147 protein-coding genes, 2 tRNA genes, 2 pseudogenes and 1 riboswitch are annotated in these 183,276 nt (G+C 73.3%); of the genes and pseudogenes, 91 read left to right on the forward strand and 60 right to left on the reverse strand.

Annotation, left to right across the window (positions count from 1 at the left end):
- Window positions 1–362 precede the first annotated feature (362 nt).
- Entirely contained in the window at window positions 363–758 is a 396-nt protein-coding gene (locus tag ACZ3IL_RS18685; RefSeq protein WP_467391510.1) for a hypothetical protein, read from the forward strand.
- A gap of 6 nt (window positions 759–764) precedes the next feature.
- On the opposite strand, the gene ACZ3IL_RS18690 is transcribed toward ACZ3IL_RS18685, so the two are convergent.
- On the reverse strand, window positions 765–2,405 hold the full coding sequence (locus ACZ3IL_RS18690) for a penicillin-binding transpeptidase domain-containing protein (protein ID WP_467391511.1): 1,641 nt from the start codon (window positions 2,403–2,405) through the stop codon (window positions 765–767).
- Between the two features lie 114 nt (window positions 2,406–2,519).
- Window positions 2,520–4,262, reverse strand: coding sequence for a dolichyl-phosphate-mannose--protein mannosyltransferase (locus ACZ3IL_RS18695; protein ID WP_467391512.1), 1,743 nt, complete (start codon window positions 4,260–4,262; stop codon window positions 2,520–2,522).
- Between the two features lie 61 nt (window positions 4,263–4,323).
- Between ACZ3IL_RS18695 and rsmI the strand changes: the two genes are divergently transcribed.
- The 14 genes from rsmI (at window position 4,324) to ACZ3IL_RS18765 (ending at window position 22,386) form a co-directional block, all read left to right on the forward strand.
- The gene (rsmI, locus tag ACZ3IL_RS18700) at window positions 4,324–5,178 is read left to right on the forward strand and encodes a 16S rRNA (cytidine(1402)-2'-O)-methyltransferase (protein ID WP_467391513.1); all 855 of its coding nucleotides are present in this window, start codon (window positions 4,324–4,326) and stop codon (window positions 5,176–5,178) included.
- A gap of 222 nt (window positions 5,179–5,400) precedes the next feature.
- Window positions 5,401–7,620: an FG-GAP-like repeat-containing protein gene (locus ACZ3IL_RS18705; RefSeq protein WP_467391514.1), complete on the forward strand. Its 2,220-nt coding sequence runs from the start codon at window positions 5,401–5,403 to the stop codon at window positions 7,618–7,620.
- 275 nt (window positions 7,621–7,895) lie between these two features.
- Window positions 7,896–8,315, forward strand: coding sequence for a hypothetical protein (locus ACZ3IL_RS18710; RefSeq protein ID WP_467391515.1), 420 nt, complete (start codon window positions 7,896–7,898; stop codon window positions 8,313–8,315).
- 67 nt (window positions 8,316–8,382) lie between these two features.
- Window positions 8,383–9,252, forward strand: a complete 870-nt coding sequence (locus tag ACZ3IL_RS18715; protein WP_467391516.1) for a TatD family hydrolase — start codon at window positions 8,383–8,385, stop codon at window positions 9,250–9,252.
- A 203-nt stretch (window positions 9,253–9,455) separates the two neighbouring features.
- The gene (rsmA, locus tag ACZ3IL_RS18720) at window positions 9,456–10,328 is read left to right on the forward strand and encodes a 16S rRNA (adenine(1518)-N(6)/adenine(1519)-N(6))-dimethyltransferase RsmA (RefSeq protein WP_467391517.1); all 873 of its coding nucleotides are present in this window, start codon (window positions 9,456–9,458) and stop codon (window positions 10,326–10,328) included.
- A gap of 38 nt (window positions 10,329–10,366) precedes the next feature.
- Window positions 10,367–11,296, forward strand: coding sequence for a 4-(cytidine 5'-diphospho)-2-C-methyl-D-erythritol kinase (locus ACZ3IL_RS18725; RefSeq protein WP_467391657.1), 930 nt, complete (start codon window positions 10,367–10,369; stop codon window positions 11,294–11,296).
- Between the two features lie 96 nt (window positions 11,297–11,392).
- Window positions 11,393–13,198: an ABC-F family ATP-binding cassette domain-containing protein gene (locus ACZ3IL_RS18730; RefSeq protein ID WP_467391518.1), complete on the forward strand. Its 1,806-nt coding sequence runs from the start codon at window positions 11,393–11,395 to the stop codon at window positions 13,196–13,198.
- Between the two features lie 113 nt (window positions 13,199–13,311).
- Window positions 13,312–15,159 (forward strand): outer membrane protein assembly factor BamB family protein, encoded by a 1,848-nt coding sequence (locus ACZ3IL_RS18735; protein WP_467391519.1) that lies wholly within the window; start codon window positions 13,312–13,314, stop codon window positions 15,157–15,159.
- Window positions 15,160–15,172: 13 nt separating this feature from the next.
- Complete coding sequence (locus tag ACZ3IL_RS18740) at window positions 15,173–17,071, forward strand: outer membrane protein assembly factor BamB family protein (RefSeq protein ID WP_467391520.1); 1,899 nt, start codon at window positions 15,173–15,175, stop codon at window positions 17,069–17,071.
- 212 nt (window positions 17,072–17,283) lie between these two features.
- Entirely contained in the window at window positions 17,284–18,000 is a 717-nt protein-coding gene (locus ACZ3IL_RS18745; RefSeq protein ID WP_467391658.1) for a response regulator transcription factor, read from the forward strand.
- Window positions 18,001–18,181: 181 nt separating this feature from the next.
- Window positions 18,182–19,225 carry a galactose-1-phosphate uridylyltransferase gene (gene galT, locus ACZ3IL_RS18750; RefSeq protein WP_467391521.1) on the forward strand — a complete coding sequence of 348 codons (1,044 nt, stop codon included), beginning with the start codon at window positions 18,182–18,184 and terminating at the stop codon, window positions 19,223–19,225.
- Window positions 19,222–20,193, forward strand: a complete 972-nt coding sequence (gene galE, locus ACZ3IL_RS18755) for a UDP-glucose 4-epimerase GalE (RefSeq protein WP_467391522.1) — start codon at window positions 19,222–19,224, stop codon at window positions 20,191–20,193. The genes galT and galE overlap by 4 nt, the downstream gene beginning before the upstream one ends.
- Window positions 20,190–21,326 (forward strand): galactokinase, encoded by a 1,137-nt coding sequence (gene galK, locus ACZ3IL_RS18760; protein ID WP_467391523.1) that lies wholly within the window; start codon window positions 20,190–20,192, stop codon window positions 21,324–21,326. The genes galE and galK overlap by 4 nt, the downstream gene beginning before the upstream one ends.
- A 256-nt stretch (window positions 21,327–21,582) precedes the next feature.
- Window positions 21,583–22,386 (forward strand): LuxR C-terminal-related transcriptional regulator, encoded by an 804-nt coding sequence (locus ACZ3IL_RS18765; protein WP_467391659.1) that lies wholly within the window; start codon window positions 21,583–21,585, stop codon window positions 22,384–22,386.
- Here ACZ3IL_RS18765 and ACZ3IL_RS18770 read toward each other — a convergent pair.
- Window positions 22,345–22,842, reverse strand: coding sequence for a MarR family winged helix-turn-helix transcriptional regulator (locus ACZ3IL_RS18770; RefSeq protein WP_030216727.1), 498 nt, complete (start codon window positions 22,840–22,842; stop codon window positions 22,345–22,347). The genes ACZ3IL_RS18765 and ACZ3IL_RS18770 overlap by 42 nt on opposite strands.
- Window positions 22,843–23,006: 164 nt before the next feature.
- On the opposite strand from ACZ3IL_RS18770, the gene ACZ3IL_RS18775 reads away from it, so the two are divergent.
- Window positions 23,007–23,840: a trans-aconitate 2-methyltransferase gene (locus ACZ3IL_RS18775; protein WP_467391524.1), complete on the forward strand. Its 834-nt coding sequence runs from the start codon at window positions 23,007–23,009 to the stop codon at window positions 23,838–23,840.
- A gap of 81 nt (window positions 23,841–23,921) precedes the next feature.
- Here ACZ3IL_RS18775 and ACZ3IL_RS18780 read toward each other — a convergent pair whose 3' ends face one another.
- The 3 genes from ACZ3IL_RS18780 to ACZ3IL_RS18790 all read right to left on the reverse strand — a co-directional run bounded on the left by ACZ3IL_RS18780 (window position 23,922) and on the right by ACZ3IL_RS18790 (window position 27,703).
- Window positions 23,922–25,649, reverse strand: a complete 1,728-nt coding sequence (locus ACZ3IL_RS18780) for an FG-GAP repeat domain-containing protein (protein WP_467391525.1) — start codon at window positions 25,647–25,649, stop codon at window positions 23,922–23,924.
- A 384-nt stretch (window positions 25,650–26,033) separates the two neighbouring features.
- Complete coding sequence (locus ACZ3IL_RS18785; protein WP_467391526.1) at window positions 26,034–26,723, reverse strand: TetR/AcrR family transcriptional regulator; 690 nt, start codon at window positions 26,721–26,723, stop codon at window positions 26,034–26,036.
- Window positions 26,720–27,703 (reverse strand): acyl-CoA desaturase, encoded by a 984-nt coding sequence (locus ACZ3IL_RS18790; RefSeq protein ID WP_467391527.1) that lies wholly within the window; start codon window positions 27,701–27,703, stop codon window positions 26,720–26,722. Before ACZ3IL_RS18790 ends, ACZ3IL_RS18785 begins: the two co-directional genes overlap by 4 nt.
- 238 nt (window positions 27,704–27,941) lie before the next feature.
- Between ACZ3IL_RS18790 and ppc the strand changes: the two genes are divergently transcribed.
- Window positions 27,942–30,671 (forward strand): phosphoenolpyruvate carboxylase, encoded by a 2,730-nt coding sequence (gene ppc / locus ACZ3IL_RS18795; RefSeq protein ID WP_467391528.1) that lies wholly within the window; start codon window positions 27,942–27,944, stop codon window positions 30,669–30,671.
- A 67-nt stretch (window positions 30,672–30,738) separates the two neighbouring features.
- On the opposite strand, the gene ACZ3IL_RS18800 is transcribed toward ppc, so the two are convergent.
- The 8 genes and pseudogenes from ACZ3IL_RS18800 to ACZ3IL_RS18835 form a co-directional block, all read right to left on the reverse strand.
- Complete coding sequence (locus ACZ3IL_RS18800; protein WP_467391529.1) at window positions 30,739–31,557, reverse strand: LPXTG cell wall anchor domain-containing protein; 819 nt, start codon at window positions 31,555–31,557, stop codon at window positions 30,739–30,741.
- A 171-nt stretch (window positions 31,558–31,728) separates the two neighbouring features.
- Entirely contained in the window at window positions 31,729–32,172 is a 444-nt protein-coding gene (locus ACZ3IL_RS18805; protein WP_467391530.1) for a hypothetical protein, read from the reverse strand.
- 40 nt (window positions 32,173–32,212) lie between these two features.
- Complete coding sequence (gene pth, locus ACZ3IL_RS18810) at window positions 32,213–32,809, reverse strand: aminoacyl-tRNA hydrolase (protein WP_467391531.1); 597 nt, start codon at window positions 32,807–32,809, stop codon at window positions 32,213–32,215.
- A 112-nt stretch (window positions 32,810–32,921) separates the two neighbouring features.
- Window positions 32,922–33,503, reverse strand: coding sequence for a 50S ribosomal protein L25/general stress protein Ctc (locus tag ACZ3IL_RS18815; protein ID WP_467391532.1), 582 nt, complete (start codon window positions 33,501–33,503; stop codon window positions 32,922–32,924).
- A gap of 237 nt (window positions 33,504–33,740) precedes the next feature.
- Window positions 33,741–34,715, reverse strand: coding sequence for a ribose-phosphate diphosphokinase (locus ACZ3IL_RS18820; RefSeq protein WP_467391533.1), 975 nt, complete (start codon window positions 34,713–34,715; stop codon window positions 33,741–33,743).
- 121 nt (window positions 34,716–34,836) lie between these two features.
- Window positions 34,837–36,324 (reverse strand): bifunctional UDP-N-acetylglucosamine diphosphorylase/glucosamine-1-phosphate N-acetyltransferase GlmU, encoded by a 1,488-nt coding sequence (gene glmU, locus ACZ3IL_RS18825; RefSeq protein WP_467391534.1) that lies wholly within the window; start codon window positions 36,322–36,324, stop codon window positions 34,837–34,839.
- A 109-nt stretch (window positions 36,325–36,433) separates the two neighbouring features.
- A tRNA-Gln gene (locus ACZ3IL_RS18830) sits at window positions 36,434–36,505 on the reverse strand.
- Between the two features lie 29 nt (window positions 36,506–36,534).
- Window positions 36,535–37,118, reverse strand: a pseudogene (locus tag ACZ3IL_RS18835) (hypothetical protein).
- A gap of 129 nt (window positions 37,119–37,247) precedes the next feature.
- Here ACZ3IL_RS18835 and ACZ3IL_RS18840 point away from each other — a divergent pair.
- The gene (locus ACZ3IL_RS18840; protein WP_467391535.1) at window positions 37,248–38,600 is read left to right on the forward strand and encodes a sensor histidine kinase; all 1,353 of its coding nucleotides are present in this window, start codon (window positions 37,248–37,250) and stop codon (window positions 38,598–38,600) included.
- Between the two features lie 202 nt (window positions 38,601–38,802).
- Here the strand turns inward: ACZ3IL_RS18840 and ACZ3IL_RS18845 are convergent, their stop codons facing one another.
- A complete protein-coding gene (locus ACZ3IL_RS18845; protein WP_467391536.1) occupies window positions 38,803–39,294 on the reverse strand; it encodes an SUKH-3 domain-containing protein in 492 nt (163 codons plus the stop codon).
- A gap of 10 nt (window positions 39,295–39,304) precedes the next feature.
- Window positions 39,305–39,817, reverse strand: coding sequence for a YwqJ-related putative deaminase (locus ACZ3IL_RS18850; protein ID WP_467391537.1), 513 nt, complete (start codon window positions 39,815–39,817; stop codon window positions 39,305–39,307).
- A gap of 271 nt (window positions 39,818–40,088) precedes the next feature.
- On the opposite strand from ACZ3IL_RS18850, the gene ACZ3IL_RS18855 reads away from it, so the two are divergent.
- The 3 genes from ACZ3IL_RS18855 to ACZ3IL_RS18865 all read left to right on the forward strand — a co-directional run bounded on the left by ACZ3IL_RS18855 (window position 40,089) and on the right by ACZ3IL_RS18865 (window position 44,760).
- The gene (locus ACZ3IL_RS18855) at window positions 40,089–41,087 is read left to right on the forward strand and encodes an SMI1/KNR4 family protein (RefSeq protein WP_467391538.1); all 999 of its coding nucleotides are present in this window, start codon (window positions 40,089–40,091) and stop codon (window positions 41,085–41,087) included.
- A gap of 7 nt (window positions 41,088–41,094) precedes the next feature.
- Entirely contained in the window at window positions 41,095–43,611 is a 2,517-nt protein-coding gene (locus ACZ3IL_RS18860; RefSeq protein ID WP_467391539.1) for an SUKH-4 family immunity protein, read from the forward strand.
- 141 nt (window positions 43,612–43,752) lie between these two features.
- Window positions 43,753–44,760 carry a cellulose-binding protein gene (locus ACZ3IL_RS18865; RefSeq protein ID WP_467391540.1) on the forward strand — a complete coding sequence of 336 codons (1,008 nt, stop codon included), beginning with the start codon at window positions 43,753–43,755 and terminating at the stop codon, window positions 44,758–44,760.
- Window positions 44,761–44,772: 12 nt separating this feature from the next.
- Here the strand turns inward: ACZ3IL_RS18865 and ACZ3IL_RS18870 are convergent, their stop codons facing one another.
- Window positions 44,773–45,261, reverse strand: a complete 489-nt coding sequence (locus ACZ3IL_RS18870) for an ATP-binding protein (RefSeq protein ID WP_467391541.1) — start codon at window positions 45,259–45,261, stop codon at window positions 44,773–44,775.
- 114 nt (window positions 45,262–45,375) lie between these two features.
- Between ACZ3IL_RS18870 and ACZ3IL_RS18875 the strand changes: the two genes are divergently transcribed.
- Together ACZ3IL_RS18875 and ACZ3IL_RS18880 are read left to right on the forward strand one after the other, a co-directional pair.
- Window positions 45,376–46,224, forward strand: a complete 849-nt coding sequence (locus ACZ3IL_RS18875) for a helix-turn-helix domain-containing protein (RefSeq protein ID WP_467391542.1) — start codon at window positions 45,376–45,378, stop codon at window positions 46,222–46,224.
- A complete protein-coding gene (locus tag ACZ3IL_RS18880; RefSeq protein ID WP_467391543.1) occupies window positions 46,221–46,409 on the forward strand; it encodes a DUF397 domain-containing protein in 189 nt (62 codons plus the stop codon). Before ACZ3IL_RS18875 ends, ACZ3IL_RS18880 begins: the two co-directional genes overlap by 4 nt.
- Before the next feature lie 32 nt (window positions 46,410–46,441).
- Here ACZ3IL_RS18880 and ACZ3IL_RS18885 read toward each other — a convergent pair whose 3' ends face one another.
- Window positions 46,442–48,001, reverse strand: coding sequence for an MFS transporter (locus ACZ3IL_RS18885; RefSeq protein ID WP_467391544.1), 1,560 nt, complete (start codon window positions 47,999–48,001; stop codon window positions 46,442–46,444).
- Window positions 48,002–48,192: 191 nt separating this feature from the next.
- Here ACZ3IL_RS18885 and ACZ3IL_RS18890 point away from each other — a divergent pair, with 191 nt between their 5' ends.
- Window positions 48,193–49,011, forward strand: coding sequence for an ABC transporter ATP-binding protein (locus tag ACZ3IL_RS18890; protein WP_467391545.1), 819 nt, complete (start codon window positions 48,193–48,195; stop codon window positions 49,009–49,011).
- Window positions 49,008–51,581 (forward strand): ABC transporter permease, encoded by a 2,574-nt coding sequence (locus tag ACZ3IL_RS18895; RefSeq protein WP_467391546.1) that lies wholly within the window; start codon window positions 49,008–49,010, stop codon window positions 51,579–51,581. The genes ACZ3IL_RS18890 and ACZ3IL_RS18895 overlap by 4 nt, the downstream gene beginning before the upstream one ends.
- 62 nt (window positions 51,582–51,643) lie before the next feature.
- Here ACZ3IL_RS18895 and ACZ3IL_RS18900 read toward each other — a convergent pair whose 3' ends face one another.
- Together ACZ3IL_RS18900 and ACZ3IL_RS18905 are read right to left on the reverse strand one after the other, a co-directional pair.
- Window positions 51,644–52,018 carry a type II toxin-antitoxin system VapC family toxin gene (locus ACZ3IL_RS18900; protein ID WP_467391547.1) on the reverse strand — a complete coding sequence of 125 codons (375 nt, stop codon included), beginning with the start codon at window positions 52,016–52,018 and terminating at the stop codon, window positions 51,644–51,646.
- Window positions 52,015–52,281: a type II toxin-antitoxin system Phd/YefM family antitoxin gene (locus ACZ3IL_RS18905; protein WP_467391548.1), complete on the reverse strand. Its 267-nt coding sequence runs from the start codon at window positions 52,279–52,281 to the stop codon at window positions 52,015–52,017. Before ACZ3IL_RS18905 ends, ACZ3IL_RS18900 begins: the two co-directional genes overlap by 4 nt.
- A gap of 244 nt (window positions 52,282–52,525) precedes the next feature.
- On the opposite strand from ACZ3IL_RS18905, the gene mfd reads away from it, so the two are divergent.
- The gene (gene mfd / locus ACZ3IL_RS18910) at window positions 52,526–56,056 is read left to right on the forward strand and encodes a transcription-repair coupling factor (protein ID WP_467391549.1); all 3,531 of its coding nucleotides are present in this window, start codon (window positions 52,526–52,528) and stop codon (window positions 56,054–56,056) included.
- Between the two features lie 261 nt (window positions 56,057–56,317).
- On the opposite strand, the gene ACZ3IL_RS18915 is transcribed toward mfd, so the two are convergent.
- Entirely contained in the window at window positions 56,318–57,550 is a 1,233-nt protein-coding gene (locus ACZ3IL_RS18915) for an SGNH/GDSL hydrolase family protein (protein WP_467391550.1), read from the reverse strand.
- 249 nt (window positions 57,551–57,799) lie between these two features.
- Between ACZ3IL_RS18915 and ACZ3IL_RS18920 the strand changes: the two genes are divergently transcribed.
- From ACZ3IL_RS18920 to ACZ3IL_RS18930, 3 genes are all read left to right on the forward strand, one after another.
- Window positions 57,800–58,114 carry a hypothetical protein gene (locus tag ACZ3IL_RS18920; protein WP_467391551.1) on the forward strand — a complete coding sequence of 105 codons (315 nt, stop codon included), beginning with the start codon at window positions 57,800–57,802 and terminating at the stop codon, window positions 58,112–58,114.
- 7 nt (window positions 58,115–58,121) lie between these two features.
- Complete coding sequence (locus ACZ3IL_RS18925; RefSeq protein WP_467391552.1) at window positions 58,122–58,883, forward strand: HNH endonuclease family protein; 762 nt, start codon at window positions 58,122–58,124, stop codon at window positions 58,881–58,883.
- A 76-nt stretch (window positions 58,884–58,959) separates the two neighbouring features.
- On the forward strand, window positions 58,960–59,715 hold the full coding sequence (locus tag ACZ3IL_RS18930; protein ID WP_467391553.1) for a hypothetical protein: 756 nt from the start codon (window positions 58,960–58,962) through the stop codon (window positions 59,713–59,715).
- A 153-nt stretch (window positions 59,716–59,868) separates the two neighbouring features.
- On the opposite strand, the gene ACZ3IL_RS18935 is transcribed toward ACZ3IL_RS18930, so the two are convergent.
- The 3 genes from ACZ3IL_RS18935 to ACZ3IL_RS18945 form a co-directional block, all read right to left on the reverse strand.
- Entirely contained in the window at window positions 59,869–60,468 is a 600-nt protein-coding gene (locus tag ACZ3IL_RS18935; protein ID WP_467391554.1) for a DUF6262 family protein, read from the reverse strand.
- The gene (locus ACZ3IL_RS18940) at window positions 60,465–62,225 is read right to left on the reverse strand and encodes a tyrosine-type recombinase/integrase (protein WP_467391555.1); all 1,761 of its coding nucleotides are present in this window, start codon (window positions 62,223–62,225) and stop codon (window positions 60,465–60,467) included. Before ACZ3IL_RS18940 ends, ACZ3IL_RS18935 begins: the two co-directional genes overlap by 4 nt.
- A gap of 437 nt (window positions 62,226–62,662) precedes the next feature.
- Window positions 62,663–63,784: a tyrosine-type recombinase/integrase gene (locus ACZ3IL_RS18945; RefSeq protein ID WP_467391556.1), complete on the reverse strand. Its 1,122-nt coding sequence runs from the start codon at window positions 63,782–63,784 to the stop codon at window positions 62,663–62,665.
- A gap of 123 nt (window positions 63,785–63,907) precedes the next feature.
- On the opposite strand from ACZ3IL_RS18945, the pseudogene ACZ3IL_RS18950 reads away from it, so the two are divergent.
- The 7 genes and pseudogenes from ACZ3IL_RS18950 to ACZ3IL_RS18980 all read left to right on the forward strand — a co-directional run.
- Window positions 63,908–64,348 (forward strand): annotated as a pseudogene (locus ACZ3IL_RS18950) (HNH endonuclease family protein); the annotation flags it as partial.
- Window positions 64,349–64,430: 82 nt separating this feature from the next.
- The gene (locus ACZ3IL_RS18955) at window positions 64,431–65,180 is read left to right on the forward strand and encodes an N-acetyltransferase (RefSeq protein WP_467391557.1); all 750 of its coding nucleotides are present in this window, start codon (window positions 64,431–64,433) and stop codon (window positions 65,178–65,180) included.
- A gap of 123 nt (window positions 65,181–65,303) precedes the next feature.
- On the forward strand, window positions 65,304–65,642 hold the full coding sequence (locus ACZ3IL_RS18960) for a hypothetical protein (protein WP_467391558.1): 339 nt from the start codon (window positions 65,304–65,306) through the stop codon (window positions 65,640–65,642).
- Entirely contained in the window at window positions 65,639–66,259 is a 621-nt protein-coding gene (locus ACZ3IL_RS18965; RefSeq protein WP_467391559.1) for a BMP family ABC transporter substrate-binding protein, read from the forward strand. Before ACZ3IL_RS18960 ends, ACZ3IL_RS18965 begins: the two co-directional genes overlap by 4 nt.
- A 242-nt stretch (window positions 66,260–66,501) precedes the next feature.
- Window positions 66,502–77,136, forward strand: a complete 10,635-nt coding sequence (locus ACZ3IL_RS18970) for a LamG-like jellyroll fold domain-containing protein (protein WP_467391560.1) — start codon at window positions 66,502–66,504, stop codon at window positions 77,134–77,136.
- A 47-nt stretch (window positions 77,137–77,183) separates the two neighbouring features.
- On the forward strand, window positions 77,184–77,594 hold the full coding sequence (locus ACZ3IL_RS18975) for a hypothetical protein (RefSeq protein ID WP_467391561.1): 411 nt from the start codon (window positions 77,184–77,186) through the stop codon (window positions 77,592–77,594).
- Window positions 77,595–77,793: 199 nt separating this feature from the next.
- Window positions 77,794–78,222, forward strand: coding sequence for an LppU/SCO3897 family protein (locus tag ACZ3IL_RS18980; protein ID WP_467391562.1), 429 nt, complete (start codon window positions 77,794–77,796; stop codon window positions 78,220–78,222).
- Window positions 78,223–78,280: 58 nt separating this feature from the next.
- On the opposite strand, the gene ACZ3IL_RS18985 is transcribed toward ACZ3IL_RS18980, so the two are convergent.
- The 7 genes from ACZ3IL_RS18985 to ACZ3IL_RS19015 form a co-directional block, all read right to left on the reverse strand.
- A complete protein-coding gene (locus ACZ3IL_RS18985; RefSeq protein ID WP_467391563.1) occupies window positions 78,281–78,685 on the reverse strand; it encodes a hypothetical protein in 405 nt (134 codons plus the stop codon).
- A gap of 47 nt (window positions 78,686–78,732) precedes the next feature.
- Complete coding sequence (locus tag ACZ3IL_RS18990; protein ID WP_467391564.1) at window positions 78,733–79,368, reverse strand: RNA polymerase sigma factor; 636 nt, start codon at window positions 79,366–79,368, stop codon at window positions 78,733–78,735.
- A 75-nt stretch (window positions 79,369–79,443) separates the two neighbouring features.
- Window positions 79,444–79,833, reverse strand: a complete 390-nt coding sequence (locus ACZ3IL_RS18995; protein WP_467391565.1) for a hypothetical protein — start codon at window positions 79,831–79,833, stop codon at window positions 79,444–79,446.
- Window positions 79,834–80,027: 194 nt separating this feature from the next.
- Entirely contained in the window at window positions 80,028–81,233 is a 1,206-nt protein-coding gene (locus ACZ3IL_RS19000) for an FG-GAP-like repeat-containing protein (protein WP_467391566.1), read from the reverse strand.
- 195 nt (window positions 81,234–81,428) lie between these two features.
- Window positions 81,429–82,037 (reverse strand): GNAT family N-acetyltransferase, encoded by a 609-nt coding sequence (locus ACZ3IL_RS19005; RefSeq protein ID WP_467391567.1) that lies wholly within the window; start codon window positions 82,035–82,037, stop codon window positions 81,429–81,431.
- 78 nt (window positions 82,038–82,115) lie between these two features.
- Window positions 82,116–82,709 carry an HAAS signaling domain-containing protein gene (locus ACZ3IL_RS19010; protein ID WP_467391568.1) on the reverse strand — a complete coding sequence of 198 codons (594 nt, stop codon included), beginning with the start codon at window positions 82,707–82,709 and terminating at the stop codon, window positions 82,116–82,118.
- Window positions 82,706–83,077, reverse strand: a complete 372-nt coding sequence (locus ACZ3IL_RS19015; RefSeq protein ID WP_467391569.1) for a PadR family transcriptional regulator — start codon at window positions 83,075–83,077, stop codon at window positions 82,706–82,708. Before ACZ3IL_RS19015 ends, ACZ3IL_RS19010 begins: the two co-directional genes overlap by 4 nt.
- Window positions 83,078–83,137: 60 nt before the next feature.
- Between ACZ3IL_RS19015 and ACZ3IL_RS19020 the strand changes: the two genes are divergently transcribed.
- Entirely contained in the window at window positions 83,138–83,683 is a 546-nt protein-coding gene (locus tag ACZ3IL_RS19020; protein WP_467391570.1) for a GNAT family N-acetyltransferase, read from the forward strand.
- Window positions 83,684–83,721: 38 nt separating this feature from the next.
- Entirely contained in the window at window positions 83,722–84,306 is a 585-nt protein-coding gene (locus tag ACZ3IL_RS19025; RefSeq protein WP_467391571.1) for a VanZ family protein, read from the forward strand.
- An 84-nt stretch (window positions 84,307–84,390) separates the two neighbouring features.
- Here the strand turns inward: ACZ3IL_RS19025 and ACZ3IL_RS19030 are convergent, their stop codons facing one another.
- A complete protein-coding gene (locus ACZ3IL_RS19030) occupies window positions 84,391–86,835 on the reverse strand; it encodes a YfhO family protein (protein WP_467391572.1) in 2,445 nt (814 codons plus the stop codon).
- 124 nt (window positions 86,836–86,959) lie between these two features.
- Between ACZ3IL_RS19030 and ACZ3IL_RS19035 the strand changes: the two genes are divergently transcribed.
- The 13 genes from ACZ3IL_RS19035 to ACZ3IL_RS19095 all read left to right on the forward strand — a co-directional run bounded on the left by ACZ3IL_RS19035 (window position 86,960) and on the right by ACZ3IL_RS19095 (window position 100,978).
- The gene (locus ACZ3IL_RS19035) at window positions 86,960–87,970 is read left to right on the forward strand and encodes a glycosyltransferase family 2 protein (RefSeq protein ID WP_467391573.1); all 1,011 of its coding nucleotides are present in this window, start codon (window positions 86,960–86,962) and stop codon (window positions 87,968–87,970) included.
- 79 nt (window positions 87,971–88,049) lie between these two features.
- Window positions 88,050–88,694, forward strand: coding sequence for a SurA N-terminal domain-containing protein (locus ACZ3IL_RS19040; RefSeq protein WP_467391574.1), 645 nt, complete (start codon window positions 88,050–88,052; stop codon window positions 88,692–88,694).
- A gap of 19 nt (window positions 88,695–88,713) precedes the next feature.
- Window positions 88,714–89,685 (forward strand): nucleoside triphosphate pyrophosphohydrolase, encoded by a 972-nt coding sequence (locus ACZ3IL_RS19045; RefSeq protein WP_467391575.1) that lies wholly within the window; start codon window positions 88,714–88,716, stop codon window positions 89,683–89,685.
- Complete coding sequence (locus ACZ3IL_RS19050; RefSeq protein WP_467391576.1) at window positions 89,682–89,921, forward strand: hypothetical protein; 240 nt, start codon at window positions 89,682–89,684, stop codon at window positions 89,919–89,921. The genes ACZ3IL_RS19045 and ACZ3IL_RS19050 overlap by 4 nt, the downstream gene beginning before the upstream one ends.
- A 353-nt stretch (window positions 89,922–90,274) precedes the next feature.
- Entirely contained in the window at window positions 90,275–91,567 is a 1,293-nt protein-coding gene (locus ACZ3IL_RS19055; RefSeq protein WP_467391660.1) for a cytochrome P450 family protein, read from the forward strand.
- Between the two features lie 94 nt (window positions 91,568–91,661).
- Entirely contained in the window at window positions 91,662–92,768 is a 1,107-nt protein-coding gene (locus tag ACZ3IL_RS19060; RefSeq protein WP_467391577.1) for a LysM peptidoglycan-binding domain-containing protein, read from the forward strand.
- A 258-nt stretch (window positions 92,769–93,026) separates the two neighbouring features.
- Window positions 93,027–93,200, forward strand: a riboswitch (cyclic di-AMP (ydaO/yuaA leader).
- Between the two features lie 3 nt (window positions 93,201–93,203).
- Window positions 93,204–93,932, forward strand: a complete 729-nt coding sequence (locus ACZ3IL_RS19065) for a transglycosylase family protein (RefSeq protein ID WP_467391578.1) — start codon at window positions 93,204–93,206, stop codon at window positions 93,930–93,932.
- A 357-nt stretch (window positions 93,933–94,289) separates the two neighbouring features.
- Entirely contained in the window at window positions 94,290–95,576 is a 1,287-nt protein-coding gene (gene eno, locus ACZ3IL_RS19070; protein WP_467391579.1) for a phosphopyruvate hydratase, read from the forward strand.
- Window positions 95,577–95,676: 100 nt separating this feature from the next.
- Complete coding sequence (locus ACZ3IL_RS19075; RefSeq protein ID WP_467391580.1) at window positions 95,677–96,147, forward strand: FtsB family cell division protein; 471 nt, start codon at window positions 95,677–95,679, stop codon at window positions 96,145–96,147.
- A gap of 39 nt (window positions 96,148–96,186) precedes the next feature.
- Window positions 96,187–96,792 (forward strand): DUF501 domain-containing protein, encoded by a 606-nt coding sequence (locus ACZ3IL_RS19080; protein ID WP_467391581.1) that lies wholly within the window; start codon window positions 96,187–96,189, stop codon window positions 96,790–96,792.
- Complete coding sequence (locus ACZ3IL_RS19085) at window positions 96,789–97,703, forward strand: Ppx/GppA phosphatase family protein (RefSeq protein ID WP_467391582.1); 915 nt, start codon at window positions 96,789–96,791, stop codon at window positions 97,701–97,703. Before ACZ3IL_RS19080 ends, ACZ3IL_RS19085 begins: the two co-directional genes overlap by 4 nt.
- Window positions 97,704–98,072: 369 nt before the next feature.
- On the forward strand, window positions 98,073–99,452 hold the full coding sequence (locus ACZ3IL_RS19090; protein ID WP_388692764.1) for an NAD(P)/FAD-dependent oxidoreductase: 1,380 nt from the start codon (window positions 98,073–98,075) through the stop codon (window positions 99,450–99,452).
- Window positions 99,453–99,676: 224 nt separating this feature from the next.
- The gene (locus ACZ3IL_RS19095) at window positions 99,677–100,978 is read left to right on the forward strand and encodes a class I SAM-dependent methyltransferase (RefSeq protein WP_467391583.1); all 1,302 of its coding nucleotides are present in this window, start codon (window positions 99,677–99,679) and stop codon (window positions 100,976–100,978) included.
- A 61-nt stretch (window positions 100,979–101,039) separates the two neighbouring features.
- Here ACZ3IL_RS19095 and ACZ3IL_RS19100 read toward each other — a convergent pair whose 3' ends face one another.
- Together ACZ3IL_RS19100 and ACZ3IL_RS19105 are read right to left on the reverse strand one after the other, a co-directional pair.
- On the reverse strand, window positions 101,040–103,571 hold the full coding sequence (locus ACZ3IL_RS19100) for an ABC transporter permease (protein ID WP_467391584.1): 2,532 nt from the start codon (window positions 103,569–103,571) through the stop codon (window positions 101,040–101,042).
- A 92-nt stretch (window positions 103,572–103,663) separates the two neighbouring features.
- Window positions 103,664–104,434 (reverse strand): ABC transporter ATP-binding protein, encoded by a 771-nt coding sequence (locus ACZ3IL_RS19105; protein ID WP_467391585.1) that lies wholly within the window; start codon window positions 104,432–104,434, stop codon window positions 103,664–103,666.
- A 378-nt stretch (window positions 104,435–104,812) separates the two neighbouring features.
- Here ACZ3IL_RS19105 and ACZ3IL_RS19110 point away from each other — a divergent pair.
- The 3 genes from ACZ3IL_RS19110 (at window position 104,813) to ACZ3IL_RS19120 (ending at window position 106,495) form a co-directional block, all read left to right on the forward strand.
- Window positions 104,813–104,897, forward strand: a tRNA-Leu gene (locus tag ACZ3IL_RS19110).
- Window positions 104,898–105,154: 257 nt separating this feature from the next.
- Window positions 105,155–106,057: a Bax inhibitor-1/YccA family protein gene (locus ACZ3IL_RS19115; RefSeq protein WP_467391586.1), complete on the forward strand. Its 903-nt coding sequence runs from the start codon at window positions 105,155–105,157 to the stop codon at window positions 106,055–106,057.
- A gap of 108 nt (window positions 106,058–106,165) precedes the next feature.
- Window positions 106,166–106,495, forward strand: a complete 330-nt coding sequence (locus ACZ3IL_RS19120) for a hypothetical protein (RefSeq protein WP_467391587.1) — start codon at window positions 106,166–106,168, stop codon at window positions 106,493–106,495.
- Between the two features lie 16 nt (window positions 106,496–106,511).
- Here the strand turns inward: ACZ3IL_RS19120 and ACZ3IL_RS19125 are convergent, their stop codons facing one another.
- The 3 genes from ACZ3IL_RS19125 to ACZ3IL_RS19135 form a co-directional block, all read right to left on the reverse strand.
- Window positions 106,512–107,321, reverse strand: a complete 810-nt coding sequence (locus ACZ3IL_RS19125) for a hypothetical protein (protein WP_467391588.1) — start codon at window positions 107,319–107,321, stop codon at window positions 106,512–106,514.
- A 427-nt stretch (window positions 107,322–107,748) separates the two neighbouring features.
- Window positions 107,749–108,969: an acetyl-CoA C-acetyltransferase gene (locus ACZ3IL_RS19130; RefSeq protein ID WP_467391589.1), complete on the reverse strand. Its 1,221-nt coding sequence runs from the start codon at window positions 108,967–108,969 to the stop codon at window positions 107,749–107,751.
- Window positions 108,970–109,080: 111 nt separating this feature from the next.
- Window positions 109,081–110,169, reverse strand: coding sequence for an SGNH/GDSL hydrolase family protein (locus ACZ3IL_RS19135; protein ID WP_467391590.1), 1,089 nt, complete (start codon window positions 110,167–110,169; stop codon window positions 109,081–109,083).
- Window positions 110,170–110,304: 135 nt separating this feature from the next.
- Between ACZ3IL_RS19135 and ACZ3IL_RS19140 the strand changes: the two genes are divergently transcribed.
- Complete coding sequence (locus ACZ3IL_RS19140) at window positions 110,305–111,693, forward strand: cystathionine beta-synthase (RefSeq protein WP_467391591.1); 1,389 nt, start codon at window positions 110,305–110,307, stop codon at window positions 111,691–111,693.
- A gap of 599 nt (window positions 111,694–112,292) precedes the next feature.
- A complete protein-coding gene (locus ACZ3IL_RS19145) occupies window positions 112,293–113,138 on the forward strand; it encodes a MurR/RpiR family transcriptional regulator (protein ID WP_467391592.1) in 846 nt (281 codons plus the stop codon).
- Window positions 113,139–113,179: 41 nt separating this feature from the next.
- Here ACZ3IL_RS19145 and ACZ3IL_RS19150 read toward each other — a convergent pair whose 3' ends face one another.
- The 5 genes from ACZ3IL_RS19150 to ACZ3IL_RS19170 all read right to left on the reverse strand — a co-directional run bounded on the left by ACZ3IL_RS19150 (window position 113,180) and on the right by ACZ3IL_RS19170 (window position 116,914).
- The gene (locus ACZ3IL_RS19150) at window positions 113,180–113,551 is read right to left on the reverse strand and encodes a hypothetical protein (RefSeq protein ID WP_467391593.1); all 372 of its coding nucleotides are present in this window, start codon (window positions 113,549–113,551) and stop codon (window positions 113,180–113,182) included.
- Between the two features lie 105 nt (window positions 113,552–113,656).
- Window positions 113,657–114,157 (reverse strand): roadblock/LC7 domain-containing protein, encoded by a 501-nt coding sequence (locus ACZ3IL_RS19155; RefSeq protein ID WP_467391594.1) that lies wholly within the window; start codon window positions 114,155–114,157, stop codon window positions 113,657–113,659.
- 41 nt (window positions 114,158–114,198) lie between these two features.
- A complete protein-coding gene (locus ACZ3IL_RS19160; protein ID WP_467391595.1) occupies window positions 114,199–114,981 on the reverse strand; it encodes a transcriptional regulator in 783 nt (260 codons plus the stop codon).
- Window positions 114,978–115,376 carry a roadblock/LC7 domain-containing protein gene (locus tag ACZ3IL_RS19165; protein ID WP_467391596.1) on the reverse strand — a complete coding sequence of 133 codons (399 nt, stop codon included), beginning with the start codon at window positions 115,374–115,376 and terminating at the stop codon, window positions 114,978–114,980. Before ACZ3IL_RS19165 ends, ACZ3IL_RS19160 begins: the two co-directional genes overlap by 4 nt.
- 128 nt (window positions 115,377–115,504) lie before the next feature.
- Window positions 115,505–116,914, reverse strand: a complete 1,410-nt coding sequence (locus tag ACZ3IL_RS19170; protein WP_467391597.1) for a type III PLP-dependent enzyme domain-containing protein — start codon at window positions 116,912–116,914, stop codon at window positions 115,505–115,507.
- A gap of 126 nt (window positions 116,915–117,040) precedes the next feature.
- Between ACZ3IL_RS19170 and hutU the strand changes: the two genes are divergently transcribed.
- From hutU to hutI, 4 genes are read left to right on the forward strand one after another with little or no spacing between them, the layout of a single operon-like run.
- On the forward strand, window positions 117,041–118,717 hold the full coding sequence (gene hutU / locus ACZ3IL_RS19175; protein ID WP_467391598.1) for a urocanate hydratase: 1,677 nt from the start codon (window positions 117,041–117,043) through the stop codon (window positions 118,715–118,717).
- Complete coding sequence (locus ACZ3IL_RS19180; RefSeq protein ID WP_467391599.1) at window positions 118,714–119,931, forward strand: allantoate amidohydrolase; 1,218 nt, start codon at window positions 118,714–118,716, stop codon at window positions 119,929–119,931. Before hutU ends, ACZ3IL_RS19180 begins: the two co-directional genes overlap by 4 nt.
- The gene (locus ACZ3IL_RS19185; protein WP_467391600.1) at window positions 119,922–121,262 is read left to right on the forward strand and encodes a formimidoylglutamate deiminase; all 1,341 of its coding nucleotides are present in this window, start codon (window positions 119,922–119,924) and stop codon (window positions 121,260–121,262) included. Before ACZ3IL_RS19180 ends, ACZ3IL_RS19185 begins: the two co-directional genes overlap by 10 nt.
- A 17-nt stretch (window positions 121,263–121,279) precedes the next feature.
- Window positions 121,280–122,527: an imidazolonepropionase gene (gene hutI, locus ACZ3IL_RS19190; RefSeq protein ID WP_467391601.1), complete on the forward strand. Its 1,248-nt coding sequence runs from the start codon at window positions 121,280–121,282 to the stop codon at window positions 122,525–122,527.
- A 37-nt stretch (window positions 122,528–122,564) separates the two neighbouring features.
- Here hutI and ACZ3IL_RS19195 read toward each other — a convergent pair whose 3' ends face one another.
- Window positions 122,565–122,915: a VOC family protein gene (locus ACZ3IL_RS19195; protein ID WP_467391602.1), complete on the reverse strand. Its 351-nt coding sequence runs from the start codon at window positions 122,913–122,915 to the stop codon at window positions 122,565–122,567.
- Window positions 122,916–123,239: 324 nt separating this feature from the next.
- Between ACZ3IL_RS19195 and ACZ3IL_RS19200 the strand changes: the two genes are divergently transcribed.
- The 6 genes from ACZ3IL_RS19200 to ACZ3IL_RS19225 all read left to right on the forward strand — a co-directional run bounded on the left by ACZ3IL_RS19200 (window position 123,240) and on the right by ACZ3IL_RS19225 (window position 129,861).
- Window positions 123,240–124,331, forward strand: coding sequence for a GNAT family N-acetyltransferase (locus ACZ3IL_RS19200; RefSeq protein WP_467391603.1), 1,092 nt, complete (start codon window positions 123,240–123,242; stop codon window positions 124,329–124,331).
- A complete protein-coding gene (locus ACZ3IL_RS19205) occupies window positions 124,328–125,638 on the forward strand; it encodes a glycosyltransferase family 2 protein (protein ID WP_467391604.1) in 1,311 nt (436 codons plus the stop codon). The genes ACZ3IL_RS19200 and ACZ3IL_RS19205 overlap by 4 nt, the downstream gene beginning before the upstream one ends.
- 92 nt (window positions 125,639–125,730) lie before the next feature.
- Window positions 125,731–126,486, forward strand: coding sequence for a polysaccharide deacetylase family protein (locus tag ACZ3IL_RS19210; RefSeq protein ID WP_467391661.1), 756 nt, complete (start codon window positions 125,731–125,733; stop codon window positions 126,484–126,486).
- Window positions 126,483–128,411: a hypothetical protein gene (locus ACZ3IL_RS19215; protein WP_467391605.1), complete on the forward strand. Its 1,929-nt coding sequence runs from the start codon at window positions 126,483–126,485 to the stop codon at window positions 128,409–128,411. The genes ACZ3IL_RS19210 and ACZ3IL_RS19215 overlap by 4 nt, the downstream gene beginning before the upstream one ends.
- Window positions 128,408–128,830 (forward strand): hypothetical protein, encoded by a 423-nt coding sequence (locus ACZ3IL_RS19220; RefSeq protein ID WP_467391606.1) that lies wholly within the window; start codon window positions 128,408–128,410, stop codon window positions 128,828–128,830. The genes ACZ3IL_RS19215 and ACZ3IL_RS19220 overlap by 4 nt, the downstream gene beginning before the upstream one ends.
- Window positions 128,827–129,861 carry a glycoside hydrolase family 26 protein gene (locus ACZ3IL_RS19225; protein WP_467391607.1) on the forward strand — a complete coding sequence of 345 codons (1,035 nt, stop codon included), beginning with the start codon at window positions 128,827–128,829 and terminating at the stop codon, window positions 129,859–129,861. Before ACZ3IL_RS19220 ends, ACZ3IL_RS19225 begins: the two co-directional genes overlap by 4 nt.
- Before the next feature lie 22 nt (window positions 129,862–129,883).
- On the opposite strand, the gene ACZ3IL_RS19230 is transcribed toward ACZ3IL_RS19225, so the two are convergent.
- The 3 genes from ACZ3IL_RS19230 to ACZ3IL_RS19240 form a co-directional block, all read right to left on the reverse strand.
- A complete protein-coding gene (locus tag ACZ3IL_RS19230) occupies window positions 129,884–132,031 on the reverse strand; it encodes a lipopolysaccharide biosynthesis protein (protein WP_467391608.1) in 2,148 nt (715 codons plus the stop codon).
- Complete coding sequence (locus ACZ3IL_RS19235; protein WP_467391609.1) at window positions 132,028–133,218, reverse strand: DegT/DnrJ/EryC1/StrS family aminotransferase; 1,191 nt, start codon at window positions 133,216–133,218, stop codon at window positions 132,028–132,030. Before ACZ3IL_RS19235 ends, ACZ3IL_RS19230 begins: the two co-directional genes overlap by 4 nt.
- Window positions 133,219–133,395: 177 nt before the next feature.
- Complete coding sequence (locus ACZ3IL_RS19240; RefSeq protein WP_467391610.1) at window positions 133,396–134,295, reverse strand: RNA polymerase sigma factor SigF; 900 nt, start codon at window positions 134,293–134,295, stop codon at window positions 133,396–133,398.
- 220 nt (window positions 134,296–134,515) lie between these two features.
- On the opposite strand from ACZ3IL_RS19240, the gene ACZ3IL_RS19245 reads away from it, so the two are divergent.
- Together ACZ3IL_RS19245 and ACZ3IL_RS19250 are read left to right on the forward strand one after the other, a co-directional pair.
- Window positions 134,516–134,884 (forward strand): STAS domain-containing protein, encoded by a 369-nt coding sequence (locus ACZ3IL_RS19245; RefSeq protein ID WP_467391611.1) that lies wholly within the window; start codon window positions 134,516–134,518, stop codon window positions 134,882–134,884.
- A 121-nt stretch (window positions 134,885–135,005) separates the two neighbouring features.
- Window positions 135,006–135,434 carry an ATP-binding protein gene (locus ACZ3IL_RS19250; RefSeq protein ID WP_467391612.1) on the forward strand — a complete coding sequence of 143 codons (429 nt, stop codon included), beginning with the start codon at window positions 135,006–135,008 and terminating at the stop codon, window positions 135,432–135,434.
- A gap of 392 nt (window positions 135,435–135,826) precedes the next feature.
- On the opposite strand, the gene ACZ3IL_RS19255 is transcribed toward ACZ3IL_RS19250, so the two are convergent.
- Window positions 135,827–137,347, reverse strand: a complete 1,521-nt coding sequence (locus ACZ3IL_RS19255; RefSeq protein WP_467391613.1) for a peptide MFS transporter — start codon at window positions 137,345–137,347, stop codon at window positions 135,827–135,829.
- 425 nt (window positions 137,348–137,772) lie between these two features.
- Between ACZ3IL_RS19255 and ACZ3IL_RS19260 the strand changes: the two genes are divergently transcribed.
- Together ACZ3IL_RS19260 and ACZ3IL_RS19265 are read left to right on the forward strand one after the other, a co-directional pair.
- On the forward strand, window positions 137,773–138,450 hold the full coding sequence (locus ACZ3IL_RS19260) for a response regulator transcription factor (RefSeq protein ID WP_467391614.1): 678 nt from the start codon (window positions 137,773–137,775) through the stop codon (window positions 138,448–138,450).
- A gap of 24 nt (window positions 138,451–138,474) precedes the next feature.
- On the forward strand, window positions 138,475–139,752 hold the full coding sequence (locus ACZ3IL_RS19265) for an ATP-binding protein (protein WP_467391615.1): 1,278 nt from the start codon (window positions 138,475–138,477) through the stop codon (window positions 139,750–139,752).
- A gap of 25 nt (window positions 139,753–139,777) precedes the next feature.
- Here ACZ3IL_RS19265 and ACZ3IL_RS19270 read toward each other — a convergent pair whose 3' ends face one another.
- Window positions 139,778–140,293, reverse strand: coding sequence for a GtrA family protein (locus ACZ3IL_RS19270; RefSeq protein WP_467391616.1), 516 nt, complete (start codon window positions 140,291–140,293; stop codon window positions 139,778–139,780).
- Window positions 140,294–140,528: 235 nt separating this feature from the next.
- Here ACZ3IL_RS19270 and ACZ3IL_RS19275 point away from each other — a divergent pair, with 235 nt between their 5' ends.
- The 3 genes from ACZ3IL_RS19275 to ACZ3IL_RS19285 are packed head-to-tail and all read left to right on the forward strand — an operon-like array spanning window position 140,529 to window position 143,391.
- Entirely contained in the window at window positions 140,529–141,668 is a 1,140-nt protein-coding gene (locus ACZ3IL_RS19275; protein ID WP_467391617.1) for a 5-(carboxyamino)imidazole ribonucleotide synthase, read from the forward strand.
- The gene (purE, locus tag ACZ3IL_RS19280) at window positions 141,665–142,192 is read left to right on the forward strand and encodes a 5-(carboxyamino)imidazole ribonucleotide mutase (protein WP_467391618.1); all 528 of its coding nucleotides are present in this window, start codon (window positions 141,665–141,667) and stop codon (window positions 142,190–142,192) included. Before ACZ3IL_RS19275 ends, purE begins: the two co-directional genes overlap by 4 nt.
- Window positions 142,189–143,391 carry a dipeptidase gene (locus ACZ3IL_RS19285; RefSeq protein ID WP_467391619.1) on the forward strand — a complete coding sequence of 401 codons (1,203 nt, stop codon included), beginning with the start codon at window positions 142,189–142,191 and terminating at the stop codon, window positions 143,389–143,391. Before purE ends, ACZ3IL_RS19285 begins: the two co-directional genes overlap by 4 nt.
- Before the next feature lie 64 nt (window positions 143,392–143,455).
- Here the strand turns inward: ACZ3IL_RS19285 and ACZ3IL_RS19290 are convergent, their stop codons facing one another.
- Both ACZ3IL_RS19290 and ACZ3IL_RS19295 read right to left on the reverse strand, forming a co-directional pair.
- Entirely contained in the window at window positions 143,456–143,833 is a 378-nt protein-coding gene (locus ACZ3IL_RS19290) for a VOC family protein (protein WP_467391620.1), read from the reverse strand.
- A 112-nt stretch (window positions 143,834–143,945) separates the two neighbouring features.
- Complete coding sequence (locus ACZ3IL_RS19295) at window positions 143,946–145,280, reverse strand: UDP-glucose dehydrogenase family protein (protein ID WP_467391621.1); 1,335 nt, start codon at window positions 145,278–145,280, stop codon at window positions 143,946–143,948.
- 125 nt (window positions 145,281–145,405) lie between these two features.
- Between ACZ3IL_RS19295 and ACZ3IL_RS19300 the strand changes: the two genes are divergently transcribed.
- On the forward strand, window positions 145,406–146,563 hold the full coding sequence (locus ACZ3IL_RS19300) for an acyl-CoA dehydrogenase family protein (RefSeq protein ID WP_467391622.1): 1,158 nt from the start codon (window positions 145,406–145,408) through the stop codon (window positions 146,561–146,563).
- 53 nt (window positions 146,564–146,616) lie between these two features.
- Here the strand turns inward: ACZ3IL_RS19300 and ACZ3IL_RS19305 are convergent, their stop codons facing one another.
- Window positions 146,617–147,870 carry an LCP family protein gene (locus ACZ3IL_RS19305; RefSeq protein WP_467391623.1) on the reverse strand — a complete coding sequence of 418 codons (1,254 nt, stop codon included), beginning with the start codon at window positions 147,868–147,870 and terminating at the stop codon, window positions 146,617–146,619.
- 130 nt (window positions 147,871–148,000) lie between these two features.
- Here ACZ3IL_RS19305 and ACZ3IL_RS19310 point away from each other — a divergent pair, with 130 nt between their 5' ends.
- Window positions 148,001–148,534, forward strand: a complete 534-nt coding sequence (locus tag ACZ3IL_RS19310) for an acyl-CoA thioesterase (protein WP_467391624.1) — start codon at window positions 148,001–148,003, stop codon at window positions 148,532–148,534.
- Window positions 148,535–148,669: 135 nt separating this feature from the next.
- On the opposite strand, the gene ACZ3IL_RS19315 is transcribed toward ACZ3IL_RS19310, so the two are convergent.
- Entirely contained in the window at window positions 148,670–150,160 is a 1,491-nt protein-coding gene (locus ACZ3IL_RS19315; RefSeq protein ID WP_467391625.1) for an LCP family protein, read from the reverse strand.
- 134 nt (window positions 150,161–150,294) lie between these two features.
- Here ACZ3IL_RS19315 and ACZ3IL_RS19320 point away from each other — a divergent pair, with 134 nt between their 5' ends.
- A complete protein-coding gene (locus ACZ3IL_RS19320) occupies window positions 150,295–151,329 on the forward strand; it encodes a glycosyltransferase family 2 protein (RefSeq protein WP_467391626.1) in 1,035 nt (344 codons plus the stop codon).
- Window positions 151,330–151,405: 76 nt separating this feature from the next.
- Here the strand turns inward: ACZ3IL_RS19320 and ACZ3IL_RS19325 are convergent, their stop codons facing one another.
- From ACZ3IL_RS19325 to ACZ3IL_RS19340, 4 genes are all read right to left on the reverse strand, one after another.
- Complete coding sequence (locus tag ACZ3IL_RS19325; protein WP_467391627.1) at window positions 151,406–153,163, reverse strand: LCP family protein; 1,758 nt, start codon at window positions 153,161–153,163, stop codon at window positions 151,406–151,408.
- A 50-nt stretch (window positions 153,164–153,213) separates the two neighbouring features.
- A complete protein-coding gene (locus ACZ3IL_RS19330; RefSeq protein ID WP_467391628.1) occupies window positions 153,214–154,956 on the reverse strand; it encodes an LCP family protein in 1,743 nt (580 codons plus the stop codon).
- 271 nt (window positions 154,957–155,227) lie between these two features.
- Window positions 155,228–156,541 (reverse strand): LCP family protein, encoded by a 1,314-nt coding sequence (locus ACZ3IL_RS19335; RefSeq protein ID WP_467391629.1) that lies wholly within the window; start codon window positions 156,539–156,541, stop codon window positions 155,228–155,230.
- 199 nt (window positions 156,542–156,740) lie between these two features.
- Complete coding sequence (locus ACZ3IL_RS19340) at window positions 156,741–157,493, reverse strand: TIGR03089 family protein (protein ID WP_467391630.1); 753 nt, start codon at window positions 157,491–157,493, stop codon at window positions 156,741–156,743.
- Between the two features lie 137 nt (window positions 157,494–157,630).
- Here ACZ3IL_RS19340 and ACZ3IL_RS19345 point away from each other — a divergent pair, with 137 nt between their 5' ends.
- The 4 genes from ACZ3IL_RS19345 to ACZ3IL_RS19360 all read left to right on the forward strand — a co-directional run bounded on the left by ACZ3IL_RS19345 (window position 157,631) and on the right by ACZ3IL_RS19360 (window position 162,468).
- Window positions 157,631–159,514 carry a peptidoglycan recognition protein family protein gene (locus ACZ3IL_RS19345; protein ID WP_467391631.1) on the forward strand — a complete coding sequence of 628 codons (1,884 nt, stop codon included), beginning with the start codon at window positions 157,631–157,633 and terminating at the stop codon, window positions 159,512–159,514.
- A 104-nt stretch (window positions 159,515–159,618) separates the two neighbouring features.
- On the forward strand, window positions 159,619–160,701 hold the full coding sequence (gene manB, locus ACZ3IL_RS19350) for a mannose-1-phosphate guanylyltransferase (protein ID WP_467391632.1): 1,083 nt from the start codon (window positions 159,619–159,621) through the stop codon (window positions 160,699–160,701).
- Between the two features lie 231 nt (window positions 160,702–160,932).
- On the forward strand, window positions 160,933–161,904 hold the full coding sequence (locus ACZ3IL_RS19355) for a DNA-3-methyladenine glycosylase family protein (protein WP_467391633.1): 972 nt from the start codon (window positions 160,933–160,935) through the stop codon (window positions 161,902–161,904).
- A gap of 72 nt (window positions 161,905–161,976) precedes the next feature.
- On the forward strand, window positions 161,977–162,468 hold the full coding sequence (locus tag ACZ3IL_RS19360; protein WP_467391634.1) for a DUF1877 family protein: 492 nt from the start codon (window positions 161,977–161,979) through the stop codon (window positions 162,466–162,468).
- An 85-nt stretch (window positions 162,469–162,553) separates the two neighbouring features.
- Here the strand turns inward: ACZ3IL_RS19360 and ACZ3IL_RS19365 are convergent, their stop codons facing one another.
- The 3 genes from ACZ3IL_RS19365 to ACZ3IL_RS19375 all read right to left on the reverse strand — a co-directional run bounded on the left by ACZ3IL_RS19365 (window position 162,554) and on the right by ACZ3IL_RS19375 (window position 165,481).
- Window positions 162,554–163,825, reverse strand: a complete 1,272-nt coding sequence (locus tag ACZ3IL_RS19365) for a coenzyme F420-0:L-glutamate ligase (protein ID WP_467391662.1) — start codon at window positions 163,823–163,825, stop codon at window positions 162,554–162,556.
- Window positions 163,826–163,995: 170 nt separating this feature from the next.
- Entirely contained in the window at window positions 163,996–164,952 is a 957-nt protein-coding gene (gene cofD / locus ACZ3IL_RS19370; RefSeq protein WP_467391635.1) for a 2-phospho-L-lactate transferase, read from the reverse strand.
- A 13-nt stretch (window positions 164,953–164,965) separates the two neighbouring features.
- On the reverse strand, window positions 164,966–165,481 hold the full coding sequence (locus tag ACZ3IL_RS19375) for a cysteine dioxygenase (protein WP_467391636.1): 516 nt from the start codon (window positions 165,479–165,481) through the stop codon (window positions 164,966–164,968).
- Between the two features lie 703 nt (window positions 165,482–166,184).
- On the opposite strand from ACZ3IL_RS19375, the gene ACZ3IL_RS19380 reads away from it, so the two are divergent.
- The 3 genes from ACZ3IL_RS19380 to ACZ3IL_RS19390 all read left to right on the forward strand — a co-directional run bounded on the left by ACZ3IL_RS19380 (window position 166,185) and on the right by ACZ3IL_RS19390 (window position 172,231).
- The gene (locus ACZ3IL_RS19380) at window positions 166,185–166,451 is read left to right on the forward strand and encodes a WhiB family transcriptional regulator (RefSeq protein ID WP_030759721.1); all 267 of its coding nucleotides are present in this window, start codon (window positions 166,185–166,187) and stop codon (window positions 166,449–166,451) included.
- A gap of 453 nt (window positions 166,452–166,904) precedes the next feature.
- Entirely contained in the window at window positions 166,905–170,717 is a 3,813-nt protein-coding gene (locus ACZ3IL_RS19385; protein WP_467391637.1) for a glycosyltransferase family 2 protein, read from the forward strand.
- Entirely contained in the window at window positions 170,714–172,231 is a 1,518-nt protein-coding gene (locus ACZ3IL_RS19390) for a DUF5719 family protein (RefSeq protein ID WP_467391638.1), read from the forward strand. Before ACZ3IL_RS19385 ends, ACZ3IL_RS19390 begins: the two co-directional genes overlap by 4 nt.
- A gap of 142 nt (window positions 172,232–172,373) precedes the next feature.
- Here the strand turns inward: ACZ3IL_RS19390 and ACZ3IL_RS19395 are convergent, their stop codons facing one another.
- Window positions 172,374–172,829 carry a metallopeptidase family protein gene (locus tag ACZ3IL_RS19395; RefSeq protein ID WP_467391639.1) on the reverse strand — a complete coding sequence of 152 codons (456 nt, stop codon included), beginning with the start codon at window positions 172,827–172,829 and terminating at the stop codon, window positions 172,374–172,376.
- A 414-nt stretch (window positions 172,830–173,243) separates the two neighbouring features.
- Between ACZ3IL_RS19395 and ACZ3IL_RS19400 the strand changes: the two genes are divergently transcribed.
- From ACZ3IL_RS19400 to ACZ3IL_RS19435, 8 genes are all read left to right on the forward strand, one after another.
- Entirely contained in the window at window positions 173,244–173,627 is a 384-nt protein-coding gene (locus ACZ3IL_RS19400) for a DUF3499 domain-containing protein (protein ID WP_467391640.1), read from the forward strand.
- A gap of 116 nt (window positions 173,628–173,743) precedes the next feature.
- Window positions 173,744–175,111: a phosphomannomutase/phosphoglucomutase gene (locus ACZ3IL_RS19405; RefSeq protein ID WP_467391641.1), complete on the forward strand. Its 1,368-nt coding sequence runs from the start codon at window positions 173,744–173,746 to the stop codon at window positions 175,109–175,111.
- Between the two features lie 104 nt (window positions 175,112–175,215).
- On the forward strand, window positions 175,216–175,398 hold the full coding sequence (locus tag ACZ3IL_RS19410) for a Trm112 family protein (protein WP_467391642.1): 183 nt from the start codon (window positions 175,216–175,218) through the stop codon (window positions 175,396–175,398).
- A gap of 431 nt (window positions 175,399–175,829) precedes the next feature.
- Window positions 175,830–176,978 carry an SIS domain-containing protein gene (locus tag ACZ3IL_RS19415; protein WP_467391643.1) on the forward strand — a complete coding sequence of 383 codons (1,149 nt, stop codon included), beginning with the start codon at window positions 175,830–175,832 and terminating at the stop codon, window positions 176,976–176,978.
- 364 nt (window positions 176,979–177,342) lie between these two features.
- Entirely contained in the window at window positions 177,343–178,494 is a 1,152-nt protein-coding gene (gene manA, locus ACZ3IL_RS19420) for a mannose-6-phosphate isomerase, class I (RefSeq protein ID WP_467391644.1), read from the forward strand.
- A gap of 66 nt (window positions 178,495–178,560) precedes the next feature.
- Window positions 178,561–179,526 (forward strand): cation diffusion facilitator family transporter, encoded by a 966-nt coding sequence (locus ACZ3IL_RS19425; RefSeq protein WP_467391645.1) that lies wholly within the window; start codon window positions 178,561–178,563, stop codon window positions 179,524–179,526.
- A gap of 310 nt (window positions 179,527–179,836) precedes the next feature.
- Window positions 179,837–181,291 carry an adenosylhomocysteinase gene (gene ahcY / locus ACZ3IL_RS19430; protein ID WP_467391646.1) on the forward strand — a complete coding sequence of 485 codons (1,455 nt, stop codon included), beginning with the start codon at window positions 179,837–179,839 and terminating at the stop codon, window positions 181,289–181,291.
- A gap of 202 nt (window positions 181,292–181,493) precedes the next feature.
- Complete coding sequence (locus ACZ3IL_RS19435) at window positions 181,494–182,108, forward strand: hypothetical protein (RefSeq protein ID WP_467391647.1); 615 nt, start codon at window positions 181,494–181,496, stop codon at window positions 182,106–182,108.
- Window positions 182,109–183,276 lie beyond the last annotated feature (1,168 nt).

A 183,276-nucleotide genomic window follows, 5' to 3' on the forward strand; every position in this document is an offset into this window, starting at 1 on the left:
GGGGGTGCTGTTTTTTATGTTTCTTTCTTTCAGCTTCTTTTCGGCTTTGTTTTAATTATCCTACCCGCCCTCGCCCGGGGGGGGGGGGGGGGCCGCGGCGGCGGCCGCCGCCGCCCCGCCCCCCCCCCCCCCCCCCCCCCCGCCGTCGTCCGGAGACAGTCGTCCGGAGACCGGAGACCGGAGACCGGGAGCCGTCGGCCGCGCGCCGGGGCCGGACCGGGGCCGGGGAAGCGGAACGTCCGCGTCCCCGGACGGATATCGCGCCACGAGCCGGGCACACGAGGTCCATGCACGGACAACACGCGCGTCCCACGGGCAGCACTCCGTTCCGTACCGCCCCCAGACACTCGCGGCGGGGCGGGATGGTGGTCCGCCTCCGCCGCCGGTTCCTCGCGTACGGGGCGATCGAGTTCCTGTCCACGCACATCCCGGACGGCTCGGGCCCCGGCGAGGAGTGCCTGCTCCTGGTCCACATCCGCAAGGTCGTCGGCCGGGTCCACTACCGGATGTGCGAGGAGTGCTCCCAGGGCGTCATCACGGCCGTCACCGTGGAAGAACGCTTCCGCACCAGCGGTCTGGGCACCCGGGCCCTCTCGCACCTGCGCTCCCGCCACCCGGGGGTCGCCTGGCGCAGCACCCTGACGGTGCGCGCCACCCGCGACCTCCTGCGCCGCATGCGCATCCCCACGACCGCCCCGGGCGTTCTCTGCCCGCACGCGGACGCCCCGCCGCCCGTCCCGGCCGGCACCACGGCCTGAGCGGTCTCAGCGCCCCGCCCTCAGGACGCTCGCCACCACCGGCCCCGCCGCGTCGCCCCCGTGCCCGCCGGACTGGACGACCGCCGCCGCCGCGAGGTCGCCGGAGTAGCCGGTGAACCAGCTGTTCGACTTGCCCTGGCCGTCGACCTCGGCCGAGCCGGTCTTCGCGCCCTTCGGGGAGGGGACGCCGGCCATCGCCTTCGCTCCGGTGCCGTTCCCCGTCGCCGTCGCCCTCATCATCAGCTGCAGCCCCGAGGCCACCTCGGGGGAGAGCCGGTCGGCCCTGGCGAACTCGCGGTCGTCGAGGTCCTTCGCCACCAGGTACGGCTGGAGGAAACCGCCGTTCTTCGCGGTCGCGGAGAGCGAGGCGACGTTGAGGGCGCTCATCGTGATCTTTCCCTGGCCGATGTACGAGGCGGGCGTCTCGCTCCCGGACGAGGCCGGGACGCTGCCGTCCGCCGCCGGGACGCCCACCTGCCAGTTGAGGCCGATCCCGAACGAGGCGCGGGCGGTGTCGCCGAGGGCGGTGTCCGCGACGCCCTTGTCGCTGAGGGGGCCGATCGCCTTGATGAAGGCGGTGTTGCAGGAGCGGCGGAAGGCGTCGGTGAGGGTGCCGCCGGTGATGCTGAACTTGTCGAGGTTCTGGAAGGTGCGGCTCCGCGACACGACCTCGGCGGGGCACTCGACCCGGCTGCCGGGCTTCGCCCCACCCCGCTGCATCATCATCGTCGCCGTCACGATCTTCATCGTGGAGCCGGGGGCCTGCTTGCCGAGGAACGCGGTGTTGAAGCCGCCCGCCGGGCTGTTGGCGACGGCGCGTATCGCGCCCGTGGACGGCTCGATCGCCGCCACCGCCGCCTGGCCGTAGGCCTTCACCGCCTTCTCCGCCGCCGCCTGCGTCTTCGCGTCGATGGTGGTCTTCAGCGTGCCCGGCTTCCCCTGCCGCAGGACGAGGAGGGTGCGGTCGGCGGTGGTCTCGCTGCCCGAGTCGATCCAGGTCTCGACCCCGGCGGTGCCGCCCGCCTTCGCCCCGTACCGCTTGCGCAGTTCGTCCACGATCGGCCCGAGCGAGGGGTACTTCTCCGCCGTCAGCTCGACGCCGTTGCGGTCGACGGCCCTGACGGAGGCGACCTTCGCGGTGCCCGTGCGCAGGGTTCCGGCGGCGGTCAGCTTCGGGTGGAGCACGGCGGGCCGCCACTTCACCAGCGGCCGGCCGGTGGTCTCCCCCCGGACCACGGTCAGTTCGGAGGCGTACGCCAGGTCCTTGGACACGCCCTCGTGCGTGACCGTCGCCCTCACGGTGAACGGCACCGTCGTGCCGACCGGCGTCCCCGGCGTGATCACCGCCTTCGAGACCTTCGCGCCCTCCTTGTAGGCGAGCAGTGCGGGGCCCGCCGTGACCGGGTCGCTCGTCAGCTGCGCCGCCTTGTCGGACTCCCCGGCGGCCCACGCCGCCAGGAAGTCCCGGGCGGTGGTCGTCGTCTCCTCGGCGGTGACCGGGCCCGTCTTGGGGGCGGAGTCCGCCCCGGCGCTCGCGGACGAGCCGCCCGTGAGCCCGCTCCACAGGTTGTGGCCCCCGTAGCCGACTCCGCTCGCCACGACGACGAAGACGCCTCCGGCGACCGCGACCTTGGCTCCACTGCGCATGACTGTGTTTCCCCTCCCCAGGCGACCGTTCAGTCAAGCAGTGGGCCCCCCGATGTGTCGAACGGCCCCCTCGTCCCTGTCACTCCCGCCCGGAGTCCGGCGCGCGTCCGGGCGTCACACCCACGTGTCCAGCCACATCCGGGACCGCCATTCGTCCAGCGGGATCGGCGTGCCCGTGTAGATCGGCCAGAAGTAGATGAAGTTCCAGACGACGAGCAGGACGAGACAGCCCGCCGCCACCGTGCCGAAGATCCGCCGCCGTTCCGAGGAGCCCCGGGGGCCGATGAGCGCGCCGAGCGTCATGGCCACCGCCAGGCACAGGAAGGGCACGAAGACGACCGCGTAGAAGACGAAGATGGTGCGCTGCTGGTAGAGGAACCAGGGGAGCCAGCCGGCCGCGACGCCGCAGGCGATCGCGCCCGCCCGCCAGTCGCGGCGGAAGGCCCACCGCCACAGGACGTACAGGAGCGCGAAGCAGGCCGCCCACCACAGGAGCGGGGTGCCCAGGGCGAGGATCTCCTGGGCGCACTTCTCCTTCGCGCCGGCCGGGCAGCCGCCGGTGCCGGGGGACGGGGACTCGTAGAAGTACGAGACCGGGCGGCCCATGACGATCCACGACCACGGGTTCGACTGGTACGTGTGGGGCGAGGTGAGGCCCACGTGGAAGGTGTAGACCTCGCTCTCGTAGTGCCAGAGGCTGCGCAGCCACTGCGGCAGCCAGCCCCAGGTCCCGCCGCCGCCCGCCATGTCCTGCTTCTCGGCCCAGTCGCGGAAGTAGCCGCCCCGGGTGACCAGCCAGCCCGTCCAGGTCGCCAGGTAGGTCGCGAGCGCCACCGGCACCACCGACACGAACGCCGGGACCAGGTCCTTCCTGAGCACCGACAGGTGCGGGCGGACCGCGCCGGCCGTGCGCCGCCCGGCCACGTCCCACAGGACCGTCATCAGGCCGAAGCCCACCATGACGTACAGGCCGTTCCACTTGGTCGCCGCCGCGAGCCCCAGCGTCACCCCGGCCGCGATCCGCCACGGCCGCCACCCGAGGCGCAGCGTCTCCGCGATCTCCGCGTCCGGCCGCAGCACCCCCTCCTCGTCCTCGGGGAGCGCCGCCGCGAGCCGCTTCCGGGTCCGGTCGCGGTCCAGGACGAGGCAGCCGAAGGCGGCCAGCACGAAGAACATCAGCACCTGGTCGAGGAGCGCGGTCCGGCTCATCACGAAGTGCAGGCCGTCGACGGCGAGCAGCAGGCCCGCCAGGCAGCCCAGGAACGTCGAGCGGAACAGGCGCCGCCCGATCCGGCACAGCATGAGGACCGACAGGGTGCCGAGCAGGGCCACCGCGAAGCGCCAGCCGAACGGCTCGAAGCCGAACAGCTTCTCCCCGGCGCCGATCACCCATTTGCCCATCGGCGGGTGGACGACGTAGCCCGGGTCGCTCGGCACGAGGACCGACCCGGGGTCCTTGAGGATCGTCTTGTCGATGTCCTTCGGCCAGGCCCCCTCGTACCCCTGGTTGATCAGGGCCCAGGCGTCCTTGGCGTAGTACGTCTCGTCGAATATCACCGCCCTCGGCCTGCCGAGGTTCCAGAAGCGGAGCACGCCCGCGACCGCAGTGACCAGGAGCGGACCGCCCCAGGCCATCAGCCGCCACAGCCGCTCGGCCGGTCCGGGGCCGAGGCCGAGGAGCGACCACGTCCGTGCCGAGGGACGGGCGTACGGGGGGTCGAGCCGCTCCCGCAGCCCGATGGGGGCGGCGCTTCCGGCGGGCGGCTCGTAGCCGAAGAGCCGGAGCCGCCGCTGCCACGAAGTGGGCTCTGCCACGGCGTGCGGGCCCTCCAGGATCTCGGGTGCGGTACTGGTCACCGCGCCATCGTAGGGAACGCGCCTGTGCGCGTCGCCCGTCCGGGCTGGGAGGATGGCACGCGTGACAGGAACGCTGGTACTCGCAGGGACCCCCATCGGCGACATCGCGGACGCCCCGCCCCGGCTCGCCGCCGAACTGGAGAACGCGGACGTCGTGGCCGCCGAGGACACCCGGAGGCTGCGCGGCCTGACCCGGGCGCTCGGCATCCACACCTCCGGGCGGGTCGTCTCCTACTTCGAGGGCAACGAGTCCGCCCGTACGCCCGAGCTGGTCGAGGCCCTGGTGGGCGGGGCGCGGGTGCTGCTGGTGACCGACGCGGGCATGCCGTCCGTGTCGGACCCCGGCTACCGGCTGGTCGCCGCCGCCGTGGAACGGGACATCAAGGTCACGGCCGTCCCCGGCCCCTCCGCCGTCCTCACCGCCCTCGCCCTCTCCGGCCTCCCCGTCGACCGCTTCTGCTTCGAGGGCTTCCTGCCGAGGAAGGCCGGCGAGCGCCTGGGACGGCTGCGGGAGGTCGCGGAGGAGCGGCGGACCCTCGTCTACTTCGAGGCGCCGCACCGCCTGGACGACACGCTCGCCGCGATGGCGGAGGTCTTCGGCGCGGAGCGGCGTGCCGCCGTCTGCCGGGAGCTGACCAAGACGTACGAGGAGGTGAAGCGGGGCCCGCTCGCCGAACTCGCGGCCTGGGCGGCCGAGGGCGTGCGGGGCGAGATCACCGTCGTCGTGGAGGGCGCCCCGGAGACCGGCCCCGCCGAGTTCGGCGCCGACGAACTGGTGCGCCGGGTGCGGGTGCGGGAGGAGGCGGGGGAGCGGCGCAAGGAGGCGATCGCCGCCGTCGCGGCCGAGGCGGGAATCCCCAAGAGGGAGGTCTTCGACGCCGTCGTGGCGGCGAAGAACGCGGCGGGACCGGCGTAGGGCGCGGCGGGACCTGCGGGGGACGAGACAGGACCTGCGGGGGACGAGACAGGACCTGCGGGGAACGCGGCCGGACCGGTGTGAAACCGCGCGGATCGGCATGTGTCCGTGCGGACCGGCCGGTGAGCGGACCGCCGAGTTTTTCGTACAACCACTCGAACCGATCGCGAGTCTGACCGGGCACGGCATTCCCCGTGTCCGTTCTTCTCGTGGGAGTTCACCTTGCAGTTCCGCTCCACTCGCCTGGCCCTGGCCGTCACGGCCGTCCTCGCCGTCACGGCCCTCGGGGCCGGCACGCTCGCGACCGCCCCGTCCGCCGTCGCGGCCGGCTCCGGCCCCCTGGCGGGCCCGGCCGCGACGGCCGGGGCCGCGGCCCTTCCCGTCTACCCGCAGGGTTCCGACCTCGGCGGCGTGGGCGCCTCCGGCTTCCTCACCTACTCCTTCGCCCACGACGGCACCCGGAAACTGCTCTGGACGCCGTACGACGGCGGCTCCCCGACCCCGCTCCAGGAGCCCGAGGACGGCGGCTGGACCACGGGCGCCGGCGACGTGGTCGTCCTCGGCGACGACAACTGGAACGCCCAGATGCGGTCGCTCACCCTGCGGAACATGGCCGACCCGTCCGCCCCGGGCGTCGACATCGACCTCGGCGCGCTGAACGGGAACTACGTGGCGGTGGTGAGCCCGGCCGGCGTCCTCGCGCAGGTGACGAAGGGCGACGGCACGGCGGAGCTGCACGTCGTGACCAAGGACGGCACGGCGACGACCACCCGCAGGATCTCGGGACTGCCGGCGGACGCCACCGACTTCTTCGGTTCGCGGCTCCAGGGCGACACCGTCCTCGTCGGGTACGAGACGGGCCCGGCGGGCGCGCGGACCGGCGGACGGGCCCTGGTCGACGTGGCGGCGGGAACGGTCCTGGAGACGTACTCCTCCACCGAGTCCGGATTCGGCTTCAGCAGCCTGATGTTCTCCGGCTCGCACGTGGCCTGGCTCGACTGGAGGTCCGGCACCGGGCTGTTCGTCACGTCCGTCGACCGGGGGACGGGTGCCCGGAAGGAGACCGTCCTCGGTGCCCGCGACAGCGAGGCGTACGCCGGGCTCCTGGGCGGCCTGCTGGTGTACGGCGACCCCTCGACGCCCGTCCGGGCCGTCGACCTGACCACCGGCGAGACCCGTGAACTGGCGGAGCACGGGACCGCGGTGTGGTCCGCCGGCGACGGCAGCCTGATCCTGCGCGGCGAGCGGACCGCCGAGGGCAAGGGGCTGTTCCGGATCGAGACCGCGCAGGACGGCGCCCCGAAGGTCACCAAGGTGGCCGACGAGGGCCGTCTCGTCGACCTCCGGATCGAGGAGGTCCACGTCCCCGACGCGGTGGACCTCGACCGGACCGGCGGAGAGGTGACGCTGGGATGGACCCTGTCGCACCGCGACGCGTACGTGGACGTCACGCTCACGCACACCGCCACGGAGAAGGCGTACCGCACGCGTGTGTACGCCCCCGCCGAGGGGAACCGCTTCACCTACACCTGGGACGCCACCATCGACGGAGCGGACGCGCCGAACGGCACGTACGCGGTGGAGGCCGAGGCGATGCTGCTCGACGGCACCGGCGACCCGGTCCGGCAGGGCTGGCTCATGAACGTGACCCGCGCGGCCAACCCGCACGACTTCACGAACAACGGCTCCACCGACGTCCTCGCCCGGGACGCCTCCGGGGTTCTGTGGCGCGACGACCTGCGGGACCGGCCGGTGGAGGGCCGGATCGAGACCGCGGGACGCGCCCGGCTCGGCGCGGGCTGGGGCGCGTACCGGCAGATCGAGGCCGTCGGGGACATCGCGGGCAACGCGGTCGGCGACCTGGTCGCCCTCGACGGGGACGGCGTGCTGTGGAACTACCCGGGCAAGGGCGACGGCGCCTTCGGGGCCCGCGTCCGCGTCGGCGGCGGCTGGGGCGTCTACAACCGCCTCACCGGCGGTTCCGACCTCGACGGCGACGGCCGCGCCGACCTCCTCGCCGCCGACACCGCCGGCGTGCTGTGGTTCTACAGGGGCACGGGCTCCTCGACGGCCCCGTTCGCCCCCCGCGTCCGCGTCGGCGGCGGCTGGGAGATCTACGACCGGCTCGCCGCCACCGGGAACATCGCCGGCACGGCCCCCGGGGACCTGGTCGCCCGCGACAAGGACGGCGTCCTGTGGCTGTACCAGGGCGACGGCAGGGGCGGCTTCGCCCCCCGCGTCCGGGTCGGCGGCGGCTGGAACGCCTTCACCCAGCTCACCGGCGCCGGTGACGTCGACAACGACGGTCGCCCGGACCTGATCGCGTACGGGCCGGGCGGCACGTACGTCTACCGTTCGACGGGGTCGGCCACCGCCCCCTTCGTCCGCCTGTCGACGTCGCTGTACGCGGGCGAGGGCACCGGATTCGACAGCATCGCCTGACGGCGTCCCGGCCGGGACCCGGCGGTCGTCCTCGCGACGACCGCCGGGTCCCGGGCGCGCGGAACACCGGGTCGGCCCCCGGAGAATCCGCCCCCGGAACGCGGCGGGCCGGGGCGTCCGCCGCTGATTTACGCTGAAAGGTAAAGCCGAACCCGGCGCCGGGACATTTCCTCGGGCTTTCGGCAAGGGAAGGGCCAAAAGCCTTCCATGGTTCGCCCCCCGCTGATGCGCTCCGGCCCGAAAAGGCGTCCACTGAGCAGTGGAGAGGAGCTGGCATGAGCGAGATAACCGGCACCGGCACATCCGTCGCCCATGAGGCGTACGCCTTCGCCTGCATGCGCTGTGGATACGGCTGGGAGCAGGCGTACGACATCGAACACCACGTCGACGCCGCCGGCCACGCGTTCGTCGTCTACAAGGCCGGGGGAGAGCGGGTCCCGTCCCCGCTGTCGAGTCCCACCTGCGTGAACTGCGGAGGCCACGTCGTCCGCATCATGCGCGCGGGGCAGGTGTCCTCGGTGCTCGACCTGATCGCCGCGACGGAGAAGCACGGGCGCGGGGCACGGGCGACCAAGCCGGTCTCGCCGTCCGGGCCCATCGGCCAGGAGCTGACCGAGGACGCCCCCGAGGCCCCGCCGGTGCCGCACCACTGGCACCTGTCGGACCTCCTGCACCCCTTCCGCCGGCGCGGATAGCGTTCCGGTCCCCGGCTCCGCCGGGGACCCCGCGCACGGCGCCCCCGGCCCTCGTACGATCGGGGCCATGAGTGCCAAGGACGCCCCGCCGCCGCTGCCCGAACCCCTCTTCGTGGAGGTCGCGGACTCGCACACCCACCTGGACATGCAGGCGGGGACCGTCGAGGAGGCCCTGGTGAAGGCCGCCGCCGTCGGCGTCACCACGGTCGTGCAGGTCGGCTGCGACGTGAAGGGCTCGCGCTGGGCCGCCGAGACGGCCGCCGCCCACGAGAACGTGCACGCGGCCGTCGCCCTGCACCCCAACGAGGCCCCCCGGATCGTCCTGGGGGACCCCGACGGCTGGTCCCGGCAGGGCGCGCGCGAGGGCGGCGGGGACGCGGCCCTGGACGACGCGCTCACCGAGATCGACCGGCTCGCCGCCCTGCCGCACGTGCGCGGGGTCGGCGAGACCGGGCTCGACTTCTTCCGCACGGGACCGGAGGGCGTCGCCGCGCAGGAGCGTTCCTTCCGGGCCCACATCGAGATCGCCAAGCGGCACGGCAAGGCGCTCGTCATCCACGACCGCGAGGCCCACGCCGACGTGCTGCGCGTCCTGGACGAGGAGGGCGCCCCCGAGCGGACCGTCTTCCACTGCTACTCCGGCGACGCGGAGATGGCGGAGATCTGCGCGGCCAAGGGCTACTACATGTCCTTCGCCGGCAACGTCACCTTCAAGAACGCCCAGCCGCTCCGGGACGCCCTCGCGGTCGCCCCCCTGGAGCTGGTCCTCGTCGAGACCGACGCCCCCTTCCTCACCCCGGCGCCCTTCCGGGGCCGCCCCAACGCCCCGTACCTGATCCCGGTCACCGTCCGGGCCATGGCGCGGGTGCGCGGGATCGGGGAGAACGAACTGGCCGCGGCGATCGCCGCCAACACGGCCCGCGCCTTCGACTACTGACGGCCGAGGGCCCGGGGCGGGCCCGCGCGGGCCAGGGGCGGGCCGGGGCGCTTCCGGGGCCGTTCCGCCCCGGGGCCCGCCGGGGAACCGCCCCCGGAAGCGCCCCGGAACGGCGTCGGAAGCGCCCCGGCACGGCCCCGGAAGCGCCCCGCCCCCGCGACCGCGCCGGGCCCCGTCCCCCGGACAGGCCCTAGTCTGTACCGGTGAGCACCACCACCGGTCCCGAAACCCCCGACGCCCTCCTCGGCCCCGCCGACATCCGTGAGCTGGCCGCCGCCCTCGGCGTGCGCCCCACGAAGCAGAAGGGCCAGAACTTCGTTATCGACGCCAACACCGTCCGGCGGATCGTCCGCACGGCCGGGGTGCGCCCCGACGACGTCGTCGTCGAGGTGGGGCCCGGACTCGGCTCCCTCACCCTGGCCCTCCTGGAGGCCGCCGACCGGGTGACCGCCGTCGAGATCGACGACGTGCTCGCCGCCGCGCTGCCCGCCACGATCGGGGCCCGGATGCCCGCCCGCGCCGACCGCTTCGCGCTCGTGCACTCCGACGCCATGCTCGTCGAGGAGCTGCCGGGCCCGGCGCCGACCGCGCTCGTCGCCAACCTCCCGTACAACGTGGCCGTACCGGTCCTGCTCCACATGCTGGAGCGCTTCCCCAGCATCGAGCGGACCCTCGTCATGGTCCAGGCCGAGGTCGCGGACCGGCTCGCCGCCGGCCCGGGCAACAAGGTGTACGGCGTGCCCTCGGTGAAGGCCAACTGGTACGCCGAGGTGAAGCGGGCCGGCTCCATCGGCCGCAACGTCTTCTGGCCCGCGCCGAACGTCGACTCCGGTCTCGTCTCCCTCGTCCGCCGCGCCGAGCCCCTGGCGACCACCGCCACCCGGCGGGAGGTCTTCGCGGTGGTGGACGCGGCCTTCGCCCAGCGCCGCAAGACCCTCCGCGCGGCCCTCGCGACCTGGGCGGGCTCCCCGGCGGCGGCGGAGGAGGCCCTGGTGAGGGCCGGGATCTCCCCGCAGGCGCGCGGCGAGTCCCTGACGGTGGAGGAGTTCGCGCGGATCGCGGAGGCGAAGGCGTGAGCGGGGGCACGGAGCCGGTGACCGCCGTACCGGAGACGGTGCGCGGCGGCACGCCCGGCGGCGGGAAGCCGTCCGTCACCGTCCGCGTCCCCGCCAAGGTCAACGTCCGGCTCGCGGTCGGCCCGGCCCGGCCCGACGGCTTCCACGACCTGGCCAGCGCCTTCCTCGCCGTCTCCCTGTACGACGAGGTGACCGCCACCCCCGCCGGGGCGCTCACGGTCACCTGCGAGGGCCCGGACGCCGACAAGGTGCCCCTCGACCGCACCAACCTCGCCGCGCGCGCCGCCGAACTCCTCGCCGCCCGGCACGGCCTCTCCCCGGACGTGCGCCTGCACATCGCCAAGGACATCCCGGTCGCCGGGGGCATGGCCGGCGGCAGCGCGGACGGCGCGGCCGCCCTCCTCGCGTGCGACGCCCTCTGGGGCCTGGACACGCCCCGCTCCGAGCTCCTGGAGATCTGCGCCGAACTGGGCAGCGACGTGCCGTTCAGCCTGGTCGGCGGGGCCGCGCTCGGCACCGGACGCGGCGAGCGGCTGACGGAGCTGCCGGTCGGCGCCGTCTTCCACTGGGTCTTCGCCGTCGCGGACGGCGGGCTCTCGACCCCCGTCGTCTTCCGCGAGTTCGACCGCCTCACCGCGGGGACGGCCGTCCCCGCGCCGGCCGTCCCCGCGGACCTCCTGGACGCCCTGCGCACCGGCGACACCACCGCCCTCGCGGGCGCCCTCGCCAACGACCTCCAGGCCCCCGCGCTCTCCCTGCGCCCCTCCCTCGCCGCGACCCTGGCGGCCGGCACGGAGGCGGGCGCCCTCGCGGCCCTGGTCTCCGGCTCGGGCCCCACGACCGCGTTCCTGGTGAAGGACGCGGAGGCCGCGTCGGCGGTGGCCGCCGCCCTGACGGCCTCGGGCACCTGCCGCACGGCCCGCACGGCGACGTCCCCGGCGGCGGGCGCGACCGTCCTGACGTCCTGACGCCTCCCCCCGTCCGCGTCCGGCGGACACCCGGCGGGCGGGCGGCCTCGCCGACGTACCCTGGACGTCGATCGATCACCCCGTACAGGAGTCAACGTGGCCGTCAACCTGGTCAATGTCGAGAACGTCAGCAAGGTGTACGGCACCCGCGCCCTGCTCGACGGGGTCTCGCTCGGTGTCTCCGAAGGGGACCGGATCGGGGTCGTGGGCCGCAACGGCGACGGCAAGACCACCCTCATCCGGATGCTCGCCCGGCTGGAGGAGGCCGACACCGGCCGCGTCACCCACAGCGGCGGGCTGCGCCTCGGCGTCCTCACCCAGCACGACTCGCTCGACCCGGAGGCCACCGTCCGGCACGAGGTCATCGGCGTCATGGCCGACCACGAGTGGGCGGGCAGCGCCAAGATCCGCGACGTGCTCACCGGGCTCTTCGGCGGGCTGGACCTGCCCGGCTTCGAGAAGGGCCTCGACACCGTCATCGGCCCGCTCTCCGGCGGCGAGCGGCGCCGGATCGCGCTCGCCAAGCTCCTCATCGAGGACCAGGACCTCATCGTCCTCGACGAGCCCACCAACCACCTCGACGTCGAGGGCATCGCCTGGCTCGCCCAGCACCTGCGGGAGCGCCGCTCGGCGCTCGTCTGCGTCACCCACGACCGCTGGTTCCTCGACCAGGTCTGCACCCGCATGTGGGACGTGCAGCGCGGCGACGTGCACGAGTACGAGGGCGGCTACTCCGACTACGTCTTCGCCCGCGCCGAGCGCGAGCGGATCGCGGCCACGGAGGAGACCAAGCGGCAGAACCTGATGCGCAAGGAGCTGGCCTGGCTGCGGCGCGGCGCCCCCGCCCGCACCTCCAAGCCCCGCTACCGCATCGAGGCCGCCAACGAGCTGATCGCGGACGTGCCGCCGCCGCGCGACACCGGCGAGCTGATGAAGTTCGCCAACGCGCGCCTGGGCAGGACGGTCTTCGACCTGGAGGACGTGACCGTCACCGCCGGGCCCAAGGAACTGCTCAGGCACCTCACCTGGCAGCTCGGCCCCGGCGACCGCGTCGGCCTCGTCGGCGTCAACGGCGCGGGCAAGACCTCCCTCCTGCGCGCCCTCGCGGACGCCGCCCGCAGCGGCGGCGAGGTCCAGCCCGCCGCCGGCCGGATCGTCGTCGGCAAGACCGTCCGGCTCGCCTACCTCTCGCAGGACGTCACCGAGCTGCCCGGCTCGCTGCGGGTCCTGGAGGCCGTGCAGCAGATCCGCGACCGGGTGGACCTCGGCAAGGGCCGCGAGATGACGGCCGGGCAGCTCTGCGAGCAGTTCGGCTTCACCAAGGAGAAGCAGTGGACGCCGGTCGGCGACCTCTCCGGCGGCGAGCGCCGCCGGCTCCAGCTCCTGCGGCTGCTGATGGACGAGCCCAACGTCCTCTTCCTCGACGAGCCCACCAACGACCTCGACATCGAGACCCTGACCCAGCTGGAGGACCTCCTCGACGGCTGGCCGGGCTCCATGGTCGTCATCTCCCACGACCGGTTCTTCATCGAGCGCACCACGGACCGCACGTTCGCCCTGCTCGGCGACAGGACGCTGCGGATGCTGCCGCGCGGCATCGACGAGTACCTGGAGCGCCGCCGCAAGGCCGTCGAGGCGTCCGTCCCGGCGCCCGCGGCCGCCCCCGCCCAGCAGAAGCCGGGCGTCTCCGCCGCCGACGCGCGCGCCGCCAAGAAGGAGCTGCAGAAGGTCGAGCGGCAGCTCGACAAGGTCGCCGAGAAGGAGGCGAAGCTGCACGCGCGGATGGCGGACGCCGCCACCGATTTCGAGAAGGTGGCCGAGCTCGACGCGGAGCTGCGCGGACTCGCCGCGGAGCGTGAGGGGCTGGAGACGCGCTGGCTGGAACTGGCCGAGGACGCATAACGAGGGCATCACAGGCCGGTCCTCCCTTGGACACAAGGGGTGGACCGGTCGCTTTTGCGCCATCGCGTGGGTGGTAGAAAGAAAACCCGTTCACGCCAAGGGGGAAACCGCTGATGAGCCAGCCGCCCAGCAACCAGCCGCCGGGGGGCTTCGGAGCCCCTCAGGACCCGGACCGGTCCCCGGACCAGGGCCACCCGCCCGTACCGCCGGTCCCGCCACAGGCTCCGCAGGCCCCGCCCGCTCCGCAGGCCCCGCCCGCCGCGCCCGGCCCGTACGGGCAGGCCCCGCAGCAGCCCGGATACGGCTACCCGCAGCAGCCGGGCCAGCAGCCCGGCCGGCCCGGTCCGTACGGCCAGCCCGGCCAGCCCGGCCCCTACGGGCAGCCGGTGCCGCCTCCCTACGGTCCCCCGCAGCAGCCCGGCGGCCCCTACGGGCAGCAGGCGAACCCCTACGGCGGTTACCCCGGCCAGCCGGGCGCCCCCACCCCGCCGCCCGGTGGCGGCGGTCCCTTCAAGGGCAGGACCGGCCTGGTCGCCGGTGTGGCCGCCGCCGCCGTCCTGGTCGCCGCCGTCACGACCTGGGCCGTCGTCGGCGGCGGTGACGACGAGAAGGGGCCGGTGGCCCAGCCCACCAACTCCGCCACGGCCACCCCGACCCCCGCGCCCAAGCCCACCGCGTCGGTGGACGAGGGCGACGGTTCCGGCGACGGGCGCGAGGGAAGCGACGACCTCAACGCGGGCCGCCAGGCCGGCGAGGCCAAGGTGAACTGGCTCACCACGAACACCGTCGACCTGCCCCGCAACGGCTCCGACGCGTACGGCCCGTGGATCGTCGGCGACACCGTCGTCAAGGCCATGTACAAGAGCATCGAGGGCTACGGCCTCGCCGACGGTGCCGTGAAGTGGCACGTGGACGTGCCGTTCAAGCTGTGCGCGACGCCGGCGGCCCCCTCCGCCGACGGCCGCATGGTCTTCGCGTACCAGGAGAGCGCCAAGGACGGCGCCAAGTGCACCGAGCTCCAGCAGATCGACCTCAAGACCGGCAAGGCGGGCTGGAAGAAGTCCGTGCCCAAGCCCACGGGCCTGTTCGCGTTCTCCGACAACACCCTGGCCATCAGCGGTGACACGCTCACCGTCGCCGGCACCAGCAGCGCCTACGGCTTCTCCCTGGCCGACGGCAAGCAGATCTTCACCGGCGCCACCACCGGCTGCAGGCCCTTCGCGTACGCGGGCGGCAGCAAGCTGATCGCCGCCATGGAGTGCCGGGGGAGCGGCTCGGCCAAGAAGAACCAGGCGATCGGCGAGGTCGACCCCCGCACGGGCAAGCCCCGCTTCACCTACGCCCTGAAGGAGGGCTGGGAGGTCGACAAGGTCTACTCGGTCGACCCGCTGGTCGTCTCGGCCATCCAGCGCGAGGACGAGCCGAAGAAGTGGGCCGTCCTGGCGCTCAAGCCCGACGGCACGCTCCGCTCGCAGATCCAGGGCGGCACGGACAAGTTCTCCGTCTCGTGCGGCGGCGGACTGGTCATCTTCGGCCGCAAGCTCCAGGGCTGCAACGGCGTCGCGGCCGACGCGAACACCTTCTACATGGCGACCGACACCCCGTACGGCAAGGCCAACGAGGTCGTCGCCTTCGACCTGAACACCGGCAAGCCGAAGTGGCGCTCCACGGCCCCCGCCGAGCAGTCCATGACCCCGCTGCGGATGGAGGGCTCCGAGGTCCTGGTGTACGTGGGGCCCCGCTACAACAAGGGCGGCGCCACCGCCACCATCGCGCCGACCGGCGGCGCGCCGAAGGTCCTGCTCCAGCACCCGGTCTCCACGGCCCAGATCGAGAGCAGCTTCTTCAGCCCGGGCTACGCCTACGGCAACGGCGTCCTCGTCGTGTCGAGCGGACGCGTGTCCGCGAGCTCCGACGCGGAGGAGAAGCAGGTCAAGACGATGATGGCCTTCAGCAAGTGAGGTACACGGACCGATGACGCAGCCACCTCCTCCCCCGCCGAACCAGCCGCCGAACCAGCCGCCGGGCCCGCAGGGCGGCTTCGGAGCCCCGACGCCCCCGCCGCCGGAGCCCGGCCACGGCGGGCAGCAGCCCCCGCCCGGGGGCTACGGCCACCCGCGGCAGCCTCCGGCCGGCCCGGGGTACGGCTATCCGCAGCAGCCCCCGGCGGAGCAGGGCTACGGCTACCCGCAGCAGCCTCCGGCGGAGCAGGGCTACGGCTACCCGCAGCAGCCCCCGGCCCCTCCGCAGCAGCCGTACGGCCACCCGGCCCCGCCGCAGCCGTACGGGGACCACCAGCAGCCGGTCCCGCCCCCGTACGGCTACCCGACCCAGCCCCAGCAGCCGCAGTACGGCGGTTACCCGCAGCCCGCCCCGGCCCCGGCCGGCGGGAAGAAGCTGTCGCCGCAGCTCCAGATCGTCATCGCGGCGGCCGTCGCGATCGCCCTGATCGTCGGCGCCGGCATCTGGTACGCCGGGTCCCGCGGCGACGACGAGGCCAAGGGCACGACGGGCGGCACCGCGCAGGGTTCCTCGCAGGGCTCCGCAGCCGGCGGCGGCGACGCCGGGGGCAAGGGCATCGGCGGGGGCGGCAAGGAGAAGCCGCCGGCCGACACCCGCGCGAAGCTGGCCTTCCAGGTCCCGCAGCCGAAGGTCCCGGACGTCACCGACGTCTCCGGCTCCTGGATCACCGACAAGGCGTTCGTGAAGTCCGGCATCGACTCCCTCGTCGCCTACGACCTGGACAAGGGCACCGTCCTGTGGACGCTCCCGCTCACCGGCCAGGTGTGCGGCGCCTCGCGGCACATGACCGCCGACCACAAGGTGCCGATCCTCTTCGAGGCCGCCAAGCGGGTCGCGCCGCGCTACTACCAGCAGTGCACCGAGGTCGGCGTGGCCGACCTGAACACCGGCAAGCTGGTCTGGTCCGCCTCGGTCAGCGGTGGTTCCGCCGGTGACGACAAGGTGCGGTTCAGCGAGGTCACGCTCAGCGGGACGACCGTCGCGGCCGGCGGCGGCGACGGGGGCGCGGCCTTCGACGTCGCCAACGGCAACCCGCGCTGGAAGCCGCAGTCCGACGCCGACAGCTGCTACGACATGGGCTACGGCGGCGGCGAGGGCCTCGTCGCGGTCCGCAAGTGCGGCACGTACGGCAGCGAGACGGTGCAGATCCAGAACCTCGACCCGATGACGGGCAAGCCGCTCTCGCAGTACAAGATGCCGACCGGCGTGAAGTACGCGTCGGTCGTCTCCACCAAGCCGCTGGTCGTCGCGGCCGACGTCGGCGACACCGCCGGCGACGGCAGCGGCATCTCGGACTTCTTCTCGATCGACGAGAAGACCGGGAAGCTGAAGGTGAAGATCGCGGCGTCGGCGGACCAGTACGCGGCCCGCTGCCGTTCGACCCGGGTCGAGTCCTGCAGCCAGGCGCTGGTCGGCAACGGCCGGCTGTACGTGCCGACCGAGGAGCACGAGGGCGCCGGCGGGGAGTACGGTGACGAGACCAACGAGATCATCGCCTTCGACCTGACCACCGGGCGCACGGCCCCGGAGAAGGCCGACGCGGGCGACAAGTACACCCTCGTCCCGCTGCGCATGGACGGCGGCAACATCATCGCCTACAAGATCCCGCCGTACGACAAGGGCGGCCGGATCGTGTCGGTCGACGGGGGCACCATGAAGGAGACGCTGCTCCTGGAGAACCCGGACGCCAAGCCGACCCGGGACATCGAGAGGAGCTTCGGCCTGACCGGCTCCGAGCTCCAGTACCGGGACGGGCGGTTCTTCCTCTCGGACAACATGATCAGCAAGACCCGGCCGTCGAGCGCCGGGACGAAGGAGTACCTGGTCGTCTCCTACGCCGTCCCGCGCTGACGGCGGCGCGCGGACCGAGCGGCGGGCCCCTCCGGATCACCGGAGGGGCCCGCCGCTTCTTCGTGCCCCCGGAGGCGCCGGAGCCCCGGTGCTCCGGTGCCCGCGGTTGGCGCGGGGCGGGGCGGGGGAGCGTGTAGCTTGCCGGGTTCAGGCCCGTCCGGCTCTCCGGCGGCCAGGAGCTCCGGCGGGCCCGGAGGAGGGGGATGACCGGGATGGGCGTACGCCTCGTGGTGGTCGACGACCACCGGCTGCACGCGGAGGCGCTCGCCTCGGCGCTGAAGCTGCGCGGGCACCGGGTGCTCGCGTCGGCCGCGCCGGTGGCGGGGGCGGCGGAGCTGGTGGTGAGCCGGGCGCCGGAGGTCTGTCTCCTGGGCACGGCGGCGCCGGACGGCCCGGGGACCTTCGATCCGGTCGTGCGGATCAAACGGGAACGGCCGCAGGTGGCGGTGGTGGTGCTCGGCCCGGTGCCGTCGCCGCGCGGGATCGCGGCGGCGTTCGCGGCCGGGGCGTCCGGGTACGTCCGCCACGACGAGCGCGTCGAGCACGTCGAGCGGGCCCTGGTGAGGGCCAGGGCGGGGGAGGCGGCGGTGGCGCCGCAGCTCCTCCAGGGCGCCTTCGCGGAGCTGCTCCACCCCCCGGCGGGGCCGGACGACGAGGGGCAGCGGCTGCTGCGGCTCCTGACGCGGCGGGAGGCGGAGGTCCTGGCGCGGATCGCGGAGGGGGAGGACACCCGGCTGATCGCGGAGAGGATGAGGATCGCGCCGAGCACGGCGCGCACCCATGTGCAGCGGGTCCTGATGAAGCTGGAGGTCGGCTCCCGCCTGGAGGCGGCGGCCCTCGCGGCCCGCACCGGTCTCCTGGACCGGGCGGTGCCGGGGCGGGCCGGTGCCCCGGGCCGGGCGGCGACGGGGGCCGGGTCCCCTTCCTGACCGGGAGGCCGGGGGCCTCCGTCCCGCACCGCCGGGTGCCGGGTCCCCTTCCCCGACCGGGAGGCCGGGGCCTCCGTCCCGCACCGCCGGGGGCGGGCCGCCCATTGACGGCGATGTTCGAGTGTGCTTTTTTGTGGGTGGTTATGTTTGATCGTGCTTGGTCCTGCCCGGAGGGCAACCCGTGAAGAAGACCGTCACCACACTCGCCGACGGGCGCGAGCTGATCTACTACGACGCGCGCGACGACACCGTCCGCACCGCCGCCGACCCGCGCCCCCTCGCCCCCGTCGCCTCCCGCTCCGAGATCCGGTACGACGAACTCACCGGCGACCCGGTCGTCATCGCCTCCCACCGCCAGTCCCGCACCTACCTCCCGCCCGCCGACGCCTGCCCGCTCTGCCCCTCCCGGGACGGACACGAGAGCGAGATCCCCGAGGCGGAGTACGAGGTGGCGGTCTTCGAGAACCGCTTCCCCTCCCTCTCCGGCGGCGCCGGCCGCTGCGAGGTCGTCTGCTTCACCGACGACCACACGGACTCCTTCGCCGACCTCACCGAGGAACGGGCCGCCCTCGTCCTCGACGCCTGGACCGACCGCACCGCCGAACTCTCCGCCCTCCCCGGCGTCCAGCAGGTCTACTGCTTCGAGAACCGGGGCGCCGAGATCGGCGTCACCCTGCCCCACGCCCACGGCCAGATCTACGCCTTCCCCTACGTGACGCCCCGGACGGCCGCCGTGCGGCGCCGCCTCGACGAGCACCGGGCCGCCACCGGACGCAACCTCTTCGACGACGTGGTGGCCCGCGAACGGGCCGACGGCGAGCGGGTGGTCCTGGAGACCGCCCACTGGATCGCGTTCGTCCCGTACGCCGCCCACTGGCCGTACGAGGTCCACCTGCACCCGAAGCGGCGGGTGCCCGACCTGCTCGCCCTCGACGGCGACGCCCGCACGGAGTGCGCACAGGTCCTTCTGGAACTCTTGAGGCGCTTCGACCGGATCTTCGGCCCGGACGAACCGCCGACGCCCTACATCGCCGCCTGGCACCAGGCGCCGTTCACGGACGACCGGCGGGAGGACTTCGGGCTCCACCTGGAGCTCTTCACCGTCCGCCGGGCCCCCGGCAAGCTCAAGTTCCTCGCGGGCACCGAGTCCGGCGCGGGCGCGTTCATGAACGACGTGCGCCCGGAGGACGCGGCCCGACGACTGCGAGAGGTGGCGGACGCGTGACGCGCAGGTATCTGGTGACGGGCGGGGCGGGGTACGTGGGCAGCGTCGTCGCCGCCCGCCTCCTGGAGCGGGGCCACCGGGTCACCGTCCTCGACGACCTCTCCACCGGCTTCGCCGAAGCCGTGCCGGAGGGCGCCGAGTTCGTGGAGGGCCGGGTCCAGTCCGCCGCGAAGTGGCTCGACGGCTCCTACGACGCCGTCCTGCACTTCGCCGCCTCCTCCCAGGTCGGCGAGTCCGTCGCGAAACCGGAGAAGTACTGGGAGAACAACGTCGGCGGCAGCATCGCCCTGCTCGCCGCGATGCGCGCGGCCGGGGTCCGCCGGCTCGTCTTCTCCTCCACCGCCGCGACCTACGGCGAGCCGGAGACCGTCCCGATCCCCGAGACCGCGCCCACCGCCCCCACCAGCCCCTACGGGGCGACCAAACTGGCCGTGGACCACATGATCGCCGGCGAGTGCGCCGCCCACGGCCTGGCCGCCGTCTCGCTGCGCTACTTCAACGTGGCCGGGGCGTACGGCGCGTACGGCGAGCGCCACGAGCCGGAGTCGCACCTGATCCCGCTCGTCCTCCAGGCCGCCCTGGGCCGGCGCGGGACGGTCTCCGTGTACGGGGAGGACTACCCGACCCCGGACGGCACCTGCGTCCGCGACTACATCCACGTCGCCGACCTCGCCGAGGCCCACCTCCTGGCGCTCGACGCCGCGACGCCGGGCGAGCACCTGGTCTGCAACCTCGGCAACGGCAACGGCTTCTCCGTCCGCGAGGTGATCGAGACCGCGCGGGAGGTCACCGGCCGGCCGGTCCCGGCGACCGCCGCCCCGCGCCGCCCCGGCGACCCGGCCGTCCTCGTCGCCTCCGCCGCCACCGCCCGCGAACGCCTCGGCTGGACCCCCTCCCGCCCCGGCCTCGCGGACATGGTCGCCGACGCCTGGGCCTTCGCCCTGCGGAGAGAGGAAGAGCGCCGGTGAACGTCGCGGCCGGGTTCGAGAGCCTCTACGGGACCGCCCCCGACGGGGTCTGGGCGGCCCCCGGAAGGGTCAACCTCATCGGGGAGTACACCGACTTCAACGACGGCTTCGTGCTGCCGTTCGCACTGCCGCACACCACCGTCGCCGCCGTCTCCCGCCGGGACGACGGCGTCCTGCGCCTGCACTCGGCCGACACCGGCGGCGGGGTCGTCCGGCTGGACGCCGACGCCCCGGAACCGTCCCCCGGCGGCTGGGCGGCCTATCCCGCCGGGGTCGTCCGGGCGCTGCGGGAGGCCGGGCACCCGGTGACGGGCGCCGACGTCCACCTCGCCTCGACCGTGCCGTCCGGCGCCGGGCTCTCCTCGTCGGCGGCCCTGGAGACCGCCGTGGCGCTCGCCCTGAACGACCTGTTCGGGTTCGGGCTCTCCCGGCCGGAGCTGGCCCGGCTCGCCCAGCGCGCCGAGAACGCCTTCGTCGGCGTGCCCTGCGGGATCATGGACCAGATGGTCTCCGCCTGCGCGGAGGACGGCCACGCCCTCCACCTGGACACCCGCGACCTGTCGTACCGTCAGGTCCCCTTCGACCCGGCCGCCGAGGGGCTGACGCTGCTCGTCGTGGACACCCGGGTGAAGCACGCGCTCGGGGACGGCGCGTACGCCGAACGGCGCGCCGGATGCGAGGCGGGCGCGCGGGCGCTCGGCGTGCGCGCCCTGCGCGAGGTGGACGCCGAACGCCTGCCGGAGGCGCTCGCCCTGCTGGAGGACGGGACGGTGCGCCGGTACGTGCGGCACGTCGTCTCGGACAACGCGCGCGTCGAGCGGACGATCGCGCTCCTGGACGCCGGGGACCTCCGGGCGGTCGGCCCGGTCCTCACCGAGGGCCACGCCTCCCTCCGGGACGACCTGCGGGTCTCCTGCCCCGAACTGGACCTCGTGGTGGAGACGGCGAACGCGGCCGGCGCGCTCGGCGCCCGGATGACCGGCGGCGGATTCGGCGGCTCGGCCCTCGTCCTGGTCGAGGCCGCGCGGGCGGAGGCGGTCGCCGGGGCCGTCGGACGCGCCTTCGCCGGGGCCGGGCACGCCCCTCCGGGCATCTTCCCGGCCGTGCCGTCGGCGGGCGCCCGCCGCCTCTGAGCCCACCGGCGGCACGCACGCCGCCCCCCGGCCCCGTGCCCCCGGGCAGTTCCGCGAATCGGCCCCCGCCGTCCCGCCCCGCCTCTACCCTGAGGGGCGGTGCCGGCGGGGGCCGGTGCCGTCCGGGGGACGAGACCCGCCGGGCACGGCGCCGTGGGCGCGGGTGTCCGTCCTCCCGCGGCGGCGGCCGTGTCCGCGGCGGACCCGCCCGGCGCCGTTCCCGCGCCGGTCCGTTCCTCGACGCTTGGGGGTGTCCGTGGCACGTGTCCGGGTCCTGGTGGTGGACGACCACCGCGTCTTCGCCGAGTCGCTGGCCGCCGCCCTCGCGGCGGAGCCCGACGTCGACGTCACCGCGGCGGGCAGCGGCCCGGCCGCCCTGCGCTGCCTGGAGCGCGGCGCGGCGGAGGGACGCCGGTTCGACGTGCTGCTCGTCGACGCGGAGCTGGGCGCGGGGCCGCCCGGGGCGGCCCCGGCCCGGGCGGTGCCCGACGACGGCGGGGGCGCGGTGGACGGGATCTCCCTGGTGGCCGGGGTGCGCCGGGCCCATCCCGCCGTCCGCGCCGTCGTCCTCGCGGAGCGGGACGACCCCCGGCGGGCCGCGCTCGCCCTCCAGGCCGGGGCGTCCGGCTGGGTCGCGAAGGACTGCTCGCTCCAGCGGCTGCTCGCGGTGGTGCGGGGCGTGCTGAGGGACGAGACGCATCTGCCGCCCGCCCTGCTCACGGGCGTCCTGCGGGAGCTGACGGCGGCCCGCAGGCACCGTACGGACAGCGAGCGGCTCGTGGAGTCGCTGACGCCGCGCGAGCGGGAGGTGCTGCGCTGCATGGTCGCGGGCCTGGGTCGCAAGGCGGTCGCCGAACGCCTCTTCCTCTCCCCGCACACCGTCCGCACGCACACGCAGAACGTCCTGGGGAAGCTGGGCGTGCACTCGACCCTGGCGGCGGTCGCGCTGGCCCGCCGGGCGGGCGTGGGTCCGGCGGAGCCGGTGGGGGACGGGGGAGCGGGGTCCGCGCCCGTCGCCCTAACCGGGGACGTTGTCGAACGGGGCGGTCAGCCGGCGTAGCAGCGCGGCCAGTTCGGCGCGCTGGGCGCCGGAGAGCCGGGCCAGGATGGCGCGCTCCTGGGCGAGGAGGCCGGCGAGGGCCTCGTCGGCGCGGTCGCGGCCCTCGGGGGTGAGCCGGACCAGGACCCCCCGGCGGTCGCTGGGGTCGGGGAGCCGTTCGACGAGGCCCTTCTTGGTGAGCCGGTCGATGCGGTTGGTCATGGTCCCGGAGGTGACCAGGGTCTGGGTGAGGAGCTGGCCGGGGGAGAGCTGGTAGGGCGCTCCGGCCCGGCGGAGCGAGGTGAGGACGTCGAACTCCCAGGGCTCCAGCTGGTGCTCGGAGAAGGCGAGCCGACGCGCGCGGTCGAGGTGCCGGGCGAGCCGTGAGACACGGCTGAGCACCTCGAGCGGTTCCACGTCGAGGTCGGGGCGCTCGCGGCGCCATGCTGCGACCAGTCGGTCGACCTCGTCCTCCATGACGATCAGTGTAGAGGGTCTGTTGACATAAAGTCTCTTGATATTAACTTTCTTTACCTAATATTTCTTGATGTCAAGATATATTTCTCTGGACTATGGGGAAGGCACCCGGCCGGAACACCGTTCCGTTTCGGCCATGCGTATGTAACAAGGGGGCTTCGACCATGCAATCCGTGGAATCCGCCGCACCGACGTGGGACCCACAGCAGTACCTCCGCCATTCCGGCCACCGCACCCGGCCCTTCCTCGACCTGCTCGCCCGCATACCCGACCTGCCGGCCGTGGGCCGGCCCGCCCGCGTCGCCGACCTCGGCTGCGGCCCCGGCAACGTGACGGCCCTCCTCGCCGACCGCTGGACCGACGCCCACATCACCGGGTTCGACCTCTCGCCCGAGATGCTGGAGCGGGCCGAGAAGGACTGGGCGGGGACCACCCGGGGCGGTGGCTGGATCGACTTCCGGCCCGCCGACGCCGCCCACTGGACACCGGAGGAGCCCTACGACCTGATCGTCTCCAACGCGGCCCTCCAGTGGGTCCCCGGCCACCCCGACTCCTTCGCCGCCTGGATCGACGGGCTGCGCCCCGGCGGCACCCTCGCCTTCCAGGTCCCCGGCAACTTCGTCTCGCCCAGCCACGCCCTGCTCGGCGAACTCTGCGACGCCCCCGAGTGGCGCGACCGCCTCGGCGACCGGGGGCGCCGTTTCGTCCACGTCCTCGACACCGCCGACTACCTCACCCGCCTCACCGGTCTCGGCTGCGAGACGGACGTCTGGGAGACCACCTACTGCCAGCTCCTCCAGGGCGAGGACCCCGTCCTCGACTGGGTCAAGGGCACCGCCCTGCGGCCCGTCCTCACCGCCCTGGACGACGACCCGGAGGCGGCCGACGCCTTCCTCGGCCAGTACCGCGCCCTCCTCCGCGAGGCCTACCCGCCCGGCCCGCACGGGACGGTCTTCCCGTTCCGCCGGATCTTCGCCGTCGCCCGCAAACCGGCCTGACGCCCGGCCCCCGGAGCGCACGGCCCCGGACGCGCGGGCGCCCCGCACCGGAACTCCGGTGCGGGGCGCCCGTCCGGCCCCTCAGTACAGGGCGTTGTAGATCTGGAAGCCGTAACCGACCTTGACGCGTCCCTTGAAGGGGTGGGCCGCCCCGCCGGTGCCGGTGTAGAGGAACAGGTCGCCGTTCGGGGCGGCCCCGAGCAGGTCGCCCTTGCCGTCGCCCGTGAGGTCGCCGGGCGCCACCAGGCGGGTGTACGCGTTCCAGCCGGCGCCGACCTTCGTACGGGGCTTGAACACCTGGTCGGCCCGGCCCGTGCCCCGGTACAGCCACAGCACGCCGGCTCCGTCCCGGGCCACCAGGTCGCTCAGGCCGTCGCCGGTGTAGTCGCCCGAGCCCACGATCCGGTCGTACGCGCCCCAGCCGCCGCCGACCCTCAGGCGCGTGCTGAACGCGTTGCCGTGGACGTTGGAACGGTAGAGGTACAGGCCGCCGGAGCGGTCGCGCGCGAGCAGGTCGCCGCGCCCGTCGCCGTTCAGGTCGCCGGGCCCCACCAGGTGGTCGTAGACGCTCCAGCCGCCGCCGAAGTCGGAGTTGGGGCCGTAGAGGTGGTCCCGGTAGATCTCCAGGGTGTCGGAGATGCCGTTGCCGTCGAGCGAGTTGACCTCGAAGAGGGTGAGGCCGCCGACCTCGCCGACGTCACTGGTCCGCTGGCGGGGGGCCGGGGCGCCGGTCTCCCGCGTCTTGTACCAGAAGAACGTGCCGGCCTTGTCGCGGGCGGCGAAGCCCTCCTTGCCGTGCGCCGGGACGTTGCCCGCGCCGGCGATCTGGGCGACGCCCTCCCCCCAGGAGCCGGCCGGCCCGGCCTGCGTGCGGGGGGCGAAATGGCCGCCGCCGGTGCCCGCGTAGGCCCACAGCGTGCCGTCGGCGCTCCGGGCGTACACGTCGCCGACGCCGTCGCCGTTGGCGTCGTCGGCGCCGGCGATCTGGTTGTACACCTGCCAGCCGTAACCGGTTTTGACGCGCGTCTTCAAGGCGTACGGGCTGCCGGTGCTCCCGTAGTAGAAGAGGTCGCCCGAGGGGGTGCGGCCCATGAGGTCGCCCCTGCCGTCGCCGTCGCTGTCGCCGAGGCCCACCAGCTGGTCGTAGACCTGCCAGCCGTCGCCCATCTTCCGGCGGGCCTCGAACGGGGCGGTGGGCACGCCGGTGGCGACGTAGACCCACAGCTCGCCGGAGGGCGTACGGGCCAGTACGTCGGGGCGGCCGTCGCCACTGAGGTCGCCGGGCGAGAGGACCTTGTTGTAGATCTGCCAGCCGAGGCCCTTCCACTCCACCTTCATGGCCATCTGGCCGCTGGCGTTCGCGTACAGCTCCAGGACGCCGTCCGGGGACAGGAGCAGCAACTCGGGGCCGCTGCCGTCCAGGTCCTGGTCACCGATCGGGACGGCCTCCTCGACGAACGACTTGGAGTTGTCCGAGCGCGCGAGCACCTGGCTCGAACTGTCGCTGGACTGCACCGCGCGGATGTCGCCGTCGTAGTCGCGGAACAGCATGTCGCCGCGGCCGTCGAAGTCGACGTCGAAGCGCGGCGGTGTCCCGGCGGCCGCGACGCCGGCCGCCCCGGTGTCCCGGCCCCCCGGCGGCGGGAGCGGGGCCGGGGGCCGGACGCCGGAACCGGCCGGCTTCCGCAGCGCCGGGCGGGGGGCCGGGGTGTCGGCGGACGCGGGGCCCGCGAGGAGGGCGCCCGCGGAGAGCGCGAGGGCGGTGCAGGCGGCGACGCGGCGGGCGCGTCCGGAGTCAAGGAAGAACAAGAATCCCCCCGGGATCGGAAGTTCGACGGGATCGCGCAGGGGGACTCGCGCGCACTCGAACAACGTCTCCGCAGGCCTGCCGGCGCGTGGAGACGGCATCGCGCGAGGATGGGGCCACCCCCGAATGTGACCCGTAGTTTACCCACGCCGGCGCCATCGGCCAGAGGGTTGCGCCCACATTCTGACTGCCCGGTAACTTTTTTGTACCCAGGGGGTGTTGGTGATCCGGCGGGTCCGCCCGGAGCCCTTCCCGGGGCTCGTCCGGGGCCCCGTACGGGGCTCGCCCGGAACCCTCCGGAACCCTGCCCGGGTCCCCTTACGGGGCTCACCCGGGACCCCGTACGGGAGCCCCCGGAACCCCGTACGGAACTCCGCCCCCGTCCCTCAGCTCTTCCGGTGCCCTATCAGCCGAGGCTTCTGCTCCAGACCGTCCAGGCCGTGCCACGCCAGGTTCACCAGGTGCGCTGCGACCTCCGCCTTCTTCGGCTTGCGCACGTCCAGCCACCACTGGCCCGTGAGCGCCACGCTGCCCACCAGGGCCTGCGCGTACAGCGGCGCCAGCTTCGGGTCGAAGCCCCGGGCCTTGAACTCCAGGCCCAGGATGTCCTCCACCTGCGTGGCGATGTCACTGATCAGCGACGCGAACGTGCCCGTCGACTGCGCCACCGGCGAATCCCGCACGAGAATCCGGAAACCGTCCGTGTAGTTCTCGATGTAGTCGAGCAGGGCGAACGCCGCCTGCTCCAGGAGCTCGCGCGGATGCCCCGCCGTCAGCGCGCCCGTCACCCCGTCGAGGAGCTGGCGCATCTCCCGGTCGACCACGACCGCGTACAGCCCCTCCTTGCCGCCGAAGTGCTCGTACACCACCGGCTTGGAGACCCCGGCCTTCGCCGCGATCTCCTCCACCGACGTGCCCTCGAACCCCTTCGCGGCGAACAGGGTGCGGCCGATGTCGAGCAACTGCTCCCGGCGCTCCGCACCCGTCATCCGCACCCGCCGCCCGCGCCGGGGCTTCTGTTCTCCGCCGCTGCCGGTACCGCCGGTCCTGCCCTCGATCGCCACGTCCTCCATCATGCCGCGTCTGCTGACGCGGCCCGGCGGCGGGCTTCGACGCGGGACTTCACCGGCCAGCGCACGTCGTACGCCCACCCCGCCTTCTCGAACCAGCGGATGAGGCGCGCGCTGGAGTCGACCTGGCCGCGCAGCACCCCGTGCCGGGCCGACGTCGGGTCCGCGTGGTGCAGGTTGTGCCAGGACTCGCCGCAGGACAGCACCGCCAGCCACCACACGTTGCCCGAACGGTCGCGCGACTTGAACGGACGCTTGCCCACCGCGTGACAGATCGAGTTGATCGACCACGTCACGTGGTGCAGCAGCGCCACCCGCACCAGCGAACCCCAGAAGAACGCCGTGAACGCGCCCCACCACGACCACGTCACCAGACCGCCCACCAGCGGCGGGATCGCCAGCGACACGATCGTCCACAGCACGAACTGGCGCGAGACCGCCCGGATCGCCGGGTCCTTGATCAGATCGGGGGCGTACTTGTGCTGCGGCGTCTGCTCCTCGTCGAACATCCAGCCGATGTGCGCCCACCACAGGCCCTTCATCAGCGCCGGGACCGTCTCGCCGAACCGCCACGGCGAGTGCGGGTCGCCCTCCGCGTCCGAGAACCTGTGGTGCTTGCGGTGGTCGGCCACCCAGCGCACCAGCGGCCCCTCCACCGCGAGCGACCCCATGACCGCCAGCGCGATCCGCAACGGCCGCTTCGCCTTGAAGGACCCGTGCGTGAAGTAGCGGTGGAAACCGATCGTGATCCCGTGACAGCCGATGTAGTACATCGCCACCATCAGCCCGAGGTCCAGCCAGCTCACCCCCCACCCCCAGGCCAGCGGCACCGCCGCGAGCAGTGCCAGGAACGGCACCGTGATGAACAGCAGCAGCGTGATCTGCTCGACCGAACGCTTGCTGTCACCGCCCAGCGTGGCGGAGGGGAGGACGTCGGAACCGTCCGGCGTCCCGGTCGCCGAGGTCATCTCGGGGCTCATGGTCATGGGTCTCCCTGGGGGGTGAGGGGATGGGGGAACGCGCGCGAAGGCGGACCCGTGGCTACGCCTCCGTAACCTACGGTGTCGTAAGTATGGCAGCGTCGAGACGCGCTGCAAGAGGGCACAAGAGGGGCCTGACCGCCACCGGGGGGACGGCCACCTATCCTGTGTGCGTCGGACAGCGCGGTCCGCAAGCCTCCAGAACACCTCCAGACGTGCTCAAACACTGCAAGGAGCCGCACCTGTGAGCAGTGCCGACCAGACCCCCACCGCCAGCACCGAGCTGCGCGCCGACATCCGCCGACTGGGCGACCTCCTCGGCGAGACGCTCGTCCGCCAGGAAGGCCCGGAACTCCTCGACCTCGTCGAGAAGGTCCGCCGCCTCACCCGGGAGGACGGCGAAGCCGCCGCCGAACTGCTCCAAGGCGTCGAACTCGAGACGGCCGCCAAGCTCGTGCGCGCCTTCTCCACCTACTTCCACCTCGCGAACGTGACGGAGCAGGTCCACCGCGGCCGCGAGCTCCGCGACCGGCGCGCCGCCGAGGGCGGCCTCCTCGCCCGCACCGTCGACATGCTCAAGGACGGCGACCCCGAGCACGTCCGCGCGACGGTACGGAACCTCAACGTGCGGCCCGTCTTCACCGCGCACCCCACCGAGGCCGCCCGCCGTTCCGTCCTCAACAAGCTCCGCCGGATCGCGGCGCTCCTGGAGACCCCGGTCACCCCGGCCGACCGGCGCCGCACCGACCTGCGCCTCGCCGAGCACATCGACCTCATCTGGCAGACCGACGAACTCCGGGTGGTCCGCCCCGAGCCCGCCGACGAGGCCCGCAACGCCATCTACTACCTCGACGAACTGCACGCCAACGCCGTCGGCGACGTCCTGGAGGACCTCGCCGCCGAGCTGGAGCGCGTCGGCGTCGAGCTGCCCGCCGGCACCCGCCCGCTGACCTTCGGCACCTGGATCGGCGGCGACCGCGACGGCAACCCCAACGTCACCCCCCAGGTCACCTGGGACGTCCTGATCCTCCAGCACGAACACGGCATCACCGACGCCCTCGAACTGATCGACTTCCTGCGCGGCCTGCTCTCCAACTCCATCCGCTACACCGGAGCCACCCCGGAACTCCTGGACTCCCTCCGGCGCGACCTGGAACTCCTCCCGGAGATCAGCCCCCGCTACAAGCGGCTCAACGCCGAGGAGCCCTACCGGCTCAAGGCCACCTGCGTCCGGCAGAAGCTCGTCAACACCCGCGAGCGCCTCGCCAACGGCACCCCGCACCAGGAGGGCCGCGACTACCTCGGCACCGCCGAACTCCTCCACGACCTCACCCTCATCCAGACCTCGCTGCGCGAGCACCGCGGCGGCCTCTTCGCCGACGGCCGGATGGACCGGGTCATCCGCACCCTCTCCGCCTTCGGCCTCCAGCTCGCCACCATGGACGTCCGCGAGCACGCCGAGGCCCACCACCACGCCCTCGGCCAGCTCTTCGACCGCCTCGGCGAGGAATCCTGGCGGTACGCGGACATGCCCCGCGACTACCGGCGCAAGCTGCTCGCCAAGGAGCTGCGCTCCCGCCGCCCGCTCGCCCCCACCCCGGCCCCGCTCGACGCCGCCGGCGCCAAGACCCTCGGCGTGTTCCACACGGTCAAGGAGGCCTTCGAGCGCTTCGGCCCCGAGGTCATCGAGTCGTACATCATCTCGATGTGCCAGGGCGCCGACGACGTCTTCGCCGCCGCCGTCCTCGCCCGCGAGGCCGGCCTGATCGACCTGCACGGCGGCTGGGCCAAGATCGGCATCGTGCCGCTCCTGGAGACCACCGACGAGCTCAAGGCCGCCGACGTCATCCTCGACGAGATGCTCGCCGACCCCTCCTACCGGCGCCTCGTCTCGCTCCGCGGCGACGTCCAGGAGGTCATGCTCGGCTACTCCGACTCCTCCAAGTTCGGCGGCATCACCACCAGCCAGTGGGAGATCCACCGGGCCCAGCGCCGCCTGCGCGACGTCGCCCACCGCTACGGCGTCCGCCTGCGCCTCTTCCACGGCCGCGGCGGAACCGTCGGCCGCGGCGGCGGCCCCTCGCACGACGCGATCCTCGCCCAGCCCTGGGGCACCCTGGAGGGCGAGATCAAGGTGACCGAGCAGGGCGAGGTCATCTCCGACAAGTACCTGATCCCGTCCCTGGCGAGGGAGAACCTGGAGCTGACGGTCGCCGCCACCCTCCAGGCCTCCGCCCTGCACACCGCGCCCCGCCAGTCCGACGAGGCCCTGGCCCGCTGGGACGCGGCCATGGACACCGTCTCGGACGCCGCCCACACCGCGTACCGCAGGCTGGTCGAGGACCCGGACCTGCCCGCGTACTTCTTCGCCGCGACCCCCGTCGACCAGCTCGCCGACCTGCACCTCGGCTCCCGGCCCTCCCGCCGCCCCGACTCCGGTGCCGGCCTCGACGGACTGCGCGCCATCCCGTGGGTGTTCGGCTGGACCCAGTCCCGCCAGATCGTCCCCGGCTGGTTCGGCGTCGGCTCCGGCCTCAAGGCCCTGCGCGAGGCCGGCCTCGACCCGGTCCTGGGCGAGATGTACGAGCACTGGCACTTCTTCCGCAACTTCCTCTCCAACGTGGAGATGACGCTCGCGAAGACGGACCTGCGGATCGCCCGCCACTACGTCGACACCCTCGTCCCCGACGACCTCAAGCACGTCTTCGACACCATCCGGGCCGAGCACGAGCTGACCGTCGCCGAGGTCCTCAAGGTCACCGGCGGCGAGAAGCTCCTCGACTCCAACCCGGTCCTCCAGCAGACCTTCGCCATCCGCGACGCCTACCTGGACCCGATCTCCTACCTCCAGGTCGCCCTCCTCGCCCGCCAGCGCGCGGACGCCGAGCGCGGCGAGGAGCCGGACCCGCTGCTCGCGCGGGCCCTGCTCCTCACGGTGAACGGCGTGGCCGCGGGCCTGCGCAACACCGGCTGACCCCCTTCCGCGCACGAGGAAGCCCCCGCCGGGACTCCGGCGGGGGCTTCCGTCGTGACGGGGTGCGTCAGTGCTGCTGGGCCTTGCGGCGGCGGGTCACCAGGACCGCGCCGACGGCCGCGAGGGCCAGGGCCGCGGCGGCGAGGATGCCGACCGGGGCGCCGGCGCCGGTCTCGGCGAGGTCGCCCTCACCGGGGGTGCCCGGACCGCCGGTCCCGCCCGCGGGGGCGGTCGTGGCGGGCGACTCGGTGCCGCCGGGGGTCTCGGAGGCACCCGGGGTCCCGGTCGGGGACGCGGTCGTGCCCGGGGTGGTCGCGGACGGCGTGCCCGAGGGGGTGCCGGACGGGGTGCCCGGGGTGGTCTCCGACGGGGTGCCCGACGGCGTGCCCGGGGTCGTCTCCGAGGGGGTGCCCGAGGGGGTGCCCGGGGTCGTCTCGGACGGCGTGCCCGAAGGGGTGCCCGTCGGCGTGGGGGCGACGTCCGCCGCGCATGCGTGCGACAGGTTGAAGAAGCCCTGCTTCACCTTGCCGTCGACCAGGGCGACCGCCGAGGTCAGCTTGGCGCCGGGCGCCGACGCCACGTAGGCGTGGTCGTCCTTCGGCGGGCCGAACTCCTTGATGGTGATCGGGGCGCCGTCGTCGAACCGGACCGTCAGCTCGACGAAGTTCACGCCGTTGCCGGGGATGACGAAGTGCCAGCCGTCCTTGTCGCCCGGGATGCCCGGGCACGTGCCCTGCTCGTACGAGGCGGCCGTGATCGGCGTCTTCTGGTGCAGCTTGAGCTCGTACGTCGTCTGGCCCCCGGATGCCGAAGCCACCGGCGCGAGGATCAGGGAACCCGCTACGGCGGCGACGAGCGCGCCGGAAGATATGAGGGTGCGTCGCATGTGCGGTCGTCCATCTGTGGGATGAGGATGATGCCGTGGGAGGTGGCGGGGGCAGCTTATCCGCCGCTTTAAGCGGGCCTTAAGCCAGAGGCCCATAACGATTGCGCCAGAGGACGGTCAAAACAGGACAGGGCTGCGGAGATACGCCCCACCGTGACCGGAAAACACCCCTCACAGCGCGAAGAACGCCGCCACCAGCAGCCCCCCGCCCAGACCCGCCATCGACCACGCCGTCCGCGACAGCCGGAGCCCGCCGCCGACCAGCGGCGCCGCCAGCAGCAGCGCCCCGCCGAGCGGCAGCCAGGCGTGCAGCCCCCCGCCCCAGCCCGTCCGCACGCCCTCGCCCGTACCCGGCTTCACCACGACCGGAATCGTCTCCCCGGGCCCCGCCGCCACCGAACGCCCTATCGTCAGCACCCGGCGCCCCGCACCGGAGTCCTCCGGAACGTACCGGCCCTCGCACCTCTCCTCGCCGCAGGACGTCACCGTCAGCGTCCCGTGCTCGCGCCCCTTGGCGAACAGCACGTGCTGGGCGGAGTCCCACGAGGACCACACGCCCGCGACGACGAGGAGCAGGGCGACCAGGGCCATGGCGGCGTTACGGACGTGCGTCATGACCCGCGATCGTACAGCCGCGCCCCCGCACGGACGTTCCCTAGGAGTTGTACGAGGACTGCGCCCGCTCCAGGCCCTCCGCCACCAGGCACTCCACCGCGTCCGCCGCCCGGTCCACGAACCAGTCCAGGTCCTTGCGCTCCGCCGACGAGAAGTCCTTCAGGACGAAGTCCGCCACCTGCATCCGGCCCGGCGGACGCCCGATCCCGCACCGCACCCGGTGGTAGTCGGGACCCATCGCCTTCGTCATCGACTTCAGGCCGTTGTGCCCGTTGTCGCCGCCGCCCAGCTTCAGCCGCAGCACCCCGTAGTCGATGTCCAGCTCGTCGTGGACCGCCACCACGCGCGCCGTCGGCACCTTGTAGAAGTCGCGCAGCGCCGTCACCGGCCCGCCCGACAGGTTCATGTACGACAGGGGCTTCACCAGGACCACCCGGCGGCCCAGGGGGCCCGGCGGGCCCGTCCGGCCCTCCACGACCTGCGCCTGCGCCTTCTGCGCCCGCTTGAACGAGCCGCGCATCCGCTCCGCGAGCAGGTCCACGACCATGAAGCCGATGTTGTGGCGGTTGGCCGCGTACTCCGGCCCCGGGTTGCCGAGGCCGACGACCAGCCAGGGCGCGTTGGCGTCGTCCGTCATGTGCGTCAGGTCTCCTCGTATGCGGTCACGCGCGTCCGTACTTCCGTACAAGAGAAACGGGGTGACGGGCCGTCCGGCCCGTCACCCCGCCACGTAGGGCAGAGCCCACGGCTCAGGCCTCGGCACCCTCGGTGCCCTCGGCGGCCGGCTCCTCGGCCTGCGCGGCCAGGACCTGGAGCACCACGGCGTCGGCGTCGGTCACGAGGGACGAACCCTTCGGGAGGGCGATGTCCTTCGCGAGGATGGAGTCACCGGCCTGCAGGCCCTCCACGGAGACCGTGACGGCCTCGGGGAGGTGGGTGGCCTCGGCCTCGATGGACAGGGTGCCGAGCACGTGCTCCAGCAGGTTGCCGCCGGCGGCGAGCTCACCCTCGGCCTGGACCGGGATCTCGACCGTGACCTTCTCGCCGCTGCGCACGAGGAGCAGGTCGACGTGGATCAGGAAGCCCTTGATGGCGTCGCGCTGGACGGCCTTCGGGATCGCCAGCTCGGTCTTGCCCTCGACGTCCAGGGACAGCAGGACGTTCGGCGTGCGCAGCGCCAGGGCCAGGTCGTGGGCCGGCAGGGTCACGTGCGCCGACTCCGAGCCGTGGCCGTAGACGACGGCGGGAACCTGGCCGTCACGGCGGATCGCACGGGCGGCGCCCTTGCCGAACTTGGTGCGGACGGAAGCGGCGAGCTTGACCTCGGACATGGTGCACTCCTCGTAGAAAGGTGACGGAAAAGAGGTCACCCGGCCACGACTGGCGATGGCCTGCTACGAAGAGCGCGTCGATAACGGACCGCCGTGACCCCTGGGGGTACGGCCTCCCTCGCCGAGCAACTCCGGCAGTCTACCCGCCGCCCCCGGACCGCCCAAATGGATCAGGCGCGAGCACGCGGAAGGGCCGCCCCCACCCGGGGGACGGCCCTTCCACGACGTGCTTCCGGCTCAGTGCTCCTCGAAGAGGCTCGTCACCGAACCGTCCTCGAAGACCTCGCGCACCGCGCGCGCGATCGTCGGCGCGATCGAGAGCACCGTGATCTTGTCCAGCTCCAGGCCTCCCGGCACCGGCAGCGTGTCCGTGAACACGAACTCGCTCACCTTCGAGTTCTTCAGCCGGTCGGCGGCGGGACCCGACAGGATGCCGTGCGTGGCCGTCACGATGACGTCCTCGGCGCCGTGCGCGAAGAGCGCGTCGGCGGCGGCGCAGATCGTGCCGCCCGTGTCGACCATGTCGTCCACCAGGACGCACACGCGGCCCTTCACGTCACCGACGACCTCGTGCACGGTCACCTGGTTCGCGACGTCCTTGTCGCGCCGCTTGTGCACGATCGCGAGCGGCGCGTCGAGCCGGTCGCACCAGCGGTCGGCGACCCGCACGCGGCCCGCGTCCGGGGAGACGATCGTCAGCTTCGCGCGGTCGACCTTGGCGCCCACGTAGTCCGCCAGCACCGGCAGCGCCGACAGGTGGTCCACCGGGCCGTCGAAGAAGCCCTGGATCTGGTCCGTGTGCAGGTCCACCGTCAGGATCCGGTGGGCCCCCGCCGTCTTCAGCAGGTCCGCCACCAGACGCGCCGAGATCGGCTCGCGGCCGCGGTGCTTCTTGTCCTGACGGGCGTAGCCGTACGACGGGATGATCACGGTGATGCTCCGGGCCGAGGCCCGCTTCAGCGCATCGATCATGATCAGCTGCTCCATGATCCACTTGTTGATCGGAGCCGTGTGGCTCTGGATCAGGAAGCAGTCCGCGCCGCGCGCGGACTCCTGGAAGCGGACGTAGATCTCACCGTTGGCGAAGTCGAACGCCTTGGTGGGAACGAGGCCGACACCCAGCTGGTGCGCGACCTCCTCGGCCAGCTCGGGGTGGGCGCGGCCGGAGAAGAGCATCAGCTTCTTCTCGCCGGTCGTCTTGATCCCGGTCACAGCACTGTCTCCTCAGACGTGTTCTCTGGCCGCGGTCCCCGCGCTTCCGGGCGCGTGAGCGAACCAGCCGAATTTGTGTGCACGTATCACGGTACGCCGAGTTCGACGCACTCGTTTCCGGTCAGCTTTCGCCGGCGGACCCCTCCGAGGCGGCCTGAGCGGCCTGCGCGGCGGCGCTGCCGGGACGCTTCCGGGCCACCCAGCCCTCGATATTCCGCTGCTGGCCACGGGCCACGGCCAGGGCGCCGGACGGCACGTCCTTGGTGATCACGGACCCGGCGGCGGTGTAGGCGCCGTCCCCGATCGTGACCGGAGCCACAAACATGTTGTCCGAACCGGTCTTGCAGTGGGACCCGATCGTGGTGTGGTGCTTGGTCTCGCCGTCGTAGTTCACGAAGACGCTGGCCGCACCGATGTTCGAGTACTCGCCGATCGTCGCGTCACCCACGTACGACAGGTGGGGGACCTTCGTGCCCTCGCCGATCGTCGCGTTCTTCATCTCGACGTACGTGCCCGCCTTGGCCTTCGCGCCCAGGTTCGTGCCCGGACGCAGGTACGCGTACGGACCCACCGAGGCGCCGTCGCCGACCGTGGCCGAATCCGCCACCGTGTTGTCCACACGGGCGCCCCTGCCGACCCGGGTGTCCTTCAGGCGCGTGTTCGGACCCACCACCGAGTCCTCGCCCACGTGCGTGGCACCGAGCAGCTGCGTACCGGGCAGGATCACCGCGTCCGGCTCGAACGTCACCGTCACGTCCACGAACACCGACGCCGGGTCCACGACCGTCACACCGGCCAGCATGGCCCGCTCCAGGAGCCGGCGGTTCAGCAGACCGCGGGCCTCCGCGAGCTGCACCCGGTTGTTGATGCCCAGGATCTCCCGGTGGTCGGCGGCCACGGACGCCCCGACCCGGTGCCCGGCCTCGCGCAGGATCGACAGCACGTCGGTGAGGTACTCCTCGCCCTGGCTGTTGTCGGTCCGCACCTGGCCCAGCGCCTCGGCGAGCAGCTTCCCGTCGAACGCGAAGACGCCCGAGTTGATCTCCCGGATCGCGCGCTGCGCCTCGGAGGCGTCCTTGTGCTCGACGATCTCGGTCACGGCACCGGTCTCCGCGTCCCGCACGATCCGCCCGTAACCGGTGGAGTCCGGCACCTCGGCGCTCAGCACGGTGACGGCGTTCCCGTCGGCCGCGTGGGTGTCCACCAGGGCGCGCAGGGTCTCCCCGGACAGCAGGGGGGTGTCGCCGCAGACGACCACGACGGTCCCCCCGGGCGCCTCGCCCAGCTCCTCCAGGGCCGTCCGCACCGCGTGCCCGGTGCCCCTCTGCTCCTCCTGGACGGCGGTCCGGGTGCCGGCGTAGTGCTCCTCCAGGTGCCCCCGCACCTGCTCCCGGGCGTGCCCGACGACCACGACGAGGTGCTCGGGCTCCAACTCCCGGGCCGCGGACACGACATGCCCGACGAGCGAACGCCCGGCGATCTCGTGCAGGACCTTGGGGGTCTTCGACTTCATGCGGGTGCCCTCACCCGCTGCGAGGACGACGACGGCTGCCAAGGGGGCCTCCCCTGTTCGAGCGGAGCCGAGAACTTGGGGGCGGTTGGCGCTCACGGGATTGCCCTTCGGCTTTGGGTGGTGGACGCACGAAGGATACCGGGGGGCCGGGGGGCGGACATGGGCGCGGGTCCCGGCCGTGGAGGCCGGGACCCGCGTCGTGCAGCTCCCCTGCCAGGACTCGAACCCGGACATAGGGCACCAAAAGCCCCAGTGCTGCCAATTACACCACAGGGGATGGCGTATAGGGCCAAAACGGACATGCTGTCAGTCCCGTGCCCTGGCGGCCTCTACTATGCCGTACCAGGCCCCTTCCATGCGACGGTAAAGCTCCGAGCCTCCCGTGACGTAAACGACGAGACATCCCCGGTACGCCTCCCTGGTGTTCTTCCGGACGGTCCGGGGGTTGTGGCGCTTCAGGGTGGTCCTCTAGAACGTCGAGCCGTCGGCCCCGGTCGGTTCCGCCCAGAACCTCTCGGCCTCCGCGACGTCCGCGTGCTCGTGGATGCCGACCCGGAAGCGCAGCCGGTCGGGCGTGACGCCCAGGAGGTCCAGCCACCGCAGGTAGAGGGCGATGACGTTCGGATCGCTGTTGACGAACTGGAGGATCTCGCGCCGCCCGTACGGCTTGTCCTCGGTGCCCTCGGCCCAATAGAGCGCGACCCCGGCGATGAAAAGCTCCCGGTCCGCTCCGGCGCGGGCTCGCCCTTCACCGGGCGGTGGAGGAGGTCGTTGTTGTGGACCTTCAGGCGGTCGCGGATCTGGCGGAGGCTGAGGCCCTCGCGCCGGAGGGCGACGGCCTGTTCCCGCAGGCCGTCGAAGTCGGCGTACCGGCTCGTCTCGGTTGTCATGCGAACACTTTCGTCCGGAATGCGGACGTCCGGGTCGAAAGTCCTGTCGATTCAGCAGTTCGAGGGACTGGCGTGCGCATCGTTGACGAGGGGCGTGTCGGGGAGGGGCCCGCCCGTAGGGTGGTGGGCATGACCGCAACGGGGGCAGACCGGGACGCCACGGGCGTCGGAAACAGGTGGTGGGGAAGACGGCGCAGCGCCGTCCTGGACATCGGGCTCGCCGTGGTGTCCGCGCTGGAGTGCGGGCTCGAAGGGGTCGAGTTCGCGGAGAAGGCGGGGCCGCCGGTGCCCGTCGGGGTGGTCTTCGGGCTGCTCGTCGGCTCCGTGCTGGTGGTGCGCCGCCGCAGGCCCATCGCCGTCGTCCTCGTCTCGATCGCCGTCGCGCCCGCCGAGATGGGCTTCCTGATGGGGATCGTCGGGCTGTACACGCTCGCCGCGTCCGACGTGCCGCGCCGGGTCACCGTCCTGCTGGCCGGGATGTCCACGACGGCCGTGTTCGTCGTGACGATGACGGGGCTGCGGCAGGACGTCCTCCAGGCCGACGTCGACCAGCGGGAATTCGATCCGAGCGGCTGGTACGTGCCGAGCACGGCGCTCCTGGTGACCCTCGGGCTCAACGCGCCGCCGCTGTTCTTCGGCCTCTACATAGGGGCGCGGCGCCGGCTCATGGAGAGCCTGCGGGAGCGGGCCGACAGCCTGGAGCAGGAGCTGTCGCTGCTCGCGGACCGGGCCGAGGAGCGGGCCCAGTGGGCGCGGCAGGAGGAGCGGACGCGGATCGCCCGCGAGATGCACGACGTGGTGGCGCACCGGGTGTCGCTGATGGTGGTGCACGCGGCGGCGCTCCAGGCGGTCGCCCTGAAGGACCCGCAGAAGGCGGTGAAGAACGCGGCGCTCGTCGGCGACATGGGCCGGCAGGCGCTGACGGAGCTGCGGGAGATGCTGGGCGTGCTGAGGGAGGGGGCCGTTCCGGCCGGTCCGGCGGCGGTGCCGCTGGCGGCGGTCGGCCGGGCCGCCGCGGCGGCGGCGGAGGCCGCCGCGGACGACGGGCCGTGCCTGGACGCGCTGGACGCGCTGTGCGAGCAGTCGCGGCTCGCGGGGGCGGCCGTGGAGTTCGTGGTGACGGGGGAGGTGTGCGCGTATCCGCCGGAGGTGGAGCGGACGGCGTACCGGGTGGTGCAGGAGGCGCTGACCAACGTCCACAAGCACGCGGCGGGCGCCGAGGTCGTGGTGCGGCTGGCCCACCGGGGGTCGGAGGTCGCGATGCAGGTGGAGAACGGTCCGTGCCCGTCGGACGCGGGGGCCGCCGACGTGCGGCTGCCGAGCGGGGGGAACGGGCTCGTGGGGATGCGGGAGCGGGTGTCCCGGCTGGGCGGGGTGTTCGTGTCGGGGCCGACCGACGCGGGGGGCTTCAAGGTGTCGGCGGTCCTGCCGGCCGCCCCCGGGGGACCCGCCGCCTCCGGCGCGGGCCCGGACGCGCCGTAGGGCGCGGACCGGGAGTTCCGGCGGTCGGCCGCCTGTCGGCCCGCCGGCCCGCCGTCCGGCGGCGCCCGGCACGGCTTCCGGCCCGGTCCCGTCCCTCGTCCGGCCCCGTTCCTCGTCCGGCCCCGTTCCTCGGGCGGCCCGCCCCCGTACGGCTCTACCGCTCCCGGCCCCCGCCCCGTCCGGACCGCGCCCCGCGACGCCGCTAGCCGGCCGTCAGGCGGGTCGGTCGTGCCCCCGTGACCAGCGTCGACAGGGCCGCGTCGATGTCCTTGCCGAGGTACCAGTCGCCCGCGTGGTCGAGGCCGTAGACGCGGCCCTCCGCGTCCATCGCCAGGACGGCCCGGTGGTCGCCCTCCTCCCCGAGGGGGGCGAGTTCCGTCTCCAGGGCGCGGCCGAGGTCGGCGAGGGTGCGGCAGAGGTGGAGGCCGGCGAGCGGGTCGAAGCGCACGGCGGCGGGCGCTATCTGGCGGCCGTGGCCGGGGGTGGTGATCCGCAGGCCGCCGAACTCGGCCCAGGCCTCGACGACGGCGGGGAAGACGCTGTGGCGGTGCCCGGTGGGGGAGACGTGGGCGCGCAGGGCGTCGGCCCACTCCTCGGCGCGTGCGATGTCCCAGCGGCCGGGCTGCCAGCCGGCCTCGCGGAGGGCGGCGTCGACGTTGACCGGGAAGCGGGTGGTGCTGAGGTGGTCGGGCATGGGGATGCGGTCAGCCGTTCTCGACAGGCGTGGTGGGGTCGACGGCGCGGACGCCGAAGTGGGCGAGCATCGCCGTACAGGAGCGGCAGGGCGGCGCGTAGTTTCCGTGCAGCGGGTCGCCGTCCTCGCGGATGTGCCGGGCGGTGAGCTTGGCGTGGCGGAGGGAGCGGCGGGCCTCGCCGTGGGTGAGCGGTTTGCGCTGGGCGCGCTTGGAGCGTCCGTTCTCGACGGCGGTGAGGTGCCGGGAGAGCAGGATGGCCTCGGGGCAGCGGCCGGTGAACCGTTCGCGCTGGCCGGTGGTGAGGGTGTCCAGGAAGTCCTGGACGAGGGGGTGCAGCACCGGGGGCCGGTCGCCGCGGCCCGCCGTTCCGGTGAGTGTCTCCCCGCGCACGGAGAGTGCGGCCCCGACGGTGGGAAGGATTCCGTCGCGGCGGTGGCGCAGTGCGGGCGCGCGCGTGGCGTCGGCGCTGCCGCTCCAGTTGAGGCGTGGGTCACCCTGTGTGGGCGTTGTCGCTGTGTGCATGGTGCTGGTCTTCCCCTCCTGCAATCCCCCGAGTTGCGTGGACAGCCTGCCAAACAGGGAGCCACATGGGGAAGCTGGGGCGGCTGAACGTGTGGTCGGTGTGTCGGAATCATGGTGTGACTGTCATGGGGGCGTGACGGTTGGTGACCGGGGGATCGGGCAGGTCCGGGCTCTTGTGGCACCGCATAGGCTGTGCGGCATCAGTCGGCGGTGGTGAGTGCCCCGGCTGTCGGTAGCAGCAGTCAGCGACGCCATGCAGGGGGCAACCGCCATGACGACAGGTCGGCTCGGGCAGGACACCGCGCCACCGAACGCGGCCTATGCCGGGCAGGTCGTGCACTTCCCGGACCCGGTCCGTGCTTCCCGGCATCCCCGGGGGGTGCGGGTGGACGCGCGGGGGTATCCGGACTTCTCGCCGTACGCGCGCGCGGCGGCGGAGATCGCGGACCCGCCGGAGGGTTTCGGCGTCGACGAGCTGCGGCTGACGGACTACGTGTCGGCGAACGCGGCGATGGCGGCGACCGGTCATGAGCTGTGGGACACGATTCCGCCGGTGGCGACGCCGCACGGCTGGACGTGGCACCACGTGGCGGGCGGCCGGCGGATGGAGCTGGTGCCGGTCGAGGTGAAGGCGCTGTTGCGGCACCACGGCGGGATCGCGACGGCGGCCGTGGACCACGCGAAGCGGGGGACGCGTCCGCTGCAGGAGACGCGGCCGGCGCACTTCGGGCTGCCGAAGGGGCAGGTGGCGGTGTCGGAGCAGCAGCTCCAGGGCGTCGAGGAGGACCTGGGCTACCGGCTTCCGGGGGCGTACCGCTCGTTCCTGAAGGCGGCGGGCGGCTGCGCCCCGGTGGGGGCGGCGCTGGACGCGGAGCTGGGGCTCCTGGTGGACCAGCCGTTCTTCACGGTGCGGGAGGAGGCCGGGATCAACGACCTCGTGTACGTGAACAAGTGCCTCCGTGACCACCTGACGAAGGACTACCTGGGCGTCGCGTTCGTGCAGGGCGGTCTGATCGCCCTGAAGGTGCGCGGTGACGCGGTCGGTTCGGTGTGGTTCTGCGCGTACGACGACGCGCGGGACGCCGGCGAGGTGGCGGCCGGCTGGACGGTGGGCGAGCGGGTGGAGCGGTTGCTGCTGCCCTGCGGCGCGGACTTCGACGCGTTCCTCCAGCGGCTCGCGGGCAATCCGCCGGAGCTGGAGACGGTGGCGAACCTGATGGTGGACGGCGGCTTCGCGCGCGCCGTTCCCGTGGTCCCGGTGGGGGAGTGAGCTGGCTGTGGTGACGTTCGCACAGGCGCAGGAGCGCGCCGAGGAGTGGATCAACGGCGATCTGCCGGGCTATCAGCACCGTGAGGTGCGGGTGCGGGAGTTCGAGCTGGGGTTCGTGGCGTGGGCGGAGGACCGCGAGGGCGGTCCGACGTCGGACGGCGGGCGCCAGCGGCTCGTGATCGCGCGGGACAGCGGTGAGGCGACGCTGTGGCCGGGGCTGCCGGTGGGAGAGGTGATCCGGCGGTACGAGGAGGAGTACGGGGCGGCGGACGAGGTGCCGGCCCAGGAGGCGGTGCCCGCGGCCCGGATCGATCTGAACCAGACGTCGTTCCTGCTGACTCCTCCGGAGTGGCTGCAGGACGCGGCGGACAAGATCGGGCTGCCGAAGGAGGAGTCGCACGCGTCGCAGGAGGACGCGAGCGCGTCGGGGTCGGTGGACGACGTGTCGGACGCGGTGGGGCCGGCGGTGCCTTCCGTCTCGTCCGCCTCCTCCGTCTTGTCCGACGCGTCCGACGCGTCCGACGTGTCGGAGGGGTCGGCGGCCCCGGGTGGGGCGGGGGCGCCGGAGAGCGTGCCCGGTCCCGGTTCCGGTTCCGGTGAGGACGACGGGTACGAGCCGACCGCGATGGACGGGGTCCCGGCGTCGTCTCCGGCGTCTCCGGTCGTGCCTTCCGCGCCCGCCGACAGTCCCTGGGTGGACGCGAACGCGAGTTCCGGTGGCGCCGACGGGGCGGTGCCGCTGCCCGCGACCGTCTTCGCGCCGCCGCTGTCGGGGGCGGACGACGAGGACGCCCCGCCGCCGTCGGTGGGCGCGGACGCGCCGACCGCCCTGATGAAGGGGGGCAGCGCGCTGCCCCCGACGGCCATCGCGCCCCGGCTCGACCCGGCCGCGCCGCCCCTGCCGGACTACATGGTGTCGGCCCCGTCCGCGCCCCTCGTCGCGCCGGCCCCGTCCGGTCCGGGCGTCTCGCCGCTTCCGCCGCCGCCCGCCCCCGCGTCCCCGGCGCCGGGTGCCGGGGACATCGCGGACGCCGCGACGAGCAAGGCCGCGCTGCCGCCGAAGGGCGGTCGCGGTCCGGTGGGTCCGCCGCCCCCGCCGGGTGCCCCGGGTGTTCCGGGCGCTTCGGGTCCGGCCTCGGGTGCCGGTGCGTACATTCCGACGCAGCTGGTCTCGCGGCTCGGCCCCGACGGACCCCAGCCGCCCGGCGCGCCGTCCGCGCCGTCCGCGCCGGCCCCGCCCGGTCCGCCGCCCGCGCCCGCTCCGCCGGGTCCCGTGACGCCGCCGCAGCCCGTGCACCACGCGGCGACGATGCTGGCGCACCCGGGGCCGTCCGGTCCGGGGGCGCCGCCGCCCCCGCCCCCGCCGCCGGGTGTTCCCGGCACGCCCCCGGGCGGCATCGCTCACGCGGCGACGATGCTGGCGCACCCCGGTCCGGGTGCTCCGCCGCCCCCGCCCGCTCCGGCGCCGCCGGTGGGCGGGCACACGCCGCCGCCCGTGCCGGGACCCGGTCCCGTGCCTCCCGCGTACGGGTATCCGCAGCAGCCTCCGGGGCAGCCGACGGTCGGTCCCGGCTACCAGGCGGTGCTGCGCTACCGGGCGCCCGACGGTTCCGAGGCGCAGATCATCCGGCGTTCGGCGCCGGGCACCCCGCACCCGGAGTGGCAGATCCTGCACGAGCTGCGCGCGATGAACGTGCCGCCGCAGCAGGTCCTGGAGCTGCACACGGAGCTGGAGTCCTGTGAGCTGCCGGGCGGCTACTGCGCGCGGATGATCCGGGAGACGTGGCCGCAGGCGCGGATCACGAGCATCGCCCCGTACGGACGTGATCACGCGGGCCGGCAGCAGGGGATGCGGCAGCTCCTGACCCATCAGGGCGAGCTGCACCAGGTCGCGGACGGTCCGGCGCGGCCCGCTCCGGTGCGGGCGCCGCTGCCGCCGGTGCAGCCGCTGCCCCCGGTGCCGCCGGAGGCGGTCGCGCAGGAGCTGGCGGGGGCGTTCGGTCCGGGCATCCTCCGGTTCGACCAGCGGGCGGTGTCCCGGCAGGGCGTGCCGGAGCTGGTGGCGCGCACGCTGGTGTGGGCGGGGCTTCCGGCGGACTTCGGTCCGTTCTTCTGGGCGCAGCCCGCGGTGCCGGTGGTGCCGACGCTGGCCGAGCTGGCGGCGCAGCGGCAGGTGCGGGCGGCGTCGGACGCGAGTTCGTACCTGGTGCTCGGCTCGGACTTCGGGCGGGCGCTGTGCGTCCAGTACGGGACCGCGCACATCGTGGCGGTGCCGGTGGAGGCCGGCCCGGACGGGCAGCCGGTGCCGCCGCAGTTCGTGAACACCGGGCTTCCGGAGTTCACGCGGTCGATGGCGCTGCTCGGCCGGATGTGGCGGCTGCGGTTCGGGCTGAACCCGGAGCAGGCGGGCCGCTGGACGGTGGACTTCCAGGCGCAGCTGGCGATGCTGGACCCGGCGGCGCTGGCGTCGCCGGAGAACTGGTGGTCGGTGCTGCTGGAGCAGATGTGGGACGGTCTGCTGTAGGCCGCTCTGCCAGAGGCCACTCTTGACAGAAATTGAGCAGAATGTGATGAAAGGCGCTCGGCGTGCGTGCACGTTGGGCGCCTTTTGTCCGTTCTTATGAAGCATCCTGGACGTTCGGGCCACAGGGAAGGGACATCAGGGATGAGTTTCGCTGTCGGACGAGGACGGGGGTACCGCCCCGAGCAGGTCGACCGTTTCTTCGCCGGACTCTCCGGGGAGCGCGACGCCGCCTGGGAGCGGGTGGAGCGGCTCACCGCCCTCGTGGAGGAGCGGGAGGCGGAACTCGCCCGGCTCCGCGAGACCGCCGAGGCACTGCCGCCGCAGCGGTACGAGTCGCTGGGCGAGGCGGCGCAGAAGATCCTGGAGCTGGCGGAACAGGAGGACGAGAGGCTCGTCCGCGCCGCCGAGGCCGACGCGCAGGCCTTCGCGGAGGCGGCCGACGCGGCCGCCCGGGAGACGACGGAGTCGGCGCGGGCGTACGCGGAGGGGGTCCGCGAGGCGGCGGAGACGCGGGCCCGCGCGACCCTGGACGCGGCCCGCGAGCGGGCCGGGAAGCTGGCGGCGGAGGCGCGCCGCGAGGCCGAGGAGCTGCGGACGGCGGCGCGGGAGACGTTCGAGGAGACCGAGCGGCGCGCGGCGGAACTCCTGGAGGAGCAGCGGGCCGGGCAGAAGAAGCTGCGGGAGCAGGCCGAGCACGAGGAGCAGGCGCGCGCGGCCGAGCAGGAGGCCCGCCACGAGGAACTGTTCGCCCGCGCGGAGGGCCGGCTCGCGGAGGCGCGGAGGTTCCTGGCGAAGACCGAGGAAGAGGCCAGGCACGGCCAGGAGGACGCCGAGGCGAAGGCGGCGGAGCTGCTCACCGGGGCCCGCCTGAAGGCCGAGCGGATCGAACGCGCCACGGAACGGGTCCTGCGGGAGCACGAGGAGGCGCGGGACGAGATCCACGCGCACATGGAGCACATCCGCAACTCGCTGGCGGCCCTGACGGGCAAGCCCCCGGCCCCGGAACCGGTGGCGGAACCGGCCCCGGAACCGGCGGCGGAGTCCGGTCCGGAGCAGGCCCGGGAGGACCGGAAGGCCCAGCAGGCCCAGCAGGCCCGGGAAACCCAGGAGACCCGGGACGGCGGTTCCCGGGCCGACGGGAAGGGCTGATCCCGGGGTCCCTCAGGTCAGGGCGCACTCCGCCCACACCGTCTTTCCCGGCGCTCCGGGCCGGGGACACCAGCCCCAGCGGTCGGCGAGCCCGTCGACGAGCAGCAGCCCCCGGCCCCCGTCCGCGAGTTCCGGACCGGGGCCGGGGAGCCGTCCGGGCCGGGGCGGCACGCGCTCGGCGCGGGTGTCGCCCACCTCGATCCGCGCGACGGGCCGGGGACGCTCCGTGATCCGCAGCAGCAGGTGGAAGTCCCGCCCCGGCACGTGCCCGTGCCGCACCGCGTTCGCCGTCAGCTCGGCCGCGACCAGGACGACGGTCTCGTGCGGCCCGGTCCCGTAGGGGACGCCCCACTCGTCCAGCCGGACGCCGACCAGCCGGCGGGCGAGCCGGGCGCCCCGGGGCGTCGACGTGAAACGCAGGCCGAAAGTCCTGTTGTTCAAATATGGGGACTCGGCCACGAGTTGAGTGGTGACCGTGGGGTCGCCGTTGTTGCTCGTCATGCCTGCCAAGATCCTCCCGGTGGCGTAGCGTGACCAGTGGTGACGCACCGACGCCGCTGGCTTGTACGTGGCGGCCACGGCGCTGGTACGAGGCAGTGGTGAGAGGCGGGTGGGATGCTGGAGGAGCAACCTGAACGGGCGGGTGCGGCACCGCTTCCAGGGGCCGGCCAAGGCATCGCGGTGGCATTCGGGAAGACCCTGAAGACGCTGCGGACGAGGGCGGGACTGGAGCGGGAGGAGTTGGGCAGACGGCTCGGTTACTCGGCCTCGACCATCGCATCATTCGAACAGGGGCGGAGGATTCCGTCGTCGCGCACGGTCGAACAGACGGATGACGTCTTGAATGCCGACGGATTGCTCTCGGTGTGGAAGGGGCAGTTGGACAAGGCCCAGTACCCGGCGGGCTTCCAGGGCTTGGTGGAGCTGGAGAAGACGGCGATCGAGCTCCTCCATTACGACAAGTTCTTGGTCAGCGGCCTGCTGCAGACCGAGGAGTACATGCGGGCGTTGTTCGCGATGCGCCGTCCTCTTTTGGATCCGGAGACCGTGGAGCGGCGGGTTGCGTCCCGGCTGGCCCGCCAGAGCGCCGTTTTCGGTCGGCGTCCCGAACCGCTCAGCAGCTTCGTTCTGGACGAGACGGTGCTGCGGCAGCGGTACGGCGGTAAACAGGTCCTGCGCGGACAGCTCGAACACCTGCTTCTGATCGGGCAACAGCCGCACATCGACATTCAGGTCATGCCGCTCGAATGCGAGGAGAACGCCGGCATGGGCGGTCCTTTTACGATCGCCACGCGGAAGGACGGCAAGCAGTTCCTTTACTTCGAGGCGACGCACCAGATGACGCTGGTGAACGAACCGGAGAACGCCACCGTCGCCGCCGTGCGTTACGGGGTCATCCGCTCACAGGCTCTCGCCCCCCGAGAGTCCCTTGAATTCATCGAGAAGTTGGTGGGAGAGCTATGAACACCACGGAATCCCTCGCCTGGTTCAAGAGCAGCCACAGCGGCGGCGACGGCGGCCAGTGCGTCGAGGTCGCCGCCGGTGCGGGAGCCGTGCACGTCCGTGACTCGAAGGACGTGGCCCGGCCGGCCCTCCGGGTCTCGCGCGACGCGTGGGCCGGGTTCGTCGGGCTCGCCTCGGCGGAGTAGTACAGCCCCCGCCCGTACGCGTTCGTACGCGCTCAGTCCTCGCGCCCCGCCGCCTCCTTCAGTACCGGGAAGCGGCGGGGCGCGAGGGTGAGCAGGACCAGGAGGGCCAGGGCCGCCGCGCCCGCCGCGCCCAGGTGGACGTAGTCCACCGCCGCGTCGACCGCGCGCCGCAGCGTGTCCGCCGTCGCGGGCGGCAGGGACCCGGGGGAGTCCAGGGCGCGGGCCAGGGCGTCCAGGTCGCCGTCGCCGCCGAGGCGGGCGGCGAGGACGCCGTTGGCGACGGCGCCGAAGACGGCCGCGCCGACGCTCTGGCCGACCTGGCGGCAGAAGAGGACGGACGCGGTGGTCGTGCCCCGCTCCCCGTAGGGGACGGTCGACTGGACGCCGACGATCAGCGGCAGCTGGAAGAGGCCGAGGGCCGCGCCGAGCAGCAGCATGAGCAGCGCGGGCTGCCAGGGCTCCCCGGGGTACGGCAGGAGGGGGAAGGCGAGCAGGACGAGGAGCGCGCCGGAGATGCCGAGGATCGCGGTGCGGCGGAAGCCGACGCGGGTGTAGACCCGGTTCGAGAGCGCCGCGCTGACGGGCCAGCTCAGGGTCATCACGGACAGGACGAACCCGGCCGCGATCGGCCCCAGGCCCAGGACGGACTGGGCGTACGTGGGCAGGAAGACGGTCGGGGCGACCATGAGCAGGCCGAGGGCGCCCAGGGCGAGGTTGACGGCGGCGATCGTGCGGCGGCGCCAGATCCACCCGGGGATGATCGGTTCGGCGGCGCGCCGCTCCACGAGGACGGTCACGGCGCCGAGGGCGGCCGCCGCGCCGAGGAGCCCGAGGGACGGTGCCGAGAGCCAGGGCCAGGCGACGCCGCCCTGGACGAGGGCGGTGAGGAGCAGGGCGCCGGTCGCGAAGACGCAGAGGGCGCCGGCCCAGTCGACCCGTACGCGTGCGCGGGGCGCGGTGCGGGCCGGTTCCACCAGGTGCCGGTGGATCAGCCACAGGGCGACCAGGCCGACGGGCAGGTTGATCAGGAAGATCCAGCGCCAGTCGGCGTAGCCGGCGAGGAGCCCGCCGGCCGCCGGGCCCGCGACGGAGGAGGCGGCCCAGACGGAGGAGAGCCGCGCCTGGATCTTCGGCCGCTCCTCCAGCGGGTACAGGTCGGCGGCGATCGTCTGGATCGTGCCCTGGAGGGCGCCGCCGCCGAGGCCCTGGACGACCCGGAAGGCGATGAGGGACGCCATGTTCCAGGCGGCGGCGCACAGCAGGGAGCCGATCAGGAAGAGGACGACGCCGGCGACGAGGACCGGTTTGCGGCCGAAGGTGTCGCTGAGCTTCCCGTACACCGGCAGGGTGACGGTGACGGCGAGCAGGTAGCCGGAGAACAGCCAGGAGAAGACGGCGAGCCCGCCGAGGTCCCCGACGATCTGGGGGACGGCGGTGGAGACGATCGTGCCGTCGAGGGCGGCGAGTCCCATCCCGAGCATGAGGGCGGCGACGACGGGTCTCCGGCGTTCCGGTGCGCGGCCGCCGTCCGCGGCCGGTCCGGCGGTCGCCGGCGGGGGCGTCCCGGCCGGTGTCGTGGAGGGCTCGGACACGGCGGCTTTCCTTTCTTCGTACACCTAAATGCTCGCGGGACAGCGTGCCACTCGCACCACGGGCGGAGAAGCCCCTAGGGGTTCCTCCCCCATAGGGGCCAGGGGCCGGTCGTACCGCTGGAGGAGGAGAAATCCCTTCCCCGTTCCTTAAGTTGAACTTACAAACCCATCGCCTCCCCGAGGAGAGAAACGTGACCACGGCTGTGACCATCCCCAAGCACGGGGGTACGGGAGGGAGTACGGCCGTCGCCGCGCGGGCGCGTCAGGTCGTCAAGGCGTACGGCAGCGGGGAGACCCGCGTCGTCGCGCTCGACTCCGTCGACGTCGACATCGCCCGGGGACGGTTCACCGCGATCATGGGGCCCTCGGGCTCCGGCAAGTCCACCCTGATGCACTGCCTCGCCGGGCTCGACACCGTGACCAGCGGGCAGATCTTCCTGGACGAGACCGAGATCACCGGCCTCAAGGACAAGAAGCTCACCCGGCTCCGTCGGGACCGGATCGGCTTCATCTTCCAGGCGTTCAACCTGCTGCCGACCCTGAGCGCGATCGAGAACATCACGCTCCCGATGGACATCGCCGGCCGCAGACCGGACGCCGACTGGCTGCGCCGCGTCGTGGACACCGTCGGCCTGTCCGAGCGGCTGAAGCACCGGCCGAACGAACTCTCCGGCGGCCAGCAGCAGCGCGTGGCCGTGGCCCGCGCGCTCGCCGCCCGGCCCGAGATCATCTTCGGGGACGAGCCGACCGGAAACCTCGACTCGCGGGCCGGCGCCGAGGTCCTGGGCTTCCTGCGCACCTCCGTGGACGAGCTGGGGCAGACGATCGTCATGGTCACCCACGATCCGGTCGCCGCCTCCTACGCCGACCGCGTCCTCTACCTCGCGGACGGAAGGATCGTGGACGAGATGGAGCGGCCCACCGCCGAGGCCGTCCTCGACCGGATGCGCCTCTTCCCCGGGGGGAACCCCCGGACCCCCGACTCCGACGCGCGGGGACGGACCTCGTGACCGTCCTCAAGACCTCGCTGCGCAACTTCCTCGCGCACAAGGGCCGCATGGCGCTCTCCGCCGTCGCCGTCCTCCTCTCCGTCGCCTTCGCCGCCGGGACCCTCGTGTTCACGGACACGATGAACACGACGTTCGACAAGCTCTTCGCCACCACCGCCTCCGACGTCACCATCAGCCCCCGGGGCGCGGCGTCCGACACCGAGATCCCGCGGACCGGCCGGCCCGAGACCCTTCCCGCCTCCCTCCTCGGGCGGGTCGCGGGGACCAGGGGCGTCCAGGACGCGCGGGGCGCGGTCGTCTCGCTGGGCGTCACCGTCGTGGACGCCGGGAACAAGAACGTCGGGCCGACCGGCGGCGCCCCGACGATCGCCGGCAACTGGACGCCGAACGAGCTGCGTTCGGTGGAGATGGCCTCCGGCCACGAACCGCGCGGCCCCACCGACGTCGTCGTGGACGGCGCCACCGCCGAGAAGCACGGCCTGAAGCTCGGCGACGCGCTGCGGACCATCTCCGTCACCGGTGACTTCACCGCGAGGATCTCCGGCATCGTCGACTTCAAGGTCACCAACCCGGGCGCCACCGTCGTCTACTTCGACACCGCCACCGCCCAGCGCGAACTCCTCGGCCGCGAAGGGCTCTTCACCCAGATCTCGGTCGACGCGAAGCCCGGCGTGAGCGACGACGCCCTCAAGGCGGACCTCGCCGCCGCCCTCGGGGGCGGCTACGAGCTCCGGACGGCCGCCGAGACCGCCGACGCGGGCCGCGAGGAGATGGCCGGCTTCCTCGACGTGATGCGGTACGCGATGCTCGGCTTCGCCGGGATCGCCTTCCTCGTCGGCATCTTCCTCATCGTCAACACCTTCTCCATGCTGGTCGCCCAGCGCACCCGCGAGATCGGCCTCATGCGGGCCATCGGGTCGAGCCGCCGCCAGGTGAACCGTTCCGTCCTCGTCGAGGCGCTGCTCCTCGGCCTGACCGGATCGGTCGCCGGAGTCGCCGCGGGCGTCGGCCTCGCCGTCGGCCTGATGAAGCTGATGTCCGCCGTGGGCATGGAACTGTCCACCGGCGACCTCACCGTGAAGTGGACGACCCCGGTCGTCGGCCTCGTCCTCGGCGTCGTCGTCACCGTCGCCGCCGCCTACGTCCCGGCCCGCCGCGCGGGCAGGATCTCCCCGATGGCCGCCCTCCGCGACGCGGGCACCCCCGCCGACGGCCGGGCCGGCCGGGTGCGGGCCACCCTCGGCCTCGTCCTCACGGCCGCCGGGGCGGCCGCCCTCGTGACCGCCGCCCGCGCCGGGGAGGCCGCCCCCGGCTCCGCCTGGCTCGGCCTCGGCATCGTCCTCTCCCTCCTCGGCTTCGTCGTCGTCGGCCCGCTCCTCGCGGGCGGGGTGGTCCGCGTCCTCGGCGCCGTCGTCCTGCGGGCCTTCGGGCCGGTCGGCCGGATGGCCGAGCGCAACGCCCTGCGCAACCCGCGCCGCACCGGCGCCACCGGCGCCGCCCTGATGATCGGCCTCGCGCTCGTCGCCTGCCTGTCGGTGGTCGGCTCGTCCATGGTGGCCTCCGCCACCGAGGAACTGGACCGCTCGGTCGGCGCCGACTTCATCGTCCAGTCCGGCACCGGGCAGCCGGTCGTGCCGCAGGTGCGGGCCGCCCTGGCGAAGGTCCCGGGCCTCGACCACGTCACCGAGTACAAGCGGATCGACGCCACCGTGACCGACCCGCGCGGCGGGAAGGCCGTGGAGAGCCTGGCCGCCGCCGACCCGTCGTACGCGCGGGACCTGCGCCGGGAGACCACGGCGGGCCGGCTCGAGGACGCCTACGGGCCGGACGCCATGTCCGTCGGCAGCGACTACGCCGCCGGCCACGGGGTGAAGACCGGTGACGTGCTGACCGTCGCCTTCAAGGGCGGCGGGACGGCCAGGCTCAGGGTCGCGGCGATCACGGCGGACACCGGCAGCGTCGACAAGGGGGCGATGTACACCAGCATCGCCACCGCCGCCCGGTACCTGCCCGCCGACCGCGTGCCGCAGAGCCTGCTGCTCTTCGCCGCCGCGAAGGACGGGCAGGAGGCGCGGGCCTACCAGGACCTCAAGGACGCCCTCGCGCCGTACCCGCAGTACAAGGTCAGCAACCAGGCCGACTACAAGGAGGAGCTGCGGGACCAGATCGGACAGCTCCTGAACATCGTGTACGGGCTCCTCGCCCTGGCGATCGTCGTCGCGGTCCTCGGCGTCGTGAACACCCTGGCCCTGTCGGTGGTCGAGCGGACCCGGGAGATCGGCCTCATGCGGGCCGTCGGCCTCTCCCGCCGCCAGCTCCGCCGCATGATCCGCCTGGAGTCCGTGGTCATCGCCCTCTTCGGCGCCCTCCTCGGCCTCGGCCTGGGCATGGGCTGGGGCGCCGCCGCCCAGAAGCTCCTGGCCCTGGAGGGCCTGGGCGTCCTGGACATCCCCTGGCCGACCATCCTGACCGTCTTCGCCGGATCGGCCTTCGTGGGCCTCTTCGCGGCCCTGGTCCCGGCGTTCCGGGCGGGCCGGATGAACGTCCTGAACGCGATCGCGAGCGAGTAGCGGCGCGGAACCCGTACGGCCCCGGTGCGCGCGCACCGGGGCCGTACGGCCGTCCGGACCGCTCAGACGGTGAGGACGGGCACGTCGTAGAGGGGGATGCGCTTGTCCCGGGTCACGAGCGTGAGCCCCTCGGTCTGCGCCTGGGCGACCAGTATCCGGTCGAAGGGGTCGCGGTGGTGGGGCGGGAGCCGGCCGGCGCGGAGGCCGTGCAGGCCGGTGATCGGGAGCTGCCTCAGCTGGCAATCGCGTGCCAGCTCCGGCAGCCCGGCCGGTCCGTCGAGCTTGCCGAGCGCCTGCTTGACGGAGAGTTCCCAGGGGGTGACGGCGCTGACGTACGCCTGCTCCTCCGTGTCGAGCAGGTCCTTGACGTCGTCGGAGAGCTGCGAGGAGTCGAGCAGCCACCAGATGACGACGTGCGTGTCGACGAGCAGCTTCACTCCGCGGTGCCTTCCCGGCCGAGTCCGAACGCCTCGGCGAAGCCGGGGTCGTCGGAGATGTCGTCGAAGTCCTCGTGGAGGACGACGGGCGCGGTGAGGGAGCCCCGGGCGGTGCGCCGGACCTTCCCCCGGAGCGGGATCACCTTCGCCACCGGTTCCCCGGACTTGCTGATGATCACCTCCTCGCCGGTCGCGACCGCCTCCAGGATCTTGGAGAAGTGGGTCTTCGCCTCGTGGACGTTGTACTGCCGGGCTGCTTCCATCGCGGCCTCTCACGGCTGGGCGGAGCTGGGTGGACTAAGTGCAAGACTAAGCTTAGTCGTGCGGCCGGGTCGTGAGCCGGCCGCATCACTCTCCCGGGTGGCGCCGTTCCTTCGGGCGAGTGACGGCGGCACGTCGTAGGCTGGGGGCGACCGGGCCGGACGCGCCCGGGACCACCCGGCCCGTGCGACGTGCCGGGCCGTTCGCGTTGCCCGCCCCCGTCACTTCCCGGGATGGAAAAGCTTCATGAGTCTGCACGGCCTGCTCGATGTAGTCGTCAAGGACGCGGCCCTCGCGGAGGCGGTGAAGGCCGCCGCCGACGGCAACCGCCCGCACCTGGACCTGATCGGCCCGGCGGCGGCCCGGCCCTTCGCCGTGGCCGCGCTCGCCCGGGACGCGGGACGCCCGGTGCTCGCGGTGACCGCGACCGGCCGGGAGGCCGAGGACCTGGCCGCCGCGCTGCGCTCGCTCCTGGACCCCGACACGGTCGCCGAGTACCCCTCCTGGGAGACCCTGCCGCACGAACGCCTCTCGCCCCGCTCCGACACCGTCGGCCGCCGCCTCGCCGTGCTGCGCCGCCTCGCGCACCCCAGGGACGACGACCCGGCCTCCGGACCGGTCGCCGTGGTCGTCGCACCCGTGCGCTCGGTGCTCCAGCCGCAGGTCAAGGGGCTGGGCGACCTGGAGCCCGTGGCCCTGAGGACCGGGCAGACGGCGGACCTGAACGAGGTCGTGGAAGGCCTGGCGGCCGCCGCGTACTCCCGGGTGGAGCTGGTCGAGAAGCGCGGCGAGTTCGCCGTGCGCGGCGGCATCCTGGACGTCTTCCCGCCCACCGAGGAGCACCCCCTCCGGATCGAGTTCTGGGGCGACGACGTCGAGGAGATCCGTTACTTCAAGGTGGCCGACCAGCGGTCCCTGGAGATCGCCGAGCACGGCCTGTGGGCGCCGCCCTGCCGCGAACTGCTGCTCACCGACTCCGTGCGGGAACGGGCGGCGGCCCTCGCCGAACAGCACCCGGAACTGGGCGAACTCCTCGACAAGATCGCGCAGGGCATCGCGGTCGAGGGCATGGAGTCCCTGGCGCCGGTCCTCGTGGACGAGATGGAGCTGCTGCTCGACGTGCTGCCGGCGGGCTCCATGACCGTCGTCTGCGACCCCGAGCGGGTGCGGACCCGGGCGGCGGACCTGGTGGCGACCAGCCAGGAGTTCCTGCAGGCCTCCTGGGCGGCCACCGCCGGCGGCGGCGAGGCCCCGATCGACGTCGGCGCGGCCTCCCTGCGGGGAATCGCGGACGTACGGGACCGGGCGCGCGAACTGGGCATGCCCTGGTGGTCGGTGTCGCCGTTCGCGGCCGACGGGGAGACGTCCGGCGACGTCCTCACCCTGGGGATGCGCGCCCCCGAGTCGTACCGGGGCGACACCGCCCGCGCGCTCGCGGACACCAAGGGCTGGCTGGCCGACGGCTGGCGCACCGTGTACGTGACGGAGGCCCACGGCACGGCGTCCCGCACCGTCGAGGTCCTCGGCGGCGAGGGCATCGCCGCCCGCCTGGTCCCCGACCTCACCTCCCTCTCGCCCTCCGTCGTCCACGTGGCCCGCGGCTCCGTCGACCACGGCTTCGTCGACCCGGCCCTGAAACTGGCCGTGCTCACCGAGACCGACCTGTCCGGGCAGAAGGCGGCCGGCAAGGACGGGCAGCGGATGCCCGCCAAGCGGCGCAAGACGATCGACCCGCTGACCCTGGAGGCCGGCGACTACATCGTCCACGAGCAGCACGGCGTCGGCCGCTACCTGGAGATGGTCCAGCGGACCGTGCAGGGCGCCACCCGCGAGTACCTGCTCGTGGAGTACGCGCCCGCGAAGCGCGGCCAGCCCGGCGACCGGCTCTACATCCCGACCGACCAGCTGGAGCAGGTCACCAAGTACGTGGGCGGCGAGGCGCCGACCCTGCACCGGCTCGGCGGCGCGGACTGGACGAAGACGAAGGCGCGCGCCAAGAAGGCCGTCAAGGAGATCGCCGCCGACCTGATCAAGCTGTACTCGGCGCGGATGGCGGCCCCCGGCCACGCCTTCGCCCCGGACACCCCCTGGCAGCGCGAACTGGAGGACGCCTTCCCGTACGTGGAGACGCCCGACCAGCTCTCCACCATCGCCGAGGTGAAGGAGGACATGGAGAAGACCGTCCCCATGGACCGCCTGATCTGCGGCGACGTCGGCTACGGCAAGACGGAGATCGCGGTCCGGGCGGCCTTCAAGGCCGTCCAGGACGGCAAGCAGGTCGCGGTCCTGGTGCCGACGACCCTGCTCGTGCAGCAGCACTTCGGGACCTTCTCCGAGCGGTACGCGCAGTTCCCGGTGAAGGTGCGGGCGCTGTCCCGCTTCCAGACGGAGAGCGAGGCGAAGGCGACCCTGGAGGGGCTGCGGGACGGCTCGGTGGACGTCGTCATCGGCACCCACCGCCTCTTCTCCTCCGAGACGAAGTTCAAGGACCTGGGCCTCGTCGTCGTGGACGAGGAGCAGCGCTTCGGCGTCGAGCACAAGGAACAGCTGAAGAAGCTCCGGGCCAACGTCGACGTGCTCACCATGTCCGCCACCCCCATCCCCCGCACGCTCGAGATGGCGGTCACCGGCATCCGCGAGATGTCCACGATCACCACTCCGCCGGAGGAGCGGCACCCCGTCCTCACCTTCGTCGGCCCGTACGAGGAGAAGCAGATCGGCGCCGCGATCCGGCGCGAACTCCTGCGCGAGGGCCAGGTCTTCTACATCCACAACCGGGTCGACTCCATCGACCGGGCGGCGGCCCGGCTGCGCGAGATCGTGCCCGAGGCGCGGATCGCGACCGCGCACGGCCAGATGTCGGAACAGGCCCTGGAACAGGTCGTGGTCGACTTCTGGGAGAAGAGGTTCGACGTCCTCGTGTCCACGACGATCGTGGAGTCCGGCATCGACATCTCCAACGCCAACACCCTCATCGTCGAGCGCGGCGACAACTTCGGGCTGTCGCAGCTCCACCAGCTGCGCGGCCGGGTGGGACGCGGCCGGGAGCGGGGGTACGCGTACTTCCTGTACCCGCCGGAGAAGCCGCTCACGGAGACCGCGCACGAACGGCTCGCGACGATCGCCCAGCACACCGAGATGGGCGCCGGCATGTACGTGGCCATGAAGGACCTGGAGATCCGGGGCGCGGGCAACCTGCTCGGCGGCGAGCAGTCCGGCCACATCGCGGGCGTCGGCTTCGACCTGTACGTGCGGATGGTCGGCGAGGCGGTCGCGGACTACCGGGCGCAGACCGAGGGCGGCGGCGAGGAGGAGGCCCCGCTGGAGGTCAAGATCGAGCTGCCGGTCGACGCGCACGTGCCCCACGACTACGCGCCGGGCGAGCGGCTGCGCCTCCAGGCCTACCGCGCGATCGCCTCCGCGAACTCGGAGGAGGACATCAGGGCGGTGCGGGAGGAGCTGACCGACCGCTACGGCAAGCTGCCCGAGCCGGTCGAGAACCTGCTCCTGGTGGCGGGCCTGCGGATGCTGGCCCGCGCCTGCGGGGTCGGCGAGATCGTCCTCCAGGGCCCGAACGTCCGCTTCGCCCCGGTGGAGCTGCGCGAGTCCCAGGAGCTGCGGCTCAAGCGCCTGCACCCGCGCGCGGTCGTCAAGCCGTCCGCCCACCAGATCCTGGTCCCGCGCCCCACGGGGGGCAGGATCGGCGGGAAGCCGGTGGTGGGCCGCGAACTGCTCGCGTGGACGGGAGAGTTCCTGACCACGATCCTGGGGTCCTGACGCGCGGCGGTGGGGGGGCCCCCCGGGCGGGCCCCCCCCCCCGCCCGGGGGGGGGGGGGGCCGGGGCCCCCCCCCCCCCCCCCCCCCCGGGCCCCCCGGGGGGGGGGGGGGGGCCCCCCCCGCGGGGGGGGCTGTGGGGGGGGGGGGGGGGGGGGGGGCGGCCCCGGGGGGGGGGGGGGGGGGCCGTGCCCCCCCCCGGGGGGGGGGCCCGGCGGGGGGGGGGGGCCCGCCCCCGGGGGCCGCCCACCGCCCGTGCCGGGGTCAGAGCAGGTCCGGGTCCACCGCCTCCGCCATCGCCCGGTAGCCCGCGTCGTTCGGGTGGAGCCCGTCGCCGGAGTCGTAGGCGGGGAGGAGGCGGTCCGGGTCCGCCGGGTCCGCCACCGCGCGGTCGAAGTCCACGACGGCGTCGTACGCGCCGGAGGTGCGCACCCAGTGGTTGACGGCGTCCCGCACGGCCTCGTTGGCCGGGGTGCCGTAGCGGGAGCCCTTGACCGGGAGGAGGGTCGCGCCGACGACCCGCAGGCCCCGGGCGCGGGCCTCGCCGATCAGGGCGCGGTACCCGTCGATCAGCCGTCCGGCGGAGACGTCCGTGCCGGCGCCGATGTCGTTGATGCCTTCGAGGACGACGACGGTCCGGACGCCGGGCTCGGTGAGGACGTCCTTCCGGAGGCGGGCGAGGCCCTTCTCGCCCGCCCAGGAGCTGTCGTCCAGGAGCCGGTTGCCGCTGATGCCGTGGTTGAGGACGGCGCGGGGCCGCCCTGCCCCGGCCAGGAGCTCGGCGAGTTCGTCCGGGTAGCGGTTGTCGGCGTCGGGAGTGGAGCCCGCGCCGTCGGTGAGGGAGTCGCCGAGGGCGACGACGCCGTCGCGGCGGCCGGCGTCCCGCCCGCCGGATACCTCGACGCCCGAGAGGTAGTACCAGGACCGGCCGGTCTCCCCGAAGGCCGCGCCGGACTCGTCGGCGCGGTGGTCGCCGTCGGCGCGGTAGGCGGTGGCGGCGGCGAGCCGGTGGAAGGTGGCGGGGCCGGTGGGGCCCGCCGGGCGGAGGGTGACGGTCAGGGACTCGAAGGGCGCGACGGGGAAGCGGACGGCGTCGCTGTGGAGGGTGCCGCCGGCCGGGACCGTCACGGACTCCTCCCCGCCGAAGCGCAGGTGCCGCAGGGAGCCCGGCACGACGGCGCCGCCGCGCGCGGCGCGGGCGAGGGTCGCGCCGGCGATCCGCAGGGGAGCGGCGCCGTAGCGGTTCGACAGTTCGATCCGGACCCGGGCGCCGCCGGAGGTGACGCGGACGACCTGGCGGACGGTGTGGTCGTCGAAGCCCCGCCACGACCAGTCGGGGGAGTGCGGGGCGGCCGGTGCCTGCGGGGAGGCGGCCCAGGCGCCGCGCCACGCGGAGTCCCGGGGGCCGGGGGCGGCGGTGGCGGACGGTGACAGGGCGAGGGCGGCCGTGGTGAGCACGGCCGCGGCGGCGCGGCAGAGGACGAGCATGGTTCCCATGGTTCCGTTGATGACCGGCGGGGGCGGGCCCCTACCGCCCCCGGACGGAAGTCACCTCGTGAGGAGCAGGCCGGCGGGCGGACGGGAGCCCCCCCGGGGGCCCGCGCCGCCCGTCCCGGAGGAGGCGCGGAACCCCGGAGGGTGCGACCCTGGGGAGGCGTGGTCCCCGGGAAGGTGTGACGTTCCGGAACGGGGGAACCCGAACGTTCCGGGGCCGGAGGGCCTCCGGGCCGTCCGACCTAGGATTCGATGGTGCCGACGTATCGCAGGAACCTCGCCGCCCCGGCCCTCGCCGCCGCCGTCCTCGTCGTCGCCGGCTGCTCGCCCGGGAGCGGCGGCGGCACGACCGGGACGCCGGCCGCGCCCGGTACCGCCCTCGCCGCCGTGGACACCCTCACCGTCAAGGGGCGGGCCCCGAAGACCGGGTACGACCGGGAGGAGTTCGGCCGCGCCTGGGTGGACGTCGACAAGAACGGCTGCGGCACCCGGGTTATCTCTATGCTTCGCCAGGTAACTGGGGCATTTGTGCAGCTCATGCAGGGGGCGATGGGTTGTGCTTACTGAGAGGCACATGAGTCACAAGGGAGTGGGGAACGTGCGCTTCTTTCGCGCGGCGGCGGTGGCAGCAGCTGCCGTGCTTCTCGTCTCTGGATGCCAGGGCGGCTCCTCCGCGAGCTCCGGTCCGACTGCGTCGGACGGACGGGCGGTCAGCCCGCTCAAGAACCCGGACGGTACGAAGCCCGGCCTGGCGCCCGTGACGGCCGACGCGGACGAAGCGGCGGCCCGCCGACTCATCGAGAAGCTGACCACAAAGGGTCGGGGGCCGAAGACGGGCTACGACCGCGACAAGTTCGGCTACGCGTGGATGGACACAGCGGACGGTGTGCCGCTCGCGAGGAACGGGTGTGACACTCGAAACGATCTCATCCGTCGTGATGGTCAGAACCTTCGTTTCCGAAGCGGCTCCGACTGTGTGGCCATCTCCATGACACTGCACGACCCGTACACCGGGACGACCATCGAGTGGCGCAAGCAGCAGGCCTCCGAGGTGCAGATCGACCACGTGGTGCCGCTCTCGTACAGCTGGCAGATGGGTTCGTCGCGCTGGTCGAAGAGCAAGCGTGAGCAGCTCGCCAACGACGTGCTCAACCTGATCCCGGTCCAGGGCCGGGCCAACTCGGCCAAGGGCGACTCCGGACCGGCGTCCTGGCTGCCCCCGAACAAGCAGATCAGGTGCGCCTATGTGGTCCGCTTCGCGCAGGTGGCACTCAAGTACGAGATGTCGGTGACGGCGCCGGACAAGGAGACGATGCTGAAGCAGTGCGGGGGCTGACAAGCGGCTGGTCAGAACGGCCTCTTCTGGCCCCGATGCGACGGCTTGGTCGTCTGCCCCTCCCTAAGGTGAGCCCATGACACAGACTCCCCGGCCCTCGCCCCGCGCGGCCAAGCCCTCCGTAGGGCCGCTACCGCCAGTCGACTGGATCGACCACATCGACATCGACCCTATTCGTGCCCTGGAGATGCTTGTCCTCGGCTGGTTCCCCGCCGGAGTCACCGCGCCGGATCGGGATGTGACCATGGACGACGGAGCAGCCGACCTGCCGCGGGCGCTTGCCGCCTTCCACCGCCTTGCCCGCCTCCGCCCCGACCTCTACCGCTTCAGCAACCCCGTGCTCGAACACCCTCGGCACACCACAGGACCGCGCGGCGGCCGCCTCGTCATCGCCGCCGATAACCAGGGGTGCAGGGATTGGTCCATACCCTGGCCGCCGCAAGGCCCCGCCGAGGTTGACCCTCGCGTCTGGCTCACCGAAGACCCCTGGCACGACGACGACCCGGAGGTCATTCTTGAAGCGGAACCCCTCAGCCGGTTCCTGCTGCAGTTCACCCTCAATGAAGCCACCAGCGGCATTGCCCCCTTCAATGCCTGGTCCCTCGTCATGCCCGTTGAGCGACTGGAACCGTTGTGGGACCGTCTGCGCCCCGTCCCCCTGAGCCCCTTCCTTCCCACCTACGGGGGTGACCGGTTCTACGCAGCCCCGGGACTCCTCGCGAGCGTCAGTGGCGACGAGACGCAGGCGACCATTGCTTTTGGCGCGCTCCATCGCGAAACCCTCGCCCCTTTGCGGGAACACGGCTTCCCCTGGATGCGCTTCGACGAGTAGCCCCGCACCGGTCGACCACTCACCATCGGGTTGGGTAGGGACCCGATAGATCGTGCGACTACCGGGGTGGGGTCAGTCCGATCCGTTCCTTTCACTGGCAGTGCCGGCCGCGAGGGGAAACGGACAGCCTGCCGTGTGGTGGTTCGGCACGGACTACTGAGACGGAACGGCTCGCATCGCACGGCGGAGACCGGCGCGCGCGGCCGTGAGATCGTCTTCCGTCTCCCGCAGGCGGCTCTCCAGGGCGAGGATCCTGTCCCTGGCCTCCGACAGATCCTGGCTCAGAACCGTGTTCTGTTGTTCCAGCTGTTGCACCCGTTCGACCAGCTCGTTTCGGTTCACCCCGTCCAGCTCGGCACCGAGAGACAGCCGGACCCGGTTCCGGAGCCGATCCCGTTCCCTCTTGAGGTCTTTGATCTCTTCGCGTGCCAGGGTGAGGTCCGTCCGCAGCCCGGCAGGGGACACCTGTTGTGCCTCCGGAGAGGGGGAGTTCTGACGTACCTGCTCTCGCTGGGTGGTGATGCCGTCCTGAACGGCCTGGTGCACCTGGGGCTGGTTGTAGACGAACCACGTCGACACCGCCGCGTCCCGCGCCACCTGGCTGACGGTGATGCGCCGTCCCGAGCGGAGAAGGCCGTCCACTGCATCGAGCGCGCGCTTGGTCTTGTCCTCGCTGTCCTTGGCACGGCTGGCGCGCAGGCGCTCGACCCGCGCATCCCGCTCATTGCCGTCGGAAGCGGCGGGACTCTTCATTCGGGGCTCCGTGTCGTCAGTGCCTGCAAGGGGACGAAGGCCGCTGCGGAGCGGGCCTTGCGCAGCTCACGCGAGGCGGATTCGACGGCGGCCCGCTCCTCGAGAGGCAGCGCATCGAGCTTCCTCCGCATCTCGTCGGCCGACTTCGAGTACGCGCGGATCTGGTCGTCGAGATTGCGAACAACCCAGTCCGCTGCCTCCATCGCCAGAGCGGCCTCCTTGTCGGCCCGCAGGTCCGCGATCTGCTGTTCCAGGGCTGGCAGGTAGGAGGGGTCGGGCCGGTAGAAGTCGCACCCCGCGCACTGGAAGCGGATGCGGCAGTGCCCGCCTCCGGCCTTGACGTTGCTCGGTTCGGTGCAGCCGCCGTACGGAACCCCGACGCTCTCCACTTCGTAGGCCAGTGGGTCACTGAAGCCACGGGATTTCCCGTGCCGGTCGACGGCGAGCGCCGCGACCGTCCGCACGGCCTCCTGCTTCCGGCTGAGGGAGACCTTGTAGTACCCCATGGTGACGTCCAGCGAACGGTGGTCCATGAGTTCCCGGAGGACGTCCGGCCGGGTGCCGGCGTCCGCGTGACGCTGAGCGTAGGCGTGGCGAAAGCCGTAAGGAACGATCTTGGTCCGATCGTATGCCAGTGGTTCGCCGTTCTCGTCCAGGCGCTCGTCCCAGATGGTGGGGATCAGCTCGTCGACCCAGATACGGAAGATGCGGCTGCAGAACTGCGGCGAGGTGAGGTGCCGACGGCGGGGACGGTTGCGTTGCCCGGGGGAAGGAAACAGCCACTCGGCGCAGGCCGGCACCGGTGGGAGAGCCTCCAGCTCCCTCTGCCAGGCCTCGACCTCCCGGGCGGTGCTCTCGGAGATCGGCAGGCGGCGGCCGTGTCGGCGCCGTTTGTGGTTGTCGTAGATCAGCGTCGGTTTGCCGTCGATCCACTCCAGGCAGTCTCGCCGCAGGCTGGTGACCTCGCCCGGGCGGCGTCCTGTGTCCCTCAGGACTGTGTAGACCACCTGATACATGCGGGCGAAGTCGGCAGTGGTCCAACCGCCGCTCTCGTAAGCCGTGGAAGTGCCCAGCAGGTCGATGTGCGCATCGAGTTGGGCGATGACATGTTCGGGAACTGCGCGGCCGATGTCGTCCTCGGTCACCTCGATCGCCGCGATGGTGTGGAAGCGGGGATTGACGGCGAACCCGCCGGGGATGTGGTCCATCATCCCGGCTTGCCGGGCGAACTCCAGGAACGCACGCCAGCGCCGCAGCAGTGCTCGCCTGTGGCTCGTCAAGTGATCGTGCCCGTCCTCGGGGCGTTTGCTGATGCGGAAGTGGTCCACTACAGCGTTCATGTCCGCCATCGACAGCCGCTCAGGGGTGTCTCCCTCGGAGCGGAGAGCCAGCGCGGCCGACGCGATGGTCGCGGCGTACACGGTCTGCCTCAGCTCCAGAACATCGGGACGCGTCACGCGCCCGTACTCCTTGACGAGTTCCCGAAGCCACGTCTGTCGTACGGGCCGGAAATCGACCACGCCATGAACGGCTTTGTACTTCCTGCCCCGACCTGCAGTGAGGCCCACCAGCGCGCATTCCCAGACGTCGCCCGAGGTGGGGTCGGCGCCTTCGAACTCCGCCCGGGCACATCGGATGTGAAGGAGGACGCTGTTGAGAACGCCTCTGGCAGCAGCGGGGAGTTCGGAGGAGAAGCCGGAGTCGAGGCTCAGGAGGGAGTCGAGCTCCCGCGGGAGGCTTGCCACGATGCGGCGCATGCGTTGGGGGACGAGGCTGATTCCAGCGTCGTCGCGTTGTTGAAGCCCAAACAGAATCTCGTGTCGCACGGCTGGGGAAACCCGTGCCAGAGAGAACTGGGAGACCCCTGGCTTCACTCCGTCAGTGACGTTCGGCCGTCGACGAGCCACCACTGGGGCGTACGTCGTGTCGAAGTCCGCAGGATTTCCTCTGAGAAGACGGGCTTTGCGGCAGGCGTCGCAGCGACTGCCGTTGTTTCCGACGTGCGTGGAGCAAGCCGCGACTGCGCAGGTGAACACGTGGGTCGTCGGATTGTCTGGATCAGCTGTGAACAGTGCCTTGGTCGGATCCCATTCGGTCGTTCGCCAACTGGAAGCGAGGCGTTCTGCGAGCCAGGCGGACCAGTCGGTGAGCGCGGTTGAGTGCGGGGGAACCGTGGCGAGCGCAGTGCTCGATGTCATCGCGCGATCTCTAGGGTGAGGCTGTCGACGGCCGATCGAAGGTCCTCGTCCTGAGCGTGGAGATAGACAGCCGTGCTGGCCGACGACGCATGCCCCAGCAAGGTCTGTACGACATCGGGCGCCACGCCGCTGCGGATCCAGCGGGTTGCCGCTGTGTGCCGCATCATGTGCGGCCGGGCGCGCAGGCCGCAACGGTCACCGATGCGCTCGATGACCTGCTTCGCGTTCGAGTACGACATCGGACGGCCCGCCCAGCCGCCGACGAGATTCACGAATACGTAGTCACAGCCTGCCGCTCCGGAAACGTCTTCCCGCTCGGCCAGATACTCGCGGTACCGGTGAACGGCGGTCTGAGCGAGGGGCACCGCACGGTGCCGACCGGCCTTGGCGCGTGCCCCGTTCTTGTTGTCCTGGCGGGGGCGGACGTGCAGGTGGGCGCCACCGGTCCGGCAGCCGAGATGTGTGGAGTCCGGGAGTAGGTGCATGTCCTCACGCCGCAGCCCGAGGGCTTCGCCGATGCGGAGGCCCGCCTCCACCAGGACGGTCAGCAGCAGCCGGTCACGCGCGGTGCGAGCGGCGTCGAGGATCTGATCCATCTGGTTGCTGGTGAGGATCTGCGGTGCTCGCTCGATTTCCGCTGCTTTCAGGGCACGGGCCTTGACCGTCAGATGCTGGCCGCCCTCGCCGGGGTCGAAGCCGACTGGGGCATGGGTGAGGAAGCGCGGTTCGCTGAGACGCGCCGCGACCTCGTGATCCACATGTCCCTGGACCGCGCAGAAGCGGAGGAACTCGCACACCGCGGTGAGCGTGGCGTTGACCGTCTTGCCGGACGGAGGCCGCCCATGTCGTGTCGGTGTCCGTTCGACGTGGAACTTGAACAGGCTCATGTCACCGAGCCGGACGGTCTTCCAGTCGGTGCCTCGCTCCGCGCACCAGCTGAGGAAGCGACCGATTCTGGGGATGTACGCGCGCTGTGTCTGTGGGGATCGCCCGGCTCCACGCAGGTAGAGGGAGAACTCGCGGGCCTCAGGATGAGGCGTGTACGTCTCCTCGTCGACCAGGAGCCAGGTGATCTCGCCGGTGGTAGGCGATACGGCCTTCTCTGTGCGTAACGTCACGGGATCTACTTCCTGTCTCCAATGTCGCTCATATGCCTCGCGGCATGGCTGATAACAGCGAGGGACAGGAATGGGTTACGGCTGTGCCTCATGTGCATCGCATTGAGGAGGGAGATGGAGATAACCCGGGACGACATCCTCAAGCGCGACCTGACCGGGGTCCGGTTCACCGACGGCCACTGCAAGGTCGCCTCCGGCACCCTGAGGAACGACCCGTACACCGGCACCACCGTCACCTACACCCGGGGCCGCAGCAAGGTCGACATCGACCACGTCGTGGCGCTCTCCGACGCCTGGCAGAAGGGCGCGCGGCAGTGGGACGCGGAGACCCGGCGCCGCTTCGCCAACGACCCGCTCAACCTGCTCGCCGTGGACGCCGCCGCCAACCGCGGCAAGTCCGACGGCGACGCGGCGACCTGGCTGCCGCCGAACGGCGCGTACCGCTGCGCGTACGTCGCCCGCCAGGTCGCGGTGAAGAAGAAGTACCGGGTGTGGGTGACGGAAGGGGAGCGGGACGCGATGAAGCGGGTCCTCGGCGGCTGCCCGGAGCAGAAGCTCCCGTAGGGCGGCGCCCGGACGCGGACCCGCACGGCGACCTGCGGGAAAACCCGTTGGCCCCCGCCGGAACGCTCTTTAGTCTGCGGCCATGGAACTGAACATATCGACCCTCGCCGAACGCCCCGAACTGGAAGGGCCGATGTGGGACATGCGCCACCTCTGGCCCGAGTTCATGATGCACGACCCGGTGGGCTGGGCGAACATGGGCCGGATCGTGCGGCGGTTCCCGGAGTACGTGCTCGTCGCCACCGGCGCCGACGGGGCGTTCGTCGCGCGCGGCTTCAGCGTCCCCTTCCGGATGGACCTGGACGGCCGCCGCGCGCTGCCCGACCGGGGCTGGGACGAGGTGCTGCTGTGGGCCTTCTCCGACCTGAAGCAGGGCCGGGAGCCCGACACGGTCAGCGCGATCGAGATCACGGTCGACCGGGACCACCTGGGGCAGGGCGTCTCGCACCGGATGCTGTCCGCCCTGCGGGAGAACACGGCCGCGCGCGGCTTCACCGAGCTGGTCGCCCCGGTCCGCCCCAACGGCAAGCACCGGGAGGCCGGGGCGTCCATCCACGAGTACGCCTTCCGCACCCGTGAGTCCGACGGCCTGCCGCACGACCCGTGGCTCCGCGTCCACGTGCGCGCGGGCGGCACGATCGAGGCGGTGGCCCCGGCGTCGATGACCGTCCCCGGCTCCGTCGAGCAGTGGCGGAAGTGGACCGGCCTGCCCTTCGACACGGACGGCCCGGTCGAGGTCGGGGGCGCCCTCGTCCCCGTCCACTGCGAGGCGTCGCGCGGCTACGCGGTCTACGTCGAGCCCAACGTGTGGGTCAGGCACCGGATCGCGTGACCGGGGGGCGGCCGGGCGCCGGGGAACCCCGGGGGTGATCTTCGGGGCGGGGGATGTACCGTACGGCGTCCCCTGTCGTACGCCCGTGCGCCCCGGCGCGCATCCGTGAGAGGCCCCGCGATCGTGAACCAGTCCGTCGGTTGGGAGAAGGGGGCGGAGCCTCCGCACCGCGAGGAACTGCCGGGCCGGTGGGCCCGGGCGGGGATCGCGCTCGTGCCGCCGCTGAGCCTCGGCGTCCTCGGGTTCGTGCCGTCGCTGGTGTTCGCGCTGCGCCGGGGAACGCGCGGAGACCGGCTGGCGGCCCTGCTGTTCACGGCGGTCTCGGCCGGCTGGTGCCTCCAGGTCGCGCTGACCCCCGAGGAGACGCACGGCTTCCCGTACCTCCTCGACGTGGTGCTGCTCGCGGCCTCCACCGCGGGCGCGGCGGCGCACTGCCTCTTCGTGAAGGCGGTCGGCCGGTGAAGACCCGTCGTGTCTGGCGTGCGGCGGAGCGGCGTGCGGCCAGGAGGGAGGCGGCGGGGTCCGGTGCCCGGGCCTCCGGCCTGCTCGCCGGCACCGCCGGGGCGCTGCGCGGCCGGGCCGGCTGGGTCCTGGGGTCCGTCCTGGTCCTGGTCCTCGGCCTCCTCGGCCTCCGGCTGTTCGCCGTGCCGGGGGAGCGGAGCACCCCGCCCGACCCCCGGGCCCGTGCCTACGAGGACCGCGACGCCTGCCTGCTCACCGGCGAGCGGGGCATCGTGTCGGGCGCTCCGGCGGCCCCGGTGTGGGAGGGGATGCAGGCGGCGTCCGCGGACGGGCGGATGCGCGTGACGTTCGTGCCGGTGATGGGGGAGCAGTCGGCGGCGAACGCCCGCCCGTTCCTCAACGGCCTCGTGCAGCGGGACTGCGAGATCGTCGTCGCCTCGGGCGCCCCGCAGGTGGCGGCGGCCGAGGCGGCGGTGGCGCGGCATCCGGAGATCCGGTTCGTGACGGTCACCCGGGAGGGCGGCGCCGCGCACGGCAACCTGGTCCGGCTGGCACCGGGGGAGTCCTTGAAGGACGACGTCGCGGCGACGCTGAAGCGGCTGGCCCACGAAGGCTGACCGCCCGCGCCGGACACCGGAAGACGGGGAGACATCCGGAAAAGTTCCCCCACACGGGCAAAGGAAGGGCAAAAAAGCACACCCTGGTGTGAACTGGCGTTCCGTCATCGGGCAGGCTCGCGGGGTTTTGTATCCACCGCGTCAGCAAAGGCAGGCCCATGCGTATACGCCGGGCCCGTAGCCCTCACCTGTTCCCACCCGGTCGCCCCGGGAGACGCAGGCTGAGGGCTACGGCTCTTTCCGTGCTCATTTCCCTGTTCCTCATGGTCACCACCGAATCCGCGGTCGCCGCCGGCGTCACGCTCGAACCGGTGCGCATGCCCCAGATGTCCCTCTCGGGACTCTGGAAGTGGCTCCACGAGAACCCGCTCGACACCCCCGACCAGCGGGGCGGAACGGCCCGTGGCAAGAGCCACCGCGCCTCCGCCGACGCCACGAGCCTCGAAGGGGACGCGGGCCGCAAGCCGGGCAGGGGCAAGGGCGAACTCGCCCCCTACACCCGCGGCACCGACCGCCCCGGCACGTCGAAGACCGGCGCCGCCCGGGGCGACGCCCGGAGCTTCGACGCGCGCACCAGCAAGCGGGACGCGAAGAGGTCGACGGCGGCCTCGGACTTCTTCGTCAACGCCGACGGCTCCACCACCGTGCGCCACTTCGCCGGACGGACCAACTTCAAGGACGCCGACGGCTCCTGGAAGCCGATCGACACCCGGCTGACCGAGGACACCGACGGACGGCTCCAGCAGCGCGCCAACTCCCTGGACGTCGAGTTCGCGCCGGACGCCGCCGACCGGCAGCTCGCCTCGGTCGACTTCGGCGCGGGACGCTCGCTGGCGTACGCGCTGAAGGACGCCGCGAAGGCCGCGCCCACCGTCGCCGGGAACGGCACCGTCACGTACCCGGGCGTGCTGCCCGGGACGGACGTGCAGCTCGTGCCGCTGGCGGAGGGCTTCAAGGAGAACATCGTCCTGCGTTCCCCGCGGGCCGCGAACTCCTGGGTCTTCCCGCTCGCCGTGAAGGGGCTCACGCCCCGCGTCACCGACGACGGCGACGTGGAGTTCACCGACGCGACGGGCAGGGTCACCGCGACCGTCCCGCACGCGTACATGGAGGACTCCAGGATCGACCCCCGCTCCGGTGACGCCGCCCGGTCGCGGGCCGTCTCCTACGAGCTGACGACCACGGACGGCGGGCCGGCCCTGCGGATGACCGCGGACCGCGCCTGGCTCGACGCCCCCGAGCGGGTCTACCCGGTGACCGTCGACCCGACGGTCACCGCGTCGAACTCCACGTACACGCAGAACACCATCGGCGGCGACCACTCCACCGAGACCCAGATCAAGGTCGGCTCGTACGACTCGGGCACCAACAAGGCGAACTCGTTCCTGCAGTTCTCCTCGCTCGGCACCACGCTGAAGGGCCAGCGGGTCACCGCCGCCACCCTGAACGTGTACGCGCTCTGGTCCTCGACCTGCGCCGCCCAGTCGTTCTCGGTCCACCCCGTCACCCAGTCCTGGACCCCCTCCGGGGTCACCGCCTACCCCGGCCCCGCCTTCGGCACGGCCATGGGCTCGGCGACGCCCGCCCCCGGGGCCTCCTGCTCCAACACCGCGAACTCGGCGGGCGTCGGCGTGAAGATGCCGGTCGGCCTGAACACGACCTGGTTCAACCAGGTCGCTGGCGGCGCGGCGAACTACGGTCTCGCGCTGACCGCGCCGACCGGCGACATGCTGCACTGGAAGAAGTTCCACTCCGACAACTCGGCGACCGCCGGCTTCCGCCCGGCCCTCGACCTGACGTACACGGCGAACACCGCGCCGCAGGTCAACGCCTCGTACCCGCCGGAGAACTTCCAGGCCAACACCCTCCAGCCGGAACTGCTCGTCCACGCGAGCGACGCCGACAAGGGGCCGAGCCCGCTCTCGTACACCTTCGAGGTCTACGACGGCACCACCCTCGTCGCCTCCTCCGGCGCTCTGGCCAAGAGCAACTGGAAGGTCCCGGCGGGCAAGCTCAAGTGGTCGAAGAACTACGACTGGCTCGTCGGCGTCGGCGACGGCACGACGGAGGTCGTCCACTCCAGCAGCCTCACCACCGCCGTGCCGCAGCCGCCGGTCACCTCGGGCCTGACGCAGAACACCGACGGCCACGAGTTCGACCCGTCGGACGGCAACTACACGACCGAGGACACCGACGCCGACGTCCCCGTCATCGGCCCGTCCCTGGAGATCGACCGCTCCTACAACAGCCTCGACCCGCGGATCGACGGCGCCTTCGGCGCCGGCTGGTCGACGATCGCCGACATGAAGGCGACCGAGGTCAAGGACGGCGCCGGCACGGTCACCAGCGTGGTCATCACCTACCCGGGCGGTGAGCAGGTCGCCTTCGGCCGCAACACCGACGGCACGTTCGTGCCGCCGCTGGGCCGGTACGCCCGCCTGGAGGCGGTGACCACCCCGGCCGCCGGCTACAAGCTGACGGACAAGGACTTCACCGCCTACTCCCTCACGCAGGCCACCGGGAGGACCGGGGTCTACGCCATCTCCGGCATCGTCGACTTCGCGGGCCGGGCCGAGACGTTCGCCTACAACGCCTCGCGCCAGCTGACGAAGATCACCAACACGACGTCGAAGCGCTCGCTGACGCTCGCCTGGTCCACCCCGGCGGGCGCGACCGTGCCGCACGTCCAGACGGTCGCCACCGACCCGTCGACCGCGGGCGACGCCGCCACGGTCCAGACCTGGCAGTACGGCTACACCGGCGACCAGCTCGCCGCGGTGTGCCCGCCGGCCGACCGGACCACGTGCACGACGTACGCCTACGCCACCGGCAACCACTACCGCACCACCGTCCTGGACGCCGACCCGTTCGCCTACTGGCGGCTCGGCGAGACCTCCGGCACGCTCGCGGCCGACGCGATCGACGCCAACCAGGGCCAGTACAACGGCACGTACAGGAACGTGACGCTGGGCAGCGCCCCGGTGCTCGCCGGCTCCACGCAGAAGACGGCCACGTTCAACGGCACCACCTCGTACGTGGAGATGCCGAGCGCCCCCGGCGCGACGCCGTCGTACACGTCGGTGTCGCTGTGGTTCAGGACGACCACCGCCGGCGGCGTCCTCTTCTACTACGGCGACAAGCCGCTGAGCGACCCCAACCCGGTCGCCAACACCACGAAGAACACCCCCGCCGTCTACGTCGGCACGGACGGCAAGCTGCGCGGCTGCCTCGCCATGTCGCCCGGCTGCATGTCGACGATCACGTCCACCGCGACCGTCACCGACGGCCAGTGGCACCACGCGGTCCTCACCGGCGTGGCCAACAGCCAGACCCTGTACCTGGACGGCACCTCGCAGGGCTCCCTCGCGGGCACCATCAACGACTGGGTGCAGCCCTACATCACCCTGGGCGCCGGCGTGAACACCGACGGCTGGCCGTCGATGAACCCGAACGACCGGCTCGGGCACTTCACGGGCCAGATGGCCGAGGTGGCCGTCTTCTCCGAGCCGCTCAGCGCGTCCGTGATCGCCACCCAGTACCAGGCCGCCAAGCGGTCCGCCGGGCTGCTGAAGACGATCACCACCCCGGGCGGCAAGACCCAGGCCTCCGTCGTCTACGGCACCACCGACGACCTGGTCCTGCAGTCCACCGACGGCAACGGCGGCACGTGGAAGCTCAACCCGGCCACGATCACCGGCTCCTCGCAGGTCTACCGCTCCGCGGTGATGGGCTCCGCCCCGGCCGGCTACTGGCGCCTGGACGACACCCAGGCCGCGGCGCAGGCCGCCAACCAGGTCAACACCGGCTTCGGCACCTACAACAACGTCACCCAGGGCACGGAAGGCCCCTTCGGCCCCGACGACGTGACGGCGACGACCTTCGACGGGACCGGCTCCTTCCTGGAGATCCCGTACGGGCCGCTGCACGCCAAGCCGGACCGCTCGGTCGAACTCTGGTTCAAGACGTCCGAACCCGGCGTGATCATGAGCGACACGAGCGTCGCCCCGAACAGCACCACCACCCCCACCGGGACCTGGAGCGACCTGCTCTACGTCGGCGCGGACAACAAGCTGCACGGCCACTGGTGGAGCTCCACGTGCAACGGCACGGTGGCCCTGGGCTCCACGAGCACGGTCACGGACGACAAGTGGCACCACGCCGCCCTGTCGGCCGTCGGCACCACGCAGACGCTCTACCTCGACGGCGTCAAGCAGGGCACCTGCACCGGCGCCCCGAACGACCAGACGAACACGCGGACGTTCCTCGGCGCCGGCTTCGGCAAGTGGTACAGCTCGCCGGGTGACGTCTCCTACTTCACCGGCTCCCTCGCCGAGGTCGCGGTCCACTCCAAGGGCCTGACCGACGCCGACGTCGCCACCCACTGGTCCGCCTACAAGGCGTCCTCCGGCATCGCACCGGTGCGGACGGTCAAGCTGACCGACCCCACCGGCAAGACGCTGACCTACGTGTACGACGCCGAGATGGGCAACCGCCTGCTCGCCGCGATCGACACCGAGGGCAACCGCACCACCTACGGCTACGACACCGGAGGCTTCCTCCACACCATCACGGACGCCAACGGCAACCGCTCGATCACCGGCCACGACGTGCGCGGCAACGCGGTCTCCCAGACCACCTGCCAGGACACGAAGGCCAACAAGTGCTCGACGGAGTACTACACGTACTTCCCGGACGCGACCACCGTGCTGCCGCCGATGGACCTGCGCAACGACCTGATGCTCACCGAGCGCGACGGCCGTTCCACGGGCCCCACCGACAACGCGTACCTGACCAGCTACTCGTACGACACCGGCGGCAACCTGCTGTCGGTGACGACGCCCCCGGTGGCCGGGCACCCGAACGGCCGGACCGCGAGCACCACGTACACCACCGCCACCACCCCGGCGGCGGAGGGCGGCACGGCGGTGACGCCGGCGGGACTGGTGGCGCAGGTCACCACGCCGGGCGGCCGGAAGACGACGTACACGTACTACGCCAACGGCGACCTGGCGCAGATCACCGACGCCAACGGCGCCAAGGTGACGCACGCGTACGACAACCTCGGCCGCGAGACCTCCAGGACGGAGACCTCGGACGCCAACCCGGCCGGCCTCGTCACGAGCCGGACGTACGACAAGAACGACCAGGTCCTGACCGAGACCACGCCGGCCGTCACCAACCGGGTGACGGGCGCGAAGCACCAGGCCAGGACCACCACGGCGTACGACCCGGACGGCAACATCCTGTCCCAGAGCGTCACCGACCTCACCGGTGGCGACACCGCGCGCGTGACGTCGATGACGTACGACGCGAACAACCTGATGGCGAGCAGGACGGACCCGGGCGGCGACACCACGTCCTTCGAGTACGACGTCTACGGCAACAAGGTGAAGGAGACCGACCCCGCGGGCACGGTCAACACCTACACCTTCGACGCCGAGGGCCGGCCGCTCCTCACCAGCCTGCTGAACTACACCGGCGACCCGTTCAACCCCTCGCCGGCGACCACCCTCGTCCAGGAGTCCCGGGCCTACGACCCGGCCGGCCGCCTCGCGTCGGTCACCGACTCGATGGGCTGGCAGACGGCGTACACCTACACCGACGACGGCCTGTCGGCCACCGTGGCCCGCAAGGACCCGCAGACCGGCAAGTCCTTCACGGAGCAGGCGAACACCTACGACGCCGCCGGCAACCTGACCGAGCAGGTCACCAACGACGGGCAGACCCGCACCACCTTCACCGTCGACGCGGCCGACCGCACGGTGTCCGAGATCCTCGACCCCAACGGGCTCGCCAGGACCACGCACACCGCCTACGACCCCGACGACAACGTGGTGACCGAGACGGACCGCGACCCGGCGACGGGTGACGTGTCCACCACGGACACGCGGTACGACTCCCTGGGCAACATCACCGGCACCACCGTCCACGACGGCACCACGGCCCCGGTGGCCCGCTACGAGCTGGACGAGACGACCGGCTTCGGTCTGGCCGACTCCTCCGGCGCCAACAACACCGGCACCCACGGCACCGGCATGCACTGGAGCACCGACCGGAGCGGCAGCGCCGCCTTCGACGGTGACGTCAACTCCTGGGCACAGGCCTCCGGGCCCGCCGTGAACACGGCCGGCAGCTTCACGGTCTCCGCGTGGGCCAAACTGTCCGACCTGACCACGGGCCGCACGGTCCTGTCCCAGGACGGCGGCAGCGTGTACGGCTTCGTGCTCTACTACGCGGCCAACACCGGCTGGGCGTTCGCCCGCCCGCGCGCGGACGCGCTGCCCCTCGCCTACGACCGGGCGGTCTCCGCCCCGTCGGCGGCGGTCGCCGGGGCCTGGACCCACCTGGTGGGCATGTACGACGCGCAGGCCTCCAAGCTGCGCCTGTACGTCAACGGCACGCTCGCCCAGGAAGTCGCGGTCGCCGGCAACTGGGAGGCGACCGGCCCGTTCCAGATCGGCCGCCACAAGATGGGCGCCGGGAACTACGACTACGAGTTCAAGGGAGGCGTCGACGACGTCCAGGTCTACTCCGAGGCGCTGACCCCGGCGCAGGTCACCGCGGTCAAGGGCGGCACCCTGCCGGCGGCCGGCAGCACGGTCCGCACGACCACGTGGAAGCTGGACCAGCGCGGCCTGCCGATGTCCCAGACGGACACCGCGGGCAACGTCACGGACTACGGCTACGACGAGCTCGGGCAGCAGACGGCCGTCACCGAACCGGCCGTCATGGCGGAGCGGAACGGCGGGACCCCGGTCTCCGTCCGTCCCGTCACGATGACCGGGTACAACACCTTCGGCGAGGCGACGGAACTGGCCGACCCGCTGGGCAACGTGACGACGACGGCGTACGACGCCGAGGGCCAGGAGTCCTCGGTCACGACGCCGGAGTACCGGGCGCCGGGCGCCCCGGCACCGGTCCGGGCCACGACCTTCAACGAGTACAACAGGCTCGGACAGGTCACGGCCGAGGTCGATCCGCTCGGCAACCGCACCACGTACACGTACACGCAGCTGGGCGACCTGGCCTCGGTCACCGAGCCGGGCGGCGGTACGACCAAGTACACGTACGACACCAACGGCGACCAGCTGTCGGCCACCCGGCCGAACGGCGCCCGCCAGGAGGTCACCTACGACTACCTGGGCCGCGAGCTGACGAACACGGACATCGTGCGCCAGCCCACGCAGCGGGCCTACACGGCGATCAACGAGTACGACGCGCCGGGCGGCGAGCTCTCGCGCGCCGTCTCGCCGGGCGGTGTGAGCGAGTCGTACAAGTACAACGCGCTGGGCGAGATGACGGAGGTCACCGACTCCGCCGGAAGCGTCTCGCGCTTCACGTACGACATGGACGGCCGGCCGCTCCTGTCCACGGACCCCGACGGCACCAGCACCCGCAACACGTACGACGGCTTCGGCCAGCTGGTGAAGACCGAGGACCTGGACGCGACGGGCGCCGTGCTGCGGACCGCCCGCACGTCGTACGACCGCACGGGCAACGCGCTCTCGGTGACGGACTACCGTCAGCACACCAAGACCTTCGCGTACGACGCGGTGGGCCAGATCACCAAGGCGGTCGAACCGGTCTCCGCGACCGAGTCGATCACCACGACCTTCGGCTACGACGCCGCGGGCAACCGGACCCGGTTCACCGACGGACGGGGCAACCCGTTCCTGACCACGTACAACACGTGGGGCATGCCGGAGTCGGTGATCGAGCCCTCGACGCCGACCCACCCGGACGTCGCGGACCGGACCTTCACGGCCGTCTACGACGCCGCCGGGCGGGTGAAGGAGTCCCGCTCCCCGGGCGGGGTGACGAACTCCTTCGAGTACGACGCGAAGAGCCGCCTCGTCAGGCAGACGGGCACGGGTGCGGAGGCCGCCACGGCCGACCACACCTACGCCTACGACGAGGACGACCGCCTGACGGCCGTCGCGGGCCTCGGTTCGGAGAAGAACACCTTCTCCTACGACGACCGGGGTCTCCTCCTGACGGCCAACGGCCCCTCGGGCGCCTCGTCCTTCGCCTGGAACGGCGACGGCGCGATGACCACCCGGACGGACGCCTCGGGCACGTCGACGTACGGCTACGACGCCGCCGGCCGTCTGAAGACGACCAACGACGGCGCCACCGGCACGACGATGACGTACGACTACGACGTCAACAGCAACGTCACGTCGGTCGGCTACGGCCCGGGCAGGGCGAAGCGCAGCTTCGGCTACGACAAGCTGCAGCGCCTGACCAACGACACGCTCACGTCCCCGACGGGCAGGACGCTCTCGTCCCTCACCTACGGGTGGGACGAGAACGACAACATGACGTCGAAGACGACGGCCGGCGTCGTGGGCGCCTCCGCCAACACGTACACGTACGACTGGGCCGACCGCCTGGCGTCCTGGAACAACGGGACGACGACGGAGGTCTACGGCTACGACGCGTCCGGCAACCGCACCCGGGTGGGCGGCGACACCTACACGTACGACGCCCGGAACCGGCTGACGTCGGACGGCCACAGCACGTACACGTACACCGCGCGCGGCACGCTGAGCTCGGTGACGGACGAGGCCAGCCGCGTCACGACCATGAAGACGGACGCCTTCAACCGGGTGATCCAGGAAGGCGACCGCACCTACGCCTACGACGGTTTCGACCGGGTCCTGTCCGCCAGTGAGGGCGGTACGGCCGTCCACGCCTTCCAGTACAGCGGCGCGGACAACGACGTGGCCTCGGACGGCGTGTCCACCTACAGCCGGGACGCGGACGGCTCCGTCGTCGGCGTGAAGAGCGCGGCCACCGCGGTGCTGGCCCTGACGGACCTGCACACCGACGTGATCGCCCAGTTCACCGCCTCCGGCGAGGCGCTGACGGGGTCGACGACCTACTCGCCCTTCGGCAAGGTCGCCCAGTCCTCGTCGATGCTCGGCGCGCTGGGCTACCAGTCGGGATGGACCGACCCGCAGACGGCCAAGGTCAACATGGCCGCGCGCTGGTACTCGCCGCAGACCGGACAGTTCAACGGCCGGGACACGGCGGACAACTCGCCCCTCCCCGACTCGGTGAACGCGAACCGGTACGCGTACGCGAACGGCAACCCGATGACGGGCGTCGACCCGACGGGCCACTGGTTCGACTCCATCAAGAAGGCCTTCAAGAAGGTCACCAAGAAGGTCAAGTCGGTCGCGAAGTCGACCTACAAGAAGGCGAAGGCGGCGGTCAAGAAGGCCGCCAAGGTCGTCAAGAAGGCCGCCAAGGCGGTCAAGAAGGCCGTCAAGAAGGTGGTCAAGCGCGCCAAGCGCGCGGTGCGGAAGGCCGTGCGTCACGTCGCGGACAGCGTGCGGAAGGTGAAGAGATACGTCAAACGCGTGTACAAACGCGTGAAACGTGTCGCCCACAAGGTCGTCAAGCACGTCAAGAGGGCCGTGCGGAAGGTCGCCAGGGCGGTCAAGCACGTCGCCAAGAAGGTCGTCAAGGCGGCCAAGAAGGTCGGCAGGGCCGTCAAGAAGGCGGCGAAGGCGACGGCCCACTTCGTCAAACAGCACGCCTCGACCATCGCCTCGGTGGCGACGGGCATCGCCGTCTTCGCGGGCTGCACCACGCTGACGGCCGGTGTCGGCGCCGTCGGCTGCGCCGCCCTCGCGGGCGCGGCGGCCAACGGCGTGGGCTACATGATGAGCGACGGCCCGAAGTCCGTCGGAGGCTTCCTCGGCGCGGTCGCCATCGGCGCCGTGACCGGTGCGGCCGGCGGCGTCGGCGGCCGTCTCGCGGCGAGCGCCGCGGGCAGGCTGCTCTCCGGCACGGCCGGAAGGATCGCGACGAACGTCGCGGAGAGCGCCGGTGAGGAAGCCCTCGCGGGCGCGGTCGAGTACGGCACCTCCTGTGTGAACAGCGAGGAGGGCTGCTCGGTCGCCGGAGCCGCGAAGGCGGCCACGATCGGTGCCGTCATGGGCGGCGCGTTCGGCGCGAAGGGCAAGGGCAACGGTCCGAAGTCGAAGCAGTCCGGGGGCGACAGTTCCGGTCCCGGCTGCCCGATCCGGAGCGGAGGCACGCCGCACAGCTTCACCGGCAGGACGCCGGTCCTGATGGCGGACGGCACGACCAGGGAGATCTCCAAGGTCAAGGCGGGCGACAAGGTCCTCACGGCCGAGCCCGGCAAGAAGACCAAGGAGGCGCACGAGGTCAAGCAGGTGATCGTCACCAAGACCGACCGCGACTACGTCGACGTCACCCTCGTCACGAAGACCGGCCGGAAGACGATCGAGACCACCAGGCACCACCAGTTCTACGAGTTCAGCCGCAACTCCTGGACGCAGGCGGGCGACCTCAAGGCCGGCCAGAAGCTCCAGAACGGCGAGGGCGCCCCGGCGGCGATCGTCGACGTCACGTCGTACGAGGCCGACAGGACCACGTACGACCTGAGCGTCGAGGGCCTGCACACGTACTTCGTGTTCGCGGGCGACTCGGTCGTGGCGGCCGATCCGGGTGACGCGGTGCTGGTGCACAATTGCGGTGGCAAACAGCCCGGTCACTCGAGCGTCTGTGAGTGCAATCCGGAGAACCCGAGGAGCGAGGTGACCCTCGACAGGGACTCCTTCGAATCCGCGAGGAACACCGGACTGGACATCATCGGTTCGCTCGACACCGGTACCCGGAAGACCATGCGGGGGCGCCTGGAGGTCGCCGTCGAAACCTTCGGCAAGGTGACCGGATTCACCGGGAAGAGCGGCGGCGAGTACAGAGAGTTCCGCCTGGACGTCGACGAAAAGAAGGGCGCGCACATCAATGTCATGACGGGCAGGGGCGCGAACGTTCGGAAGTACGCGATCCGCTGGCCGTCCGACACCGTCGCCCCCTGGCTCAGGAAGCTGCAGAGATGACCGAGAACAATACTTACGGAAGCCGGCCGGACTACCTTCCGGCTTTCATGAACGACCCGCGGGACGAGGACGGTCGCCAGGTCGTGCGACTGGACCGTGCCGAAAGCCGGGAGCTGGAAGCGGTGACCCTCAACAGGTTCCCGGCCGCCTCCGGTGATGTCCTCGATTTCGATGCCGTCTCGTACGAGGACCGCCTCTGGTGGGACGACGAGGAGCACTGGGCGAGGATGGCGGCGGATCTCCTCGCTCCTTACGCGGAACGCGAGGAGCGGGTGGCCGTTCTCTGGGGAAACCTGGTGATGCCGACGGTGACCATGCCCGCGCGCGTCGCCGTGCGGCACGCGCGGGACATCGTCGAAGCGGGACCGCACTTCTGGATCTACCCGTTGGGTGGTTCCGTCCTCATCGAATGCCTGATGGACGGGCAGGTGACGGTCGCGGCGATCCCGTCGGAGTAGCCGGCTGAACGGTGAAGCCCCGGAGGGAACCCTCCGGGGCTTCACCGTTCCCGGGCTCTGTCCGGCCCGCGTCCCTGACGGGGCGACAGCATCACGACTCCGCATCTGATCGGTCAACGAACCCCCGTGATCCTTTTTGCCCTTTTTGGTAAATGTAGCGTTCGCGTCTGATCATGTTCACATCCCCAAGGAATCCTTCATGACGACGCCTTCCGCGCCTTCCGCCCCCGAGCAGCAGCCCGTCACTCCGGAGCAGCAGCCCGTCGCCCCGGAGCAGCAGCCCGCTCCCGCCAAGGCCAAGAAGGGTTCCGCGGTCCTCAAGAAGGTCGGCGGCGTCCTCGTGGCGATCGTCGTCGCCGTCGCCGTGAAGGTCGGCCTCCCGCACCTCACCGGGAACGCCCCGGTGCACGCCGAGCCCGGCGAGTGCGTCACCGTCACCGGCCCGGACAACGACCCCAAGGTCGACACCGTCGACTGCTCCTCCGGGAAGGCCGACCTGTTCAAGGTCGTCAAGGTCATCGACGACAGCTTCGACCTGAGCAAGTGCGGCGAGGAACTGTCGGCGCTCGGACAGCAGCTGAAGTCGGACAAGTTCGTCCTCTGCCTGGACGAGGTCACCGCGAAGTAGCGGCGCGCCGCCCCCCAGGAAGGGCCGGGACCCCCGGGTCCCGGCCCTTCCGCGTCCCCTACGGGGCGTCGGCCGGCTCCGGGGTCGTCACCGTCGGGGCGGCCGGGCCCGATGTCGGCGTCGGGACGGGCGACGGGGCCGGGCCCGTCGGCGCGGTGGTGGCGGCGGTACGGGCCGGGAGCACCGGGGCCGGGGCCGGCGAGGCGCCGGGCAGCAGGGCCGGGACGCACGCGGCGGCCACGGCGGCGGCCGCGCCGAACGCGGCGAGGGCCACCCGGCGGACCCGGCGCGTCCCCCAGGAACGCCCCCGCGGCGGCGCGTCGCGGCGCAGGTCGCGGTAGGTCACCAGGGCGGCCCGCGCGGCGAACGCGGCCCGCAGCCGCTCCTCGGTCGCGGCCCGCGACCGCCCGTCCGCCACGGTCCGCGACCGTCCGTCCGTCACGGCCGGGCCGGTCTCCGTCACAGGCCGACCGGTCTCCTGCGCGGGCCCGTGTTCTTCGGCGCCCGGTGTCATCGGACCGCCTCCAGTCTCTTCTCCAGGGCGTCGAGCGCGCGGCTCGCGGTGGACTTCACCGTGCCGCGCGAGAGTCCGAGGGTCCGCGCTATCTGCTCCTCGGTCAGCTCCGACCAGTACCGCAGGACCAGCACCTCGCGCTGGCGCCGGGTCAGCAGCGCGAGCGCGTCCAGCACGTGCCGGTGCTCCTCGGCGAGCAGCAACCCCTCGTCCACGGGCGCCCCGGCGCCCGGGTGGGGCGGGACGTAGGCGCGGGCGGTGCGGCGTCTGCGCAGGACGGAGCGGGCCGCGTTGACCACGGCGGTGTGCAGGTACGCGCCGGGGTCCCGGAGCCCGTCCAGCGAGGTCCCGTAGGCGCGGCACAGGGCCGCGAAGGCGTCCTGGACGACGTCCTCGGCGGTGTGCAGGTCGTCCACCAGGAAGAGCGCGAGCCGCACCATGTCGAGCCGCCGGGCGTGGTACAGCTCGGTGAGCGTGGGCGCCGGCCCGTCCCCGTACGGGAGCGGAGCGACCGCCCGGAGACGGCGCTCCGGCGCGGGCACCGTTCCGGCCCCGGTTCCGCTCCGGGAGACGCGGGCGAGCAGGCGGGACCACCAGGGCGGCACCGCGGCGGCGGGCAGGACGTACTGCATGGGCCTCGATCCGTTGCGCGGGGACCGGGCGGGCCGGGGCGCGGGAACCCCGCCCCGCCCCGCCCGGCCGTGGTGCTACTTGCCCGGCACCGGCCGGGTCACGCGGGGCGCGACCGGAGCGGGAGCGGCGGGCGCGGGCCGGGAGACGTCGCCGGCCGCCGGAGCGGGCCGGGAGACGTTCCCGGTCTCCGGAGCGGGGGCGGGCACGGGCACGGCGGGCACGGTCACGGCCGGCTTCGCGGCGGGCTTCGGAGCGGCGGGCACGGTGACCGGCGCCGGGGCGGCCGGCACCGGGGCGGGGGCCGTGACGGCCTTCGGCGCGGCCGGGACCGGAGCCGGGGCCGGACCCGAGTCGGCGACGGCCTGGACGGCGAACCCGCCGCCGAGGAGGAGCGCGGCACCGGTGAGGACGGCACCCAGGACCCGGGGGCGGGGGCGTTGGTTCCGCTTGACGTGGCTGGACATGGGGTTCTCCCGAGGAAGCGAGGAAGTCCGGACGCGTGGCCCGGTGGTCTGTCGAAGGGCGCCTTCAACCCACCAGACGTGCGGCACCGCGCGGGGTTGCGGCTCCCTCCGGAAAACTTTCCGGAGGGAGCCGCGACCCCGGCCCCGCCCGGCTTCCGGCTTCCCGGTCGCCGTCGAAGTCCCGTGTCCCGGGGTCAGAAGGCCCCGTTGAGGCCCCACCATTCGCCGTCGGTGCGGCTGCCCGGGGCCAGGGCCCCGGTCCCGAGTCCCCGGTAGGTGACGAGCCAGCCCCAATGGCCCGGGTAACCGTCGATGACGTAGGCGCTGTTGGTGACGGTCGCCAGGTCGGCGCGGCCGTCCCCCGTGAAGTCGCCGACGGCGAGGAAGCTGTCCATCGCGTTCCAGCCGCCGCTGCCGATCAGCTTGCGGGCACCGAGGGCGGAAGCACCGCCCGGGTACGACCAGAGCCGTCCGTTCGACGCCTCGCGGGCCATCAGGTCGGGGCGGCCGTCGCCGTTCGTGTCACCGGGCGCGACCAGTTTGTTCATGGCGTTCCAGCCGCTGCCGAGGAGCTTCCGGGCGCCGAGGCCGCCCGAGGCGGTCCCTGGGTACAGCCAGAGCTTTCCGGTGGACCTCTCCACGGCGAGGAGGTCCGAGCGGCCGTCCTTGTTCAGGTCCCCGAAGGCGGTGATCCCGGACATGGCGTTCCAGCCGCTGCCGAGGAGCTTCCGGGCACCCAGACCACCCGTACCCGTGCCGGGATAGAGCCACAGCCTGCCGGTGGACTTCTCGCGGGCGACGAGGTCCTCGCGGCCGTCACGGCTGAAGTCCCCGTGCCGCGTGAAGGAGTCCATGGGGTTCCAGCCGCCGGAACCGATCATCCGCCCCGTACCGTCGCCGGGGAGGAACCACAGGCGTCCCGCGAGGTCCCGGACGAGGACGTCGGCCCTGCGGTCACCGTTCATGTCGCCGAACCCGGCGGCCTTCGGCGCGGTCACCGCGCTCCAGTACGGGTAGGCCGGCAGGCCGCACTCCCGCTCCGTACGCGCGAACTTCAGCGAGCTGACGTCGGCGTCCGAACCGGACCACGCCCCGGGCCCGTTGGGCGACGCCGGGAAGTAGCCGTTCCAGGTGCTGTGGTTCGCGTCGTCGTAGAGGCAGACCGTCGTGGACGAGCGGTTGCTGTACGTGCGGAAAGAGTTGTTCCACGACCCCAGGGTCGTCATGCTTTTGTTCGTCTTGAACATGGTGCCGGTGGCGTCGTTCGTCTTCCAGGCGCAGAAGTACCCCTGGGGACAGCTGGTGGCCGCGGCCTGTGCGGGTGCCGTGCTCACGCCGAGGACCGCCGCGGAGGCGAGTCCCAGTACGGTGGCCAGCGCTCGCGAAAGTGTGGTGCGCATCTGTTCCTTTCCCGGATGCCGCGCGGACGGGTGTTCCCCGCGTCACGCGTGCGGGTGCACCGTAGCGGCACCGGCCGGCGGACGGCCATCCGGTATTCCGCGCCCCGGGGGCGCCTCGCCCCCGGGGGCGAGGGCGGCGTGATCCGGCGGGGGCGCGGCCCGCCCGGATGCCGGTGGAGGCGCGGACGCCCCGGCTCACGGGGCCTGCGGCTCCCGGCGCATCGCCCACAGGACCGGGCCGCCGCCGGGCAGCCGGAACTCGTCGCGCACGACGAAGCCGAAGTGCTCGTAGACGGGGAGGTTGTCCGGCTTGGAGGACTCCAGGTACACCGGCAGGCCCGCCGCGTCGGCCTTGGCCAGGCCCGAGCGCAGCAGGGCGGAGCCGTGGCCCCGGCCCCGGGCGGCGGGGTCGGCGCCGATGACGGCGAGGTACCAGTGGGGTTCGGAGGGACCGTGCTCGGCGGCGGCCGTGACCGCGTCGCGGAAGGCCCCGGCCCGGTCGCCCAGTATGCCCAGGAGTTCCTGGATGGTCTCCGCGTCGGGGACGGCCTTCTCCGCGCCCTCGGGCGCCACCCAGAACGCCGCCGCCGCGTCGGTGCGTTCGCACACGCCGTGGAGGCCGTACTGGCGGGTGAAGAGGGTGGTGAAGTACCGGCGGAGGCCCGCCTCCCGGCCGGCGTCGTCGGGGAAGAACCAGCGCATCATCGGGTCGTCGCCGAAGGCGGAGGCCAGCGTGCGGGCCATCTCCGGAGCGTCGTCGATCACGGCCGGCTTCGGTGTGTTCGTCAGGGACATGCGGGTCATTCTGCATCCGTGACGATCTTGGTCGGCCGGGGGGTCCCGTACGCCCGGCCGGACGTGCGGGCGGCCCCCGGGGCCCGGCTACGCGGCCCGCCGGGCCGTGCGGTGGAGGCGGACCGCCGCCGCGGCGGGGAGGGCGACGCCGGCCGCGAGGCCGAGGAGCAGTGCCGTCGGGCCGAGGCGCCCCGACGCGCCGAGGAGGCCGGCGAGGACGACCGCGGCCGGGGTCGCGGCGACAAGGACGGTCGCCAGGACCTTGGTGCCCCGGTCCCAGGCGCCGGACTGCCACAGGAGGAAGAGGGTCGCGGCCAGGACGAGGAGGGCGAGGAAGGGACCGCCGAAGAGCCCGGTGACGCCGCTGACGCCGGCCAGGGCGACGACGGGGGTGGTGGGCCCGGCGTGTCCGGTGTGCCCGCCGTGCTCCCCGTCCCCGCCGGGCGCGGCCGGTGCCTCCGGCTCCTCCGCGCGGGCGGCGGCGGCGATGGAGGCGGGGCTGCCGAGCCGTTCGAGGGCGGCGCGCACGGTCTCCCGGTCCGGGTCGTCCCCGACGGCCACCTCCAGGTGTTCGCGCAGGTCCGCGAGGAGTTCCTCGCGGCGCCCGGCGGACAGGAAGGACGCCTCCCGCCCGACGGCGGCCAGGTAGTCGGTGACGAGGGGGTGCTCGGTGCGGGTCATGCGGGACCTCCGGGAGACGCGGTCAGGAAGTGGTCGACGCCGTCGCGGAAGCGCGGCCAGCTCTCGGTGAACCCGGCGAGCGCGGCCCCGCCGGACGCGGTGAGCGTGTAGTAGCGGCGGGCGGGCCCGGTGGCCGACTCGCGCAGTTCGGTGGTGACGAGGCCGTCGCGGCGGAGGCGGGAGAGCAGGGGGTAGATCGTCCCCTGGCTGGTGGTCATGACGCTGACGGAGGCCAGTTCGTCGAGGATTTCCACGCCGTAGCGGGGGCCGTTCCGGAGGAGGGCGAGGACGCAGTACTCCAGGACGCCCTTGCGCAACTGACTGGCGACCCGGTCGGCCGCCTCTGCTCTTGCTTCACCAGGAACCATGCGATGCAAGATAGCCGGGAGCGGAGCCGGGGGCAACGGGAGGCGTGCGACGATCCCCCGGTGACCGAACCGGACGACCCGGCCGCGCCCGGGACCCCGCGCACCGAACGCCTCGACCTCGTGCCGCTCGCCGTCGCGCACGCCGGGGAGATGGCGGAGATCCTGGCCGACCCCGCCCTGTACGCCTTCACCGGGGGCGAGCCCCCGGACCCGGCCGCGCTGCGGGCGCGCTACGAGCGGCTGACCGCCGGATCGCCGGACCCGGCCGTGACCTGGCTCAACTGGGTGGTGCGGGTCCGCGCCGAGGGCCGCCTCGCCGGGACCGTGCAGGCGACCGTCACCGGGGGCGGCCGGGTCGCGGAGGTCGCCTGGGTCGTCGGGACCGCCCGGCAGGGGCGCGGGATCGCCCGCGAGGCGGCCCGCGCCCTGGTCGGGCTGCTCACGGCCCGGGGCGTGCGGACCGTCGTCGCCCACGTCCACCCCGGCCACGCCGCCTCCGCCGCCGTCGCCCGCGCGGCCGGCCTCGCCCCGACCGGCCGGGTCGTGGACGGGGAGGTCCGCTGGGAGCGGCGGACGGAGACCCCCGGCGGCTTGGGCCCCGGGTGAGGGGGTAGCAGCCCGGGACATCTTCCGGGAGGCTCGTTTTGGACATCAGTGGGGACGGAGTCCTCTGTTCCGCCTGCGTGGCGCTGCTCGCCGTCGCGGCCGGCGCGTGGCAGGCGCGGCGGGAGGCCGGACGCGGGCGGGAGCGAGCGCGAGGGGTCTTCGGCACCGTGGCGGTCCTCACCCTCGTGCCGTTCCTGCTCGTCACCCTCTCGCGCGTCCACGGGACGGACAACAGGATCTCGGCGGTCCCGTTCCACGAGATCCGGAACGCCCCGGCCCGCGCCGGGGCCGCCTTCCCGGACGTGCCCTTCCTCGACGTCCTCGGCAACGTCCTGCTGCTGGTCCCGTTCGGCGCGGCCGTCGCGTTCGTGTGGGCGGGTTCCCGGCGCGTGCTCAAGACCGCCCTGACCGGGGCGGCGGTCTCCCTGACCGTCGAAGTGGCGCAGTGCGCCCTCTCCCTGGGCAGGGTCTCGTCCGTGGACGACGTCCTGCTCAACACCGCCGGCACGGCCCTGGGCGCCTTCCTGGTCCGCCCCTGGTCACGGGAGGAGCGGCACGTCCCGCCGCCGGCCGGACCGGCCCGGCCGGCCGTTCGGGACCGGACGGGTGCCGGGGGGCGGTGAACGGGAGGACGCCGACGACGGCCGGCAGCGCCCGGAAGCGGGGCCGGGACGCGTGCCCCGGCCGCCCGCGCACCGCGACGTCCCTCAGCCCGGACGCCGGGGCGTGAACGGGGCGCGGGCCCTCCTCCGCGCGGCCACCGCCGTCCCCGCGAGCAGCAGTCCCGCCGCCGCGCCCGCCGCCAGGCCCGCCCGCAGGCCCGGGGGCCGGAACGCGCAGGAGATCTCGGTGCGGCCGCTCCCGAGGGGAACGGCCAGGAAGCCGCCGTACGAGACCGGTCCGGCGCCCTCGCAGTGCCAGCCCGCGACGCGGGGGACCGCCACGACCGCCGTGCCCCCGCCCGGCGGGAGGACCGCCCGTATCCCCGACGAGGTCACCTCCACCGAGGTCGCCGCCCGGGCGCGGAGGGCCGCCACCGCCGCGCGCAGACGGCCGTGGTCCAGGCAGCCGAGCTCCCCGGGGCCCGGGAGGGACGGCCGCAGGCCGGGGGTCCGCTGGAAGCCGAGGGACACCATCGCCTCCTGCCGCTTCGGCCGGCCGCCCCGGAGCCGGACCTCGCGGTCGCCCAGGCGGGCCCGGCCCGTGGCGTCCGGGGCCCAGAGGAACACCTCCGTGCCGACGGGGCACGCGCCCGCGCGCGGGGCCCCGTACACCCGGGAGCCGAGCAGCAGTTCCTGGTTGCGGAAGGGCGACGGGCCGTAGACCGGGGGCGGTCCCGGCGGCCGTACCGTCACCAGGGGGAGGCGGACGTCCGTGCGGACCACCGCGCCGTCCCGCCACCGCGCGCCCACCCCGGACAGCGCGTCCGTCACCGGGTTGTCCAGGCCCGTCAGGTTCCGGCCCCGCGAGGTCCAGCCGCCGCCCAGCGCGTCCAGCGCGGCGGTGAGGACCGCCGGGGTGTGGCTGCTGTAGTACGCGGCGCCCTGGCCGCCCAGGAGGAGCGGGTCGTTGCCCGCGACCCGGGGGAGCCCGGGGTCCGTGCGGTACGCGGGCCAGCCGTCCGCCGCCGCCAGGGCCGCCGTCCGCCGCTCCTCCGCGGCGCCCGGCGACGGGTAGTCGTCGAGGCGGCGTATCCGCTCCCGGTCCGCGTACGCCGTCGTCGCCGCCGACTGGCCGACCAGCGTCCCCGCCGCCAGGAGCGCGGCGAGCAGTCCGTACCGGCCCCGGCGGGGGAGGAGCAGCGCGCCCGCGGCGGCCGCGAGGCCCGCGCCCGCGAGCGCGAGCGACCAAGGGGTGAGGAGGGGGCTCGGCAGCGCGGCGAGCGCGAGGGCGAGGACGACGGCCGCGCCGCCCGCGACCGCCCGGCGGTCCGGACCGCCGGGGGACGGGGCCGCCCCCGCCCGGTCCCCACCGGGAGCCGTCGCGTCCCGGCCCCCGGTCAGGCACGTCCAGGCCGTCAGGACCAGCACGCCGGAGAGGACGAACGTCTGCCGGTACGGGCTGCCGTTCGGCGTCGCGAAGGCGTGCCAGAGCAGGTGCGTCGGCCCCCACTGCATCGACGCCGCCACCGCCGCGCACAGTCCCGGCCACAGCCACCGCTCCCGGCCCGGCACGTCGCGGCGGAAGAGCAGCGCCCCCGCGAGCAGCGTCACCGCCGTGCAGACGTAGGCGGCCGGGGTGGAGAAGCTGTAGGTCACCGGGAGCAGCCGGGCCAGGACGTCCGTGCCGGCCGCCGGGGCGAACTCCCGGACCAGGCCCGGGTGGGCGTGCCGCGAACCGAGGAGGACCGGGACCAGGACGGGGGCCGCGAGACCCACCCCGGTGACCGCCGTCACCGCCGCCCGCAGCAGCGTCCGCGCCCGGAAGGAGTCCGTCACCGCCAGCCGGACCAGGAGGACGAGGAGGGCGCCCAGGGTCGCCATGTACGCGGTGTAGAAGTTCGCGACCCAGCAGACCGCCACCACCAGGGGGCCCAGGAGCGGCCGGCGGCCCTCCCGCACCCACTCGCCCACCAGGCAGAGCAGGGGGAGGGCGATCAGGCCGTCCAGCCACATCGGGTTGTAGGTGGCCTCCACGACGGACCAGCCGCACAGCGCGTACGAGGCGCCCAGGACCGCCGCCCACCACCACGCGCCCGGACCCAGCCGGCGCAGCAGGTGCGTCATGGCCGCCGCCGCGACCGCCGTCTTCAGGACGGTGATCGCGTACACCGCGTACGCGACGTCGCCGCGCGGGAAGAGCGCCACCAGCGGGGCGAAGGGGCTCGACAGGTAGGTGCCGTAGTCGGGCAGGAAGGCCGTGCCCCAGCCCGCCCGCCAGTCGAGGAGGAGGCCGCCGTCCGCCCGGCCCCGGAGCAGGTCCCACAGGTGCGCGTGGAACGGCACGAACTGGTTGGCGAGGTCGTTGACGGACCGGTGGCGCGGCCCGAAGGGGAAGACCCGGGCGGCGGCGTCCCCGCCGCAGACGGCGACGGTGGCGAGCACGGCGGCGAGCAGTGCGGGGAGCGCGGCGGCGGACGGCGCGGGAAGTGCGGCGGCGGACGGCGCGGGGAGTGCGGCGGCGAGCGGGCGCGGGCCCTTGGAGTTCGGCATGACGAGTCGAATATGCCCAGCGTTTCCAAGGGCGGGAAGCGGTCCGGGGAGCCGTTCACGCGATGGCCGCCCGGGGGTCATGCGCGCGTCAGATCGGGGGGTGGCGCACCGCTATCATGACCGCGTGCTGCTCTCGATAGTCGTCCCGTGCTTCAACGAGGAAGACGTCCTCGCCCGTTTCCACGACCACGTCACCGCCGAACTCGAACGCCTCGACGGCGAGTTCGAGATCGTCTACGTGGACGACGGGAGCCGGGACAAGACCCTGCCGATCCTCCGGGAGCTCGCGGAACGCGACCCGGGCCGGGTCCGCTACCTCTCCTTCAGCCGCAACTTCGGCAAGGAGGCCGGCATGCTCGCCGGGCTCCGGCACGCGTCCGGCGACGCCGTCGTGATCATGGACGCCGACCTCCAGCACCCGCCGGAGCTGGTGCACCGCATGGTCGCGCTGCACGCCGAGGGGTACGACCAGGTCGTCGCCCGCCGCACCCGCGAGGGCGACCGCGTCACCCGCACCCTCACCGCCCGCCTCTACTACTGGGCGATCAACCGGCTCGTGGACGTCGAACTGGTCGACGGCGTCGGGGACTTCCGGCTCCTGTCCCGCCGGGCCGTCGACGCGGTCCTCGACCTCGGCGAGTACAACCGCTTCTCCAAGGGCCTCTTCTCCTGGGTCGGCTTCCCCACCACGACGTTCTCCTACGAGAACGCCGTCCGTGAGGAGGGCCGCTCCAAGTGGTCCTTCGGGCAGCTCCTCAACTACGGCCTCGACGGCCTGCTCTCCTTCAACAACAAGCCGCTGCGCGCCGCCGTCCACCTCGGCCTCCTCCTTCTCCTCGTGGCCCTCGGCTACGCGGCCTGGATCGTCGGCTCCGCCCTGGTCAACGGCGTCGACGCGCCCGGTTACGTCACGCTCCTCGTCGCCATCACCGCCCTCGCCGGCGTCCAGATGATGATGATCGGCCTCATCGGCGAGTACGTCGGCCGCATCTACTACGAGGTGAAGCGGCGGCCCCACTACCTCCTGAAGGAGACGCACGAGGACCGGGGCCGGGGCACGGCCCGGGAAAACACGGGACGGGCCGGTACCCGGGCGGCGGACGGGCCGTTGAGGGAAACAGTCGCCCCGAAGTAGTGGCTCCGGCCCGGGTGACTCCCTACCATCGATCACCGCAAGGTCGTTCCACCGACGCACGACCGCCCGGGAGGCTCCTTTGCACCGCCGCACCGCGCTCACCGTCTCCGCCGCGCTCCTCGCCGCGGCCCCGCTGCTCACCGCCTGCGGCGGTGACTCCCACCCGGGCGCGGCGGCCGTCGTCGGCGGCGAACGCATCGACGTCTCCACCCTCCAGGCGCAGGTGAAGGACGTGCGGGCCGCGCAGGAGGCCTCCCCGCAGGCCGACCGGCTGATCGGGAGCGGCGGCGACCTCAGCCGCCGCAGGCTCAACGTCATGATCTTCGACCGGGTCGTCGAGAAGGTCGCCCGGGACAACGGCGTCACCGCCACCCGCGCCGAACTCCAGCAGACCCGGACGGCCTTCGTCCGCCAGAGCGGCGGCGAGGACCGGCTCGCCGCCGTCCTCCTCCAGGAGCAGGGCGTGGCCCCCGGCCAGATCGACGGCGTCGTCCGCCGCAACGTCCTCATGAACAAGATCGCCGAGAAGCTGGGCGTGGACGCCGGCCCCGAGGGCCAGAAGAAGCTGACGGAGGTCTTCTCCGCCGCCTCCCGGGACCTCGGCATCGACGTGAACCCGCGCTTCGGCGCCTGGGACGACGCCGAGGTCCGGCTCACCTCCACCACCGCGCCCTGGCTGCGCCAGGTCACCCGGGACCCGGCCGCCGTCGAGGCCGGCGCCTGAGTCCGGGTAGGTTCGGGGGGTGACTTCCGAGAGCCCCGGCCGCATCGTCCTGCTCACCGCCAGCCACCGCGTCGCGCCCGGACTGCTGTCCTGGCCCGCCTGGCAGGCGCTGCACGGCGCGGACCGGGTGCTCTGCCCCGACGAGCACCACCCCCAGCTGCCGTACCTGCGCGAGGCCGGGATCGCCGTCGAGCACGCCCGGCTCACCGCCGGGGAACTGGTCGGGGCGTGCGCCGGGGGCCGTACGGTCCTGGTCCTGCCCTCCGGCGAGGGCGACCGGGACCTCACCGACGGCCTCGCCCGGCTCGCCGGCTCCGGCCGGGTCGCCATGCCCGACCTGGAGCTGCTGCCCGGCTCGTACGACCTGCCCGGCGCCCGCCTCCTCGACCTCGTGCAGATCATGGACCGCATCCGGCGGGTCTGCCCCTGGACCTCCGTCCAGACCCACGAGGGGCTCGCCGGGTACGCCGTCGAGGAGGCGTACGAACTCGTGGAGGCGATCGAGGACGGCGACCGGACCGCGCTGCGCGAGGAACTGGGGGACGTCCTGCTCCAGGTCGTCCTCCACGCGCGGATCGCCGAGGAGGACCCGGAGGAGCCGTTCTCCGTGGACGACGTGGCCGGAACGCTCGCCGAGAAGCTGATCCACCGCCACCCGCACGTCTTCGGGGACGCGACCGCCGAGACGCCCGAGGAGGTCCGCGCGCACTGGCAGCGCACCAAGGCGATCGAGAAGCGGCGGGAGTCCGTCACCGACGGCGTGCCCCTCGGGCAGCCCGGCCTCGCGCTCGCCGCGAAGCTGGCGGGCCGGACGCGGGCGGCCGGACTCGGCGTGCCGCTCCCGGCGGGCGAGGGCTTCGGGTACGAACTGCTCGCCCTGGCCGCCCGCGCCGAGGCGGCCGGCGTGGACCCGGAGGCGGCGCTGCGGGCCGCCGCCCGTACGTACCGTGACGCGATCCGCGCGGCGGAGGGACTGGAGGAGAAGGCGTGAACGACGGCGACGAGAAGAAGACCTCCCGGGAGACCTCCGGGGAGACCCCCCGGAAGGCCTCCCGGGGCGACCTGGCGGCGGGGGCGGCCGGGACCGTGCTGTTCCTGCTGCTCTTCGCGTGGGACGCGACGAGCGACGACTCCCCGGGGTGGCCCCTGATGGTCTCGGCGCTGGGCGCGGTCCTGAGCGTGGCCCTGCTCGTCCAGTGGGCGGCGCAGGGGCGGCGCGCGGAGTGAACGACGGCCCCTCCCGCACGGGAGGGGCGCGCGAGGGGGCGCTGTACGGTCGGGGGGTGAGTGACAGCACCGCCCCGGCCCCCGAACCGACCCCCGATTCCGCCCCCGGGGAGGACCCCGCGCCGGCCTGCGGGGAAAGCCCCGTCCCCGTCTCCGGGGGAAGCCCCGCCCCCGTTACCGGGGAGAACCCCGCCCCCGTCACCGGGGAAAGCCCCGTCCCCGGGGAGGGCCCGGCCCCGGTCTCCGGGAAGGACCCCGCGCCGGCCTGCGGGGAGAACCCCGTCCCCGTCTCCGGGGAAAGCCCCGTCCCCGTTACCGGGGAGAACCCCGCCCCCGGGGAGGACCCGGCCTCGATCTCCGGGGAGGGCCCCGCCCCCGAGCTCTTCACCTGGGAGTTCGCCACCGACCCGTACCCGGCCTACGCCTGGCTGCGGGAGCACGCGCCCGTGCACCGGACGACGCTGCCCAGCGGGGTCGAGGCCTGGCTCGTGACGCGGTACGCGGACGCCCGGCAGGCCCTCGCGGACCAGCGGCTCTCCAAGAACCCGGCGCACCACGACGAGTCCCCGCACGCCAAGGGCAAGACGGGCATTCCGGGCGAGCGCAAGGCCGAGCTGATGACCCATCTGCTCAACATCGACCCGCCCGACCACACCCGGCTGCGGCGGCTCGTGTCGAAGGCGTTCACCCCGCGCCGGGTCGCCGCGTTCGCCCCGCGCGTCCAGGAGCTGACCGACCGGCTCATCGACGGCTTCGTGGAGAAGGGGAGCGCGGACCTCATCCACGAGTTCGCCTTCCCGCTCCCCATCTACGCCATCTGCGACCTGCTCGGCGTGCCCCGCGAGGACCAGGACGACTTCCGCGACTGGGCCGGGATGATGATCCGGCACGGCGGAGGCCCGCGCGGCGGGGTCGCCCGGTCGGTGAAGAAGATGCGCGGCTATCTCGCGGAGCTGATCCACCGCAAGCGCGAGGGCCTGCGTCAAGAACAAGAAGAGGGGGACGACCTGATCTCGGGGCTCATCCGCGCCTCCGACCACGGCGAGCACCTCACCGAGAACGAGGCCGCCGCCATGGCCTTCATCCTCCTCTTCGCGGGCTTCGAGACCACCGTGAACCTGATCGGGAACGGGCTCTACGCGCTGCTGCGCAACCCCGGGCAGCGGGAACGGCTGCAGGCGTCCCTGGCCGCCGGGGAGACCGGCCTCCTGGAGACCGGGATCGAGGAGCTGCTGCGGTACGACGGGCCCGTGGAGATGGCGACCTGGCGGTACGCGACGCGGCCGCTGACCATCGGCGGGCAGGAGATCCCGGCGGGGGACCCGGTGCTCGTGGTGCTCGCCGCCGCCGACCGGGACCCGGAGCGGTTCGACGGGCCCGACACGCTCGACCTCGCCCGGCGCGACAACCAGCACCTCGGGTACGGGCACGGCATCCACTACTGCCTGGGCGCGCCGCTCGCCCGTCTCGAGGGACAGACGGCGCTGGCAACCCTGTTGACCCGCCTGCCGGACCTGGAGGCGGCCGTCGACCCGGCCGGACTGCGGTGGCGCGGAGGGCTCATCATGCGTGGATTGCGCACGCTTCCGGTGGAGTTCTCCCCCTCCGCGCGGCTCCTCCCCACTGACGGCGTGTCAGAAATGTGATCTTCACGTGATCGGGGAGCCATCGACTTGTGACGGACGTTCGAATGCGGCTACGTTTCGCGGCAGTCTCAGCCGTCACGCGAAAGGCGCTCCTATGCGTTCCGGGAACGGACGACACCGTCGCCCCCGTCAGGCCCCCGCCCTCGTCGTCGCCGCAGGGGTGACCGGATCGGCCATGGCACTGCCGCTGCTCGCCACCGGTTCCGCCTCCGCCGCCGACTCCGCCACCTGGGACCGGGTCGCCGAGTGCGAGTCCGGGGGACAGTGGAGCGCCAACACCGGCAACGGGATGTACGGCGGACTCCAGCTCACCCAGGAGAGCTGGGAGCGCCACGGCGGTCTGGCGTACGCGCCCAGCCCCGACCTGGCCAGCCGCGCCCAGCAGATCGCGGTGGCCGAGAAGGCCCTCGCCGGGGGCAGCGCCGAGTGGGCCACCTGCGCGCCGATCGCGGGCCTGACGAACGACGGGAGGTCCGCCGGGGTGGACCCGGGCCCGGCCACCGTTCCCGCGCCCGCCGTGAAGCCCGTCCCCGAGTCGGGCTGGAACACGGGCGGCTCGGGCGCCCCCGCCGCCACCCCGGAGACCACGGCGCCCGGGGCGGCCGAGAGCTCCGCGCCCCCGGCCGTCCCCGTCACGCCCACGACGCCGGGCGCGCCGGCGGCGACCACCACCCCGGCCGTGCCGTCGGCTCCCGCCACGCCGTCCGCGCCGACAGGATCGACCGGGTCCACGGCCCCGTCCGCGCCGGTGGGTCCGACCGCGCCCGGCGGCTCCCTCGCGCCCGTTACGCCCGATACGTCTGTTACGCCCGGTACGCCGGAGGGTGACGGGACGTCGGTCGCGCCCGGCACCGGCAAGCACCGGGGCGGTGCCGCACCGGAGGAAAGCCCCAAGACGGGCGAATCGATCGAATCCGGCAGACACGCCTCGGGTACGGACAAGCTCGCCGAAAACCCCACGGGCACCCCCGTCACCGACGGGGTGAGGGATTCGAGCGTAACGGACAGTCAGGGCTCTTCGGGTGAATACGTCGTGCGTCCGGGTGACAGCCTTTCGGACATCGCACGGGCGAACGAACTCCCCGGAGGGTGGACCGCCCTCTACGACGCCAACAAGCGGACCGTGGGGACCGATCCGGACCTCATCCTCCCTGGTCAGAACCTCGATCTGACGACGGCTCCGACGTCGGCGGCGGGGTAGTTCGCGGGCTTATGTCCGAATCCATGCGAGTGAGACATGGGTCTCTTTGCCCCAACTGGCGTGTCGTGTCCGGAAGCTCTGCTTCCGTCACCTCTCACCTGCGCAAACGGGCCCCGGCGGTGTGCAAGGAGAGGCGAAATTAGTCATATGAGCCTCTTTGAACTTCGGGGCGGTCTGTGCGTACGGTCGTCACCGCTCGCCACCGCGGGCCCCATCGACCGAAACGCCGAATCCTGCCGTCGGTCGACGGGAACAGTCGTCGCGCAAGCGCCGAAGGCAGGAGCGGGGGAACCAAGGTAAGCGCCGGCCCCGGCCGTTGAGACAGACGGCCGACGATCGGCTTGGGGTGAAGCCGCGTGCTAGGACACGCGGCCGGGCAACTCATTGGCCCGAACCCGACAGCTCACCTCGCAGGCGTCGGTGAGGAGAAACTCCATGCTGTTTTCCGCCAAGGGCAAACACCGCCGTCCCTCCAAGGCCACCCAGGTCGCCGCGCTCGTCGGCGTCACCGGTGTCGCCGTCGCCGCCCCGCTGATGACCGCGGGCGCCGCCTCGGCCGCCACGGCCTCCGAGTGGGACCGCGTCGCCCAGTGCGAGTCCGGTGGCAACTGGTCCATCAACACCGGCAACGGCTTCTACGGCGGCCTTCAGTTCACGTCCTCCACCTGGGCCGCGTACGGCGGCACCGCCTACGCCCCGCGGGCCGACCAGGCCTCGAAGTCCCAGCAGATCGCCGTCGCCGAGAAGGTCCTCGCGGGCCAGGGCAAGGGCGCCTGGCCGCACTGCGGCGTCGGCCTCTCGGGCGCCTCGTACGGCGGCTCCGCCGAGAGCGCGACGGAGCAGGAGAAGCCCGCGAAGAAGCAGCGGACGCAGAAGCGCTCGGCCGAGCAGCCGACCACCCGCAGCGAGCAGCGCCAGGTCCCGAAGAAGGCCGAGAAGCGCCACGCCGCTCCGCAGTCCGCCAGGAAGACCGTCATCACCCCGACCGGCGAGACGGTCAGGAAGGGCGACGGCGAGTACAAGGTCGTCACCGGCGACACCCTCAGCAGGATCGCCGCGGCGCAGGGCGTCGAGGGCGGCTGGGCCGAGCTCTTCGAGCTGAACAAGGACGTCGTCGAGAACGCCGACCTGATCTACCCGGGCCAGCAGCTCCACCTGAAGTGAGTCCGGCGGGTCGCGTGAGTCCGGCGGCTCACGCGGCCCCGACGGCCCTCCCGCGGTGACCACCCCGGTCCGGCGCGCCCTCCCCCGTGCGCGCCGGGCCGGGGTTCCCCCTTTTCCCGGCCGCTCCGCGCGGGTCCGTACGGGGCCCCCTCCGTACGGGAGTGCGGGCCGTTCAAGGGTTACCGGCCGGTAGATACGGGGTGATTCCTCACCTTGTGCGTACCCTTGGGTCCTTTTTCGTCCCAGGGTGCGGGCGCCCGGCCGACCGGAGCCCCCGGGACGGTTAGGCTCTTGCCGCAAGGCCGAGCGACCCCGCACCGACCTTGCGTCACATCCAGCGTCACATCCCAGAAGGAGATGCTCGTGCCGTCCATCGACGTCGTCGTAGCCCGGGAAATCCTGGACTCCCGAGGCAACCCCACGGTCGAGGTCGAGGTCGGCCTCGACGACGGCAGCACCGGCCGTGCTGCCGTTCCGTCCGGCGCCTCCACCGGTGCGTTCGAGGCCCTCGAGCTCCGCGACGGTGACCCCGACCGCTACCAGGGCAAGGGCGTCGAGAAGGCCGTCCTCGCCGTCATCGAGCAGATCGGCCCCGAGCTGGTCGGCTACGACGCCACCGAGCAGCGCCTGATCGACCAGGCCATGTTCGACCTGGACGCCACCCCGGACAAGTCCTCGCTCGGCGCCAACGCCATCCTCGGCGTCTCCCTCGCCGTCGCGCACGCCGCCTCCGAGGCCAGCGACCTCCCGCTCTTCCGCTACCTGGGCGGCCCGAACGCGCACCTGCTGCCCGTTCCGATGATGAACATCCTGAACGGCGGGTCGCACGCCGACTCCAACGTGGACATCCAGGAGTTCATGATCGCCCCGATCGGCGCGGAGTCCTTCTCCGAGGCCCTGCGCTGGGGCACCGAGGTCTACCACACCCTCAAGGCCGTCCTGAAGCGCAAGGGCCTCTCCACCGGCCTCGGCGACGAGGGCGGCTTCGCCCCGAACCTGGAGTCCAACCGCGCCGCCCTCGACCTCATCCTCGAGGCGATCAAGGAAGCCGGCTACGTCCCGGGCAAGGACATCGCGCTCGCCCTCGACTGCGCCGCCTCCGAGTTCTACAAGGACGGCTCGTACGAGTTCGAGGGCAAGTCCCGCTCGGCCGCCGAGATGACCGAGTACTACGAGGAGCTGGTCTCCGCGTACCCGCTGGTCTCCATCGAGGACCCGCTGTTCGAGGACGACTGGGCCGGCTGGAAGGCCATCACCGACAAGCTCGGCTCCAAGGTGCAGCTCGTCGGCGACGACCTGTTCGTCACCAACCCGGAGCGCCTGGCCCGCGGCATCGAGGAGGGCAGCGCCAACGCCCTGCTCGTCAAGGTCAACCAGATCGGTTCGCTGACCGAGACGCTGGACGCCGTCGAGCTGGCCCAGCGCAGCGGCTTCAAGTGCATGATGTCCCACCGCTCCGGCGAGACCGAGGACGTCACCATCGCGGACCTGGCCGTCGCCACCAACTGCGGCCAGATCAAGACCGGTGCCCCGGCCCGCTCCGAGCGCGTCGCCAAGTACAACCAGCTCCTGCGCATCGAGGAGATCCTGGACGACGCCGCGGTCTACGCCGGCCGCAGCGCCTTCCCGCGCTTCAAGGGCTGACACACACGCCGAGCCCCCGGCAGGGCGGCTTCCGTACGTCCCCGTACTCGGTCCCGTACCGTGTGCGGGGACGTCCGCGTGAACAGGGGAGGCGACACGAATGGCCGTGAAGGACCGGGACCGGTTCTCGACCGCGACCCGGATCAGACTGCTCGGTGAGCAGACCGCCGCCCGTGTCTACCGCTCCCAGACCCGCCGCCAGGCCCGCCGCTCCCGGCTCACCGGCCGCGCGGCCTTCCTCGCCCTCGTCGTCTGCTCCCTGGTCGTGGCGCTCGCCTACCCGATGCGCAGCTACGTCTCCCAGCAGGGCGAGATCGCCGAGCAGGAGCGCCGGGCCGCCGAGGCCGCCCGGCGGGTCCAGGAGCTGAGGGACGAGAAGGCCCGCCTCCAGGACCCGGCCTACGTCCGCCGCCTGGCCCGTGAACACCTCCACTACGTGCTCCCCGGCGAGACCGGCTTCACCGTGGACGACCCCGGCGCGGAGCAGCGGTCCCGCGCCGACCGGGGCGCGGCGGACCGCCCCTGGTACGACAACCTCTGGGACGGCGTGGACGACGCCGACCGCCGCTGACCCCCCGTACGACCCGACGACCCGACGACCAAGGCAGACATGGAAACGCCCCCTCCGCAGACCGAACGCACCGAGCCCACCGAGGCGGACATCGCCGCCTTCGAGCTCCAGCTCGGCCGGCCGCCCCGCGGCCTGCGCGCCATCGCGCACCGCTGCCCCTGCGGGCAGCCGGACGTCGTCGAGACCGCGCCCCGGCTCCCCGACGGCACGCCCTTCCCCACCACGTACTACCTGACCTGCCCCCGGGCGGCCTCGGCCATCGGCACCCTGGAGGCCAACGGGGTCATGAAGGAGATGCAGGCCCGGCTCGCCACCGACCCGGAGCTGGCCGCCGCCTACCGGGCCGCGCACGAGGACTACCTCGCCCGGCGCGACGCCATCGAGGTCCTGGAGGGCTTCCCGAGCGCCGGCGGCATGCCGGACCGCGTCAAGTGCCTGCACGTCCTCGTCGGTCACGCGCTGGTGGCCGGTCCCGGCGTCAACCCGTTCGGCGACGAGGCGATCGCCATGCTGCCGGAGTGGTGGGCGAAGGGCCCCTGCGTCACCCCGTGCGTGACGCCGAAGGAGGAGGACGGCTGGACGGTCGAGGGCGACGGGAACGGCCACTTCGCCTTCAGGCCGGCCGACGACGAGGAGGAGAAGTGACCAGGGTCGCCGGGATCGACTGCGGCACGAACTCCATCCGCCTCCTCGTCGCCGACGTCGACCCGGAGACGGGCGGGCTGACCGAGCTGGACCGGCGGATGAGGATCGTCCGGCTCGGCCAGGGGGTCGACAGGACCGGGCGGCTCGCGCCCGAGGCCCTGGAGCGGACCTTCGCCGCCTGCCGCGAGTACGCGGACGTCATCCGGGAGCTGGGCGCCGAGAAGGTCCGCTTCGTCGCCACCTCCGCCTCCCGCGACGCCGAGAACCGCGACGACTTCGTGAACGGCGTCGTGGAGATCCTGGGCGTCGAGCCCGAGGTCGTCACCGGCGACCAGGAGGCCGGGCTGTCCTTCACCGGGGCCACCGGCGACCTGCCCGGCACGGAGACGTACCTCGTCGTGGACATCGGCGGCGGCTCCACCGAGTTCGTCACCGGCAGCCGCCGGGTCGAGGCCGCCCGCTCGGTCGACATCGGCTGCGTCCGGCTCACCGAGCGGCACGTCCGCCACGACCCGCCGACCGCCGGGGAGGCCGAGGCGATCCGCGCCGACGTGCGGGCCGCGCTCGACCTGGCCGCCGAGACGGTGCCGCTCGGCACCGCCGGCACCCTCGTCGGGCTCGCGGGCTCGGTGACCACCGTCGCCGCCCTCGCCCTCGGGCTCCCGGAGTACGACTCCGAGAAGATCCACCACGCGCGGATCTCCGCCGCGCAGGTCGCCGAGGTCGCCGACCGGCTCCTCGCCTCCACGCACGACGAACGGGCCGCGATGCCCGTGATCCACCCCGGGCGCGTGGACGTGATCGTCGCCGGGGCGCTCGTCCTGCGGGAGGTCGTGGAGCGCGTCGGGGCCGCCGAGGTGGTCGTCAGCGAGCACGACATCCTCGATGGGATCGCGCTATCCGCGGCATAGCGGGGCACTATCGAGCCTCCTGAGGGCGTTCCCCCGGGAAAGTTCGTGAAGTTCTTCACAAGGAAAAGGGCCCCGAGGGAGTCCGAGGAGGGCCGTTGGGCCCTCCGGGGGGCACCTCGGGGCCCTTTCGCAGGTGCGGAGGCCGATCGGCCCGATGTTTCCATCGTGTGAACCGGGCCTCCGCTTCAGCGTTAACGGAGGCTCTCCTGTCCAGTTCACGAGGGGTGAACAACGTTCGCCGGTGCACCCCGGTTCCTTTGCAGGACCATGACGTGGATCACGTGGGCGGCGGAGTGTAGCAGAGGTGTCCGCAGACCTTGTGAAGGGGCGCACGAGGTGACCCCCCGAACGGGGTGGATACTCGATCCCATGAGCACCACGGAGCGTCCCAGGATCCTCGTAGTAGGCGGCGGGTACGTAGGCCTGTACGCAGCTCGGCGCATCCTCAAGAAGATGCGCTACGCGGAGGCGACCGTCACGGTCGTCGACCCGCGGTCGTACATGACCTACCAGCCCTTCCTGCCCGAAGCCGCCGCCGGCAGCATCTCGCCGAGGCACGTCGTCGTCCCGCTGCGACGCGTCCTTCCCAAGGCCGAGGTGCTCACCGGTCGGGTCACCACCATCGACCAGGACCGCAAGGTCGCCACGATCGCGCCGCTCGTCGGCGAGGCGTACGACCTGCCGTTCGACTACCTGGTCATCGCGATGGGCGCGGTCTCCCGCACCTTCCCGATCCCCGGCCTCGCCGAGCAGGGCATCGGCATGAAGGGCATCGAGGAGGCCATCGGCCTGCGCAACCACGTCCTCGAGCAGCTCGACAAGGCCGACTCGACCACCGACGAGGAGGTCCGCCGCCGGGCGCTGACCTTCGTCTTCGTGGGCGGCGGCTTCGCCGGCGCGGAGACCATCGGCGAGGTCGAGGACCTGGCCCGCGACGCCGCGAAGTACTACCAGAACGTGTCCCGCGAGGACATGCGCTTCATCCTGGTCGACGCGGCCGACAAGATCCTTCCCGAGGTCGGCCCCAAGCTCGGCCAGTACGGCAAGGAGCACCTGGAGGGCCGGGGCGTCGAGATCTACCTGGAGACCTCCATGGACTCCTGCGTCGACGGCCACGTGGTGCTGAAGAACGGCCTGGAGGTCGACTCCAACACCATCGTGTGGACCGCCGGCGTGAAGCCGAACCCGGCGCTCTCCCGCTTCGGTCTGCCGCTCGGCCCCCGCGGCCACGTGGACTGCAACGAGAAGCTCCAGATCAACGGCCTCGACTACGCGTGGGCCGCGGGCGACAACGCCCAGGTCCCCGACATGGTCGGCCGCCGCGCGGGCAACCCGAACGCCTGGTGCCCGCCGAACGCCCAGCACGCGCTGCGCCAGGCCAAGGTCCTCGGCGACAACGTGGTGGCCGGCATGCGCGGCTTCCCGCAGAAGGAGTACAGCCACGCCAACAAGGGCGCCGTGGCCGGACTCGGTCTGCACAAGGGCGTCGCCATGATCGTCATGGGCAAGATGAAGATCAAGCTCAAGGGCCGTCTCGCCTGGTACATGCACCGCGGCTACCACGGCATGGCGATGCCGACCTGGAACCGCAAGATCCGCGTCTTCGCGGACTGGACCCTCGCGATGTTCCTCAAGCGCGAGGTCGTCTCCCTCGGCGCCATCGAGTCGCCGCGCGAGGAGTTCTACGAGGCGGCCAAGCCCGCCCCGGCGCCGGCCGCCCCGGTGCAGGAGAAGGCCAAGGCCTCCTGACGTCCCGTCGGGGCGAAGAGGAGCACAGCAGTACGAAGCGGTACGAGGCCGTACCGAGGTGACCCGAAAGGGCCGTCCGCCATCCGTGGTGCGGACGGCCCTTCGCGTGTTTTGCCGACTCGTTGCGCTGCGGCGGGAGTGAGAACGCGCACGGACGGTGTTCCCTTGGTGACGAACACGCCTGACGAGCATTCCCGGGGCACGAGATCACGGAGGTGTGCACCATGGCCGACGCCGCGCTGCGGCTGACGACACTCGCCGAGGAACTGCTGGGAGGACCGCTCCCGGTCCGGTTGCGGGTCTGGGACGGCAGCGAGGCCGGCCCCCCGGACGCCCCCGTCCTGATCGTCCGCGACCGCCGCGCCCTGCGCAGGATGATCTGGAAGCCCGGCGAACTGGGCCTGGTCCGCGCCTGGGTGGCCGGGGAGATCGACGTCGAGGGAGACCTGTACGAGGCCCTCGACCGCCTCTCCGGTCTGCTCTGGGAGCGCGGGGACACGGGCCGGGGCCTGCTCACCGCCGCCCGCGACGCCCGGCTGAGGGCCGCGGCCGCCTCCCTGCTGCGGCTCGCGGGACCTCTGCCGCCGCCGAAGCCGCCCGCCGAGGAGATCCGCCACCGCCGGGGCGGCCGCCACACCAGACGCCGCGACCGGCGGGCGATCAGCCACCACTACGACGTGGGCAACGACTTCTACGGGCTGGTCCTCGGCCCCTCGATGGTCTACTCGTGCGCGTACTGGACGCCGGGCGGCTCCCTGGAGGAGGCCCAGCACGACAAGCTCGACCTCGTCGCCCGCAAGCTGAACCTGAAGGAGGGCGACCGCCTCCTCGACGTGGGCTGCGGCTGGGGCTCCATGGCCCTGCACGCCGCCCGCGCGTACGGCGCCCGGGTCGTCGGCATCACCCTCTCCCGCGAACAGGCCGTCCACGCCCGCAAGCGGATCGCCGAGGAGGGCCTGGCGGACCGGATCGAGATCCGCGTCCAGGACTACCGGGACGTCACGGACGGCCCGTACGACGCGATCTCCTCGATCGGGATGGCCGAGCACGTCGGCGCCGTGAGGTACCGGGAGTACGCCGACCTCCTGTACGGGCTCCTCAAGCCCGGCGGGCGGCTCCTCAACCACCAGATCTCCCGGCGCCCCGAGCCCGACGAGGAGGCCTACGAGGTCGATCCCTTCATCGACGCGTACGTCTTCCCCGACGGCGAACTCGCCCCCGCGGGCCGCACCCTGACGACCCTGGAGGACGCCGGGTTCGAGGTCCGGGACATGGAGGCCCTCCGCGAGCACTACGCGCTGACCCTGCGCCAGTGGGTGGCCAACCTGGAACGGGAGTGGGACCGGGCCGTCGGGCTCGTCTCGCCGGCCCGGGCCCGGATCTGGCGCCTCTACATGGCGGCCTCCGCCGTCTCCTTCGAACGCAACCGGATCGGCGTGAACCAGTTCCTCGCCGTGAAGACCCCGGAGCCGGGGACGAGCGGACTGGGCCTGCGGACGCGGGTCTGGGACGAAGGGACGGACTGACGCGGATGCGGAGGAGGGCCGGCCCCCGCACGGGGACCGGCCCTCACGCCGTACGGGGCCGCTACTCGGCCTTGATGGCGGCGAGCACGTTCAGCCTGGCCGCGCTGCGGGCCGGCCACAGGGAGGCGAGGACGCCGACCAGGGCGGCCAGGACCAGGAAGATCCCGATCCGGTCCCAGGGCAGGACCAGGGCGTAGCCCGGCAGGCTGTCCTTGACCGTCTCTCCGATGGCCCAGCCGAGGAACGAGCCGAGCCCGACGCCGACGACCGCGCCGAAGACCGAGATGACCACGGCCTCCAGACGGACCATCCGCTTCACCCGGCGCCGGTCGAGACCGATCGCCCGCAGCATGCCGATCTCCTGCTTGCGCTCGAAGACGGACATCGCGAGGGTGTTGACGACGCCGAGGACGGCGATCACCAGGGCCATGCCGAGCAGGCCGTACATGATGTTCAGCATCATGTTGATCGGGCCGCCGAAGGCGTCGCGGACGTCCTTGTGGTCCATCACCGTGATCGCCGGGTTGTCGCCCATGGCCTTCGACAGTGCCCGCTCGTTGGCGGCGCTCGCGCCGCCGGAGGCGGAGACGAAGATCTCGCGGATCTGCGCCTCCTCGTCGTGCGCGGCGAGCAGCGCGTGGTCGGCCAGGACCGGGGAGAGGAACTGGTTGTTCTCGTAGATCGCGCCGACGGTCAGCCGGCCCTTGCGCTTGTCCGGGAAGTCGGCCGGAACGGTGTCGCCGACCTTCAGGTGCCGCTTCGCGGCGGTCTCCTCCTCGACGGCGATCGTGTCGCCGCCGAGGGAGGACAGGGAGCCCCGCAGGACGTCCACCCTGAGGACCTTCCCGATCGCACCGGGAGTGACGCCGGAGACCGGGACGTACTGACCGTTCAGTTCGAAGGAGCCCGCCTCCTGCGGGGAGACCGCGAGGGCGCCGGGGGCCTTCTCCAGGGCGGCCAGCGCCTCCTCGTTCAGGGGGTTGCCGCCGGCCATGACGACCAGGTAGTCGGCCTTGAGGTCGTCCGTGGTCATCTTGTCGAGGGCCGCGCCGACGGTGGCGCCGAGCACGGAGAGGCCGGTGACGAGGGTCAGGCCGATGGCGAGCGCGGAGGCGGTGGCGCCGGTGCGGCGCGGGTTGCGGACCGCGTTCAGGCCCGCGAGCTTTCCGGAGACCGCGAAGAGCCGCACGAATACCGGGCGGATCACGGCGATCACCGGCCGGGACAGGAACGGGATCAGCACGATGACGCCGATGAGGGTGAGGAACGCGCCGCCCGCGACGAGCATGCGGCCGTCGTCGCCGCCCTGGTTCGCGCCGAGCACGATGAGCGTCGCGCCGAGGGCGGTGATCGCCGCGCCGAGGGAGTTCCGCACGACGAGCGACTTGGTGCCGGCGGCGGCGTGGACGCTGCTCATGGCCGCGACCGGCGGGATCTTCGAGGCGCGGCGGCCGGGCAGCCAGGCGGCGAGCATCGTGATGAGGACGCCGACGCCGAAGGCGCTGAGGGCCGGGGTGGCGGTGAGGACCAGTTCGCCGTCCGGGACCTTCATCTCGAAGGAGGCCATGGCCGAGCGGAGCCCGACGGCGAGACCGACGCCGAGGACGTAGCCGACGACCGAGGCGACCAGGCCGACCAGACCGGCCTCGGCGAGGACGGAGCGGGTGACCTGCTTCCGGGAGGCGCCGATCGCCCGCATCAGGGCCAGCTCCCTGGTGCGCTGGGCGACCAGCATGGTGAAGGTGTTGGAGATCAGGAAGACCCCGACGAAGAGCGCGATGCCCGCGAAGCCCAGGAGGACCTGGTTGAGTGCGCCGAGACCGTCCTCGATCTCCTTGGCCTGCTTGTCGGCGAGCGCCTTTCCGGTCCGCGTGGCGGCCGTCTTCGGGAGGACCTCACGGACCTCGGCGAGCAGCTTGCCGTCGTCGGTGCCGGGAGCGGCGGTGACGGTCATGTCGCGGTAGAAGCCGGGCTTCAGGTAGAGCTTCTGGGCGACGGCGGTGTCGAACAGGACCAGGCTGCCGCCCGCGTTGACGGCGCCGTCCTCGGTGGTGAAGACGCCGGAGAGGACGTACTCCTTCACGGGGCCGTTGGTGGCGACGCGGACGGTGTCGCCGACCTTGTAGCCGCCCTTGTCGGCGGTGTCCCTGTCGAGCGCGACCTGACCCGCCTCGACCGGCCCGGTGCCCGTGGTGAAGTCGTACGCGCGGTCCTTGCCGTCCTTGCCGGGGGCGAAGTTGGTGCCCTTGTTGGACCAGCCGACGCCGATCAGCTTCCCGTCCCTGTCGGGCACGCCGGCGAAGCCGTCGACGCGGGCGGAGACGGAGACGACCCCGTCGAGCCCGGCGACCGCGTCGACGTCGCGCTGGGAGAGGCCGGGGGTCTTCCGGGGGTCTTCGGGGTCCCCGTACATCGTGACGGCCACGGCGACGTCGTCGTAGCTCTTCGCGGACTGGTTGCGGAAGGCCTGGGAGAGGGTGTCGGTGAAGACGAGGGTGCCGGAGACGAAGGCCACGCCGAGCATCACGGCGAGGACGGTCATCAGCAGTCTCGCCTTGTGCGCGAGGACGTTGCGCAGGGCGGTACGGAACATGGGGTGTCCTGAACGGAAGGGTGGGACGGGCGGAGGTCGGGTCGGGGCGGGCGGGGCCGTACCGGTTCGGGTCCGGTTCCGGCGCCTCCGCGTCAGCTCGTACGGCCCTTGGCGTCGAAGGCCTTCATGCGGTCGAGCACGCCGTCCGCCGTGGGGCTGAGCATTTCGTCGACGATCCGGCCGTCCGCGAGGAAGATCACGCGGTCCGCGTAGGAGGCGGCCACCGGGTCGTGGGTGACCATGACGACGGTCTGGCCCAGCTCCCGCACCGAGTTGCGCAGGAAGCCGAGGACCTCGGCGCCCGAGCGGGAGTCGAGGTTTCCGGTCGGCTCGTCGCCGAAGATGATCTCGGGGCGGGAGGCGAGGGCGCGGGCCACGGCCACGCGCTGCTGCTGGCCGCCGGAGAGTTCGGTCGGGCGGTGGCCGAGCCGGCCGGAGAGGCCGAGCATGTCGATGACCTGCTGGACCCACTGCTTGTCCGGCTTGCGGCCCGCGATGTCCATCGGGAGCGTGATGTTCTCCATGGCCGTCAGGGTGGGCAGCAGGTTGAAGGCCTGGAAGATGAAGCCGATCTTGTCCCGGCGCAGCTGGGTGAGGTGCTTGTCCTTCAGGGTGGACAGTTCCGTCTCGCCGATCCGCACGGAGCCGGAGGAGAAGGAGTCGAGTCCGGCGACGCAGTGCATGAGCGTCGACTTGCCGGAACCGGAGGGGCCCATGATCGCCGTGAACTCGCCCTGCCGGAAGTCGACGGTGACGTGGTCCAGCGCGACCACCTGGGTCTCGCCCTGTCCGTAGACCTTCGAGAGGTCCGTGGCGCGGGCTGCCACCGCGGTGGCGCGGGGCACGGTGGGGGTGGTGGTCACGAGGAGGACTCCTGTCGCTGCGGGGGTGGTGCGGGAACTCCCTCATCGTCTCGGGCGTTCACTCCCCGCACGTCCGCCCACGTGCCCGTTCCCGGGGCAGTCTGGAGTCGGACCGGGGGGCCGCGACCTCCTCCTGAGGTATGACCGGCGCCCCTGAGACCCGCCCTCGCGCGGAGGTGACAGAAAGGCGACGACTTTTCGTCATTCCCGGAGGTGCGGCTTTGCGCCCGCGCACCCTGTCACGGTTCGGGAAAAACGTTCCCACCTGCACTGACGCACCCTCAGGCGTCAATAAAATAAGACAACATCGGTCTGACTCTTCCGCTGAACGAGGGAAGCGTCCCGATAGGCTCCTGTGCCAACGCGGAGCTTCGCGACGCCCGGATGGTGGAACGCAGACACGGCGAGCTTAAACCTCGCTGGCCTTCGGGCCGTACCGGTTCGAGTCCGGTTCCGGGCACCACCGTGACCAGGCGGACGTCCGCGCCCGGCGGGACCCCTCCGGCCGGCCGGGACGGGCCCTCCGGCCGCGCTCCCCGGCCGGCTCCTCCGCCGGTCCTCCGCCAGGAACGGGAATCAAGGGGTGGAACGAGAAGTTCCGGGGGTAGGAGACCCAGATCTCGCGGGAAAAGATCCTCCCCGAGCACGAGAGAGTTTCTTTTGCCTACGCATTACCCTTGACGCATGACCGCGCCGTGCGGTCTGCCATGGAGGAGTGAGATGAGGAGCAGCAACCCGGTCTTCTCGCGACGGGGGTTCAGCCGCGACAACGGCTACGCGGGCTTCAACGCGCAGCAGCCGCAGGCCGGGGGCCCCGCCGTCGGAACCGACCCGTACGCCACCGGCAACCCGTACGCCGGGGGCGCGGCGAACCCGTACGCGACCAACCCGTACGCCCCGCAGGACACGCGGCTCGGCGCCCCGCAGCAGGCCCGCGGCAACGTGATGACGATCGACGACGTCGTGAGCCGCACGGCCATGACGCTCGGCACGGTCGTGCTCACCGCCGTCCTGTCCTGGCTGCTGCTGCCGGTCGACCCGGCCAACCTGAACAAGTCGTACGGCATCGCCGTCGGCGCCGCCCTGGTCGCCCTCGTGCTGTCGCTCGTACAGTCCTTCAAGCGCAAGCCGTCCCCCGCGCTCATCCTGGCCTACGCCGCCTTCGAGGGCGTCTTCCTCGGCGTGATCTCGGCCGCCGTCTCGACGTACATCGCCGACGGCGTCGTCACCCAGGCGGTCCTGGGCACCATGGCGGTCTTCGCCGGCGTGCTCATCGCCTACAAGATGGGCTGGATCCGCGTCAACCGGCGCTTCTACGGCTTCGTGATGGCCGCCGCGATGGGCTTCATGCTCCTCATGGTCGCCAACCTGCTGTTCTCCGTCTTCGGCGGCGGCGACGGCCTCGGCTTCCGCAGCGGCGGCCTCGGCATCGTCTTCGGCGTCATCGGCGTCATCCTGGGCGCCTGCTTCCTCGCCCTCGACTTCAAGCAGGTCGAGGACGGCGTGACCTACGGCGCGCCGCGCGAAGAGGCCTGGCTGGCCGCCTTCGGCCTCACCATGACGCTGGTGTGGATCTACCTGGAGATGCTGCGTCTGCTGTCGATCCTCCAGGGCGACGACTGACGCTCCCCGTCCCGGGGGAAGGGCCCGTCCGGCTTCGTGCCGGGCGGGCCCTTCCGCGTCCCCGGCACCCGTTGGCGGGCGGCCCGGCCCGGCGCGTAGGGTCGCGGGGTGCGTGATACGAGTGATCTGACCACCGCCGTGACGCGGTTCGCCGACCGGCTGCGGGCCGCCCCGCACAGCCGCCTCCAGCGGGGCGCGGCGGCCGAGGGACTGGCCCTCGCCCGGGAACTCGCGGCGCGCGCGCAGCGCGCCGAGGACCCGGACCGGGAGCCGAGGACCATGCCGGACGCCGGAGTCTTCACCGTCGCCGACCAGCTGGTCGTGGCCGGCAACGACCTGGCCGAAGCACTGCGAACGGCCCCGGCCGGTTCCCGCGAGGGGGAACTGGACGAGGCCGTGGGACTCGTACGGGAGGCGGCGGAGCGCTCGGGACTCTGAGCCGCCCGCCCGGGGGCTACAGGGAGGCGATCACGCGGTCCGCGAGGATGTAGACGTTCTCCTCGGCCATGTCGCCGTACGAGAAGGTCAGCGCGAAGGCGCCGGACACGCCCGAACCGCCCAGCAGGACGGGGGTGCGGCCCGCGCGCAGGGCCTCGGCCAGGCGCTCCGCGGTCTCGCGGTGCCCCGGAGTCATGCAGAGCGTGGTGCCGTCCGCGAAGACGTACACGTCCAGCGTGCCGAGCGGTCCCGGGCGGACGTCGGTCAGCGCGGTGCGGGTGTCGGCCAGCTCCTCCAGACGGGACACCGTCCGCTCGTGATCGGTGACGACCGGGGTCTGCACCGGCACGAAGTCCGGGTGCGAAGGGTGCCGGCGACGGGCCGCGGCCAGCTCCGGCGAGTCCTCCGGGAACTCCTCCAGCGGGTCCGGCACGCCGTCGAGCGCCTCCGCCTCCGCCTCCAACGCCTCCAGGGCCATCGCCTCCAGACCCACGAAGTCGGTCTGGCGCGGTACGAAGAAGGCGGCGTCCTCGGCCGGGCCGCCGAGCAGGGACGGGGCGTCGGCCGCGTCCCGGGCCTCCTGCGCGGCCCAGAAGGCGCGCGCCTCGGCCAGCTCGCGCTCGCGCTCCTCGGCCAGGGCCTCGGTGACCGCGGCCCGTATCTCGGCGGCGGGAGTGGCCCGTGCCGCGGGCACCGTGGCGCCGCGCCCGGCCGCCAGCTCGCTCCGCAGGGCGGTGATCTGCTTGCGGAGACCGTGGACGGCGTGCAGGGCGGCAGTGCCCACGGCCGTGGCGGCGGCCGTGGTCAGCAGCAGGGCAAGAGGCATGGCGCTCACTGACGTACTCCCGTTTCCGAGTCGATCCCCCGACTTCCTACCTCAGCTTGTCGCGGGGTGGTGCCCCCTGTCAGTGCATTACGTCACGAATTGGACAGGTATTTCTTCCGGGCATTTGGTCCCCGAACCGCCCTGACCTGCGAAAACAAACTCCCCCGGGACGTAGGTCACATCCTGGGGGAGATTCGGTCACGGCTGGGACGCGGTGCGGACGGGGCCGCAGGGACGGAAGACACGGCCCGGTCGCGCCGCGCCTCGCCACCGCTGCGGGCAGGTGCCGCCCTCGTACCTCGGGCGACCCCTACCCTCCGCTCCGGCTCAGCTCAGCCGCTCGCTCTTCCGGTCGCGCCGAGCTTCGCCACCGCTGCGGGCAGGTGCCGCCCTCGTACCTCGGGCGACCCCTACCCTCCGCTCCGGCTCAGCTCAGCCGCTCGATGACCATCGCCATGCCCTGGCCGCCGCCGACGCACATGGTCTCCAGGCCGAACTGCTTGTCATGGAACTGGAGGCTGTTGATCAGCGTGCCGGTGATGCGGGCGCCGGTCATGCCGAAGGGGTGGCCGACGGCGATCGCGCCGCCGTTCACGTTCACCTTGTCCAGGTCCAGGCCCAGCTCCTGGTAGGACGGGACGACCTGGGCGGCGAACGCCTCGTTGATCTCGGCCAGGTCGATGTCGCCGATGGTCAGGCCGGCGCGCTTCAGGGCCTGCTTCGACGCCTCGACCGGACCGAGGCCCATGATCTCGGGAGACAGACCGGAGACGCCGGTGGAGACGATCCGGGCCAGCGGGGTCAGGCCCAGGTCGCGGGCCTTGGTGTCGGACATGATCACCAGGGCGGCGGCGCCGTCGTTGAGCGGGCAGCAGTTGCCGGCCGTGACCAGGCCGTCGGGGCGGAAGACCGGCTTGAGGCCCTGCACGCCCTCCAGGGTGACGCCCGCGCGCGGGCCGTCGTCCGCCGAGACGACCGTGCCGTCCGGCAGCGTCACGGGAGTGATCTCGCGCGCCCAGAAGCCGTTCTTGATGGCCTGCTCGGCGAGGTTCTGCGACCGCACGCCGAACTCGTCCATCTCCCGGCGGCCGATCCCCTTGAGACGGGCCAGGTTCTCGGCGGTCTGGCCCATCGCGATGTAGGCGTCCGGGACCAGGCCGTCCTCGCGCGGGTCGTGCCAGGTGGAGCCCTCGGAGGCGGCGACCTCGGCGGTGCGGGCCTCGGCCTCGGCGAAGAACGGGTTGTGCGTGTCGGGCAGCGAGTCCGAGTTGCCCTTCACGAACCGGGACACCATCTCGACGCCCGCCGAAATGAAGACGTCGCCCTCGCCCGCCTTGATCGCGTGCAGCGCCATCCGGGAGGTCTGGAGCGAGGAGGAGCAGTACCGGGTGATCGTGCAGCCCGGCAGGTGGTCCATGCCCATCTGCACGGCGACGATCCGGCCCAGGTTGTTGCCCTGCTCGCCGCCGGGCAGACCGCAGCCCAGCATCAGGTCGTCGATGTCGCGCGGGTCCAGCTCGGGCACCTTGGCCAGGGCGGCCTGGACGATGGTCGCGGTCAGGTCGTCCGGCCGCAGGTCCTTCAGGGAGCCCTTGAAGGCCCGGCCGATGGGGGAACGGGCGGTCGAGACGATCACGGCTTCGGGCATCACGGCTCCATGGGGTGCGGAGTGGGCGGACTCAAAGGGAAGTTACCCGTACGTACCGCACGGGGTCACCGGGACGGGTGTGTGATGCGGACCTCTTTTCTAAGCGGCCGCTCAGTTGGTGGGGGTGTCGGTCGGAGGAGAGGGGTCCACGGGCGCCCGCAGGCCCCCGGCGGCCTTCCCGGCCCCTCCCGCCGCCTCGACCTCTCCTGCCTCCCCGGCCTCTCCCGTCTCCGCCGCCGCGACCGGCAGCCGCCGCCTGCGCCGGTACTTGAGCAGGGCCCACGGCGCCCGCGCGGCCGTGACCTCGGTGCCGGCCTCCTTCGCCGCCTCGGCCGCCGCCTCCGCCACCGGCAGCACGTTCTCCCGCCGCGCCGGCTCCAGCAGGTCGGCCTCCGGCCACATGCCCAGCACCGCGCAGACCGTGGGCAGGACGGCCATCGCCGCCGTCGCGTACCCCTCGGCCGAGGGGTGGAAGCTGTCCACCGCGAACATCTCGCGCGGGTTCGCCTCGAACTCCGGCCCCAGGAGATCGCCGAGCGACACCGTCCGCCCGCCCTGCTCCACCACCACGATCGTCTGCGCCGCCGCGAGCTGCCGCGAGGCCCGCCGCGCCAGCCAGCGCAGCGGCTGGTAGACCGGCTCGATCGTGCCCAGATCGGGGCAGGTCCCGACGACCACCTCCGCGCCCGCCGTCCGCAGCCTCCGCACCGCCGCCGCCAGGTGCCGCACCGACTCGGTCGGCGGCATCCGGTGCGTCACGTCGTTCGCCCCGATCATGATCACGCACACGTCCGGCGGCCCCAGGGGCTGCGAGAGCAGCAGCGACACCTGCCGCTCCAGGTCGTCCGAGCGCGCTCCCGGCAGGGCCACGTTCCGCAGCACCACCGGCCGCTCCGCCACCGCCGCGAGCCCCGAGGCCAGCAGCGCGCCCGGCGTCTGGCCGGTCCGGCGCACCCCTTGGCCCGCCGCCGTGGAATCACCCAGAAGGGCGAGCCGCAGCGGCTCCTCCCCGCCGAAAGCCCGGCCGTACAGGCCGTCCGCCGCCGGCGGCAGCGGGGCCGCCCCGCCCCCCACCGTCCGCTTCGCGATCTGCGCCTCGGCGAGGAGGAGTCCCACCGCCGCGACCCCGAGGAGCCCGATGCCCCCGCCGCCGTACGCCGCACCCGTCGCGATCCGCCGCGCCACCCTCGCCCTCGACATGGGGCCGTCACCTCCTCCGAGCCGTTCAGGCCTCAAGCCGGCCGGGCTTCAGACCGTTCAGGGTCTAACTGCCCCGTAACCCGCTCCGACTACGCATACGCTGGCCACACCATTACGGAGACCCCGGAGATTACGGTGCAATTCCACGACTCGATGATCAGTCTCGTCGGCAACACCCCGCTGGTGAAACTCAACAACGTCACGGCGGGCATCCAGGCGACCGTCCTGGCCAAGGTCGAGTACTTCAACCCCGGAGGATCGGTCAAGGACCGGATCGCCCTGCGGATGATCGAGGCGGCCGAGCGCAGCGGCGAGCTGAAGCCCGGCGGCACCATCGTCGAGCCCACGTCCGGCAACACCGGCGTCGGCCTGGCGATCGTGGCCCAGCAGAAGGGCTACAAGTGCATCTTCGTCTGCCCCGACAAGGTGTCCCTCGACAAGATCAACGTGCTGCGGGCCTACGGCGCCGAGGTCGTGGTCTGCCCCACGGCCGTCGACCCGGAGCACCCGGACTCGTACTACAACGTCTCCGACCGGCTCGTCCACGAGACGCCGGGCGCCTGGAAGCCGGACCAGTACTCCAACCCGAACAACCCGCGCTCGCACTACGAGACCACCGGTCCCGAGCTGTGGGAGCAGACGGAGGGGAGGATCACCCACTTCGTCGCGGGCGTCGGCACCGGCGGCACCATCTCCGGCACCGGCAACTACCTCAAGGAGGTCAGCGGCGGCGCCGTGCGGGTGATCGGCGCCGACCCCGAGGGCTCCGTCTACTCGGGCGGCTCGGGCCGTCCGTACCTGGTCGAGGGCGTCGGCGAGGACTTCTGGCCCACCGCGTACGACCAGAAGGTCACCGACCGGATCGTGGCCGTGTCCGACAAGGACTCGTTCCAGATGACCCGCCGCCTCGCCAAGGAGGAGGGCCTGCTCGTCGGCGGCTCCTGCGGCATGGCCGTGGTCGCCGCCCTGGAGGTCGCCCGCGAGCTGGGCCCCGACGACGTCGTGGTCGTCCTCCTCCCGGACTCCGGGCGCGGTTACATGTCCAAGATCTTCAACGACGAGTGGATGGCCGACTACGGCTTCCTGGAGGACACCTCCTCCGCGAACGTCGCCGACGTCCTGCGCCACAAGGAGGGCGGCCTGCCCTCCCTCGTCCACATGCACCCGGACGAGACCGTGGGGCAGGCCATCGAGGTGCTGCGCGAGTACGGCGTCTCCCAGATGCCGATCGTGAAGCCCGGCGCCGGCCACCCCGACGTCATGGCCGCCGAGGTCGTCGGCTCGGTCGTCGAGCGCGAGCTGCTCGACGCCCTCTTCACGCAGCGCGCCTCCCTGGAGGACCCGCTGGAGCGGCACATGAGCGCGCCGCTGCCGCAGGTCGGCTCCGGCGAGCCCGTCGCGGACCTGATGACCGTCCTGGGCGAGTCCGCCGACGCGGCGATCGTCCTGGTCGAGGGCAAGCCGACCGGTGTCGTCAGCCGCCAGGACCTGCTGGCCTTCCTGGCGGGCGGCGGCGCGAAGTAGCCCGCGGCGGGGTCCGCGAAATCGGCCGTGACACCGGACGCGGCGCCGTTCGCGCAATCGGTACGCGCGCGACACGTGCGCGCAGCACCCGCTTAACACGCGTCCGGCAGATTGTTCCCCGTCGGCGTCACGGACTTCCGGAGCGGCTCCCGGGCCTCCAGAGACGCCGCCGGACGCGGAGACCGGCCCTGACCCGGGCCCGTGTCCCTCGCGGGGACCGCCGTCGTCCCGCCCCCCGGCAACGGGGGTGCGGCGGTCCCCGCGCCCGGCTTCACGGAAGGGCCCCCGCGAGAGCGGGGGCCCTTTCCCGTGCGGCGGCACGGCCGTACGGTGGGCGCCTGCCGGTCCCGGGGCGCGGCCGGGGAAGGCGCGCGGGGGTTGCCGGGAGGACCGGGAGGGCCGGAACCGCCGGAAGCACCGGAATTGCCGGAAGCACCGGAACCGCCGGGGAGGCGGGAGCCGGGGCCGCACGGGGAGGCGGGAGCACCGCAGCCGCCCGGGGAGGCGGGAGTCCGGTCCCGCAGGGGACGCCCCGCCGGGATCGTGCATATCCTTATGCAGAGTGATGCGCGCGTGAATAGGTGAAAGGGGAGGGCGGCGTGAGCGACAGCCCGGCCGGCCGGCTCCAGGCCCTCTTCGAGGGGCACCGGCTGACGCCGACCCAGCGGCGGATCGCGCACTGCATGGTGCGGCGGGCCGGTGACGTGCCGTTCCTGTCCAGCGTGGAGCTGGCCGAACTCGCCGGGGTCAGCCAGCCCTCCGTCACCCGCTTCGCCGTCGCCCTCGGCTTCGACGGGTACCCGGCGCTCCGCCGCCACCTGCGCGAGGTCACGCCCCCCGGGGCCGGTGCCGGTGAGGACGGGGGCGAGGCGTTCAACGAGTACCAGCAGGCCGTCCTCGCCGAGATCGAGAACCTCCGGCACCTCGCCGGACTGCTCGCGGACCCCGGGCCGGCCGAGCGGGCCGGACGGCTGCTCGCCCGCTCCCGCCCGCTGCCCGTGCTCGGGCTGCGGGCCGCCTCCTCGCAGGCGCGGGGCTTCGCCTACTTCGCCGCCAAGGTGCACCCCGACGTACGGCTCCTCGACGAGGGCGGCTCGATGCTCACGGACCGCGTGGACGCGGCCGTACGGGCCGGGGCCACGGCCCTGCTCTGCTTCGCGCTGCCCCGGCACCCCCGCGAGACCGTCGAGGCCCTGGCGTACGCGCGGGCGGCCGGGCTCACGGTCGTGACCGTCGCCGACTCGGCGTTCGCGCCCGTCGCCGCCCACAGCGACCTGCTGATCCCGGCCGCCGTGGGCACCGGGCTCGCCTTCGACACCGCCTGCGCCCCCATGATGCTCGGCCGGGTCCTCCTGGAGGCCATGGCCGACGAACTCCCCGACGCGCAGGCGCGCCTGGAGGAGTTCGACACGAAGGCGGCGGCGCGGGGCCTGTTCGTCGAGTAGACGGGCGGGGCGGGCGCGCCGGGCGGCGGGGTCCGGCGCCGTCAGACCTCCAGTTCGGCCTCGATCTTCTTCAGCTGGTGGCGGGCCATCGCCAGGTTGGCCCGGCCCTTGTCCAGGGCCAGGTAGAGGAAGAGGCCGTTGGTGTTGCGTCCCTTGAGCAGCCGGATCAGGTGGTAGTGGGTGCCGAGCGTGATGAGGATGTCCTCGATCTCGTCGTTGAGGCCCAGCATCTCCATCGCCCGGACCTTGGCGCGGACGACGTCGGTGTTGCCGGCCGCCGCCACGTTCAGGTCGAGCTCCTTGCCGCCGCCGATCGTGCCGAGCGCCATGCCGCTGGTGTAGTCGACGAGGGCCGCGCCGATCGCGCCGTCGATGGAGGCCGCTTCCTTGAGGGAGGTCTCGGTGTTCGCCATGGTGTCGTACTTCTTTCTTACTCGGGTTACGGCCTTCTCGGGTGAGGGCCTTCTCGGGTCACGGTCTTGTGGGCCACGGGCTTCCGGGCCGCGTGGCTCCCGCGGTCACGGGCTCCCGGGGGCGCGGACGTCCCGGGTCGGGAGCCTCCCGGGGGACGGGGGCCTGCCGGGGGACGGAGGCCCCGCCGGATACGGGGGCGGGAGCTGTCCGAGACGGGGCTGCTCCCTGCGCTCCAGCGCGCCGTCGACCAGTTCGCCTATCCGGACGCTGGACCGGCGGGCCTCCAGGTGGAGCCGCCCCACGTTGATCCGGGGCTCCGCGAGCAGCGTGAGGACGACCGAGTCGCCCGCCGCGTACGTCGCCACGTAGCCGTTCTCCCCGCGCACGAGCAGTTCGCGGAAGCGGCCCTGTCCCGTGGAGTCGGTCAGGCGCCGGCCGACGCCGAGCGCCGCCGCCGTCAGCGCGGCCACGTTCTCCGCCTCGCCGTCCACGGTGTCGTGGGCCAGGACGAGGCCGTCGGCGCTGGCCGCGAGGGCACCGGTGAGCTGGGGAAGCCGCGCCCGCAGCCGTCTCAGCTCGCCCAGGACCTCGGCTTCTGCCGTCATGAGCTGTCTCCTCTCGGCGCGCATGCGCAGGGCACGCCTCATCACAGGTGTGCCTCCAGGGCGTCACGGAGCCGGCGCAGCAGGGCGATGTCGGGATGGGCCGTCGGCAGGACCGACGGGAAGGACGGCGTCCGTGGTGCGGGAACGGATTCCGGATCGGGTGTGAGGGGGGTCTCGACCAGTCCGGCGGCGGCGAGCCGCCGTACGTCGAGAAGGGTGTGGAAGGCGGGGCGGCCCAGCAGCCGGGCCAGCTCCGCCGGGGTCCGCTCCCCGTCGGCCAGCGCGAGCAGCGCCCGCTGGCGCGCCCCCACGGTCTGGCCCGGGACGGCGGGGCGGGGGACGACCGGGGCGGTGTCCACGGCGGCGTACGGCCAGACGGTGTCGAGGAGTTCGCGGCGGCGCGCCGTCTCGCGCTCCACCGCCTCGGCCGAGACCGGCCGCACCGTGCCGAACCAGTGCCCCACCCCGTACCGGAAGCGGGTCGGCCCGCTGGCGGGGGAGAGGGCGAAGAAGGCCGCGTCGAAGACGGCGCCGAGGTGGCATATCTCCAGCTCGCCGTCCTGGAGACGGCCGCTGTCCACGAGGAAGCGGCCCACCGCGCGGTGGGCGCCGGCCCGGTCGACGGCCTCGTCCCAGTTCTCCCGGGGCAGCCGGCCGCCGGTGGTGAGGAGGACGTCGACGCCGGGGGCGGCGGGGCTCTCCGCGTGCACCACCCGGCCGTCGACCAGGTAGAGCGTGCCGTGGTCGCGGAGCAGGGCGCCGGTGGCCCGCTCGGCGGCGAGCCGGACCAGCATCGGGGAGACGGGGGTGGCGACGGCGCTCATCCGAGGACCAGCCTCTCGGCCATGTCGCGGAGCCGCATGCGGGCGAGGGCGAGGTTGCCGGTGTCGCGGTCGAGCCAGAGGTGGAGGAAGACGCTGCTGTCGAAGGAGGTCTCCACGAAGCGGAGGACGTGGTAGCCGGCCCGGGTGGTGACGATCAGGTCCTCGACGGGCGGGCCCCCGGCGGCGGCGGGATCGTCGCCCGCCGTCACGAACGTGTCGAACTCGGCCGCGCACCGGGCGAGTTCGGCGGTCTCGGCGGCCGTCGTCTCGTGGTCCCCGACGGGTGAGTCCCCCGCCGTCCCCAGCGCGAGCCCGCTGGTCCAGTCGACCAGGGAGGCGCCCCGGGCACCCGGCAGGGTCATGGCCTCCGTCAGGCACTCGTCGATTCCGGGCACGCGGATTCCCCTCCCGATGCGGTGTGCGAACGTACGGCAGTAACGGTGACGCTACTGAACGTTCCCGTCCGGAGGGGGAGTTCTGGCATTTTCCATCGGAACATGCCCCGGAGTGACGAGAATTCGCCCTAGCGCCCGCCCCGGTCACCACCCCCGTCGCGGGCCGTTCCCGTGCCCTCCGCCCGGTCGGCGGGCCCGTCCCCGTCCGGCCGGCCCACGAGCGCGTCCGCCAGGTCCCCACCGGATTCGGCCACGATCTCCTCGGTCGTCTGGGCCCTCCGCACGGTCGCGAACGCCACCGTCCCGTCGCCGCCCACCGTGAAGCCGTGCACCGCGGGCCGGGGCAGGCTGTTGTACGCGTAGTGGTGGGCGAAGCAGTACGCGCCGGTGTCCGGCACCGCCACCACGTCCCCGGGGCGGAGCGGCGGAAGCGCGCGGCCCGCGGCGAGCAGGTCCCCGGCGAAGCAGGCGGGGCCCGCCACGTCCTGGACGACGGTCTCCCCGGTGCGCGGCCGGCCCCCGGAGTCGTACGCGAGGACGCGCAGCGGCCAGGACGCGGGGGCGTAGACCGTGCGGGTGACGAGCTGCACGCCCGCGTGGGTGACGGCGATCGGGCGGCCCCCGGAGGTCTTGGTGTACTCCACCCGGGTCAGGACCGTGCCGTGCTTGGCGAGCAGCGAGCGGCCGAACTCGGTGACCAGGCGGTAGCGGCCGTCGAAGAGGCCGGGGACGGTGGCGGCGAGCAGCCGGGCGTACTCCGCGTACGTCGGCGTCTCCTCGTCGGAGGCGAAGTTCACCGGCAGGCCGCCGCCGATGTCGAGGGTGTCGATCCTCCGTCCGCCCGCCGCCCGGTTGATCTCCTCGGCCAGCGCGTACGCCTCCGCGACCCCCCGCGCCATCAGCGCGAGGGGGACGCCCTGGGAGCCGGTGTGGACGTGCAGGCGGGTCAGCCGGGGGCGGTCGAGGAAGGCCCGCACGACGGCCTCGCGGGCGCCCCCGTCGCGGAGCGCCACGCCGAACTTGGAGGTGGCGGTCGCGGTGGAGAGCGCGCCGATGGAACCGGCGCCGACCTGCGGGTTCACCCGGAGCCCGAGGGGCGGGAGCGGCGTGGTGGCGGCGGCCGCGAGCGCGTCGAGGCGTTCCAGCTCCTGGAAGTTGTCGGCGTTGACCGCGACCCCGAGGGCGAGGGCCAGGCGCAGCTCCTCCGGGGTCTTGGCGGGGGAGTCGAGCACGATGCGGCCGGGCGGAATCCCGGCGGCGCGGGCGAGGGCCAGCTCGCCGGGGCTCGCCGCCTCGGCGCCGATCCCGGCCTCGTGCAGCAGGCGCAGGACGGGGACGAGCGGGGCGGCCTTCACGGCGAAGGCGTGCAGGACGGGAGCGTCGGTGACGGCGGCGAAGGCGCTGGTCAGCGCGGCGGCGGAGGCGCGGATGCCGGCGGTGTCGAGGAGGGCGACGACCGGTTCGGCGGGGGAGAGGAGTCCCTGCTCGACGGCGGCGCGGACGGCGAGATCGCGACGTGAGGAGGCCATGCGGCCCATCGTCGCCCCTCCGGTGCGGCAGCGGGAGGGGGCGGCGCGTCCCGGTCCGCCGCCCCACCCTGTTGACTACAACTATTCATGGAGCCAGGATGTGAATATCTGAACGACATTCGAGGAGGCACCGCCATGTCAGGACCCCGCCCCGTACGGGCCCCGCGCGGTACGGAACTGAGCGCCCTGGGATGGCAGCAGGAGGCCGCCCTCCGGATGCTCCAGAACAACCTCGACCCCGAGGTCGCCGAGCACCCCGACAAGCTCGTCGTCTACGGCGGCACCGGCAAGGCCGCCCGCGACTGGCGCTCCTTCGACGCGATGGTCCGCACCCTGCGCACCCTCAAGCAGGACGAGACGATGCTCGTCCAGTCCGGCCGCCCGGTCGGCGTCATGCAGACCCACGAGTGGGCCCCGCGCGTCCTCATCGCCAACTCCAACCTGGTCGGCGACTGGGCCAACTGGGAGGAGTTCCGGCGCCTCGAACAGCTCGGCCTCACCATGTACGGCCAGATGACGGCCGGCTCCTGGATCTACATCGGCACCCAGGGCATCCTCCAGGGCACCTACGAGACCTTCGCCGCCGTCGCCGCCAAGAAGTTCGGCGGCACCCTCGCCGGGACCATCACCCTCACCGCCGGCCTCGGCGGCATGGGCGGCGCCCAGCCGCTCGCCGTCACGATGAACGACGGCGTCGCGATCTGCGTCGACGTCGACCCGCGCGCCATCGAGCGCCGCATCGAGCACCGCTACCTGGACGTGAGGGCCGACGACCCCGCCCACGCCCTCCGGCTCGCGGTCGAGGCGCGCGACGCCCGCCGCCCCCTCTCCATCGGCCTCCTCGGCAACGCCGCCGAACTCGTCCCGCAGATGCTGGCCGAGGGCGCGCCCATCGACATCGTGACGGACCAGACCTCCGCCCACGACCCGCTCTCCTACCTCCCCGCCGGCATCGCCTTCGAGGACATGGCCGACGCGGCGGCGAAGGACCCGGCCGGGTTCACGGCGCGCGCCCGCGAGTCGATGGCCCGGCACGTCGAGGCCATGGTCGGCTTCATGGACGCGGGCGCCGAGGTCTTCGACTACGGCAACTCGATCCGGGGCGAGGCCCGGCTGGCCGGGTACGACCGCGCCTTCGCCTTCCCCGGCTTCGTCCCCGCCTACATCCGCCCGCTGTTCTGCGAGGGCAAGGGCCCGTTCCGCTGGGCCGCCCTCTCCGGCGAGGCCTCCGACATCCACAAGACGGACAAGGCGATCCTCGACCTCTTCCCGGAGAACGAGTCCCTGCACCGCTGGATCAGGATGGCCGGCGAGCGCGTCCACTTCCAGGGCCTACCCGCCCGCATCTGCTGGCTCGGCCAGGGCGAGCGCGACAAGGCCGGCGCCCTGTTCAACGACATGGTCGCCGACGGCACCCTCGCCGCCCCCCTCGCCATCGGCCGCGACCACCTCGACTGCGGCTCGGTCGCCTCCCCGTACCGCGAGACCGAGGCCATGCTCGACGGCTCCGACGCCATCGCGGACTGGCCCCTGCTCAACGCCATGGTCAACGTCGCCTCCGGCGCCTCCTGGGTCTCCCTCCACCACGGCGGCGGCGTCGGCATGGGCCGCTCGATCCACGCGGGCCAGGTCTCCGTGGCCGACGGCACCCCGCTGGCCGGCGAGAAGATCCGCCGCGTGCTGACGAACGACCCGGGCATGGGCGTCATCCGCCACGTCGACGCCGGCTACGACATCGCGGAGCGGGTCGCCGACGAGAAGGGCGTCCGCGTCCCCATGCGCGAGGGCGCCGAGGACGAGGCGTCCGCGTGAGCGAGAGCTTCCACGCCATGTGGCGGTCGCTGCGGCCCCTCGGTCGCAGCGCCGCCTCCGGTGGCTACCGCCGCTACGCCTGGACCGGCGCCGACGCCGACTGCCGCCTCTGGTTCCGGATGCAGGCCGAGGCCCGCCGCCTGGACGTCGAGACCGACCGCAACGGCAACCAGTGGGCCTGGCTCGGCGACCCCGCCGCCGGCGACGCCGTCGTCACCGGCTCCCACCTGGACTCCGTCCCCGACGGCGGGGCCTTCGACGGTCCCCTCGGCGTCGTCTCCTCCTTCGCCGCCCTCGACGAACTCCGCTCCCGGGGCGTCTCGTTCCGGCGTCCCCTCGCCGTCGTCAACTTCGGTGACGAGGAGGGCGCCCGCTTCGGCCTGGCCTGCGTCGGCTCCCGCCTCACCGCCGGCCGGCTGACGAAGGAGCGGGCGCACGAGCTGCGCGACGCCGACGGGACCAGCCTCCCGCAGGCCATGGAGGCCGCCGGGTACGACCCCGACGCCATCGGACCCGACCCGGAGCGGCTCGCCCGCATCGGCGCCTTCGTGGAACTGCACGTCGAGCAGGGCCGGGCCCTGGACCTGTCCGGCGACGCCGTCGGCATCGCCTCCGCCATCTGGCCGCACGGCCGCTGGCGGTACGACTTCGCCGGCGAGGCCAACCACGCCGGCACCACCCGGCTCGTGGACCGCCGCGACCCGATGCTCACCTACGCCGAGACCGTGCTCACCGCCCGCCGCGAGGCCGAACTCGCGGGCGCCGTCGCCACCTTCGGCAAGGTCGCGGTCGAGCCGAACGGCGTCAACGCCATCCCCTCCCTGGTCCGGGGCTGGCTCGACGCGCGCGCCGCCGACCAGGAGGCGCTGGACGCGGTCGTCGCGGGCGTCGAGACGGCGGCCCGCGACCACGCGGCCCGGCACGGAGTCGACCTCACGGTCGTCCGCGAGTCCTTCACCCCCGTCGTGGACTTCTCCCACGCCCTGCGCGACGAACTGTCCCGGATCCTGGGCACCTCGGGGAAGGTGCCGGTCCTCGGCACCGGAGCGGGCCACGACGCGGGCATCCTGTCCGAATCGATCCCGACCGCCATGCTGTTCGTGCGGAACCCCACCGGCGTCTCGCACTCCCCGGCCGAGTTCGCGGCCGAGGACGACTGCCTGGCCGGGGTCCGCGCACTCGCCGACGTACTGGAGGAGCTGGCGTGCCGCTGACGACGACGTACTGGCTGGAACACGCCTGGCTCGACCCGTACGTCGAGCCGGGCGTGGCCCTGGACGTGACGGACGGCCGGATCACGTCCGTCCGGACGGGCGCGGAGACGCCCCCGCCGGGCGCCGAGGTCCTGCGCGGCCTGACGGTCCCGGGCCTGTCCAACGCCCACTCGCACGCCTTCCACCGCGCCCTGCGCGGCACCGTCCAGGTCGGCTCCGGGACCTTCTGGACCTGGCGCGAGACCATGTACAAGATCGCCCAGCGCCTCACCCCCGACAGCTACTTCGCGCTCGCCCGTGCGGTGTACGCGGAGATGGCGCTCGCCGGCATCACCTCCGTCGGCGAGTTCCACTACCTCCACCACGCCCCCGGCGGCACCCCGTACGCCGACCCCAACGCCATGGGCGAGGCCCTGATCGCCGCCGCCGCCGAGGCGGGCGTCCGCATCACCCTCCTCGACACCGCCTACCTCTCCTCCGGTTTCGGCGCCGCCCCCGAACACCACCAGCTCCGCTTCACCGACGGCACCGCCGACGCCTGGGCCGAACGGGCGTCGGCGCTGAGGGAACGGGAGGGCGTACGGATCGGGGCGGCGATCCACTCCGTACGGGCCGTCCCGGCGGACCAGCTCGCCACGGTGGCCGACTGGGCCCGGCGGCGGGAGGCCCCCCTCCACGTGCACCTCTCGGAGCAGACCGCCGAGAACGACGCCTGCCTCGCGGCCCACGGCCTCACCCCCACCGGGCTCCTGGCCGAACACGGCGTGCTCGGCCCCCGGACCACCGGCGTCCACAACACCCACCTCACGGACGGGGACGTCGCCCTCATCGGCTCCTCCTCCACCGGCACCTGCATGTGCCCGACCACCGAACGCGACCTCGCGGACGGCATCGGCCCGGCCACCGCCCTCCAGAAGGCCGGCTCCCCCCTCTCCCTGGGCAGCGACAGCCACGCCGTCGTCGACCTCCTCGAAGAGGCGCGGGCCATGGAGCTGAACGAACGGCTGCGCACCCACGTCCGGGGCCACTGGACCGCCGCCGCGCTCCTGCGCGCCGCCACCGCCGGCGGCCACGCGGCCCTGGGCTGGCAGGAGGCGGGCGCCCTGGAGGAGGGCTCCCTCGCCGACTTCACGACGATCGCCCTGGACTCCGTCAGGACAGCGGGGCCGGTGCCGCGTCTGGCAGCCGAGACGGCGGTATTCGCAGCGTCGGCAGCGGACGTGCGCCACACGGTCGTGGGCGGCCGCCACGTCGTGAGGGACGGGGTCCACCGGTCCGTGCCGGACGTGCCGCGGGCCCTGGCCGACTCGATCGCCGTCCTGCGCGGCTGAAGGAGAGACCCCTCACCATGAACACCGGACCCGAGGCGAGGAACAGCGCGGCGGCGACCTCCGCCCCCACGAGCGCGAACAGCGCCGTGGCGACGCCCGCCACCGCCATCGTCAACATCGCGAGCCTGGTCACCAACGATCCCTCCCTCGGTGATGGAAGTCCTCTGGGGCTGATCCGGAACGCGGCCGTCGTCACGGAGGGCGACCGCGTGGTCTGGATCGGTGAGTCCAGCAAAGCACCCGCCACTGACAACCGGGTCGACGCCGGCGGCCGGGCCGTGGTCCCCGGCTTCGTCGACTCCCACTCGCACCTGGTCTTCGCGGGCGACCGCACGGCCGAGTTCAACGCCCGCATGTCGGGGCGGCCCTACGAGGCGGGAGGCATCCGCACGACGGTGGCGGCGACCCGCGCGGCGAGCGACGAAGCCCTGTCGGCGAACGTCGCCCGCTACCTGCGCGAGGCCCTCGCCCAGGGCACGACCACCTTCGAGACGAAGTCCGGCTACGGCCTGACGGTCGAGGACGAGGCCCGCGCTTTGCGCGTCGCCGCCGCGCACACCGACGAGGTGACGTACCTCGGCGCGCACGTCGTCCCCCCGGAGCACGCGGACGACCCGGCGGCGTACGTGGACCTCGTGACGGGCGAGATGCTGGACGCCTGCGCCCCGTACGCCCGCTGGATCGACGTCTTCTGCGAGGAGGGCGCCTTCGACGGCGACCAGGCCCGCGCGATCCTCACCGCCGGAAAGGCGAAGGGCCTCCACCCCCGGGTCCACGCCAACCAGCTCACGTACGGTCCCGGAGTCCGGCTGGCGGTGGAGCTGGACGCGGCGAGCGCGGACCACTGCACCCACCTGACGGACGAGGACGTGGACGCCCTGGCGTCGGGGAACACGGTCGCCACCCTCCTCCCGGGGGCGGAGTTCTCCACCCGGGCCGCGTGGCCGGACGCCCGCCGCCTCCTCGACGCGGGCGTCACGGTGGCCCTCTCCACGGACTGCAACCCGGGCTCCTCCTTCACCTCCTCGGTCCCCTTCTGCGTCGCCCTGGCGGTCCGGGACATGGGCATGACCCCGGACGAGGCCCTCTGGTCCGCCACGGCGGGCGGCGCGGCGGCCCTCCGCCGCACGGACGTCGGCCGCCTCGCCCCCGGCGCCCGGGCCGACCTCGTCCTCCTGGACGCCCCGTCCCACGTCCACCTGGCCTACCGGCCGGGGGTGCCGCTGGTGGCGGAGGTGTGGCGGAAGGGCGTACGGGTGGCCTGAACGGCCGGCGGCCCCCGTACGCCGCGGCCGTCCCCCCTCAGGCGCGGTGGCCGAGCACGTTGACGACCCGGCCGTCCGGGTCCCGCACGAAGAAGCGCCGGACGCCCCACTCCTCGTCCGTCAGCGGGTGCACGACCTCCGCGCCCGCCGCCCGCACCACCTCGTACACCGCGTCCACGTCCTCCACCTCCACGCTCAGGTCGGGGACGACGGGGCCGGTCCGGTCGGAGCCCATCAGGCTGATCTGGGCGGTGGGGACGGCCGGCGAGGCGAGGGTCGCGATCCAGCCGAGGTCCATGACCTGCTCGAAGCCGAGGAGCCCGTAGAAATCCCGGTTCTCCCCGGGGGAGGCCGTACGGAGGTTGGGAACGACGCGGCGCACGCTCATCGGGGGCTCCTCGGTGCCGGGGACGTCTCGTGGAACTCGTGTCACTCGTGTGACTCGTGGCCCCCCGGATCTTCCCCGTGACGCGCGCGTCGAACGCGGCAGGCCCCTCCGGGACGCCCGCGATCCGGACATCACCCGTCCGCCGCTCCCCTCCGGCGGGCCGGAACCCACCGCCCGCTCCCCTCCGACGGGCCGGACCCGCCGCCCGCCCCTCCCTCCCGCGACCGGTCACGGAAAGACCGGGTATCCCTGACCCGGGGCGCCGCGGACCGGTACCGTCCTGTCCTGGCGGGACTCAGGGGGGAAGACCGGGGGGTCGGCAGGGTGAACGCTGTCCGTGTGCGGGTCGTGCGGCCGGAGGAGCTGGGCGCGCGCGAGATCGAGGCGTGGCGGAAGCTGCGCGCCGGGTCCGGGGCGCCCGACAACCCCTTCATGACACCGGAGTTCGCGCGGGCGGTGGCCCGGGTGCGGCCCCGTTCGCGGGTCGCCGTCTGGTGGGAGGGGGACGAACCGGTCGGCTTCTTCCCGTACGAGAAGGGGCCGCTGGGGCGGGGCCGCGCCCTCGGGTACGGCGTCTCCGACAGCCAGGGCGCCGTCCTCCGGCCCGGGCTGCGGCCCGGCGCCCGCGCCCTGCTGCGCCACTGCGGCCTCGCCGTCTGGGAGTTCGACAACCTGGAGGACGGCCAGCCGGTCTTCGGGCCCGCCGCCGCCGAGTCCTTCGCCTCCCCCGTGATCGACGTCCGCGAGGGGTACGCCGCCTACGAGGCGCTGCTGCGCGTCCGGTCGCCCAAGTTCCTCAGGACCACCCTCGCCAAGGAGCGCCGGCTCGCCCGCCGGGCCGACGGCGGGACGCGGTTCGTCTTCGACGAACGCGACCCGGCGGCCCTGCGCACCCTCATGGAGTGGAAGTCCGCCCAGTACCGCAGGACCGGGCGCGGCGACCGCTTCGCCAAGGAGTGGATCGCCACCCTCGTCCGGCACCTCCACGAGCGGCGCACGCCCGGCTGCTCCGGCGTCCTGTCCGTGCTGTACGCGGGGGAGCGGCCGGTCGCCGCGCACTTCGGGCTGCGGTCCGCGACCGTGCTGTCCTGCTGGTTCCCCTCGTACGACCCCGAGTTCGCGAAGTACTCGCCCGGCCTCGTGCTGCACCTGCGGATGGCCGAGGCGGCGGCGGAGGCCGGGATCGGGACGCTGGACCTGGGGCGCGGCGACGCCGAGTACAAGGACGCCCTGAAGACGGGGGAGCTGACGGTGCACGAGGGGGCCGTCCGCGTCCCCGGCGCGCGGGCCGCCCTGCACTGGCTGGCGCGCGAACCGGCCCGGCGCGTCCACGGGTTCGTCCGCGGCCGGCCCGCCCTCGCCGCCCGCGCCCGCGCCGCGCTCAACGGGGCCGCCCGGCTGCGGGGCGGACGGTGACCGCGTCCGGGAGGCCCGCCTCCCCGGCGGGGCGCTCCCTCCCCCGCCCCCTCTCCGTCGCCGAGATCGACCTCGCCGCGCCCGGAGGACCCGTCCTGTCGCTGCGGCCCGCACCCGGCGGGCCGCCGGTCGTGCCCGGGGACGTCTACGCGCTCGTACGGCTCCGGGGGCGGCCCGCCGCCACCGTCGTCGGGACCGTCGCGGACGGCGAGGACCCCGCCGGCGTGCTGGCCGCCCTCGCCCGCGAACGGCTCGCCCGGCGGACGCCCCCCACCGACGCCGAACGGCTCGCCGGGCCGGCGACGGACGAGGAGCCCGTCCCGCCCCGCGCCTCCGTCGTCGTCGCCACCCGCGAGCGCCCCGGGCGGCTCGCCCGCGCCCTCGACTCGCTCCTCGCCCAGGACCACCCCTGCTTCGAGATCGTCGTCGTCGACAACGCGCCCCGGACCGGGGACACGCACGACCTGGTCACCCGGGAGTACGCCGGCCGCGTCCGGTACGTCCGCGAGGACGCCCCCGGCCTCGCCGCCGCCCACAACACCGGCGCCGCCGCCGCCCGCAGCGGGGTCCTCGCCTTCACCGACGACGACGTGGTCGCCGACCCGCGCTGGCTGACCGCGCTCACCGCCCCCTTCGCGGCCGATCCCGGCCTCGGCTGCGTCACCGGACTGATCCTGCCCGCCCGGCTGTCCACCCCCGCGCAGGTCCTCCTGGAGGCGCACGGCGGCTTCGCCAAGGGCTTCGCCCCGCGCCTGTACGACCCGGCCCGGCCGCCCGCCGACGAACCGCTCTTCCCGTTCACCGCGGGTGCTTTCGGCTCCGGGGCGAACATGGCCTTCCGGGCGGACGCGCTGAGGAGGGCCGGCGGCTTCGACCCCGCCACCGGCACCGGGACCGCCGCGCGGGGCGGCGACGACCTGTACGCCTTCGTCGCCGTCCTCTCCGCCGGCTTCCGCCTCCGCTACGCCCCCGGGGCCCTCGTCTGGCACCACCACCGCGACACCTGGCAGGACCTGCGGAACCAGGCGTACGGCTACGGCGCCGGCCTCACCGCGTACCTCACCGCGACCCTCGTCCGCCGGCCCCGGCTGCTGCCCGCCCTGCTCGCCGGGCTGCCGCGCGGCCTCGCGCACGCCCGGACGATCACCGCCCGGCGCGGGGGGACCCCCGCGGGGGGCGTCCCCGGCGAGCACGGCGCCCACCACCACCCCTGGCCCCGGAGCCTCTCCCGACTGGAGCGACGCGGCATGCTCTACGGCCCGATCGGATACGCCACCGCCCGGCTGCGGAAGGCGGGACCGCGATGACGCGCGCCACCGGCGGCCTCCGCGCCCTCCTGCCCGGCGGCCCCCCGGTCCCCGTCCACGCCCGCATACCCGTCCTCCTCTACCACGCCGTCATGGAGGACCCGCCGGACTGGATCGCCGAATTCACCGTCGGCCCCCGGGAGTTCGCCTCCCAGCTCGACGCGGTCGTCGCCTCCGGCCGCACCGCCGTCACCGCCGGCGCCCTCGCCGCCCACCTCGCGCACGGCACCCCGCTGCCGCCCCGGCCCGTCGTCCTCACCTTCGACGACGGCTTCGCCGACCTCGCCGGGCCCACGGCCGAGGCGCTCGCCGCGCGCGGACTGCCCGCCACCGCGTACCTGACCACCGGCGCCCTCACCCCCGGCCGGCCCTGCCTGCTGCCGCCCGCGCCGATGATGACCCTCGACCGGGCCCCGCGCCTGGAGGAGTACGGGATGGAGGTCGGCGGCCACACCGTCACCCACCCGCAGCTCGACACCCTCGCGCCGGGCGCCCTGCGGCGCGAACTGCGCGATTCGAAGGCGGAACTGGAGGACGTCCTCGGCCACGAGGTGGCGCACCTCGCCTACCCCCACGGCTACAACGGCCCGGCCGTCCGCCGGGCCGCCGCGGCGGCCGGGTACGCCTCGGCCGCCGCCGTGCGGCACGCCCTCAGCTCCGGCACGGACGAGGTCTACCGCATCGCCCGGCTCATCGTGCGCCGCACCCACACCACCGCCGACGTCGAGCGGTGGATGGAGGGCCGGGGCGCGAAGGCCGCGCCGTACCCGGACTCGCCGGCCACGATCGGCTGGCGCGTGTACCGACGCACGCGCGCGCTGGTGCGCGGAACGGAGTTCGCGGGATGACGGAGAAGGCGTTCACACCGGTGGCCGGGCCGGCGCCCCCGGGCGGCGCGCGGTCCGTCCCCGCCCGGGACGGCGGCGGACCCCCGTCGCACGCGCGCCGCGGCGCCCCGCCCGGACTCCTCGCCGCGCTGCCCCCCGCCCTCCTCGTGCTGGGCCTCGGCCTGTGGGCGTCCGCCCTGCCCGGCATCGACTTCCGCACCATGGGCGACTACGGCCTCCTGGACCGCCTGCCCGTCGCCTTCCACGCCTCCCTGCTCGTCCTCACCGCCGGATTCCTGGTGACGCTGCGGCGCGCCGGGACCTCGCCGGGCTGGCCGCTCGTCTACTGCTCCGCCCTGCTCGTCGCGCTCAAGGCGCCCCCGGCGGTGCTGTACGACGCCGTGCGCTACCCCTGGGCCTCCAAGCACGAGGCCGTCGTCGAGGCCGTCCTCGGCGCCGGGAAGCTGCGCCCGGACGCCGGGCTGTCCGGGAACATGTCCGCCTACGAGCAGTGGCCGGGCTTCTTCACCCTGAACGCCGCGCTCGTCCGCGCCTTCGGCACCGAGAGCGCCGCCACCTACCTCAACTGGGCGCCGGTCCTCCTCGGCCTGATCGCCCTGCCCCTGCTCGTGCTGATCTACCGCACCTTCGCCGAGGACTGGCGGCTGGTGTGGACCGCCGTCTGGATCTTCCAGCTCGCCAACTGGGTCGGCCAGGACTACTTCGCGCCGCAGGGCCTCGCGTACCTCCTGCACCTGACCGTGCTCGCCGTCGTCCTGCGGCACTTCGTGCGGCCGGGCTCGGCGGGACGCCTGCGCGACCGGGCGCACCTCGATCCGGCGGCCACCTCCGTGCCGCCGCCCACGAGCCCGCGCCAGCGCGCGGTCTGCCTGGTGATCCTCTCGCCCGTGATCCTCGCGATCAACGCCGTCCACCAGCTCACGCCGGTCATGCTCTGCGCCGCCCTGCTCGCCCTCGGCCTCACCCGCCGCTACCGCAACTACGGCCTGCTGGCCGTCGCCGGGCTGCTGATGCTGACCTGGAACCTCACGATGGGCCGGCCGCTGTTCCTGGAGATGCTCGGCACGCTGCGCGCGTCGCTCGGCCGGCTCACCGAGAACTCCCGGGCCGGATACGCCGGGCAGCTCACCGGCCCCGGGCCCGAGCTGGCCGGCCGGGCCGGCATCGCCATGGCCCTCGCCGTCGTCGTGCTCGCGGGGGCCGCCGTGCTCGTCCGCCGCCGGCTGACCCACAGCGCGCTGCCGCTGCTGCTGGTCTCGGTCGCGCCGGTCCCGCTCTTCGCCGTCAACGACTACGGCGGCGAAATGCTCTTCCGGGTCTACCTGTTCGGGCTGCCCGGCGCCGCGTTCTTCGCGGCGGCGGCGCTGGTGCCCGCCGCCGCGGACGCCCGCAGGAGCCGCGCGGCCGCCGCCCGGCGCCGGGCGGCGGCCGTCGCCCTCCCCGCCGTCCTGGTCGTCCTCGTGGCCGGGTTCCTGCCCTCGTACTACGGCAAGGAGACGATGTACTACACCCCGCCCGCCGAGTCGGACCTGGTCACCCGCGCCATCGACCGGCTGCCCAGGGGCGGCCTGCTCCTCGCCACGTCCGGCTCCTTCCCGCAGGCCCTGCACGGCTACGACCGGGTCGACCACTGGTTCTTCGCCGAGCAGGAGCTGCCCGAGAACGAGAAGATGCTCGCCGACCCGGCCCGCTACCTGACCGAGGGCATTCCGCCCGGCACCACGGCCCACGTCGTCCTCACCCGCACCCAGGAGGTCTACACGGCGGGGGAGGGCCTGCTGCCGCCGGGCGGCTTCGAGGTCCTGCGCGCCCGGCTGAAGGCCTCCCCGCTCTTCAGGACCGTCGAGGAGAAGCCGTACGGGATCGTCCTCGCCCACGTCCCGGCGGCGCCCGCGTCCCCGGCCACCCCGGGAGGCACCCCGTGAAGCCGGGCCGGAACCGGATCAGGGCCCTCGTCGCCGTCTCGGGGTGGGTGGCCTTCGCGGCGACCCTGCTGCCCGGCGGCTGGCCCCCGCGCTGGCTGCCCGTCCTGCTCTTCGTCTGCCTCGGGCCCGGCGCCGCCCTGCTCCACCCCCAGCCGCGCGGACTGCGGCCCGGCGCCCGCCTGGAGGCCTTCGCGCTGGCCGCGCCGATCAGCCTCTCCCTCGCCTCGCTCACGGCCACCCTCCTCTTCCTGGCCGGGGTGTTCTCCGTCACCGCCTTCCTCGTCCCGCTCGCCGCGTTCACCACCGGCGCGGCCCTCCTGCCGGGCCTGCCGCTGCCCGCGGCCACCCGGGGGGCGGCCGAACCGGAGGGCACGGGACGGTTCCGGTCGCGGCGCGGAACCCCCGGTGGCACCCGGTGACCGGCCGGCGCGCGGTGGCGCTCGCCGCCGCCGGCGTGCTCCTCGCCGGCACCGGGGTGTGGGCGACCGCCGCCGGGGACGAGGTCCGGTGCGTCCCCGACGCCCGGCTCGTCGCCCCCTGCGGGGCCTGGTGGGGGGCGTACGTCCCCCACGCCGGGGACGGTTCGCTCGTCCGGCCCGTGCGCGACTTCGAGCGGAGGATCGGCCGGCGGCTCGACCTCGTGTACACGTACCACGACATGTCCGGCAACGCGCTGGACGGGACCCTGCTCACCCCCGACGAGCGGCTGCTCGGACGGGACCGGATGCTCATGCTCGCCTGGGAGTCCACGGTCTGGAAGGAACCCCACCACGCCGGCTGGACCGAGACCCAGCTCGGCTGGAAGGAGATCGCGTCCGGGCGGTACGACGCCAAGGTCCTCGATCCGCAGATCCGCCGCGTCAAGGCCTACGGCAAGCGGATCTTCCTCTCCTTCGACCAGGAGGCCGACGCCCGGGTCGCGGAGGGGGCCGGGACGCCCGCCGAGTACGTCGCCGCCTACCGCCACCTCCGCGACCGCTTCCGCCGACTCGGCGCCGACAACGTGGTCTGGGTGTGGACGGTCTCCGGCTACCTGGGCAGCGCGGAGACGATGAAGCGGCTGTACCCGGGCGACGACCACGTCGACTGGATCGGCATGGACCAGTACAACTACCACCTCTGCCACGGGACGCCGGACTGGCTGGACTTCGACGAGAGCCAGCGTCCCGCCTACGACTGGCTCCGGGAGAACGTCTCCGCCCGCAAGCCCGTCATGCTCGCCGAGTTCTCCACCGCCCCCGACCCGGAGCGGCCCGAGCGGCAGCGCGACTGGTACACGGCCATCCCCGGGGTCGCGCCGACGCTGCCGGAGGTGAAGGCGTACGTGCACTGGAACCGGGCCGTGCCCGGCCCCGGCTGCGACCTGACCGTCAACGCGGGTCCCGCCCTGGAGGGGTACCGGACCGCCGGCCGGGACCCGTACTTCCGGCAGCGGCTGCCGGACCGCTGACCGGCCGCCGGGCGGCCCGCCGTCAGCGCCGCCGGCCCGCCGCCCCCCGGACGGCGCACACCGCCGCCGTGCCCCCGGCCAGGCCCAGGAAGAGCGGCAGCGGGGCGCCGGCGAACGCCTGCTGCCCCGCCCAGCCGGCCCAGACGAGCACCCACACCACCCCCGCCGTGACCCGCGCGCCCGTGCCGAGCACCCGCAGCAGCAGCGCCACGAGCAGCAGGCACAGCGCCTGGAGCGCGACGGGGGCGACGGCCCGCCCCGTCCCCTCGCCCAGGAGGACGGCGCCCGGTCCCCCCGCGTCGGCCGGCCGCAGGCCGAGGAGCGGCGGGGCGGTGTGCAGGGCGAGGAAGGTCGCGAGGAGCACCGCCGAGGCGAAACCCGGGCGGAAGGCGCGCAGGCCCGCGGCGACGCCCTGGAGGACGACGAGCAGCAGCCCGGCGCCGACCGTGACGGGCGGCAGCGCGGCGATCAGACCGGTGCCGGAGAGTTCTTCGACGTCCAGTTCGCGGGAGCGGGCGAGCGGGTACCAGAAGAGCCCGGCCGCCAGGCCGAGCAGCGGCCACAGCCCGGCCGTCCACCGCTCCCGGCCGGCCCCCTCCGTCCCGGCCCCCTCCGTCCCGGCCCCCTCCGTCCCGGCCCCCGCCCCAGGGGGCGCGGCCACCCCGGGCGCCCGGTCCGGGGGGACGAGGACGGGGACGCCGAACGCGGGCGTCACCGCGTCGTGCGCCCCGCGCAGATAGGCGCTCTCGCGCGCCCAGCGCGTGCCGTACCCGTCCCCGTACCCGCCCCCGTCTCCGGGCTTCGTCCGGGCCGCCGGCCGGGGCCGTCCGGCCGGCGCGCGGCCCTTCAGGACGGCCCGCAGCCCCGGCACGCACACCGCCGCCATCACCGTCATCGAGCCGAGGACGGCGAACCCGGCGCCGTCGATGCCGTACGGGCCGAGGAGGAGGGCCGCGCCGCCGAGGACCAGGACGCACATCGAGCCCTGGATCACGGCCAGCATGCCCGTGCGCCCCTGGACGCGCAGCACGCCGATGTACAGCTCGACGGCGACCCGGGGCAGGGCCCCCGCGGCGAGCAGCCGCAGCACCGTGGAGCCGTTGTCGGCGTAGCCCCGGCCGAAGGGGGTGAGGATCAGGGGGGCGAGGACGACGAGGACGAGGACGACCGGGACGAGCAGCAGCGTCATGCGGCGCAGGGCGCCCCCGACCCCTTCGGCGAGGGACTCCGGGCTGTGCGAGGCGTGCGCGGTGAGCGAGGAGGCCATGTTGATGGCCATGAACTCCATCGTGCCGCCGACGGTGTAGGCCGTGTAGAAGAAGGCGTTGTGGGCGGCGTCGAAGCGGACGGCGACCATCATCGGCAGCAGGCTGATCATGACGAGGCTGAAGAACGCGCCCACGGAGTCCCCGGCCACGAAGCGGCCGATCTCGCGCAGGCTCGGCGGCTCGCGGTCCCGGTCGGCGCGGGCCTGCCGGGGGATGAGCCGGCGGAAGATGAGCCAGCCGAGCGGCACCACGGAGAGCGCGATCGCCGCCGCCCAGGAGACGAAGACGCCGAGCACCGGTACGGCGGAGGCCAGGAGGACGAGCAGGACCAGCTTGCCGAGCGAGAAGGCCGCGTTGCCGACGGGCACCCAGATCGCGCGCCTGAGCCCGGTGAGCACGCCGTCCTGGAGGGAGAGCAGCGCCCAGCCGACGGAGGAGGCGGTGAAGAAGATCCCGGCGGAGACGGTGCCGAGCGGGGCGTACGAGGGGCCCCACCAGTCCAGGGTGAGCAGGAAGAGGGCGCAGGCGACGCCGACGACGACGGCGCTGGTCAGGTAGAGGCGCAGGACCAGCGGCCCGGTGGCGCGGCCGGCCCGGGGCACGTAGCGGACGACCGCGCCGGCCAGGGTGGTCGCCGCGATCGAGGCGAGCATCCGCTGCGCGGCGATGGCGGCGGAGCCCTGGCCGACGGCCTCCTCGGAGTAGTGGCGGGCGGCGACCAGCCAGAAGCCGAGGCCGAGGGCGGCGGAGACGCCGGTGGAGAGCATCAGGGCGTACGCGTTGCGGAACAGGGAGCTCTCGCCGGAGCCGGGGTCCCCGTCGCCCCCCGCCGCGCCGGCGTCCGCGCGGGTCCCGCCGGACGCGGACCGTCCCGCCCCGCGCAGCCGTACGGACCCGGTCACCGGGTGCCGCCGAGGGCGGCCGACGGGTGGACGGGCCGCAGGCCGGCGGCGCGCAGGGCGGCGAGGACGTCGTCCGCGCGGCGCGGGTCCGCGGGCAGGGCGTGCCGGGCGAACCAGGCGGCCCGCTCGGGCGCGGGGGAGGGGTCGGTGAACGGTTCGCCCGCGTAGGCGTCGAGCGGCGGGTCGTAGAGGTAGCCGGTGGTGACGCGGCGCCGGGCGAGGGCGGCGACGGCGGCGTCCCGGTCCTCGACGAGCAGCGGCACCCGGAACAGCGGCTGGGGCTCCGCGCCGGCGGCGGAGCCGTACTCGCTGGCCAGGAGGCGGGCGGTGCCCGTGCGGTGGGCGTCGAGGACGGCGTCGAGCCCGGCGAGCCTGCGGGCGGTGCGGCGGAGCCTGCCGGGGCCCGGACGGAGCCGGTAGTCGTGCATGTCGACGCGGACCCAGGAGTGGAAGGGGTCGAGCGCGGGCGCGGCGGGGAGGGCCCGGGCGAGCGCGCCGGCGCGGAGCGGCATCCGGATCTCCTCGCGCTCCTCCAGGCCGAGGGCCCGCAGCGCCGCGCGCGCGGCGCCGGTCAGGCGCAGTCCGCGCACGGCGGCCTCCGCGTACGGCCGCGCCAGGTGGGCGAGTTCGGCGGTGGCACGGACCGGGTGCAGCAACGCGTCGCGGGCGGCGGCGAGTTCGTCGCGCAGGGCCGGGTCGGCGAGGGCGAGGAAGCCGCCCGTCCCGGCGCGGGCGTGCTTGGAGAGGCTGAAGACGGACGCCTCGCCGTACGTGCCGACCGGGCGCCCGCCGACGGTGGAGCCGATCGCGTGGGCCGCGTCCTCGATCAGCGGGATGCCGAGCAGGTCGCACCGCTCGCGCAGCTCGGGCGCCGGGTCGGGGTTCCCGTACAGGTTGGTCGTGAGGACGGCGGACAGGCCCCGCCAGACGGGCCCGGGCACGGCCGCGACGTCGAGGGAGCCGTCCCGCGGGTCGAGCGGCGCCTGGACCGGGCGGAGTCCGGCGGCGAGGACGACGAAGAAGATCACGTCGTCGTTGACCGGTGACATCAGCACCCGTCCGCCCGGCTCGCACCAGTGGCGCAGCGCCAGGTAGAGGCCGAAGCGGCACGACGGCACGTAGAGGCACTCCCTGCCGCCGAGCCTGCCGCGCATGCGTTCTTCCAGTTCCGCGTACGCAGAAACCATGTGATTCCCCCCTGAAACCCCGGCTCAATGTGGCCCAGCCCGGACCGTGCGTCAACAACGCCCCGGTCGCGGGCCGGATCACGCGCTCGGTCGCGCGGAAGGGCCCGTCCGGGGTCGTCAGACCGTGGACGGGCCCTTCCGGAAGCCATCCTGGCGCCCCGGGCGGGGGAGCGGGGCTCATTCCTCCAGAGTGAGGCCCTGGCGCAGCCGGGCGAGGGTGCGGGTGAGCAGCCGGGAGACGTGCATCTGTGAGATGCCCAGCTCCTCGCCGATCTCCGACTGGGTCATGCCGGAGACGAAGCGGAGGGAGAGGATGCGCCGCTCGCGGGCGGGCAGCGAGGCGATCATCGGCTTGAGGGAGGCGATGTACTCGATGCCGGCCAGGCCGTTGTCCTCGTAGCCGAGCCGGTCCGCGAGCGCGGCCTCTCCGCCGCCGCCGTCCTCCTCGGAGGGCTGGGCGTCGAGCGAGCTGGCGGTGTACGCGTTGCTCGCGGTCATGCCCTCGACGACCTCCTCCGGCGGGATGCCCAGCTCCTCGGAGAGCTCGGCGACCGTGGGGGAGCGGTCGAGGCGCTGGGACAGCGCGTCGGTGGCCCGCGCCAGGTCGAGGCGGAGTTCCTGGAGCCTGCGCGGGACGTGCACGGACCAGGAGGTGTCCCGGAAGAAGCGCTTGATCTCGCCGATGATCGTCGGCATCGCGAAGGTGGGGAACTCGACGCCCCGGGAGAGCTCGAAGCGGTCGATCGCCTTGATGAGCCCGATGGTGCCGACCTGGACGATGTCCTCCATCGGTTCGCTGCGGGTGCCGAACCGGGCGGCGGCGAAGCGGACCAGGGCGAGGTTCAGCTCGACGAGGGTGTTGCGGACGTACGCGTGTTCGTGGGTGCCCTCCTCCAGCTCCGCGAGCCGGGCGAAGAGCTGCTTCGACAGGGCGCGTGCGTCGACCGCCCCGATCTTGTCGAGGGGCCGGTCGAGCATGTGCCCGGCGAGCCCGTCGGGGAGAAGGGCGGAGTGGGCGGAGGGGGATGCGGTCGACGGCGCGCCGGGGGTGCGCGGTGCGTCGAGGCGGGGTGACATGGGTCTCCTTCGGGTACTTCTCGCAGCGGTTTGCGGCGCCTCCAAGCCGGCCGTGTCGGGTGTCTTCTCCACACCTACCTGCTCGACGGGGGACGTTGCAAGTGTCAATAATCCCGTTTGTCCCGCTATGAGATGGGCCGCATGTGCATCGGAGGCCACCCCGCTTGTAGTGTTCGACGGACGTCAGTCGGCATCCGCGAGAGCGAGAAGAGGCACGGCCATGGACCGCGAACACATCGGCGGCGCACTGCCCGCGCGGTTGCGGGTCGGAGTGCGGGCCGTGGGGGAGAGCGAACTCCTCACCCCGGTGGGCGAACTCGACCACCACACCGCCGAACTGTTGCGCGCCCCCCTGGACGGGGCGCTGGACGCGGGCCGCTCACGGCTCGTCGTCGACTGCTCGGGCCTGGAGTTCTGCGACTCCACCGGACTCAACGTGCTGCTCGGCGCCCGGCTGCGGGCGGACGCCGTCGGCGGTGAGGTCCATCTGGTGGGAATGCGGCCCGCGGTGGCCCGGGTGTTCCACATCACGGGCGCGGACACCGTCTTCACGGTGCACGACACCCTGGAGACGGCGCTCCCGGAATGAGGTCCGGCCGTGCGCCGTACCGCCCCGCAGAGCCCGGCCCGGCGCGCCCCCTCCTCTCCGGCTCCGCCCGCGCCCCCGTACTTCCTGCCCCTGCCCCGTCGATCGGTGAGGTGAAGCGCTGATGGACCCAGCTTCCGACGTCCGTACGCTCGCCCTCGGCGGGACCAGCGGAACGGTGCCGCTCGCGCGTGACTTCACGCGCACGGCGCTCCAGGAGTGGGGCTGGCTGCCCGCCGCCACCGCGGACCGGAGGGCCGCCGCCGAGGACGTCCTCCTGGTCGTCTCGGAGCTCGTCACCAACGCCTGCCTGCACGCCGAGGGGCCCGAGCAGCTGCGCGTCGTGCGCCTGCCCGAGGTGCTGCGTCTCGAGGTCACCGACCTGGGCGCCGGACAGCCCGCCCCGCGCACCCCGCACCGGGCCGGGCGGCCGGGCGGACACGGCATGTTCATCGTGCAGCGGCTCTGCCGGGACTGGGGCATCGACCGCACGCCGGGCACCCCCGGCAAGACGGTCTGGGCCGAGCTGACGGCACCGGCCCAGGACGCCTGAGGCTCTTCCCGGGACGCCCGGGGCCTCCTCCCGGGACGGCCCGGGGCTTTCAGGGACACCCGAGGCCTTTCCCGGAACGGGCTCCGGGGCTTCAGGGACGCCCGCGGCTATCAGGGACCACCCCAGGCTTCAGGGACACCCGAAGCTTCAGGGACACCCGAGGCTCCAGCGGCCACCCGAGCCCTCAGGGACCCCCCGAGCCTCAGGAACCCCTCTGAGCCTCAGGACCCCCCCGAGCCTCAGGAACCCCCCGAGCCCTCAGGGACCACCCGGCGCTCCCGGAACCCCGGGCCGTCCGGACGCCCGCACACCCCGTACTCCCGCACCACACACGGCGGAGGCCGCCGCACCGGTCCGGTGCGGCGGCCTCCGCCGTCGTGCGACGGGTGACGTCAGTGGACGTCGCCCATGAGGGTCTGGACCTTCTTGCGGTACATCCAGATCGCGAACCCGGCGACGACGGCCATCGCCGCCTCCATCGCGATGATCCCGGTGCCGTTGAGGTCGGCCCCCGCGATCGACAGCAGTCCGGTGGTGCAGTCGCCGGCGGTGACGGCGAGGAACCAGACGCCCATCATCTGGGAGGCGTACTTCCGCGGCGCCATCTTCGTGGTCACGGAGAGGCCGACCGGGGAGAGGCACAGCTCGCCGATGGTCTGGATCATGTAGATCGAGACGAGCCACATCGGGGAGACCTTGGTGCCGTCGCCCGCCATGTTCATCGGGACGATGAAGACGAAGAAGGACGCGCCGACCAGGACGAGGCCCATCGTGAACTTCACGATGGCGTTCGGCTCCTGGTTCTTGCGGGCCAGCCACAGCCACAGCCAGGCGAAGACCGGAGCCAGCGCCATGACGAACAGCGGGTTCAGCGACTGGTACCAGGTGGCCGGGAAACCGAGGCCGAAGACGGTGTCGGCGGTCTTGTCGTCGGCGAACAGCGACAGCGTCGAGCCGCCCTGGTCGTAGATCATCCAGAAGATCGCGGCGGCGACGAAGAACCAGATGTAGCCGGTCACCCGGGACTGCTCGCCGGCGCTCAGGTCCTTGTCGCGCTTGATGCGCGCCAGGACGGCGACCGGGATGACCAGACCCGCGAGGGTGATCGGGACCATCGCCCAGTTCAGGGTGTACATGCCGAGGGCGACCACGGCGCCGTAGAAGACGGCGGCCACGGCGACGACGACGGCGGCCTTGGTGAGGACGGCCCTGCGCTCCTCGGCGGACAGCGGGTTCGGGACCTCGCTGCTCTTCGGGTTCAGCGTCTTGCCGAACGCGAGGAAGACGATCAGGCCCAGGCCCATGCCGACGGCGGCGAGGGCGAAGCCCAGGTGCCAGTTGACCTTCTCGCCGACGGTGCCGATGACCAGCGGGGCGAAGAACGCGCCGAGGTTGATGCCGACGTAGAAGAGCGTGAAGCCGCCGTCACGGCGCGGGTCGTCCGCGTCCTTGTAGAGGTGGCCGACCATCGTCGAGATGTTGGCCTTCAGCAGGCCGGAGCCGACCGCGACGAGCGCGAGGCCGACGAAGAACATCGCCTGGCCGGGCACGGCCAGCGAGACGTGGCCGAGCATGATCACGGAGGCCGCGATCGCGACCGTCTTCCGGGCACCCCAGACGCGGTCGCCGAACCAGCCGCCGGGCATGGCCATGAGGTAGACCATCGAGACGTAGACGGAGTAGATGGCCGTCGCCGTCGCGGCGGTCATCGCGAGACCGCCGCCCTGGCTGCCCGTGGCGGCGTCCACGCCGCCGGAGACCAGGTAAAGGACCAGGAGAGCCCTCATGCCGTAGTAGGAGAATCGCTCCCACATCTCGGTCATGAAGAGGGTGGCCAGGCCCCGGGGGTGGCCGAGGAACGTCTTCTCGTAGCCGGGAGCACCGGTGGAAGACGTCGTCAGGCTGGACGCCATGTCGATCCTTGCTCTGTCGGGACGCTCGCCTTGTGAGCGGGGTGCGCCCGGTGGGGGAGGCCGGCACCGGCGGGGTCGGGGGACCCCGCGGGGATCCACGCCCCGGGGAGCGCGTCGTCGCGCCCCGGGACCCGGCCCACAGGTCGTTCGCCGTCGTCGAGACCGGCGGGCCGGCCTCACGCAGAAAGAGGACCCCGGCCCGCCAAACCGGCCAAAGGTCCCCGTATACCGCTACAGACGTCTCGCCACCTTACGACACGACAGTGCCGGATATGGAAGGACTTGAGAGATGGATCACAGGCGGAAGTGCAACCGTACGCGGTCTTTCGAAGGTCCATCACAGGATGCCCACAAGATCCCCAGGGCCTCTCCGGGCCGCGCGGATCGCCCCCCGGCCGGGTCCCGGTGCGGACTACCATCACCCCATGACCCGTGTACTGCTCGCCGAGGACGACGCATCCATCTCGGAGCCGCTGGCCCGAGCCCTGCGGAGAGAGGGGTACGAGGTCGAGGTCCGCGAGGACGGCCCCGCGGCCCTCGACACCGGTCTCCAGGCCGGTGTCGACCTGGTCGTGCTCGACCTGGGGCTGCCGGGCATGGACGGCCTGGAGGTCGCCCGGAGGCTGCGCGCCGAAGGGCACACGGTCCCGATCCTGGTCCTCACCGCCCGCGCGGACGAGGTGGACACCGTCGTCGGGCTCGACGCGGGCGCCGACGACTACGTCACCAAGCCCTTCCGGCTGGCCGAGCTCCTGGCCCGGGTCCGGGCCCTGCTCCGGCGCGGCGCCGCCGACCCGGCCCCCGTCCCCTCCACCCACGGCGTGCGGATCGACGTCGAGTCGCACCGGGCCTGGATGGGCGAGGAGGAGCTCCAGCTCACCGCCAAGGAGTTCGACCTGCTCCGGGTCCTCGTCCGGGACGCCGGCCGGGTCGTCACCCGCGACCAGCTGATGCGCGAGGTCTGGGACACCACCTGGTGGTCCTCCACCAAGACCCTCGACATGCACATCTCCTGGCTGCGCAAGAAGCTCGGCGACGACGCGGCGAACCCGCGCTACATCGCCACCGTGCGGGGCGTCGGCTTCCGCTTCGAGAAGAGCTGAGGGAGAGGAGCCGGAGGAGCCGCCGTGCGCCGCCGCCTGATCAACTCCACGCTCGCCGTGGTGCTCGTCGTCATCGCCGTCTTCGGCGTCTCCCTCGTCATCGTGGAGACCCGCACGATCGCCGGCAGCGCCCAGGAGAGCGTGGACTCGGAGGCGCTGCGGATCGTCTCCATCGTGGACAGCCGCCTCATCGGCGGCGAGCCCGTCAACCCGGACATCCTGGCCGAGCAGAGCGGCGCCAAGCGGTACGCGCGGATCGGCATCCCCGGCCGCGCCCCGATCGAGATCGGGGAACGGCCCGGGGGCGAGGTCATCCGGGGCACGGCCGAGGGCGAGCGCGGCGAGACCGTGACCGTCGAGGAGTCCCGCTCGGCCGTCACCGCCGAGGTCGGCCGCACCCTCCTGATCATCGGCGCGGTGGCCCTGCTCGCCGTCGTCGCCGCCGTCCTCCTCGCCGTGCGGCAGGCGAACAGGCTGGCCTCGCCGCTCACCGACCTCGCGGAGACCGCCGAACGCCTGGGCTCCGGCGACCAGCGCCCCCGGCACAAGCGGTACGGGGTGCCCGAACTCGACCGGGTCGCGGACGTCCTCGACGCCTCCGCCGAGCGGATCGCCCGGATGCTCACCGCCGAGCGCCGGCTCGCCGCCGACGCCTCCCACCAGCTCCGCACGCCCCTCACCGCGCTCTCCATGCGCCTGGAGGAGGTCGCGCTCGCCGACGACCTGGACACGGTCAAGGAGGAGGCGACGATCGCGCTCACCCAGGTCGAGCGGCTCACCGACGTCGTGGAGCGGCTCCTCACCAACTCCCGGGACCCCCGGACCGGCTCCGCCGTCGCCTTCGACCTGGACGAGGTCGTCAAGCAGCAGATCGAGGAGTGGCGGCCGGCCTACCGCAGCGCCGGACGGGCCATCGTGCGCTCCGGCAAGCAGGGGATGCGGGCCGTGGGCACCCCGGGCGCGGTCGCCCAGGTCCTCGCCGCCCTGATCGAGAACTCGCTCATGCACGGCGGCGGCACGGTCGCCCTGCGGACCCGGGTCACCGGCAACCAGTCGGTGATCGAGGTCACCGACGAGGGCCCGGGCGTCCCGGCCGACCTCGGCGCGCGGATCTTCGAGCGGGCGGTCAGCGGGCGCAGCTCCACCGGCATCGGCCTGGCGGTCGCCCGCGACCTGGCGGAGGCGGACGGCGGGCGCCTGGAGCTCCTCCAGCAGCAGCCGCCGGTCTTCGCGCTCTTCCTGGGCCGGGAGGTCAGGGGCGTCCCGGGGCCGGGAGAGCCGCCGGAGCGCCCCGTGCGGTGAGGGACCGGGCGGGGGCCCGGCCCGGTCAGACGCGGTCGGGCTGGCGGCGGGTGGCCTGGCGCGGGGCCTGCTCCAGGAACGATTCGGCGGTCTGGACCGCCTCCTTCGCCGGCAGGGCCCGGAAGACCCACGTGCGGTAGGACCAGAAGCGGAACAGGGTCGCGACCGCGATCCCGAAGAACTTGAAGAAGTTGCTCTGGAGGGGCGAGTCCCAGCCGAAGCCGTACGTCGCCGTGTACAGCAGGCCGTTCTGGATCACCAGGCCGACCAGGCTGAAGAGGAGGAAGAGCGTCATCTCCTTGGTGCGGCGGCTCTTGTCCCGGTCCTTGTAGGTGAAGTACCGGAAGCCGACGTAGTTGAACACGATCGCGACGACGGTGGCGACGACGCTCGCCCGTACGACCGGCAGGTCCGAGAAGTGGCGCACGAGGTTGAACACGCCGAGGTCGACCAGGACCCCGACCGCACCCACGGCCCCGAACTTGGCGACCTCGCGGAAGAGCCGGTCGAGTCGCGTGCGCAGCGCGCCGGGTTCACTCATGGTGATGGCTCTGTCCCGTCCGTCCGGATGACGTCCGGGTGACGTCAACCAGTCCATGCTAACCAGGGCCCCCGGCCCGTGCCGGTGCACCTCGCGAACCCCGGCCGGCCCGGCCCCCCGCCGCGCTCCCTCCCCCGGAGCCCCTCCGGCCGCTCCGTACGGCCTCCGCGCGGCCCTCCTTGTGCCAAACCACAGCCGGACGCGTGCTCCCCGGTGGTGCGGATACCCTAAGAGGGTGACGTTTCCGGTAGTCGGCATGGTCGGTGGCGGTCAGCTCGCCCGTATGACCCACGAGGCGGGCATCCCCCTCGGCATCAGGTTCAAGCTCCTCAGTGACACTCCGCAGGACTCGGCTGCCCAGGTGGTGAGCGAGGTCGTCGTCGGCGACTACCGCGACCTGGACACGCTGCGTGACTTCGCGCGCGGATGTGACGTGATCACCTTCGATCACGAGCACGTCCCCACCGAGCACCTGCGGGCCCTGGAGGCGGACGGCATCCCCGTCCGGCCGGGGCCCGACGCGCTGGTGCACGCCCAGGACAAGGGGGTGATGCGCGCCCGGCTCGACGCGATCGGCGTGCCGAGCCCCCGCCACCGCATCGTCGCGGACGCGGCGGACGCGGAGGCCTTCGCGGCCGAGACCGGCGGTTTCCCGATCATCCTCAAGACCGTGCGCGGCGGCTACGACGGCAAGGGCGTCTGGTTCGTGCGTTCGCCCGAGGACGCCCGCGACCCGTTCCTGGCGGGCGTGCCGGTCCTCGCGGAGGAGAAGGTCGACTTCGTGCGGGAGCTGGCGGCCAACATCGTCCGCTCCCCGCACGGCCAGGCCGTCGCCTACCCGGTGGTCGAGTCCCGCCAGGTCGACGGCGTCTGCGACACCGTGATCGCGCCCGCCCCCGACCTGTCCGAGGAGCTGTCCGGACAGGCCCAGGAGCTCGCGCTGCGGATCGCCCGGGAGCTGGGCGTCGTCGGCCACCTCGCCGTGGAGCTGTTCCAGACGGCGGACGGCCGCATCCTCGTCAACGAGCTCGCGATGCGCCCGCACAACTCCGGCCACTGGACCCAGGACGGCGCGATCACCTCGCAGTTCGCCAACCACGTCCGGGCGGTCCTCGACCTGCCCCTCGGCGACCCGCGCCCCCGCGCGCGGTGGACCGTGATGTGCAACGTCCTGGGCGGCGACTACCCGGACATGTACTCCGCGTACCTGCACTGCATGGCCAGGGACCCGCAGCTCAAGATCCACATGTACGGCAAGGACGTGAAGCCCGGACGCAAGGTGGGCCACGTCAACACCTACGGCGACGACCTGGACGACGTGCTGGAGCGCGCCCGCCACGCCGCCGGCTACCTGCGAGGAACGATCACCGAATGAGCACCAGCCCCGTCGTCGGCATCGTCATGGGCTCGGACTCCGACTGGCCCGTCATGGAGGCCGCCGCCCAGGCCCTGGACGAGTTCGAGATCCCGTACGAGGTCGGCGTCGTCTCCGCGCACCGCATGCCGCGCGAGATGATCGCGTACGGCGAGGAGGCCGCCGGGCGCGGGCTAAGGGCGATCGTCGCGGGCGCGGGCGGCGCCGCCCACCTGCCCGGCATGCTCGCCTCCGTCACCCCGCTGCCCGTCATCGGCGTGCCGGTGCCGCTGAAGTACCTCGACGGCATGGACTCGCTCCTCTCCATCGTGCAGATGCCGGCCGGCGTCCCGGTCGCCACGGTCTCCGTCGGCGGCGCCCGCAACGCGGGCCTGCTCGCGGCCCGCATCCTCGCCGCGCACGACCCGGCCCTGCTCGACCGGATGCGCGCCTTCCAGCGGGAGCTGAACGAGCAGGCCACCGAGAAGGGCAAGCGGCTGCGCGCCAGGGTCGAGGGCGCCGAGTCCTTCGGCTTCGCCCGGTGACCGCCGCCGGCCGCCTCGCGGAGGCCCGGGAGCTGCTGGCGGCCCACCCGGTCGTGGACGGGCACAACGACCTGCCGTGGGCGCTGCGCGAGCACGTCCGGTACGACCTGGACCGCATGGACATCGCGGCCGACCAGAGCGCCTCGCTCCACACCGACCTGGCCCGGCTGCGGGCCGGCGGCGTCGGCGCCCAGTTCTGGTCGGTGTACGTGCCCTGCGAGCTGGCCGGGGACGACGCGGTCAGCGCCACCCTGGAGCAGATCGACGTGGTCGACCAGCTCCTGGAGCGGTACGCGGCGGACCTCGCGCCCGCCCTGACCGCCGACGACATGGAGGCGGCCCGGAAGCAGGGCCGCATCGCCTCCCTCAAGGGCGCCGAGGGCGGCCACTCGATCAACGACTCCCTCGCCACCCTGCGCGCCCTGTACGCCCTGGGCGTGCGCTACATGACGCTCACCCACAACGACAACAACGCCTGGGCGGACTCGGCGACCGACGCGCCGGGCGTCGGCGGCCTCTCCGCCTTCGGCCGGCGGGTCGTCCGCGAGATGAACCGTTCCGGCATGCTGGTGGACCTCTCGCACGTGGCCGCGACGACCATGCGGGACGCGCTGGACACCACGGCGGCGCCGGTGATCTTCTCGCACTCCTCGGCCCGCGCGGTCTGCGACCACCCGCGCAACGTGCCGGACGACGTCCTGGAGCGGCTGCCCGCCAACGGCGGCGTCGCCATGGCCACCTTCGTGCCCAAGTTCATCCTCCCCGCCGCCGTCGAGTGGACCGCGCGGGCGGACGAGAACCTGCGGGCGCACGGCCTCCACCACCTCGACACCACCCCGGAGGCGATGAGGCTGCACCGCGCCTTCGAGGAGGCGAACCCGCGGCCGGTCGCCACCGCCGCCACGGTCGCCGACCACCTCGACCACATGCGCGAGGCGGCCGGGATCGACCACATCGGCATCGGCGGCGACTACGACGGCACGGCCTTCACCCCGTCCGGCCTGGACGACGTCGCCGGCTATCCGAACCTGATCGCGGAACTCCTCCACCGCGGCTGGTCGCACGGGGACCTGGCGAAGCTCACCTGGTCCAACGCGGTCCGCGTCCTGCGCGACGCGGAGGACGTCTCCCGCGACCTGAGGAGCCGTACCGCCCCGTCGAACGCGACGATCGAGTCGCTGGACGGCACGGCGGCCTGACGCCGGGACGCCCGTGGCCCCCTCCCCGGCCGGGGAGGGGGCCACGGGCGCCTCTCCGGGCCGCTCAGTCGACGCAGAGGCAGAACGGGTGCCCGACCGGGTCGGCGTACACGCGGAAGGCGCGGCCGGGCTCGCCCGCGTCCAGGAGCCTGGCACCGAGCGCGAGCACCCGCTCCTCGCCCCGGTCGAGGTCGTCCACGGTCAGGTCGAGGTGGAACTGCTGCCCGCCCTCCTCCTCGGGCCAGCGGGGCGCGACGTACCCGGCGACCTCCTGGAAGGCGAGCCGCGTGCCGTCGTGCCCGGAGAGGACCACCCAGGAGTCGCCCTCCTCCGAGTCCTCGGAGAGGCGCGGGGAGCCGCCGAGGATTCCGGCGTAGAAGGTCGCGAGGGACATCGGGTCGGGACAGTCCAGGACGACGGACCGCAGGGTGGCGACGGGCATGGCTCTCCTCTTTCGTGGGGACTCGCGCGCGGGACGGGGCGTCCCGCCGTCCCCTCCTACCCGCATCGCGGCGCGGCAAGGCGGCCCGTGTCCGGGCGCCGCCCGCGCGGTCCTACGCCCGCGGTCGTCCCATCGCCCGGTACGTCCACCCGGCCGCCCGCCAGCGCGCCGCGTCCAGCGCGTTGCGGCCGTCCAGGACGGTCGGGGTCGAGACCGCCCCGGCCAGCTCCGCCGGGTCGAGGTCGCGGAACTCGCGCCACTCCGTCAGGTGCAGCACCACGTCGGCGCCGCGCACGGCCTCCAGGGCCGAGTCCGCGTACCCCAGGGTGGGGAAGAGGCGGCGGGCGTTCTCCATGCCCTTCGGGTCGTAGACGGTGACCTGGCCGCCCTGGAGGTGTATCTGCCCGGCCACGTTGAGGGCGGGGGAGTCGCGCACGTCGTCCGAGTCCGGCTTGAAGGTGGCGCCCAGGACGGCCACCCGGCGGCCCAGGAAGGAGTTCCCGCCCAGGGCCTCGCGGGCCATCTCCACCATCTGGCCGCGCCGCCGCATGTTGATCGAGTCGATCTCGCGCAGGAAGGTCAGGGCCTGGTCGGCGCCCAGCTCACCGGCCCGGGCCATGAACGCCCGGATGTCCTTCGGCAGGCAGCCGCCGCCGAAGCCGATGCCGGCCCGCAGGAACTTCGCGCCGATCCGGTCGTCGTGGCCCAGCGCCTCCGCCAGCTTGGCGACGTCGCCGCCCGCCGCCTCGCAGACCTCCGCCATCGCGTTGATGAAGGAGATCTTCGTCGCGAGGAAGGAGTTCGCGGCCGTCTTCACCAGCTCGGCCGTGGGGAAGTCGGTCACCACGAACGGCGAGCCCTCCCCGACCGGCACCGCGTACACCTCGCGCAGCAGCTTCTCGGCCCGGCCGGCCTCTTCGCCGCGCACGCCGATCACGATCCGGTCCGGGTGCAGGGTGTCGTCGACGGCGAAGCCCTCCCGCAGGAACTCCGGGTTCCAGGCCAGCTCCACGCCCTCCGGCAGCAGGGCCGCCAGCCGTTCCGCCGAGCCCACCGGCACGGTCGACTTGCCGACCACCAGGGCCCCTTCGCGCACGACCCCCGCGAGGGAGGCGAAGGCGGCGTCCACGTAGCTCATGTCGCAGGCGTACTCGCCGTGCTTCTGCGGGGTGTTCACGCAGACGAAGTGCACGTCGCCGAAGGCGCCGACCTCCTCCCAGGAGGTGGTGAACCGCAGCCGCCCGCTCGACCCCTCGACCCCGGCCACGTGCCTGGCCAGCAGGTCTTCGAGCCCCGGTTCGTACATCGGGACCCGTCCGGAGGACAGCAGCTCGATCTTCTCGGGCACGACGTCGAGCCCGAGCACCTCGAATCCCAGCTCCGCCATGGCCGCGGCATGGGTGGCGCCGAGGTAGCCGGTGCCGATCACGGTGATCCTGAGGGCCATGCGGTACTCCAGTGGTGTCGGGCGGAATGCCTGCCCGAGCATAGTCCCGCCCTGGTCGGAGGCTCCGGCACGGCCTACCCTTTGGGTTACTTAACGGTAGTTAGCAAGCGTGGGAGTGAGTGAGCGTGGCAGGTTCTCGCGATTTCGACCTGTATCGGCCTTCGGAGGAGCACGAGATGCTCCGGGAGTCGGTGCGTGCGCTGGCGGAGGCGAAGATCGCGCCGTTCGCGGCGGTGGTGGACGAGGAGGGGCGGTTCCCGCAGGAGGCCCTGGACGCGCTGGTCGCCAACGACCTGCACGCGGTGCACGTGCCCGAGGCCTACGGGGGCGCGGGGGCGGACGCGCTGGCGACGGTGATCGTGATCGAGGAGGTGGCCCGGGTGTGCGGGTCGTCCTCGCTGATCCCGGCGGTCAACAAGCTGGGGTCGCTGCCGGTGGTCCTGTCGGGTTCGGAGGAGCTCAAGCAGCGGTTCCTGGCCCCGCTGGCCCGGGGCGAGGCGATGTTCTCCTACGCCCTGTCGGAGCCGGACGCCGGTTCGGACGCGGCCGGGATGAAGACCCGCGCGGTCCGCGACGGCGACTCCTGGGTCCTCAACGGCGTCAAGCGGTGGATCACCAACGCCGGCGTCTCGCAGTACTACACGGTGATGGCCGTCACCGACCCCGACAAGCGCTCCAAGGGCATCAGCGCCTTCGTCGTCGACAAGGACGACGAGGGGGTCTCCTTCGGGGCGCCGGAGAAGAAGCTCGGCATCAAGGGCTCCCCGACCCGCGAGGTCTACCTCGACAACGTCCGCGTCCCCGCGAGCCGCATGATCGGCGCGGAGGGCACCGGGTTCGCCACCGCGATGAAGACCCTGGACCACACCCGCGTCACCATCGCCGCCCAGGCCATCGGCATCGCCCAGGGCGCCCTGGACTACGCCAAGGGCTACGTCACCGAACGCAAGCAGTTCGGCAGGCCCATCGCCGACTTCCAGGGCGTGCAGTTCATGCTCGCCGACATGGCCATGAAGCTCGAAGCCGCCCGCCAGCTCACCTACGCCGCCGCCGCCAAGTCCGAACGCGTCGACGGCGACCTGACCTTCTTCGGCGCCGCCGCCAAGTGCTTCGCCTCCGACACCGCCATGGAGGTCACCACCGACGCCGTCCAGCTCCTGGGCGGCTACGGCTACACCCGCGACTACCCCGTCGAACGCATGATGCGCGACGCCAAGATCACCCAGATCTACGAAGGCACCAACCAGATCCAGCGCATCGTCATGGCCCGCAACCTCCCCTGACCAGGGGAACGCGGACGGCCGGCGCCCGTTCCGGGCGCCGGCCGGGGCCCGCGTCAGTGGCCGGACTCGACCGTGACCTTCTCGTCGTTCCTGATCTGCTCGACCAGCTGCTTCACCTTCGGCATGTCCCACCGCAGGGAGTTCTGCGGCGCGGAGCCCGAGATCGGCATGTTCATCGACTTGCCGTCACCGCCGTTGATGCCCTTCATCGCGAAGAACATCTTCCCGAGGTCGTACAGCGACATGTCCTTGTCCACGATCAGCGTGTCCAGACCGGCGCCCAGCGTCGGGTAGAGCGCGAACGGGTTGAGGATCGTGCCCGGGGTGGCCGCCTGGTTGGCCAGGGCGGAGAGGAACTTCTGCTGGTTCTTCGTCCGGGCCAGGTCCGACTCGGCGAAGGCGTAGCGGGTCCGGACGAAGGCGAGGGCCTGCTCGCCGTCGAGGGTCTGCTCGCCCGCCTGGAAGTCGGCGCCGGACTTCTTGTCCTTGAAGGCCTTGTCGATGGTGAGGTCGACGCCGCCGAGGGCGTCGACGATGTTCGCGAAGCCGGCGAAGCCGATCTCCGCGTAGTGGTCGATCCGCAGCCCGGTGTTGAACTCCACGGTCCGCACGAGCAGTTCGGGACCGTCCATCGCGTAGGCCGCGTTCAGCTTGGAGCCGCCCCGGCGGGCCTCGTACTTCTTGCCCGAGGTCGAGCCGACGAACGACGGGATCGTCACCCAGGAGTCGCGCGGCAGCGAGATCATCGTGTTCCCGCTGGAGCAGGCCGCGAGGATCATCATCGAGTCGGTCCGCTTGCCCTCGGCGGAGCCGGTGTGCAGCTTCTTCTTCTCCTCGGCCGTCATGCCCTCGCGGCTGTCGGAGCCGACGATCAGGTACGTGGTGCAGTCGCCCTCGGACGGCCGCTCGATGACCTTGGAGAGGTCGACCTCGTTGCGCATCTGCGAACTCGCCCACGCGTACGTGCCGATGCCCCAGGCGAGGACGGCGGCGACCAGGACGATCGAGCCGACCTTGACGCGCTTGCGCCAGTCCGGGGCGGGGGCGCCGGGCCCCCGCGGGTCGTGCTGCGGGGGGACGGTGCCCCGGCCGCCGCCCTGGGGGCCGCCGTACACCTGACCCGCGCTGTAGCCGGAGTCGTACCCCGTGCCCCGGGCCTGGGTGAAGCTCGGGTCGTCCCCCCGGTCGTAACGGGGCGGCTGCTGCGGGACCTGCGGACGCCGCACGTGGCTCATCCTGCGGGGACCCTCGGGCTGGGGGTTCGCGGGGCCGCGGCCGTATCCGCCCTCATCGGGCCAGTCATTCATACGGAACAGTGTGCCGGGCGGGGCTTCGCGTGCGACAGGGCGGGTGGAGGATCGCAGCGGGGCTGTTGCCAAGCTGATGCAAAGCGGGCCGAACGGGGACGCCGGGAGGGCCCGGCATAAGGTGGAGGGCATGACAGATCAGGGCGATATTCCGGGCAAGCCCGTCTCGGCCTCCCGCACCACCCTCAGCCACATCATGACCAGCCACGACACCAACCTCCTCGGTACGGTGCACGGCGGCGTGATCATGAAGCTGGTGGACGACGCGGCGGGCGCCGTCGCGGGCCGCCACTCGGGCGGCCCGGCCGTGACCGCCTCCATGGACGAGATGGTCTTCCTGGAGCCGGTCAGGGTGGGCGACCTGGTGCACGTGAAGGCCCAGGTCAACTGGACCGGCCGGTCCTCCATGGAGGTCGGCGTACGGGTCATGGCCGAGCGCTGGAACGAGTCCACGCCCGCCACCCAGGTCGGCTCCGCCTATCTGGTCTTCGCCGCCGTCGACGCGGAGGGCAGGCCCCGGCCCGTCCCGCAGGTCCTCCCGGAGACCGAGCAGGACAAGCGCCGCAACCAGGAGGCCCAGATCCGCCGCACCCACCGCCTGGCCCGCCGCCGCGCGATCAAGGAACTGCGCGAGCGCCGTGCGGCGGAGGGGTACGAGGACTAGGGTCGGCTCCGTCACCGGCCGTGACCGCTGTGACCGGCCGTGACCGCTGTGACCGGCTCCGCCCGGCGCCGGGGCCGTCCGGGAGCCCTGGGGGCCCGCCGGCCGGGGGCCGTGGCGGGGCGGGGTCCCGTCCCGCTACGGGCACACCACCTCGTTCCCCGTGACCGCCTCGAACGGCGTCTCCGTCTCCTCCGCCCGTACCGCCCGCACGCCCCTGTAGTCCGTCCCCACCGTCACCCGCAGCGTCCCGCCCCTGCCCTCCACCGCCCGCAGCTCCGCGCCGGGCAGGGACGCGCCCAGGGTCTTCGCCGAGCGGTCCCAGCGCGGGTCGTACTCCACGAGGGTGCGTTCCCGGGCCGCCCCGGGGGCCGTCCTCGGGGACCCGGTCGTGGCGAAGCCGGCCCCGCGCAGCGCGTCGTCCGCCTTCCGGCCGAGCCCGTTCCGCCGGGTCCCGTTGTAGACCTGCACCCGGATCTCGGACGGCGGCACGTCCACCACGGCACCGGACGGGGCCTTCGGCGGGGATGCCGTCCTCGGGGGGGCCAGCGGCCGGTCCTCGCGCAGCGCCTGGAAGAGCCGCATGGCTCTGGCCGCGTCCCACTTCACCGTCGAGCCGACGCCCTTCACGGGGAAGCTCATGTCCCCGACCGGCACGGACACGAACTCCGACGACGCCGGGGTGAAGCCCCGCATGGCCCTGGACAGGGACAGCAACTGGTCCGTGCCGAAGCCCTCGTCGGCCCGTACGGAGTCCAGCATGCTCGTGGCCACCGCGCGGAAGCGCACCGGGTTGAGCAGCACCCCGCCGCTCGTCACCCGGTCGACGAGGGCCGCCAGGAACCGCTGCTGCCGCTGCATCCGGCCGATGTCGGCGGCCCCGTCGATGTGCCGGGAGCGCACGTACTGGAGGGCCCGGCCGCCGTCCAGCTCGTGGGTGCCGGGGGCCAGGTCGAGCCCGGTGTAGGCGTCCTTCAGCGGTTTCGTCGTGCAGACCTCCACCCCGCCGACCGCGTCCACGGTCCGCATGAAGCTGGTGAAGTCGACCTCCAGGTAGTGGTCGATCTTGACGCCGGTCATCGACTCGACGGTCCGCACCGTCAGCGCGGGACCGCCCTCCGCGTAGGCCGCGTTCAGCTTCACCGGATGCGCGTGGTGCTTCTCGCCGGTGGTGAGATCGGTGTGCTCGGGCATCTCGGCGTACGAGTCGCGCGGCAGGCTCACCACGCTCGCCCGCTCGCGGTCCTGCGAGAGGTGCACCAGCATCACGGTGTCGGTGCAGTGGCAGGGTTCGCCGCCGAGGCGGTACTTCTCCTTCTCCTCCGGGGTGATCCGGTCCCGGCCGTCCGTGCCGACGACCAGCACGTTCATCCCGTGCCCCGCCTGCGGCCGGTTCTTCATGTCCTTGAAGGGGTCGACCCGGGTGAGCCCGGTGTCGAGCCCGGTCACCAGGGCGTGCCCCAGGCCGCCGGCCGCGAGGACCGCCACGGAGAGCGCCGTCGCCGTCCGCACCCCCCACCGGGGCCGGCGCGCCGGCGGGCGGCGGGCGGCGGGCCGGGGACGGGGCGTGCGGGGCGGTGCGGGCACGGACGGACACCTCCGCGGGCGCGGGACGGACGGGGGAACCATGAGCACCGTAGGCCCATACGATCAGCGCAAAGGCGCACCACCCGTCCGGCGCGCACCGGTGTCCCCCGTTCGCGGTAACGTGGCGGACGATAATGCCGTCTCGCCGGGGACGATCCCCGTACCGCCGAGGAACCATGCTGCCCCCCGTCTCCGTGATCATGCCGGTCCTCAACGAGGAGCGGCACCTGCGCAACTCCGTCCGCCACATCCTGGAGCAGGAGTACGACGGCGAGATGGAGGTGGTGATCGCGCTCGGGCCGTCCACGGACCGCACCGACGAGATCGCCGCCGAACTCGTCCGCGAGACCGCGTCCGACGCCCGCGCCCGCGTCCGCACCGTGCCGAACCCCACGGGCCGTACGCCCGCCGCCCTCAACGCGGCGATCGCGGCCTCGCGTCACCCGATCGTGGTGCGCGTCGACGGCCACGGCATGCTCTCCCCGGACTACATCGCCACCGCCGTACGGCTCCTGGAGGAGACCGGCGCGCAGAACGTCGGCGGCGTCATGCACGCCGAGGGCGAGAACGCCTGGGAGGACGCGGTCGCCGCCGCGATGACCTCGAAGATCGGCGTCGGCAACGCCGCCTTCCACACGGGCGGCGAGGCGGGCCCGGCCGAGACGGTGTACCTGGGCGTCTTCCGGCGCGAGGCCCTGGAGCAACAGGGCGGGTACAACGTGGAGTTCATCCGCGCCCAGGACTGGGAGCTGAACTTCCGCATCCGCGAGGCGGGCGGCCTGATCTGGTTCTCGCCGGAGCTGCGCGTCCAGTACCGCCCCCGGCCCACGGTGAGGGCCCTCGCCAAGCAGTACAAGGACTACGGGCGTTGGCGCCACGTGGTGGCCCGCTACCACCGGGGCTCCATCAACCTCCGCTACCTGGCCCCGCCGGCCGCCGTCTGCGCCATCGCCGCGGGCGTGGTCGTGGGCGTCACCCTCACCCCGCTCGGCTTCGTGGTCCCGGCGGGGTACCTCGCCGCCATCACCGCCGGTTCGGTCCCGGCGGGCAGGGGCCTCCCGCTCAAGGCCCGCCTCCGGATTCCCGTCGCCCTCGCCACGATGCACATGTCGTGGGGGTACGGCTTCCTCACCAGCCCCCGTTCCCTCGCGAAGAAGGTCATCGCGAGCCGCCGTCCGGCGGTCGGGGCCGCCGAGAGCGAGACGGTCTGACGACCGCGCCTTTGCACACGGCGACGGCCGGACCCCTTCCGGGGTCCGGCCGTCGCCGTGTGCGGGGGGAACGGGGTCAGCTCTTCCCGTCCCACCGGTAGACCGAGTAGATGTCCATGCAGTCCGCCTTGTCGTCCGCGCCCTGGGGCAGGTCGCCCGCGACGGTGGCCGGCTTCTTGTAGACGGAGCCCTCGCGCCAGTCCGAGCCCACCACGAGCGTGATGCCCCCGGTCTTGGCGTCGGCGCGGACCTTGGCGTCGGGCAGGCCCAGGGCCTTCGCCACGGACAGGGCGTTCGCCTTGCCCCGCTCGCCGTCGGCGGTCGGGTACCAGACGATCGTGTCCTTGCGCGGCTGGGCCTCCTTCGAGGCGTCCGCCTGGGTGAAGCCCTTGCCCCGGAGGATCTCCTTCACCTTGCCGGCCCTGCCCTCGGCCGGCGGCTCGCCGTCGCCCGCCGTGCCGTTGACGACCGTCACGGCGAAGGAGCCGGGGGCGTCGGCGGGCGTCTTCGGCTTCGCGGAGGCCGCCGGCTTCGGCTTGGCGCCGGCCTTGTCGCCGTTCTTGTCGAAGGCGACGTCCTCGCGGAGCATCGCCCACATCCTGTCGGCGGCGGACGGGACCACCTGGAGCCATTCCTTGCGCCGCGGCGGGTACTCGACGGTCGGGACCGTGGCCGTCGTGAGGCGTTCGATCTTGACGTTCTTGAGCTGCATCGACAGGTCGAAGAGCTTCTTCACGCTCTTGAGTTCGTCGGAGACCTGGAGGGCCCTCGTGGCGGTGTCGGCCAGGCTCATCAGACGGCCGGTGTCGCTCCAGGCGTTCTGGCTCTGGAGCTTCTTCATCATGCCGTTCATGTACATGTGCTGGGCCTTGGCGCGGTTCTGGTCGCTGCCGAACGCGTGCCGGGTGCGCAGCCACTGGAGGGCCCGCTCGCCCTGGACCTCGGTGGTGCCCTTCGGCAGCTTCAGGCCGGAGCCGCCCTTCACGTCCCGGGTCGGCTTGTCCCACACGCCGGTCTTCACGCAGACCGGGACGCCGCCGACCGCGTCGGCCATCGACACGACACCGGCGAAGTCGACCATCAGCCAGTGGTCGATGTAGACCCCGGTGAGGTTCTCCCAGGTGGTGAGGGTGCAGCCGGGGCCGCCGCGCTGCAGGCTCTCGTTGATCGGCCGGTTGTTCGTGCCCGGGTAGGTCTTGCCGGCCTTGTCCTTGCACTCGGGGATCTTGACGACCGTGTCGCGCGGTATGGAGACGATCGAGGCGTTCTGCCGGTCGGCCGAGACGTGCAGCAGCATCTGCACGTCGGCGAGCGGTGCGCGGTTCTTGTCGTCGCGGCCGCCGCCCAGGGCGATGTTCTTCTCGTCCTCGCGGCTGTCGGAACCGATCAGCAGGATGTTCAGCGGGGTGTCGCCGAGCGCGTTCGGCGCGGCCTTCTTCACGCCGCTCTCGCCGCCGGCGCGGCTGTCGCTGCGGATGTTGCCGTTCAGGTGCTCGTAGTACAGGTATCCGGCGCCGGCCGTGCCGAGTATCAGCAGCGCGAGGGTGACCGCCACCCAGCGCAGCGTCTTGCGCTTGCCCGTCTTCCTGGTGCGCCGCCGCGAGCCGGCGCGGCGGTGTCCGCTCCGCGCGTCATCGCCCGCCGTGCCGGCCGCGCCGCGCCGCCGTTCGGCACGGGTCGTCCCGTCCGGGGCCCCGTCGGGGGCCTCCGTCCCGTCGGAGGCGCCGGCACCGGTCGCCTCGCCCGCACCGTGCAGATCGTCGTCCCAGCCCAGTTCACGGGCGTGCGGAACGCTCTTCCGCGTTCCCTCCCCGCGCACGCTGCTCTGTCCCACCCCAGGTCCCCTCATGAATCAGGAGCACGCCAGAGCCCGGTGTTTCCGGGTCACTTGGCGCACACCTTCTTGTCAGCTTCTACCTTCTCGACGTCCGGCGCCTTCGCCGGGCCGTTGACGGGCACCCCCGCGCCCTTGAAGTCGGCGCCGAGGACGAGCGTCATGGGCTCGCGCTCCCCGGCGTCCTGTGTGCCCGGCTTGAGCGCCGTGGCGGGCAGACCCATCATGTCCGCGAGCTTGCGGGCCTGATCGGCCTGGTTCGGTGCGTAGGTGAGCGTGGTGTTCGCCGCCTTCTCGGGGGCGTTGCTCCTGTTGGTGGAGCGGGTCACGCCCTGCTCGTTCTGCAGCCAGTTGATGGTGGACTGCGCCGCGCCCCGGATGCCGCTGCCGTTGTAGACGTCGACGCGCACCTGGGCGGCGGTGGACCGCGTGCCCTTGAGGAGCGCGGCCTGCGCCTGCGCCTGGGCGTTCTTGGCGTCCTGTTCCTTCTTCTTCACCGCGGTGAAGGAGACGTCGTTCTTGATCATCTCGAACACCGGGGAGGCCTTGGTGGGGTGGAGGACGACCGTCGCCCTCCTGGTGGGCGGCTCGTCCGGGTTGTCGACCACGGGGACGGTCATGAAGCTGATGTTCTTCAGGTCGACCTTCCCGATCTCCTTGGCCAGGGCGGTCAGCTTCAGCGCGCTGCCTATCCCCTTGTCCACCGTGAGCGCCTCGGTCGCCGCGTTCGCGACCGAGAGCAGCCGCGTCGGGCTGTCCAGGGTGTCTTCCTTGAGCTGGCGCAGCATCGACGCGAGGAACTGCTGCTGCATCTTGATGCGGTCCAGGTCGCTCTGGTTCCCGAGGCCGTGGCGGTTGCGCAGGAACGCGAGCGCCTGCTCGCCCTGGATGCGGTGGTCGCCGGCCGCCAGGTCGAGCTTGGAGTACTTCTTGTCCCGGAGGGGCTTGGTCAGGCAGACCTTGACGCCGCCGACGGCCGTCGACAGCGTCTTGACGGCGTTGAAGTCGACCATCATGAAGTGGTTGATCCCCACCCCGGTCATCTGCGTGACGGTGCGCATCGTGCAGCCCGGGTCGCGGCCGTCGACCCCGAACGACTCGTTGAACTTGGTCTTCCCGACCGAGCCGGGGATGACCTTGGTCGAACCGTCGGGCTGTTTCGTGGGGCAGTCCGGGATCTCGGTCTTGAGGTCCCGGGGGATGCTCAGGGCCGTCGCGTTGGTCCGGTCCTCGGAGACGTGGATGAGGAACGTGGTGTCGGCGTGGCCGGTCACGTTGCTCTTGTTGCCGTAGCTCTCGTTCCCCTCACCGGTCCGGACGTCGTTGCCGATGATCAGGATGTTGAGCGGCCCGTCCATCGTCGGCGTCTGCACCGCCGCGTCGCCGACGTCCACCGTGCCGATGTTGCCGTTGAGCTTCTCGTAGACCAGGTACGCCCCGGTTCCCCCGCCCACCAGGACGAAGGCCATCGTGCCGCCCGTCCACAGGAGGACCTTCTTCTTGCGGGAGGCGCCCTGCTTGGGCCTGCGGCGGCTCGCGGGCGGCTGCGGGCCGCCCCGGCTCTGCTCGGGGACCCGGCGCCTGCGCTGGCCGGGGACGGCGGCCTCGGTCGCGGTGGCGGTCCCGCCCTCGGGCGCGGTGGCCGGGGCCGCGGCGTCACGGGACCGGGAGGGGGTCCGCGGGTGCTCAGCGGAGTGGTCCAGTCGCAGTTCGTAGTTGCCCGTCTGCGGGTTGAGCACCCACTGGTCGGCGGGGTCGATCCCGTCCGCCTGTCCACGGCTGTGCGCGTCCACGGTTACTCGAATCCTCCGTCGGTGCCACGCGAGGCGCCTTCCCCAGGGGGCGCCGCTCTCTCGGTCGTTCGATCCTTGGTGAGTGCGACGACCACGTGGTCGGAGTGCACCGGATCGCGTCACAGTATCCGCCCAGTTCGGCGCGGGGCGACGACCGTGACGAAGTCCACGCCCCCCATAACCGGGCAATCGAGTCAAACGGCATCCGGCCCCGCCCTCCCCTTGGTTCGCCCTTTACTCATCCTTCGCACGAGGTTCTCGCGGCCCCCGTTCACGAGCACACCCCTTCCGCCGCGTTCCGCCCGGTGTAGGTGGGGGTGGCGGAGGGGGCCGCGGAGGGGGAGGGCGTGCCCGCGTCGCCGGGCGGCCGGCTCCCCGTCCCCTCCTTCTCCTTCTCGCCGGGCTCCACCGCCACGGGCTCGTCCTTCCGCAGCTGCTCGAAGAGCCGGCTCGCCGCAGGCTGTACCAGTTCGTCCCGGTTCGCGTTGTACGCGTACGGGCGGCGGGGAACCGTGAGGAACTGCACCCGCTCCGTCGGGACGGCCCGCATCGAGCGCGCCAGGTCGTACAGGTCCCGCATCGAGTCGAGCCCCTCGTCGGTGGTGATCGACTTCGTGGCCGCGTCCAGGACCGGATAGAGCCTGGCCGGGTTCAGCAGGACCCCGTTGCTCTGCACCTTGTTGACGAGGGCGCCGAGGAACCGCTGCTGACGGTCCATGCGGTCGGTGTCGCTGCCGTTGCCGATCGACTTCCGGGCCCGTACGAAACCGAGGGCCTGCTCCCCGTGGAGCGTCTGGCGCCCGGCGGGCAGCTTCAGGTGCGCGTCGGCGTCGTCCACGGGCTCCTTGAGGCAGACCTCCACCCCGTCCACGGCGTCCACCATCTTCTTGAAGCCCCGGAAGTCGATCACCATGTGGTGGTCGATCCGGACGCCGGTCAGCTTCTCGACGGTGCGGATCGTGCACGCCGCGCCGCCGACCTCGAAGGACTGGTTGAACTGCGCGAACCGCTCCCGGGTACGGCTCCCGTCGGCCTGCCGGCAGCTGGGGACCGTGACCATCAGGTCGCGGGGCAGGGAGACGGCGGTGGCGCTCTGCTTCCCCGCCGCCAGGTGCAGCAGGATCACGGTGTCGGAACGCTGTGTGCCCTTGTCCCTGCCGTACTTGCCGTTCTCCTCGCCGGACCGGGTGTCCGAACCGATGAGCAGGATGTTCCGCGCGGCCGAGGAACTCGCCGGAGGGCGCTCCTTCTCGTACTTCCGCAGTTCGTCGGCGGCGCCGGTGTCCGTGGTGATGTTGCCGTCGAGCTTGCGGTAGAACCACCAGCCCGCCCCGGCCCCGGCCAGCACGGTCACCGAGACGCCGAGGGCGGCCCAGCGCAGCCAGCGGTGCCGGCGCGGCTTCCCCGGGGTGCCGTCCGCGTCCCCGGGAGCGCCGCCGTCCGTGCCCCCGGGGGTGCCGGCCGTCGCGTCCCCGGGGGCCGGCTCCTCCGGGGCACCGGCGGGCCCGCCCCCGGGAGCGCCGGTCGCGGTCTCCTCGGGCGCCGGTGGGTCCGGTTCGGCGGGCGTGCCCGCGCGGTCCGTCACGTCTGCGTCCGTCCTTCGTGGCGTCGGCGGCACGTCGGACGGCCACCGGTCGCAGAGGAAGACGGCCGAATCCGACGCTTGGTTGTGCGGAAGGAGTCGACTCCCCCCGGCCGATCATCCACCGGAGCGGGCGCGCGAACCCGGGGACTCGGCGCGTCGATGGGCCGAACGGGGTCAACCGGCGCCCGGGCCGGACGCCTCAGAGCACCGAGTGCGTGACCCGCTCGCTCTCCACCCGCCCGTCGAGCGAACCGGGCGCGAGCCGGTCCGCGTTCCGGCACAGCACCACCGAGCCGCCGGCGGCGAGGGGCGCGTACAGGCCGGTCGAGAGCCCCGCCCAGTCCCCGTAGCCGAGACCGGACAGCACCCGGGAGCCGGGCGCCAGGCCGAGCGCCGCCGCGTCCACGCGCGCCTGCTCGACGAGCTGGACGCCGCTGCGCTCCGTACCGTCGACGACGAGGGCGGGAGCTTCGGGATCGACCGGGACGAACGGCGCGAACCGGTCGCCCTGGCCCGGCACCTCGACCGCGTAGTCCGCGTAACCGGCGGGCACGGCGGGGAACCGGCGGCCCAGCGGTGCCAGGGAGAGCGCGATCCGCTCCCCGGAGCAGGCCAGCCCCTCCTCCAGCGCGTCCGGCCCCGCGACCACGACGTCCGCCCCGGCCGGGTCGCCGCCGACCTCGGCGGTCACGCCGACGGAGGAACACGCGAGGAGCCAGACGGCGGTCTGCCAGTGCGCGGGCAGCAGCAGCGCGAGCCGGTCGCCGGGCGCGGCGGACAGCTCGCCCTGGAGCAGGTTCGCCGTCTTGGCCACCCAATTGGCGAAGGTGGCGACGGACAATTCCACGCGCTCACCGGTGGCGTCGTCGTAGAAGGTGACCAAGGGGCGGGCGGGGTCCGCGGCGAGCGCGGATCGCAGCAGGTCGGCGGGGGTGCGGTCGCTGGCGTTCACGCCGGACAGCGTACGCGGGCGGGTGCGCCGGGGTCCGCCGTACCGGTGACGGGGTCCACCGGTCGGGCCGACCGGCCGCCGCTTTCCGGGCGGTTTCCCGGCGCGCGGAACGGTCCGGCGGTACGCACGATCGGCCTATGCGTGCCTCACTCACCTCCTCGCTCGCCGTCACCTGTGCGGCGGCCCTCGCCCTGCCGGTCTCCTCCGCCGCGCCCGCGGCGGCCGGAGTGTTCGGGCAGCCACCGGCGGTCTCCGCGCTGCCACCCGCGCCCGAGACGCCGGGCTCCACCCAGTCCCTGCCGCTGTCCCCGCTCGGCCCCTCCTCCCGGGCCGGCGGCGGTTCCGGCGAACAGGGGATCGTCCGGCGCGACGTCAGGCCCTTCTCGCTCGTCGGCGTGGTCTGGGACGACCCGGAGGTCCCGCTGCGCGGCACCGTGCAGGTCCGCACCCGGGCCACCGGCGGCGGAGCCTGGTCGGAGTGGCAGGACGTGGAGACCCACAACGACGAGCACGGGGCCGACCCGGGGACCGAGGAGGGCTCCGCCCGGGGGCTCCGCGGCTCCACGGCGCCCCTGTGGGTGGGCGACTCGGACGGCGTCGAGCTCCGCGTACGGGCGGAGGCGGACGGCACGGGCCGCACGGTCCCGCTCCCGCGCGGCCTGCGCCTCGAACTGGTGGACCCGGGCGAGGACCCGGAGCCGGAGACGCGGTCCGCCCTGGCCACGGAGGCCGACACGGAACCGGTCACCTTCCCGGAGACGGAGACGGAGACGGAGACGGAGACGGAGACGGGGACTGCGCCGGTCACGGGGACGGGGACGGGGGAGATGGAGTCGGGGCCGGCGGTGCCGGTCACGGGGACGGGGACGAACCCGCCGCAGGCCCGTGCCGCCGTGGTTCCGGCGACCGACGCGACCCGGAGGGCCCTGACCTCTCAGGCCCCCATGACCGCCAAGGCCCCCACGACCCCTAAGACCCCCAAGGCCCCCGAGGGTCCTGCGGCGTCCAAGGCCTCCACCGCTCCCCGGGTCCCGCCGCCTCCCGTCTCGGCCCCGGCCGCCCCGGCGTTCCCGATCACCGGGACCGTCCCCGCCCTCCAGGCCGCCCCCGCGCTCCCGGGGCTCCCGGCCGCCTCCTCCCTCCCCGCCTTCCCGGGCCTCCTGGCCGGGCTGAGCGCGGCGGAGACGGCCGTCAGCGCGGCCAACGCCCGGCTCGCCGCGTACGGCGCGAACTGGATTCCGGCGCTGACGAAGGAGGCGACCGAGGCCGCGGCCCTGCTCCCGCCCCGCGCGCAGGAGGTCCAGACGCAGGCGGTCCAGGCACAGGAGGCCCAGGCACAGGAGGCCCAGGCACAGGAGGCCCAGGCACAGGAGGCCCAGGCACAGGAGGCCCAGGCCCAGGCCGCGAAGCCGTACATCGGTCCCCGGCCCGCGATCATCACCCGTAAGGGATGGGGAGCGGACGAGAGCATCCGCGAGAAGGGCTTCGTCTACACGAAGACGATCAAGGCGGCCTTCGTGCACCACAGCGCCACCGGCAACAACTACACCTGCGCCCAGGCGCCCTCCGTCCTGCGCGGCATCTACCGCTACCACGTCAAGAGCAGCGGCTGGCGGGACTTCGGCTACAACTTCGCCGTCGACAAGTGCGGCAACATCTACGAGGGCCGGGCGGGCGGCGTGGCGAAGCCGGTGCTCGGCGCGCACACCCTCGGGTTCAACACCAACACCATGGGCGTCGCCGTCCTCGGCAGCTTCGGCAAGACCGCCCCGCCGGCCGCCGCCGTGAACGCCGTGGCCCGTCTGACGGCCTGGAAGCTGGGACTCCACGGGATCAACCCGAAGGGAACGGTGACCCTGGTCTCGGGCGGCGGAAACCTGTACAAGAAGGGTACGAGCGTCCGGTTCCACGCCATCGCCGGACACCGCGACGGATTCGCCACGGACTGTCCCGGGGCGAAGCTGTACGGCCGGCTCGGCACGGCCCGTACGAGCGCGGCGTCGTACCAGGGAAGGAGCTGATGGGGTCCCCGGGGCAACCATCTGCATAAACTGACCGGTCATATCGCAGGGACGACCGAGACGGGCGTGCCGACGGGCCCCGAACAGGAAGCAGAGACGACAAGGTGACAGAAGCGATCCTCCTGGTCGGTGGCAAGGGGACACGGCTGCGGCCCCTCACGGTCAACACCCCCAAGCCCATGGTCCCGGCGGCCGGCGTCCCCTTCCTGACGCACCAGCTGGCCCGCGCCCGAGCGGCGGGCGTCGAGCACATCGTGCTCGCCACCTCCTACCTGGCCGAGGTCTTCGAGCCGCACTTCGGCGACGGCTCCTCGCTCGGCCTGAGCCTGGAGTACGTCACCGAGGAGGAGCCGCTGGGCACCGGCGGCGCGATACGCAACGTGGCCTCCCGGCTGCGCTCGGGGCCCGACGAGCCCGTCCTCATCTTCAACGGCGACATCCTGACCGGCCTCGACATCCGCGCCCTGGTCGCCACCCACGCCGAATCCGGCGCGGACGTCTCCCTGCACCTCACCCGGGTCGAGGACCCGCGCGCCTTCGGCCTCGTCCCCACGGACGCCACCGGCCGCGTCACGGCCTTCCTGGAGAAGCCGCAGACGCCCGAGGAGATCGTCACCGACCAGATCAACGCGGGCGCGTACGTCTTCCGCCGCTCGGTCATCGACACCATCCCCACCGGCCGGCCCGTCTCGGTCGAGCGCGAGACCTTCCCGGAGCTCCTCGCCTCCGGTGCCCACCTCCAGGGCATGGTCGACTCCACGTACTGGCTGGACCTCGGCACCCCGCAGGCCTTCGTGCGCGGCTCCGCCGACCTGGTCCTCGGCCGCGCCCCCTCCCCGGCCGTCCCGGGCCGCTGCGGCGACCGCCTGGTGCTGCCGTCGGCGCGCGTCGCCCCGGACGCCAAGCTGACCGGCGGCACGGTCGTCGGCGCGGACGCGGTGGTCGGCGAGGGCGCGCGCGTCACGGGCTCGACGCTCCTCGCCGGAGCGGTCGTCGAACCGGGCGCGGTGATCACGGACTCCCTGATCGGCGCGGGCGCCCGCATAGGCGCGCGTACGGTCCTCACCGGCGCGGTCATCGGCGACGGCGCCCGGGTCGGTCCCGACAACGAACTCCGCGACGGCGCCCGCGTCTGGTGCGACACGACCCTTCCGGCGGGCGCGATCCGCTTCTCGTCGGACCAGTAGGGGTCCGGGAACCCGTACGGGCGGGGGCGCGCCTCCGGGGCTCGCGCGAACCCGTACGAGTTCCGAGCCGGTCCCGCACGGGTTCCGAGCCGGTCCCGCACGGGTTCCGAGCCGGTCCCGTACGGGTTCCGGAGCCGATTTCGCCCGGCCCCGCACGGCCCGGCCCCACCCCGCCCGGCCCGGTCCCGTACGGGAGACCGGCACCGGGCCGGTCCCGTTACCCTCGTCCCCATGGCCGGCCGCTTCCCCCAGAGACCCACCCCCGCCCCCGTACGGGTGGCCGGCCGCGCCCCCGCGCCCCGGGTCCGCTCCCTCCCCCTGGAGCAGCCGCTCGACCCGGCCCTCACCCTCGGCCCCCTCCGCCGGGGCCCCGCCGATCCCACCTACCGGGCGACCCCGGACGGCTCGTACTGGCGGGCCACCCGCACCCCCGAGGGCCCGGGGACCCTCCGCGTCGCCGTGCGGAACGGCGTGGCGGAGGCCGGGGCGTGGGGGCCGGGCGCCCCCTGGCTCCTGGACCGCCTCCCGGCCCTCCTCGGCGCCGAGGACGACCCGGCCGCCTTCGTGCCCCGCCACAGGCTGCTCGCCGCCGTCCACCGCCGCCGCCCCGGCCTGCGCCTCGTCCGCACCGGCCTGGTCCTGGAGTCGCTCATCCCCTCGGTCCTGGAGCAGAAGGTCACGACGGACGAGGCGTTCCGGGCCTGGCGGCTGCTCGTGCGGAAGTACGGCGAGCCCGCGCCGGGCCCCGCGCCCGACGGCATGTACGTCATGCCCGACGCGCGCACGTGGAGCCTGATCCCGTCCTGGGAGTGGCACCGCGCGGGCGTGGACGACAAGCGGGCCTCGACGGTCCTGCGCGTGTGCCGGGTGGCCCGCCGCATGGAGGAGGCCGCGGACATGACCCCGGCCGAGGCCCGCCGGCGCCTGGAACTGGTCCCGGGCGTCGGCCCCTGGACGAGCGCCGAGGTGGTCCAGCGCACCCACGGCGCCCCCGACGAGGTCACCACCGGCGACTGCCACCTGCCCGGAATCATCGGCTGGGCCCTCGCCGGCGACCGCACGGCCGACGACACGGCCATGCTCGGCCTCCTGGCCCCCTACGCGGGCCAGCGCCACCGCGCGGCCCGCCTGATCCTCCTCGGCGGCCGCGTCCCGCCCCGCCGGGCGCCCCGCATGACCCCGGGGAACATCGCGGCGCTCTGAACCGGGAATCCGGGGTACCCGGAAGTCCAGGGAAGAACAGGGAGAGGGACGAGGGGAAGAGGGGAAGAAGCCATGGGCCTGACGCTCACGCGGATGTCCGGGGACACCGTGCACGAGGGAACCGACACCGTCCTGCGCCGCTTCGAGGACATCGAGAGCGCCCTCCTGAGATCGGCGGGCGACGACGACGCCGGCGGCTCCCCGGCCGGGACCTACTGCGCCCTGGACGAGGAGGACCGGTCGCTGCGGGCCGTGCTGACGCCGGCCCTGGGGGCCGAGGCCGCGGAGAACGCCACCAGCGGTGCCCAGTACCTGGGGGAGGACGGGCACGGCACCACGTACGGGTACCTCGACCTCGCCGACGTCACCGCCACCGCCGAGGCGCTGGCGGCCGTCGACTTCCGGGCCCTGCTCGCGTCCACCGACGCCTCGGTGCTCGGTTTCCGGCACGGACTCGCCCACGGCTACCTGGAGGACCTGCGGGAACGGGCCGAGGCGCTCACGGAGCTCTTCGCGCTGGCGGCGAAGGAGGGGGAGTACGTGGTGAAGAAGCGCGAGGCCTGACCGCCGCGCACGCGCGGGGCGCCCGCGGCTCCACGGGCGTTCCGCGCGTGCGTCCGGCCCCCGTGACCCGCCCCGCGCGTCCCGGCTACCGCACCTCGACGAACTCCGACGCCTCCCGCGCCGGCCGTTCCCCCGGCGGCGCCGCCGGGTGGCCGATCGCCACCGCGCCCAGCGGATCCCAGTGGTCCGGCAGGCCGAGGACCTCCCGCACGACGTCCCGGCAGAACATGGTCGAGGAGACCCACGCCGAGCCGAGCCGTTCGCCCGCCAGCGCCACCAGGAAGTTCTGCACGCCCGCGCCCGCCGCGACCAGGAACATCTCGCGCTCGGCGGTGTCCCGTCGCGGGTCGCCGTAGTGGTGGGAGCCGTCCATCACGAGGCACGGCACGGCCAGGTGGGGGGCGTTGCGCAGCACGTCCCCGCGCCGCACCCGCTTCGCGATCGACTCCTCGGACTTCCCGTCGCGGCGCAGGTCCGCGATCCACGCCTCCCGCATCGCGTCGAGCAGCCGCGTCCGCGACTCCGCCGACTCCAGGAGGACGAACCGCCACGGCGTCGTGTGGTGCGGGGCGGGGGCCGTCACGGCGGCGGCGACCGCGCGCCGCACCGCGCCCGGGTCGACCGGCTCGGCGGTGAACCGCCGCACGGTCCGCCGCAGCGTCACCGCCTCGCGCACGGCCTCGGAGGTGCCGAGCCGGAACATGTCGTCGGCGGCCCCGCGCACCAGCGCCCGCGCCCCGGGCTCCCCGTCCCCGGCCACCACGTGCGGCAGGCCCCGGAGGACGGCCACCGGGCGCCCGGCCGCCTTGCCCTTCACCAGGTCGCCGGCGGCCGCGAGTTCGTCGGCGGTGGCGACCACGGTCGAGTTCAGCGGGTTGCCGTGGGAGTCGGTCCCGCCGCGCAGGTCGTCCAGGACCCGCACCCCGGCCGCCCCGATCGCCACGTCCGTGAGCCCGTTGCGCCAGGGCCGCCCGAAGGTGTCCGTGACGACGACCCCCACGTCCACCCCGAGCGCGTCCCGCAGTCCCGCCCGGATGCGCCGGGCCGAGGCGTCGGGGTCCTCGGGCAGCAACAGGACCGTCCCGGAGGGGGTGTTGGAGGCGTCCACCCCGGCGGCGGCCATGACGAGGCCCTGCCGGTTCTCCACGATCCGCAGCGTGCCGCGCCGCGCCACCACCCGCACCGTCTCGGCGTCGATGGCCTCCTCGCGGTCACCGGCGGCGACCACCCGCCCCTCCGCCTTGCTGACGATCTTGGAGGTGACCAGCAGCACGTCCCCGTCGGCCAGGTCCGGCGCGGCGGCGGCGATCATCCCGGCGAGGTCGTCCCCGGCCGTCACCTCCGGCAGTCCGGACAGCGCCCAGACCCGGTACGAGGGGCCGGGACCGGTCCCGTAAGGGGAGGCGCCGTCCCCGTCCGGGGCGGCGGTCCCGCGGGGGGAGGACCCGTGGGAGGAGGAGAGCCCGTGGGAGGAGGACCCGGTCCCGCAGGGGGAGGCGGCGGCCCCGTCCGGGGCGGCGGCGTCCGTCACCCGCGCACCTCCTCGGCCAGCGCCAGGGCCTCGCGCGCCATCGCGGCCGTCGTGTCCACGTCCGTCATCATCAGCGGCACCGCGCGGCAGGCGATGCCCGCCGCCCTGACGTTCGTGACCGCGTCCGCGTCCACGGTGTCCACGAGCCAGCCGTCGAGCAGTTCGGGGCCGTAGTGCCGGGCCACCGCCGCCGCCGTGGACTCCACGCCCACCGCAGCGAGGACCTTGTCGGCCATGCCGCGCACGGGCGCGTCGCCGACGATGGGAGAGAGGCCCACGACCGGCGCCCCGGCCGCGGCGACCGCCTCGCGGATGCCGGGCACGGCCAGGATCGTGCCGACGGACACGACCGGGTTGGACGGCGGGAAGAGGATCACGTCCGCCTCCCCGATGGCCTCCAGGACGCCCGGCGCCGGCTTCGCGGTCTCCGCGCCGACCGGCACGACGGCCTTCGCGTCCACGGAGGCGCGCAGCTTGACCCAGTACTCCTGGAAGTGCACCGCCCGCCGCTCGCCGTCGACCTCGATCGCCACGTGGGTCTCCACGCGGTCGTCGGACATGGGGAGCAGGCGCACCCCGGGCTGCCAGCGGGCGCACAGCGCCTCGGTGACGGCGCTCAGCGGATAACCCGCGCCGAGCATCTGGGTGCGGACGATGTGGGTCGCGAAGTCCCGGTCGCCGAGGCCGAACCACTCGGGTCCGACGCCGTACGCCGCGAGTTCCTCCTTGACGGCGAAGGACTCGTCCGCGCGGCCCCAGCCCTGCTCCTCGTCGATTCCGCCGCCGAGGGTGTACATCACCGTGTCCAGGTCGGGGCAGACCTTCAGGCCGAAGAGGTGGATGTCGTCACCGGTGTTGCCGACGACGGTGATCTCCGCGTCCGGCGCGGCCCGCCTGAGGCCGCGAAGGAAACGGGCACCGCCGATACCGCCTGCCAGAACCACAATGCGCATGCACAGCAGTGTGTCAGGCGGTGGTCGTCCCCGCGGCGGCGGGAGCCTGGGCGCACCGCTCCCGGAACGACTCGTGGACCGGCATCTCGGTCAGGCCCGGGAAGTAGACGTGCAGGCTGACGGCCGGTTCGAGGGAGTCGTTGACGACCTCGTGGACGTACCCGGGCGCGAACACGCGCTGCGCGCCGGCGGCGAGGGTGCGCGCGCCCCGTTCCGTACGCTCCGTCAGCTCGCCCTCCAGGACGGTGAGGACGCCGGAGGAGGCGCCGTGGCCGTGGAGTCCGCTGCCCTGGCCGGGCACCCAGGAGAGCAGCCACACCTCGTAGCCCGGGCCGGTGCGCAGCCGGTGGTACCAGCGGGTGGTGGCGTCGTACTCGACGTACGGGGCCCAGTGGGAGCGGTCGTCCGCGAGGGAGCGCGCGAGGCCGGCGAACTCGGCCACGGTGACGGGGTGGACGCGCTCGGGCTGGAGGAGGTGGGGGACCTCCAGGATGTCGCCGGCGATCTGAAGGTCGCTGTCCATGTTCATGGGGTGCGGTGGTTCCTCGGCAGAAACGGAAGCGGTGGGTCACGCGGGAGCGGTGACGCGGGGGGCGCGGGAGGGCGCGAGGGGGGAAACGGGGCCGGAGCTCTGGGGCATCGACGGCCTGGCGGCATCAACAGCCGGGGCGACAACAGCGACAGCCGAACCGGACAGCGCGACGGAACCCACGGGCGTGGGTCACGGAGGGCGCTGCGGTCGCTGGCATGCCACCAAAGGTGGCCGGAGGGGCACCCGACTGTCAACCCAATGCCCGATTTGGGGGCAATGTTTCACCTCATCCGGTTGCCCTCTCCGGAGAAAGGTTTGCTCATGCCCGGACCAGGAGAGATGGCGCTTCGACCGTGTCCGCGGACCCGGCGGCGCCCGCGTGTCGCTCCCGCGCGCGGAGGGCGACCCGTGACCGGAATGTGATCCGAATCGCTTCCGCGAGGGGGTCGCAACAAGATCCACGTCGCGGGCGTCCTCCTTCGTGGAGGGACGCGGCGCGGTCACGCCAGTGGCATGTGTCATGGTTTTTGGTGATTTGAACACTTACCGCATACGCTTGGTTCCGCAGAGTGAATACGGGGCCCAATAGCAGATCCCGGCTTGACTCGCACAGAGCACGAACTTGTAATTTCACTCGTGTCGTTCGGCCGTGCTCGCACGGCACCACCACGGGGACGCACAGAACAGACGAGGGGCGCACATGACCGAGTTGTTCCAGGAACTGCTGCTGGTCGAGGACGCGGACGAGGAACTCGGCTGGCAGGAGCGCGCGCTGTGCGCCCAGACCGATCCCGAGTCCTTCTTCCCGGAGAAGGGGGGCTCGACCCGCGAGGCCAAGAAGGTCTGCCTCGCCTGCGAGGTCCGCTCCGAATGCCTCGAATACGCCCTGCAGAACGACGAGCGCTTCGGCATCTGGGGCGGCCTCTCCGAGCGCGAGCGACGCCGCCTGAAGAAGGCCGCCGTCTGAACCGCCGCAGGCCCCCGACCGCGTCCGGACCCCCGAGCCGGGACGCGCCCACCGGGACCGTGCGGCGGCACGCGCACCAGGACCACGCGAACGGCCCGCCCCTGTGACCCATCCACAGGCGGCGGGCCGTTCGCGTCGCCCCGCGTCCCGGCCGGTGCCGTCCCGTCCCGGCCCGTGTGGTCCGCCCCGGCCCGCGCGCCCCGGCCCGTGCCGCCCCGGAGCCGTCCCGCCGGAGCCGCCCGGCCCCGCGCACCGGTCCCGTACACCGGGACTCGCACCGGACGCCCGGCCCCGCGTCCTCCCGCCCCTCCCCGTGACCGTTCCGTCCGCTCTGTCCGGGGCCTCCGTCCACGGGGCGGCCGGCCCCTCCGCGCGAGCCGTTAGTGTGGGCCTCCGTCCGAGACGCTCCCCACGCCCCCCGCGGGCGACCCCGGCCGGAGGGCCCGTAGCTCGATGTCCTCAACTCCTGAGTTTCCGCGACACGTCGTCACCGCCGTGCTCGTCACCCACGACGGCGCCCGCTGGCTGCCGGACGCCCTGGCCGGCCTGCTCGCCCAGGAACGCCCCGCGCAGAACGTGATCGCGGCCGACACCGGCAGCGCCGACGACTCGGCACGGCTGGTCGCCGAGGCCATCGGCGACGACCGCGTCCTGCACCTCGCGCGCCGCACCGGCTTCGGCACCGCCGTCGACGAGGCCGCCCGCACCGCGCCCGTGCTCGGACCCGAGGACCTGCCCTACCTGAAGCGCCCCAGCGGCTGGGACCCCGTCAATCACACCTGGAACGACGAGGCGTACGACCTCCCCGAACTCCCGCACGGCGAACCGGTCCAGTGGCTCTGGCTCCTCCACGACGACTGCGCGCCCGAACCCGGCGCCCTCGCCGGACTCCTGCGCGTCGCCGACTCCGACGCGCACGCCGCCGTCATCGGCCCCAAACTGCGCGGCTGGTACGACCGGAAGCAGCTCCTGGAGACCGGCGTCTCCATCGCCCGCAGCGGCCGCCGCTGGACCGGCCTCGACCGCCGCGAGCAGGACCAGGGCCAGCACGACCAGGTCCGCTCCGTCCTCTCCGTCTCCACCGCCGGCATGCTGATCCGCCGTGACGTCTTCGAGGAGCTGGGCGGGTTCGACCGCCGGCTGCCCCTCATGCGCGACGACGTCGACCTGTGCTGGCGCGCCCACGCCGCCGGCCACCGCGTCCTCGTCGCTCCCGACGCCGTCCTGCGCCACGCCGAGGCCGCCGCCCGCGAGCGCCGCACCGTCGACTGCGCCGGCCGCACCGCCGCCAACCCGCACCGCGTCGACAAGGCCGGAGCCGTCTACACGCTCCTCGTCAACACCCGCGGCGCGGCCCTCCCCTACGTCTTCGTACGGCTCGTCCTCAGCACCCTGCTGCGCACCCTCGCCTACCTCGTCGGCAAGGTCCCCGTACAGGCCGTCGACGAGGTCATGGGCCTCTTCGCCGTCCTGCTGCGCCCCGAGAAGATCCTGGCCGCCCGCAGACGGCGCGGGAACCCCGCCGTCCCCGCGAGCGAGCTCCGCCCGCTCTTCCCGCCGCCCGGCGCCACCGTCCGCGCCGCCCTCGAACAGCTCACCGCCAACGTCGGCGGCGGCGAGGCCGAGTCCGGCGGCTCCCGGCGCGGTGTGGTCGAGTCGGGCCCCGGCGGCGACGACGCCGACTACCTGGAGATCGAGCAGTTCGCCCGGCTCAAGAAGATCGCCCGCCGCCCCGGCCCCGTGCTCTTCGCCCTCCTCCTCGCCGTCTCCCTCGTCGCCTGCCGCAACCTCTTCGCCGGCGGCTCGCTGGCCGGCGGCGCCCTGCTGCCCGCCCCCGACACCGTCTCCGGCCTCTGGTCCCGGTACGCCGACGCCTGGCACGCCCTCGGCACCGGCGGCACCCAGCCCGCCCCGCCGTACCTCGCCGTCCTGGCCGTGCTCTCCGCGCTGTTCCTCGGCTCCACCTCCACCGCGCTGACCCTGCTGCTCGTCTGCTCGGTCCCGCTCGCCGGCTTCACCGCCTACTTCGCCTCCCGGGGCATAGTCGGGTCCCGGCTCCTGCGCGCCTGGGGCGCCGTCGCGTACGCCTTCCTGCCCGCCGTCACCGGCGCCCTCGCCACCGGCCGCCTCGGCACCGCCGTCCTCGCGATCCTGCTCCCGCTGATCGCCCGCGCCGCCGTCGCCGCCCACGGCTTCAACCGGCCCGACCGGGGAAGCTGGCGCGCCACCTGGGCGTACACCCTCCTGCTCACCCTCACGACGGCCTTCACCCCGGTCGTCTGGCCGCTCGCCGTCCTCCTCGGCCTCGGCGTCCTCGCCGTGCGCCGCTCCGACATCACCGCGTACGGGCTCCGCTTCCTCGCCGCCGTCGGCACCCCGCTGCTCGTCCTCGCGCCCTGGTCGCTCACCCTTCTGACCAGTCCCTCCGCGTTCCTGCGCGAGGCGGGCGTCGACCTCCGCACGGGCACCGCCACCGCCCTCGACCTGCTCGGCACCAGCCCCGGCGGCCCCGGCACCACCGGTGGCCTCCTCCTGGCCGGCCTCGTCCTCGCGGGACTCGCCGGGCTGCTGCGCGAGGAGCGCCGGCTCGCCGTCCACGCCGCCTGGGCCGCCGCCCTCGCCGGACTCCTCCTCGCCGCCCTCTCCAACGGCGCGGGCGGCACCGGCTGGGCCGGGCCCGCCACCCTCGTCTACGGCGCCGCGCTCGTCGCCGCCGGCATGATCGGCGCCGAGGGCGGCCGCACCCGCGTCGCCGCCCACGGCTTCGGCTGGCGCCAGCCCGTCGCCGCGCTCGTCGCCCTCGCCTGCGCCGTCGGCCCCGCCGTCGCCGCCGTGAGCTGGATGATCGGTGGCGCCGACGGCCCGCTGACCCGCCGCGACCCGGTCCAGGTCCCCGCCTTCGTCGCGGAGGAGAGCGGCACCCGCGACCAGCCCCGCACCCTCGTCCTGGGCGGTTCCACGCCCGGCGAGGTCGCCTACACGCTGGTCCGCGGCTCCGGCGCCCGCCTCGGCGACGCCGAACTCGCCGCCGCCGCCGGGGACGACTCCCACCTCGACCGGGTCGTCGCCCGCCTCGTCGCCGGGTCCGGCGCCGACCAGACCCGGGAGCTCAGCGGCTACGCCGTCCGCTACGTCCTCGTGCGCGACGGGGCACCGCGCCAGGTGAGCCGCGTCCTCGACTCCACCCCCGGACTCAGCCGCCTCAGCCAGCTCGACGGCAGCGCCCTGTGGCGCGTGGACCGCGAGATCGCCCGGATCATGATCGTCCCGCCCGCCGCCGGGGCCGGGGCCCCGGCCGGCGAGGAGACCGCCAGGGCCGTCCCCGTCGCCGCCGGCCCCGTCGAGGCGCACACCGAGATCCCGGCGGGTCCCGGGGGCCGCGTCCTGCGCCTCGCCGACCGCACCGCCGAGGGCTGGACCGCCACCCTCGACGGCAAGGAGCTGAAGAGGACCACCGTCGACGGCTGGGCCCAGGGCTTCGAACTCCCCGCCGGGGGCGGCCGCCTCGACGTCACGTACGACGAGCCGTTCACCCACACCGCGTGGATCTGGACCCAGGTCGCCCTCTCCGTCGTCCTGGTCGTCCTGGCGCTGCCCGGCCGACGCCGCGAGATCGACGACGACCTGCCCGACGAAGAGGTCGCGATCCCGGCCCCGGCGGCCGAGGGCGACGGCCGCCGGGCCCGCCGCCTGCGCGCCGCGGCCGAGGCGGAGGCCGGGGCGGCCGGCACACCGGAGGGCGAACCGTCCCGGGACCCGCAGGCCCCGGCCCCGGCCGCCGTCCCGATTCCGGAGCAGCAGTCCCACGAACAGCAGGTCCACGCACAGCAGCCCCCCGAGCAGCAGCCCCCCGAGCAGCAGTCCCAGGAACAGCGGTCCCCCGAGGAGCGGGAGTGGGAGGGCGGGTACGACCCCGCCTACGCCCAGGCCCAGCCCTACGCGGACCAGGGCTACTACCAGGAGTACGCGGCCGACCCGCACCAGCAGCCGTACGCGTACCCCCAGCAGGGTCAGGGTTACGACCCCCGGGGTCAGAGCTACGACCAGCAGGGACAGGGTTACGACCCCCAAGGCCAGGGCTACGACCAGCAGGGTCAGGACTACGACCCGCAGGGCCAGGGGTACGCCCCGCAGGGCCACGATCCGCAGCAGTACGGCGGGCAGGGCTACGACCCGCAGCGGCAGTACGACCCCTACGGGTACGGCTACGGGCACCCCCAGGGCCACGAGACCGAGCAGCGTCCCGACGGGAGCAGCAACCAGTGAAGCGCACGACCCTCTCCCTGATCGCGGGCACCACGGCCCTCGCCGCCGTCACCGGCTTCGCCGCCCTCACCGCCCCGGACGGCACCGCCGCTCCCACCGCGGCGAAGTCCACCACCCGGCTGCCGGTCGAGCGCGCGAGCCTCACCTGCCCGGCCCCCAGCGGCTCCGAGGTGGCCGAGACCGTCTACACCTCGTACACCCCGGCGGGCACGGACACGGGCACGGGCAAGGACGCGGGCTCCGGCGGAGCCGACCGGCCGGCGGCCCTCCTGCGGGCCGCCGCGACGGCCGCCGGCGGGGCCGGCAGGAAGCCCCAGGCGCCCCCCGCCACCGTCACCGCCCCCGGCAAGCCCGTCACCGCCGAGGCCGACGGCGCGGCGGTGCCCGCCCTCACCGGCTCGGCGACCGGCGCCCTGGCCCCCGGCTGGACCGTCCAGCAGACCACCGCCGTCCCGGCCGGCGGCGCGCGCGGCCTCCTCGGCCTCACCTGCGGCGCCCCCGACACCGACTTCTGGTTCCCGGCGGCCTCCACCGCCAAGGAGCGCCAGGACTACGTCCACCTCACCAACCCGGACGACACGGCGGCCGTCGCCGACATCGAGCTGTACGGCCCCGGGGGCGTCCTCAAGTCCCAGTTCACCGAGGGCGTTCCGGTGCCCGCCCGCTCCACGGTTCCCGTCCTCCTCCCCACCCTCACCGGCGAGGCGGCGCAGCGGGACGTCACCGTCCACGTCACCACCCGCAGCGGGCGCGTCGGCGCGGCCGTCGCCGTCGCCGACGGAAAGCTCGGCAGCGACTGGCTCGCCGCCTCGGCCGACCCGGCGAGCAGCGTGGTGCTGCCCGGCATCCCGGGCGACGCCACCTCCGTACGGCTCGTGGCCTTCGCGCCCGGCGAAGACGACGCCGACCTGAAGATCCAGCTCGCCACCGCGACCGGCGCGATCGTCCCGGCGAGCGCCGGCTCCCTGCACGTGAAGTCCGGCATGACGGCCTCCGTCGACCTGCCGGACCTCACCCGCGGCGAGGCGGGCTCCCTGCTCCTCACCCCGAGCGACCCGAAGAAGGCCACCCCGGTGGTGGCGGCCCTCCAGGTGGTCCGGGGCAAGGGCGCGAACACCGAGGTCGCCTTCGTCCCGGCGGCCGCGGCGGTCTCCGCCCGCGCGACGGTCGCCGACAACCGCGCCCGGGCCTCGACGCTCTTCCTGACCGCTCCCGGCGCCGCCGCGCAGGTCAAGGTCACGGCCTCGGCCGGTTCGGGCGCGGGCACGCCGGTGTCGAGGACGGTCACGGTCAAGGCGGGCACGACGGCGACCCTCACCGACCTCGTCCCCCAGGGCCTCAAGGGCTCCTACGCGCTGACCGTCGAACCGGTCTCCGGCGGCAAGGTGCACGCGGCCCGGATGCTCGCGGTGCCCCGGGACGGCGTCCCGATGTTCACCGTCCAGGTCCTCACCGACGACCGGGGCACGGTCGAGGTCCCGTCGGCCCGCCAGGACCTGGGAGTGCTGGACTGACCCTCCGCCGGGACGCGCGGGCCGCGACCGCGCCCGTACGGGCCGGAGGGCCGCCCCGTACGGGCACCCGGGTCCCGCCCGCAGGGACCCGGGGCGGCCCCGTACGGGAGCGGACGCCGGTCCCGTACGGGCGGACGGGACGTCAGTCCTGCCCGTACCGGGGGTCCACCGATTCGGGGGAGAGCCCGAGGAGTTCCGCGACCTGCTCCACGACCACCTCGTGGACGAGGAGGGCCCGTTCGTCCCGGCTCTTGGAGCGGAGTTCGACCGGCCGCCGGTAGACGACCACCCGGGCGGGCTCGCCCTTCCCGGCCGGGACCGAGCCGCCCAGCGGCACCGTCTCGCCCGGCACGGGCGGCGGCACCTCCAGGACCATGAACTCGACGTCGGCCAGCTGCGGCCAGCGCCGTTCGAGGCGCTCCACCGAGTCCAGCACCAGATCGCGGAAGGTGTCGGCGCGGCTCGTGGAGAGCGGCACCTGCGGCGGGGCGACCGGCCCGCGCATCCCGCGGCCGTGCCGGTCGCGTCGGCGGACCCGCGGCTCCGCCGGGGGCTCCCCGGGAAGGTGCGAAGGGCTCGGTGGCACGGGACTGTCCATCACTGACGCAGCGTAACCCTCCCCGTCCCCCGATGCCGGGCACTCCCGCGCCGTCCCTCCCGCGCCGCCCTCGCGCCCCTCCCGCGCCGTCCCTCCCGCACCGCCCCCGTCGCCCGCGCGCCCTTCCCGTGCCGTCGCCCGTCTCCCGCGCGGCCTGTCGAAACCTGAACATTCCGGCCAATCGCCTGTCCGGTACGGAACCCGGTCACGATCGGCCATCTGGCCCCGGTTGACCGGATTCATATCCCAAAGTGTCCGGATCGCCCCCATTCCCCGAACCCCCGTCAGGCCTTCCCCGCAGGTCGGACCGGCCGGTCCGGGCGGCGGTATGGCGGAGGTCACACCGCGACACGGTGGAGTGACCCGAGGGAGGGTCGTCGCGGCCCGCTCAAGAGTGCGGTACCGTCCAACGTCGTGAGCCCTGTACGTCGCTGTTCGCGCACCGCGTGCGGCCGCCCTGCCGTCGCGACACTGACGTACGTCTATGCCGACTCGACTGCGGTCCTCGGCCCGCTCGCCACCTACGCCGAGCCCCACTGCTACGACCTGTGCGCCGAGCACAGCGAACGCCTCACCGCCCCGCGCGGGTGGGAAGTGGTGCGGCTCTCCGACAGTTCCGCCCCGGTCCGCCCCAGCGGCGACGACCTCGAAGCCCTCGCCAACGCGGTGCGGGAGGCGGCCCGTCCCCACGAGCGCGCGGCCGAGGCCGGCGGCAAGGGCGGCGGAGGCCGCGGCGGCGACCCCATGGAGGTCGGCCGCCGGGGACACCTCAGGGTGCTCCGTTCGCCCGACAACTGACGACAACGGAGCACAACCGGCCACCCTCCCGGTTCGCCCGCCCCGCTCCGGGTAGTTTGGGCGTTCCGTACAACACGCGCCGTACACGCGTGCCCATGACTCAGGAGGGTGGATCCGTGACTGCCGATCTGTCGCAGATCGTGAAGGCGTACGACATCCGCGGAGTGGTGCCCGACCAGTGGGACGAGCCGCTCGCCGAACTCTTCGGCGCCGCCTTCGTCCGGGTGACGGACGCGGACGCGATCGTCGTCGGCCACGACATGCGCCCCTCGTCGCCCGGCCTGGCGGGCGCCTTCGCGCGCGGCGCGGCCCGCCTCGGCGCCGACGTCACCCTCATCGGTCTCTGCTCCACCGACCAGCTGTACTTCGCCTCCGGCAGCCTCGGCCTGCCCGGCGCGATGTTCACCGCCTCCCACAACCCCGCCCAGTACAACGGCATCAAGATGTGCCGGGCCGGAGCCGCCCCCGTCGGCCAGGACAGCGGTCTCGCCGACATCCGCGCCCTCGCCGAGGAATGGTCCGAGAAGGGCGCCCCGGAGGCCGCCGCCACCCCCGGCACGATCACCGAGCGGGACACCCTCGACGACTACGCCGCCCACCTCAAGGGCCTCGTGGACCTCACGGACATCCGCCCCCTGAAGGTCGTCGTGGACGCGGGCAACGGCATGGGCGGCCACACCGTCCCCACCGTCTTCGAGGGGCTCCCGCTCGACACCGTCCCGATGTACTTCGAACTGGACGGCACCTTCCCGAACCACGAGGCCAACCCGCTCGACCCGAAGAACATCGTCGACCTCCAGGCCCGCGTCCGCGAGGAGGGCGCCGACATCGGCCTCGCCTTCGACGGCGACGCCGACCGCTGCTTCGTCGTCGACGAGCGGGGCGAGCCGGTCTCCCCGTCCGCGATCACGGCCCTCGTCGCCGCCCGCGAACTCGCCAAGCACCCCGGCGGAACGATCATCCACAACCTGATCACCTCCTGGTCCGTGCCCGAGGTCGTCCGCGAGCAGGGCGGCGAGGCCGTCCGCACCCGCGTCGGCCACTCCTTCATCAAGGAGGAGATGGCGAAGACCGGGGCGATCTTCGGCGGCGAGCACTCGGCGCACTACTACTTCCGGGACTTCTGGAACGCCGACACGGGCATGCTCGCCGCCCTCCACGTCCTCGCGGCCCTCGGCGGCCAGCAGGGCACCCTCTCGGAGCTGGTCGCCGTCTACGACCGCTACGCCGCCTCCGGCGAGATCAACTCGACCGTCGCCGACCAGGCCGCCAGCACCGCCCGGGTCAGGGCGGCGTACGAGGGCGGGGACGGGATCGCCCTCGACGAGCTCGACGGCCTCACCGTGACCGCCGGGGACTGGTGGTTCAACCTCCGGGCCTCCAACACCGAACCGCTGCTCCGCCTCAACGTCGAGGCCCGCGACGAGGCCACCATGGCCCGGGTCCGCGACGAGGTCCTCGCCCTGGTCCGGGCGGCGGACTGACCCCGCGCCGGACGCCGGGGCACGGGGCCGTCCCCGTTCCCCGGCGGTAGGCTGACCCGGCCCGAAGGGCAGTACCACCACCGTTCGTCCGAAGGGACCATCCCATGCCGCTCGAAGCCGGCCTCCTGGAGATCCTGGCCTGTCCCGCGTGCCACGCTCCGCTGAACGACCGCACGGCGGACGAGACCCCGGAACTGGTCTGCACGGGCGCCGACTGCGGCCTCGCCTACCCGGTCCGCGACGGCATCCCGGTCCTCCTCACCGACGAGGCCCGCCGCCCGTCGTGACCGCCGCGTCCCGGGGGACGGCGCGGGGCCGGTGGCCCCGCGCCCCCCTCCCGCCCCCGGGAGGCAGCCGTCCGGCCGTACGGGGACCGGGCCGTCCCCGCGCGCACGACGGGTGACACCCGCCGGGGCCGGACCCGGCACCGGCCCCGCGCGACCGGTCACCGCCCGGGGGAGGACCCGCACCCCGGGACGGCCCGGACGGCGGGGACCGGAGCGGGACGCACCGCACGCGGGCCGGACGGCCCCGGACCCGCACCCCGGCGCACCGACGCCGGCCCCGCAACGGCCCCGCGCCCCGCCGGACCCGCACGCGCGGACGTCCCGGCCACGTCCCGCGACACCACGCCCCACGGAGCCCGTCGGGGAAATCCCGCACCCACCCCGAGGCACCCCGCCAGGGGAACCCCCACCCCACCCCCGGGAGGCACCAGATGCTCGACGAGAACCTCCTCGACGCCCCGGACGACCTCGCCCTGGCCGACCGCCGCGGCCTCCTCCTCGGGGCCGCCGAGGCCGGCGCGCGGGTACGGACCGCCGCCCGCCACGCGGCCGAGGCCGGCATCGCGGACCTCCGCCCCGAGGGCCGCCCCCGCGCGGTCCTCGTCGCGGGCCCCGGCACCGCCGCCACCGGCGTCGCCGACCTGATCGGCGCCCTCGCCGGAGCCGCCGCCCCCGTCGTACGGCTCCGTCCCACCGGCGTCGCCCCCGCCGGCGGCGCCCTGCGCTGGGCGCTGCCCGGCTGGGCCGGCTCCGTGGACCTGCTGCTGCTCCCCACCACCGACGGTTCCGAACCGGGCCTCGCGCTCCTGGCCGAACAGGCGTACCGCCGGGGCCTCACGGTCGTCGCCGTCGCCCCCCGGGGCTGCCCGCTCACGGAGACGGTCAGCGGCTCGCACGGCCTGTTCGTCCCGATGGCCGTCGCCCCGAACGAACTCCCCGACGAGTACGCCGAGAACATCGCGGCCAGCCCCGGCGCCCTCTGGGCCCTGTTTACCCCGCTGCTCGCCCTCCTCAACCGCCTCGGCCTCCTGGAGGCGCCCCCGGAGGCCCTGGAGAAGGTCGCCGACCGCCTCGACCGCACGGCCGAACGCTGCGGCCCGGCCGTCGCCACCTACGACAACCCGGCGAAGACGCTCGCCGCCGAGCTGGCGGACTCGCTCCCGCTGATCTGGACCGAGGGCGACGCGGCGGGCCCGGTCGGCCGCCGCTTCGCCGCCGTCCTCGCCGAACTGGCCGGCCAGCCCGCCCTCGCCGCGGAACTCCCCGAGGCGCTGCCCGCGCACGGCGTCCTGCTCACCGGCGGCTACGCGGCGGGCGCCGACCCCGACGACTTCTTCCGCGACCGGGTCGAGGAGCCGCAGGCCCTGCGCGCCCGGGTGGTCCTGCTCCGCGACCGGCCGGCCGACGGCCTCAGCGCCGCGCCCGCCGCCCGGGAACTGGCCCTCGGCCACGACACGGCCGTCAGCGAACTGGAACCGGAGGAGGGCGGCGCCCTGGAGACGCTCGCCGAACTCCTCGCCGTGACCGACTTCGCGGCCGTCTACCTGGCCCTGGCCACCCCGGACCGCGCGACCCCGTAGACACCCGGACCGCGCGACCCCGGACCGCGCGACCCCGGACCGCGCGACCCCGGGCCGCGCGACCCCGGCCCCGCGGCCCGCCGGGCCCGGACCCGGTGCCGGCCCGGGTGCCGACCGGGCCACGGCCCCGGCTCCGTCCACCCGGACCCCGGCCCCGTGTCCGGTCCCGTGTCCGGGCCCCGCACGCCCCGGAGCGGCAACCAGTACGGGGCACCCCGAACCGCCCCGTACCCCGTACCCCCGTCCGCTCCGCCCGGGCCTCCGTCCCCGTCCACCGTCCCGACACCCGCCCGTCACCCACCCCCTGTCATCTGTCTCGCGACACACCACACGTCCGCCACCACCCGAGGAGCCGGCAGGCACCATGGACCGCCTCGTCAACACCGTCCGCCCCTACGCCTGGGGTTCCACGACGGCCATCCCCGACCTGCTCGGCACCACCCCCACCGGCGAGCCCCAGGCCGAGATGTGGATGGGCGCCCACCCCGGCGCCCCCTCCCTCACCGGGCGGGGCCCGCTGAACCGGCTCATCGACGCCGACCCCGTACGCGAACTGGGCGAGCGGACCGTCGAGAAGTTCGGCCCGCGCCTCCCCTTCCTGTTCAAGATCCTCGCCGCCGGCGCCCCGCTCTCCCTCCAGGTCCACCCCGATCTCGAACAGGCCCGCGCGGGCTTCGCCGCGGAGGAGGCCGCCGGCATCCCGGTCGACGCCCCGCACCGCACCTACAAGGACGCCAACCACAAGCCCGAGCTGATCTGCGCCCTCACCCCCTTCGAGGGGTTCTGCGGCTTCCGCGACCCGGCCGGCGCCGGCGACCTGATGGCCGGGCTCGGCGTCGACTCCCTCAAGCCGTACGTGGACCTGCTGCACGCCCGTCCCGCCGGGGCCGCGCTCCGCGAGGTCCTGACCGCGCTCCTCACCGCCGACCCCGACGAGACGGCGCGCACCGTCGACGAGGCCGCCGGGGCCGCCGACCGCCTCGGCGGCGTCTACGCCCCGTACGCGACCCTCGCCCACCACCACCCGCACGACCCCGGCGTCCTCGCCGCGATGCTCCTCCACCACGTGCGGCTCCAGCCCGGCGAGGCCCTCTACCTCGGCGCGGGCGTCCCGCACGCCTACCTCGACGGCCTTGGCGTCGAGATCATGGCCAACTCCGACAACGTGCTGCGCTGCGGCCTCACCCCCAAGCACGTGGACGTCCCCGAACTCCTCGGGGTCGTCCGCTTCGACCCGGCCGACCCGGCCGTCCTCCGCCCCGAGGCCTCCCCGGAGGGCGAAGAGGTCTACGAGACCCCGACCGACGAGTTCCGCCTCTCCCGCTTCGTGCGGGCCGAGGGCGCCGCCCCGGCCGACCTCACCGCCCCCACCCCCCAGATCCTGCTCGCCGTCGCCGGACGGCCCCGGGCGGGGGAGACGGACCTCGCCCCGGGCGAGTCCGTCTTCGTACCGGCGGGAGAGGGCATCCAACTGTCCGGAGCGGGTACGGTCTTCCGCGCCACCGTCATTGCCTGATGCGACAATGACCGGCCGAACGACGGCCAGCGAGCCGGAGAACCGACGAAGGGACCACGTACACCCATGAGCGCGTCAGGCGGAACCAAGGCGATCGTGGCGGCACTCGCCGCCAACCTCGCGATCGCCGCAGCCAAGTTCGTGGCGTTCCTGTTCAGCGGCTCGTCCTCGATGCTCGCCGAGAGCGTCCACTCGCTCGCCGACTCCGGCAACCAGGGACTGCTGCTCGTCGGCGGCAAGAAGGCCCAGCGCGAGGCGACCCCGCAGCACCCCTTCGGCTATGGCCGCGAACGGTACATCTACGCCTTCCTCGTCTCCATCGTGCTCTTCTCCGTCGGCGGCATGTTCGCCGTCTACGAGGGCTACGAGAAGATCAAGGACCCCCACGAGATCGAGGCCTGGTACTGGCCGGTCGGCGTCCTCGTCTTCGCGATCATCGCCGAGTCCTTCTCCTTCCGCACCGCCATCAAGGAGTCGAACCCGCTCCGCGGCGACCTCTCCTGGAAGGAGTTCGTCCGCCGGGCCAAGGCCCCCGAGCTGCCCGTCGTCCTGCTTGAGGACCTCGGCGCCCTCGTCGGACTCGTCCTCGCCCTCGGCGGCGTCGGCCTCGCCCTCCTCACCGGCAACGGCGTCTGGGACGGCATCGGCACCCTCTGCATCGGCGTCCTGCTCATCCTGATCGCGCTCGTGCTCGCCGGCGAGACCAAGTCGCTGCTCCTCGGCGAGGCCGCGGGCGTCGACGAGGTCAGGAGGATCGAGGCGGCCGTGGTGGACGGCGAGACCGTCACCCGCCTCATCCACATGCGCACGCTCCACCTCGGCCCCGACGAACTCCTCGTCGCCGCCAAGATCGCCGTCCGGCACGACGACACCGCCGCCGACGTCGCGCGCGCCATCGACGCCGCCGAGGCACGCGTCCGCGCCGCCGTCCCGATCGCCCGGGTCATCTACCTGGAGCCGGACATCTACAGCGAGAAGGAGGCCGCGGCGGGCCCCGACCCGTCCGCGACCCCGGGGGGCACCGGCCACTGACCCCGTCCCGCCCCACTGAGGCCCCCGGAACCCCGCGGCTCCGGGGGCCCCGGCACGTCCGCACGGAGCCCCGCGCCCTCTCCCCGGCTCGATCCGGACTGTGGCCCGCCGCGCCGGTCGGTGTAGATTCGTGACCAGCCAGACGTCGCTGCTGATGGCGGTCGGGCGGTCCCGGGACCGGCCGAGGGAGAGAGGGCCTCCGACGACGGCACCATGGAAGGACCCGGGCATCCGTATGCCCAGGGGCCCCGCCGCGGTGCCCGGCGCCCCGACCGACCCTCGCACCCGATCCACGAGGAGCAGCCCCGTCATGACGACTGTCGCCCACCAGGACTTCAAGGTCGCCGACCTCTCCCTGGCCGTTTTCGGCCGCAAGGAGATCACCCTCGCCGAGCACGAGATGCCCGGTCTGATGTCGATCCGCCGCGAGTACGCCGAGCAGCAGCCGCTGGCCGGCGCCCGGATCACCGGCTCCCTGCACATGACCGTGCAGACCGCCGTCCTCATCGAGACCCTCGTCGCGCTCGGCGCCGAGGTCCGCTGGGCCTCCTGCAACATCTTCTCCACCCAGGACCACGCCGCCGCGGCCATCGCCGTCGGCCCCAACGGCACCCCGGAGAACCCCCAGGGCGTCCCGGTCTTCGCCTGGAAGGGCGAGACCCTGGAGGAGTACTGGTGGTGCACCGAGCAGGCCCTGACCTGGCCGAACACGCCCACCGGCGGCCCGAACATGATCCTGGACGACGGTGGTGACGCCACCCTCCTCGTCCACAAGGGCGTCGAGTTCGAGAAGGCCGGCTCCGCCCCGGACCCGTCCACCGCGGACAGCGAGGAGTACGCCCACATCCTGCGCCTCCTCAACCGCACCCTCACCGAGAACCCGCAGAAGTGGACCCAGCTGGCGTCCGAGATCCGCGGCGTGACGGAGGAGACCACGACGGGCGTCCACCGCCTGTACGAGATGCACCGCGACGGAACGCTGCTGTTCCCGGCGATCAACGTGAACGACGCCGTGACGAAGTCGAAGTTCGACAACAAGTACGGCTGCCGGCACTCCCTCATCGACGGCATCAACCGGGCCACCGATGTCCTCATCGGCGGCAAGACGGCCGTGGTCTGCGGCTACGGCGACGTCGGCAAGGGCTGCGCCGAGTCCCTGCGCGGCCAGGGCGCCCGCGTGATCATCACCGAGATCGACCCGATCTGCGCGCTCCAGGCGGCGATGGACGGCTACCAGGTCACGACCCTGGACGACGTCGTCGAGACCGCCGACATCTTCATCACCACCACCGGCAACAAGGACATCATCATGGCCGGTGACATGGCCCGGATGAAGCACCAGGCCATCGTCGGGAACATCGGCCACTTCGACAACGAGATCGACATGGCCGGTCTCGCGCAGATCCCGGGCATCGTCAAGGACGAGGTCAAGCCGCAGGTCCACACCTGGACGTTCCCCGACGGCAAGGTCCTCATCGTGCTGTCCGAGGGCCGCCTGCTGAACCTGGGCAACGCGACCGGCCACCCCTCCTTCGTGATGTCGAACTCCTTCGCGGACCAGACCCTGGCCCAGATCGAGCTCTTCACCAAGCCGGAGGAGTACCCGACCGACGTCTACGTCCTCCCGAAGCACCTGGACGAGAAGGTCGCCCGTCTCCACCTGGACGCGCTGGGCGTCAAGCTGACGACCCTGCGTCCGGAGCAGGCCGCCTACATCGGCGTCGAGGTCGAGGGCCCGTACAAGCCCGACCACTACCGCTACTGATGTCCCGGCCGGCGGCGCCCGCGCGCTGACGCGACGCCGTCCCGGACAGCAGGACCGGACCCCGCCCGGGGCCGCCCCCGTGAAGGGACGGCCCCGGAGGGACGAGCACCCGGCCAGGCCCCCCGCACCCCCGTGCCGGGGGGCCTGCCCCGTCCAGCCCCCGCCCCCGCTCCTGGAAGCGCCCCCTCCCGAGGACCGCCCCATGCCCCGCGGCCGTTATTCACTCCATGACCCGCACGATCACACCCCCCTCGGCGAAGAACACTTCCACTGCGCGCCCGGCCCCTCGGGCTGGCGCTACGTCTCGCAGACCACCACCCCCTCCGGCGACCACGCGGGCTCCGTCGACCTGGCCGTCGACGAACTCGGCCGCCCCATCCGTCTCGAACTGCACGCCGCGAGCTGGCAGGTCCGCGGCGCGGCCCTCGACGGCGTCACCTGGGTCCGCACGGACCCCACCGGAACCCACGCCACCGAAGGCAATGTGCGCGCCCACGCCTTCACCGGCACGTCCCCGGCGTTCCTCGTCGCCCTCACGCGACTTCTGCGTCTCACCCCCCGCTCCCCCGAGACCCGTGTCAGGCTCGTCGCCTTCACGGTTCCGGTCCTCGCCCCCCTCACGGTCGACCAGTCCTGGGCCCTGCTGAAAAGTGAAGCGCACCCCACTGACAACGGCCCCCTGACAGTGGACGAGTACCAGGTCAGCACCCTGGACACCGGCGAGCGGCACACCGTCCACATCGCCGGCGACGTGGTCCTCGCGGCCCCCGGCATCGAACTCGAGGACCTGGACACCCCGCCCTCGGTCTTCTCCTGACCCCAGGACCACCGGGACCCGGGCGGACGGCACGAAGCCGGGCCCGGCGCCCCGCGCACGCGAGGCACCGGGCGTACTGGGTGCTGGCTCCTCGCGCACGTGAGGCACCGGCGCACCGCCGGCACCGCCGAGAGGCCGAGCCGGGCGAAGCGCCCAGTGCCCCGCGAGCCACGGCGGCGGGGCGGCACGACCGGGACCCGTGACGCGGGCATTCGTTCCCGCACGACCGGAGTTCCCGCGCGCACGTCCCCGAGCTGCCCCCCGCGTTCGGACACCAGCCGCACGGAACGAGCGACGACCCCGAAGACCATCAGGATCTCCATGACGCCCGTGGCCCCCGTGCCGACGCGTGCCGGAACCGGATCGGGCCGCCGTCGTCCCGCAGCCCGGCTTATTGGGCGGCCGCCCGAGGGACAGCGTCTCCACCGCGACCGCCCTCCGCGAGCAGGAACAGGAAGAACGCGACCGCGGCCGGTCCTGGAACAGCGGCCAAGCACGGACCTCGATGTCCAAGCCACCGCCCACCGCACGGAGTGGAAACGCCCCGACCGCCTCCTGTACCGGGACGGCGGATTCACCGACACCGAGGTCGACGAACTCGTCGCGCTGTACCAGCGCACGACCACCCGCCTCCCGGTCGTCCGCTCCAACACCCCGGCCCCTCGTACACGGGGCCGACTCACCGGCTCACGGCCCAGGCGCGTGCCACCGGCGCCAATTGCCGTGCGGCCCTCGCGGAACAGGGCCGTGTCGCCAAGGCGGTGTTCCTGGCGCGGGTCCACGTGCTCGGCGACCGGGGGCCTGGAAGGGGCCGGCCGCAGCGCCACGCCCCCACCGCGGCCTGATGTGCGTACGGCCCCGTCGAGCTGCTAGTCTCCTCCGGTGCCCGCGAAAGCCGTTGACACGGCGATCGCGGGGAGGTAGATTTGAACAGTTGCCTAGAGCTGGACAGCTCGGCAGCAACCAAGTAAAGTCTCACTCACTCCGGTCGGAAATCAATTCCACGGAGTCACTCCGATTCTTATCCGAATCACGAAAGCTACCGATTAGGTCGGCCGAAATGAATCTGATAAAGTCGGAACCGCCGGAAGGGCCCGGAGCGAAAGCGAAACGGGGCCGGAAAGCACCGCCGAAATCGGGCCGGAAACGGTCTGGTAGAGTCGGAAAC

It is taken from the genome of Streptomyces sp. NPDC014907 (genome assembly GCF_055562975.1).

What these genes read in the sequence shown, in the direction of transcription:
- ACZ3IL_RS18685 (WP_467391510.1), top strand. Translation starts at nt 363, where the DNA reads ATGGTGGTCCGCCTCCGCCGCCGGTTCCTCGCGTACGGGGCGATCGAG.
- ACZ3IL_RS18690 (WP_467391511.1), bottom strand. Translation starts at nt 2,405, where the DNA reads ATGCGCAGTGGAGCCAAGGTCGCGGTCGCCGGAGGCGTCTTCGTCGTC.
- ACZ3IL_RS18710 (WP_467391515.1), top strand. Translation starts at nt 7,896, where the DNA reads ATGAGCGAGATAACCGGCACCGGCACATCCGTCGCCCATGAGGCGTAC.
- ACZ3IL_RS18715 (WP_467391516.1), top strand. Translation starts at nt 8,383, where the DNA reads ATGAGTGCCAAGGACGCCCCGCCGCCGCTGCCCGAACCCCTCTTCGTG.
- ACZ3IL_RS18735 (WP_467391519.1), top strand. Translation starts at nt 13,312, where the DNA reads ATGAGCCAGCCGCCCAGCAACCAGCCGCCGGGGGGCTTCGGAGCCCCT.
- ACZ3IL_RS18740 (WP_467391520.1), top strand. Translation starts at nt 15,173, where the DNA reads ATGACGCAGCCACCTCCTCCCCCGCCGAACCAGCCGCCGAACCAGCCG.
- ACZ3IL_RS18745 (WP_467391658.1), top strand. Translation starts at nt 17,284, where the DNA reads ATGGGCGTACGCCTCGTGGTGGTCGACGACCACCGGCTGCACGCGGAG.
- ACZ3IL_RS18770 (WP_030216727.1), bottom strand. Translation starts at nt 22,842, where the DNA reads ATGGAGGACGAGGTCGACCGACTGGTCGCAGCATGGCGCCGCGAGCGC.
- ACZ3IL_RS18775 (WP_467391524.1), top strand. Translation starts at nt 23,007, where the DNA reads ATGCAATCCGTGGAATCCGCCGCACCGACGTGGGACCCACAGCAGTAC.
- ACZ3IL_RS18785 (WP_467391526.1), bottom strand. Translation starts at nt 26,723, where the DNA reads ATGATGGAGGACGTGGCGATCGAGGGCAGGACCGGCGGTACCGGCAGC.
- ACZ3IL_RS18790 (WP_467391527.1), bottom strand. Translation starts at nt 27,703, where the DNA reads ATGACCATGAGCCCCGAGATGACCTCGGCGACCGGGACGCCGGACGGT.
- ACZ3IL_RS18800 (WP_467391529.1), bottom strand. Translation starts at nt 31,557, where the DNA reads ATGCGACGCACCCTCATATCTTCCGGCGCGCTCGTCGCCGCCGTAGCG.
- ACZ3IL_RS18805 (WP_467391530.1), bottom strand. Translation starts at nt 32,172, where the DNA reads ATGACGCACGTCCGTAACGCCGCCATGGCCCTGGTCGCCCTGCTCCTC.
- pth (WP_467391531.1), bottom strand. Translation starts at nt 32,809, where the DNA reads ATGACGGACGACGCCAACGCGCCCTGGCTGGTCGTCGGCCTCGGCAAC.
- ACZ3IL_RS18815 (WP_467391532.1), bottom strand. Translation starts at nt 33,503, where the DNA reads ATGTCCGAGGTCAAGCTCGCCGCTTCCGTCCGCACCAAGTTCGGCAAG.
- ACZ3IL_RS18840 (WP_467391535.1), top strand. Translation starts at nt 37,248, where the DNA reads ATGACCGCAACGGGGGCAGACCGGGACGCCACGGGCGTCGGAAACAGG.
- ACZ3IL_RS18845 (WP_467391536.1), bottom strand. Translation starts at nt 39,294, where the DNA reads ATGCCCGACCACCTCAGCACCACCCGCTTCCCGGTCAACGTCGACGCC.
- ACZ3IL_RS18850 (WP_467391537.1), bottom strand. Translation starts at nt 39,817, where the DNA reads ATGCACACAGCGACAACGCCCACACAGGGTGACCCACGCCTCAACTGG.
- ACZ3IL_RS18855 (WP_467391538.1), top strand. Translation starts at nt 40,089, where the DNA reads ATGACGACAGGTCGGCTCGGGCAGGACACCGCGCCACCGAACGCGGCC.
- ACZ3IL_RS18865 (WP_467391540.1), top strand. Translation starts at nt 43,753, where the DNA reads ATGAGTTTCGCTGTCGGACGAGGACGGGGGTACCGCCCCGAGCAGGTC.
- ACZ3IL_RS18870 (WP_467391541.1), bottom strand. Translation starts at nt 45,261, where the DNA reads ATGACGAGCAACAACGGCGACCCCACGGTCACCACTCAACTCGTGGCC.
- ACZ3IL_RS18875 (WP_467391542.1), top strand. Translation starts at nt 45,376, where the DNA reads ATGCTGGAGGAGCAACCTGAACGGGCGGGTGCGGCACCGCTTCCAGGG.
- ACZ3IL_RS18880 (WP_467391543.1), top strand. Translation starts at nt 46,221, where the DNA reads ATGAACACCACGGAATCCCTCGCCTGGTTCAAGAGCAGCCACAGCGGC.
- ACZ3IL_RS18905 (WP_467391548.1), bottom strand. Translation starts at nt 52,281, where the DNA reads ATGGAAGCAGCCCGGCAGTACAACGTCCACGAGGCGAAGACCCACTTC.
- mfd (WP_467391549.1), top strand. Translation starts at nt 52,526, where the DNA reads ATGAGTCTGCACGGCCTGCTCGATGTAGTCGTCAAGGACGCGGCCCTC.
- ACZ3IL_RS18915 (WP_467391550.1), bottom strand. Translation starts at nt 57,550, where the DNA reads ATGGGAACCATGCTCGTCCTCTGCCGCGCCGCCGCGGCCGTGCTCACC.
- ACZ3IL_RS18920 (WP_467391551.1), top strand. Translation starts at nt 57,800, where the DNA reads ATGGTGCCGACGTATCGCAGGAACCTCGCCGCCCCGGCCCTCGCCGCC.
- ACZ3IL_RS18925 (WP_467391552.1), top strand. Translation starts at nt 58,122, where the DNA reads ATGAGTCACAAGGGAGTGGGGAACGTGCGCTTCTTTCGCGCGGCGGCG.
- ACZ3IL_RS18930 (WP_467391553.1), top strand. Translation starts at nt 58,960, where the DNA reads ATGACACAGACTCCCCGGCCCTCGCCCCGCGCGGCCAAGCCCTCCGTA.
- ACZ3IL_RS18935 (WP_467391554.1), bottom strand. Translation starts at nt 60,468, where the DNA reads ATGAAGAGTCCCGCCGCTTCCGACGGCAATGAGCGGGATGCGCGGGTC.
- ACZ3IL_RS18940 (WP_467391555.1), bottom strand. Translation starts at nt 62,225, where the DNA reads ATGCGCCGCATCGTGGCAAGCCTCCCGCGGGAGCTCGACTCCCTCCTG.
- ACZ3IL_RS18955 (WP_467391557.1), top strand. Translation starts at nt 64,431, where the DNA reads ATGGAACTGAACATATCGACCCTCGCCGAACGCCCCGAACTGGAAGGG.
- ACZ3IL_RS18975 (WP_467391561.1), top strand. Translation starts at nt 77,184, where the DNA reads ATGAACGACCCGCGGGACGAGGACGGTCGCCAGGTCGTGCGACTGGAC.
- ACZ3IL_RS18980 (WP_467391562.1), top strand. Translation starts at nt 77,794, where the DNA reads ATGACGACGCCTTCCGCGCCTTCCGCCCCCGAGCAGCAGCCCGTCACT.
- ACZ3IL_RS18990 (WP_467391564.1), bottom strand. Translation starts at nt 79,368, where the DNA reads ATGCAGTACGTCCTGCCCGCCGCCGCGGTGCCGCCCTGGTGGTCCCGC.
- ACZ3IL_RS18995 (WP_467391565.1), bottom strand. Translation starts at nt 79,833, where the DNA reads ATGTCCAGCCACGTCAAGCGGAACCAACGCCCCCGCCCCCGGGTCCTG.
- ACZ3IL_RS19000 (WP_467391566.1), bottom strand. Translation starts at nt 81,233, where the DNA reads ATGCGCACCACACTTTCGCGAGCGCTGGCCACCGTACTGGGACTCGCC.
- ACZ3IL_RS19005 (WP_467391567.1), bottom strand. Translation starts at nt 82,037, where the DNA reads ATGACCCGCATGTCCCTGACGAACACACCGAAGCCGGCCGTGATCGAC.
- ACZ3IL_RS19010 (WP_467391568.1), bottom strand. Translation starts at nt 82,709, where the DNA reads ATGACCCGCACCGAGCACCCCCTCGTCACCGACTACCTGGCCGCCGTC.
- ACZ3IL_RS19015 (WP_467391569.1), bottom strand. Translation starts at nt 83,077, where the DNA reads ATGGTTCCTGGTGAAGCAAGAGCAGAGGCGGCCGACCGGGTCGCCAGT.
- ACZ3IL_RS19030 (WP_467391572.1), bottom strand. Translation starts at nt 86,835, where the DNA reads ATGCCGAACTCCAAGGGCCCGCGCCCGCTCGCCGCCGCACTCCCCGCG.
- ACZ3IL_RS19060 (WP_467391577.1), top strand. Translation starts at nt 91,662, where the DNA reads ATGCGTTCCGGGAACGGACGACACCGTCGCCCCCGTCAGGCCCCCGCC.
- ACZ3IL_RS19065 (WP_467391578.1), top strand. Translation starts at nt 93,204, where the DNA reads ATGCTGTTTTCCGCCAAGGGCAAACACCGCCGTCCCTCCAAGGCCACC.
- eno (WP_467391579.1), top strand. Translation starts at nt 94,290, where the DNA reads ATGCTCGTGCCGTCCATCGACGTCGTCGTAGCCCGGGAAATCCTGGAC.
- ACZ3IL_RS19075 (WP_467391580.1), top strand. Translation starts at nt 95,677, where the DNA reads ATGGCCGTGAAGGACCGGGACCGGTTCTCGACCGCGACCCGGATCAGA.
- ACZ3IL_RS19080 (WP_467391581.1), top strand. Translation starts at nt 96,187, where the DNA reads ATGGAAACGCCCCCTCCGCAGACCGAACGCACCGAGCCCACCGAGGCG.
- ACZ3IL_RS19090 (WP_388692764.1), top strand. Translation starts at nt 98,073, where the DNA reads ATGAGCACCACGGAGCGTCCCAGGATCCTCGTAGTAGGCGGCGGGTAC.
- ACZ3IL_RS19095 (WP_467391583.1), top strand. Translation starts at nt 99,677, where the DNA reads ATGGCCGACGCCGCGCTGCGGCTGACGACACTCGCCGAGGAACTGCTG.
- ACZ3IL_RS19100 (WP_467391584.1), bottom strand. Translation starts at nt 103,571, where the DNA reads ATGTTCCGTACCGCCCTGCGCAACGTCCTCGCGCACAAGGCGAGACTG.
- ACZ3IL_RS19115 (WP_467391586.1), top strand. Translation starts at nt 105,155, where the DNA reads ATGAGGAGCAGCAACCCGGTCTTCTCGCGACGGGGGTTCAGCCGCGAC.
- ACZ3IL_RS19125 (WP_467391588.1), bottom strand. Translation starts at nt 107,321, where the DNA reads ATGCCTCTTGCCCTGCTGCTGACCACGGCCGCCGCCACGGCCGTGGGC.
- ACZ3IL_RS19130 (WP_467391589.1), bottom strand. Translation starts at nt 108,969, where the DNA reads ATGCCCGAAGCCGTGATCGTCTCGACCGCCCGTTCCCCCATCGGCCGG.
- ACZ3IL_RS19135 (WP_467391590.1), bottom strand. Translation starts at nt 110,169, where the DNA reads ATGTCGAGGGCGAGGGTGGCGCGGCGGATCGCGACGGGTGCGGCGTAC.
- ACZ3IL_RS19150 (WP_467391593.1), bottom strand. Translation starts at nt 113,551, where the DNA reads ATGGCGAACACCGAGACCTCCCTCAAGGAAGCGGCCTCCATCGACGGC.
- ACZ3IL_RS19155 (WP_467391594.1), bottom strand. Translation starts at nt 114,157, where the DNA reads ATGACGGCAGAAGCCGAGGTCCTGGGCGAGCTGAGACGGCTGCGGGCG.
- ACZ3IL_RS19160 (WP_467391595.1), bottom strand. Translation starts at nt 114,981, where the DNA reads ATGAGCGCCGTCGCCACCCCCGTCTCCCCGATGCTGGTCCGGCTCGCC.
- ACZ3IL_RS19170 (WP_467391597.1), bottom strand. Translation starts at nt 116,914, where the DNA reads ATGGGCCGCATGGCCTCCTCACGTCGCGATCTCGCCGTCCGCGCCGCC.
- hutU (WP_467391598.1), top strand. Translation starts at nt 117,041, where the DNA reads ATGTCAGGACCCCGCCCCGTACGGGCCCCGCGCGGTACGGAACTGAGC.
- hutI (WP_467391601.1), top strand. Translation starts at nt 121,280, where the DNA reads ATGAACACCGGACCCGAGGCGAGGAACAGCGCGGCGGCGACCTCCGCC.
- ACZ3IL_RS19195 (WP_467391602.1), bottom strand. Translation starts at nt 122,915, where the DNA reads ATGAGCGTGCGCCGCGTCGTTCCCAACCTCCGTACGGCCTCCCCCGGG.
- ACZ3IL_RS19210 (WP_467391661.1), top strand. Translation starts at nt 125,731, where the DNA reads ATGGAGGACCCGCCGGACTGGATCGCCGAATTCACCGTCGGCCCCCGG.
- ACZ3IL_RS19215 (WP_467391605.1), top strand. Translation starts at nt 126,483, where the DNA reads ATGACGGAGAAGGCGTTCACACCGGTGGCCGGGCCGGCGCCCCCGGGC.
- ACZ3IL_RS19235 (WP_467391609.1), bottom strand. Translation starts at nt 133,218, where the DNA reads ATGGTTTCTGCGTACGCGGAACTGGAAGAACGCATGCGCGGCAGGCTC.
- ACZ3IL_RS19240 (WP_467391610.1), bottom strand. Translation starts at nt 134,295, where the DNA reads ATGTCACCCCGCCTCGACGCACCGCGCACCCCCGGCGCGCCGTCGACC.
- ACZ3IL_RS19245 (WP_467391611.1), top strand. Translation starts at nt 134,516, where the DNA reads ATGGACCGCGAACACATCGGCGGCGCACTGCCCGCGCGGTTGCGGGTC.
- ACZ3IL_RS19250 (WP_467391612.1), top strand. Translation starts at nt 135,006, where the DNA reads ATGGACCCAGCTTCCGACGTCCGTACGCTCGCCCTCGGCGGGACCAGC.
- ACZ3IL_RS19255 (WP_467391613.1), bottom strand. Translation starts at nt 137,347, where the DNA reads ATGGCGTCCAGCCTGACGACGTCTTCCACCGGTGCTCCCGGCTACGAG.
- ACZ3IL_RS19260 (WP_467391614.1), top strand. Translation starts at nt 137,773, where the DNA reads ATGACCCGTGTACTGCTCGCCGAGGACGACGCATCCATCTCGGAGCCG.
- ACZ3IL_RS19270 (WP_467391616.1), bottom strand. Translation starts at nt 140,293, where the DNA reads ATGAGTGAACCCGGCGCGCTGCGCACGCGACTCGACCGGCTCTTCCGC.
- purE (WP_467391618.1), top strand. Translation starts at nt 141,665, where the DNA reads ATGAGCACCAGCCCCGTCGTCGGCATCGTCATGGGCTCGGACTCCGAC.
- ACZ3IL_RS19290 (WP_467391620.1), bottom strand. Translation starts at nt 143,833, where the DNA reads ATGCCCGTCGCCACCCTGCGGTCCGTCGTCCTGGACTGTCCCGACCCG.
- ACZ3IL_RS19295 (WP_467391621.1), bottom strand. Translation starts at nt 145,280, where the DNA reads ATGGCCCTCAGGATCACCGTGATCGGCACCGGCTACCTCGGCGCCACC.
- ACZ3IL_RS19305 (WP_467391623.1), bottom strand. Translation starts at nt 147,870, where the DNA reads ATGAATGACTGGCCCGATGAGGGCGGATACGGCCGCGGCCCCGCGAAC.
- ACZ3IL_RS19310 (WP_467391624.1), top strand. Translation starts at nt 148,001, where the DNA reads ATGACAGATCAGGGCGATATTCCGGGCAAGCCCGTCTCGGCCTCCCGC.
- ACZ3IL_RS19315 (WP_467391625.1), bottom strand. Translation starts at nt 150,160, where the DNA reads ATGGTTCCCCCGTCCGTCCCGCGCCCGCGGAGGTGTCCGTCCGTGCCC.
- ACZ3IL_RS19320 (WP_467391626.1), top strand. Translation starts at nt 150,295, where the DNA reads ATGCTGCCCCCCGTCTCCGTGATCATGCCGGTCCTCAACGAGGAGCGG.
- ACZ3IL_RS19345 (WP_467391631.1), top strand. Translation starts at nt 157,631, where the DNA reads ATGCGTGCCTCACTCACCTCCTCGCTCGCCGTCACCTGTGCGGCGGCC.
- ACZ3IL_RS19355 (WP_467391633.1), top strand. Translation starts at nt 160,933, where the DNA reads ATGGCCGGCCGCTTCCCCCAGAGACCCACCCCCGCCCCCGTACGGGTG.
- ACZ3IL_RS19360 (WP_467391634.1), top strand. Translation starts at nt 161,977, where the DNA reads ATGGGCCTGACGCTCACGCGGATGTCCGGGGACACCGTGCACGAGGGA.
- cofD (WP_467391635.1), bottom strand. Translation starts at nt 164,952, where the DNA reads ATGCGCATTGTGGTTCTGGCAGGCGGTATCGGCGGTGCCCGTTTCCTT.
- ACZ3IL_RS19375 (WP_467391636.1), bottom strand. Translation starts at nt 165,481, where the DNA reads ATGAACATGGACAGCGACCTTCAGATCGCCGGCGACATCCTGGAGGTC.
- ACZ3IL_RS19380 (WP_030759721.1), top strand. Translation starts at nt 166,185, where the DNA reads ATGACCGAGTTGTTCCAGGAACTGCTGCTGGTCGAGGACGCGGACGAG.
- ACZ3IL_RS19385 (WP_467391637.1), top strand. Translation starts at nt 166,905, where the DNA reads ATGTCCTCAACTCCTGAGTTTCCGCGACACGTCGTCACCGCCGTGCTC.
- ACZ3IL_RS19395 (WP_467391639.1), bottom strand. Translation starts at nt 172,829, where the DNA reads ATGGACAGTCCCGTGCCACCGAGCCCTTCGCACCTTCCCGGGGAGCCC.
- ACZ3IL_RS19410 (WP_467391642.1), top strand. Translation starts at nt 175,216, where the DNA reads ATGCCGCTCGAAGCCGGCCTCCTGGAGATCCTGGCCTGTCCCGCGTGC.
- ACZ3IL_RS19415 (WP_467391643.1), top strand. Translation starts at nt 175,830, where the DNA reads ATGCTCGACGAGAACCTCCTCGACGCCCCGGACGACCTCGCCCTGGCC.
- manA (WP_467391644.1), top strand. Translation starts at nt 177,343, where the DNA reads ATGGACCGCCTCGTCAACACCGTCCGCCCCTACGCCTGGGGTTCCACG.
- ACZ3IL_RS19425 (WP_467391645.1), top strand. Translation starts at nt 178,561, where the DNA reads ATGAGCGCGTCAGGCGGAACCAAGGCGATCGTGGCGGCACTCGCCGCC.
- ahcY (WP_467391646.1), top strand. Translation starts at nt 179,837, where the DNA reads ATGACGACTGTCGCCCACCAGGACTTCAAGGTCGCCGACCTCTCCCTG.
- ACZ3IL_RS19435 (WP_467391647.1), top strand. Translation starts at nt 181,494, where the DNA reads ATGCCCCGCGGCCGTTATTCACTCCATGACCCGCACGATCACACCCCC.